204 protein-coding genes and 3 pseudogenes (2 of these 207 only partly in view) are annotated in these 226,687 nt (G+C 70.8%); 108 read left to right on the top strand and 99 right to left on the bottom strand.

What is annotated here, in order from left to right; translation table 11 throughout:
- Both OHT77_RS39345 and OHT77_RS39340 read left to right on the top strand, forming a co-directional pair.
- Positions 1–598, top strand: the 3' portion of a protein-coding gene (locus OHT77_RS39345; RefSeq protein ID WP_328833125.1) for an Rv1733c family protein. 8 nt of this gene lie to the left of the window's left edge; 598 of the gene's 606 nt are visible here — the last part of the coding sequence; its start codon lies off the left edge, out of view; it ends in the stop codon at positions 596–598.
- Between the two features lie 106 nt (positions 599–704).
- Positions 705–3,140 (top strand): right-handed parallel beta-helix repeat-containing protein, encoded by a 2,436-nt coding sequence (locus OHT77_RS39340; protein ID WP_328833124.1) that lies wholly within the window; start codon positions 705–707, stop codon positions 3,138–3,140.
- Here OHT77_RS39340 and OHT77_RS39335 read toward each other — a convergent pair.
- Positions 3,110–5,452 (bottom strand): hypothetical protein, encoded by a 2,343-nt coding sequence (locus OHT77_RS39335; RefSeq protein ID WP_328833123.1) that lies wholly within the window; start codon positions 5,450–5,452, stop codon positions 3,110–3,112. The genes OHT77_RS39340 and OHT77_RS39335 overlap by 31 nt on opposite strands.
- Before the next feature lie 288 nt (positions 5,453–5,740).
- On the opposite strand from OHT77_RS39335, the gene OHT77_RS39330 reads away from it, so the two are divergent.
- Together OHT77_RS39330 and OHT77_RS39325 are read left to right on the top strand one after the other, a co-directional pair.
- The gene (locus tag OHT77_RS39330; RefSeq protein ID WP_328833122.1) at positions 5,741–6,568 is read left to right on the top strand and encodes a DeoR/GlpR family DNA-binding transcription regulator; all 828 of its coding nucleotides are present in this window, start codon (positions 5,741–5,743) and stop codon (positions 6,566–6,568) included.
- 66 nt (positions 6,569–6,634) lie between these two features.
- Positions 6,635–7,105: an SRPBCC family protein gene (locus OHT77_RS39325; RefSeq protein WP_328833121.1), complete on the top strand. Its 471-nt coding sequence runs from the start codon at positions 6,635–6,637 to the stop codon at positions 7,103–7,105.
- A gap of 45 nt (positions 7,106–7,150) precedes the next feature.
- Here the strand turns inward: OHT77_RS39325 and OHT77_RS39320 are convergent, their stop codons facing one another.
- Entirely contained in the window at positions 7,151–8,275 is a 1,125-nt protein-coding gene (locus OHT77_RS39320; RefSeq protein WP_328833120.1) for a PLP-dependent cysteine synthase family protein, read from the bottom strand.
- A gap of 341 nt (positions 8,276–8,616) precedes the next feature.
- Between OHT77_RS39320 and OHT77_RS39315 the strand changes: the two genes are divergently transcribed.
- The 3 genes from OHT77_RS39315 (at position 8,617) to OHT77_RS39305 (ending at position 10,064) form a co-directional block, all read left to right on the top strand.
- The gene (locus OHT77_RS39315) at positions 8,617–8,940 is read left to right on the top strand and encodes a hypothetical protein (protein WP_266774568.1); all 324 of its coding nucleotides are present in this window, start codon (positions 8,617–8,619) and stop codon (positions 8,938–8,940) included.
- A gap of 237 nt (positions 8,941–9,177) precedes the next feature.
- Complete coding sequence (locus OHT77_RS39310; RefSeq protein ID WP_328833119.1) at positions 9,178–9,522, top strand: hypothetical protein; 345 nt, start codon at positions 9,178–9,180, stop codon at positions 9,520–9,522.
- Positions 9,519–10,064, top strand: coding sequence for an ATP-binding protein (locus OHT77_RS39305; RefSeq protein ID WP_328833118.1), 546 nt, complete (start codon positions 9,519–9,521; stop codon positions 10,062–10,064). The genes OHT77_RS39310 and OHT77_RS39305 overlap by 4 nt, the downstream gene beginning before the upstream one ends.
- Positions 10,065–10,205: 141 nt before the next feature.
- On the opposite strand, the gene OHT77_RS39300 is transcribed toward OHT77_RS39305, so the two are convergent.
- The 3 genes from OHT77_RS39300 to OHT77_RS39290 are packed head-to-tail and all read right to left on the bottom strand — an operon-like array spanning position 10,206 to position 13,824.
- Entirely contained in the window at positions 10,206–12,767 is a 2,562-nt protein-coding gene (locus OHT77_RS39300) for an ABC transporter permease (RefSeq protein WP_328833117.1), read from the bottom strand.
- Positions 12,764–13,516, bottom strand: coding sequence for an ABC transporter ATP-binding protein (locus tag OHT77_RS39295; RefSeq protein ID WP_328833116.1), 753 nt, complete (start codon positions 13,514–13,516; stop codon positions 12,764–12,766). Before OHT77_RS39295 ends, OHT77_RS39300 begins: the two co-directional genes overlap by 4 nt.
- Complete coding sequence (locus OHT77_RS39290) at positions 13,513–13,824, bottom strand: SHOCT domain-containing protein (protein ID WP_328833115.1); 312 nt, start codon at positions 13,822–13,824, stop codon at positions 13,513–13,515. Before OHT77_RS39290 ends, OHT77_RS39295 begins: the two co-directional genes overlap by 4 nt.
- Before the next feature lie 218 nt (positions 13,825–14,042).
- On the opposite strand from OHT77_RS39290, the gene OHT77_RS39285 reads away from it, so the two are divergent.
- The 7 genes from OHT77_RS39285 to OHT77_RS39255 all read left to right on the top strand — a co-directional run bounded on the left by OHT77_RS39285 (position 14,043) and on the right by OHT77_RS39255 (position 18,822).
- On the top strand, positions 14,043–14,603 hold the full coding sequence (locus OHT77_RS39285; RefSeq protein ID WP_266774562.1) for a TetR/AcrR family transcriptional regulator: 561 nt from the start codon (positions 14,043–14,045) through the stop codon (positions 14,601–14,603).
- A gap of 12 nt (positions 14,604–14,615) precedes the next feature.
- Entirely contained in the window at positions 14,616–15,011 is a 396-nt protein-coding gene (locus OHT77_RS39280; RefSeq protein ID WP_328833114.1) for a (R)-mandelonitrile lyase, read from the top strand.
- A gap of 11 nt (positions 15,012–15,022) precedes the next feature.
- On the top strand, positions 15,023–15,607 hold the full coding sequence (locus tag OHT77_RS39275) for a DUF4865 family protein (protein ID WP_328833113.1): 585 nt from the start codon (positions 15,023–15,025) through the stop codon (positions 15,605–15,607).
- Positions 15,601–16,515: a phosphotriesterase family protein gene (locus tag OHT77_RS39270; RefSeq protein WP_328833112.1), complete on the top strand. Its 915-nt coding sequence runs from the start codon at positions 15,601–15,603 to the stop codon at positions 16,513–16,515. Before OHT77_RS39275 ends, OHT77_RS39270 begins: the two co-directional genes overlap by 7 nt.
- Positions 16,516–16,631: 116 nt before the next feature.
- Positions 16,632–17,039: a tautomerase family protein gene (locus OHT77_RS39265; protein WP_328833111.1), complete on the top strand. Its 408-nt coding sequence runs from the start codon at positions 16,632–16,634 to the stop codon at positions 17,037–17,039.
- A 47-nt stretch (positions 17,040–17,086) separates the two neighbouring features.
- Positions 17,087–18,097: a permease gene (locus tag OHT77_RS39260; RefSeq protein ID WP_328833110.1), complete on the top strand. Its 1,011-nt coding sequence runs from the start codon at positions 17,087–17,089 to the stop codon at positions 18,095–18,097.
- Positions 18,094–18,822 (top strand): TIGR03943 family putative permease subunit, encoded by a 729-nt coding sequence (locus OHT77_RS39255; protein WP_328833109.1) that lies wholly within the window; start codon positions 18,094–18,096, stop codon positions 18,820–18,822. The genes OHT77_RS39260 and OHT77_RS39255 overlap by 4 nt, the downstream gene beginning before the upstream one ends.
- 27 nt (positions 18,823–18,849) lie before the next feature.
- Here the strand turns inward: OHT77_RS39255 and OHT77_RS39250 are convergent, their stop codons facing one another.
- Positions 18,850–20,319, bottom strand: coding sequence for a ketol-acid reductoisomerase (locus tag OHT77_RS39250; protein WP_328833108.1), 1,470 nt, complete (start codon positions 20,317–20,319; stop codon positions 18,850–18,852).
- An 88-nt stretch (positions 20,320–20,407) separates the two neighbouring features.
- Between OHT77_RS39250 and ilvY the strand changes: the two genes are divergently transcribed.
- Positions 20,408–21,259, top strand: a complete 852-nt coding sequence (gene ilvY, locus OHT77_RS39245; protein ID WP_328833107.1) for an HTH-type transcriptional activator IlvY — start codon at positions 20,408–20,410, stop codon at positions 21,257–21,259.
- A gap of 94 nt (positions 21,260–21,353) precedes the next feature.
- On the opposite strand, the gene OHT77_RS39240 is transcribed toward ilvY, so the two are convergent.
- From OHT77_RS39240 to OHT77_RS39225, 4 genes are all read right to left on the bottom strand, one after another.
- Positions 21,354–22,535 carry an SPFH domain-containing protein gene (locus tag OHT77_RS39240; protein WP_019058116.1) on the bottom strand — a complete coding sequence of 394 codons (1,182 nt, stop codon included), beginning with the start codon at positions 22,533–22,535 and terminating at the stop codon, positions 21,354–21,356.
- A gap of 10 nt (positions 22,536–22,545) precedes the next feature.
- The gene (locus tag OHT77_RS39235; RefSeq protein ID WP_266774551.1) at positions 22,546–22,797 is read right to left on the bottom strand and encodes a hypothetical protein; all 252 of its coding nucleotides are present in this window, start codon (positions 22,795–22,797) and stop codon (positions 22,546–22,548) included.
- Positions 22,798–22,916: 119 nt separating this feature from the next.
- The gene (locus OHT77_RS39230) at positions 22,917–24,158 is read right to left on the bottom strand and encodes an ROK family protein (protein WP_328833106.1); all 1,242 of its coding nucleotides are present in this window, start codon (positions 24,156–24,158) and stop codon (positions 22,917–22,919) included.
- Between the two features lie 22 nt (positions 24,159–24,180).
- Positions 24,181–24,843 carry an alpha-ketoglutarate-dependent dioxygenase AlkB family protein gene (locus OHT77_RS39225; RefSeq protein ID WP_328833105.1) on the bottom strand — a complete coding sequence of 221 codons (663 nt, stop codon included), beginning with the start codon at positions 24,841–24,843 and terminating at the stop codon, positions 24,181–24,183.
- 77 nt (positions 24,844–24,920) lie between these two features.
- On the opposite strand from OHT77_RS39225, the gene OHT77_RS39220 reads away from it, so the two are divergent.
- Complete coding sequence (locus OHT77_RS39220; protein ID WP_328833104.1) at positions 24,921–26,054, top strand: methyltransferase; 1,134 nt, start codon at positions 24,921–24,923, stop codon at positions 26,052–26,054.
- Between the two features lie 6 nt (positions 26,055–26,060).
- On the opposite strand, the gene OHT77_RS39215 is transcribed toward OHT77_RS39220, so the two are convergent.
- Both OHT77_RS39215 and OHT77_RS39210 read right to left on the bottom strand, forming a co-directional pair.
- Positions 26,061–26,909, bottom strand: coding sequence for a class II fructose-bisphosphate aldolase (locus tag OHT77_RS39215; protein ID WP_328833103.1), 849 nt, complete (start codon positions 26,907–26,909; stop codon positions 26,061–26,063).
- Positions 26,910–26,948: 39 nt separating this feature from the next.
- On the bottom strand, positions 26,949–27,830 hold the full coding sequence (locus OHT77_RS39210; RefSeq protein ID WP_328833102.1) for an SIS domain-containing protein: 882 nt from the start codon (positions 27,828–27,830) through the stop codon (positions 26,949–26,951).
- A 123-nt stretch (positions 27,831–27,953) separates the two neighbouring features.
- On the opposite strand from OHT77_RS39210, the gene OHT77_RS39205 reads away from it, so the two are divergent.
- Entirely contained in the window at positions 27,954–28,733 is a 780-nt protein-coding gene (locus tag OHT77_RS39205; protein WP_328833101.1) for a DeoR/GlpR family DNA-binding transcription regulator, read from the top strand.
- Positions 28,734–28,758: 25 nt separating this feature from the next.
- On the opposite strand, the gene OHT77_RS39200 is transcribed toward OHT77_RS39205, so the two are convergent.
- From OHT77_RS39200 to OHT77_RS39185, 4 genes are all read right to left on the bottom strand, one after another.
- A complete protein-coding gene (locus OHT77_RS39200) occupies positions 28,759–29,349 on the bottom strand; it encodes a dihydrofolate reductase family protein (protein ID WP_328833100.1) in 591 nt (196 codons plus the stop codon).
- 111 nt (positions 29,350–29,460) lie between these two features.
- Complete coding sequence (locus OHT77_RS39195; RefSeq protein ID WP_328833099.1) at positions 29,461–29,913, bottom strand: phospholipase; 453 nt, start codon at positions 29,911–29,913, stop codon at positions 29,461–29,463.
- A gap of 240 nt (positions 29,914–30,153) precedes the next feature.
- Positions 30,154–30,909, bottom strand: coding sequence for a TIGR03943 family putative permease subunit (locus tag OHT77_RS39190; RefSeq protein WP_328833098.1), 756 nt, complete (start codon positions 30,907–30,909; stop codon positions 30,154–30,156).
- Positions 30,906–31,949: a permease gene (locus OHT77_RS39185; protein WP_328833097.1), complete on the bottom strand. Its 1,044-nt coding sequence runs from the start codon at positions 31,947–31,949 to the stop codon at positions 30,906–30,908. Before OHT77_RS39185 ends, OHT77_RS39190 begins: the two co-directional genes overlap by 4 nt.
- 117 nt (positions 31,950–32,066) lie before the next feature.
- Here OHT77_RS39185 and OHT77_RS39180 point away from each other — a divergent pair, with 117 nt between their 5' ends.
- Together OHT77_RS39180 and OHT77_RS39175 are read left to right on the top strand one after the other, a co-directional pair.
- Positions 32,067–32,915: a PhzF family phenazine biosynthesis protein gene (locus OHT77_RS39180; RefSeq protein ID WP_328833096.1), complete on the top strand. Its 849-nt coding sequence runs from the start codon at positions 32,067–32,069 to the stop codon at positions 32,913–32,915.
- A gap of 71 nt (positions 32,916–32,986) precedes the next feature.
- Entirely contained in the window at positions 32,987–33,460 is a 474-nt protein-coding gene (locus OHT77_RS39175) for a DUF5990 family protein (RefSeq protein ID WP_328833095.1), read from the top strand.
- Between the two features lie 12 nt (positions 33,461–33,472).
- Here the strand turns inward: OHT77_RS39175 and OHT77_RS39170 are convergent, their stop codons facing one another.
- The 4 genes from OHT77_RS39170 to OHT77_RS39155 all read right to left on the bottom strand — a co-directional run bounded on the left by OHT77_RS39170 (position 33,473) and on the right by OHT77_RS39155 (position 39,982).
- On the bottom strand, positions 33,473–35,206 hold the full coding sequence (locus OHT77_RS39170) for an LCP family protein (RefSeq protein ID WP_328833094.1): 1,734 nt from the start codon (positions 35,204–35,206) through the stop codon (positions 33,473–33,475).
- A gap of 187 nt (positions 35,207–35,393) precedes the next feature.
- Positions 35,394–37,148 carry a hypothetical protein gene (locus tag OHT77_RS39165; protein ID WP_328833093.1) on the bottom strand — a complete coding sequence of 585 codons (1,755 nt, stop codon included), beginning with the start codon at positions 37,146–37,148 and terminating at the stop codon, positions 35,394–35,396.
- Positions 37,149–37,329: 181 nt separating this feature from the next.
- Positions 37,330–38,091 carry a DUF1963 domain-containing protein gene (locus OHT77_RS39160; RefSeq protein ID WP_328833092.1) on the bottom strand — a complete coding sequence of 254 codons (762 nt, stop codon included), beginning with the start codon at positions 38,089–38,091 and terminating at the stop codon, positions 37,330–37,332.
- 124 nt (positions 38,092–38,215) lie between these two features.
- The gene (locus OHT77_RS39155) at positions 38,216–39,982 is read right to left on the bottom strand and encodes an esterase (RefSeq protein ID WP_328833091.1); all 1,767 of its coding nucleotides are present in this window, start codon (positions 39,980–39,982) and stop codon (positions 38,216–38,218) included.
- A 352-nt stretch (positions 39,983–40,334) separates the two neighbouring features.
- On the opposite strand from OHT77_RS39155, the gene OHT77_RS39150 reads away from it, so the two are divergent.
- Positions 40,335–41,282, top strand: a complete 948-nt coding sequence (locus OHT77_RS39150) for a serine protein kinase RIO (RefSeq protein WP_328833090.1) — start codon at positions 40,335–40,337, stop codon at positions 41,280–41,282.
- A gap of 118 nt (positions 41,283–41,400) precedes the next feature.
- Here the strand turns inward: OHT77_RS39150 and OHT77_RS39145 are convergent, their stop codons facing one another.
- Positions 41,401–42,276: a PhzF family phenazine biosynthesis protein gene (locus tag OHT77_RS39145; RefSeq protein WP_328833089.1), complete on the bottom strand. Its 876-nt coding sequence runs from the start codon at positions 42,274–42,276 to the stop codon at positions 41,401–41,403.
- A 527-nt stretch (positions 42,277–42,803) separates the two neighbouring features.
- On the opposite strand from OHT77_RS39145, the gene OHT77_RS39140 reads away from it, so the two are divergent.
- The 10 genes from OHT77_RS39140 (at position 42,804) to OHT77_RS39095 (ending at position 54,261) form a co-directional block, all read left to right on the top strand.
- Positions 42,804–43,940 carry a sugar ABC transporter substrate-binding protein gene (locus tag OHT77_RS39140; protein ID WP_328833088.1) on the top strand — a complete coding sequence of 379 codons (1,137 nt, stop codon included), beginning with the start codon at positions 42,804–42,806 and terminating at the stop codon, positions 43,938–43,940.
- 1,044 nt (positions 43,941–44,984) lie between these two features.
- Positions 44,985–46,349, top strand: a complete 1,365-nt coding sequence (locus tag OHT77_RS39135) for an MFS transporter (RefSeq protein WP_328834456.1) — start codon at positions 44,985–44,987, stop codon at positions 46,347–46,349.
- 169 nt (positions 46,350–46,518) lie between these two features.
- Positions 46,519–47,334, top strand: a complete 816-nt coding sequence (locus OHT77_RS39130; RefSeq protein ID WP_328833087.1) for an SAM-dependent methyltransferase — start codon at positions 46,519–46,521, stop codon at positions 47,332–47,334.
- Positions 47,335–47,572: 238 nt separating this feature from the next.
- The gene (locus OHT77_RS39125) at positions 47,573–47,764 is read left to right on the top strand and encodes a hypothetical protein (RefSeq protein ID WP_328833086.1); all 192 of its coding nucleotides are present in this window, start codon (positions 47,573–47,575) and stop codon (positions 47,762–47,764) included.
- A gap of 286 nt (positions 47,765–48,050) precedes the next feature.
- The gene (locus OHT77_RS39120; protein ID WP_328833084.1) at positions 48,051–49,142 is read left to right on the top strand and encodes a sugar ABC transporter substrate-binding protein; all 1,092 of its coding nucleotides are present in this window, start codon (positions 48,051–48,053) and stop codon (positions 49,140–49,142) included.
- A gap of 86 nt (positions 49,143–49,228) precedes the next feature.
- Positions 49,229–50,323: a mandelate racemase/muconate lactonizing enzyme family protein gene (locus OHT77_RS39115; RefSeq protein ID WP_328833083.1), complete on the top strand. Its 1,095-nt coding sequence runs from the start codon at positions 49,229–49,231 to the stop codon at positions 50,321–50,323.
- The gene (locus OHT77_RS39110) at positions 50,320–51,378 is read left to right on the top strand and encodes an ABC transporter permease (protein WP_328833082.1); all 1,059 of its coding nucleotides are present in this window, start codon (positions 50,320–50,322) and stop codon (positions 51,376–51,378) included. The genes OHT77_RS39115 and OHT77_RS39110 overlap by 4 nt, the downstream gene beginning before the upstream one ends.
- Positions 51,375–52,418, top strand: coding sequence for an ABC transporter permease (locus tag OHT77_RS39105; protein WP_328833081.1), 1,044 nt, complete (start codon positions 51,375–51,377; stop codon positions 52,416–52,418). Before OHT77_RS39110 ends, OHT77_RS39105 begins: the two co-directional genes overlap by 4 nt.
- The gene (locus OHT77_RS39100) at positions 52,415–53,941 is read left to right on the top strand and encodes a sugar ABC transporter ATP-binding protein (protein WP_328833080.1); all 1,527 of its coding nucleotides are present in this window, start codon (positions 52,415–52,417) and stop codon (positions 53,939–53,941) included. Before OHT77_RS39105 ends, OHT77_RS39100 begins: the two co-directional genes overlap by 4 nt.
- Positions 53,938–54,261 carry an L-rhamnose mutarotase gene (locus OHT77_RS39095; RefSeq protein ID WP_328833078.1) on the top strand — a complete coding sequence of 108 codons (324 nt, stop codon included), beginning with the start codon at positions 53,938–53,940 and terminating at the stop codon, positions 54,259–54,261. Before OHT77_RS39100 ends, OHT77_RS39095 begins: the two co-directional genes overlap by 4 nt.
- 40 nt (positions 54,262–54,301) lie before the next feature.
- Here OHT77_RS39095 and OHT77_RS39090 read toward each other — a convergent pair whose 3' ends face one another.
- Positions 54,302–55,024: a GntR family transcriptional regulator gene (locus OHT77_RS39090; protein WP_328833077.1), complete on the bottom strand. Its 723-nt coding sequence runs from the start codon at positions 55,022–55,024 to the stop codon at positions 54,302–54,304.
- An 84-nt stretch (positions 55,025–55,108) separates the two neighbouring features.
- Positions 55,109–56,689, bottom strand: coding sequence for an MFS transporter (locus OHT77_RS39085; RefSeq protein WP_328833076.1), 1,581 nt, complete (start codon positions 56,687–56,689; stop codon positions 55,109–55,111).
- 418 nt (positions 56,690–57,107) lie between these two features.
- Here OHT77_RS39085 and OHT77_RS39080 point away from each other — a divergent pair, with 418 nt between their 5' ends.
- From OHT77_RS39080 to OHT77_RS39070, 3 genes are all read left to right on the top strand, one after another.
- Positions 57,108–57,956 (top strand): peptidoglycan-binding protein, encoded by an 849-nt coding sequence (locus tag OHT77_RS39080; protein WP_328833075.1) that lies wholly within the window; start codon positions 57,108–57,110, stop codon positions 57,954–57,956.
- Positions 57,953–58,831, top strand: coding sequence for a helix-turn-helix domain-containing protein (locus OHT77_RS39075; protein ID WP_328833074.1), 879 nt, complete (start codon positions 57,953–57,955; stop codon positions 58,829–58,831). The genes OHT77_RS39080 and OHT77_RS39075 overlap by 4 nt, the downstream gene beginning before the upstream one ends.
- 268 nt (positions 58,832–59,099) lie before the next feature.
- On the top strand, positions 59,100–60,692 hold the full coding sequence (locus OHT77_RS39070; RefSeq protein ID WP_328833073.1) for a peptidoglycan-binding protein: 1,593 nt from the start codon (positions 59,100–59,102) through the stop codon (positions 60,690–60,692).
- A gap of 82 nt (positions 60,693–60,774) precedes the next feature.
- On the opposite strand, the gene OHT77_RS39065 is transcribed toward OHT77_RS39070, so the two are convergent.
- Entirely contained in the window at positions 60,775–61,731 is a 957-nt protein-coding gene (locus OHT77_RS39065) for a DUF4232 domain-containing protein (protein WP_328833072.1), read from the bottom strand.
- A gap of 180 nt (positions 61,732–61,911) precedes the next feature.
- On the opposite strand from OHT77_RS39065, the gene OHT77_RS39060 reads away from it, so the two are divergent.
- Together OHT77_RS39060 and OHT77_RS39055 are read left to right on the top strand one after the other, a co-directional pair.
- Entirely contained in the window at positions 61,912–62,520 is a 609-nt protein-coding gene (locus OHT77_RS39060) for a flavin reductase family protein (protein WP_328833070.1), read from the top strand.
- Positions 62,521–62,691: 171 nt separating this feature from the next.
- Entirely contained in the window at positions 62,692–63,330 is a 639-nt protein-coding gene (locus OHT77_RS39055; RefSeq protein WP_328833068.1) for a TetR/AcrR family transcriptional regulator, read from the top strand.
- Between the two features lie 66 nt (positions 63,331–63,396).
- Here the strand turns inward: OHT77_RS39055 and OHT77_RS39050 are convergent, their stop codons facing one another.
- Together OHT77_RS39050 and OHT77_RS39045 are read right to left on the bottom strand one after the other, a co-directional pair.
- A complete protein-coding gene (locus OHT77_RS39050) occupies positions 63,397–65,034 on the bottom strand; it encodes an MFS transporter (protein ID WP_328833067.1) in 1,638 nt (545 codons plus the stop codon).
- Between the two features lie 302 nt (positions 65,035–65,336).
- The gene (locus OHT77_RS39045; protein WP_328833065.1) at positions 65,337–65,792 is read right to left on the bottom strand and encodes a MarR family winged helix-turn-helix transcriptional regulator; all 456 of its coding nucleotides are present in this window, start codon (positions 65,790–65,792) and stop codon (positions 65,337–65,339) included.
- A gap of 224 nt (positions 65,793–66,016) precedes the next feature.
- Here OHT77_RS39045 and OHT77_RS39040 point away from each other — a divergent pair, with 224 nt between their 5' ends.
- The gene (locus tag OHT77_RS39040; protein ID WP_328833064.1) at positions 66,017–66,985 is read left to right on the top strand and encodes an alpha/beta hydrolase; all 969 of its coding nucleotides are present in this window, start codon (positions 66,017–66,019) and stop codon (positions 66,983–66,985) included.
- A gap of 28 nt (positions 66,986–67,013) precedes the next feature.
- Here the strand turns inward: OHT77_RS39040 and OHT77_RS39035 are convergent, their stop codons facing one another.
- Complete coding sequence (locus tag OHT77_RS39035) at positions 67,014–67,391, bottom strand: MarR family winged helix-turn-helix transcriptional regulator (RefSeq protein WP_328833063.1); 378 nt, start codon at positions 67,389–67,391, stop codon at positions 67,014–67,016.
- A gap of 87 nt (positions 67,392–67,478) precedes the next feature.
- On the opposite strand from OHT77_RS39035, the gene OHT77_RS39030 reads away from it, so the two are divergent.
- Together OHT77_RS39030 and OHT77_RS39025 are read left to right on the top strand one after the other, a co-directional pair.
- A complete protein-coding gene (locus OHT77_RS39030) occupies positions 67,479–68,960 on the top strand; it encodes an MFS transporter (protein WP_328833062.1) in 1,482 nt (493 codons plus the stop codon).
- Between the two features lie 187 nt (positions 68,961–69,147).
- Entirely contained in the window at positions 69,148–69,435 is a 288-nt protein-coding gene (locus tag OHT77_RS39025; protein WP_328833061.1) for a DUF6332 family protein, read from the top strand.
- Here OHT77_RS39025 and OHT77_RS39020 read toward each other — a convergent pair.
- From OHT77_RS39020 to OHT77_RS39010, 3 genes are all read right to left on the bottom strand, one after another.
- Positions 69,396–70,061 (bottom strand): response regulator transcription factor, encoded by a 666-nt coding sequence (locus OHT77_RS39020; RefSeq protein WP_328833060.1) that lies wholly within the window; start codon positions 70,059–70,061, stop codon positions 69,396–69,398. The genes OHT77_RS39025 and OHT77_RS39020 overlap by 40 nt on opposite strands.
- Positions 70,058–71,266, bottom strand: coding sequence for a sensor histidine kinase (locus OHT77_RS39015; protein WP_328833059.1), 1,209 nt, complete (start codon positions 71,264–71,266; stop codon positions 70,058–70,060). Before OHT77_RS39015 ends, OHT77_RS39020 begins: the two co-directional genes overlap by 4 nt.
- A gap of 170 nt (positions 71,267–71,436) precedes the next feature.
- Complete coding sequence (locus OHT77_RS39010; protein ID WP_328833058.1) at positions 71,437–72,129, bottom strand: TetR/AcrR family transcriptional regulator; 693 nt, start codon at positions 72,127–72,129, stop codon at positions 71,437–71,439.
- A gap of 167 nt (positions 72,130–72,296) precedes the next feature.
- Here OHT77_RS39010 and OHT77_RS39005 point away from each other — a divergent pair, with 167 nt between their 5' ends.
- Positions 72,297–72,746 (top strand): nitroreductase family deazaflavin-dependent oxidoreductase, encoded by a 450-nt coding sequence (locus tag OHT77_RS39005; protein ID WP_266774502.1) that lies wholly within the window; start codon positions 72,297–72,299, stop codon positions 72,744–72,746.
- Here OHT77_RS39005 and OHT77_RS39000 read toward each other — a convergent pair.
- Entirely contained in the window at positions 72,736–73,998 is a 1,263-nt protein-coding gene (locus tag OHT77_RS39000) for a geranylgeranyl reductase family protein (protein ID WP_328833057.1), read from the bottom strand. The two genes, OHT77_RS39005 and OHT77_RS39000, sit on opposite strands and share 11 nt — an antisense overlap.
- Before the next feature lie 132 nt (positions 73,999–74,130).
- Between OHT77_RS39000 and OHT77_RS38995 the strand changes: the two genes are divergently transcribed.
- The 3 genes from OHT77_RS38995 to OHT77_RS38985 are packed head-to-tail and all read left to right on the top strand — an operon-like array spanning position 74,131 to position 76,888.
- Positions 74,131–75,486 carry a dipeptidase gene (locus tag OHT77_RS38995; protein ID WP_328833056.1) on the top strand — a complete coding sequence of 452 codons (1,356 nt, stop codon included), beginning with the start codon at positions 74,131–74,133 and terminating at the stop codon, positions 75,484–75,486.
- A gap of 38 nt (positions 75,487–75,524) precedes the next feature.
- Positions 75,525–75,821: a DUF1905 domain-containing protein gene (locus OHT77_RS38990; RefSeq protein ID WP_328833055.1), complete on the top strand. Its 297-nt coding sequence runs from the start codon at positions 75,525–75,527 to the stop codon at positions 75,819–75,821.
- Positions 75,822–75,835: 14 nt separating this feature from the next.
- A complete protein-coding gene (locus tag OHT77_RS38985; RefSeq protein WP_328833054.1) occupies positions 75,836–76,888 on the top strand; it encodes a protein kinase family protein in 1,053 nt (350 codons plus the stop codon).
- On the opposite strand, the gene OHT77_RS38980 is transcribed toward OHT77_RS38985, so the two are convergent.
- The 11 genes from OHT77_RS38980 to OHT77_RS38930 all read right to left on the bottom strand — a co-directional run bounded on the left by OHT77_RS38980 (position 76,861) and on the right by OHT77_RS38930 (position 88,708).
- On the bottom strand, positions 76,861–77,931 hold the full coding sequence (locus tag OHT77_RS38980; protein ID WP_328833053.1) for an ABC transporter ATP-binding protein: 1,071 nt from the start codon (positions 77,929–77,931) through the stop codon (positions 76,861–76,863). The genes OHT77_RS38985 and OHT77_RS38980 overlap by 28 nt on opposite strands.
- The gene (locus OHT77_RS38975; protein WP_390918729.1) at positions 77,928–79,025 is read right to left on the bottom strand and encodes an ABC transporter ATP-binding protein; all 1,098 of its coding nucleotides are present in this window, start codon (positions 79,023–79,025) and stop codon (positions 77,928–77,930) included. The genes OHT77_RS38980 and OHT77_RS38975 overlap by 4 nt, the downstream gene beginning before the upstream one ends.
- A 17-nt stretch (positions 79,026–79,042) precedes the next feature.
- On the bottom strand, positions 79,043–79,963 hold the full coding sequence (locus OHT77_RS38970; RefSeq protein ID WP_328833050.1) for an ABC transporter permease: 921 nt from the start codon (positions 79,961–79,963) through the stop codon (positions 79,043–79,045).
- Positions 79,956–80,942, bottom strand: a complete 987-nt coding sequence (locus OHT77_RS38965) for an ABC transporter permease (protein WP_266774494.1) — start codon at positions 80,940–80,942, stop codon at positions 79,956–79,958. The genes OHT77_RS38970 and OHT77_RS38965 overlap by 8 nt, the downstream gene beginning before the upstream one ends.
- A gap of 113 nt (positions 80,943–81,055) precedes the next feature.
- The gene (locus OHT77_RS38960; RefSeq protein ID WP_328833049.1) at positions 81,056–82,873 is read right to left on the bottom strand and encodes an ABC transporter family substrate-binding protein; all 1,818 of its coding nucleotides are present in this window, start codon (positions 82,871–82,873) and stop codon (positions 81,056–81,058) included.
- A 250-nt stretch (positions 82,874–83,123) separates the two neighbouring features.
- Positions 83,124–84,167 carry an NUDIX hydrolase gene (locus OHT77_RS38955; protein WP_328833048.1) on the bottom strand — a complete coding sequence of 348 codons (1,044 nt, stop codon included), beginning with the start codon at positions 84,165–84,167 and terminating at the stop codon, positions 83,124–83,126.
- Positions 84,168–84,306: 139 nt separating this feature from the next.
- Positions 84,307–84,501 carry a hypothetical protein gene (locus tag OHT77_RS38950; RefSeq protein ID WP_328833047.1) on the bottom strand — a complete coding sequence of 65 codons (195 nt, stop codon included), beginning with the start codon at positions 84,499–84,501 and terminating at the stop codon, positions 84,307–84,309.
- Positions 84,502–84,531: 30 nt separating this feature from the next.
- A complete protein-coding gene (locus OHT77_RS38945) occupies positions 84,532–85,503 on the bottom strand; it encodes a TIGR01777 family oxidoreductase (protein ID WP_328833046.1) in 972 nt (323 codons plus the stop codon).
- 65 nt (positions 85,504–85,568) lie between these two features.
- On the bottom strand, positions 85,569–86,489 hold the full coding sequence (locus tag OHT77_RS38940; RefSeq protein WP_328833045.1) for a carbohydrate ABC transporter permease: 921 nt from the start codon (positions 86,487–86,489) through the stop codon (positions 85,569–85,571).
- Positions 86,489–87,400: a carbohydrate ABC transporter permease gene (locus tag OHT77_RS38935; RefSeq protein ID WP_328833044.1), complete on the bottom strand. Its 912-nt coding sequence runs from the start codon at positions 87,398–87,400 to the stop codon at positions 86,489–86,491. Before OHT77_RS38935 ends, OHT77_RS38940 begins: the two co-directional genes overlap by 1 nt.
- A 39-nt stretch (positions 87,401–87,439) precedes the next feature.
- Complete coding sequence (locus OHT77_RS38930) at positions 87,440–88,708, bottom strand: ABC transporter substrate-binding protein (protein ID WP_328833043.1); 1,269 nt, start codon at positions 88,706–88,708, stop codon at positions 87,440–87,442.
- Between the two features lie 265 nt (positions 88,709–88,973).
- On the opposite strand from OHT77_RS38930, the gene OHT77_RS38925 reads away from it, so the two are divergent.
- Positions 88,974–90,986 carry an NPCBM/NEW2 domain-containing protein gene (locus OHT77_RS38925; protein WP_328833042.1) on the top strand — a complete coding sequence of 671 codons (2,013 nt, stop codon included), beginning with the start codon at positions 88,974–88,976 and terminating at the stop codon, positions 90,984–90,986.
- Positions 90,987–91,049: 63 nt separating this feature from the next.
- Here OHT77_RS38925 and OHT77_RS38920 read toward each other — a convergent pair whose 3' ends face one another.
- Positions 91,050–92,003, bottom strand: coding sequence for an ROK family protein (locus OHT77_RS38920; protein WP_328833041.1), 954 nt, complete (start codon positions 92,001–92,003; stop codon positions 91,050–91,052).
- Between the two features lie 178 nt (positions 92,004–92,181).
- On the opposite strand from OHT77_RS38920, the gene OHT77_RS38915 reads away from it, so the two are divergent.
- On the top strand, positions 92,182–93,246 hold the full coding sequence (locus OHT77_RS38915; protein WP_266774483.1) for a LacI family DNA-binding transcriptional regulator: 1,065 nt from the start codon (positions 92,182–92,184) through the stop codon (positions 93,244–93,246).
- A gap of 19 nt (positions 93,247–93,265) precedes the next feature.
- Positions 93,266–94,063 carry a hypothetical protein gene (locus tag OHT77_RS38910; RefSeq protein ID WP_328834455.1) on the top strand — a complete coding sequence of 266 codons (798 nt, stop codon included), beginning with the start codon at positions 93,266–93,268 and terminating at the stop codon, positions 94,061–94,063.
- Between the two features lie 1,861 nt (positions 94,064–95,924).
- Here the strand turns inward: OHT77_RS38910 and OHT77_RS38905 are convergent.
- Both OHT77_RS38905 and OHT77_RS38900 read right to left on the bottom strand, forming a co-directional pair.
- Positions 95,925–96,810: pseudogene (locus tag OHT77_RS38905) on the bottom strand (serine/threonine-protein kinase); the annotation flags it as partial.
- Between the two features lie 67 nt (positions 96,811–96,877).
- On the bottom strand, positions 96,878–98,182 hold the full coding sequence (locus tag OHT77_RS38900; protein ID WP_328834454.1) for a DUF6986 family protein: 1,305 nt from the start codon (positions 98,180–98,182) through the stop codon (positions 96,878–96,880).
- Between the two features lie 183 nt (positions 98,183–98,365).
- Here OHT77_RS38900 and OHT77_RS38895 point away from each other — a divergent pair, with 183 nt between their 5' ends.
- Positions 98,366–99,265, top strand: a complete 900-nt coding sequence (locus tag OHT77_RS38895) for an endonuclease/exonuclease/phosphatase family protein (protein WP_328833040.1) — start codon at positions 98,366–98,368, stop codon at positions 99,263–99,265.
- Between the two features lie 68 nt (positions 99,266–99,333).
- Here the strand turns inward: OHT77_RS38895 and OHT77_RS38890 are convergent, their stop codons facing one another.
- The 5 genes from OHT77_RS38890 to OHT77_RS38870 form a co-directional block, all read right to left on the bottom strand.
- Positions 99,334–100,296 carry an electron transfer flavoprotein subunit alpha/FixB family protein gene (locus OHT77_RS38890; RefSeq protein WP_328833039.1) on the bottom strand — a complete coding sequence of 321 codons (963 nt, stop codon included), beginning with the start codon at positions 100,294–100,296 and terminating at the stop codon, positions 99,334–99,336.
- Between the two features lie 62 nt (positions 100,297–100,358).
- A complete protein-coding gene (locus OHT77_RS38885) occupies positions 100,359–101,147 on the bottom strand; it encodes an electron transfer flavoprotein subunit beta/FixA family protein (protein WP_328833038.1) in 789 nt (262 codons plus the stop codon).
- A gap of 243 nt (positions 101,148–101,390) precedes the next feature.
- Positions 101,391–101,906 (bottom strand): flavin reductase family protein, encoded by a 516-nt coding sequence (locus tag OHT77_RS38880; RefSeq protein ID WP_328833037.1) that lies wholly within the window; start codon positions 101,904–101,906, stop codon positions 101,391–101,393.
- Positions 101,907–101,950: 44 nt separating this feature from the next.
- Positions 101,951–102,031, bottom strand: a complete 81-nt coding sequence (locus OHT77_RS38875; RefSeq protein ID WP_317774577.1) for a putative leader peptide — start codon at positions 102,029–102,031, stop codon at positions 101,951–101,953.
- Between the two features lie 83 nt (positions 102,032–102,114).
- Complete coding sequence (locus OHT77_RS38870; RefSeq protein WP_328833036.1) at positions 102,115–102,528, bottom strand: TlpA family protein disulfide reductase; 414 nt, start codon at positions 102,526–102,528, stop codon at positions 102,115–102,117.
- Positions 102,529–102,603: 75 nt separating this feature from the next.
- Between OHT77_RS38870 and OHT77_RS38865 the strand changes: the two genes are divergently transcribed.
- Together OHT77_RS38865 and OHT77_RS38860 are read left to right on the top strand one after the other, a co-directional pair.
- A complete protein-coding gene (locus tag OHT77_RS38865) occupies positions 102,604–103,020 on the top strand; it encodes a DUF4395 domain-containing protein (protein ID WP_328833034.1) in 417 nt (138 codons plus the stop codon).
- Positions 103,021–103,205: 185 nt separating this feature from the next.
- Entirely contained in the window at positions 103,206–103,934 is a 729-nt protein-coding gene (locus OHT77_RS38860) for a lysophospholipid acyltransferase family protein (RefSeq protein WP_328833033.1), read from the top strand.
- Positions 103,935–103,937: 3 nt separating this feature from the next.
- On the opposite strand, the gene OHT77_RS38855 is transcribed toward OHT77_RS38860, so the two are convergent.
- From OHT77_RS38855 to OHT77_RS38835, 5 genes are all read right to left on the bottom strand, one after another.
- Positions 103,938–104,630, bottom strand: a complete 693-nt coding sequence (locus OHT77_RS38855) for a B3/B4 domain-containing protein (RefSeq protein WP_328833032.1) — start codon at positions 104,628–104,630, stop codon at positions 103,938–103,940.
- Positions 104,631–104,638: 8 nt separating this feature from the next.
- On the bottom strand, positions 104,639–105,211 hold the full coding sequence (locus OHT77_RS38850) for a transglutaminase family protein (protein ID WP_328833031.1): 573 nt from the start codon (positions 105,209–105,211) through the stop codon (positions 104,639–104,641).
- A gap of 90 nt (positions 105,212–105,301) precedes the next feature.
- Entirely contained in the window at positions 105,302–106,372 is a 1,071-nt protein-coding gene (locus tag OHT77_RS38845) for a threonine aldolase family protein (protein WP_328833030.1), read from the bottom strand.
- A complete protein-coding gene (locus OHT77_RS38840; protein ID WP_266774469.1) occupies positions 106,369–107,115 on the bottom strand; it encodes an SDR family oxidoreductase in 747 nt (248 codons plus the stop codon). Before OHT77_RS38840 ends, OHT77_RS38845 begins: the two co-directional genes overlap by 4 nt.
- Positions 107,116–107,153: 38 nt before the next feature.
- Complete coding sequence (locus OHT77_RS38835; RefSeq protein WP_328833029.1) at positions 107,154–108,551, bottom strand: DUF6421 family protein; 1,398 nt, start codon at positions 108,549–108,551, stop codon at positions 107,154–107,156.
- A 416-nt stretch (positions 108,552–108,967) separates the two neighbouring features.
- Here OHT77_RS38835 and OHT77_RS38830 point away from each other — a divergent pair, with 416 nt between their 5' ends.
- Positions 108,968–109,651, top strand: a complete 684-nt coding sequence (locus OHT77_RS38830) for a glycerophosphodiester phosphodiesterase (RefSeq protein WP_328833028.1) — start codon at positions 108,968–108,970, stop codon at positions 109,649–109,651.
- A 12-nt stretch (positions 109,652–109,663) separates the two neighbouring features.
- Here OHT77_RS38830 and OHT77_RS38825 read toward each other — a convergent pair whose 3' ends face one another.
- A complete protein-coding gene (locus tag OHT77_RS38825) occupies positions 109,664–110,203 on the bottom strand; it encodes a GNAT family N-acetyltransferase (RefSeq protein WP_328833027.1) in 540 nt (179 codons plus the stop codon).
- A 77-nt stretch (positions 110,204–110,280) separates the two neighbouring features.
- Between OHT77_RS38825 and OHT77_RS38820 the strand changes: the two genes are divergently transcribed.
- Both OHT77_RS38820 and OHT77_RS38815 read left to right on the top strand, forming a co-directional pair.
- Complete coding sequence (locus OHT77_RS38820; RefSeq protein WP_328833026.1) at positions 110,281–110,673, top strand: VOC family protein; 393 nt, start codon at positions 110,281–110,283, stop codon at positions 110,671–110,673.
- A gap of 97 nt (positions 110,674–110,770) precedes the next feature.
- On the top strand, positions 110,771–111,538 hold the full coding sequence (locus OHT77_RS38815; RefSeq protein WP_328833025.1) for a VOC family protein: 768 nt from the start codon (positions 110,771–110,773) through the stop codon (positions 111,536–111,538).
- 18 nt (positions 111,539–111,556) lie between these two features.
- On the opposite strand, the gene OHT77_RS38810 is transcribed toward OHT77_RS38815, so the two are convergent.
- The 3 genes from OHT77_RS38810 to OHT77_RS38800 all read right to left on the bottom strand — a co-directional run bounded on the left by OHT77_RS38810 (position 111,557) and on the right by OHT77_RS38800 (position 116,514).
- Positions 111,557–114,142, bottom strand: a complete 2,586-nt coding sequence (locus tag OHT77_RS38810) for a cellulosome protein (RefSeq protein ID WP_328833024.1) — start codon at positions 114,140–114,142, stop codon at positions 111,557–111,559.
- Positions 114,143–114,259: 117 nt separating this feature from the next.
- Positions 114,260–114,832: a MarR family winged helix-turn-helix transcriptional regulator gene (locus tag OHT77_RS38805; protein ID WP_390918410.1), complete on the bottom strand. Its 573-nt coding sequence runs from the start codon at positions 114,830–114,832 to the stop codon at positions 114,260–114,262.
- Entirely contained in the window at positions 114,829–116,514 is a 1,686-nt protein-coding gene (locus OHT77_RS38800) for an FUSC family protein (RefSeq protein WP_328833023.1), read from the bottom strand. Before OHT77_RS38800 ends, OHT77_RS38805 begins: the two co-directional genes overlap by 4 nt.
- A gap of 202 nt (positions 116,515–116,716) precedes the next feature.
- Between OHT77_RS38800 and OHT77_RS38795 the strand changes: the two genes are divergently transcribed.
- The 6 genes from OHT77_RS38795 to OHT77_RS38770 all read left to right on the top strand — a co-directional run bounded on the left by OHT77_RS38795 (position 116,717) and on the right by OHT77_RS38770 (position 121,199).
- Complete coding sequence (locus OHT77_RS38795) at positions 116,717–117,292, top strand: DUF5134 domain-containing protein (protein WP_328833022.1); 576 nt, start codon at positions 116,717–116,719, stop codon at positions 117,290–117,292.
- Between the two features lie 129 nt (positions 117,293–117,421).
- Positions 117,422–118,357, top strand: a complete 936-nt coding sequence (locus OHT77_RS38790; protein ID WP_328833021.1) for a M56 family metallopeptidase — start codon at positions 117,422–117,424, stop codon at positions 118,355–118,357.
- Positions 118,358–118,502: 145 nt separating this feature from the next.
- The gene (locus OHT77_RS38785) at positions 118,503–119,147 is read left to right on the top strand and encodes a phosphatase PAP2 family protein (protein WP_328833020.1); all 645 of its coding nucleotides are present in this window, start codon (positions 118,503–118,505) and stop codon (positions 119,145–119,147) included.
- Positions 119,144–119,659: a hypothetical protein gene (locus OHT77_RS38780; protein ID WP_328833019.1), complete on the top strand. Its 516-nt coding sequence runs from the start codon at positions 119,144–119,146 to the stop codon at positions 119,657–119,659. Before OHT77_RS38785 ends, OHT77_RS38780 begins: the two co-directional genes overlap by 4 nt.
- 9 nt (positions 119,660–119,668) lie before the next feature.
- The gene (locus tag OHT77_RS38775; protein WP_328833018.1) at positions 119,669–120,385 is read left to right on the top strand and encodes an HAD family hydrolase; all 717 of its coding nucleotides are present in this window, start codon (positions 119,669–119,671) and stop codon (positions 120,383–120,385) included.
- A 109-nt stretch (positions 120,386–120,494) separates the two neighbouring features.
- Entirely contained in the window at positions 120,495–121,199 is a 705-nt protein-coding gene (locus tag OHT77_RS38770; RefSeq protein ID WP_328833017.1) for a Clp protease N-terminal domain-containing protein, read from the top strand.
- Positions 121,200–121,382: 183 nt separating this feature from the next.
- On the opposite strand, the gene OHT77_RS38765 is transcribed toward OHT77_RS38770, so the two are convergent.
- Entirely contained in the window at positions 121,383–121,631 is a 249-nt protein-coding gene (locus tag OHT77_RS38765) for a DUF2630 family protein (protein ID WP_328833016.1), read from the bottom strand.
- Between the two features lie 263 nt (positions 121,632–121,894).
- On the opposite strand from OHT77_RS38765, the gene OHT77_RS38760 reads away from it, so the two are divergent.
- On the top strand, positions 121,895–122,614 hold the full coding sequence (locus OHT77_RS38760) for a TetR/AcrR family transcriptional regulator (protein ID WP_328833015.1): 720 nt from the start codon (positions 121,895–121,897) through the stop codon (positions 122,612–122,614).
- A 78-nt stretch (positions 122,615–122,692) separates the two neighbouring features.
- On the opposite strand, the gene OHT77_RS38755 is transcribed toward OHT77_RS38760, so the two are convergent.
- Positions 122,693–123,157, bottom strand: coding sequence for a DUF6214 family protein (locus OHT77_RS38755; RefSeq protein WP_328833014.1), 465 nt, complete (start codon positions 123,155–123,157; stop codon positions 122,693–122,695).
- Positions 123,158–123,382: 225 nt separating this feature from the next.
- On the opposite strand from OHT77_RS38755, the gene OHT77_RS38750 reads away from it, so the two are divergent.
- Positions 123,383–124,729: an FAD-dependent oxidoreductase gene (locus OHT77_RS38750; protein ID WP_328833013.1), complete on the top strand. Its 1,347-nt coding sequence runs from the start codon at positions 123,383–123,385 to the stop codon at positions 124,727–124,729.
- Between the two features lie 137 nt (positions 124,730–124,866).
- Complete coding sequence (locus OHT77_RS38745; RefSeq protein ID WP_328833012.1) at positions 124,867–126,222, top strand: nucleobase:cation symporter-2 family protein; 1,356 nt, start codon at positions 124,867–124,869, stop codon at positions 126,220–126,222.
- Here OHT77_RS38745 and OHT77_RS38740 read toward each other — a convergent pair.
- Together OHT77_RS38740 and OHT77_RS38735 are read right to left on the bottom strand one after the other, a co-directional pair.
- Positions 126,219–127,505, bottom strand: a complete 1,287-nt coding sequence (locus OHT77_RS38740) for an SGNH/GDSL hydrolase family protein (RefSeq protein ID WP_328833011.1) — start codon at positions 127,503–127,505, stop codon at positions 126,219–126,221. The genes OHT77_RS38745 and OHT77_RS38740 overlap by 4 nt on opposite strands.
- Positions 127,506–127,578: 73 nt before the next feature.
- The gene (locus OHT77_RS38735) at positions 127,579–128,904 is read right to left on the bottom strand and encodes an extracellular catalytic domain type 1 short-chain-length polyhydroxyalkanoate depolymerase (RefSeq protein WP_328833010.1); all 1,326 of its coding nucleotides are present in this window, start codon (positions 128,902–128,904) and stop codon (positions 127,579–127,581) included.
- 240 nt (positions 128,905–129,144) lie between these two features.
- Between OHT77_RS38735 and OHT77_RS38730 the strand changes: the two genes are divergently transcribed.
- Both OHT77_RS38730 and OHT77_RS38725 read left to right on the top strand, forming a co-directional pair.
- The gene (locus OHT77_RS38730; protein ID WP_328833009.1) at positions 129,145–130,095 is read left to right on the top strand and encodes a pectate lyase family protein; all 951 of its coding nucleotides are present in this window, start codon (positions 129,145–129,147) and stop codon (positions 130,093–130,095) included.
- A 32-nt stretch (positions 130,096–130,127) separates the two neighbouring features.
- Positions 130,128–130,922, top strand: a complete 795-nt coding sequence (locus OHT77_RS38725; protein WP_328833008.1) for a pectate lyase — start codon at positions 130,128–130,130, stop codon at positions 130,920–130,922.
- A gap of 231 nt (positions 130,923–131,153) precedes the next feature.
- Here OHT77_RS38725 and OHT77_RS38720 read toward each other — a convergent pair whose 3' ends face one another.
- A complete protein-coding gene (locus OHT77_RS38720; RefSeq protein WP_328833007.1) occupies positions 131,154–131,462 on the bottom strand; it encodes a hypothetical protein in 309 nt (102 codons plus the stop codon).
- Between the two features lie 11 nt (positions 131,463–131,473).
- Positions 131,474–132,229: a PaaX family transcriptional regulator C-terminal domain-containing protein gene (locus OHT77_RS38715; RefSeq protein ID WP_328833006.1), complete on the bottom strand. Its 756-nt coding sequence runs from the start codon at positions 132,227–132,229 to the stop codon at positions 131,474–131,476.
- Between the two features lie 74 nt (positions 132,230–132,303).
- Between OHT77_RS38715 and OHT77_RS38710 the strand changes: the two genes are divergently transcribed.
- Together OHT77_RS38710 and OHT77_RS38705 are read left to right on the top strand one after the other, a co-directional pair.
- On the top strand, positions 132,304–133,971 hold the full coding sequence (locus tag OHT77_RS38710; protein ID WP_328833005.1) for an acyl-CoA dehydrogenase family protein: 1,668 nt from the start codon (positions 132,304–132,306) through the stop codon (positions 133,969–133,971).
- A gap of 87 nt (positions 133,972–134,058) precedes the next feature.
- Positions 134,059–136,189: pseudogene (locus OHT77_RS38705) on the top strand (HEAT repeat domain-containing protein).
- Positions 136,190–136,327: 138 nt separating this feature from the next.
- Here OHT77_RS38705 and OHT77_RS38700 read toward each other — a convergent pair.
- Positions 136,328–136,912 carry an Rv1733c family protein gene (locus tag OHT77_RS38700; RefSeq protein WP_328833004.1) on the bottom strand — a complete coding sequence of 195 codons (585 nt, stop codon included), beginning with the start codon at positions 136,910–136,912 and terminating at the stop codon, positions 136,328–136,330.
- 215 nt (positions 136,913–137,127) lie between these two features.
- Between OHT77_RS38700 and OHT77_RS38695 the strand changes: the two genes are divergently transcribed.
- From OHT77_RS38695 to OHT77_RS38680, 4 genes are all read left to right on the top strand, one after another.
- Positions 137,128–138,279 carry a WD40/YVTN/BNR-like repeat-containing protein gene (locus OHT77_RS38695; protein WP_443048172.1) on the top strand — a complete coding sequence of 384 codons (1,152 nt, stop codon included), beginning with the start codon at positions 137,128–137,130 and terminating at the stop codon, positions 138,277–138,279.
- 133 nt (positions 138,280–138,412) lie between these two features.
- Positions 138,413–139,090, top strand: a complete 678-nt coding sequence (locus OHT77_RS38690) for a uracil-DNA glycosylase (protein ID WP_026178657.1) — start codon at positions 138,413–138,415, stop codon at positions 139,088–139,090.
- A gap of 53 nt (positions 139,091–139,143) precedes the next feature.
- Positions 139,144–140,112 carry an N-acetylglucosamine kinase gene (locus OHT77_RS38685; protein WP_328834452.1) on the top strand — a complete coding sequence of 323 codons (969 nt, stop codon included), beginning with the start codon at positions 139,144–139,146 and terminating at the stop codon, positions 140,110–140,112.
- Between the two features lie 95 nt (positions 140,113–140,207).
- Positions 140,208–141,131, top strand: a complete 924-nt coding sequence (locus OHT77_RS38680; RefSeq protein ID WP_328833002.1) for a sirohydrochlorin chelatase — start codon at positions 140,208–140,210, stop codon at positions 141,129–141,131.
- Positions 141,132–141,228: 97 nt separating this feature from the next.
- On the opposite strand, the gene OHT77_RS38675 is transcribed toward OHT77_RS38680, so the two are convergent.
- Positions 141,229–142,266 carry a lactonase family protein gene (locus tag OHT77_RS38675; protein WP_328833001.1) on the bottom strand — a complete coding sequence of 346 codons (1,038 nt, stop codon included), beginning with the start codon at positions 142,264–142,266 and terminating at the stop codon, positions 141,229–141,231.
- Between the two features lie 83 nt (positions 142,267–142,349).
- Positions 142,350–143,858: an FUSC family protein gene (locus OHT77_RS38670; protein WP_328833000.1), complete on the bottom strand. Its 1,509-nt coding sequence runs from the start codon at positions 143,856–143,858 to the stop codon at positions 142,350–142,352.
- A gap of 177 nt (positions 143,859–144,035) precedes the next feature.
- Between OHT77_RS38670 and OHT77_RS38665 the strand changes: the two genes are divergently transcribed.
- The 5 genes from OHT77_RS38665 (at position 144,036) to OHT77_RS38645 (ending at position 150,230) form a co-directional block, all read left to right on the top strand.
- Positions 144,036–144,512, top strand: a complete 477-nt coding sequence (locus tag OHT77_RS38665; RefSeq protein ID WP_328832999.1) for an Lrp/AsnC family transcriptional regulator — start codon at positions 144,036–144,038, stop codon at positions 144,510–144,512.
- 19 nt (positions 144,513–144,531) lie between these two features.
- On the top strand, positions 144,532–145,209 hold the full coding sequence (locus OHT77_RS38660; protein ID WP_328832998.1) for an HAD family hydrolase: 678 nt from the start codon (positions 144,532–144,534) through the stop codon (positions 145,207–145,209).
- Between the two features lie 73 nt (positions 145,210–145,282).
- A complete protein-coding gene (locus OHT77_RS38655) occupies positions 145,283–147,517 on the top strand; it encodes a hypothetical protein (protein ID WP_328832997.1) in 2,235 nt (744 codons plus the stop codon).
- A 171-nt stretch (positions 147,518–147,688) separates the two neighbouring features.
- On the top strand, positions 147,689–148,393 hold the full coding sequence (locus tag OHT77_RS38650) for a class I SAM-dependent DNA methyltransferase (protein ID WP_401322088.1): 705 nt from the start codon (positions 147,689–147,691) through the stop codon (positions 148,391–148,393).
- Between the two features lie 52 nt (positions 148,394–148,445).
- Positions 148,446–150,230, top strand: a complete 1,785-nt coding sequence (locus OHT77_RS38645; RefSeq protein ID WP_328832995.1) for an ATP-binding SpoIIE family protein phosphatase — start codon at positions 148,446–148,448, stop codon at positions 150,228–150,230.
- Positions 150,231–150,285: 55 nt separating this feature from the next.
- On the opposite strand, the gene OHT77_RS38640 is transcribed toward OHT77_RS38645, so the two are convergent.
- Complete coding sequence (locus OHT77_RS38640) at positions 150,286–151,767, bottom strand: MFS transporter (protein WP_328834451.1); 1,482 nt, start codon at positions 151,765–151,767, stop codon at positions 150,286–150,288.
- A gap of 289 nt (positions 151,768–152,056) precedes the next feature.
- Here OHT77_RS38640 and OHT77_RS38635 point away from each other — a divergent pair, with 289 nt between their 5' ends.
- The gene (locus OHT77_RS38635) at positions 152,057–152,956 is read left to right on the top strand and encodes an amidohydrolase (protein ID WP_328832994.1); all 900 of its coding nucleotides are present in this window, start codon (positions 152,057–152,059) and stop codon (positions 152,954–152,956) included.
- Between the two features lie 22 nt (positions 152,957–152,978).
- Here OHT77_RS38635 and OHT77_RS38630 read toward each other — a convergent pair whose 3' ends face one another.
- Positions 152,979–154,439 (bottom strand): glycoside hydrolase family 76 protein, encoded by a 1,461-nt coding sequence (locus OHT77_RS38630; RefSeq protein ID WP_328832993.1) that lies wholly within the window; start codon positions 154,437–154,439, stop codon positions 152,979–152,981.
- Between the two features lie 34 nt (positions 154,440–154,473).
- The gene (locus OHT77_RS38625) at positions 154,474–156,087 is read right to left on the bottom strand and encodes a glycoside hydrolase family 27 protein (RefSeq protein ID WP_328832992.1); all 1,614 of its coding nucleotides are present in this window, start codon (positions 156,085–156,087) and stop codon (positions 154,474–154,476) included.
- Positions 156,088–156,290: 203 nt separating this feature from the next.
- Between OHT77_RS38625 and OHT77_RS38620 the strand changes: the two genes are divergently transcribed.
- Entirely contained in the window at positions 156,291–157,460 is a 1,170-nt protein-coding gene (locus OHT77_RS38620) for a glycoside hydrolase family 76 protein (RefSeq protein WP_328832991.1), read from the top strand.
- Between the two features lie 2 nt (positions 157,461–157,462).
- On the opposite strand, the gene OHT77_RS38615 is transcribed toward OHT77_RS38620, so the two are convergent.
- The 4 genes from OHT77_RS38615 to OHT77_RS38600 form a co-directional block, all read right to left on the bottom strand.
- The gene (locus tag OHT77_RS38615) at positions 157,463–158,452 is read right to left on the bottom strand and encodes a LacI family DNA-binding transcriptional regulator (protein ID WP_266774425.1); all 990 of its coding nucleotides are present in this window, start codon (positions 158,450–158,452) and stop codon (positions 157,463–157,465) included.
- 135 nt (positions 158,453–158,587) lie between these two features.
- Complete coding sequence (locus tag OHT77_RS38610) at positions 158,588–159,883, bottom strand: ABC transporter substrate-binding protein (RefSeq protein WP_328832990.1); 1,296 nt, start codon at positions 159,881–159,883, stop codon at positions 158,588–158,590.
- 65 nt (positions 159,884–159,948) lie between these two features.
- Positions 159,949–160,860, bottom strand: coding sequence for a carbohydrate ABC transporter permease (locus OHT77_RS38605; protein ID WP_328832989.1), 912 nt, complete (start codon positions 160,858–160,860; stop codon positions 159,949–159,951).
- Entirely contained in the window at positions 160,844–161,806 is a 963-nt protein-coding gene (locus OHT77_RS38600) for a carbohydrate ABC transporter permease (RefSeq protein WP_328832988.1), read from the bottom strand. Before OHT77_RS38600 ends, OHT77_RS38605 begins: the two co-directional genes overlap by 17 nt.
- Before the next feature lie 228 nt (positions 161,807–162,034).
- Here OHT77_RS38600 and OHT77_RS38595 point away from each other — a divergent pair, with 228 nt between their 5' ends.
- Together OHT77_RS38595 and OHT77_RS38590 are read left to right on the top strand one after the other, a co-directional pair.
- Positions 162,035–163,381, top strand: a complete 1,347-nt coding sequence (locus tag OHT77_RS38595; RefSeq protein WP_328832987.1) for a glycoside hydrolase family 125 protein — start codon at positions 162,035–162,037, stop codon at positions 163,379–163,381.
- A gap of 39 nt (positions 163,382–163,420) precedes the next feature.
- Complete coding sequence (locus tag OHT77_RS38590) at positions 163,421–165,010, top strand: hypothetical protein (RefSeq protein WP_328832986.1); 1,590 nt, start codon at positions 163,421–163,423, stop codon at positions 165,008–165,010.
- Between the two features lie 2 nt (positions 165,011–165,012).
- On the opposite strand, the gene OHT77_RS38585 is transcribed toward OHT77_RS38590, so the two are convergent.
- A complete protein-coding gene (locus OHT77_RS38585) occupies positions 165,013–166,689 on the bottom strand; it encodes a glycosyl hydrolase family 28 protein (RefSeq protein ID WP_328832985.1) in 1,677 nt (558 codons plus the stop codon).
- A 211-nt stretch (positions 166,690–166,900) separates the two neighbouring features.
- Here OHT77_RS38585 and OHT77_RS38580 point away from each other — a divergent pair, with 211 nt between their 5' ends.
- Entirely contained in the window at positions 166,901–167,239 is a 339-nt protein-coding gene (locus OHT77_RS38580; RefSeq protein WP_328832984.1) for a hypothetical protein, read from the top strand.
- On the opposite strand, the gene OHT77_RS38575 is transcribed toward OHT77_RS38580, so the two are convergent.
- Together OHT77_RS38575 and OHT77_RS38570 are read right to left on the bottom strand one after the other, a co-directional pair.
- On the bottom strand, positions 167,226–167,660 hold the full coding sequence (locus OHT77_RS38575; RefSeq protein WP_328832983.1) for an OsmC family protein: 435 nt from the start codon (positions 167,658–167,660) through the stop codon (positions 167,226–167,228). The two genes, OHT77_RS38580 and OHT77_RS38575, sit on opposite strands and share 14 nt — an antisense overlap.
- Before the next feature lie 81 nt (positions 167,661–167,741).
- Positions 167,742–169,619 carry a peptidoglycan recognition family protein gene (locus OHT77_RS38570; RefSeq protein ID WP_328832982.1) on the bottom strand — a complete coding sequence of 626 codons (1,878 nt, stop codon included), beginning with the start codon at positions 169,617–169,619 and terminating at the stop codon, positions 167,742–167,744.
- 469 nt (positions 169,620–170,088) lie between these two features.
- Between OHT77_RS38570 and OHT77_RS38565 the strand changes: the two genes are divergently transcribed.
- A complete protein-coding gene (locus OHT77_RS38565) occupies positions 170,089–173,316 on the top strand; it encodes an alpha-L-rhamnosidase (protein WP_443048171.1) in 3,228 nt (1,075 codons plus the stop codon).
- An 81-nt stretch (positions 173,317–173,397) separates the two neighbouring features.
- Here OHT77_RS38565 and OHT77_RS38560 read toward each other — a convergent pair whose 3' ends face one another.
- Complete coding sequence (locus OHT77_RS38560; RefSeq protein ID WP_266774409.1) at positions 173,398–173,826, bottom strand: secondary thiamine-phosphate synthase enzyme YjbQ; 429 nt, start codon at positions 173,824–173,826, stop codon at positions 173,398–173,400.
- A 124-nt stretch (positions 173,827–173,950) separates the two neighbouring features.
- On the opposite strand from OHT77_RS38560, the gene OHT77_RS45105 reads away from it, so the two are divergent.
- From OHT77_RS45105 to OHT77_RS38535, 6 genes are all read left to right on the top strand, one after another.
- Positions 173,951–174,034, top strand: coding sequence for a putative leader peptide (locus OHT77_RS45105; protein WP_350495123.1), 84 nt, complete (start codon positions 173,951–173,953; stop codon positions 174,032–174,034).
- 128 nt (positions 174,035–174,162) lie between these two features.
- Positions 174,163–175,056, top strand: a complete 894-nt coding sequence (locus OHT77_RS38555; protein ID WP_328832981.1) for an ABC transporter permease — start codon at positions 174,163–174,165, stop codon at positions 175,054–175,056.
- Positions 175,029–175,796, top strand: a complete 768-nt coding sequence (locus tag OHT77_RS38550) for an ABC transporter ATP-binding protein (protein ID WP_328832980.1) — start codon at positions 175,029–175,031, stop codon at positions 175,794–175,796. The genes OHT77_RS38555 and OHT77_RS38550 overlap by 28 nt, the downstream gene beginning before the upstream one ends.
- A gap of 42 nt (positions 175,797–175,838) precedes the next feature.
- Positions 175,839–176,864: an ABC transporter substrate-binding protein gene (locus OHT77_RS38545; RefSeq protein WP_328832979.1), complete on the top strand. Its 1,026-nt coding sequence runs from the start codon at positions 175,839–175,841 to the stop codon at positions 176,862–176,864.
- A 1-nt stretch (position 176,865) separates the two neighbouring features.
- Positions 176,866–178,008, top strand: coding sequence for an LLM class flavin-dependent oxidoreductase (locus tag OHT77_RS38540; RefSeq protein WP_328832977.1), 1,143 nt, complete (start codon positions 176,866–176,868; stop codon positions 178,006–178,008).
- Positions 178,009–178,050: 42 nt separating this feature from the next.
- Complete coding sequence (locus tag OHT77_RS38535) at positions 178,051–179,172, top strand: NAD(P)-binding domain-containing protein (protein WP_328832976.1); 1,122 nt, start codon at positions 178,051–178,053, stop codon at positions 179,170–179,172.
- Between the two features lie 178 nt (positions 179,173–179,350).
- Here OHT77_RS38535 and mltG read toward each other — a convergent pair whose 3' ends face one another.
- Positions 179,351–180,193 carry an endolytic transglycosylase MltG gene (gene mltG, locus OHT77_RS38530; protein WP_328832975.1) on the bottom strand — a complete coding sequence of 281 codons (843 nt, stop codon included), beginning with the start codon at positions 180,191–180,193 and terminating at the stop codon, positions 179,351–179,353.
- Positions 180,194–180,236: 43 nt separating this feature from the next.
- Positions 180,237–182,039, bottom strand: a complete 1,803-nt coding sequence (locus OHT77_RS38525; protein ID WP_328832974.1) for an ABC transporter ATP-binding protein — start codon at positions 182,037–182,039, stop codon at positions 180,237–180,239.
- Positions 182,040–182,169: 130 nt separating this feature from the next.
- Here OHT77_RS38525 and OHT77_RS38520 point away from each other — a divergent pair, with 130 nt between their 5' ends.
- On the top strand, positions 182,170–182,670 hold the full coding sequence (locus OHT77_RS38520) for a MarR family winged helix-turn-helix transcriptional regulator (RefSeq protein WP_328832972.1): 501 nt from the start codon (positions 182,170–182,172) through the stop codon (positions 182,668–182,670).
- A 231-nt stretch (positions 182,671–182,901) separates the two neighbouring features.
- Here OHT77_RS38520 and OHT77_RS38515 read toward each other — a convergent pair whose 3' ends face one another.
- Positions 182,902–183,540, bottom strand: coding sequence for an HD domain-containing protein (locus tag OHT77_RS38515; protein WP_328832971.1), 639 nt, complete (start codon positions 183,538–183,540; stop codon positions 182,902–182,904).
- Positions 183,541–183,734: 194 nt separating this feature from the next.
- On the opposite strand from OHT77_RS38515, the gene OHT77_RS38510 reads away from it, so the two are divergent.
- A complete protein-coding gene (locus tag OHT77_RS38510) occupies positions 183,735–184,706 on the top strand; it encodes a GlxA family transcriptional regulator (protein WP_328832970.1) in 972 nt (323 codons plus the stop codon).
- A gap of 9 nt (positions 184,707–184,715) precedes the next feature.
- Here OHT77_RS38510 and OHT77_RS38505 read toward each other — a convergent pair whose 3' ends face one another.
- Complete coding sequence (locus tag OHT77_RS38505; protein WP_328832969.1) at positions 184,716–185,381, bottom strand: TetR/AcrR family transcriptional regulator; 666 nt, start codon at positions 185,379–185,381, stop codon at positions 184,716–184,718.
- A gap of 59 nt (positions 185,382–185,440) precedes the next feature.
- On the opposite strand from OHT77_RS38505, the gene OHT77_RS38500 reads away from it, so the two are divergent.
- Entirely contained in the window at positions 185,441–186,304 is an 864-nt protein-coding gene (locus OHT77_RS38500) for an SDR family NAD(P)-dependent oxidoreductase (protein ID WP_328832968.1), read from the top strand.
- An 82-nt stretch (positions 186,305–186,386) separates the two neighbouring features.
- Here OHT77_RS38500 and OHT77_RS38495 read toward each other — a convergent pair whose 3' ends face one another.
- The 3 genes from OHT77_RS38495 to OHT77_RS38485 form a co-directional block, all read right to left on the bottom strand.
- Positions 186,387–187,769: a cation:dicarboxylate symporter family transporter gene (locus OHT77_RS38495; protein ID WP_328832967.1), complete on the bottom strand. Its 1,383-nt coding sequence runs from the start codon at positions 187,767–187,769 to the stop codon at positions 186,387–186,389.
- 176 nt (positions 187,770–187,945) lie between these two features.
- Positions 187,946–189,565 (bottom strand): peptide-N4-asparagine amidase, encoded by a 1,620-nt coding sequence (locus OHT77_RS38490; protein ID WP_328832966.1) that lies wholly within the window; start codon positions 189,563–189,565, stop codon positions 187,946–187,948.
- A 10-nt stretch (positions 189,566–189,575) separates the two neighbouring features.
- Positions 189,576–190,331: a L,D-transpeptidase family protein gene (locus OHT77_RS38485; RefSeq protein WP_266774395.1), complete on the bottom strand. Its 756-nt coding sequence runs from the start codon at positions 190,329–190,331 to the stop codon at positions 189,576–189,578.
- Positions 190,332–190,557: 226 nt separating this feature from the next.
- Here OHT77_RS38485 and OHT77_RS38480 point away from each other — a divergent pair, with 226 nt between their 5' ends.
- From OHT77_RS38480 to OHT77_RS38465, 4 genes are all read left to right on the top strand, one after another.
- Positions 190,558–192,615, top strand: coding sequence for an ABC transporter ATP-binding protein (locus OHT77_RS38480; RefSeq protein WP_328832965.1), 2,058 nt, complete (start codon positions 190,558–190,560; stop codon positions 192,613–192,615).
- Positions 192,612–194,393: an ABC transporter ATP-binding protein gene (locus OHT77_RS38475; protein ID WP_328832964.1), complete on the top strand. Its 1,782-nt coding sequence runs from the start codon at positions 192,612–192,614 to the stop codon at positions 194,391–194,393. The genes OHT77_RS38480 and OHT77_RS38475 overlap by 4 nt, the downstream gene beginning before the upstream one ends.
- A 372-nt stretch (positions 194,394–194,765) precedes the next feature.
- Complete coding sequence (locus OHT77_RS38470; protein ID WP_328832963.1) at positions 194,766–195,242, top strand: DUF5709 domain-containing protein; 477 nt, start codon at positions 194,766–194,768, stop codon at positions 195,240–195,242.
- A 48-nt stretch (positions 195,243–195,290) separates the two neighbouring features.
- Complete coding sequence (locus OHT77_RS38465) at positions 195,291–195,587, top strand: type B 50S ribosomal protein L31 (protein ID WP_328832962.1); 297 nt, start codon at positions 195,291–195,293, stop codon at positions 195,585–195,587.
- A gap of 68 nt (positions 195,588–195,655) precedes the next feature.
- Here OHT77_RS38465 and OHT77_RS38460 read toward each other — a convergent pair whose 3' ends face one another.
- Positions 195,656–196,450, bottom strand: a complete 795-nt coding sequence (locus OHT77_RS38460; protein ID WP_328832961.1) for a metal-dependent hydrolase — start codon at positions 196,448–196,450, stop codon at positions 195,656–195,658.
- A 145-nt stretch (positions 196,451–196,595) separates the two neighbouring features.
- Here OHT77_RS38460 and OHT77_RS38455 point away from each other — a divergent pair, with 145 nt between their 5' ends.
- Both OHT77_RS38455 and OHT77_RS38450 read left to right on the top strand, forming a co-directional pair.
- Positions 196,596–199,109 (top strand): DEAD/DEAH box helicase, encoded by a 2,514-nt coding sequence (locus tag OHT77_RS38455; protein ID WP_328832960.1) that lies wholly within the window; start codon positions 196,596–196,598, stop codon positions 199,107–199,109.
- A 19-nt stretch (positions 199,110–199,128) separates the two neighbouring features.
- Positions 199,129–199,992, top strand: a complete 864-nt coding sequence (locus tag OHT77_RS38450) for an acyl-CoA thioesterase (RefSeq protein ID WP_328832959.1) — start codon at positions 199,129–199,131, stop codon at positions 199,990–199,992.
- Between the two features lie 63 nt (positions 199,993–200,055).
- Here OHT77_RS38450 and OHT77_RS38445 read toward each other — a convergent pair whose 3' ends face one another.
- The gene (locus tag OHT77_RS38445) at positions 200,056–201,012 is read right to left on the bottom strand and encodes a DUF6397 family protein (RefSeq protein ID WP_328832957.1); all 957 of its coding nucleotides are present in this window, start codon (positions 201,010–201,012) and stop codon (positions 200,056–200,058) included.
- Positions 201,013–201,137: 125 nt separating this feature from the next.
- Positions 201,138–201,551 (bottom strand): roadblock/LC7 domain-containing protein, encoded by a 414-nt coding sequence (locus OHT77_RS38440; RefSeq protein ID WP_328832956.1) that lies wholly within the window; start codon positions 201,549–201,551, stop codon positions 201,138–201,140.
- Positions 201,552–201,633: 82 nt separating this feature from the next.
- On the opposite strand from OHT77_RS38440, the gene OHT77_RS38435 reads away from it, so the two are divergent.
- Complete coding sequence (locus tag OHT77_RS38435) at positions 201,634–202,062, top strand: PPOX class F420-dependent oxidoreductase (RefSeq protein ID WP_328832955.1); 429 nt, start codon at positions 201,634–201,636, stop codon at positions 202,060–202,062.
- 13 nt (positions 202,063–202,075) lie between these two features.
- Here OHT77_RS38435 and OHT77_RS38430 read toward each other — a convergent pair whose 3' ends face one another.
- The 5 genes from OHT77_RS38430 to OHT77_RS38410 form a co-directional block, all read right to left on the bottom strand.
- Positions 202,076–202,678: a GTP-binding protein gene (locus OHT77_RS38430; RefSeq protein WP_266774384.1), complete on the bottom strand. Its 603-nt coding sequence runs from the start codon at positions 202,676–202,678 to the stop codon at positions 202,076–202,078.
- A 182-nt stretch (positions 202,679–202,860) separates the two neighbouring features.
- The gene (locus tag OHT77_RS38425; protein ID WP_266774383.1) at positions 202,861–203,274 is read right to left on the bottom strand and encodes a DUF742 domain-containing protein; all 414 of its coding nucleotides are present in this window, start codon (positions 203,272–203,274) and stop codon (positions 202,861–202,863) included.
- A gap of 22 nt (positions 203,275–203,296) precedes the next feature.
- Positions 203,297–203,734, bottom strand: a complete 438-nt coding sequence (locus tag OHT77_RS38420) for a roadblock/LC7 domain-containing protein (RefSeq protein ID WP_328832954.1) — start codon at positions 203,732–203,734, stop codon at positions 203,297–203,299.
- Positions 203,731–206,271, bottom strand: coding sequence for a sensor histidine kinase (locus OHT77_RS38415; RefSeq protein WP_328832953.1), 2,541 nt, complete (start codon positions 206,269–206,271; stop codon positions 203,731–203,733). The genes OHT77_RS38420 and OHT77_RS38415 overlap by 4 nt, the downstream gene beginning before the upstream one ends.
- Positions 206,272–206,323: 52 nt before the next feature.
- Positions 206,324–207,097 (bottom strand): MHYT domain-containing protein, encoded by a 774-nt coding sequence (locus tag OHT77_RS38410; RefSeq protein ID WP_328832952.1) that lies wholly within the window; start codon positions 207,095–207,097, stop codon positions 206,324–206,326.
- A gap of 152 nt (positions 207,098–207,249) precedes the next feature.
- Here OHT77_RS38410 and OHT77_RS38405 point away from each other — a divergent pair, with 152 nt between their 5' ends.
- From OHT77_RS38405 to OHT77_RS38390, 4 genes and pseudogenes are all read left to right on the top strand, one after another.
- Entirely contained in the window at positions 207,250–207,849 is a 600-nt protein-coding gene (locus tag OHT77_RS38405; RefSeq protein ID WP_328832951.1) for a class I SAM-dependent methyltransferase, read from the top strand.
- Between the two features lie 34 nt (positions 207,850–207,883).
- Positions 207,884–207,985, top strand: a pseudogene (locus OHT77_RS38400) (PadR family transcriptional regulator); the annotation flags it as partial.
- A gap of 166 nt (positions 207,986–208,151) precedes the next feature.
- Positions 208,152–208,448, top strand: coding sequence for a hypothetical protein (locus tag OHT77_RS38395; RefSeq protein ID WP_328832950.1), 297 nt, complete (start codon positions 208,152–208,154; stop codon positions 208,446–208,448).
- Positions 208,449–208,583: 135 nt separating this feature from the next.
- Positions 208,584–209,645, top strand: a complete 1,062-nt coding sequence (locus OHT77_RS38390; RefSeq protein WP_328832949.1) for a hypothetical protein — start codon at positions 208,584–208,586, stop codon at positions 209,643–209,645.
- Positions 209,646–209,884: 239 nt separating this feature from the next.
- On the opposite strand, the gene OHT77_RS38385 is transcribed toward OHT77_RS38390, so the two are convergent.
- Both OHT77_RS38385 and OHT77_RS38380 read right to left on the bottom strand, forming a co-directional pair.
- Positions 209,885–210,067 carry a hypothetical protein gene (locus OHT77_RS38385; protein ID WP_266774376.1) on the bottom strand — a complete coding sequence of 61 codons (183 nt, stop codon included), beginning with the start codon at positions 210,065–210,067 and terminating at the stop codon, positions 209,885–209,887.
- Positions 210,068–210,216: 149 nt separating this feature from the next.
- Positions 210,217–211,281, bottom strand: a complete 1,065-nt coding sequence (locus OHT77_RS38380) for a fatty acid desaturase family protein (protein WP_328832948.1) — start codon at positions 211,279–211,281, stop codon at positions 210,217–210,219.
- A 374-nt stretch (positions 211,282–211,655) separates the two neighbouring features.
- Here OHT77_RS38380 and rox point away from each other — a divergent pair, with 374 nt between their 5' ends.
- Complete coding sequence (gene rox / locus OHT77_RS38375; RefSeq protein WP_328832947.1) at positions 211,656–213,116, top strand: rifampin monooxygenase; 1,461 nt, start codon at positions 211,656–211,658, stop codon at positions 213,114–213,116.
- Between the two features lie 144 nt (positions 213,117–213,260).
- Positions 213,261–214,607 carry an esterase-like activity of phytase family protein gene (locus OHT77_RS38370; protein WP_328832946.1) on the top strand — a complete coding sequence of 449 codons (1,347 nt, stop codon included), beginning with the start codon at positions 213,261–213,263 and terminating at the stop codon, positions 214,605–214,607.
- A gap of 23 nt (positions 214,608–214,630) precedes the next feature.
- Here OHT77_RS38370 and OHT77_RS38365 read toward each other — a convergent pair whose 3' ends face one another.
- Together OHT77_RS38365 and xylA are read right to left on the bottom strand one after the other, a co-directional pair.
- On the bottom strand, positions 214,631–215,077 hold the full coding sequence (locus OHT77_RS38365; protein ID WP_328832945.1) for a hypothetical protein: 447 nt from the start codon (positions 215,075–215,077) through the stop codon (positions 214,631–214,633).
- A gap of 167 nt (positions 215,078–215,244) precedes the next feature.
- Complete coding sequence (gene xylA, locus OHT77_RS38360) at positions 215,245–216,411, bottom strand: xylose isomerase (protein ID WP_328832944.1); 1,167 nt, start codon at positions 216,409–216,411, stop codon at positions 215,245–215,247.
- Between the two features lie 188 nt (positions 216,412–216,599).
- Between xylA and xylB the strand changes: the two genes are divergently transcribed.
- From xylB to exaC, 7 genes are all read left to right on the top strand, one after another.
- Positions 216,600–218,045, top strand: coding sequence for a xylulokinase (gene xylB, locus OHT77_RS38355; RefSeq protein WP_328832943.1), 1,446 nt, complete (start codon positions 216,600–216,602; stop codon positions 218,043–218,045).
- Between the two features lie 29 nt (positions 218,046–218,074).
- Positions 218,075–219,307 carry an ROK family transcriptional regulator gene (locus OHT77_RS38350; RefSeq protein WP_328832942.1) on the top strand — a complete coding sequence of 411 codons (1,233 nt, stop codon included), beginning with the start codon at positions 218,075–218,077 and terminating at the stop codon, positions 219,305–219,307.
- Positions 219,308–219,526: 219 nt separating this feature from the next.
- On the top strand, positions 219,527–220,987 hold the full coding sequence (locus OHT77_RS38345; RefSeq protein ID WP_328834449.1) for an APC family permease: 1,461 nt from the start codon (positions 219,527–219,529) through the stop codon (positions 220,985–220,987).
- The gene (locus tag OHT77_RS38340) at positions 220,984–221,997 is read left to right on the top strand and encodes an acetamidase/formamidase family protein (protein WP_328832941.1); all 1,014 of its coding nucleotides are present in this window, start codon (positions 220,984–220,986) and stop codon (positions 221,995–221,997) included. The genes OHT77_RS38345 and OHT77_RS38340 overlap by 4 nt, the downstream gene beginning before the upstream one ends.
- Positions 221,998–222,033: 36 nt before the next feature.
- Entirely contained in the window at positions 222,034–222,633 is a 600-nt protein-coding gene (locus OHT77_RS38335; protein ID WP_328832940.1) for an N-acetylmuramoyl-L-alanine amidase, read from the top strand.
- Between the two features lie 142 nt (positions 222,634–222,775).
- Entirely contained in the window at positions 222,776–224,053 is a 1,278-nt protein-coding gene (locus OHT77_RS38330) for a GAF domain-containing protein (RefSeq protein WP_328832938.1), read from the top strand.
- Between the two features lie 148 nt (positions 224,054–224,201).
- Complete coding sequence (exaC, locus tag OHT77_RS38325) at positions 224,202–225,725, top strand: acetaldehyde dehydrogenase ExaC (protein ID WP_328832937.1); 1,524 nt, start codon at positions 224,202–224,204, stop codon at positions 225,723–225,725.
- A 92-nt stretch (positions 225,726–225,817) separates the two neighbouring features.
- On the opposite strand, the gene OHT77_RS38320 is transcribed toward exaC, so the two are convergent.
- Positions 225,818–226,687, bottom strand: partial view of an NAD-dependent protein deacetylase gene (locus tag OHT77_RS38320; protein ID WP_328832936.1) — the 3' portion only. 33 nt of this gene lie beyond the right edge of the window; the window shows 870 of its 903 coding nt (coding positions 34–903); its start codon lies beyond the right edge, outside the window — the gene reads right to left on this strand; its stop codon occupies positions 225,818–225,820.

Below are 226,687 nucleotides of genomic sequence, written 5' to 3'. Positions count from 1 at the left end.
AATCAGGGGTCTGTGGCGCTGGCGGCACAATCCGCTGCGTCGCGCGACCGATCTGGCCGAGGCGTGGCTGGCTCTCGTGGTCATGCTGCTGGTCCTGGTCGCCGCACCCGTGATCGGTTCGCTCGTCGGCGCGATCGCGCAGGACAGCCTGCAGCGGTCGGTGCGGGAGCAGCGCGCGGACCGGCACGCCGTGACGGCGACGGTGGTCAGGAAGCTGAAGGGTGCCGAGCTGGACCCCGACCCGGACTCGTCCACCGCGCGGGACATCCGCAGCCGCGTCCTCGCCGACTGGACGGCCCCGGACGGCACCGCCCAGCACGGCGCGGTCATGGCGAGCCTCAACACCCCGCACGCGGGCGACCACTTCAGGCTCTGGACGGACCAGCGCGGGCACATAGTGGCCCGCCCGCTGGACGCGGCCACGGCGACGACCCACGCCGTGCTCGCCGGGCTCGGCGCGGCACTGCTGACCGCCGGGCTCGTCGACAGCGCGAGACGGTTTGTCCTGTGGCGCATGATCCGCCGCAGGTACGCCCGTTGGGACCGGGCATGGGAGCGGGCGGGCCCGGACTGGGGCAGGACCGGCACCGGCAGCTGACGGCCTTCCGGCTCTGGTCAACCCACCGCCCGCACGCACGCTACGGTGGACCGGCGAAGGCTTCGGCATCAACCCGCGTACCACGAGGTGGGGGCACAGCAGCGCCATGGCACAGGGCACGGTCCAGGTGACGCACACCGGTACATCGCGGTGGCGGCGCCGCACAGGTGAGTACGCGTCGCTCGCCGCCGCCCTGGAGGCCGCGGCCGAGGGAGACGTGCTCACCGTCGCTCCCGGCACCTACCGGGAGAACCTCGTCGTGGCACGGTCGGTGACCCTGCGCGGCCCCGAGGGTTCGCCCGGCTCGGTGCGCATCGCGCCCCTGGACGGCGTGCCGTTGACCGTCCGCGCCTCGGCGATCGTCCAGGACCTGCATGTCGAGGGCCAGGACTCGGCCGCGCCCGCGCTCCTTGTCGAGGACGGCGCACCGGAGTTGACGGACCTTCGGATCGTCACCCGCTCCGCGTCCGGCATCGAGGTCCGCGGCGGCGCCCGCCCCACCGTGCGGCGGTGCACGGTCGACAACCCGGCAGGCATCGGGATCGCCGTACTCGACGGCGGTGGCGGGGTGTTCGAGGAGTGCGAGGTCGTCTCGGCAGGCCAGGCGGGCGTGGCGGTCCGCGACGGCGGTCACCCGCGCCTGGAGCGCTGCCGTGTCCACCACGCCTCAGGTGTGGGTCTGTCCGCCACGGGTGAGAACTCCGCGCTGGAGGCGGTGGGTTGTGAGGTCTACGAGACGCGGGGCAGCGGCGTCCAGATCACCGGCCGGGCCACCGCGCACCTCACCGACTGCGATGTGCACCGTACGACCGCGGACGGCGTGACGCTCGACACGGACGCGGTGCTGACGCTGGCCGACTGCCGCATCCACGACATCCCGGAGAACGCGGTGGACCTGCGCTCCCGTTCGGTGCTCACGCTGACGCGCACGACGGTGAGCAAGTTCGGGCGCAACGGACTGTCGGTGTGGGACCCGGGCACGCGCGTGGACGCCAACCAGTGCGAGATCTTCGACAGCACCGGCGACTACCCGGCGGTGTGGGTCAGCGACGGCGCGACCGCGGTCCTGGACTCCTGCCGGGTGCACGACGTACCGGACGCGCTGTTCGTGCTCGACCGGGGCTCCCGCGCGGACGTCGTCGACAGCGACATCTCCCAAGTGCGCAACACCGCCGTGTCGGTGAGCGACGGCGCGACCGCGCAGCTCGACGACTGCCGGATCCGGGACGCGGCCACGGGCGCGTGGTTCCGCGACCACGGCAGCGGCGGCACGCTCAACAACTGCACCGTGGACGCCACCCAGACCGGCGTGATCGTCACCAAGGGCGCCGACCCCGTCATCGAGCGCTGCACGGTCGACTCCCCCGCCGAGGCCGGCTTCTACGTCTCCGCGGGCGGCCGTGGCACCTTCCTCGGCTGCCGTGTGACGGGCAGCGGCGGCTACGGCTTCCATGTGATCGACGGCTGTCGTACGACGCTCAAGAAGTGCCGTACGGAGCGCTGCGCGCGCGGCGGTTACGAGTTCGCGGACGCCGGTCCGGACGCGGCGCCCGGCACGGGACCGGTCGTCGAGGACTGCACCAGCGACGAGAGCGGCCTCAAGCCGCCCGCCGTCCACGAGACGGCGGTGGAGACGGCGAGCCAGTCGACCAGTGTGCTGGGCGCGATCCCCAGCCAGCGCACGGCCGAGCAGGACCCGCTGATCACCCCGGCGGACCCGGAGAAGGAGTCCCGCTCCTCCAAGGCCGTCCTCGGTGAACTCGACGCGCTGGTCGGCCTGGACAGCGTCAAGCGCGAGGTGCGCGCCCTCACCGACATGATCGAGGTGGGCCGCCGCCGCCAGCAGGCCGGCCTCAAGGCGGCCTCCGTCAAACGGCACCTGGTCTTCACCGGCTCCCCCGGCACCGGCAAGACGACGGTCGCCCGGCTCTACGGCGAGATCCTCGCCTCCCTCGGTGTCCTGGAGAAGGGCCATCTCGTCGAGGTGTCGCGCGTCGACCTGGTCGGCGAGCACATCGGCTCCACCGCGATCCGCACCCAGGAGGCCTTCGACAAGGCGCGCGGCGGGGTCCTGTTCATCGACGAGGCGTACGCCCTCTCTCCGGAGGACTCGGGACGCGACTTCGGTAAAGAGGCCATCGACACGCTCGTGAAGCTGATGGAGGACCACCGGGACGCGGTCGTGGTGATCGTCGCGGGTTACACGGCGGAGATGGAGCGGTTCCTGTCCGTCAACCCCGGTGTGGCGTCCCGCTTCTCACGGACCATCACCTTCAGCGACTACAACCCCGAGGAGCTGCTCAGGATCGTCGAGCAGCAGGCCGAGGAGCACGAGTACCGGCTCGCCGAGGGCGCGTCCGAGGGACTCACGAAGTACTTCACGGCGATCCCCAAGGGTGCCGCGTTCGGCAACGGCCGTACGGCGCGGCAGACGTTCGAGGCGATGGTGGAGCGGCACGCGAGCCGGGTCGCCCAGGTCGAGGAGCCGAGCACGGACGACCTGACGCTGCTCTACGCGGAGGACCTGCCCGAGCTGCCCTGAGGCGGCACCTCGGGCCGCAGCCGGGCCAGCAGCCGCTCGCGTTCCTCGGCGAACGCCGGGTCGGCCTGGTAGTCGGAGTGGCCCAAAATCGGTGCGGGCAGCGGGTGTTGGGCCGTACGGCCGTACTCCAGGGGGTCCTTGAGAGGCGGTTCGTGGTCCACCTCGGGGCCGCAGTCGCCGGACACGTGGACCGGGCCGCCGATGGGGTCGGTGAGCCGGTACAGGTTGCGCCAGCAGTCGACCTCGCGGTGCAGCCTGGTCAGCGCGGCCGGTCCGAAGTGGGCGGGGAACCAGCGGCCGTAGAGGCGCTCCAGGGGTGAGCCGTAGGTGAGCAGGGCGACGCGTTTGCGCTGGGCGGGCTTGAGTTGCCAGGCCGCTGCCGCGGCGAGGACGCTGCCCTGGGAGTGGCCCGAGATGACCAGGCGGCCGCCGGTGGCGCGGGTCCAGGTGGCCATGCGCCAGGTCAGGTCGGGGACCGCGCGCTCGGCGTAGCAGGGCGGTGCGAAGGGGTGGGCGGCGCGCGGCCAGAAGGTGCCGACGTCCCAGAGGATGCCGATCGTGCGCCGCGCGGAGGCGTCCTTGTAGGCGCGCCTGCCCCAGGTGACGAACAGTATGAAGCCGAGCCCGATCAGCCAGGAGCCGAGCGCCTGCGAGGTCTGGGCCGTGCCGTGCACGAAGGCCTGCGCCTCCTCTCCGGCCCGTTCCGGTGTCCGGTCGGTGGTGAACGCGCCGACCAGCGCTCCGGCCCCCAGGAGCAGCGTCGCGGTGGAGGTGACGGCGACCAGGAGGGGCCCGCGGTCGGTCAGCGTGGCCATCGCGCGCGTGCTCGCGATCCGCGCGGTGCGCGCCCGGTCCTTCCGCGCCCCCGGGTAGTCCTGCGCCACCGCGGCCAGTTCGCTACGGCGCAGCCGCCAGGTGCGATGGCCGAGCGCGGCGCACAGGACGAGGACGACGACGAGCAGCGTCGGGATCACCGACGCCTGCCAGGTGAGCAGCACGGGTGGGCCCGCGATGGACGTCCCGGTGCCGTCCAGCCAGTCGGAGACCCGCTGGGAGACCCCGCCGGACATCACGCCGCCCAGCGCGCAGGCCAGCATCGCGACGGCCGGTCCGCCGAGGCCGTGCATCGCGGAGCGCGAGTCGGGGTGCGTGCGGTGCAGCAGGTGGGCGACGACGGCGAGGACGATCACCAACAGGCCTTGCACTAGCGCGATCCCGCCGAACGCCGTGTCACCCGGCAGCCGCCCCGACGACTCCCATCCCGGGCGCGACCAGCCGCCGTAGAGGAGGGAGAGGGCGAGCAGGAGGAGGGCGCTGAGCGGGAGGCGGCGGACCAGACGGCGGTCGAGGGCCTGGTCGAGGCGGTTCTCGCTGCGGCCCCGGCGGCACACCACGTAGACGACGACGAAGGCCACTCCGGCGAGGGCGGTCTCCAGGAGGGTGCCGAGCGTGGCCAGCGCCTGGGAGCCGGCCGGGCCGCGGTCGAAGCGGGCCGGGGCGACGGTGACGGCCGCGGCGACCGTCAGGAGTCCGGCGGCGGTGTGGGCGGCGCGCAGCCGGGCCACCAGGCGGCGGCCGTACCAGAAGCCGGGGCGGCCCAGGGAGCTGTGGCCGGTCTCGTCCTCGGGTTCGGGCCGGCGGTTCATCGGCTGCTGGGACTCGTACGCGCTCCAGGTGCGGCGGGAGAGGTACCAGAGGAGGACGGTGAGCGTGGTCGGCACCAGGGCGGCGAGTGCGAGGCGGCGGCCGGGGCGGCTCCACCAGCTGTCGTGCGACACCGTGGGTGACAGGAAGCCGAGCCAGGTGTGCCGGTCGGCGCACGCGCGCGTGCCCGCGCACTGCCAGGCCGCGAGGTCGAGGGCGACCTCGCATGCGGCGGCGACGAGCAGCACCGTCAGCGTCAGTCCCGCGAGCCGCACGAGCAGGCCGTAGAAGCGCACCGTCCGTCTGCGGCCGCGGGCGGTGGGGCGCATCCAGTGGGCGAGGTTGACGACCATGAACGGCAGCAGCAACAGCCACAGCGCGCGGGTGCCGTTGCCCGAGGTGAGGTTGCACCAGACGTAGGCCTCGCGGATCGGGCCGGTGCGCCGGTCGGCGGGGCGGGACTCGGCGTCGACGTCGGCGGCGCGGCGGAAGACGGCCGCCGTGTCGTCGCCGGTGACCCGCACCGTGCGCGGATCGCCGAGCATGTCCTCGGGTGTGGTGCCGCCGACTCCGTGGACCAGGAGTTCGAGGGCGGGTTCGGTCTGATCGGGCCGTCCGGCAGGGCTGTTGGCCTCCGTGGTGACGGCATGTCCCTGTACACGCTCCACTGTTCGCACATCCCCCGTGACGCACTGTTCGTCTGTGTCCGTGTGCACACCAGGATCGTCCTTTCCGTCGCGTCGCACACGCCCCGTCACCGAATCTCCCCGATCCGGGTGACACACGAGGGACGGATGATGGCCGAATGGCATGTGCGCGTCGGGACAGGTGGTGGCGCGGTGGGTGCGGAGGCGTGCGAGGATGGGACGTCCGCGCACCGCCGCCGCGAAGAACGACCTGGTCGGGGCAGGTGCGGGGGCAGTCTGACGGGTTGCGGCGAAAGGACCGGAGCGTACGTGAGTGAGAATCAGAACCTCCTCGCGGAGCAGCGGCGCGCCCTGATCCTCGACGAGGTCCGACGCCGCGGTGGCGTCCGCGTCAACGAACTGACCCGCAAGCTCGGCGTGTCGGACATGACCGTCCGTCGCGATCTCGACGCGCTGGCCCGCCAGGGCGTCCTGGAGAAGGTGCACGGCGGAGCCGTCCCGGTCGTCGAGGCGAGCACCCACGAGCCGGGCTTCGAGGCGAAGTCGGGCCTGGAGCTCACCGCCAAGGAGGACATCGCGCGCGCCGCCGCGGAGTTGGTGGCGCCGGGCACGGCGATCGCGCTCTCCGGCGGTACGACGACGTACGCGCTCGCACATCATCTGCTCGAGGTCCCCGACCTCACCGTGGTCACCAACTCGGTACGCGTCGCCGACGTCTTCCACGCGGCGCAGCGCACGTCGGGGCAGCGGCAGGGTGCGGCGACGGTCGTGCTGACCGGTGGAGTGCGCACCCCCTCCGACTCGCTGGTGGGTCCGGTGGCCGACCAGGCCATCGCGGCGCTCCACTTCGACATGCTGTTCCTCGGTGTGCACGGGATATCGGCCGAGGCCGGCCTGTCGACCCCGAACCTCGCGGAGGCCGAGACCAATCGCAGGCTCGTGCAGTCCGCGCGGCGGGTCGTGGTCGTCGCCGACCACACCAAGTGGGGGACGGTGGGCCTGAGTTCGTTCGCCGCGCTGGACCAGGTCGACACGCTGGTGACCGACGCGGGGCTGCCGGCGGAGGCACGCGCGGAGATCTCGGAGCAGCTGCGGCTCGTGGTGGCGGGCGAAGTCGCTGAAGGGGCAGACATCTGACGGAGCGTCAGCTATCGTTGCCTGGCCCCGGTCAACTTCCCTTCTCCGTCAAGGGGGTTCGCGTCCATGGCCCACAGTCTGCGCCCCGTCGGGCTCGACTTCATCGACACCGCGCCGGTACGGCTGGTCTTCGCGCGGGAGATGTCCGCGACGCCTGACGCCGTCTTCCACGCCCTCAACGACGATGTGCCCGGATGGGCGGAGTGGTTCTCCGCCGTCACCAGTGCGCGGTCCGTCGACGACGGCGCCGGGCGCGACATCCGGCTGACGGGTGGCGGGCACTTCCGCGAGACGGTGATCGCGGCGAAGCCCGCCGAGGTGTACGCGTACCGGGTCGATGTCACCAACGCGCCGCGCGCGCGGGCGATGGCCGAGGAGTGGCGGCTCAGCCCTGCCGGGGGCGGGACACGGGTGCAGTGGACGTTCGCCGTCGACGGGTCCGCGGTGTTCCGGGGGGCTGTGCGGGTGGCTCGGCCAGGGTTGGGGCGGGCGTTCAGAGGAGCCGTGACCGCCTTGGACCGCCGGTTGGCCGGATAGGGGTTCCGCGGGAGTACAGGACGCCGGCCCGTTCGGTGCGGAACTTCAGCTTGGCCAGACTCCCGTCGCCAGCAGGGAGTCGATCGCCCTGCTGTACGGGGTGATGTCCAGGCCCTGTGCCTGCAGCCACGTATCCGAGAAGTACTTGTCCAGGTAGCGGTCGCCCGGGTCGCACAACAGCGTTACCACGCTGCCCTGTTGGCCTGCCGACACCATCTCCGCGATGATTTTGAGGGCGCTCCAGAGGCCGGTGCCGGTGGAGCCGCCCGCCTTGCGGCCGATGGCTTGTTCCAGCGCTCTTACGGCGGCGACGCTGGCCGCGTCGGGGACCTTCATCATGCGGTCGATCGCGCCGGGGACGAAGCTCGGCTCCATCCGGGGCCGGCCGATGCCCTCGATACGGGAGCCGCAGTCGCAGGTGACGTCCGGATCGCCGGTGGTCCAGCCCTCGAAGAAACAGGAGTTCTCCGGGTCGGCGACACAGACGCGGGTGTCGTGCTGCATGTAGTGGACGTACCGCGCGAGGGTCGCCGACGTACCGCCGGTGCCGGCCGTCGCGACGATCCACGCGGGCTCCGGGAAACGCTCCAACTCCAGCTGGCGGAAGATGGATTCGGCGATGTTGTTGTTGCCGCGCCAGTCCGTGGCCCGCTCCGCGTAGGTGAACTGGTCCATGTAGTGGCCGCCGGTCTCCACCGCGAGGGCGGCCGACTCCTCGTACATCTTGCGCGGGTCGTCCACGAAGTGGCACTGCCCGCCGTGGAATTGGATCAGGCGGATCTTCTCGGCGCTCGTCGTGCGCGGCATGACCGCGATGAAGGGGACGCCGATCAGTTTGGCGAAGTACGCCTCGGAGACGGCCGTGGAACCGCTCGACGCCTCGATCACCGGACGGTCGGGCCGGATCCAGCCATTGCAGAGGCCGTAGAGGAAGAGGGAGCGGGCCAGGCGGTGCTTGAGGCTGCCGGTGGGGTGGGTCGACTCGTCCTTCAGGTACAGGTCGATGCCCCAGCTCTCCGGGAGCGGGAAGCGGAGAAGGTGCGTGTCGGCCGAGCGGTTGGCGTCGGCCTGGACCTTGCGGACGGCTTCTTTCAGCCAGCTCCGGTAGGCCGCGTCACTGCGGTCGACGTCGAGGGTCGCGCCGGTCAGGGCCTGCGGGGTGGTGCTCACGACGGGGCTCCTTACGCTTCGCGCCGACGGCGCCTCGCGCGGCCGACACCTCGATCATAAGCACCTTCCGCACGCTCCTCACCTGCATAAACACACCTTTGGGGAGGTCAAAGGCGGCCCTGGGGCAGAGCTTTGGCGCGGGGATGGCGGTCTTGCGGCGGACCTCGGGCCGGCCCCCGGGGGCGCACTCGCGCGAGTGCTCCGGATACTCACCGTGACCGCGTCGTACGTACTGGTGCTCGACGCGCTTGGCGGGCAGACTGCACCGCAGCGGGACGAACGTCCACAACGGGGGCGCACACTGGATCACCAGATGTCCTGGACCAAGGGGGCGGGGAAGCATGGCGGAGCCGGAGTTCACGGCCACGGGCGTGCGGATCGGGAAGCGGCTGCGGTCGCTGACCCGGGCCGGACAGGTCCGGATCAATGACGGCAGGCTTGAGTTGCTCACCAGTTACGGCAGCGAGATCGACAGTGCGCCGGTGCAGGCGGTGCGCGCGTCGAAGCCGTGGTTCGCGCCCGAGGACCGGGCACTCGCCGACCTCAACGGCAACAGGTACCTGCTGACCCTCGGCGAGCACGACCCCGCGCCGGGGCAACCGGGCCCGCCCGCGGCCCGCCGGTTCATCGAAGCCGTGCGCAAGGCGGCGGGGCGGGGCGCGTGATCCGTACGGCGGGGGCGATGCCCGTGCGGTGCGAGCGGTACGAGGCGTGCCGTTACGGCGGGCGATGCGGCGGGGGCCGTGGCGGAGGCTGCGGTGCGGGAGCCGTCATCGCGAACACAGCCGTCGTGAACACAGCGGTCACGGGAGCAGCCGTCGTGGGAGTAGCCGTCGCCGGAGCAACCGTCACGGAAGTAGCCGTCACGGAAGTAGCCGTCGTGGGAGTTGTCCGTCCGTGCCGTGAAGCGGTTCGTGCCTGGCGCGGAACGGATCGCCATCACCGCGAAGCGGTTCGTCGTCACCGGGGAGCCGCTCGGCCTCGCTCCAGAGCGGAGCATCCTCGCCCTGGAGCAGAACATCCGCGCCACGGAGCGGTTCATCCGCGCCATTGACGAGCAGTGGCCGGCCGCGAGTTGCGGGACCGCGGCCCCTGAGTCACTCTGGTCTCACGTCACTCTGGGTTTACCGGCGATAACGCTGCGAACCAGCCCGCCGGACACAACAGCAGGCGGCCTTTCCTTGACCTCCCTGCTGGATCCGAACTCCGTGTTCTTCCGGACCTCAGTCGGGGAGTCGCAGCCGTGATCAGTCACCCAAGCAGGCACTGCACGGTGGAGCTCCAAGCCCTGCCGTCGCGGATCGGCCAGGTCCGCAGAATCGTATCTGCGCAGTTGCGCTACTGGCATCTGGATCCTCTGATAGACCGGGCCGCGCTCGGTGTGACAGAGCTCCTCACCAACGTCCACCGACATGCCCAGCCCGACAAGACGTGCGTCGTCGAGATCGAGCTGCTGCTGGACCAGCTCATGGTCTCGGTGCGCGACCACGATCCCCGGCTTCCGGTGGTGGGCGACATCGACGAGGTCTCCCCCACGGCCACCTGTGGACGTGGGCTCGCGATGGTCGCCGCCGTGAGCGAGACCTGGGGCGTGCGGCCGGACGGGGAGTCCGGCAAGGTCGTGTGGTTCACGCTCACCGCGCCGACGCCCGCCACTGCCACGCCGAGCCGTCCTCCGCGCCGTGCGGCCACGGAGAAGCCCGCGCACCGGTTCGTCACCGAGGTCGAGCACCCGGTCGACGGCCATCGGCCTCAACACGCTCCCGCCCGGTCGGCCGTTGCCGGTTGATCGGGCGGTGATCCGTTGCGGGGCGGCTGTGGGGGGGGCGGTGTCCCGGGCGGCCAGACAGCCGAGCCGGTGACCAAGACGGCGGGCGAGGCGGGCCGGCTCTCAGTCGCCGACCCGCCTGGCCCGGTCCTGACATCGGGATCACTCGGTGGCGATCGCCCGGAGTACGTCCAACCGGGCAGCCCTGCGCGCCGGGCGGAGGCCCGCGAGTGCCCCCGCGGAAACGCCCACCAGGGCCACCACCACGAGCTGCACCGGCGGGATCGCGAAGGCGAACGCGCTGTCGCTCGCGCCGTCCGATGCCTTCACCAGGACCCAGCCCAGGAAGGCGCCCAGGGACAGTCCGCCGAGGGTGCCGAACGCGGCGACCAGGATCGACTCCCAGCGGACCATGGCCCGGAGTTGGGAACGGGTCTGGCCGACCGCCCTCAACAGGCCCAGTTCCCGGGTGCGTTCGTGGATCGCCAGGGTGAGGGTGTTGGCGATGCCCAGCAGGGCGATCAGGACCGCGAGGGCGAGCAGTGCGTAGACGAGGGTCAGCATCATGTCGATGCCGCCGGCCGACGACTGGGCGTACTCATGGCGGGTCTGGACCTGCGGGTTGCCGTAGTGGGCCGCGACCTTCTCGACCGCCGCTTTGCCCTCGGCCGCGCTCACACCGTGCTTGAAGGAGACGGCGACCAGGGTGTCCGAGTCCTGGGTGCGGTGCGGGGCCCAGGCGGCTCGGGTGATGACGTAGTCGCCGGCGAGTTCGGAGCGGCCGTAGACCGCTCGGACGGTGAAGGTCTCCTTCTTGCCGTCGGTGAAGGTGAGCCGGGTTTTGCTGCCGGTGGTGAGGTGGTGGCTGTTCGCCTCTGTTCTGGTGATGGCGATGCCGTCGTTGCCCAGGGTGCGCAGGGAGCCTTGGACCCTGCCCAGGTCGAAGGTGCGGGCGAGGGCTGTGGGGTCCGTCACCGTCAACGCCCTTCCCTGGCCGTCGACTTCGGCCACTCCTCGGCCCAGGCCCACTGCCGTGTCCACCTCGGGCAACTTGCCGATGGCTCCGGCGAGCCGGGGGCTCATGCCGCTGCCGCCCGCGCCGAAGGAGGGGGTGCTGACGGCCACGTCTCCGGCGAAGGAACGGGACACCGTCTGGTCCATCGTCGCCTTCAACGAGGCGCCGAACACGGTGAACAGGGACACCACGGCCACCCCGATCATCAACGCGCTCGCGGTCGCGGCCGTACGGCGGGGGCTGCGCAGGGCGTTGCGGCGGGCCAGGCCGCCGGTGACGCCGCGCAGTCGGTCCAGGGGGCTGCCGAGGACGCGTACCGCCGTGGAGGAGGCGACCGGGCCGAGGACCACGAAGGCCAGCAGGGCGAGGACAGCGCCAAGTCCCGCCAGCAGCAGGGTCGGTGAGATCAGTACGCCGGTGAGGGTGGTTCCAAGTGCCAGTGCCGCCAGGGCCGTTCCCGTCACCGCACGCACTCGGGACGCGCCGGACTGGTCCACCGCCGTCTCGCGCAGCGCGGCCAGGGGTGCGGTGCGGCCCGCGCGGACGGCCGGCATGAGTGCGGAGCCCAGGCAGACGACGATGCCGACTGCGAGGGGGAGGGTCATGGAGAGCGGGCTGATCACCAAGTCGCCGCCGGGGAAGGGGAATCCGATCGCCGGGAACAGGATCTTCAGGCCCGCCGCGATGCCGATGCCACCCGCGACTCCCACGGCCGAGGCAGCCACGGCAACGACGCTCGCCTCGGTGACCGTCGCCGCGGTGACCTGACGGCGGGATGCGCCGAGCGCCCGCAACAGGGCGTTCTCGCGGGTGCGTTGGGCGATGACGATCGCGAACGTGTTGTGGATGGACAAGGTCGCGACCAGCAGGGCGATGCCGGAGAACACCAGCAGGAAGGTGGTGAAGATGGTCAGGAACTGGGAGGAGATCATGTCCGTGTCCTCCTGCGCCGACTGCTGACCCGTGATCGCCTCAACACCCTTGGGCAGGACGGGAGTCAGCCGGTCGACCAGCGTCTGCTGACTCACCCCCGGGCCTGCCCTCACCTGGATGGTCGACGCCTCCCCCGGCTTCGCGGTGAGGTACTTCTCGGCGTCGGACTGGGTCATGCCGGTGAAGGTCACCTGGGCCATGCCGTCCTCGCCGCCGAAGGTCGCGAGGCCGACGATCGTCACCTTGACGGGGTCCGGTGTGCGCAGGGTCGTCGTGTCGCCGATCTTCAGATGGCCCTTGGCGGCGGCGCCCCGGTTGACGACAACCTCGCCCGACCTCGCGGGAGTTCGGCCCTCCGCGAGCCGGTACGGGTTGAGTTCCGGGTCGGTGATCCAGTTGCCGGCGAGGGTGGGCGGGCCCTTGCCGCCGATGGCCTCGCCGTCGGCGCCGACGAGTTGGCCCGCGCCCTGGATGTCCGGGGCGGCTGCCGCGACGCCGGGGATGCCCTCGACGGTCTTGACGAGGGCCGTGGGCACCGGCTGGCGAACTCCCTGGCTCTCGCCGGGTGCTGTGATGGCGTCGGCGCTGCGGACCACGGCGTCCGTGCCGCTGGTGGCGTCGCCGAACATGGTGTCGAAGTTGGCGCGCAGCGTGTCGCCCATGACGAGGGTCCCGGCGAGGAAGGCGACCCCGAGGAACACGGCGAGGACCGTACCGGCGAAGCGCCTTTTGTGGGCCCGCAGGGAGGACATGCTCAGGCGCACGGACGCGTTCATGACCTCACGTCCTCGAAGGCCTTCAGGCGGTCCAGGACCTTCTCCGCCGTGGGTGATTCCATCCGGTCCACCAGGCCGCCGTCCGCGAGGAAGACGACCTCGTCGGCGTGGGCGGCGGCCACCGGGTCATGGGTGACCATCACGACCGTGCGGTCGGTCTGTTCCACGGCGCGGCGCAGCAGGGCGAGGACCTCGCCGCCGGAGCGGGAGTCGAGGTTGCCGGTCGGCTCGTCGGCGAAGACGACCTCGGGCCGGCCCGCGAACGCCCTTGCCACGGCGACGCGTTGCTGCTGTCCGCCGGAGAGTTCGGAGGGGCGGTGGTGGAGCCGGTCGCGCAGGCCTACGACGTCGACGAGCGCGTCGATCCAGTCCTGGTCGCCGCTGGTTCCGGAGAGGTCCAGGGGCAGGGTGATGTTCTCCGCGACGGTCAGCGTCGGCACCAGGTTGAACGCCTGGAAGACGAAGCCGACGCGGTCGCGGCGGAGGAGGGTCAGGCGTCGGTCGTCGAGGGAGCCGAGTTCCGTGTCGCCGATGTAGGCGGCGCCCGAGGTGAGCGTGTCCAGGCCTGCCGCGCAGTGCATCAGCGTGGACTTGCCGGAGCCCGAGGGACCCATGATCGCGGTGAAGCGGCCGGCCGGGAAGTCGACGCTCACCCCGTCCAGGGCGCGTACGGCGGTGTCGCCGACGCCGTAGACCTTGACGGCGTCGACGACCCGGGCGGCCGTGCGGGTGGTGGTCGCGGTGGTCATGCGGGGCCGCCGCCCTTGCCCGCGGCGCGGCCGAACTGCTCGTCCAGGACGGACAGCCGGCGCCAGTACTCGTCCTCGTCGATCTCGCCGGAGGCGAAGCGGCGGCCGAGGACGGCGAGCGGGGAGTCGCCGGTGGGGCGGGGGTCGGCCATCGCGCGCCACGGACCGCCGCGCCCGACCCCCCGACCGCGCCAGCCGGTGCGGCACAGGATGGTGACCACGCCGACCACCGCGGCCGCCCAGATCAGCGGGAAGAACAGGATCCACGGGCCGGGCCCGCCGCCGTGCCAGTTCGCCAGAGTCTGCATGTCGATACATCTCCAAGTAGTCCCGAGCCCCTGGAAGGGCTTCCGTTGGCGGAGCCCTCGACGGGCTTCCTGTGATGTATCGAGACTCGCTCCGGGGAGGGGTCCAGGTCGTCGTACGGGCAGCGGCAGTGTGCGTACCTCCCGGGGAGTACGCGCGTGCGTTCCGGTTACTCCGTAAGGTCTCGACTTCTGTACCTACTAGTATGTACAGTCCTTTCATGAGCACCCCGGAGCGACTGATCGAGTCCACACGCGAGCTGCTGTGGGAGCGCGGCTATGTCGGCACCAGCCCCAAGGCGATCCTGGAGCGGTCCGGCGCCGGGCAGGGCAGCATGTACCACCACTTCAAGGGCGGAAAGCCCGATCTGGCGCTGGCCGCGATCCGGCGGACGGCCGAGGAGCTGCGGGCGACCGCCGAGGCCGTCCTCGACGGGCCCGGCACACCGTACGAGCGGATCGAGGCGTATCTGCGGCGCGAACGCGATGTGTTGCGCGGGTGTCCGGTCGGGCGGCTGACGATGGACCCGGACGTGATCGCCAGCGCCGAGCTGCGGGAGCCGGTCGACGAGACGCTCGACGCGATCCGTGAGCGGCTCGCCGGGATCGTCGAGGAGGGCAAGGAGCAGGGGCAGTTCGGGCCGGAGCTGGACGGCGAGGAGATCGCCGCGACGATCCTCGCGACCGTGCAGGGCGGCTATGTGCTGGCCCGCGCCTCCGGCTCGCCTGCCGCCTTCGACACCGGTGTCCGGGGACTGCTCTCCCTTCTCTCGCCCCGATAGGAGCCTCCGTTCATGCACATCACCAGGCAACGCCCCGAGACCCGGCAGGGCCCGGCGGAGAACTTCACCGGCACGGTGTGGCTCGACGAGCTCGCCGCGCCCGAACCGCCGTCCCGGCTGCGGATGTTCAGCGTGCACTTCGCGCCGGGCGCGCACACGGCATGGCACACCCATCCGCACGGGCAGGTGCTGCACGTCCTGGAGGGCGAGGGGCTCGTGCAGCGCAAGGGCGGTGCCGTGGAGGCGATCCGCGCGGGCGACACCGTGTGGATCGAGCCCGACGAGTGGCACTGGCACGGCGCCGCACCGCGCACCTTCATGACGCACATCGCGCTCGTCGAAGCGGCGGAGGACGGCACGACCGCCCACTGGCACGAGCACGTCGACCCGGCGAACTACCCGTCCTGAGGGGGCATTTGATGCACGCGATGCAGTACGAACTCACCCTGCCCGCCGACTACGACATGGACGTCATCCGGGGGCGGGTCGCGCGGGTCGGCCATCTGCTCGACGACTGGGACGGGCTCGGCTTCAAGACGTATCTCCTGCGTGAGCGCGGGGTGCACGGTTCGCCGGTCAACCAGTACGCGCCGTTCTATCTGTGGAACACGGTCGAGGGCATGAACCGCTTCCTCTGGGGCGGTGCTTTCCAGGGGCTCGTCAACGACTTCGGACGGCCCGAGGTGTTGGGGTGGTCGGGGCTCACGTACGAGGAGGGCGGCGCGGCGGGTTCCCCCGCGGTCGTTGCCGTGCGGCGGCGTCAACCGATCGCGGAGGGCGTCGAGTTGGCGGCGGTCATGGAGGACGCGGTGGGTGAGACTCGTCGGTTGGCCGGGGAGGACGGCGTGGTGCTCGCGGCGGCTGCCGTGGACCCGCACCGCTGGGAGCTGGTCCACTTCTCACTCTGGGAACACGACACGCCGAAGGCGGAGGGCGATGTGTTCCAGGTGCTGCATCTCTCGGCGCCGGGGCGGGGCGTTCTTCCGCGAGGCCGGCAGTGGTAAGTCCCTTCGTCCGTACGGTGCTTGGGGATGTGGACCCGGGGGTGCTGGGTGTGTGCGACGCGCACGACCACCTCTTCCTCAAGAGCCCGCGACTCCCCGGCCAGGAACTGGGCGACGCCTCCGCGGCGCGGGCCGAGTTGGCCGCGTTCCGTGCCGCCGGCGGGGGTGCCGTCGTGCAGTGGACGCCGTACGGGATGGGGCGGCGGGTCGCCGATCTGCCGCTGCTGTCGCGGGACACCGGGGTGCGGGTGGTCTGCGCGACCGGATTGCACCAAGCGGCGCACTACAGCCCGGAGTTGCTGGAGAGCCTGCGCGGCAGGCTGGCCGAGGTCTTCGTCGGCGAACTGACCGAGGGCATCGGGCCGTCGGGCGTTCGCGCCGGGATCATCAAGGTCGCGGGCAGCTTCCACGGCCTCGACGCGCACGCCCACTGGACGATGACCGCCGCCGCCGAGGCCCACCGGGCGACGGACGCGCCGATCGCCGTCCACCTGGAGGCGGGCACGGGCGCGCTCGACGTGCTCGACCTGCTCTGCGGCGAGTTGGAGGTCGCACCGCACCGGGTGATCCTCGGCCACCTCAACCGCTCCCCCGACCTCACGGTCCAGCGACAGGCCGCCGCATCCGGCGCCTACCTGGCCTTCGACGGACCGTCCCGCGCCCATCACGCCACGGACTGGCGGATGCCGGACGCCGTACGGGCGCTGGCGGACGCCGGGTTCGGGGACCGGCTGCTGCTCGGCGGGGACACGGTGGTCGCCGGGGCGCGGTCGGTGGACGGCGGTCCGGGGATGCCGTATCTGCTGCGGCGGGTGGGGCCCCGGCTCGCGGTGGAGGTGGGCGAGGAGTTGGTGGGTCGCATCCTCACGGAGAACCCGGCGCGGGCGTTCGCCCTGAACTGCCCCTGAGCGACGTGGGTTCGCCCTGAACTGCCCCCGAGCGACGTGGGTTCGGCGTGAACTGACCTGAGCGACGACGTGGTGTTCAGCGTGAACTGCCCCTGCGAGAAAGGGAGTGCAACTCCATGCCCTTCGTCCGCATCGACGCCCTCCGCGCCGACCCAGCCCAACTCGACGCGCTGGGCCGTGCCGTGCACGACGCCCTGGTGGAGACGGTCGGGATTCCGGACGACGACCGGTTCCAGGTGCTGGTCGGTCACGACGGTGCGCACGGCACGCTCCGCTACGGCGGATACCTCGGCGTGGACCGCGACGACGGGATCGTCTTCGTCGCGATCACGATGCGGGCCGGGCGCGGCCCCGACGTGAAGCGAGCGCTGTACCGGCGGATCGCCGAGCTCGCCCAGGCGTACGCGGGCACCGAACCCCGGAACGTGTTCGTCACCGTGACCGAGAACGAGTCGGTCGACTGGTCGCTCGGGCACGGCCTCGCGCAGTACGCGCTCTCCCCGGAGCCGGTCACCGAGGGCTGACACGGGACCGCTATGTTCGACGCGGACATCGAACATGTGGAGCTCGTGTGCAGACGACAGTGGAGCCGCCGAGAACGGCGGAGGCGGATGTCGCGACGGCCGGCTGGCCCCGGTCCTGGCCGCTCATGCTGCTCGGCGCGGCCGTCGTCCCCGGGCTGCTGCTGTTCGCCGTCGGACGGTGGCTGGACGCGCCGGCCGTGCAGGCCTGGCGGACCGTGTGTCTCGCCATCACCACACAGGCACTGCCGTTCCTGCTGCTCGGTACGGCGCTGTCGGGGGCGATCAACGCGTTCGTGCCGGCGCGGGTGTTCACGAAGGTGCTGCCCAAGCGGGCCGCGTTCGCCGTGCCGGTCGCCGGGATGGCGGGCGTCGTGCTGCCGGGCTGCGAGTGCGCGTCGGTGCCGGTCGCGAACAGCCTGATCGGGCGCGGGGTCACCCCCGCCGCCGCGTTCGCGTTCCTGCTCTCGGCGCCCGCGATCAACCCGGTCGTGCTCACGGCCACCGCGATCGCCTTCCCGGCCAGCCCGGTCATGGTGCTGGCCCGGCTGCTCGCCTCGCTCGCGACCGCCGTGGTGATGGGCTGGCTGTGGCTCTGGCTGGGGCGCGACGAGTGGCTGCGGCCGGTCGCGCGGCACACCGGTCACCGGCCGGGGCACAGCCGTTTCACCGAGTTCCGGACCGGTTTCCAGCACGACTTCCTGCACGCGGGCGGGTTCCTGGTCGTCGGCGCGATGGCGGCGGCGACCTTCAACGTGGCCGTACCGCGCTCCGTGCTGGACACCTTCGCCGGTTCGCCCTGGCTGTCGGTGCTGTTCCTGGCGGCGCTGGCGATCATCCTCGCGGTCTGCTCCGAGGCCGACGCGTTCGTCGCGTCCTCCCTCACGGGCTTCTCCCCCACGGCCCGGCTCGCCTTCATGGTCGTGGGCCCCATGGTCGACCTGAAGCTGATCGCCCTCCAGGCAGGCACGTTCGGGCGGGCGTTCGCGGTCCGCTTCTCCGCCGCCACGACGGTCGTCGCGGTGCTGTCCAGCGCGCTGATCGGAGCGGTACTGCTGTGAGACGCCCCCTCCAGGTGACCCTGCTCGTCCTCAGCGGCCTGGGCCTGCTCCACGCCTCCCTCTTCACCGACCTGTGCCTGCGCTACGTCAAGCCGAGCATGCGCCCGATGCTCGTCATCTCGGGGTTCCTGCTGATCGTGCTGGGCATCGCGGAGGCGTGGTCACGGCGGAAACCAGAGGAAGGCGACGACCACGCGGGCCACAACCACTCCAAGGTCCCCCGCGTCGCCTGGCTGCTCTTCCTCCCCGCCCTCAGCCTCCTCTTCTACGCCCCGCCCGCCCTCGGCGCCTACACGGCCTCCCGGGCCGCCACCAAGGCCGTCCCCGTGCAGGACGCCTTCGACCCGCTGCCCGCGACCTCACCGCTGCCGATCACGCTCACGGACTTCACGACCCGCGTGCAGCAGGACCGCAAGCGGGCCATCAAGGGCCGCACCGTCCAGATGACGGGGTTCGTCACGCCCGACAAGGGGACCGAGTACTGGGACCTGACCCGGATCATGATCTCGTGCTGCGCGGCGGACGCCCAGTCCATCAAGGTCCGGGTCTACGGCATCCCGGCCCTGTCCGCCAACACCTGGGTGACGATCACCGGGACCTGGCACGCGAGCGGAACCCTGGGGACGAGTTCCGCCGCGGCCGCGCTCGACGGCGTCACCGTCGAGAAGGTCGCCAAGCCGGTCAACGCCTACCAGGACGCCCTGCCGTTCGGGACCCCGCGCTGAACCAGGCGACTCGGCCGGGCAGTTGGGCTAGGCCACCGAGATGTCCACGGAGGGACGCAGTTTCGCCGCCGAGGCCAGCGCCTCGTGCACGGGGTGGGTGTCGAAGGCCGTCAACAGGGCCTCGTCCGCCGGGAGTTCGGACCCCGGGTAGGCGATCTGCTCGTAGGCCGCCTGGAAGCGCGGGCCCCAGCGACGGGCGCCGAGGCGGGCCGTACGGGAGCAGTTGTCGACCATGTAGGCCACGTCCCGCGCGTGCATGTACGGCAGCAGGGAGTCGACCGCCTCGATGACGGACTCGTTGACGATCTCCGACCAGGGGTGGCCGCGCTCGGCGAACTCGTCGACCTGGGCGGTCATCGTTGCGACGAACACCCCGGCGGTGAACGGCTCGACGGGCAGGGCGCGTTCGGCCCGGCATGCCCGCACCTCCGTCCCCGTCGCCCACATCGGTGAACCGCCGATGCCGCTCATCTCCCGTGCTCCGAGCCGCCGTTCGGTCAGGACGACGCTGCGCAGCTCGGTGCCGTCGGCGACCTCGTCGTAGATCTCGGCGACGATCTCGCGGGCGGGTCCGTAGGTCGCGGAGTATGCACGGTCGAAGACCTCGCGTCCGGCCGGGGTCAACTCCTCGCGGACGGCGCGGAGTCCGGCGTGGGAGATGGTGCGGGCGATGGGTCCGGTGACGTTCTCGCAGGACCGCTCGTACGCGGTCACCGCGTCGTCGCCGGTCAGGCGGTAGCGCGTGAAGAGGCTCTCGACGATGCCGTGGACGGCGCCGAGGAGGATGGCGCGTTCGCCGACGATGTCGGAGCGGTACTCGCTCTCCAGGGTGGTGCGGAAGGTGTACGGCGAGCCGAGCGCGACCGACCAGGCGAGCGCGCGGTCGCCGGCCCTGCCGTCGGGGTCGGCGTGGACGGCGTAACTGCTGTTGATTCCGGCGCCGTTGATCTCGGCGCCCTGTTCGTAGAGCCGCCGTACGGAGTCGCCCATGCCCTTGGGGCAGACGGCGATGACTCCGTGTCCTGACGGGAACTCCCCGCCGGTTTCCCGGAGATGACCGAGCAGGAAGCCGTGCGAGAGGCCGATGGTGGCCCCGGGCTTGAGGGCCGCGAAGATCTCCTCGTGGTGGGCGGCGAGGGCCGCGTCCGCGATGAGCAGGATCACCAGGTCGCTCTCGGCGGTGACGGCGAGCCAGTCGCCGAGCGAGCCGTCCGCTTCGGTGAAGCCGTGCGCACGGGCGTCGGCGGCTGATGCCGAGCCGGGCCGCAGGCCGACGCTCACCCGGATGTCCGTGCCGGCGAGGGAGTCGCGCAGGTTGCGGGCCTGGGCCCGGCCCTGCGGACCCCAGCCGATGACGCCGATGCGGCGGACGCCGGCGAAGGCCTGCGGGAGCAGCGGGAAGAGGTGCCGGCCACCGCGCAGGATGGTCTCCGTGCCGCCGGGCACGTCCATCGTTTCGAGGGCGAAGACGGCGGAGGTGTACGTGGTCGAGGTCATGCTGGAGTTGTAGGCTCCGGACGAACGTTGCGGCAAGCGCAACCTGTGCAGCGGCCTGTTGCGCAAGATGAAAGGGCCAGGTCACACCATGCGGGACGACCATCGGGAGCTACGGCTTTTCCTGCATCTGGCGCAGACGCTGAACTTCGGGCGGACGAGTCTCGACTGCCATGTCAGCCCGGCGACGCTGACCCGGACCGTGCAGCGGCTGGAGGCGGACCTCGGGCACCGGCTGTTCGACCGGGGCGCACGTGGGGTCTCGCTGACCGCCGAGGGCCACCGCTTCCGTGAATACGCCGTCCAGTCACTGGAGTTGTGGCGCGCCTACCGCGAGGAGCATCCCGACCCGGCCGAACTCACCGGCAGACTGGCCCTGTTCGCCACGGTGACCGCCTGTCAGGCCCTGCTGCCCGACCTGTTGGCGCCCTTCCGGGCCGCGCACCCTCAGGTACGGCTCGACCTGCGCACCGGCGACGCGGCGGCCGCGCTGGCCCGCCTCGACGAGGGCGAGGTGGACGTGGCGGTCGCGGGCATCCCGCCCCGGCTCCCGGAACCACTGGTGAGCCGCACGGTCGCGGTGACCGAACTGGTCCTGGTCACCGCCCTCGACCGCCCCGACCCGGAGCTCGAAGGACCGTTCGTCCTCCCCCACCGAGGCCTGGTCCGCGAAGCTGCCGACCGCTGGTTCCGCACCCGGGGCACGACACCCGACGTGGCCTGCGAACCGGACGGCCACGAAGGCCTGTTGACCCTGGTGGCCCTCGGCTGCGGAACGGGCGTGGTACCCCGCCAGGTCCTCGACAACAGCGCCGTACGGGAACGGCTGAAGGTGATCACGGCAACCCCACCCCCAGAGCCGTTCCCGATCGGCCTCTGCGTACGCAGAACAGACCTACGCCGACCGTTGGTGGCGGCGTTGTGGAGCCTGACGGCACCGTGAGCGCCCCAAAGGGGCGCGGGGAACTGCGCGCCCAGCCACAACGGCGCCGCACCAAAAAACGACGCACACCACCCCGGGCTGCCCAGCGGAGCGCTCAGTCCAGGTCAACCGGCCCGTCGTTCTTCTTCTCGTCCTTCTTGGCCTGCAACTGCAGCAGGTTCTTGACCTCGTCACCGGGCCGACGCCCGTCGGGGTCCGCCCCACTCAGGTTCCCCCGCACCGAGTCGAGGATGGTGAGCCCCTGCGAAACCAGGCCGGCCGCGATCTCGCCCAGCCCATCCGCCCCGTTGAGGACGTTGACGTTGGCCCCCGCAAGACCCCCCGCCGCTTCCTTCACGATCTGCGGGAGCTGATCGATGAGCATCCGGTCCAGCGCGACACGGTCGTACGACGCCGCCGCCTCCGCCTGAATCTTCATCCGGTCCGCCTCGGCGATGGCGAGCAGCTTGATCCGCTGAGCCTCCGCCTCCGCCGGCTTCACGATCTCGGCGACCAGCTGCTGCTGCCGCAACTCGGCCTGGCGCTGGGCCAGTTCGGTCTGCGCGGCCAGCACCTCCTGCTGGGCGTGGGCCTGCGCGAGCGGCCCGGCCTGCGCGGCCTGCGCCTGCGCGCGGTCGACCTCGGCCGAGTACTCGGCCTTGACGACCGCGGTCTGCCGCGCGTACTCCGCCTGGTTGCGGGCCGCGACCTGCTCCGCCTCGACCGACGCCTGCGTGGCCTGCGCCTGGGCGATCTGGGCCTGCCGCTGGATGGCCGCCTTGTGCGGTGCGGACATGGCCTCGATGTAGCCGACCTCGCCGTCGTCGATCGACTGGATCTGCAGCGAGTCGACGATCAGGCCGATCTTGGCCATCTCGACCTTCGACGTGTCCAGCACCTCGGCGGCGAGCTTCTGCCGCTCCGTGACGATCTCCTCGACCGTCATCGAGCCGATGATGGACCGCAGGTGACCTGCGAAGATACGGCCGGTCAGCACCGACATCTGGTCCTGGTCGGAGAGGAAGCGCTGGCCCGCGTTGATGATGCTCTCGGTGTCGTTGCCGACCTTGAACGCGATCACGGCGCGGACGTGCAGCGCGATGCCCTGCCGGGTCACACAGGTCTCGGTGACCTCGGCCTCACACATCGACAGCGTGAGGAAGCGGGTCTTGCGGAAAACCGGCAGCACGAACTTTCCGTGCCCCGTCACCACTCGGAACGGCGCGCCCCCCAGTCCCCGCCTGCCACCCGAGATCAGCATCGCCTCATCGGGGGCGGGAACGCGGTAACCGAACATGTCTTGCTCCTCACTCTGCGCCGACGGGATCGCCGCCCAGCGCGTCCAATGGATCCGCCCACTCGATGACGTGCACGGCACGCCGTCCACGGGACTCGATCACGAGCACCCTGGCCCCCGTGGGCAGGGGATCATCCGACCAGGCCAGGAAGGTCTCGGAGCCGCCCCGGACCCGCACGAGGATCTCGCCGGGGCCCGCACTTCCCCGGGTCTCGATGATCACCTCTCCCGTGCATCCGATCACGGCCTCGTCCTGCGGCATCACCGGCCGCCTCCATCCTCTGGCCTTAGGTTTCCGACGATAGACCCACTCGGGTCACGGACCCAACGGGCCCGCCACACACCTTTTCCACGGCGTCCGCCCCGCGGCTCGGCGCGCGGTCAGGACAGTGCGGTCAGCGGGTCGTCGAGGACCGGCTGCCACGCCAACTCGGCTGCTCCGACCAGGCTGTTGTGGTCCAGGGTGCAGGCGAGGATCGGCACGCCACCGCTCTGCCCCCACAGGCTCCGGTCGGCGACGACCGCGCGCAGCCGGTCCGGGTCGGCGTCGAGGAGGGTGCGGTGCAGTCCGCCGAGGATGATCCGGTCCGGGTTGAGGATGTTGACCAGCCCGGCGAGCCCCAGTCCGAGCCGGTCGATCAGCGCCTCGGTGGCCTCCCGGACGGACGGGTCGTCGTAGTGGTGGCGGATCAGTTCGTTGGACTCCTGGAGCAGGGAGACCTCGGGGCCGGGCTCGCGGCCGGCGGCGGTGAGGAACGCGAGCGGGTCGGCCTCGACGTCGAGACAGCCGCGGCTGCCGCAGTAGCAGGGGCGGCCCTCAGGGTTCACGGTGAGGTGTCCGACCTCGAGCGCGAGGCCCGAACTCCCGGTGTGCAGACGCCCGTCGAGGACCAGCGCGCCGCCGACTCCCCGGTGTCCGGTCGCCACGCACAGCAGGTCGCGGGCGCCCCGGCCGGCGCCGTGCCGGTGCTCGGCGAGGGCGGCGAGGTTGACGTCGTTGCCCGCGAACGCGGGTCCGGTGAGACCGGCCGCGCGCACGCACTCGGCGAAGATCCGCCGCACGGGCGCGCCCGCGGGCCAGGCCAGGTGGAGGGGGTTCAGTGCCAGCCCGTCGGGTTCGGCGACGGCGGACGGTACGGCGAGTCCGGCGCCCACGCAGCGGCGGCCGGTCTCGCGCAGCAGATCGGCACCGGCCTGGACGACCGAGCCGAGCACCTTCGCCGGGTCGGCGTCCACGGCCTCGCAGCCCGGGGCGGTCGCGACGATCTGGCCGCCGAGGCCCACCAGCGCGGCGCGGAAGCCGTCGGCGTGCACCTGTGCGGCCAGCACGACGGGGCCGTCCTCCGCCAGGGCGAGCCGGTGCGAGGGGCGGCCCTGCGAACCGGCCGCGGCGCCGGGGCGGGCGTCGACCCTGATCAGGCCCAGCGCCTCCAGTTCGGCGGCGACCGCGCCTGCCGTCGCCCTGGTCACGCCGAGTTCGGCGGTGAGGACGGCGCGGGTGGGGGCGCGGCCGGTGTGCACGAGCTCCAGCGCGGGGCCGAGGGCTCCGCGGCCCCGGTCCAGTCGCGCTCTCGAGGTGGTCCCATCCCCCGCCGGCCGGGGGTCCGCCTTGCCGCCGCTCATGAGGGCGAGTCTCCCATGATCCTCAAGCAACAGCCCCGTGCCCCTGAAACCCGCTCACTCTCAGCGTGACATTCAACCTGCCCTTCAACCCCAACTCCCCCGGCGCCGTGCCCTCGTGAACCCTCGGCACCCCGTGGTACGCCAAGCGCGACGCCCCGCCGAACACGAACAGGTCGCCGCTCCTCAGCTCGACGTCCGTGTACGGCTTGGTGCGGGTCTCGGGGTTGCCGAAGCGGAAGACGCAGGTGTCGCCGAGGCTGAGGGAGACGACGGGGGCGTCGGAGCGCTCGTCGGCGTCGCGGTGCATGCCCATGCGGGCGGCGCCGTCGTAGAAGTTGATCAGGGCGATGTCGTACGACGCCGTCGGCGCCCCCAGTGCGTCGGTGACCGCTCGCTGCGCGAGGTCGTCGAGCCAGGTCGGGAAGGGCTTCACCGGGGTGCCGTCGCCGTCGGTCACCGTGCGGGCATAGGCGTACGGGTACCAGTGCCAGCCGAGGCAGACCTGGCGGGCGGTCATCGTGCCGCCGCCGGGGGTGTGGACCGTGCGCAGGCCCGCCGGGGGTCTGGCCCACTCGCGGCAGGCCGTCAGGAGGTCGCGCTGCCGGTCAGGGTCCAGCCAATCCGGAACGTGCACCGCGCCCGGCGCGATCTCCGTGCGGGCCCTCGGAAAAAGCTCGGCGTCCATGGCTCCATCCTGCCCCGACCGGCCGTGAGCTGGGACTCGGTTAGCCTTGGCGCACGATGGACGACCATATCGACCGAATGACGACTCCGTGGGGCGACCGCGCCCTGTCCCGCTTTCCCGAGGACCCCCGCGACCGGCTGCGCGCCTGGGACGCCTCCGACGAATACCTTCTGCGGCAGCTCGCGGAACAGGACACCCCGCTGTCCGGCACGGTCGTGATCGTCGGCGACCGCTGGGGCGCCCTGGCCACGGCGCTCGCGGAGCACCGTCCGGTGCAGATCACCGACTCGTTCCTGACCCAGGAGGCGACGCGGGCGAACCTCGCCCGCAATGAGGTCGACGCGGATTCCGTACGGCTGCTCACCACCCAGGATCCGCCGCCCGAGCGCGTGGACGTGCTGCTGGTCCGGGTGCCGAAGAGCCTCGCGCTGCTGGAGGACCAGTTGCTGCGGCTGGCGCCCGGGGTGCACGCGGACACGGTGGTCGTGGGCACCGGCATGGTGAAGGAGATCCACACCTCGACGCTGAAGCTGTTCGAGCGGATCCTCGGCCCGACCCGGACCTCGCTGGCCGAGAAGAAGGCCCGGCTGATCCACTGCACGCCCCGGTCGTCGGCGTCGCGCGCCGCCAACCCGTGGCCGCACAGCTACGCCCTGCCCGACGGCATCGGCTCGGTCTCGGGGCGGACCGTGGTCAACCACGCGGGTGTGTTCTGCGCCGAGCGCCTCGACATCGGCACCCGTTTCTTCCTCCAGCACCTGCCCGAGGGCCGCGGTCCGCGCCGGGTGGTGGACCTCGGGTGCGGCAACGGTGTCGTCGGTACGGCGGTGTCGCTGGCCGACCCGGAGGCCGAAGTCCTGTTCGTGGACGAGTCGTTCCAGGCCGTGGCCTCGGCGGAGGCGACGTACAAGGCCAACGGGGTGCCGGGGCAGGCCGAGTTCAGGGTCGGGGACGGCATGGTCGGGGTGGCGGCCGACAGCGTGGACCTCGTGCTGAACAATCCGCCGTTCCACTCCCACCAGGCGACGACGGACGCGACGGCCTGGCGGATGTTCTCCGGGGCGCGGCGCGCGCTGCGGCCCGGCGGTGAGCTGTGGGTGGTCGGCAACCGCCATCTCGCCTACCACGTGAAGCTGAAGCGGCTGTTCGGCAACAGTCAACTCGTGGCCAGCGACGCCAAGTTCGTGGTCCTGAAGGCCGTCAAGAGGTGACGGTCCTCAGCTGAGCACCGCGATGATCCGGGTCACCGCTCCGGCCATCGCCTCCCGGCCCACACTCAGGTACTTGCGGGAGTCGACCGCCTCGGGGTGCGCCGCGAGGAAGGTGCGGATGGCGCCGGTCATCGCCTGGTTGAGGGCGGTGCCCACGTTGACCTTGGTGATGCCGCCGGCGACGGCCGCGGTCAGTTCGTCGTCGGGGACTCCCGAGGAGCCGTGCAGGACGAGCGGGACATCCAGGGCGGCGGCGAGCCGCTTGAGCAGGTCGTGGTCGAGGCTCGCCGTTCGCGTGGTCATGGCGTGCGAGCTGCCGACGGCCACGGCGAGCGCGTCCACGCCGGAGTCGGCGACGAAGGCGCGGGCCTGGGCGGGGTCGGTGCGGGCGCCGGGTGCGTGGGCGTCGAGCGGCGGCTCGCCGTTCTTACCGCCCACCTCTCCCAACTCGGCCTCGATCCACAGCCCTTGGGCGTGTGCCCAGTCGGCGGCGGCGCGGGTCGCGGCGAGGTTCTCGGCGTAGGGCAGGCGGGCCGCGTCGTACATGACGGAGCTGAATCCGGCGCCGGGTGCCTGGCGCAGCAGGTCGTCGCTCTGGACGTGGTCGAGGTGCAACGCGACGGGTACGGCGGCCCGTTCGGCGGCGGCGACGGCCGCGCGGGCGAGCGGGAGGAGACGGCCGTAGCGGAACTTGACGGCGTTCTCGCTGACTTGGAGGACGACGGGGGATTCCGCCGACTCGGCGCCCGCGATGACGGCCTCGACGTGTTCCAGCGTGATGATGTTGAAGGCGGCGACGGCGGAGCGGGTGGTGGCGGCGCGGGTGACGAGTTCGCCGGTGGTGACGAGGGGCACGGCCTGTCCTTTCCTGTCCTGGAATGCCGGGTTCGGGCGTCAGGGGGCGAGGATCACCGAGCGGGTGAGGTGGCGCGGGCGGTCGGGGTCGAGGTCGCGGTGGGCGGCGACGGCGACCGCGAGGCGCTGGGCGCGGACGAGTTCGGCGAGCGGGTCGAGACCGCCGTCGATCCACAACCCGCCGGTGTCGCCCACCTGTTGGGCGAGTCCCTCGGGTGCCTCGCCGAACATCCAGGTGGCGGTGCCGCGGGTGGTGATGCTGATCGGGCCGTGCCGGTACTCCATCGCCGGGTAGGCCTCGGTCCAGGACAGCGAGGCCTCGCGCATCTTCAGTCCGGCCTCGTTGGCGAGCCCGACGGTCCAGCCGCGGCCGAGGAAGGTGAACTGGGTGCAGGCGACGAGCTGTTGGGGCAGTTCGGCGGTGAGCGCGGTGCGGGCGTCGGCGACCACGGCGTCGGTGTGCAGGCCGAGGTGGGCGCGGAGCAGGGTGACGGCGGTGGTCGCGAACCGGGTCTGCACGACGGACCGTTCGTCGGCGAAGTCGAGCACGACGACCTCGTCGGCGGACGTCATGACGGGCGTGTGCGGGTCGGCGGTGATCGCGGTGGTGCGGGTGCTCCCCCTCAACTGCCGCAGGAGGTCCAGGACTTCGGTGGTGGTGCCGGAGCGGGTGAGGGCGACGACACGGTCGTACGTCCGCCCGTGCGGGAACTCCGAGGCGGCGAAGGCGTCGGTCTCGCCCTGGCCCGCGCCCTCGCGCAGGGCGGCTATCGCCTGGCCCATGAAGTACGAGGTGCCGCAGCCGACGATCGCGACCCGCTCCCCCGGCGCCGGCAGGACGTCCCGGAACTCCGGCGCCTGTGATGCGGCGCGGGTCCAGCACTCGGGCTGGCTGGTCAGCTCGTCCTCGACATACGTCATGGCGTACCCCTCCCCGGTTATGCTTGTTCCTGCAAGATATAGCGAGCTTTCGAGCACAATCAAGCATTCGAACCAAGGGGCCGTGCGCTAGGGTCGCGGGAGATCGAGGAACGGAGAGTGCGGATGTCGCGCGACGCCCGCTGGAAGGCGCTGCTGGACCTGCTCGTCGAGCGCGGCCGGCTCGATGTCGAGGAGGCCGCGGCCGACCTCTCTGTGTCGGCGGCGACGATCCGCCGTGACTTCGACCAGCTCGCCGAGCAGCAGATGCTGGTGCGCACCCGGGGTGGCGCGGTGGTGCACGGGGTGTCGTACGAACTGCCCCTGCGCTACAAGACCGCCCGGCACGCCTCGGAGAAGCAGCGCATCGGCAAGGCGGTCGCCGAACTCGTCGCGCCCGGCGAGGCGGTGGGCCTGACCGGCGGCACGACGACCACGGAGGTGGCCCGCGCCCTGGCCGTGCGCACCGACCTCACCTCCGGCACACCCGCGCTCACCATCGTGACGAACGCGCTCAACATCGCCAACGAGCTCGCCGTGCGGCCCCAGTTCAAGATCGTGCTGACCGGCGGGGTCGCGCGCCCGCAGTCGTACGAACTCGTCGGACCCCTCGCCGACGGGGTGCTCTCGCAGATCACCGTCGATGTGGCGGTGCTCGGTGTGGTCGCCTTCGACGTGACGCACGGCGCGGCGGCCCACGACGAGGCGGAGGCGGCGATCAACCGGCTGCTGTGCGAGCGGGCCGAGCGGGTCGTCGTCGCCGCGGACTCCAGCAAGCTCGGGCAGCGGGCGTTCGCCCGGATCTGCTCGGCGGAGTCCGTGACCACACTGGTGACGGACACGGCGGTGGCGCCGGAGACGGTACGGCGGTTCGAGGACGCGGGGGTGCGGGTCGTCGCAGTGTGACGACGAGGCCGCACCGGACACCGCGTCAGGACTTGGCCAAGACCTCGAAGCGCAGGTGGGTGATGTCCGGCGACTCGCGGGACCAGAGCCGACGGAGTTCGACGGGGCCGCCGAGGTGGTCGAAGAGCCGCTTGCCCGCGCCCAGCAGCACAGGGACGAGCATGATGTGCACCTCGTCCAACAGCCCGGCGTTCAGGGCCTGTTGGGCGACGGCCGCACCATGGACCCCGATGTCCCGGCCGTCGGCGATCGCCTTGGCGCGGGCCACCGCGGACTCGATGCCGTCGGTGACGAAGGTGAACACGTCGGGGGCGACGACGTCCGCCGGGTCGGGGGCGCGGTGGGTGAGCACGACACAGGGGACCTTCCCCACCGGCCCTCCGTCGCCCCAGCCGCCCTCGCCTTCGCAGATGTCGTAGGAGTGGCGGCCCATGAGGACGGCGCCGACGCCGTCCGCCATCTCGGCGAGGACCTTGGCGTCGGCGTCGTCCATGTCCTGCACCCACTGGTGCAGGCGTTCGCCGCCGATGCCGAGGGGGTGTGCGCGGCTGTCGTCCGGGCCGGTGATGAAGCCGTCCAGGGACATGGACATTCCTGAGATCACTTTGTCGGTCATGTCAGGTAGACCGTCCGCGTCGCCGGAACTCATCGGTCGGCGCGGTCCCGATCGTCACCGGGCGGAGAGGCGCGGGACGCCGAGGGTCGACGCCCCGCGCCTGCTGGACCGTCAGCCGAAGACCTTCACGGCCTGGTAGTACGTCCACGCCGTGCTGTTGCAGGTGGTCGCGGTGGCGCCGCCGTAGCCGGCGCAGACGCGCTTGAGGTCCTCGTAGAAGGCGCTGTCGAGCCGGGACTTGTTGGCGTCGAAGGCGTTCGCGGCCTTGTAGTTGCGGTAGCCGAAGTCGTGGCGGGCGCAGGAGGTGGCGAAGGGGAAGCCGAAGGGGTTGTCGGGCGAGTCGGAGCAGTAGTCGGTGGTCCAGTCGAACGCGTAGGCGGACCAGGCGGCCTGGTTGGCGCGGGCCGCGGCCCAGAGGTTGTAGCTCGACGCGCTGGTCTGCGTCCAGCTGGAGAGGACCTGGGGCTTGTCGGCGGGGGCGGCACCGGCGGCTGTCGCGGTGGCGACGACGGCTGCCAGGGCCAGGGTCGAAGCGGCGAGACCGGTGGCGAGTCTGCGGTGCATCCAACACCTCCATGAGACCGCGATCCGCCCGTCGGATCGCAGGTTCATGACAAGAGGATCGGCATGTGGACCCCCTCTTCACACCGCATGTGCCCGAATGACCCGTTAACTCTCGGACCTGCCAGGCGATCGGGACGTGAACCCGGCGGGAGGGACCGGCGGAGTCACCGGAGTGGAGACCGGCAGCGGGGGTGCTCAACTCCCCTGCCGCCGGACGGAGTTCACGTTCGCGCCACCGTCTCAGGACGGCGTCAGAGGCAGGTCGTCCGTGAAGGCGTTGACCGGTTGGGCGATGTTCCGGGTGGCGTGGACGTCGAGGGCCGGCGCCGCGGTCCGCGTGCCGAGTGCACCCTGCGAGTGCCAGGTCCCGGTGACGGCCAGCCAGGTGTTCGCGGGCGGGGCCGGGGTGCCGTACATGTGCACCTTGACGGTCTGGGCGTCCGCCGCGCAGCAGGTGAAGATGATCCGGGTCAGATCCCAGCCGCCGCCCTTGACCGGTGTCGCGAACCCGGTCATCTCGACGCTGCGGCCCTTGATCGCCAGCTCCTGGTCCTGCTGGACCCGGGTGGTGAAGTCCGTGAGGGTCATCGGCAGGGGTGAGGTCGCGGGCAGCGCGGCGAACCCCTTCTGCTTCTTGACGGTCTCGCTGCCCGCATGGGAGGCCGTGTAGGCGCCGAGGGCGGGCGGCGCGTAGAAGAGCAGGCTGAGCGCGGGGAGGAAGAGGAGCCAGGCGATACGGGGTGCGGTGGAGTGGTCGTGTCCGTGGCCGTGATCGTCACCGTGACCGTGGCCGTGGTCGTGGTCCTCCGTCTTCGCAGGGCCGCGGTCGAGCATCGCGTGTGCCAGGCCAAGGAGCAGGAGGAGGACGCCGGAGATGATCAGGAGCGGGCGGAGGCCCTCTTTGACGTAGCGCAGATAGAGGTCGGTGAAGAGGGCGGTGTGCAGGAGGCCCAGGCCGGTCAGGACCAGGAGCGGCACTTGCGCGGTGCGCTTCACAGCAGGGCGCCTCCGATCAGGACGCTGGCCGCCACGGCCACCACGGTGGTCGCGCTGGAGAAGCGCACCGCGAACCCCCGGCCGAAGGTGCCCGCCTGAAGGGCGATCAGCTTCAGGTCGACCATCGGGCCGACGACCATGAACGCCAGCCGGGCGGTCGGCGAGAAGCCGGTGAGCGAGGCGGCGACGAACGCGTCGGCCTCGGAGCAGACCGCGAGGACGACGGCGAGACCGGCCAGGAACAGCACGGACAGCCAGGGCGAGCCGGAGAAGGTGTCGAGGACCGAGCGCGGGACGGTCACGTTGAAGGTGGCCGCGGCCATGGCGCCGAGCACGAGGAAGCCGCCCGCGTGCAGGAAGTCGTGCTGGAAGCCGAGCCGGAACTCCGTGAAGCGGCTGTGACCCGGCTGGTGTCCGGTGTGCCGCACGACGGGCCGCAGCCACTCCTCGCGCCCCAGCCAGAGCCAGAGCCAGCCCATGACGGCGGCGGTGGCGAGCGAGGCGAGCAGCCGGGCCAGCACCATGGCGGGGCTGCCCGGGAAGGCGACGGCGGTGGCGGTCAGCACGATCGGGTTGATCGCGGGCGCCGAGAGCAGGAACGCGAACGCGGCGGCCGGGGTGACGCCCCGCCGGATCAGGCTGTTCGCGACCGGCACGGACGCGCATTCGCAGCCCGGCAGGACCGCTCCCGCGACCCCGGCGACCGGCACCGCGAGCGCGGGGTGCTTGGGCAGCACCTTGGTGAACAGGTCCGCCGGCACAAAGGCGTTGATGGCCCCGGACAGCGCGGTGCCCAGCAGCAGGAAGGGCAGTGCCTGCACGGTGATGGCCAGGCAGACGGTCCGCCAGGCCGCCACGGCGGGGTCGTTCAGCCAGGGCGTTCCCGACAGCACGAGGACGGCCGCGGCCAGGCCGAGCGCGCTCACGACCGCCGCGGTCGGCGGGGGCCTGCGGAGAAGGCGGCGCCGTCGCTCGGGTGGGCGGACGGCGGCCGGGAACACCGTCTCCGTCACATCAAGCAGCTCATCCGTTTTTGGCATTTTTGCTCCGAATGTCTGATGTTGTGACCGAACATAGCGAGGAGTACGGCCGCCGCCGCGCCCACACGCCGTCAGGACCGCAGGTCGGGCCGCGGGGTTCGGGAGTACGGTTCCGGTGTGATCAGCCGACTGCTCGTCACGATCGTCCGCGCGTGTCTGCGGGAGGGGCGGGGCGGGAGCCCGACGGCGGTACTGGACGAGACCCCGTTGAGCGACGACGAACGCCGCCGGGTGCCGGTCCTCGCCGGGACGTCGCACGCCGTCTTCGTCGCGGAACGCGGATCGGCCGTGTCCCTGCGCTTCTTCACCGCCGAGGGCGAACTGCCCGCGTGCGGCCACGGCACGGTCGCCGCGCTGGCCTGCCTCGCGGAGCGGGCCGGGGGCACGGAGTACCGGGGCACGCTGCGGGCGGCGGGGCGCGACTTCGCGGGCTGGGCCGTACGCGAGGGCGCGTTCTTCCAAGCCGCCTTCACGTCAGGCCCCGTCGCGTTGCGCGAGCCGACCGCCGCCGAGTGCGGGCTCGTCCTCCCCGCGCTGGGCGTCACCCCGGACATCCTCGCGCCCGGTGCGCGGGTCGCCTCGGTCGGGCGGGCGCGGCTGCTGGTACCGGTGACGACACGGGCCGCGCTCACCGCGCTCGCCCCGGACTTCGGTCAACTCGGTGCGGTCTGCGACCGGTTGGGGTTCCTCGGCTGTTACGTCCACTCGACGGAGGCGGGCTCGGGCCGGATCGCGGCGCGCATGTTCGCGCCGTCCATCGGCGTCCCGGAGGACATCGCGAACGCCAACAGCACGGCCTGCCTCGCCGTCGACCTGGCCGGCCGGGGCGTCACCGCGATCACCGTGGACATGGGCGACTCGCTCGGCGCTCCCGCCACGATCACCGCGTCGGCGCGGGGCGCCTCGGAGGTGCGGCTGGGCGGTGCCGCCGAGGTCGTGGGCGTGGACCTGGTCCGGCTGTCGTAGGGGGCGCCGGCACCGCCGTTGCCCCTTGATCGACTGAGGGTACGGAGGGTGGGCGCGGCATGATGGGCCGTATGCGCATTCGTATCGACGCCGTCGAGCTGCCCGGCCGTACCTTTCCCGCTCCCGCCGACAAGCCCGTCGCGACGTACGACAACGTCCATGTCGCCGTGCAGCGCCGGGACCGGCCGGCTGAACTCCTCGACCCGCAGCCGGGGGACGCCGTGTCCGTGAGCTGGACGCTGGAGTGCGCGGCGGAGGTGACGCCGGACGGCGTCGTGGTCACGGGCCCCTATGTGCAGCACCGGATGGGTCTGCGGTTCGTGTATCTGTCGTGGGGGACGGTCGACGCGGCCGGGGTCTTCACGATGTTCCGGCGCGCCAAGCTCATGCTCGACTCCGTGCCGGACGAGGTGCTGGCCGCCGCCGCGTCCGACGGGCTGCTGGTGGGGCGGCTCGGGCTGACCGACGCGAACGGCGGCCCGTTGTGCGCGCGGGTCGATCCCCCGCACATCACCTGGACCGCCGAGAGCGTCGTCAGGTCGTAGCCGTCCCCTCCGTCAGGCGTCCGAGTCCTTCTTGTTCGTCGCCGCCTGGTACGCCTGGGTCGGGGTCATCGGGACGCCGTTGAGACTGACCGTCTTGTAACGGCTGACCTTGGCGCAGGACTTCGACTGGTCGGCGGTCGCGGCCTGGGCGTTGGAGGTGGCCGCCTTGGTGTCGGCGGGCGCCGGGGAGGAGCCGCCGCCGGGATACGTCGTGCCGCTGGGCCAGTCCGTGCCGATCACCAGGGTCAGCCCGGTGCCTGTGCCCTGCTTGAGGTGCGAGGAGGCGAGGCCGAGCGCCTTGGCCACCGTCTGCGCCTCGGCCTTCTGGCCCGAGCCGTAGGTGAGCGTGGTCGAGGTGGCGCTGACGGAGGCGTTGCCGGTCGTGGTGCCGGAGCTGAAGCCGCCGTCTATCAACGAGGTGGCGACCGTGGAGGCGCGTCCGCTGATGCTGGTGCCGTTCTCCACCGTCACGGCGATCTGCGCGGCCGGGACGGCCGCCGCCGTGGCGGTCGCGGTGGCCGCGGCGGACTTCTTGCCGTTCGAGCTGGTCAGCGACTGGTCGTTGGCGATCGTCGCGAACAGGCTCTTGGCCGCCGCCGCGGGCACCACGCGGTCGGCGTTGCTCGGGTCGGCGCCGGTCTGCATCGTGGTGAACGTCATGCGCTTCGTCGGGACCTTGTCGAGGTCCGCGGCGAGCCCGATCAGCTTCTTCACGGTGCCGAGGCCCGTGTCGACGGTGAGCGCCTTGGTGGCGGCGTCGGCCAGGTTGTAGACCGCCTGAGGATCGGTGAGCGTGCCGGCGCTCTTGAACTTGCGGATCATCGCGCTGAGGAACAGGTGCTGGGAGACGGTACGGCCGAGGTCGCTGCCGTCGCCGAAGCCGTGCCGGGAGCGGACGAACTCGAGCGCCGCGTCGCCCTTGAGGGTGTGGGTGCCCTTGGCGAGCTTCAGGTGCGAGTAGGTGTCGTAGACGTCGGCGTCGACGCACACGGAGACGCCGCCCACCGCGTCGGACATCTTCACCACGCCGGAGAAGTCCATCTGCACGAAGTGGTCGATGGTGATGCCGGTGAGCTGGTGGACGGTCTTGACCTGGCACTCCTGGCCGTACTGCAGCGCGCTGTTGATCTGGCCGTAGTAGCCGGCCGTCGACTGGCTGCTGTCCGGGTCCTTGCAGGCGGGGACCTGGGTCATGGTGTCGCGGGGGATGCTCATCACGGTGGCGTTCGAGCGGTCGGCGGAGATGTGGACCACCATCTCGACGTCCGCGTTGCCGTTGCCGGTCTGGACGCCGGTCGACGAGCAGCCGCCGCCGAGCTTGCAGTCGGTGGCGCTGCTGCGGGCGTCGCTGCCCATCACGAGGAGGTTGATCGGCGTGCGGCCGAAGGCGTCGGCCTTCTCCTTGCCGCCCGCGCCGTCGTCGATCGCGATGCTGTTGATGTTGCCGTTCAGGTGCTCGTAGAACCACCAGCCGCCGCCCGCGGTGGCCAGGATCAGCGCGGAGAGGGATATCGCGCTGATCTTCAGCACTCGCTTGCCTCGCGGGGTGGGCTTGGCGCGGCGGCGCGTGTCGGCGCGTCCGCGTGCGCGGGAGCCGCCGCGCGGGGCCTGGCGGGCCGCGGCGCGTGCGGCGGCCCGGCCGCCGGTGGGCAGGGGCTCGTCGGTGTCACCCGCACGCGGCCTGGGCACCCCTCGTGTGCGGCTGCGCGTGGCGTGTCCCACGGGGCCGTCCCCGAGGTCGGTCATCTGGCACTCCCACAAAACGGTCGGGCCGGTCGGGCCGTCGAAGCTGCGGCCTGGGGCTCGCGGCCGTGTCGGGTCGGGCGAGGCGGGGTTCCCGTCTCTCTTGCGTGGTTGCGCAATATAACAATCTCAGATGAGAACCTCGCAGGGCCTTTCTCATTTACGGGATATCCTTTTACGTCAAACTCGGTCAACTGAGCGGAATCCGTGCGGTGGTGATGGTCATCGGGGTACCGGTGACGGCGACGAGGTAGAAGTGCGGGTCCGACCCTCCGGGCGCCCGCCGGACACCGCCCGGTGGCCGTACGACGTAGGTCGCGGAGGCGTGTGCGGCGAGGGTGCGCGGGCCGTGGGATGCGGTCCACCAGTCGGAGGCGCCCTGGCCGAAGCGGCTGGCGAAGTGAGGGGTGAGCCGGGTGCCGGTGATGTTGACGACCCGGACCGCGAGGCGCGTGATGTCCCGGTGGCCGGCCCGCTCCACGAAGCTCGGTGTGACCTGCATCCGCAGCGGCGGCGCACTGGCCGCGGCGACCGCCGCGCACGCTACGGCGGGTGCGACGAGCGCCGCCGCGAGGACGGCCTTGGCCCGGTGCCCGGTCAGGCGCGGGATGCGGGGCTGCCAGGCCGAGGCGAGCGCGGCGGCGGGGACGGTGGCGGCCGCCGCGAGCCACAGCGGGGTCATCATCAGGAAGTAGCCGTCCTGGGACCGGGTGGCGAGGTAGAAGCTCAGCCAGGGCAGCACGGTGATCGCCGGTCCTAGCCGGCGCACGAAGAGCAGGGTGGCGGCGAGCAGGCCGAGCAGGAGCAGCAGGCTGGCGTACGAGTAGTAGTCGAGGTGCCTGCTGCCCGCGGTGAAGTAGTACGAGATCCCCATGAGGCCCTGACCGTGCAGGATCGCCTTCTGGGTGAGCGGGAGCAGCAGGCCGTGCAGCCAGGTGGGGAAGTCCTGGGTGGCGAAGTAGGCGTTGATCGCGGCCCAGGTGAGGGCGGCGGTGCCGGTGTAGCGGGCGACCACGCCGAGGGCGGGCCTGGGGCCGAGTTCGCCGCGGCGGACGGCGTAGAGGCCGATGAGGAGGAACGGCGTGAGGAACCAGGCGAGTTGCTGGCTCGCGCAGGCCGCGCCGAGGCAGAGGGCCTGGACCACTCCGGGGAGGCCGAGCCGGCCGCCGGCCCCGGTGTCGGTCCAGCGGACCACCACGGGGATCAGGAGGACCAGGGCGAGGACGGCCGGGTAGCCGGAGTAGGCGTAGCCGGGCAGGAAGCCGAAGCCGAGGCACACGGCGGTGGCGCCGGATCGCCAGGGCGCGGGCAGCAGCAGCCACAGCAGGACAGCGCCGCCCAGCAGCGCGGCGGTGGTGACGAGGGTGGCGGCGGCCGTCGAGTGGATCACGGCGTGCACGGGGGCGGCGAGCAGCGCGGTCAGGGGCGGATAGCCGTAGGTGTAGTCGGCGCCGCCCGACATGGTCTTCGTGATGCCGACCGAGGAGCTGTCGAAGAGCCACGGCCAGGGCTGGCCGTAGATCGGGTGTCCGCGCAGGATCTCGTGGGCGGCCTGCGCGGTGAGGACGCCCTCGTCGGTGCCCATGTGGTTGAGCCAGTAGCCGCAGAGCACCAGGACGACGGCCAGCAGCAGGACGCCCGCGTCGACCCGGGTGAGGGTGCGGCGGGTGCGGGTGGTGAGGGCGAGGACGCCCGCGATCAGGATCCCGGCGTAGCAGACGGAGATGATCCCGGCGACGGGCGGATGGGAGGTCATCGCCTTCGTCCAGGCGCCGCGGGTGCCGATGAACAGGCTGATCGTGGCGATCAGGGTCATCCCCCGGTGCAGCTGCTGCGGCGCGGCCGGGTCGGATGCGAGCGGCCTGGCCCGCGGCGGACCGGCCGTGGAGGGCGCGTCGTGCGGCCTCAGCCGCAGACCACCGCCGGCACGGGGACCGTCTTCCATGGCGTCCTTCTCCTCGTTCCCCCCGGCGATCGGCAGTTCATGCCGGGGTCACCTCCACTACATGTCGTAGAGGTGAAAGGAAGCGGCGAGGTTCATCGGAGGGAGGGAAGAGCCGGGCAAGAAAACGGTGGATCGGGGCGGTCCGGTGCGTGGACCTGCCATGGGAGGCGACGGCGAGCGGTCAGCACTGCTGCTCGTACACGAGCCCGTCGTACTCCCCGGCGGCGATCTCCTCCCGGGTGCCCACGATCAGGTTCATCGTGAACACGTCGTGGTCGACGGCCTGTCCGGCGAGTTGGGCCAGGAGTACGAGTCCGTCCGTGTCCGGCGCCATGTCCCAGGAGTCGGAGAATCCGCCGAGCTGCACGCGGACACCGGGGCGACGGCCGCCGAAGGCAAGGTCGCCGACGGCTTCCTCGAAGGCGTCCAGGGCCTCCTGGCCGCCATCGCCTTCGGCGTCCAGAAACGCCCTGGTGTGCGGGCCGCCGTCCGACTCGCCGTCGAAGGAGAGGCCGGGTACGGGATACAGGGTGCGTGGCTCGTAGACCCTGCTGTCACCGGCGGGGTGTTCGGTGGTGGGTACTCCGGCGGGTATGTGCAGCAACGCCGACTGCTCCGGCGGGTATTCGACCTCGGTGAAGAACAACAGGTGCCCGTCGGCGGGCAGTTCGATGTCCAGGGCGCCGAGCGGCAGGGCCGCGCAGTCGACGCTCAGCACCAACGGCTCGTGTCCGTCGGGCCAGTTGACCCCGTCCGGGAGTGCGGGGAGGCCGCCTGTCCGGGCGGCGGGGCGGGCGTGCTCGCGGCTCGGCTCGGGCAGTTCGCCGTGCTGCACCAGGTAGAGGCACGGCCGCGTCCGGGCCATCAACTCCCTTACGACAGGCCCGGGTACGCCATGCTTGGCGGCCGTCTCGAGGAGCAGTGGTTCGTCGATCGATGTCATGCAGGTGATCGTGCCACGGGGCACTGACATGCGGACGGGACCGCGCTGCCGGGGCCTGCGGTGCGGCACCGGGCGCCTGAGCGAAGGGAGTTGGTCAGGCGCCCGGGTCGGCCGGACCGGCGGGTCAGTTCTTGATGACGGACTTCACCCAGGTGATGAAGTTCGCCGTCGGGTCGCCGGTGCGCTCGGCCATCGTGTGCGCCTCGGCCCACACGGTGGCGAAGTCGACGTCACGGATGCCGTAGTTCCGCAGCGCCAACGCGAGGTTGATCTCAGTGGTGTTGGCGGTGTCGCCCTGCATGATGCCGGTGCGGATGCGCCAGTGCCGTGCCACCTGCGACTGCCGGTAGCCGTCGAAGGCGGGCGACAGGAAGTACAGCGGGTTGTACGCCTCACCCCGCCAGGTTATGTCCTTGCCGACGCTGTCCTTCTTGGCGAAGTCGCTGTCGTACGCGGCGAAGCCGTAGTCGGCGTTCCAGTCGGAGTACGTGGCGTACGTCGTCTGGTTCGCCTTGACGACGTCGCGGGTGAGCGGCGCGAAGTGCGAGGGGAGGTTGAGTCCCATCGCGAAGACGCTGTTCTCGCCCTGCCCGCGGGAGTAGCCGTCGAACGCGCCGACCGGCTTGTTCGCGGTCTTCTGGCTGGTGACGAAGCCTTCGAGGCCGGACACCGTCGCCGTGTTGGTCGTGGCGTCGTAAGTGACCCACGTGCTGCCCGAGTTGAGGTACGCGATGTAGTCGTCGACCGTCTCGTACGTCGTCGAGGTCCCCGTCGAACCCGATCCGGGCGGGCCGCCCATCGTCGTGATGGTGTACGGGAAGGTGTTGTCCGCCAGGAAGTTGTTCAGCGAGGTGGTGATCACCCCGATCAGGTGGTCGTAGTAGCTGCCCGCGAGGTAGGTGCCGCTGCTGGACGGGGTCAGTTCCAGGCGCTTGCCGTGCTCGTCGCGCAGGCCGAGGCGGTTGAGGTACTTGGGCCAGGCCTGCGCGAGGTCCGCAGAGTAGGCGCTGGTCCACGTGGTCGACGCGCGCGTGCCGGTCGAGGCGAACTGGCCCATGTTCCACTCGTAGGACAGGTTGGCCTCGTGCAGGTCGGTGATCGGGCACCAGGCCATGACACCGGCGACCGCGTCGCTGAGGGGACGGCCGTCGGCGTCCTCCATCGCGGCGCCGATCGTGCGCAGGTAGGGGGCGTACAGCGGGCTGTCGCCCGACGTGCCCGCCACGGTGTCCTGGGCGCCGCCGCCGCTCATGCCGAACAGGACGATGTCGTCGGTGCTGCCGGGCAGGACGCTCCGGTTGTACCGGAGGAACCGCACCGCGGCCTTGAGGTCGGTCACGCCCCAGGGGGCCGCGTCGGAGCGGGTGCTGGTGGAGCTGTCCCGGCCGCGCAGGCCCGGCCACACGTAGATGAGCCCGGCTTCGAGGTACTCCGACACGCTGGTGTAGCTGTACGACGTGGCCGGCGCCTGGTGGGCGTAGCCGGGCGTGTTCACCGGGATCACGATCGGCGCCGTGCGTCCCGAGTACGGGCCGACCGTGCCCTTCGGGTCGGCCTTCGCGGTGTACGTCGTCCCGTCGCTGTTCGCGGTGGCCGTCAGATAGGCGCCCGGGACGTAGATCGACAGGTTCTCGTAGTCCGTCGCCGCCGGGTTCGCGACGTACACCTTCCCGACCTGGTAGTACACGTCGTTCGTCGCGTCGTACGACCACGCGGTCGGGTCGAACTCCAGCGAGTACGCCGCGGACGCGCTCGCGGAGCGGCTCGACGAACCGCCCGACGACGAGGTGGCGGCGAAGGCCGTGGCCGCCGTGCCCTCGGCGATTCCGAACGTGGCCAGGGCTGCGGCGCCCGTGACGCTCCGGATGACGGTTCTGCGGTTGATCTCCACCCGTAGACCTCCTTGTGGGGGCAAGTTGCTTGGTCACAGCCGTCCTTGGGCACCACCCCCGGCGACGCCGCGGGCAAGTCGGGCTGTGCGGCTCGTACGAGTCCCCGACTGTAGGCCGGGATCATGAGCCGACGCCGCAGGATTGTTAACAATTTCGATGATAATTTTGTTAGAAGAAATTCGGCATCCCGGCCGCCTTTTATTCGGTTGTCGCTCCCCGGGTCCGGCCCTCACCATGGGCGGGACACCGGGAGCTGCCCGGTGCTCCAGAGAGGAGGCACGACTGTGACCACGACTGTCGTCGGCCTGTCCACGGCCCGCCTTCCTCTCACCTCATGGAGCACCCCCAGCGATGTCTCGCGACGATCTCCCGCAGTACCCCCAGCACTCTCAACACCCGGCGTTTCCTGACGACTTCGGCACCGAGCCGTACCCCGACGGGCCGCCGTCGGACGGCATGGGCGACATCGACGACCGGTTCGTCTTCGACTTCCGCCAGTACGACGACCTCGCCGACGGCCAGCGCTGGTCGACCTGGCTCAGCGTCGAACCCCTCAGCCGCGGCCCCGAGCCGCTCCCGGACTGGGTCGTGACCTCGCAGGGCGCGATCGACACCGAACTGGGCGTCCTCAAGACCGGCAAGGAGGCCGACGTCCACCTCGTCGAGCGTGCCGACCCGCTCGACCCCGACGCCGGCGTGGTGATGGCGGCCAAGCGGTACCGCTCCTCCGAACACCGGACCTTCCACCGCGCCGCGTCCTACACCGAGGGCCGCTCGATGAAACGCTCACGCGACGAGCGCGCGGTCAAGCGGAAGAGCACGTTCGGCCGCCAGGTCGCGGCCGGCGAGTGGGCGGTCTCCGAGTGGGCCGCGCTGGTGCGGTTCTGGAAACTCGGGCTGCCGGTCCCCTACCCGGTCCAGATCGACGGCACCGAGATCCTCATGGAGTGGATCACCGTCGTCGACGAGGACGGCACCGTCCAGACCGCACCCCGGCTCGCCCAGACCCGCCCCTCACCCGAGCTGCTCGCGTCCTACTTCGCCCAACTCACCGACGCGCTCGCGACGATGGTGCAGAACGGCATCGTGCACGGCGACCTCTCGGCGTACAACATCCTGGCGGCGGGCGACCGGCTGGTCGTCATCGACCTGCCCCAGATCGTCGACCTGGTCGGCAACCTCAACGGGATGGCCTTCCTCCAGCGCGACTGCGCCAACATCTGCGGCTGGTTCCGCTCCCGGGGCCTGGACGTCGACGAGGACGCCCTGTTCGGGGAGTTGATGGCCCACGCCTTCTGAACCCACCGCGCGCGGCGCTACGGCGGCGGGGAGGGCCGGTGCCCGCCCCGCCGCCGTAGCCGCCCCGCCGCCGCTCCTGCACAGCCGCCGTGCCTGCCCAGCCGCCGTGGCCGACGCGTCAGCCGATGCGCGTCCCCTCGCCCCCGACACGGACGCGCGGGTCACCGGCGCGCAGCGTCACGGTGAGTTCGCCGGGGCGGCCCAGGTCCTCACCCTGGTGCAGGGTGAGGACGGCGTCCTCGGGGACGAGGCCCAACTCCCTTACGTACGCCCCGAATGCGGCGGCCGCGGCACCGGTCGCCGGGTCCTCCACGACACCGCCGACCGGGAACGGGTCCCGGACGTGGAAGACGGTGGCCGACTCCCGCCACACCAACTGGACAGTGGTCAGGTCCAGTTGGTGCATCAGGGTTTCGAGGCGCGCGAAGTCGTAGGCCAGACCGGCGAGTCGGGCGCGGGTCGCCGCGGCGAGGACGAGATGACGGGCACCGGCGAAGGCGATGCGGGGCGGGAACGCGGGGTCGAGGTCGGCTTCGGGCCAGTCGAGCGCGGCGAGCGCCTCCGCGAGGTCGGCGTCGGCGATCTCCTCGACATGCGGCTCCACGCTGGTGAGCGTGGCCCGGAGCGTCCCGTTTTCGTCGACGACCTCGACCGGCACGACGCCCGCGCGCGTCGCGAACACCAGCTCACCCGGCCCGACCCGCTCGGCGAGCGCGACGGCGGTCGCCACGGTGGCATGCCCGCAGAACGGCACCTCGGCCTTGGGACTGAAGTAGCGGATGCCGTACGCCCGCCCCTCCTCACCGCCGAGCCCCTCCGGCGGCGCGGTCAGGAACGCGGACTCCGAGTACCCGAGCTCGGCGGCGACGGCCAGCATGGCGCTGTCGTCAAGGGCGTTGGCGTCCAGGACGACACCCGCGGGGTTGCCGCCGTCGGGGTCGCTGGAGAAGGCGGTGTATCGCAGCACCTCGGGCCGCGGCGGGTTCGTCGTCATACCCGCCGCAACGTGGGGCGGGTCGCGACCATTCCCGGAGGTGAGCGGGGCGGAGGTGAGCGGAGGCGGCGGCTTCTTCCGCGACCGTGCCGCCGCGTCCAACGCCCGCCGCGAGACCCGGGGTTACGACATCCGACGGGACTCCGCTCCTCCCACGCCGGCACCGCCACCTCACTCGGGACCAGCCCGCCGATCCGCCCGACAACGCCCTCCGGCACCTTCTCCCCGGAAGTCCCCCACACCTTCTCCATCAACCGCCGCGCAGACACCTCCCGCCCCGAAGCCGCCACAACCTCTCTCCGTGAGCACCACACCCTCCACATCGAGGAAGTGCGACGGTGACGTTCACCCACAGTTCCCGCACAGCCGAAGCAGCTTCCCCGGTCGCGGAGGCCGCACCGAGGTCTCCCCACGCCGCGGTCGCAGGGGCCCAACCCCCTTGCCCTGGAAGCCACTTCACGCCACACGTCACTGACCCCCAAAGCAACCCCTCCCCCCTCACCCCGCACACTCGAAAGGCGCCCGCCTTGAGCGCTCCTGTCCTTTGTGGAATCCCCGTACGTCGTCTCGCGACAGCCCTGACCGCCTCGGCGTCCGCGCTGGCCCTCACCGCGTGCGGCGTCATCGACGGAGTCGGCGGCAGCGACAGCTCCGCGTCTCCGGAGAAGGGCGACGACATCACGGTGGGTCTGCTCCTGCCCGACAAGGACACCGCACGCTTCGAGAGCTTCGACCACCCCGTCATCAAGAAGGAGGTCGCCGCCCTCACCCACGGCAAGGGCAAGGTCGTCTACGCCAACGCCGAGGCGAGCCAGGACAAGCAGAGTCGCCAGTTCCAGCAGATGGTGGACCAGAAGGTCGACGTCATCCTCGTGGACGCCCTGGACGCGAAGGCCATCGCGCCGGACGTGCGGAAGGCGAAGGCCGCCGGCATCCCCGTCATCGCCTACGACCGCCTCGCACAGGGCCCGATCACCGCGTACATCTCGCACGACAACGAACTCGTCGGCGAGATCCAGGCCCGCGCGATCATCACGGCGCTCGGCAGCAAGGCGGCGTCCAGCAAGATCGTCATGATGAACGGCGACCCCTCCGACGCGAACTACGCGAAGTTCAAGGAGGGTGCCCTCGGCGAGCTCAAGGACAGGGTCCAGATAGCGAAGCAGTACGACACCGCCAAGTGGTCCCCCGCGGTCGCCGAGGCCAACATGAAGAACGCGATCAGGACCATCGGCCTCGACAACATCGCCGCCGTCTACGCGGCGAACGACGGCCTCGCGGGCGCCGTCATCAAGGCCCTCAAGGACGCCGGTGCGACGAAGATCCCGCCGGTGACCGGCCAGGACGCGAACCTGGACGCGGTCCAGCGGATCGTCTCCGGCGATCAGTACATGACCGCGTACAAACCGTTCATCGAGGAGGCCACCCGCGCCGCGGACATGGCGGTCTACAAGGTCCAGGGCCACGACATCCAGTTCGACGCGCTGACCCGCGACACGGTCGACAGCCCCACGGAGCGGAAGATCCCCACGATGCTGGTGCCGGTCGTCGCCCTCACACAGGACAACATCAAGGACACGGTGATCACTGACGGCGTCTACTCCGTCAAGGACATCTGCACGTCGAAGTACGGGGCGGACTGCTCGGCGATCGGGTTGAAGTAGGGCGCTGGGTGACTGGGGCGGGGCGGGGGCTCGGCTGCCCCGGGGGGTGGGTGACGGGGGACGGGGGCTGCGGTTCCGGGGGGAGGTGACGGGGGACGGGGCTGGGATTCCGGGGGCCGGTCTCCGGGGTTCCGGGCGGTCCCGCCGGTGGTCCTCGGAACGCCTGTGCCGAGAAGCCGCGCCCCACGGGCACGCCCGGGGGTCGGGGTTGGTGTCGGGGTCGGCTTCCGCGTCGGTACCGGCCTCGGAATCGGTCTCGGCTTCGACGTCTGCGTCGACATCGGCTTCAGCTTGGGCGTCGACCTCGGTCACAGCCCCTACCCCGACCCCGGTGTCGGTTCGGCTTCGGCTTCGGCTTCGGCTTCAACCCAGACACCCTTCTGGACTCCGGCCGCGGCTTCATTCCTTGCCCATCCGGTTCCGGCCTCGACCGCAGCTAAAGCTCGGCTCCGGCCCCGGTTCCATCTCGGGCTCCGAGCCGGAACCGGCCTTGGCCTCAGCTTGAGCTCCGAGCCGGCTCCGGCCTTGGGTTCGGCTTCAACCCCGCCCCTGTCCTCCCTCCGGCCCCGGGCTTCATTCCTGGCCCACCCCGGCCTCCCACCCAGACCTCACCTTCGACCCCGACCCCGGCTCCAACTCGGGCTCCGAGCCGACCTCGACCTCAGCTCCGGCTCCGCCCCCACATCACCACCACTGCCGCACGTAGTCCGACGCGATCCCGAGCAGCGTCCTACGACCATCCCCGGATCGGACTCGCACCCCGACCGGACCCCAACGCGGCAGCCTCCGCACCCAGGCCGAGCCCGCACGGCCCACACCGGACCACCCTGCACCCCCAGCACCCCCAGCACCCCCAGCACCCCTACACCCCCAGCGTCAGCCACCAAACACAGCGAGTGACACAGCGGGGGGAGAAAGCAACCCCGAGCCCACCCCCACCCAACACCCTGGCGCAGCCCACCCCCCGGCGCCCTTGTCCCCGCCCCCTCACCCCCCTAGCCTGAGTTTGTGCCGCAAATAAACAAACCCCGAACGCACAACGTCGTGCCGGGCGCCCTCACCGACCTCACCCGACTCCGGATCACCCTCACCGCGTTCTTCGCCCTGGACGGCTTCATCTTCGCCGGGTGGGTCGTCCGCATCCCCGCCATCAAGGAACAGACCGGCGCCTCCGCCAGCACCCTCGGCCTCGCCCTGCTCGGTGTCTCCGCCGGCGCGGTCATCACCATGATGCTCACCGGCCGCCTCTGCCACCGCTACGGCAACCACCAAGTCACCGTCGTCTGCGCCGTGTTGCTCTCACTCAGCGTCTCCCTCCCCCCGCTCACCCACTCCGCGCTCACCCTCGGCCTCGTCCTCCTGGTCTTCGGCGCGGCCTACGGCGGGATCAACGTCGCGTTCAACAGCGCGGCGGTCGACCTGGTCAGGGCCATGCGGCGGCCCATCATGCCCAGCTTCCACGCCGCGTTCAGCCTGGGCGGCATGGTCGGCGCCGGGCTCGGCGGACTGGTCGCGGGGGCCCTCACCCCGACCCAGCACCTGTTCGGCCTGACCCTGATCGGCCTGCTCGTCACCGCGCTGGTCGGCCGCAGCCTGCTGCGCCAGAAGCCCCCGGCATTCCCCGACGACGTACCGAAGGACTCACCGAAGGACTCGAACGACTCTCCGCAGGGTTCGCCGAAGCACTCACCGACGGACTCGCTCAAGGGCTCGTCGCAGCGCGAGCCGGAGGGCTCACCACATCGCTCATCAGATCGCTCACCAGAGGACTCACCACACCCCTCGCCGACAGGCCCACCGGACCAAACACCGAGGCACTCGCCCTCACCGAACACCCCTCCCCCACCCCGCCGCCTCAACACCCGCACCCGAGGCCTCGTCTTCACCTTCGGCCTGATCGCCCTCTGCACCGCCTTCGGCGAAGGCGCCCTCGCCGACTGGAGCGCCCTGCACCTGGAACAGGACCTCGACGCCACCGCCGGAGCCGCCGCCATCGGCTACTCCTGCTTCGCGCTCGCCATGACCGTCGGCCGGCTCTCCGGCACCCGGCTCCTCGAACGCCTGGGCCGCACCCGCACCCTCGTGTCCGGCGGCACGACCGCCGCAGCCGGGATGCTGCTCGGCGCCCTCGCACCCTCCCTCTGGCTCGCCGTCCTCGGCTTCGTGATCACCGGGCTCGGCCTCGCCAACCTCTTCCCCGTCGCCGTCGAACGCGCCGGCACCCTCGCAGGCCCCGACGGTGTCGCCATCGCCTCCACCCTCGGCTACGGCGGCATGCTCCTGGGGCCGCCCGCCATCGGCTTCATGGCCGACTGGTACTCCCTCCCCGCCGCCCTCACCAGCGTGGCCGTCCTGGCCGCCGTCGCGGCCGGCATCGGCTTCCTCACCCGACACGTGTCAGAGGGCTGATTACACGTCACCAAGGGCGGCGAACAAGCCAACACCCCTGCGTTACATGGTCAGTTGGGGCCGAGGAGGCGCATGATCCGAACCGCTGGGTAATAACGTGGTTGCCCACGACCGGAGTTCGACGGTTCCGTGGCCCTCGCCGCGCACGCACGCACGCACAGGAGCGTCCATGACCGAAGAGGCCCCCCACTCCGCGCCGGACCCGCTCGCCAGGTTCGACACGACCGTGCCGCAGTCCGCCCGGATCTGGAACTACTGGCTGGGCGGCAAGGACAACTACGAGGTGGACCGCGCCGCCGGTGACGCGTTCCGCGAGATCTTCCCCGGCATCGAGACCGGCGCCCGCGCCGCCCGCTACTTCCTCGCCCGCGCCGTCCGTCACCTGGCCGGCGAGGAGGGCGTCCGGCAGTTCCTGGACATCGGCACCGGCCTGCCCAGCGTGGACAACACCCATGAGATCGCCCAGCGCGTGGCCCCCGAGTGCCGCATCGTCTACGTCGACAACGACCCGCTGGTCCTGGCCCACGCCCGCGCCCTGCTCACCAGCTCCCCGGAGGGCGTCACCCATTACGTCGACGCCGACCTCCGCGACCCGGACACCATCGTGCGCGAGGCCGCCGGCACCCTCGACCTCGACCAGCCCGTCGCCCTCATGCTGATGGGAATCCTGGGCCACATCGAGGACTACGACGAGGCGCGCGAGATCGTACGCCGTCTCATGGCCGCCCTCCCCGCAGGCAGCTACCTCGTCCAGTACGACAGCACCGACACCAGCAAGGCCTACGTCGACGCCATCCGCCAGTACAACGAGGGCGGCTCGATCCCGTACATCCTCCGCACCCCCGAACAGATAGCAGGCTTCTTCGAGAACCTGGAACTCCTCCCCCCAGGCGTGACCTCCTGCTCCCGCTGGCGCCCCGACGAGAGCGCGTGGGGCCTACCGGCGGAGGTCCACCAGTACGGCGGAGTCGCCCTCAAGCGCTAACCCCTGCAGGGCAGTTGAGGTCACCGAACGGACTCTCATCCAACCCGCGACGCAAAGCGCGGCCGACCGCGCCGAGGAACAAAGACGAGCCGCGGCGCTGGCCGCGGAGCGGCGTGCGGAGCGGATCAGGACCGTGTTGGAGTTCGTCCGGTTCACGCTGGAGGCCGAGAGCGTGGCGCATGCGCGGCCGTCCCGATGGGAGGTCGGTGACGAGTGGTAGCTGACCGCCAGGCCCGCGATGGACGGCCTGCGCATAGCCGAGCACGGCATCGGGTTGCTGTGCGCTCCCCGCCTTCACGCACCGGCAACCGCCTATGCCCGCGCGCTGAATCAGGCGGTGTGGCAGGAGCGCGCCGGGGAGAGCCCGGCCGACCACCTGGAACCCTTCAAAGCGGAGTTCCTCGGCGCCGCCCGCCGCAGCCTGAGCTGACGACGAAGGTCGCAGACACTCGGCGCGGGCTCGCTGCCGGCGCTAGAGCAGGTCGCACGGCCGACACCCGGCCCGTTGCCGCCAACCCGACACCCAGGACCATTTCCTATATGATTCCCCGCCCAGCCGGGGCGCCTGCGCAGCGCGGTCACAGCACCCACGGGTGCACATAACGCGCACTCAGCACCCCTTTCCTGCCACAACCCTTGACGCGCCCCCATTCCTCCCTCACGATCGCCGCATCGATTTCCTATCTGATTCCGATGCGAATCCGCAGGGGTGGGTCATGCGCTTCCCAACCAGATCTGTCCTGCCCGGAGTTGTCGCGGCCGTGTTGCTGGCCTCGGGAACCGCGGCCTGTACCTACCGCAACTCCGTTGCGCAGTCCGGCAGTCAGGCCGCGCCGGCCGGGCGCACGGGTGCGGGGGCCGACCTCGTGGACGGTTCGAAGACCAAGGTCGCTCTCGTGCCGGGCGGCGCGCACCCGTACTTCCAGCCCTGGAAGACCGCGGGCGCGGCAGCGAAGAAGACGTACGGTCTCGGAGACGTCGCCTTCGACGAGACGGCGGAGTGGGACCAGCAGAAGCAGAACAACCTGCTGTCGACCCTCGCGGCGCGCGGCTACAACGCGTTCGGGGTGTTCGGCGTCTCCCCCACCGACGTCAACTCGACCTTCGCGGACCTCACGTCGCAGGGTTTCCCGGTGGCTTCGCTGGGTTCGTGCCCCGCGGGCGACAAGGACGAGGCCGACTTCTGTCTCTCCACGGACGTCCAACTCGCCGCGTACAAAGCCGCGAAGGCCGCGATCGACGCCATGGGCGGCAAGGGCACCCTGGTCCATCTCACCGGCAACAACGTGGATGCCAATACCCAGTTGAGGATCAAGGGCGTCGCCCAGGCCGTGAAGGAGTCCGGCGGCAAGGTCAAGCTCCTGCAGACCATCACCGACATCGACACGGACCTGCAGACCGCGCAGAAGGCGGTGTCCGACCTGATGGCGGCGAAGGGCAGCCAGATCACGGGCATCGTCGCCACCGCGTACAACCCGGCCGTCGCCGCGGCCGACGTCGTCAAGTCGTCCGGGTCGAAGGCGAAGGTCATCGCCATCGACGACGACGCCAAGATCCTCAGCGGCATCAGGCAGGGCACGGTCACCGCCACCGTGGTCCAGAACCCGGTCGGGCAGGCCGAGATCGGGATCTGGGCGCTGGCGCTGCTCCAGACGAAGCAGTGCACGGTGCGTTCACCCGGCGTGGAGGTCGACTCGGGTTCGTTCGTCGTGACCAAGGCGAACGTCTCCGGCTACGACAAGGCGCGGCAGGCGAAGACCGCCCAGCTGAAGCAGCAGTTCACCGACAAGATCCTCTCCTGCGGCTGACGCCCGACCACCCCCGGCGGCCAAGCACCGCCACCCACCCGGCACCGCCGATCTCCAACTCCCCCGACAGAAACCGGATTTGCTGAATGAGCAGCAGCATCATCACGGCCGCCACCGCGAGGCTGGTCGACATCGCCGTCGAGCAGGACCGTACCGACGCGGTGCAGTCGTTCGTGAAACAGGAGACGGTCCTGGTCGACCTCGAGACGGCGGAGGGCCGCACGGGAACCGGCTACGCGTACACGATCGGCACCGGCGGCAGCTCCGTACTCGCCCTGCTGCGCGACCACTTGCTGCCCGCGCTCGTGGGACAGGACGCCCGCAACGTCGAGGCGCTCTGGCAGCGGCTGTTCGCGCTGACCCGGGCGACCACCACCGGAGCCATCACCTCGCTCGCCCTCGCCGCCGTCGACACCGCCCTGTGGGACGTGCGGTGCAAGCGCGCGGGCGAACCCCTGTGGCGGCTGGCCGGCGGTCACCGCCAGGAGGTGCCGGTCTACGACACGGAGGGCGGCTGGCTGCATCTCAGCGCCGAGGAACTGGTCAAAAGCGCCCTGCGCGCCCAGGAGTCGGGCTGGGCGGGCGCCAAGATCAAGGTGGGCCGCCCGCACCCCGCCGAGGACGCGGAGCGCCTGCGCGCCGTACGCGAGGCCGTCGGCCCCTCCCTGCACATCATGACCGACGCCAACCAGTCCCAGTCGGCGTCCTCCGTCCTGCGGCTCGCGGCGGCGCTGGAGCCGTACGACCCGTACTGGCTGGAGGAGCCGCTTCCCGCCGACGACATCAGCGGCCACGCGCGGCTCGCGGCGGCGACCCGCATTCCCGTCGCCGTGGGCGAGTCGATGTACTCGCTGATGCAGTTCCGCAGTTATCTGGAGGCCGGTGCCGCGTCCGTCGTGCAGGTCGACGCCGCGCGGATCGGTGGCATCACCCCCTGGCTGAAGGTCGCGCACCTGGCCGAGAGCCACAACGTCATGGTCTGCCCGCACTTCCTGATGGAACTCCATGTGAGCCTCGCCGCCGCCGTACCGAACGGCCAATACGTCGAGTACATCCCACAGTTGAGGGCGGTCACCCGCACCGAACTGACCATCCGCGACGGGAAGGCCGTGGCCCCGGACGTCCCGGGCATCGGCATCGACTGGGACCCGGACGCGCTGGACGACCGGAGGGTGGCATGACGACCATCAGCCCACCCGACACCGTCCCGGAGGAGCGGACGGCGAGCCACCGCATGCCGTTCTGGGTCAACCAGCGACTCGGCCTGCTGGTCCTGGTCATCGCGCTCAGCGTGCTGTTCGGCGTGCTCCGACCGGCCTTCCTGGACCAGCAGTTGGTGCTCTTCCCGCTCCTCCGCGACGTCGCCACCCTCACCGTCGTCGCGCTCGCGCAGATGGTCGCCCTGTCCGTGGGCCACATGAACCTCGCCGTCGGCCGCATGGCCGCCTTCGGCGCGATGTTCGCGGGCCTCGGCTACGACCGTCTCGGCGTCCCCATGCAGGTCGGGCTGCTGATGTGCCTGGCCGCCGGGGCGGCGATCGGCGCGGTCACCGGCTGGCTCATCGCCCGTACCGGAGTCAGCTCCTTCGTCGTCACCCTGGCCATGGACTTCGCCCTGCTCGGCCTGGTCTCCCTCCTCTACTCGGCCCTCACCGACGACGCCGCCTTCACCACCCACCCGACCGGAATCGACCAACTGCGCTCCTACTCCCTCGCCGACATCTGCGCGGGCCCGGTCTGCGGCTCCCCGGCGGTCCCGCAGATAGCCCAGTTCACCGTCCTGGCGATGCTCGCCCTCGGCTTCCTCTACGGCTGCACGCGCATCGGCCGGGAGCTGCTGCTCACCGGCGCGAACCCGGCCGCCGCCGAGCTGTCCGGCATTCCCACCGGGCGCCGGGTGCTGCTCGCGCACACCCTGTCGGGGCTGCTCGCGGCGCTCGCCGGGTTCATGGCGGCGGGCACGGGTACGTTCCGTGCCTCCATCGGCGACGACTTCATGCTGCCGTCCTTTCTGGGCGCGGTACTTGGCGGCACCCTGCTCACCGGTGGGGTGGTGTCCGTGCTGGGCACGCTGCTCGGCACCGCCCTGGTCGGCGTGATCCGCAAGGGCCTCGACCTGCTCGGCGTGGGCCTGGAGAGCCTGAACATCTATCTCGGCTGTGTCCTCCTGCTGGCCCTGTCGGCCGACCGGATCCGCACGGTGGTGTCCTATCGCAAGGTGGTGCGTTCGACATGAACCGCTTGAACGTGACCCTGGGTCAGGGGAGTTGGGGCGGCGAGGCGCTGCGCCGGTTCTCCCGTTCCACGGCGGCGCTGCTGCTGTGCGTGGTGGTGGCGGGGTATCTGGCGCTGGGGGTCGCCTCGTCGGGCTCGTTCTTCGAGGGGCCCTCGGTGCGGGTCTTCCTCCAGTATCTGGCCACGCCCATTCTCATCGGGCTGGCCCAGATGGTGGCGCTGTGCGTGGGTCAACTCAACCTGGCCGTCGGGGCGTTGGTAGGCTTCACCGCCTGTCTGATGGGCGTCCTCATGGCCGATCACGGGATGCCCGCCGGACTCGCCGTGATCGTGGGCCTGTTGACGGCGACGGCCATCGGGCTGGCGACCGGTGTCGCCATCGTGGCGACGCAGATCAACGGGTTCATCGTCACCCTCGCGACGATGACGATCCTCCTGGGCGCGCAGTACCGGCTCACCGGCACCCGTACCGTCGACGGCTACTCGCGCACGCTGCGCGACTTCGGCACGGCGGCGCCACTGGACATCCCCCTGGTCTTCGTCACCGCGCTCGTCGCGGCGGCGCTGCTGGCGGCGTTCATGTACCGCACGGTCGCGGGCCGACGGCTCCTCGCGGCGGGCGGCAACCCGCTCGCGGCCCGCCTGTCCGGCATCTCCACCGACCGGCAGATCGTCGCCGCGCACACCCTGTCCGGGCTGCTGATCGGCGTGGCCGCGGTGACCGCCACGGCCTCACTGCCCGGCGTGAACCGCAGCGTCGGCGGCGACTGGCTGCTGCCGAGCTTCGCCGCGCCGATCATCGGGGGCGTGGCGCTCACCGGCGGTTCGATCGCCGTGCTGGGCACGGTACTTGCGGCCTTCGTGACCCGGCTGATCGACGCGGCACGGGCACAGTTCTCGCTGGACCCGAGCTGGGTGAACCTGCTGATCGGCCTGGTCGTGCTGGGCACGGTCGCCGGTGGCCGGCTGCACCAGACCCGCCTGGAGAAGGCCACGACGACCGACGGCGCCGTCCTGCCGCAGACCGGAGGTGCCCAGTGAGCGGCACGGTTCTCCTCGAATGCCACGACCTCGTCAAGGTCTTCCCCGGGGTGCGGGCGCTGGACGGCGTGGGGCTGCGGCTGACCGCCGGGTCCGTGCACGCGCTGCTCGGCGAGAACGGCGCCGGCAAGTCGACCCTCATCAAGGTCCTCACCGGCGTCCACTCCCCCGACGGCGGCGGCCTCACCCGGGACGGCCAACCGGTCCAGCTCCGCTCGCCGTTGGAGGCCACCCGCGCCGGCATCGGCGTCGTCCACCAGGAACGCAACCTGATCCCGGGCTTCTCGGTGGCGGAGAACATCACCCTGCAGAACCCGCCCTCGCACCGCGGCCTGGTCGACCGCGAGGCCATGACCGCACCGGCCGTCGCCTGCCTCGCGGAACTCGGCGTCGACCTCGACCCGCAGCAGCCGGTGCGTGAACTCTCCGTGGCGCAACAGCAGTTGGTGGAGATCGCCAAGGCCCTCTACACCGAGAGCCGGGTGCTCCTGCTCGACGAGCCCACCGCCTCCCTCTCCCCGCAGGAGACGGAACGCCTCTTCGAGGTGATCCGGCGCCTGGCGGCCCGGGGCGCCTGTGTCGTCTTCGTCAGCCACAAGCTGGAGGAGGTCTTCGCGGTCTGCGACACCGTCACCGTGCTGCGCGACGGCAGGTCGGTACTGGATTCGTCCCCCTTGGCCGAGCACACCCACGACGACATCGTCGGCCTGATGGTCGGCCGCGCCCACGCGGCGACGGAGATGCGCCCCCGCACGGTGGACCGCTCGGCCACCCCAACTCTCGTACTGGACAAGGTGTCCACGGCCGGCGGACACCGTGACATCAGCCTGGAGGTCCGCCCCGGCGAGATCGTCGGCCTGTACGGCCTGGTCGGCGCCGGGCGCAGCGAACTCGTCAAGGCGGTGCTCGGCCTCGACCGCATCACGGGCGGCGAGGTCCGGGTGCACGGCAGCCCCGTCCGCATCACGTCACCCCGCCAGGCCCTGCACGAGTTCGGCATCGGCTATGTCACCGAGAACCGCAAGGAGGAGGGCGTCTTCCTGGAGCAGCCCATCGTCCGCAACATCACGGTGACGGTGTGGAAGCGGCTCGCCAAGGCCCTCGGGTTCGTCTCCGCGCGCGAGGAGCGGGACGTCGCGCAGGACCTCGTGGACCGGCTCGGCATCCGTGTCTCGGGGCGCGGGCAGAACGCGGGCGAGCTCTCGGGCGGCAACCAGCAGAAGGTCAGCCTCGCCAAGTGGCTTGCCGCGGACACCAAGTTGCTCGTCATCGACGAGCCGACGGTCGGTGTCGACGTCCGCACCAAGCGCGCCTTCCACGAACTGATCTGGGACCTGGCCCGCGACGGCCTCCCCCTCCTCCTCATCAGCAGCGACCTCGCCGAGATGGTCACCCTCGCCGACCGCATCGTCGTCATGACCGACCACCGCATCCGCGGCGAGGTCGACAACGACCGCGACTACGACCGGATGAGCGGCCGGGTCATCCGCCTGATCCACGACCGTGACGCGGTGCGCTCGTGAGGCGCGTGGCCCAGGTGATCGCCGTACACCCCGAAAAGCTGCCCGCATACCAGGAGTTGCACCGGAACGTGCCCGAGCCGGTGCTCGACCGCATCCGGCGCAGCCACATCTCCAACTACTCGATCCATCTGCTGGGCGACCGCCTGTTCAGCTATTTCGAGTACCACGGCGACGATCTCGAGGCGGACCTGGCTCTGATGGCCGAGGACGAGGCCACCCGGCGGTGGTGGGAACTCACGGCCCCCTGCCAGGTGCCCGTTCCGGAGGCGGCGCCCGGCGAATGGTGGGCCACCGCGGAGCAGGTTTTCCTCATGGAGTGAGCGGGGGCGGGTCTCCAACTCCGGTTCCTGCGGCGGCCGTTCAGGACGCGGACGTCTCGCCGTCATCGAGCTGCCGCTCCAGGCTCCGCGTCAGGTGCTCGGTCATCGCCTCGGCCGCCCGCTCTGGATTGCGGCGCAGCACGGCTCGTACGATCCGCTCGTGCTCGGTGACGGTCGGGCCCTCGGCGCCGACCACCCTGCTGAGCCGGAAGATGTGCAGATGCGCGTGGAGCCGTTCCACCGCGTCCGCGAGCAGCGGGCGGTGCGCGGCCTGGCCGATCGCCTCGTGGAAGCGCTGGTCGAGGGCGGCGAAGTCGCGGTACGACGCGTACCGTCCGTCCGGGCTCGGGTGGGCCTGCATCTCCTCGACGATCCGCTCCAGGCCGTCGAGTTGGGACTCGGTGGCGTGCTCGGCGGCCAGCGCAGCCGCCCGGGGCTCCAACAGGAGCCGCATCTCGAAGAGTTCGTCGAGACCCTGGCGGGTGAGCAGCTGGGTGGCCCGGTATCCGGAGAGCGTCCGCTTGACCACCAGACCGTCGGACTCAAGCCGGGCGAGGGCTTCCCGTACGGGAGTCGGGGAGACCTTGAGGGTGCGGGCGAGTGCCTCGATGCCGACGCGGCCGCCGGGGGCGATCTCGTGGTCCATGACCATCGCCTTGATGCGCTCGTACACGCTGTCCGACAGCGCCTGCCGGACGGGCGGCACGCTCCGCTCCTCACCCTCGTCCGGGACCCCGGCCGCGGAAGGACTGTGCGGCGGCATCCCGGCTCCTCCTCAAGGCACTTCGCGTTTCCCTCAGTTTACCCAGGTAGACGGGTTGAGCGGGCCTCCCGGGAAACATCGCCGTCAGCCCGCCTCCGCGGGAACCGCCGCTCCCCCGCTCTTCTCGGCCAGGTCGAGACTGCTGCGCAGGCTGACCGGCTTCAGCAGGATCGCGGCGATCACCGCGAGGACGGCCGCGGCGGCGGAGAGCAGGAAGATCTGCGCGGTGGCATCGCCGTACGCGACCCGGATGATCTCCTGTACGGCGGCGGGCTGCCCGGAGACGTCCGTGGCGGCGCCCGTGGTCCGCAGCCCGGCCGAGACGAGTCCGTGGGCGATCTGGTCCTGGACGTGCCGGGCGAGCACGGCGCCGAGGACGGAGACCCCGATCGTGCCGCCGAGCGAGCGGAAGAACGACACCGTCGAGCTGGCCGCCCCGATGTCCTTCAACGGCACGGTGTTCTGCACGACGAGCACCAGATTCTGCAGCGTCATGCCGACGCCCATCCCGACACACAGCATCGCCACGCCGAGCAGCACCATGGACGTCCTGGAGTCGATCGTGCCGAGCACGGCGAACCCGGCGGTGAGCAGGACGGCGCCGGTGATGATGAACGGCTTGATCTTCCCGGTCCTGCTGATCAGCCGGCCCGCGACCGTCGAGGCGACGAGGATGCCGGCCATCATCGGGATCGTCAGCAGGCCCGCCTCGGTCGGACTGTGCCCCCGGCTGAGCTGGAAGTACTGGCTGAGGAACACGGCGGCCCCGAACATCGCCGTACCGACGGCCAGGCTCCCGACGATCGCGAGCGCGGTGGTCCGCTGCCGCACGATGCCCAGCGGTACGACGGGTTCGGCGGCCCGCGACTCCACCCGCACGGCCGCGCCGATCAGCAGCAACCCGCCGGCCACCATGACGGCGCTCTGCCAGGAGACCCAGCCGAAGGAGTTGTCGACGAACGACACCCACACCAGCAGCACGCTGACCCCCGAGGCGATGAGGGTCGCCCCCAGGTAGTCAATTCTGACGTTCTCACGCCGGAGGACGGGCAGGTTCAGCGTCCGCTGGAGCAGGAACAGTGCCACGGCGGCGATCGGTACGCCGATGAAGAAGCACCACCGCCAGCCCAGCCACGAGGTGTCGACGACGACCCCGCCGAGGAGCGGCCCGCCGATGGTCGACGTGGCGGTGACACTGCTCAAGTAGCCGCTGTAGCGGCCGCGTTCGCGGGGCGGGATCATCGCCGCGAGGGTGATCTGGACGAGCGCCTGCACACCGCCCACCCCGACACCCTGCAGCGCCCGTGAGGCGATGAGCTGCCCCGCGGTCCGGCTTGCCCCGGACGCCACGGCACCCAGCACGAAGACCGCGATGGACACCTGGACAAGGGTCTTCTTGCTGAACAGGTCGGCGAGCTTGCCCCAGATCGGCGTCGTCGCCGTGGTCGTGAGCAGGGTCGCGGTGACGACCCACGTGTACTGCGTCTGCGATCCGTGCACCGCCCCGATGATCTTCGGCAGCGCGCTGGAGACGACCGTACTGCTGAGCGTGGAGACGAACAGCGCGAGCAGCAGCCCGCTGAGCGCCTTCAGCACCTTCCGCCGATCGGCGGCCGACGCCCCCGCCGGACCCGACCCGTTCACGCCACTCACTGCCGCGCTCATACGACGGTCTCCAAGCCACCCGCTCGCCATACGCCACGTATAGCGAAGTCGGCTCACCATACATGGCGTATAGCGACGGGAAACAGAGCCGCTACGGGCCGATCCGCCCGGTCCGCCCGGACCCTCCGCGTCACGCCCCGATCCGCGCGCGGACGGGGAACTCGCCGAGGGCGTCCGGGCGTTGACCAAGAGGGGCGGCGACAACAACGTGATCGGCATCGCCCACCGGACCCCGGCTCCGTCCGCGGTCAGGATGCGGTGCCGCAGGTCGCGGCGCCGCGGGCCGGAACCGGCCCACGTGCCGCTGCGTCAACGCCTGGGAAACACCTGGCAGTTGAGGCCGGATGGACTCGGGTCGGGACGATCCGAGCCGCTAAGCTTCGCGCCGGAAGAGGGCGCAGTCTTCAAAGGGGGCGGGATGGCGCGGTGGCGTGCCTTGCCTGCGGGGATCGACCCGGCGGTGGCCGCACTGGTGGCGCACCTGCGTAAGGCCAAGGACTTCAGCGAGTTGTCGATCAAGCAACTCGGCTCGGCGACCGGGTACAGCACGTCGTCCTGGGAGCGCTATCTCAGCGGCCGTGCGCTGCCGCCGCCCGCTGCCGTGCGGTCCCTCGCGGAGGTGGTGGGCGCCGATCCGGTGCGGCTCCTCGCGCTCCTGGACGCGGCGGTGAACGCTCGGCGGTCCGGGCCCTTCGAGCCGACCCCGTCCTCCGAGCCGACCCCGTCCTCCGTGCCGACCCCGCCGTCCGAACCGGTCCCGCCGTCCAAGCCGGTCTTACCGCCCGAGCCCGCGACGACCGGGGCCGTGGAAGCGGACGACGACCGTTCGGACACCGGCGTGGACGGCGACCGTCATCACCTCGCCGGATGGCGGCAGTTGGGCCTGCTCGGCTGCGGGATGGTCATGGGCGCCGTGATGGTCCTGCTCCTCGTGCAGCCCACCCAGGTCGCCGCGGCCCGCGGCGTCAGCGGTACGGCGGTGGCGGTCCCCGAGGCGACGGCCTTCGCGTGCTCGTACACCCGGCAGGGCGGGCGGTGGTACGCCGGGAACAGCGAGACGCGCACACACCAACTGGTCGTCGACATGAGCGGACCGGCGGTCGCCGAACTGCAGTGTCTGCTCCAGCGTGCGGGCATCACCCCCGGGGGCATCGACGGGAACTTCGGGCCCCTGACCGAGTCCGCGGTGATCCAGGCGCAGAAGAAGTTCCACCTCGACGTGGACGGACAGGTGGGCCCGTCGACCTGGGCCGCCCTGCGCGGATGAGCGGGGCCCGACCGGAGTTCGTCCTGCTGGCCGCCGAACTGCGGGTACTTCGCGAGCGCGCCGCGCTGTCCATCACGGAGCTGGCCGGCAAGTCCGCGTACAGCAGGTCCTCCTGGCACCGCTACCTCGGCGGCACCGCGCTGCCACCGTGGCTCGCGGTACGCGCCCTGTGCCAGCTGGCAGACGAACCCACGCCCCGGATACGGGCGTTGTGGGAACTCGCCGAGGCCGCCGCCAGCGGGCGCGCCGCGGTGCGGGAGGCGCCGGTGTCAGCGGCGCCGACCGAGCCAACTCGGGCTGCGGACAGTGCCGTTGCTCCCGTGCAGCAGACCGCTGCTCCGGAGACCCGTCCCGCACCGCGCCGACACGAGCAGCGCTGGTGGGGTGTGCGCGCCCTGGCGTTCACCTGCGTACTGGCGCTGTGCGTGACCCTCGGCCTGGTGGCGGCCTGGCAGCGGGTCGGGACACCGGAAGCCGCCTCGCCGGATGCGGCCACGCCCCGCGCGTCCGGTTTCCACGTCGGCTGTGTGGCCGGCGCCTGCACCGGCCGCGATCCGAGCGTGACCCTGTGCGGGGCCCAACCGCAGACGCTGCTGCACCGGCTGACCCCGAGCGGTGCCGGTCTCGAAATCCGTTACAACCCGCTGTGCCGGGCCGTCTGGGCCCGGGTCTGGAACACGCGCCTCGGCGACACGCTCACGCTGTCCGCGCCCGGGCAGCCCGCACAGAGCATCGCGGTGCACAGCACGCGCCAGCTGAACGCGTTCGTCCACACCCCTCTGCTCGGCCTCCACGCCGGCCCCACACCCCTGACCGCGTGCCTGTCGGAGACCCCGCACACCCCTGCCACCTGCTACCGCCTCACCGCGCACTGAAGATCCGTCAGGTTCGGCAGTGGACGCCCTGTCGGCGACCGCCCCCGAACTGTCCCGCCCAACCGTCACATCACCGTGCATCCCCGCAGGTCGGAGCCGGTACCGTCCCGTCATCCCCCCAGATCCCCACCCGCTGTGGACACGGGCCCGACCGGAGCCCAAAGATCACCTGCAGCGCTGCTTCCGCTCCAGCAGGACTCCCACGCCGCGTCGCCCAGCGGCCCCCACCGTGCACACCGCATACAGACGTCAAGGATTGGAACGTGTCATGGACCCGTTTGACAACGGCCGTCAGCTGTCTCGACGCAGACTCCTGACCCTCGCCGGCGGCGCCGCGGTGGCCACCGCGACCGGCATCGGATTCGCCCAGTCGGCTTCCGCCGCCACCACCGCGGCCGCGACGACCAGCTACGGGATCGACTACTCCGACGCGTCGCTCACCGCCGCTTCGGTCGCCTCGGCGGGCTACGGCTTCGCGTGCCGCTACCTCAGCTGGCTGCCGAACCCGAAGGTCCTCACCCTGTCCGAGGCGCAGGCCCTGACCGCCGCGGACATCGGCATCGTCTCCAACTGGGAGTCCGACGGACTGCAGGACTGGCAGAGCGGCGTCCCCGCGGACCCGTACTCCCAGGGGGCCGGGCATGCCACCGAGGCGCAGCGGCAGGCGTCGGCCAACGGGATGCCGTCGACGCGGCCGATCTACTTCAGCGTCGACTTCGACCTCCAGTCCTCGATGTACTCCGCGCTCAACTCCTACTTCGACGGCGTCGCCTCGGTGATCGGCCGGTCCCGGACCGGTGCGTACGGCGGCTATCACGTGATCAAGGAACTCTTCGACAGCGGGAAAATAACCTGGGGCTGGCAGACGTACGCGTGGTCCGGCGGAAGCTGGGACAGCCGCGCGCAGTTGAGGCAGGTCCAGAACGGCATCTCGGTCGCCGGTCACGACGCGGACCTCGACCAGGCGATGGCCGCCGACTACGGGCAGTGGGGCGGCAAGGGCGGCGGCGGTACCGGTGTCATCCTGCCGTCCTGGCCGAACATCACCGACGGCATGACGGGTCCCAGCGTGCAGGCGGCGCAGTACCTGCTGCGCTACCACGGTGCCTCGATCACCGCCGACGGCCAGTTCGGGGCGGACACCCTCGCCGCGGCCAAGAGCTTCCAGTCCGCGCACGGCCTCGGCGTCGACGGCCAGATCGGCCCGCAGACCTGGTCGGCACTGATCGTCCAGGTACAGACGGGCTCCAGCGGCGACGCCGTCCGCGCCGCGCAGGTGGAGTTGAACCGGTTCGGCTACGGCCTGACCGTCGACGGCAACTTCGGTTCCGGCACCGAGACCGCGGCCCGCGCCTTCCAGTCCGCGCACAGCCTCGGCGTCGACGGCCAAGTCGGCCCGCAGACCTGGCAGATGCTCGTCGGCACCGGGAACGGCGCCTCGGGCGGCAGCACCGTCGCACCGCCCTGGCCGAACGTCATCGACGGCGACACCGGGAACAACGTGCTGGCCGCGCAGTACCTGCTGCGCTCCCACGGTGCCACGATCAGCGCCGACGGCCAGTTCGGGTCCGGCACACTCGCCGCGGCCAAGAGCTTCCAGTCCGCGCACGGGCTCAGCGTCGACGGCCAGATCGGCCCGAAGACCTGGTCCGCGCTGATCGTCCAGGTACAGACGGGCTCCAGCGGCGACGCCGTCCGCGCCGCCCAGGTCGAACTGAACAAGTTCGGCTACGGCCTCACCGTGGACGGCGACTTCGGCTCCGGCTCCAACAGCGCCACCCGCGCCTTCCAGTCCGCGCACAGCCTCGGCGTCGACGGCCAAGTCGGCCCGCAGACCTGGCAGATGCTCGTCGGCAGCTGACCTCCGGGCCCCCCAGTGGTGAGCGGGTGCGGGGCGGGACGACCATCACGGTTCGCTCCGCCCCGCACCCGCTCTGGTCGGCTCAGTCCTCCGCCGCCCGCCACGCCGTGACCCCGAGCTTCCCGGTGGTCCCGAGATCGAGGTTCGGTGTCACGATCACCGGAGCGGCACCGGCCTTCGCCCGTACCCGTACGTAGGGCACGTTCACCGCCGTGCCGAACTGGGTGGTGTTGCGCCAGACCAGGGTGGCGAGCGCCGACTCGCCGGGCTTGAGCGTGACAGGACCGGCCGGCTTGTCGTTCACGCCGCCGGGGGCGATCCCGCCACCGCCGTCGAGGATCTTGATGCCGTCGACGTGCTGGAGGTCGTCGTCGAGGAGTTCCAGCACCGGGTACCCGTCGACGGAGTAGTCGCGCGTACCGCAGTTGTCGAGATGCAGGCCCACGACCCGCAGCCCCATGGCCGCGTCGCCCCGGTCGGCGCTGACCCGGATCCCGGAGGCGGGGCACGTGCCCGCGGCGGCCGGTGCCTCGTTCGAGGGGACCTTGGTCACTTCGAGGACCTTGGCCCCCGTCACCCGCGGTGTGGTCAGCGGCAGCACACCGGCCCGGACCGTGCCCCGCACGGTCTTGCCGGGACCGACGTCGCGGACGGTCACGGTCTGGTTGGCCATGGCCCCGCCGTCGGCGCTCGTGAAGGTGACGATGACCGTGTACGTCAGGGTCTCGGTGCCCTTGTTGACGACCTCGTAGGCGGCGACGATGCCCGAGTCCTTGGGGAGGCTGTCGGCGGAGACCGAGTAGCTGCGGGTGGGCGAGGGGGAAGGCGACGGGAGGGTCAGCGAGGTGACCCGCACGCCGTCCTTGCCCGGATCGTCGACCTGCGTGCGGGCCGGCGACTCGGACCCGCCCGCCCCGGCCCTCCCGGCGCCGTCGTGCTCCGTACCGCAGGCCGTGAGCAGCAGGGCGGTCGCGGCGAGAGCCGACAGGAAGGGAACGGTGCGGCCGAGGGCCGGGCGGAGTGGGGCGGGTCTGCGCATCCGGTCATCCGATCAGCGCGTGCACCCCGCGCATGTGACGGAGGCCATAATTCCGGTCACAGGGCTGTCACAAGTTCGGTGAGGCGAGAGGCAGTTGAGGGTTCCCGGGCCCTCGGCATCACCGCCCCGGCCCCACCACCGCCGACGCGGGGTCGCGTGGGCGTCTGATATATCGCTGCTATGCGCACTGAATTCAACCCGGCCCAGATGGATCCGTTCGCGGTCTACCGGCTGCTCACCGCGACGGTCGTCCCCCGGCCCATCGCCTGGGTGTCGACGATCTCCGCCGACGGCGTCGACAATCTCGCACCCCACTCCTTCTTCACGGTCTCGTCGGCCAGGCCGCCGGTCGTGCAGTTCACCTCGGTCGGCCGCAAGGACTCCCTGCGCAATGTCGAGGCCACCGGGCAGTTCGTGGTCAACCTCGCCCCGGAGCCGCTCATCGACGCGGTGAACAAGACCGCCACCGACTTCCCCGCGGGCGTGAGCGAGTTCGACGCGGTCGGGGTGGAGCGCGAGGCCGCGCTCCGGGTGAAGCCGTCCCGCGTCGCCGGTTCCCCCGTGGCGCTGGAGTGCGAGCTGCACAGCACGCTCCGGCTGGGTCAGGACACCGTGGTCTTCGGCCGGGTGGTGCATCTCGCGATCGACGAGAACGTCCTCGTCGACGGCCACCCGGAGATCGACCGGCTGCGTCCGCTGGCCCGTCTCGGCAAGGACGAGTGGAGCACCGTAGGGGACGTCCTCGAACTGCGCCGCATCCGGTACGACGACTGGCCCGCGGAGAGCTGAGGGGTTCCTCTCCAGGCATGGATTGCCCTGGCGGAAGGGGGGTGCCGGTACCGCGGTGACTAGCGCCCGCCGATCGCCGACAACAAGGAGGGCATCTGGCGGAGGGTGGTTCACGGCGGCCCGTGAGCCACCCCGTCACGTGTCGCGGCGCCCATGCAAGACACTGGTCGGATGGAGCCGACGCCCCGCAGGAACCTCCGCGAAGAACAGAAGAACCTCACCCATCGCCGACTGCTCGACGCGGCCGTCACGGTCCTCACCGAGAAGCCGTTCCTGGACGCGCGCATGGAGGACATCGCCCAGGCCGCGGGGGTGACACGGGCCACGGTCTACGCCCATTTCCCCGGCAAGGCCGAGATCGTCGACGCGCTGGTCGCGCGGGTCTACGGCGTGATGGGCGAGGCGTACGCGGAGCTGGCGGCGCTGCCGCGCTGGACCCGGGCCGGCATCCGCGCCTGGCTGGACGAGGCGGCGGCCGACTGGCGCGCGATGGCGCCGGTCCGGCGGGTCGCCAACGCGGCGGCCCCCGCGGCGCTGCGGAGTCTCGGCGAGGGCCGGGTGCAGTACGTCGAGGCGCACGAGCGCTATGTCGCGATGCTGGTCGGTCCCCCGGAGCGGTGGCGGGGCGTCGACCCGGCCGAGGCCCGTCAGCGCGCGCTGATGGCCGTCCTGCAGACGGAGTCGTTCTTCGCCGCGTGGATCGCCGTCGAGTGGCCGTTGGAGACCGCCGATCCGCTGCGTCTGCTGGCGGACTCCCTGTGTCATCTGCTCGCCCCGGCGGTGGAGAACGACAGCGCGGGAGGGTCGTAACACAGGGGTGGTCGGCCTCCGGTGTCACGACCGGAGGTCAACCACCCCTGGGGCAGCGGGTGTTGGTCAGCCGGTCTCGCCGAGTGCGGTCGCTCCGGCGGCGGGGTGGGTCGCCGCCGTGGCCTCCGGCTCGCCGTGCGGTGCGCGGGCGCGGACGCCGATGGTGGTGAAGGCGACGGCCGCGGCGACCAGCATGCCGATGCCGCCGACGAGGGCGCAGGTGTGCAGCGCGTCGGTGAAGCTCGCTCCGTAGGCGGCGAGCGCCTGGCCGGTCGCCTCACCGGAGTCGAGATGGAGGAAGGCGCCCGCCTGGATGCCGGCGCCGTTGACCATGCCGATGACCTGGCCCTGGTCGGCCGGGTCGAGGCCGGACGCGGCGACGTGCGCGGGCAGTGCGTCCAGGGTGCGGTTGGTGAGGACGACGCCGAAGATCGCGGGGCCCAGGGCGCTGCCGATCTGCCGGAGCGCGCTGTTGGCGGCGCCCGCGGTGCTGCCCAGGCGGCGCGGGAGGCTGTTCATGGCGATGGTGGTGATGGGGGCGATCGCCAGCGCGATGCCGATGCCGAACACCGCGATGACCAGGGCCGCTTCGCCGGTGCCGGTGCCGGCGTCGAAGAGGTTGACCAGAAGCGCGCCGATGCCGCCGACGAGCAGTCCTGTCACCAGCACGAGGCCGGGCGAGAAGCGGTGCATCAGCCGGCCGACCACCGGGCCGAGGACGACGGTGAAGCCGTTGAGCGCGAGCAGCCGCACTCCGATGTCCCAGGTCGAGGCGTGGTGGACGAGCCCGAAGTACTCGCTGAGCGAGAAGACCAGGCCGACCTGCGCGAACAGTGTGAGCGCCATGACGAGCGCGGCCCCGGAGAACGCCGAGGACTTGAACAGCCGCATGTCCAACATCGGGCAGGGCGACCGCAGTTCGACCAGGACGAAGGCCGGCAGGGCGAGCGCCGCCACGACGAACGCGATCACGACCTCGGCGGAACCCCAGCCCGGGGCGCCGCCGCCCTCGATGACGCCGTAGACGACCGCGGTGATCGCGACGATGGCGAGGAGCTGGCCGGGGATGTCGAGGTGGCGTTCGCGGTCCGAGCGGGAGTCGGTGAGGACGACGGCGCCCACCAGGACCGTGACGGCGCCGATGGCCAGGGTGGGCAGGAAGATCCAGCGCCAACTGGCGTGCTCGACGATCAGGCCGTTGAAGAGCGGGCCGAGGGTGAGGCCGAGGCCGAGGGCTGCCGTCCACAGGGCTATCGCGGCGCCGCGCCTGCGGTGGTCGGGGCAGACATGGCTGATCAGTCCGAGGGTCGCGGGCAGCAGCGCGGCGGTGCCCACACCGGTGAGCGCCTGGCCCACGCAGACCTGGACGACGCTGTGGCCGGTCAGGGCGATGAGACAGCCGAGACAGGACAGCGTCAGACCGATCAGGTACATCTTCTTGCGGCCGAAGAGGTCGCCGATGACACCGCAGGTCAGGAGGAGTGCGGCGGTCGGCAGGATGAAGGCGTCGGTGATCCACTGGAGTCCGGTGGTGGACGCGTCGAGCGCCTGCTGGATCACCGGGAGCGCGACCGACACCCCGACGACCGGCAGATAGGAGACGAAGACTCCCACGCAGGCCAGGGCGATGGTCGCGGTGACGTTCCGGGACGGGGCGTCCGGCTGGGGGGACGGAGGCGAGACTTCGGGAACCAGGGTCGGCATGGCACCTCTAAACGTCGTCGTACGGGGGCGGGTTGACCGGGTGTGCGGTGCGCGAGGCGTTCCGTGCGTGGCTACGGCGGGGGTGACGGTGCCGACTCCGTCGGTCGCGTTCCGTGGCCCGGAAGGTGACGTGGTTGTTCGGCTTGAATCTCCATTGACGTAAGCCATTTCTTTTCGGGAAATCGCTTCGGACCGTATACCGGGGACCCGGTCCTGGAGATGCCGTTGGACCTGCAAACTAAGCTGAACAGCGGCGACGACACACCGCCCCGCGAAGCGGAAACACGCAGGTGGCGGGTGGTTCAGCCGGCGCTGACGTTGGCGGTGATCAGCCGGAGGAGCTGCTTGGCCAGGGCGTCCTGAGCGGGCGTCAGGCCCATGGCGTCCCCGATGGCGAGGGGCACGGCGGCGGCCCGCTCCCGCAGCCGCTCCCCGGTGTCGGTGAGCCGGATCGCGACCGACCGCTCGTCGTCCCGCCGGCGCTCCCGGCGCAGCAGTCCGCCCGCCTCCAGCCGCTTCAGCAGCGGGGAGAGCGTGCTGGACTCCAGTTGCAGCGCGGTCCCGAGGTCCCGCACGGAGATCGAGTCCTGCTCCCAGAGCACGAGCATGACGAGGTACTGCGGGTAGGTCAGCCCCAACGCGTCCAGCAGCGGCCGGTACCTCGCGGTCACCGCACGCGAGGCCGCGTACAGCGCGAAGCACAACTGGTCGTCGAGCAGCAGCGACCCCTCGGCCGGTCCCTCGGCGGCTGGGCTCATGGCGCGACTCCTCGCTCCGGCATGCACGACATCCGCGGCTTCTACGACGTCCACGGCGCCCGATGGGGCGATCCGCACCACTTTACCGTTCAGGTCCGGCCGATTCTATAGAGAACGCTTTAGTTGTGCACGACTTAATCGCACGCTACTGTCATCTCCGTGCCGCACCACCGGCCCGGTCCCCGCCGGAACCCACTCGCGGCACCCGATCCGAGGAGATCGCCATGACCGACAGCACCGCCCCCCGCCCGGTCCTCGAACCCGCCGCCCAGGCCTTCGTCGAAGCGACCGCGAACCCGCCCTACCTGTTCGACCTCGCCCCCGCCGAGGGCCGCAAGGCCGTCGACGAGGTCCAGTCCGGCGAGATCGCCAAGCCCGCCGTCGACGAGGAGTGGATCACCGTCCCCGGCGGCCCGACCGGCCAGGTCAGGACCCGCGTCGTCCGCCCCGCCGGGGTCACCGGCACCCTCCCCGTGATCATCTACATCCACGGCGCGGGCTGGGTCTTCGGCAACGCCCACACCCACGACCGCCTGGTGCGCGAACTCGCCGTCGGCGCCAACGCCGCCGTGGTCTTCCCGGAGTACGACCTCTCCCCCGAGGCCCGCTACCCGGTCGCCATCGAGCAGAACTACACCGTTGCCCGGTGGGTCGTGGAGCAGGGCGCTTCCAAGGACCTGGACCCGGCGCGCATAGCGGTGGTCGGCGACTCGGTGGGCGGCAACATGACCGCGGCGCTGACGCTGATGGCCAAGGAGCGGGGCGATGTCCCCCTGCTCCAGCAGGTGTTGTTCTACCCGGTCACCGACGCGAACTTCGACACCGGCTCCTACGACCAGTTCGCCACCGGCTACTTCCTGCGCCGTGACGGCATGCAGTGGTTCTGGGACCAGTACACGACCGACGAGGCCGAGCGCGCCCAGATCACCGCGTCCCCGCTGCGCGCCACGACCGAGCAACTCACCGGTCTGCCCCCGGCGTTGGTCATCACCGGCGAGGCCGACGTGCTGCGCGACGAGGGCGAGGCCTACGCCAACAAGCTGCGCGAGGCGGGGGTCGCGGTCACGGCCGTCCGCTTCCAGGGGATCATCCACGACTTCGCGATGCTCAACGCCCTGCGCGAGACCCATGCCGCCGAGGCCGCCATCACCCTGGCCGTCGACACCCTGCGCAAGGCCCTCGCCGCCAACTGACCTACGACCGGCCGGACCTGACGAATCCTCAGGCGGTCAGCATCTTCGTCAACACCGCACGCTGCACCGGGAGTACCTCGCCGTGCAGCGTGCGGCCTTTTTCGGTGAGGGTCACGCGGACGCCCCGCCGGTCCTCCGCGCACATGCCGCGCTCGACGAGACCGTCCTTCTCCAGCCGGGCGATCAGCCGGGACAGGGCGCTCTGACTGAGGTGGACCCGCTCGGAGATCTCCTGGACGCGGAACGCGCAGGGCTCGGCGGACAGCACGTCCAGCACCTCGAAGTCGCTGCCGCACAGGCCGTGTTGATGCAGGGCGCGGTCGAGTTCGCACTGCGTGCGGGCGTGCAGCGCCAGCATCCCCCGCCACTGGTCCACGAGCGCCTGCTCGGCCTTCTTCGCCGCCATGACAGCGCACCGTAGCAGAGAACCTGGTTTGTTGCATCGGAATTAAATGCGCTTGCATTCGATGCATACGCATGTAGTGTCTGCGCCATGACCTCTCCGCTCTCCCCTCCATTGTCCGAGGGACGTTGGACCCCCCGGCTGTGGGGCACTCTGCTGGTGCTCTGCGCCGCGATGTTCCTGGACGCGCTCGACGTGTCGATGGTCGGTGTCGCCCTGCCCTCGATCGGCTCCGAACTCGACCTCTCCACCTCGACGCTCCAATGGATCGTCAGCGGCTACATCCTGGGATACGGCGGCCTGCTCCTCCTCGGCGGCCGGACCGCCGACCTGCTCGGCCGGCGCCAGGTCTTCCTGGTCGCCCTGGGTGTCTTCGCCGTGGCCTCGCTGCTCGGCGGGCTCGTCGACTCGGGCCCGCTGCTCATCGCCAGCCGCTTCATCAAGGGCCTCAGCGCGGCCTTCACCGCACCGGCCGGCCTGTCCATCATCACGACGACCTTCGCCGAGGGCCCGCTGCGCAACCGCGCCCTGTCCATCTACACCACCTGCGCGGCCACCGGTTTCTCCATGGGCCTGGTCCTCTCCGGCCTGCTCACGGAGGCCAGTTGGCGCCTGACCATGCTGCTCCCCGCACCCATCGCGCTGCTCGCCCTGCTCGCCGGCCTGAAGCTGCTGCCGCGCAGTGAACGCGAGAAGGACCACAACGGCTACGACGTCCCGGGCGCGGTGCTCGGCACGGGAGCGATGCTGCTGCTGGTGTTCACCGTCGTGCAGGCACCGGAGGTCGGCTGGGCATCGGCCCGGACCCTCCTCTCCTTCCTGGCAGTTGCCGTCCTGCTGACCGTGTTCGTGTTCGTCGAGCGGCGTTCCGCGGGGCCGTTGATCCGGCTCGGGGTGCTGCGGTCCGGGAACCAGATCCGGGCCCAGCTCGGCGCGATGGCCCTCTTCGGGTCGTACGTCGGCTTCCAGTTCTTGGTCACGCTGTACATGCAACAGCTGCTCGGCTGGTCGGCGTTGCACACGGCGCTCGCCTTCCTGCCGGCCGGGGCGCTGGTGGCGGCGTCCTCGACGAAGATGGGGGCGATCGTCGACCGGTTCGGCACCCAGCGGCTGATCGTGGTGGGCTTCGCGCTGATGGTCGTGGGGTACGCCCTCTTCCTGCGGGTCAGCGTCGATCCGGTGTACGCGTCGGTGATCCTGCCGTCGATGCTGCTGATCGGCGGGGCGTTCGCGCTGGTCTTCCCCTCGCTCAACATCCAGGCCACCAACGGGGTCGACGACCACGAACAGGGCATGGTCTCCGGGCTGTTGAACACCTCGGTGCAGGTGGGCGGCGCGATCTTCCTCGCGGTCGTCACGGCCGTGGTCACCGCCCACGCGCCGACGCACGCCACCCCGCAGGCGGTCCTGGACAGTTATCGGCCCGGGCTGGTCGTGGTGACGATCATCGCGCTGGTCGGCCTGCTGGTCTCCCTGCCGGGTCTGCGCACGCGCCGTGCCCAACAGTCCATCGTCGTAGCCAAGTCCACTGTGACGGAGGCGGAGACGGAGCGCGTCGCAGTCCGCGACTAGACGCTCCGCCAGGCGGCCTGTGTCGCCTGCGGGTCCGTCGTGGCCGGTCGCGCCGTTCCCCGCGCCCCTTGGGGGCACGGCCCGGCGGGACCGCGTTCGGACGGACCGGCTCACGGGGACGCCTCCCTGAGTGTGCGCCCGGCGGGGTTGTTTGTCCCGCCGGGCGCACACGTGTGAGACTTTCGGGATGACGACGTACGGGGGACGGCGCACTCAGGCCGAGCGGGACGCGGTGACCGTGGAGATCGGATACGCGCTGGTCAGTGCCGCGTTCGTGGCGGCGGTGCTGTTCGGGGTCGTCGCCGGGCCGGCGCTGCTCTTCGAACTGCCGGGCTCCGTCGAGACGTTGCTGATGCGCGGGGGACTCGTGCTCGCGCCGGTGGCGTTCCTCGTGCGGGTGGCGACCGTGCTGTACCGGTACCGGCCGGGGGCGGGTCAGCCCAGCCAGCCGGGGCGCACCAACCCCGACTCGTAGGCCAGCACGACCAGTTGGGCCCTGTCCCGGGCGCCGAGTTTCACCATCGTGCGGCTGACGTGGGTCTTGGCGGTGAGCGGGCTGACGACCAGACGGCGGGCGATCTCCTCGTTGGAGAGGCCGATGCCGACGAGGGCCATCACCTCCCGTTCCCGCTCGGTGAGTTGGGTGAGGGCGTCGGCGGTCGCGGGCTCCTTGGAGCGGGCCGCGAACTCGGCGATGAGCCGACGGGTCACCCCGGGTGACAGCAGCGCGTCGCCGTCGACCACCGCCCTTACCGCGCGCAGGAGTTCGTCCGGCTCGGTGTCCTTCACCAGGAAGCCGGACGCGCCGGAGCGGATCGCCTCGAAGACGTACTCGTCGAGTTCGAAGGTCGTCAGCATCACCACCTTCACGTCCTTCAGATCACCGTCCCCGGTGATCCGGCGCGTCGCGGCCAGGCCGTCGAGCAACGGCATGCGGATGTCCATCAGAACGACATCGGGGCGCAGTTCACCCACCTTGCGCACGGCCTCCTCACCGTCGGCGGCCTCGCCGGCCACCTCGATGTCGGGCTGGGCGTCGAGCAGCGCCTTGAACCCGGCCCGGACCAGGGACTGGTCGTCGGCGAGCAGTACGCGGATCACCGGTCGTCCTCCTTCGGCGTGACCTTCAACGGCAGTACGGCGAGCACCCGGTAGCCGCCGTCCGGACGGGGACCCGCCTCGATCGTGCCACCGAGCGCGGCGGCCCGTTCCCGCATCCCGGCCAGCCCGTTGCCGCTGCCCCCGGCGTCCGCGCCGGTCGCGGGCCCGTCGTCGTCGATGCGCAGCCGTAGCTCCCGGGGATCGTGCTCGACGTGCACGCGCGCGTGCCGTGAGCCCGAGTGCCGTACGACATTGGTGAGGGCCTCCTGCACGACGCGGAAGGCGGCGAGGTCGGTGCCGGGCGGGAGGCGGGGCGGGGTGCCGTCCAGCTCTACGGTGAGGCCGGCGCTCGCCGCCTGCTGGACCAGTTCGGGGAGCCGGTCGAGGCCGGGGGCCGGGGCGCGCGGGGCGTCGCCGGGGGTGCGCAGGGTGTCGAGGACCTGGCGGACCTCGCCGAGCGCCTCCTTGCTGGCGGCCTTGATGGTGGTCAGTGCCGTACGGGCCTGCTCCGGGTCGGAGTCGAGGAGCGCGAGACCGACGCCCGCCTGGACGTTGATGACGGAGATGCTGTGCGCGAGGACGTCGTGCAGTTCGCGGGCCATCCTCAGCCGTTCCTCGTCGGCCCGGCGCCGGGCCGCCTGGGCACGCTCGGCACGGTCGCGGGCCCACTGGTCGCGCCGGGTGCGGGCCAGTTCGGAGATCGCGGCGATGGCCACCACCCAGGTGGCGACGGCCAGTTCACCACCCCAGGGCATCGCGTGATCGTGTGCCGGGGGCAGCCACCGGTACAACCAGTGCGAGATCAGGAGGTGCGCCACCCACAACACCCCGAGCGCGGCCCAGGCGGCCCACCGCCGCCCGGCGACGACCGCGCTGAAACACCCGAGGGCCACGGTCACGAAGACCGGGCCGTACGCGTATCCGGCACCGACATAGACCACGGTGGCCACCACCGTGCCGAACGCCACCCACACGGGGTACCGGTGCCGCCACAGCAACAGCACCGACGCGGCGATGAGCAGCAAGCGCCCGAAGAGATCGAGATAAACGCGATCGGGCTGACCGTGCGAGGCGAAGTTGCTGCCCCCCAGCACCAACACGGTCACCAACAGCGTCGACCGCCACGGCCACCGCGCCGAGTCCCCCCACGGCGGCCCGTGCCGCCACCAGGGCGACCCCCCACCGCCGACCCGCTCCACATCCATGCACGTCACGCTAGACGCCGAGCGGCATCCACGGCGTCAGCCGGTCGGCGTGATCACGCGTACTTCCCAGGGAGTACGTCCACTGCAGCGCCCCTGGAAGGGGCGCGGGGAACTGCGCGACCAGCCCCCACCGGACGTGCGGCGAACGAACCACCTGTCGAGGCGCACCCTCACTCGCCGGCGAGACCCACCCCGAGCGCCAGCCGCCGAGCCGCATGCCGAAAAAACGCCCCCCGGTCCTCCACCACACGCCGAAACTGACCAAAGAGCTCAAAGCTGACCATCCCGTAGAGCTCGGCCCACGCGCTCACGAGAGCCACGGCCACCGCGGGCGGGAGATCCCCGGCGAAATCCGCGACCATGCGCTCGCCCTCGGCGCAGAGGTCGGCAGGGAGTGGAGGCTCGGTCAGACTGCCGTCCCGGTACGCATCCCGCGCGGTCCCGATCAACAGCAGGGCAACCCGCGCGGCGGACTCCACGGTCGTCTCCGGAGCGACATACCCCGGAACAGGCGACCCGTAGATCAACGCGTACTCATGCGGATGCCCGAGCGCCCACCCCCGCACCGCCTCACACACGGCCACCCACCGGCGCAACGGCCCCGCATCCACCACAACGGAATGCGCAGCCTCCGCCGCCTCCCCGAGGGAGTCGTACGCATCGATGATGAGAGCGGTCAGCAGATCGTCACGGCTGGGGAAGTACCGGTACAGCGCGGAGGACACCATGCCCAGCTCCCGCGCCACCGCGCGCAGCGACAGCTTCGACGCCCCCTCGGCCGCCAGCTGTCTGCGCGCCTCGTCCTTGATGGCCGCGGTGACCTCGATCCTGGCTCGGGCGCGGGCGCCTTGTGTGGTGCTCATACGGCCCAGTGTGGCACGAAATCAGAGCACCGCACACAAACAAGAGCACCGAACAAAAAAGAGAGCACTGCTCTTGCATTGGATCGCCGCGCCGATGCAGACTGTTCACGAGAGCGAGAGCAGTGCTCACAAAAGTGAGCCGCGCTCTCCACACCCTGGGAGCAGTCATGACCACGCACGTCCAGAAGCCCGGCTGGTTCACCGTGAACGTCCTCAACCGCACCGTCGCCTGGTCCACCCGCCGCGGTCTCAGCGTGTGGGGTTCACGGGTGCTGGCGGTCCGCGGCCGTAAGAGCGGCGAGTGGCGGACCACCCCGGTGAACCTGCTGACGGTGGACGGACAGCAGTACCTCGTCGCCCCGCGCGGGCACGTCCAGTGGACGCACAACATGCGGGCGGCGGGCGGCGGAGAGCTGCGGCTCGGCAAGAAGGTGGACGTGTTCACCGCGACCGAGGTCACCGGCGACGACAAGGTGCCGCTGCTGCGTGCCTACCTCAAGCGGTGGAAGGCCGAGGTCGGGGTGTTCTTCGGAGGAGTCGGCCCGGACTCCTCCGACGACGAGCTGCGCCGGATCGCCCCCGACCACCCCGTCTTCCACGTCACGGTCAGGAGCTGACCTCGTCCTCCGCGGGCTCCTCGGGCGGCTCCACCGGCTCCGCGTTCCTCCGGTCGATCGCGGTCAGCGCGCGCTGGGCCATCGGGTGGCTGCGCACGAGTTCGCCAAGCGTCGTCGAGCCCCGGGTGATGTCCATGAACGCCTTCCAGGCCGGCCGGAAGCCGGTGAGCGCGGCGTGGAACAGGCCGGGGCGCCGCTCGAAGATCGCGAGCATGCTCTTGCCGACGCTCATCTCGACGCCGAGGCCCGCCTTGATCGCGAAGGCGTAGTTCAGCGCCTGGCGGCGGGTGTCCACCGCGTCGTGCGCCTCGGCGATCCGCACGGCCCACTCCCCCGCGAGCCGCCCCGACCGCAGCGCGAACGAGATGCCCTCCCGGGTCCATGGCTCCAGCAGTCCCGCCGCGTCGCCGCACACCAGCACGCGACCGCGGGAGAGCGGCGAGTCGTCGGCCCGGCAGCGGGTCAAGTGCCCCGAGGAGATGCTCGGTTCGAAGCCTGCGAGGCCGAGCCGGGCGATGAAGTCCTCCAAGTACCGCTTGGTGGCGGCGCCCTCACCGCGCGCGGAGATCACGCCGACCGTGAGCGTGTCGCCCTTGGGGAAGACCCAGCCGTAACTCCCGGGCATGGGGCCCCAGTCGATGAGCACCCGGCCCTTCCAGTCCTCGGCGACCGTCTCCGGCACCGGGATCTCCGCCTCCAGCCCGAGGTCCACCTGGTCGGTCTTGACGCCGACGTGCGCCCCTATGCGGCTGGCACTGCCGTCGGCGCCGACGACGGCCCGCGCGAGCACCGTCTCGCCGCCTTGGAGGACGACCGCGACCGTACGCCGGTCCGGGACCGCCGAGCCGTGCTGCTCGACCCGCGTCACGGTGACGCCCGTGCGCAGCTCGGCGCCCGCCTTCTGCGCGTGCTCGACGAGCTGCTGGTCGAACTCGGGCCGGTTGATCAGCCCGAACAGCATCTGCCGGGAGCGGCGGGTGCGCGTGAAACGTCCGTTGTTCGAGAACGTTATGGCGTGCACCCGGTCCTTGAGCGGCAGTTCGAAGCCGGGCGGGAGGGAGTCGCGCGAAGGTCCGATGATGCCGCCGCCGCATGTCTTGTAGCGGGGCAGCTCGGCTTTCTCCAGCAACAGCACGCGCCGTCCCGCGACCGCCGCCGCATAGGCGGCCGAAGCCCCCGCGGGTCCCGCGCCCACCACGACGACGTCCCACACCCGCTGTTCGTCGTCCGCCGAAGAGTTCTCGCTGCTCACGATGGTCTACTGCTCCCGATCAAGCCGCTGCCGCACCTGTCCCCCGCATCCTACGGCGGACATCGCCACAGACCGCTGTGGGAGGATCGTCGGCATCATTCGTACAACGTCGCACCCACAAGGAGCGTGCCCATGTCGTCGAATCCGGTCGCCGAGACCGTCGCCTCGCTCATGCCCACGGCGCGGAGGGAGCTCACCGAGCTGGTGGCCTTCCAATCGGTTGCGGACTTCGACCAGTTCCCGAAGAGCGAGAGCGAGGGCGCCGCGAACTGGGTCGCCGACGCGCTGCGCGCCGAGGGTTTCCAGGACGTGGCCCTGCTCGACACCCCGGACGGCACCCAGTCGGTCTACGGCTACCTGCCCGGCCCGGAGGGCGCCAAGACCGTGCTGCTGTACGCCCACTACGACGTGCAGCCCCCGCTGGACGTGGCCGGCTGGACGTCCCCGCCGTTCGAACTGACCGAGCGCGACGGCCGCTGGTACGGCCGCGGGGCCGCCGACTGCAAGGGCGGCGTGATCATGCACCTGCTCGCGCTGCGCGCCCTCAAGGCCAACGGCGGCATCCCGGTGCACGTCAAGGTGATCGCCGAGGGCTCGGAGGAGCAGGGCACCGGCGGTCTGGAGCGGTACGCCGAGGACCACCCTGAGCTGCTGAAGGCAGACACCATCGTCATCGGCGACGCGGGCAACTTCCGGGTCGGGCTGCCGACGGTCACCTCGACCCTGCGCGGCATGACCATGCTGCGGGTGCAGGTCGACACCCTCGAAGGCAATCTGCACTCCGGCCAGTTCGGCGGTGCCGCGCCCGACGCGCTGGCCGCGCTGATCCGCGTCCTGGACTCGCTGCGCGCCGAGGACGGCTCCACGACGGTCGAGGGCCTCGCCGCAGAGTCCTCCTGGGACGGGCTGACGTACGCGGAGGAGCAGTTCCGCAAGGACGCCAAGGTGCTGGACGGCGTCGAGCTGATCGGTTCCGGTGCGGTCGCCGACCGCATCTGGGCGCGCCCGGCCGTCACCGTCCTCGGCATCGACTGCCCGCCGGTCGTCGGCGCCACCCCGTCCGTGCAGGCCGGCGCCCGGGCGCTGGTCAGCCTGCGGGTGCCGCCGGGCACGGACGCCGCCGAGGCGACCAAGCTGCTCCAGGCCCACCTGGAGTCCCACATCCCGTGGGGCGCCCGCGTCCGCACCGAACAGATCGGTCAGGGCCAGCCGTTCAGCGCCGACACGACCAGCCCGGCGTACACGGCGATGGCCGACGCGATGGCGGTCGCCTACCCCGGCGAGGAGATGCAGTACGCCGGTCAGGGCGGCTCCATCCCGCTGTGCAACACCCTCGCGGCCCTCTACCCGCAGGCGGAGATCCTCCTCATCGGCCTCAGCGAGCCGGAGGCCCAGATCCACGCGCTGAACGAGAGCGTGTCGCCCGAGGAGCTGGAGCGGCTGTCGGTGGCGGAGGCGCTGTTCCTGCAGAACTACGCGGCCAACTGAGCCTGGACCGACGGTCCTTGAGGAAGGGCGGCGCGGCGATGAGGCTCGTCTTCACCGGCCGGGTGATCGAGTGGCGCGGCCCTTCGCCGTACTACTTCGTCCCCGTACCGGACGAGGAGTCGGCCGACATCCGTGAGGTCGCCGCCCTGGCCTCGTACGGCTGGGGCGTGATCCCGGTCGAGGCCAGGATCGGTGACGTGGTCTTCACCACATCGCTCTTCCCCAAGGACGGCGGCTATCTGCTGCCGCTCAAGAACGCCGTGCGCACACCGCGGGGTCTCGCGGCGGACGACGAGGTGACCGTGGCGATGACCGTCCGGCTCGGCACCGCCTGAACGAGGATGGTGGCATGTCCCGCACCGAGCGCGTCGCCGCGCACACCGACATCGCCACGTCCCTCGCGCTGCTCTCCGACCACGAACTCGCCGAACTGGTCGACGCGGGTTCTCCGTTGGGGACCGGTATCGGCGGGCGCACGGTGCTGATCGAGGTGGACGGCCGGAAGGTGTTCGTGAAGCGGATGCCGCTCACGGACGTGGAGCGGCGGCCGGAGAACGTGCGGTCGACGGCCAACGTGTTCGGGATGCCCGCCTATTGCCACTACGGCCTCGGAAGTCCGGGTTTCGGTGTCTGGCGCGAGCTGGCCGTGCACACGATGACCACGAACTGGGTACTGGCGGACCGGTTCCCGGGCTTTCCGCTGCTGCACCACTGGCGGGTGCTGCCCGACACGCCCCAGCCCCTGCACGAGGAACTGGCCGATGTGGAAAGGGTCGTGGCCTACTGGGGCGGTGCCCGACAGGTGCGTGAGCACATCGAGGCGCGGCGCACGGCGAGCGCGAGCCTGACCCTGTTCGTCGAACACTTCCCGCACACGCTCCACGACTGGTTCGACGAGCAGCTGCGCACCGGCGATCCGGACACCGCCTGCACTCTCGTGGAGCAGCAGCTCAGGACCACCACCGACTTCCTCCACGAGCGACAACTGCTGCATTTCGACGCCCACTTCGAGAACATCCTCACCGACGGCCGACAGCTCTGTCTCGCCGACTACGGCCTGGCCGTCTCGTCCCGCTTCCGACTCGCCCCCGAGGAGCGCAAGTTCTTCGACCGGCACCGGCACTACGACCGCTTCTACGCCACCGCCCGGCTGGTGAACTGGCTCGTCGTCGCCCTGTACGGGTACGACCTCCCCGAGCGCGAGGCCTTCGTGCGCGCCTGCGCCGACGGCGAGCGGCCCGCCGGGGTCCCCGACGCCGCCGCCTCGATCATCACCCGGCACGCACCGCTCACCGCCGTGCTGGCGGACTTCAACCGCCGTGTGCAGAACGAGAGTCGGCTCACTCCGTACCCGGTCGACGAACTGAACCGCGCCTACAACAACTCCACGCTCTCCGCGTAGTGACAGGCGACCGGGTTCCCCCCGCCCCGGTCCACCAGCGCCGGTATCTCCTCGACGCACGACGTCCGTTCGCTGTCGGTGAGTTGGTCGGCGAACTTGGGGCAGCGGGTGCGGAAGCGGCAGCCGCTGGGCGGACGGACCGGGCTCGGGACGTCGCCCTGGATGGTGATGCGGGTGCGGGCGCGTTCCTTGCGCGGGTCGGGCAGCGGGATGGCCGAGACGAGGGCCTGGGTGTACGGGTGCGCCGGATGCGTGAACAGCTGCCGCGCCGGGGCGATCTCGACCAGCCGCCCGAGGTACATGACGGCCACCCGCCCCGCCACGTGCCGCATCACCGACAGGTCGTGGGCGACGAAGAGGAAGGACAGGTTCAGTTCGCTCTGGAGGTCCATCAGCAGGTTGAGCACGCCCGCCTGGATCGACACGTCGAGCGCCGACACCGGCTCGTCGAGGATGATCACCTTCGGGTGCAGGGCCAACGCCCGCGCGATGCCGATGCGTTGGCGCTGCCCGCCGGAGAACTCGTGGGCGAAGCGGTTCCCGTGCTCGGGGTTGAGCCCGACGAGACGCAGGAGTTCGCTCACCTCGCGGCCCGCCCCGGCTCCGTACCGGCCGTGGATGCGCAGGGGTTCGGCGACGATCTCGTGGACGGTCATCCGCGGGTCGAGGGAGGCGTACGGATCCTGGAAGACGATCTGCAACTCCCGTCGCAGCGGCCGCATCTGACGTCGGCTCAGCCCGGTGAGCTCGTGCTCGCTGTAGCGCACCTGACCCGACGTGGCCTGCTCCAGGCCGAGGACGGTACGGGAGATCGTGGTCTTGCCCGAGCCCGACTCCCCCACCAGCCCCAGGGTCTCGTTCTCGTAGAGGTCGAAGGAGACGCCGCACACGGCGTGCACGTCGCCGACGCGGCGGCGGATGACGCCCTTGGACATCACCGGGAAGTGCTTGACCAAGTCCCTCACCTGGAGGACCGGTTCACCGGTTCCGCCGTGGCCGGGCAGCGGCGGCAGCGGGTCGGCGGCCCGCACGGGCGCGGTCATACGGCGTCCTCCTCGGGGTTCGTGACGGGGGCCGCGTCGGCGAACCGGGCCAAAGCCTCGGTGTCCGCGCCGACCGCGTCGAAGACCTGTCCGGCGCCGGTGTCGACGAGTTCGTCGGCGAAGTGACAGGCACTGAGGTGCAGGTCTCCCCCGGCCCTGCGCAGCGCGGGTTCGTCGGTGTCGCACACGTCGCGGCGCATGGGGCAGCGGGGCGAGAAGGGGCAGCCCGGTGGCAGGTTGAGCAGGCTGGGCGGTGAGCCGGTGATGGGGGTGAGCCGTGCCTCCTCGCGGTCCATGCGGGGCAGGGAGCCGAGCAGGCCCAGGGTGTAGGGCATGCGCGGGGTGTAGAAGATGTCCTCGACGGAGCCGGTCTCCACGATCCGTCCGGCGTACATGACCGCGACCCGGTCGGTGTGGCCGGCGACCACCCCGAGGTCGTGGGTGATGAGGACGAGCGCCGCGCCGGTCTCGGCGCGGGCGGTCTCCAGGGCCTCGAGGATCTGCGCCTGCACGGTGACGTCGAGGGCGGTGGTCGGCTCGTCGGCGATGATGACGTCCGGGTCGTTGGCCATCGCGATGGCGATGACGACGCGCTGGCGCATGCCGCCCGACATCTCGTGCGGGTAGTTGTCGACGCGCCGTTCCGGGCTGGGGATGCCGACCGTGCCGAGCAGTTCGATCGCCCGGCTGCGGGCGTCCTTGTGTTTCATCTCGGGGTTGTGGCGGAGCAGGGTCTCGGCGATCTGATAGCCCACGTTGTAGACGGGGTTGAGGGAGGTCATCGGGTCCTGGAAGATCATCGCGATGCCGCTGCCGCGCAGGTCGGACAGGCGCGCGTCGGACAGGCCGAGCAGCTCGGTGCCCTCGAAGCGGACCGAGCCGCGCACCCTGGCACCGGACGGCAGCAGCCCCATCACGGCGAGCGCGGTCACCGACTTCCCGGACCCCGACTCCCCTACGATGCCCAGCGATTCGCCCCGGTCGAGCCGGTAGCCGACGCCGCGGACGGCCCGTACCAGACCGTCCTCGGTGGCGAACTCCACGCTGAGGTCCTCGACTTCGAGCACGGCGGACGTCACGGGGACCTCCCGCACTCCATGACTCGTGGTCGTCACTGTCGCACCCTTTGCTGCCGGGGGTCGAAGGCGTCGCGCAGTCCGTCGCCGATGAAGTTGATGGTCAGCGCGATGGCGATGATGAACGCGCCGGGGATGTAGAAGAGCCAGGGCCGGGTGTCGACCGCCGTCTGCGCCTGGGAGACCAGCAACCCCAGGGATGTGTCCGGGGGTTGGACGCCGAAGCCGAGGAAGGACAGCGCGGTCTCGGTGAGGATGCCGGTCGCCACCAGGATCGTCGCGTTCACGATGATCGGGCCCAGCGCGTTCGGCAGCAGATGCCGGAAGATGATCCGGGTGTCCGAGGCGCCGAGCGCGCGTGCCGCCTCGATGAACTCCTTCTCGCGCAGCGACAGGACGGCCGAGCGCACCACACGGGCCACGTACGCCCAGGTGAGTCCGGCGATCACGATGGCGATCCAGTACCAGGAGCCACCGGTACGCGAGGAGATGACCAGTGCGATCGCGAACAGCGGCAGCGTCAGCACCAGGTCCGCGATGCGCATCATGACCGCGTCGACGATGCCCCGGTAGAAGCCCGCGACGGCTCCCCAGACCGCGCCGAGCAGCGTGGAGCCGAGCGCGATCATGATGGCGATTTTCAGCGAGGTCTGGGTGCCGCGCATGACCTGTGCGTAGCCGTCGTAGCCCGAGGAGTCGGTGCCGAACGGGTGCTTGAGGGAAGGGGGCTTGGAGTTGTCCTCGGTGTACTTCTGGTACGAGTAGTGCCACAGGTGCGGGCCGATGAACGCCCACAGGATGATCAGCACGAACACGACCAGGCTGACCATCGCGGCCCGGTGGCGCACGAAGCGGCGCAGCACCAGCTGGGTCTGGGTGCGCTGCCGTACGGTGAACTCGTTGTCCCCGCGCGGTAGTTGAGTGCCCGCGGACCCCGGTGCCTCGATGTCAGTCATAGCGGATCCTCGGGTCGAGAACGGCGTAGAGCAGATCGGCGATGAGGTTGAACCCGATGACGACGACGGCGGAGAGCAGCAGCCAGGCCATGGTGCGGTAGACGTCGAGCGTGGTCGCCGCCTGGACCAGCATCTCGCCCATGCCGTGCCACTGGAAGATCGTCTCCGTGATCACCGCGCCGCCCAGGATGATCGCGATGTCGAGCGCGGTCACGGTGGCGAGCGGGATGAGGGCGGTGCGCAGCGCGTGCCGGGTCATCACCCTGCCTCGCCGCAGCCCCTTGGCGCGGGCGAGCCGTACGTAGTCGCTGTTGAGGACCTCCAGCATGGAGGCGCGGGTGTAGCGGGTCCAGGACGCGAAGGAGACCAGCGCGAGGGTGATGGTGGGCAGGATCAGATGGCCCACGTGATCGGTGAACTGGTTCCAGGTGGTGTCGACTTCGAGGTACGGCGACTTCTCGCCGATGGTGCCGAGGAACTGGCTGCCGGTCTTCTGGTTGAACCAGATCCCGGCCTGCTTGAGCAGCACCGCGAACCAGAACACCGGCATCGCGAGGAACAGGAAGCCGAAGAAGGTGATGGTGTAGTCGGCGGCCGAGTACTGGCGGATCGCGCTGAACACCCCGAACACCACGGCCAGGATGAGCGCGAGGATCATCGCTGCGGCGACCAGGGTGATGGTCACCTTGAAGCGGGTGAACAGGTCGTGCCCGATGTTCAGGTTGGCCTGCACGGACGGGCCGAAGTCGCCGTGCAGGACGCCGGTGATCCAGTTCCAATAGCGTTCCATCACCGGCTGGTTGGCGTGAATGTGGCGGGCGAAGGCGGCCACCGCCGCCTTGCTGGGCGCGGGTTGGCGCGAGGTGGCGAAGTTCGCCACCGGGTCACCGGAGTTGATGACCACGAGGAACACGACGAACGTCGAGATGATCAGGACGGGTATGGAGACGAGGATGCGACGCACGGTGTAGGCGAGCATGCGGTCTTCTCTCGGGGGCCGGCGGGTCGTGGATGCCGTCCGGGCCGGACCCGGCCCCGCTGTCCGCGGGGCCGGGCGCGACGGGCGTGCCGGTGGAGCTGTCGGTCGTAGGACTACTTCTTCAGGCCCCACGTGCCGGTGTTGTAGGCCGGTCCGACGTTGGTGGAGTTGTTCCGCATGTTGACGAACCTGGTCTGTGTCGCGAAGAACGTCGGCTTCTGGTAGAGCGGCAGGACGTAGGCGTCGTTCACCATGAGCTGGTCGGCCTGGTTGAGGAGCGCGGCGGACTTGGTGGCGTCCGTCTCGCCCACGGCCTGGGAGATCAGGGCGTCGGCCTTCTTGTTGCTGTAGCCGCCGTAGTTGCCGCCACCGCCGGTGAACCAGTTCTGCTGGGCGCCGCTGCTCGGGAACGGTGCGGCGACCCAGGCGAAGACGATGATGTCGTACTGGTGCCCGGCGAGGACCGTGCCGAGGTCGGCGGCGCCGATCGGCTTGATGGTGATCTTGATGCCGAGGCTCGCCAGGTTGCTCTGCAGGATCTGGCACTCGCTCTGCCGGATCTGGTTCCCGGTGGTGTAGCGGCAGTTGAAGGGACCGACGGCCTTGCCGTCCGGGGTCTTCAACGCGGTGCCCACGCCGGTGAACTTGGCGGCCGTGAGATACGCCTTCGCCTTGGTCAGGTCACCCGATCCCTGACCGGTGCCGGAGACCACGTCCTTGTAACCGGCCTGCCCGGGAACGAAGTTGTGGTTGCCGAGCGGCTTCACGGCCGGGTCGAACTGGCCGACCGTCTTGGCGATGATGTCCTTGGTGTTGATCGCCGTGAACATCGCCTGCCGCAGCGCCAGGTACTTGCCGATCACCGGGTCGTGCAGGTTGAGGTCGAAGTGCTCCCAGGTCAGCCCGTTGCCGATGGTGTACGTGATGCCGGGGATGTCCTTGACCTGGTTCACCAGGTCCACCTCGGGCTGCGGGTAGATCGCCTGGACCTCGTTGTTCTTCAGGGCTGTCGGCTCCTGCGTGGCGTCCGAGATCACCTTGAAGATCAGCCGCTGCAGGGTGGCCTTTTTCGCGCCGGTCCACTTGGGGTCGGGCACGTAGGTGGCGTGGTCGTTGTCGACCCACTGCTGCATCTTGTAGGCGCCCGCCGTGGGGTACTTGGTGGGCGGCGTCTTCAGGAAGTACTGCCAGGCCGTGGCCATCTGCGCGGCCGTCATGGCGGTGGCGTCACCGGCCTTGGCGCCGGAGATCTTCTCGGCGGTGTGCGCCGGGTACAGCGGATAGCCCGCGCCGAACAGGGACTTCCAGTCCGAGTACGGCTGCGACATCACCATGGTGAAGGTCTTGCCGTTGTCGGAGGGCGTGAGGGACTTGATGCGGTCGTAGCCCGCGGTGCTCTGCGGCAGACAGCCGTGGGTCTGCGTGGAGTCGCTGGCGGGCGGCGGCGGGCAGTCCTTGCCGTTGTTGGTGCGCCAGTAGTACGTGAAGTCGTCGGCGGTGATGGGCGTGCCGTCGTTCCACGTCGCCTTGGGGTTGATCTTGTAGACGATGGTCTGCGGGCTGGTGCCGGTCTGGGTGGCCGAGGTCACCAGGTCGGTGTTGAGGACGACCGTGAAGTCCGGCTGGGGGACGAACACCTGCGGCAGGACGACCTCCAGGGCCTCCCCGTTCTCGAAGGTGTTGCCGTTGACGTCCTGGACGTTCCACTGCTGGATGTTCTTCTCCAGCACGTAGGTGAACGTTCCGCCGGACTTGGTGCCGGCCGTGTTGCAGGTGTTGGCCTTGCCCACGGTGTTGCAGGACGTGAGTCCGGCCGAGCTGCTCTTGCCGGAGCCGCCGCCCCCGCCGCCGCTGCTGCAGGCGGTGAGCACCAGGGCGAGCCCGGCGGCGAGGGTGAGGGCCCGGGTGAGGGCCGAGGATGGCGCGCGCATGTTCCTCTCCTTCGACCGGCTGAAGGTCCGGTCCCGTCAAGGCGGCCGGCGGCCGCGAGAGAACTGAGCTGCGCAAAGACGTTAGAGCTCGGATGTACCTTCTTCACGTTCTTGTTCATACCGGGAAGGCGACAATTCACCCTCGCTTTGTTATCGGAATGACCCACGCCCCGCAAAATCGCCAGGTGGTGTCCCCGGAAGAGCAAAGTCCCGTCCAACATCGTTGATCAGACCACACATTGACGAGTCGTCAGCCAACGGGAACGCCCGCCTCCAGATACAGCGCGGCGCCGCGTTCCCGGGCCCTGAGCGCCCAGCGCAGCCGCTCGTAGCGGACCGGCGGCAGCAGATCCGCGGCCTCTTCCTCGGAGGCGAAGCACCAGCCGCGCAACTCCGGTCCGGGCAGCAGCAGTTGACCGGCCACGTCGGCGTCGAGCCGGCCGCCGTCGAAGAGGAGGCGCAGTCCGCCGTAGCCGGGCGGCACGGGTGGTTCCCAGTCGACGACGAGCAGCCGGGGCACGTCGTCGAGGACGAGGCCGGTCTCCTCGGTGACCTCACGCATGCCGGCCCTGGCGGGCGCCTCGCCGGACTCGACGACGCCGCCGGGGAACTCCCAGCCGGCCTTGTAGGTGGGGTCGACGAGCAGCACGCGGTCCTGTTCGTCGAAGAGGAGCACACCGGCCGCGAGGGTCTCGGAGGTGGGCTCCGGGGTCTGCACGATGTCGCACACGGGCACGGTGCCGCTGCCGACGGCACCGGCGATGCGGGCGGCCGTCTCGTACGGGGTGAGCGCGCTGGTGTCGACGAAATGGGCGTCGGCGGTGAGCCAGGAGTCGAGTGCGGCGCGGTAGGTCTCGATGTGGTCGTAGGCCCACTGCCGGGTCCTGATCTCGCCGTCGGGGAGGTCCGGTGGGATCTCCCGGCCGGATATTCGCTCGCGCAGGATCGTTTCCGCCGGAGCGAGGAGGACATGCCGGACCGCGACCCGGCGGGCCGCGAGACCGCCGAAGATCTCGTCCCGGTACTCCTGGCGCAGCAGGGTCATCGGGACGACGAGGGTCCCGCCCAGCTCGGCGAGCATCGCCGCCGCCGTGTCGATCACGAGCCGCCGCCACATCGGCAGGTCCTGGAAGTCGCCGACCTCTGCGAGGTGTTTGGGCGGGAGCAGCTGAGGCAGTGCTCCGCCGATGACCTCGGGGTCGAAGAGCGTGCTGTTCGGGATCAGGTCCACCAGTTCCCGTGCGGTGGTCGTCTTCCCCGCACCGAACGCGCCGTTGATCCAGACGACGGTCACAGTTCCCCCTCTTCTGTTGGCCCCCTGAGGCTTGCCCGTTCCACCCTGCCACGGAAACCAGCCGCAGTTGAGGGCGTGCATACGACGGCGCCGGTGCCCCCTCCGACGAGGCACCGGCGCCGAGCTCTTGCGGGTGGTATCAGGTGTTCTGTCCCAGGAGACCCTCGTCGGCGGCGAAGCTGCCGTCGCTGACGAGGTGATCCATGGCACCCACGGTGTCCTTGACGTTCAGGTCGCCGAGCACGTCGTGGTCGTGGGAGTGCGACGGGGTGATCGCGGCGACGACGAAACCGGTGGCGAGGGAGGCGATGGCCAGCATGCTGCGCTTCTTCATGCCCCGTTCAACTGACGAACCGCGCAGGGGTCACGCCCGAACCGGCCGCCGGGTGGAACCCGTCCCGTGCCGGGCCCGCCGTACGAGGTCCACGGCGGCCTCGGGCCACTGCGGATGGTCGAAGGTGAACCCCTCCGCGAGCAGCCGTCCGGGGACGACCCGGCGGCTCTTCAGGAGGAGTTCGGTGTCGGAGCGCAGGGCGAAGGCGCCCAGTTCCGCCATCCACTTCGTGGCGGGCAGACCGAAGGGGATGCCCCGGGCGGCCCGGAGGACGCGCATGAAGGCGCGCTGCGGGAGCGGGCCGGGGGCGGCGAGGTTCACCGGTCCTGCGATGTCGTCCCGGTCGACGAGGAACTCGACGGCGCGCACGAAGTCCTGGTCGTGGATCCAGGAGACGTACTGGGCGCCGCCCGCGACCGGCCCGCCGAGGCCGAGCCGGGCCAGTCCCAGCAGGACGTCGAAGACGCCGCCGCGGTCGGGGCTCATCACCATGGCGGCACGCAGGGCGACCTTGCGGGTGCCCGGGGTGTCGGCGCGTGCCTGCGCGCGCTCCCAGGCCTTGGCGATCTCGACGCTGTAGGACCAGTAGTCGGGTACGCCGGGTTCGTCGCCGCCGATCACGCCGGTGGCCTCGTCGTTGGGGGCGTCGTGGCGGTGGGCGTACACGGTGGCGGTGCTCATCTGCAGCCACACGCGCGGCGGGTGCGCGGCGGCGGCGATGGCCTCGCCCACGACGCGGGTGGAGCGCACGCGCGAGTCCATCATGGCCCTGAGGTTGGCGGGGGTGTAGCGGCAGCTGACGCTGCGGCCCGCCAGGTTGATCACGGCTTCGCTGCCGTCGATCTCCCTGGCCCAGGAGCCCAGGGTCTCGCCGTCCCACCACACCTCGCGGTCGCGCGTCGGCCGCCGGGTCAGGACGACGACCTCGTGACCGGCCTCGGTCAGGGCGCGGTCCAAAACCGAGCCCACCTGTCCCGTGCCACCGGGAATGACGATCTTCACCGGGCTCCCCCTTCTGTCAGGAGGAGCCTAGCGCAGAAACTTGAACGTGTTCAAAACCAATCGCGTCACCCCTTGGTGGAGCCCAGCGTCAGCCCCGCGATGAAGTGCCGCTGCAGCAGCAGGAAGACGAGGATCGTCGGGAGGGCGACCAGGACCGAGCCCGCCGCGAGGAGGTTGTAGTCCGTGAAGAACTGCCCGCGCAGATTGTTCAACGATGAGGTGATCGGCAGTTTGTCCGGGTTGGAGATGAAGATCAGGGCCCACAGGAAGTCGTTGTAGACCCAGGTGAACTCCAGCGTCGCGAGCGCGGCCAGGGCCGGACGGCAGAGCGGGAGCGTGATGCGCCAGAACTGGGTCCACACACCGGCGCCGTCCACGATCGCCGCCTCCAGGATCTCCTGGGGCAGCGTGCGCATGAAGTTGGACAGCACGAAGACGCAGAACCCCATCTGGAACCCGATGTTGACGATGATCACGGCCCACAGGGAGTCGTACATCGTCAGCGAGTCGGACATCCACCACGGCAGCGGGATCTTGTTGAACAGCACGTACAGCGGGGTGACGATGACCTGTTGGGGCAGCAGGTTGCCCGCCGTGAAGAACATCAGCACGACGATGCCGCCGCGCAGCTTCAGCCGGGACACCGCGAACGCCACGAACGAGGAGAGGAACAGCGTGACGATGACGGCGGGGATCGCGATCGTCAGGGTGTTGGTGAAGTACTTCCCCATGTCGGACTGGGTGTAGGCCTGGCGGTAGTACGTGAGGGAGATGTGCTTCGGCCAGGAGAAGTAGCCGTGCTGCGCCGTCTCGTCGTAGGGACGCAGCGAGGCGTAGACGGCGAGCAGGAGCGGTGCGATGAACGCGAGCGAGACCGCCGACAGGAAGATGTGCACGCCCCAACGGCCGCGCCGGGGGCGGGACTTGGGGGTGGCGGCCGGTGCCGTGACCGGGCGGACGGGTGCGGTGCGGATGTCTGCGGTCATCAGTCGCGCGCACCTCGCAGCTCTTGGACGAGGAACGTCACGATGGACCCCAGGGAGACGACGAGCAGGACGACCGCGATGGCGGAGCCGAAGCCGATGCGGCTGGCCTCGCCGATGATGTTGTCGGTGATCAGCACGGACAGCAGTTCCAGGCCGTTGCGGCCCTTGTTGACGGCGTAGACGATGTCGAAGGCCCGGAGCGCCTCGATGACCGTGATCACGCCGACGATGACGTTGACCGGGCGCATGGTCGGGAACACCACGCGGAAGAACGTCTGCCGTTCGTTCGCGCCGTCGATCGACGCCGCCTCCTTGAGCTGCGGGTCGACGGACTTGAGGCCGGCCAGGTACAGGATCATCACGTAGCCGACGTGCCGCCAGCTCGCCGCGATCATCATCATCCAGATGTTGATGTGGGCGTTGCCGAGCCAGTCGACCGGATCCTGGTGGTTGTTGAGGATCGTGTTGACGACCCCCTGGTCGGTGCCCAGGATCAGCTGCGAGATGAAGCCGACGATGGCCAGCGAGAGCACCACCGGCATGTACAGGACCGACTGGTAGAAGCGGCTGAAGCGGACGCCCCGGTCGATGACGACGGCCAGCAGCAGGCCGAACGGGGTCGCGATCAGGCCGAGGAAGAGCAGCCACATGATGTTGTGGCGGACCGCGGGCCAGAACGGCGGGTAGTTGGTCGCGAGGTTCTTGTAGTTGTCCAGGCCGACCCAGTGGATGTCGCCGATGCCGTCCCAGGCCGTGAAGGACAGCCCGATGGAGGCCAGTGTCGGGCCCCAGATGATGACGACGTCGAGCAGGACGGGTATGCCGAGCAGCACGCCGAGGACGACGACGTCACGGCGGGTGAACCGCCTCAGTCGCCGTCCTCCGGCGCGCCGTGGAGAGGTGAGCGCCACGGAACGTATCTCCCAGGGAACGGAACGGTCTCGCGGTGATCAGCCGACGGGCTGCGAGAAGATGGTCTTCTTCTGCCGCTCGATGCTGTTGCAGAGCCCGTCGACGTCCTTCGGGTTGCTGATGAAGTCCTGGATGGACTGGATCATCACCGTCGAGGCGAAGTCGGGGCGGGTGTCGCGGTCCATGAACTGCGAGATCTGCTTGGCACCCGAGACCAGTGCGGCCGACTTCTTCTGCAGGGCGCTGTACTTGGCGGTGTCCGCGCCCGAGTTGACGGCCACGTTGTTCGGGTCGAGGGCGAGGTAGTCGTTCTCCGCCTCGGGGGTGCCGAGCCACTTGAGCAGGGCCTTGGCGCCGGTGACGTTCTTCGACTTCTTGGCGATCAGGAAGCCGTCGATGGGCGCCTCCACGGCGTCCTGGCCGTACTGCGCGTCGATCTCGGGGAAGGCGAAGAAGTCGATGTCGTCGCGCTGGTCCGCCGGGAACTGGCTGCCGGGGTGCGGCATCCCGAAGACGGCCATCGCGGTCTCGCGCTTCTGGAGACCCTGCCCGGCCTCCTCCCAGGTCCGGCCGAGGGCGCCCTTCTGGTAGTACGGCATCAGCTCGCGCCAGGTGTCGAAGACGTTCTTGACCTTGGTGTCGGTCCAGGACTTCTCGCCGGCCATCAGGGCCTTGTGGAAGTCGTAACCGTTCAGGCGCATGTTGATGTAGTCGAACGTGCCCATGGCGGGCCAGCCGTCCTTGTCGCAGAAGGCGACCGGTGTGCCGTCCTTGCTCATCCGCTTGGCGAGCGCGATGAACTGGTCCCAGGTCGTGGGCTGTTCATAGCCCTTCTGCTGGAAGAGGCTCTTCCGGTGGAACACGGCCCAGGGATAGTAGTAGTACGGGACGAAGTACTGCTTGCCGGCGTGCGTGGACTGCGCCTTGAGGGCGTCCGAGAACCCGTTGAAGGAATTCCAGACATCGGTGATCTCGCTGAGCAGCCCCTTCTCCGCGAAGTACTGCATGCGGTATCCCGCGAACCACATGAAGACGTCGTCCGGAGAACCCTGCAGATAGCGGTTGATGTTCTCCTGGAAGTCGTTGTGGTCCTTGGTGTTGACCTTCACCTTCTTGCCGGACTTCTTCTCGTACGCGGCAAAAGCCGCGGCAAAGGCTTTCTTCGGTACGGGGTCGGAAGCGTTCGAGCCGACGGAGACCTCGTTCTTGTCCCCACCGGGCCCGGAGCCGCACGCCGACAGCAGGGCCGGCAGCGTGACCGCGCCGACCCCCAGAGCCGCACCACGCAGGAGTTTCCGTCTGGACATCCGATGTCCTGGCACGCCTGCTGGCAGGACGAGCCCATCGAACGATGACTGTGCCATGTCCCCCTCCTCGGGGTGCCACCCAACACAACCGAACGCGAGGGTTGGATCTCACCCCCATGCGACTGTGCAGTCAAGAGGTATGACGAGATATCGAACAACCGTTACTGAAGTCTTCCAACAGAGTCCGACACGTCCTACCGTAAACGCGCACCATGACACGTACATGTAGTCATCCCATCTTTCGCGAGTCCGGAGGAACGTCACGATGCGTCACCTTCACACCCGCACGACCCGCAGAAGACTGGTCGGAGCCCTCGTCACCGGGCTGTTGTGCACGGGCGGCCTCACCGTGCCGGCCGTCGCACAGGACCCCGTGACCCCCGCCCTGGCGGACGGTCAGGCGCTCACACCTCCCATGGGTTTCAACAACTGGAACTCCACCAACTGTCGTCCCGACTTCAACGAATCCATGGTCGAGGGAATCGCGGACATCTTCGTCGCCAAAGGCCTGAAAGCGGCCGGCTACCAGTACGTCAACCTCGACGACTGCTGGGCCCTGCCGAACCGCGACGCCGACGGCAAACTCGTCCCCGACCCGATCCGATTCCCGCACGGAATCAAGGCGGTCGCGGATTACGTGCACTCCAAAGGGCTCAAACTCGGCATTTACACCAGCGCCGGCACCAAGACATGCAACGACGCGGGATTCCCGGGCGGCCTCGGCCATGAGTACAGCGACGCCCAGCAGTTCGCCGACTGGGGCGTGGACTATCTCAAGTACGACAACTGCAACAACCAGGGCGTGGACGCCAAGACGCGCTACACCACCATGCGTGACGCTCTGAAGGCGACGGGCCGCCCGATCGTCTTCAGCATCTGCGAATGGGGAGAGAACAAACCCTGGGAATGGGCCTCGGACATCGGACATCTGTGGCGCACGACCGGCGACATCAGCGACAACTGGGGCTCGATGCTGTCGATCCTCAAGCAGAACCTGCCCCTCGCGCGGTACGCCGGTCCCGGGCACTGGAACGACCCCGACATGCTGGAGGTCGGCAACGGCGGCATGACGGACACCGAGTACCGCTCGCACTTCTCGCTGTGGTCGATCATGGCCGCACCCCTCCTCATCGGCTCGGACCTGCGCACCGCGACCCCCGCGACCTTCGACATCCTCGACAACAAGGAGGTCATCGCGGTCGACCAGGACCCGCTGGGCAAGCAGGGAAACGTTGTCACGTCCGAGGGCGGACGCTGGGTCGTCGCCAAGGAGATGAAGGACGGCAGCCGTACGGTCGCGCTGTTCAACGAGTCCGGCAGCGCCCAGCGCATCGCCACCACCGCGGCGGCCGTCGGCCTCCCCGGCGCCCGCGCCTACACCCTGCGCGACCTGTGGCAGCACAGGAGCTACAACACCGCGGGCGCGATCTCCGCGACCGTCCCGGCCCACGGCACGGTCCTCGTACGGGTCTCCGCCGACCGGCACGCGCTCAAGAACCCGCCAGCCGTCGAACTCGCCCTGGCGAACGCCCCGTTGGTGCAGGCGGGCACTCCGACCCCGCTCACCACGACGGTCACCGACCTCGGCCGGACGACCGCCGAACACGTCTCCACCGGCCTGACCGGGCCCGCGGGCTGGAAGATCCGGGCTGCGTCCCCGACGACCGCGCGGGCCGTACGGACAGGCCGGGCCCTGCGCACGAAGTGGACGGTCACCCCTCCCGCCGGAACACCGACGGGGTCGTACGACCTGACGCTCAGGGCGAGTTACCGCTCGCCGACCGGTACCCGGGTCACCGGCACACTGCCGTTCACCGCGTCCGTGGTGGTCGCGCCGCCGGCCGGGACCTCGTATCTCGGTGACCTTCCGTGGATGTCGACGGCCAATGGATACGGGCCGGTCGAGCGCAACACGAGCAACGGGGAGAGCGCGGCGGGCGACGGTCATCCGATCACCTTGGGCGGTGTGGTGTACGCCAAGGGGCTCGGTGTCCATGCCGAGAGCGAGGTGCGGTACTACACCGGGAAGGCGTGCGAGAAGGTCACCGCGGACGTCGGTGTGGACGACGAGAAGGGCGCCAACGGCACCGTCGCCTTCGAGATCTGGGCGGACGGCACCGAGGTCGCCTCGACCGGCGTCCTCACCAACGCGATGCCCGCCCAGCCGGTCACGGCGGACGTGACCGGCGCCCAGGTGGTCCGACTCGTCGTCACCGACGGCGGCGACGGGGTCGACTCGGACCACGCGGACTGGGCGGACGCTCAACTCACCTGCTGAGCCGGGCGAAGTGGCGTTCGCGAGGCATAAGCCGCTGAACGAACGTTTCGGCCGCTCGACGGTTCACACCACGGCCGAGGTCGTGCTCGTCTGCCCGGCGAGCGCGGCCGCGGCCGCTCCCACCAGCCCGGCGTCCGTGCCCATCTGAGCCGGGGTCACCGTGAGGCGCTGCACGAAGGACAGCGTCGCGTAGTCGCTCAGCGCCTTGCGCAGCGGCGTGAAGAGCACGTCGCCCGCCTTGCCCACACCCCCGCCGATCACGGCGATGTCGATCTCGACGAGGGTCGCGGTGGCCGCGATCCCTGCCGCGAGCGCCTGCGCGGCCCGCTCGAAGGAGGCCACGGCGACCGGGTCACCGGCACGGGCCGCGGCGGCCACCGCGGCGGCCGAGGCATCGCCGTCGGGACCCGGCCGCCAGCCGCCCTCGACCGCCCGCCGGGCGATGTTGGGCCCGCTGGCGATCCGCTCGACACAGCCGCGCGAACCGCACGGGCAGAGGTCGCCGTCCAGGTCGACGCTGATGTGGCCGATGTGGCCCGCGTTGCCGGTCGGCCCGGGATGCAGCTGGCCGTTGAGGACGAGGCCCCCGCCGACACCCGTCGAGACCACCATGCACAGCGCGTTGGCGTGTCCGCGTGCGGCGCCCTGCCAGTGCTCGGCCGCCGTGATCGCCACGCCGTCGCCGATCAGCGCGACGGGCAGGTCACCGGTCGCCGCACGCACCCGCTCCACCAGCGGAAAATCACGCCAGCCCGGCACGTTGACCGGGCTCACGGTGCCCGCGGAGGCGTCCACGGGACCCGCGCTGCCGATGCCGAGGGCGCCCGCGCGGGACCACGAAGGCGATGCGGTGAGTTCTCCGAGCACCTCCTCCACGGCTCGCATCACGGTGTCGCCGTCGTCCTGCGAGGGCGTCGGGCGATGTGCTCGCACCAGGATCTTGCCGTGGCCGTCCACCAGCGCCCCGGCGATCTTGGTGCCGCCGATGTCGAGCGCGGCCACGAGGTCGGTGTGCATCAGTGTCAGATCTCCCCGTCAAACATGAGAACCACCAGAAGGTGAGTTGGGCCGGTCTCGCGGTGGGGGCGCAGGCCGTTGATATCGGTGGACAGTCTCTCTCGCATATGACAACGTTGTCCAGGCTCTATGCTCGACGCCACATCCTCATACAAACCCATGGACCTATGCATCCCCCGTGGACGACAGGACAGGACAGCGCATCGTGCCAGAGACCGCCCGCCGCCCCGAGAACCGCTACGGCAACCGTCCGACCATGAAGGACGTGGCCGCGCGCGCCGGTGTCGGCCTGAAAACGGTGTCGCGCGTGGTCAACGGCGAACCGGGCGTCACCCCGGACACCGAGCGCCGGGTCCAGGAGGCCATCGACGCGCTCGGCTTCCGCCGCAACGACAGCGCCCGCGTCCTGCGCAAGGGCCGCACGGCCAGCATCGGCCTCGTCCTGGAGGACCTCGCCGACCCGTTCTACGGCCCGCTCAGCCGCGCCGTAGAAGAGGTCGCCCGCGCCCACGGTGCCCTGCTGATCAACGGTTCCAGCGCCGAAGACCCGGACCGCGAGCAGGAGTTGGTGCTCGCGCTGTGCGCCCGGCGGGTGGACGGTCTCGTGGTGATCCCGGCCGGGGACGACCACCGCTATCTGGAGCCGGAGATCAAGGCGGGCGTCGCGACGGTGTTCGTGGACCGTCCGGCCGGGCAGATCGACGCGGACGTCGTCCTCTCGGACAGCTACGGCGGCGCCCGGGACGGCGTCACCCATCTCATCTCCCACGGCCACCGGCGCATCGGCTTCATCGGTGACATGCCCCGCATCCACACGGCCGCCGAACGACTGCGCGGGTACCGGGCGGCGATGGAGGACGCGGGGATAGAGGTCGAGGACGCCTGGATGTCCCTCGGCGTGACCGACCCGGTGCGGGTGCGGCGGGCCGCCGAGGAGATGCTGACCGGGCCCTCGCCCGTTACCGCGATCTTCGCCGGCAACAACCGTGTGACGGTCACCGTCGTCCGCGTCCTGGCCGAGCAGTCGCGCCGGATCGCCTTGGTCGGCTTCGACGACTTCGAACTCGCCGATCTGCTCCAGCCGGGCGTGACGGTCGTCGCGCAGGACGCGGCGGCTCTCGGACGTACGGCCGCGGACCGGCTCTTCCGTCAGCTGGACGGCACGCTGATCGCGCCGGAGCGCATCGAGTTGCCGACCCGGCTGATCACCCGGGGATCGGGCGAACTCCCGCCGTCGGAGTGAGCGGCGCGTGCACGACCGTATGAGCGACCGCGCGGACCGCACGGACCGCACGTTGGAGGCGCTGGGGCTGGCTCGGGCGCCGCGTGAGGAGCCGCTCCTCTATCCCGGCGTGTGGCCCGCCGAGTCCGGACTTCTCGTCGGGGACCGGCTGTTGCCGCTCGACGGCCACGTGACGTACGAGGACCGCACGCCGGTCCTGGCGATCGGCTCCAACGCCTGTCCCGCTCAACTGCGGCACAAGATGGCGGAGTTCGGGATCTCGTCCCCCGTCCCGATGGTGAAGGCACGGGTCACGGGGATCGGCGTCGGGGTCTCCGCGCATGTGAGTCGCATGGGGTATGTGTCGGCCTCGCCGGTCCACGCGCCCGGTGTGGTGCGGGAGTTGTTCGTGACGTGGTTCGACACGCGGCAGCTCGCGGTGGTGGACGCGAGCGAAAGGGCGTACGACCGGGCGTGGTTGCCGGGATCCGTCGTTCAAGTCGAGCCGGGGCCAGGGCAGTTGCTGCGGGGCGTGTACGTCTACGTCAACCGGAACGGTGTCCTGCGGGACGGTACCGGTGTACCGCGCCGGCACCCGGGCGAGCGGGTGCTCCTCACCGAACTCCTGGGCGGCTCGGCGGAGTTGAGGAGGCTGTTCGGGCGGACACCGGAGGAGTTCTGCGCGCGGGCGCGGGCCGACCGGTCGTTGTGCGACCGGGGTACGCGGCTGTTCCTGGAGGAGGGGCTGGTGACGGTGTCGGGTCTTGAGCGCTTCGTACGGCCTCAGCAGACCGGGAGCCCCGGGACCGGTTCGTCGTTGTCGCCGCCCTTGAGGTAGACGGCGCTGACATAGACGTTCGTGTTGCCGCTGTCGTCGTCCGTCTTCGCCCACCACGTGTTGGTCCACTGGCCGTAGGTCTCGCGGCGGCCCAGGTTCTGTTGGCAGAAGAAGTAATTGGTGCCCGCGCCGAGGACACCGACTTCGGTGCCGGAGGCGGTGTAGGACCTGGCACTGCGCCACACCTGGCAGTTGTACTTTCCACCGCCGATGGCCTGACAGGCGGCGGCCGGACTGGGCGAGCTGGAACCGCCCGTCGAACTCCCTCTGCCCGAACCGCCCTTGCTGCCGCCGGCGGTGCTACCGGCCGTGGGCTTGACCGGGGCCGAGGCGGAGCCGCGCTCCGAGGGCGTGGGCTCGCTGCGCCCGCCCTGCGTCCCGGCCGGGGCGGGAGTCTTCTCCTCGTTCTTCCCCGTGGGCTTAGGGCCGCCCGAGTGACCGGCGTCGGTGCGCCCGGCGGGCGAGGAAACGGCACTTGCCGGAGCCGACGCCACCGAAGGCCGCGTGCCGGCCTCGTTGTCGTGCGCGTTGTGCAGCGCGTAGGCGACCCCGGCGCCGATGAGGACAACGGCACTGGCCACGGCGGCGATCAGGATGCGGGCTCTTCGGCGGGGAGGGGCGGCGGGGGCGATGGGCCCGGTGGGGGCGGACGTATGCGGTGGTGGGCCGAAGCCCTGAGGTACGGCTGGGGAAGGCGCGGTGGAGCCAGGCCCCTGCGGGTGCGCCGCGGACCAGGGCGCGGAGTACGCGTCGGGCGTGACCGAGCTGGGCTGTCCCGGGGCTTCCGGGCTCCACTCGGCCGCGCCGAACTCCCCCGAGGAGCCAGGGTGTTGCGCCGCCGCTTCGGACCCCGCCGCTGTCTCCGACTGGTACGCCGACGCCCAGGGATTATGGGGTGCCCCAGGTGCCGGTGTGTCCGGCTGCCCGGGGTCATCGACGGAACCGGTCACGGCTGCCTGGGCCCTGGGCTGTTGGGACGGGGCGGCGCTGTTGGGCGCCGCGCTACCGGGTCCGGGCTCGGAGGGACCGGCGCCGTCCGACGCAGCACCGCCGAAACTCGGCTCGGACCGACCGTCGCTGCCTGGCGCGGCACCATCGAACATCGCCTCGGACCGGCCACCGCTGTCCGGCGCCCCACCGCCGAAGCCCGGCCCGGACTCGCCGCCGCTGCCTCGCGCAGCACCACCAAATCCCGCCTCGGACCGGCCGTCGCCGCCCGGCCTCCCACCGCCGAATCCCGGCCCGGACCCGCCGCCGCTGCCTCGCGCAGCATCACCAAATCCCGCCTCGGACCGGCCGTCGCCGCCCGGCCTCCCACCGCCGAATCCCGGCCCGGACCCGCCGCCGCCGCCCGGTACAGCACCACCGAAATCCGCCTCGGACCGGCCGTCGCCGCCCGGCCTCCCACCGCCGAATCCCGGCCCGGACCGGCCCCCGCCGCCCGGTACAGCACCACCAAATCCCGCCTCGACCGAATCGGAGGCCTCCGCCGCCCCGATCCCCTGTCCGACCGGAGCCCCAGACGCTGCGGATCCCGAGCGCTTCCCGGCAGCCCCTCCGACCCCGTCGCCCTGCCCGGCCGCGCCTTCGCCCCCAGCGCCCTGCCCGACCGAGCCGCCGGCCCCCGCGCCCGTCCCCGCCGCGTCCCCGACCCCCGCGCCCTCCTCGGACCCCGTCAACTCACCGGCATCCGCGCCCGATTCCCCGTCCCGAGCGCGCCCCGATCCCTCAAGTCCCGCTCCCCCAGGACCCGTTACGCCCTCGGCCCCGGCCGCCACGCCTCCCCCAAGCGGCACGCCGAAAGCCCCGCTCCCCATCATCCCGTACGAACCACGCAACACAGCCGTAGGCGTATCCGTCCCCGCCCCCCGCGCCACCGCCTCCAACATCCCCCGCGCTCGCCCGGCGTCAGGGCGCAACTCCGCCCGCTTCTCCATCAGTTGGCTCAGGACCGGCCCAAGTCGGCCTGCCCGTCGGGGTTCCGGTAGGGGCTCGGAGACGATGGCCGTGAGGGTGGAGTACGTGGAGGTGCGGCGGAAGGGGGACGTGCCCTCGACGGCGGCGTACAGCGTGGCGCCCAGGGCCCAGACGTCGGAGGCGGGGCCGGGGTCGGCGCCTTGGGCTCGTTCGGGGGCCAAGTAGTCGAGGGAGCCGATGAGTTCGCCGCTGCGGGTGAGGTGGGTGGCGGAGCCGTCGCCGGGGTCGTCCATCGTGGCGATGCCGAAGTCGGTGAGGACGACCCGGCCCGAGCGGTCCAGCAGGATGTTCCCGGGTTTCACATCGCGGTGCAGGACACCCACGGCGTGCGCCGCGGCCAGCGCCTCCATCACCTTCGCGCCGATCCCGGCCGCCTCGCGCGGGTCGATCGGGCCGCGCTCGGTCAACACGTCGTCCAGGGACGGCCCGTCGATCAGTTCCATGACGATCAGCGGGCGTCCGTCGACCTCGGCGATGTCGTGCACGGCGACCACCCCGGAGTGCCGGACCCGCGCCGCCGCCCGCGCCTCGCGCTGCATCCGCAGCCGTAGATCCGCGAGTTCGGGCCCGTGCGCGTCGGTGAAGGTGCGCAGTTCCTTGACGGCGACCTCGCGGCCGAGGACCTCGTCGACGGCCCGCCAGACGACACCCATGCCGCCGCGCCCGAGTCGCGCCACGACGCGGTACCGCCCGGCCAGCAACCGGTCGACCCCGTCCACGCGTCCGCTCTCCCCCGAAGGCACCGCCGCTCCGTCCCGTGGCACATCCATGAACGCCGTACAGCCTACGGGGCGGCGGTGACAACAGACGCGGGCACCAACACCTGTGACAGGTCCGCTACTTGGCGGACGCCGTGAGGTCGCCCCGACGCGGTGACGCGAAGCCCTCAAGGTCCATCCGGGTCAGGCCGGTCGCCCTGGCCACCTCGGCGATGTCCAGCGCGCCGCAGTCCAGGCCGCGCAGCAGATAGCCGCTGAGGGCCTTGGCGGTGGCGGGCTCGTCCATGACGTCGCCGCCGGCGTGGTTGGCGTAGCGGGCGAGCCGCGCGGCGGCCTGTTCGAAGCCCTCGCGGTAGAAGGCGAAGACGGCCGCGTAGCGGGTGGGGATGTGGGCGGGGTGCATGTCCCAGCCCTGGTAGTACGCGCGGGCCAGGGCCCGGCGGGTGAGGCCGTAGTGCAGGCGCCAGGCGTCGTGGACCTTCGCGGTGGGCCCGACGGGGAGGACGTTCGTCGAGCCGTCCGACACCCGTACGCCCGTCCCGGCCGCCGCGACCTGCATGACCGCCTTGGCGTGGTCGGCGGCGGGGTGGTCACTGGCCTGGTAGGCGGCGGAGACGCCGAGGCAGGCGCTGTAGTCGAAGGTGCCGTAGTGCAGGCCGGTGGCGCGGCCCTCGGCGGCCTGGATCATGCGGGCGACGGTGGCCGTGCCGTCGGTGGCGAGGATGGACTGGCTGGTCTCGATCTGGATCTCGAAGCCGATCCGGCCCTGTTCGAGCCCGCGCGCCTTCTCGAAGGCCTCCAGGAGGCGCACCATCGCGGTGACCTGCTCGGCGTAGGTGACCTTGGGGAGCGTCAGGACCAGGCTGTCAGGGAGCCCGCCGGCCTCCATGAGCCCGGTGAGGAAGATGTCGAGGGTGCGGATGCCCCGGTCGCGCACCGGCGCCTCCATGCACTTCATCCGGATGCCCATGTACGGCGCAGCGGTGCCCTGCTGGTACGCCTCGGCGATGAGGCGGGCCGCGCGGGCGGCGGCCGCGTCCTCCTCGGCGTCGGGGCGGGGGCCGTAGCCGTCCTCGAAGTCGACGCGCAGGTCCTCGATGGGCTCGCGCTCCAACTTGGCCCGCACGCGCGCGTGGACGGGCTCCGCGAGGTCGTCGGAGAGGCCGAGGACAGCGGCGAAGGAGGCCGCGTCGGGGGCGTGTTCGTCGAGGGCGGCGAGCGCGCGGTCGCCCCAGGTACGGATCGTGTCGGCGGCGAAGACGTCACCGGGGACGTAGACCGTGTGGACGGGCTGGCGGGTGCCGGGGTCGCCGGGGTAGCGGCGCTCCAGTTCGGCGTCGACCGGTGCCAGGGAGGCGCTGATCTCCTCGCCGACCGCGCCCGCGAGGCTCGTCGCCACCTTCTCCTGCTCGCCCTGACCCATTCCCACACCCTCCAGTTTTCCGCTCTACGGAATCAACAATCCGTAGAACGAAGTTATCCGTGGAGCTTCCCGCCGGTCAACACCCTGTCCACGCCGTGAACCGTCCTGTTCACTGCCGCCCCGAGGCCCTCTTCCGCCCGGCGCCGCGCACCCTCATCCTGACTCGCAAGGGGAGGGATGCACATGTCGACTGCCAGGACGGTGACCCGTCGCGCGGGGCTGACCACGCTCGTGGCGGCCGCCATCGCCCTGCCACTCATCGGAACCGCACGCTCCGCCTCCGTCCGGAAGGAGACCCGTCTGCTGGACGTCATGACCTTCAACCTGCGCTTCGCCGACACCACCGAACCCAACAGCTGGAAGGTCCGCCGCCCGGTCATGCGCGATCTGCTGCTGCGCGCGGCCCCCGACGTCATCGGCACCCAGGAGGGCCTCTACGCGCAGCTCCAGGACATCAGGCAGGACCTGGCGCCGCACTACGACTGGATCGGCGGCGGCCGCAAGGGCGGCAGCTTCGACGAGGAGACGGCGATCTTCTACGACACCCGCCGCCTCGCCCCCGTCGAGTACGACCAGTTCTGGCTCTCCGACACGCCCGCCGTGATCGGCTCGAACACCTGGGGCGGCGCCCACCCGCGCATCGCCACCTGGATCCGCTTCCGCGACCTCGGGGACGACGAGCGGGAGTTCTACGTCCTCAACACCCACCTGGACAACGCGAGTCAGTACGCACGCGAGCGCGCCGCCACTCTCATCGCCGAGCGCCTCGCCCACCTGGACGGCTCCCTGCCGCTCGTGGTGACCGGCGACTTCAACACCGCCGCGTACACCACCTCGGTCTACTCCACGATGCTGGACGCGGGCCCGGGCCTCAGGGACACCTGGGACGCGGCGGCCGCACGCGGGCAGCTCTACGGCAGCTTCCACGGCTACCGCGCGCTCGTGCCGGAAGGCCCCCGCATCGACTGGATCCTGGTCTCCCCGGGTGTCACCGTGCGCCGGACCGCTCTCAACACCTTCTCCGAGAACAGCCAGTTCCCGAGCGACCACCTGCCCGTGCAGTCCACGATCAGCCTGGGATGAGCGGCCGGGGCACGCGAAAGGCCCCCACGACCACGCGGGTCGCAGGGGCCTCGTAGCGCCTGGAGAGATCAGCCCTTGCGGGACTTGACCTCGTCGGTGAGCTGCGGGACGACGTCGAAGAGGTCGCCGACGACGCCGTAGTCGACGAGGTCGAAGATCGGGGCCTCGGCGTCCTTGTTGACGGCGACGATCGTCTTCGAGGTCTGCATGCCCGCGCGGTGCTGGATCGCGCCGGAGATGCCGTTGGCGATGTAGAGCTGCGGGGAGACGCTCTTGCCGGTCTGGCCGACCTGGTTGGAGTGCGGGTACCAGCCGGCGTCCACGGCGGCGCGGGAGGCGCCCACGGCCGCGCCGAGCGAGTCGGCGAGGGCCTCGATGATCGCGAAGTTGTCCGCGCCGTTCACACCGCGGCCGCCGGAGACGACGATCGCGGCCTCGGTCAGCTCCGGACGGCCGGTCGACTCGCGCGGGGTGCGCGCGGTGACCTTGGTGCCGGTGGCCTTGTCCGAGAAGGTGACCGCGAGGGCCTCGACCGTACCGGCGGCCGGGGCGGCCTCCACGGCGGCCGAGTTGGGCTTCACGGTGATGACCGGGGTGCCCTTGGAGACACGGGTCTTGGTGGTGAAGGAGGCGGCGAACACCGACTGCGTGGCCACCGGGCCCTGGTCACCGGCCTCCAGGTCGACGGCGTCGGTGATGATGCCGGAGCCGATGCGTACCGCCAGACGGGCGGCGATCTCCTTGCCCTCGGCGGAGGACGGCACCAGGACGGCGGCCGGGGAGACGGCGTCGTAGGCGGCCTGGAGGGCGTCGACCTTGGGGACGACGAGGTAGTCGGCGTACTCGGAGGCGTCGTGCGTGAGCACCTTCACCGCGCCGTGCTCGGCGAGCGCGGCGGCGGTGTTCTCCGCGCCGGCGCCGAGGGCGACCGCGACGGGCTCGCCGATGCGGCGGGCCAGGGTCAGCAGCTCCAGGGTGGGCTTGCGGACGGCGCCGTCCACGTGGTCGACGTAGACGAGAACTTCAGCCATGGGAATGGTCTCCTGCGTGCGTGCGAAGTCTGAGGGGCGGTGAGCGAGTCGGGCCTTGGGGCTTAGATGAACTTCTGGCCCGCGAGGAACTCGGCGAGCTGCTTGCCGCCCTCGCCCTCGTCCTTGACGATCGTGCCGGCGGTGCGCGCGGGGCGCTGGGCCGCGGAGTCGACGGCGGTCCAGGCGCCCTCGAGGCCGACCTCGTCGGTGTCGATCTCCAGGTCGGAGAGGTCCCAGGCCTCGACCGGCTTCTTCTTGGCGGCCATGATGCCCTTGAAGGACGGGTAACGCGCCTCGCCCGACTGGTCGGTGACCGACACGACGGCCGGCAGGGAGGCCTCGAGCTGCTCGGAGGCGGTGTCGCCGTCACGGCGGCCCTTGACGACCCCGCCCTCGACGGAGACCTCGGAGAGCAGCGTGACCTGCGGGACGCCCAGGCGCTCGGCCAGCAGGGCGGGGACCACACCGGCGGTGCCGTCGGTGGAGGCCATGCCGGAGACGACCAGGTCGAAGCCGGCCTTCTCGATCGCCTTGGCCAGCACCAGGGAGGTGCCGATGGCGTCGGTGCCGTGCAGGTCGTCGTCCTCGACGTGGATCGCCTTGTCGGCGCCCATGGACAGCGCCTTGCGCAGGGCGTCCTTGGCGTCCTCCGGGCCCACGGTCAGGACGGTGATCTCCACGTCGTCGTCCGAGTTCTCGGAGATCTGCAGCGCCTGCTCGACCGCGTACTCGTCGAGCTCGGAGAGCAGACCGTCCACGTCGTCCCGGTCGACGGTCAGGTCATCGGCGAAGTGCCGGTCGCCAGTGGCGTCGGGCACGTACTTCACAGTGACAACGATCCTCAAGCTCACGCCGGCTCTCCTACTGCATCGTCATTTTCGGCTGCCTACTTCCAGGCAGCATAGGCGCCCTGAACGGCCGTTCCCGGTGGGGGCGACCGGTGCTCCCGACGAAATATTACTCGCCAGTACGCACCCCTACGCTCCCCCAACGGGTGCCCGCTAAGCAAGCGCTTTGAACTGTGACCTGTGCAACGCAGCGTAATCGGAACTCGACGCTTCCGCAGGGTGGCCCGTCACCCACCCGGAGTGGCCTCAGTCACGCAGTCCGTTGAAACGCCCCTGGTGGTAGAGGAGCGGGCGGCCGGTGCCCGCGTGGTCACCGAGGACGACCTCGGCCAGGACGATGCGGTGGTCCCCCGCGGGCACGCGCGCGGCGACCCGGCACACCAGCCAGGCGAGCACGCCGTCCAGGACCGGCACCCCTTCGGGGCCCTCGCGCCAGACGGTGGGCGCACCGAACCGGTCGGCGCCACTGCGGGCGAAGGTGGCCGCCAGCTCCTCCTGGTGCTCGCCCAGGACGTGGACGCCGACATGGTCGGCCTCGGATATCGCGGGCCAGCTGGAGGCGCCGGTGCCGATCCCGAAGGACAGCATCGGGGGCGCGGCGGAGACGGAGCTGAGCGAGGTGGCGGTGAAGCCGACCGGGCCGTTCTCACCGAGTGCGGTGATCACCGCCACACCGGCCGCGTGCTGCCGGAAGACGGACCGCAGCAGGTCGGGAGAGGCGTGCTGAGGAGTACGGGTGCCGAGGTCGGGCGTGGCCGTCATGGACGTGTCCTTCTGCCGAGGGGACGAGCTGGGACCGTGGCTGCTCAACAGCCCGGACAGCGCGCGCTCGCGGTGCGGGCCAGGTCGACGTGCACCCGCCCGTAGAGAAGGAGTTCCGAAGGCATACGGTCAGGCTGACGATAGGTGGTGCGCACAGTCAAGTACGTTCCGACATATGGGAGATGGCTCACCGTCATCGTCACAACCGTCAAACCGCCTCACCCAGAGCTGCGATGACATCCGCCTTGCGGGGGAGGCCGGTGGCACGCCGGACGACCCGTCCGTCGGCGTCGAGGACGAGCACGGTGGGGGTCTTCAGGATGTCGAGTTCCCGTACGAGGTCCAGGTGGTCCTCGGCGTCGATCTCGATGTGGCTCACTCCGGGGACCATGCCGGCCACCTCGCCCAGCACCCGGCGCGTGGCCCGGCAGGGCGCGCAGAAGGCGCTGGAGAACTGCACCAGGGTGGCCTTCTCGCCGAGGTCGCCGCCCAACTCGGCGGCGCCGAGCCGCTTTCCGCCGTCGCGCCCACGCACGCGCACTCTCCCGCTCCGCCGCCGATGCAGCACTCCGTAGGCGCTCGCCGCCGCGAGCACGATCACGCACACCACAAGTCCGGTCATCGGTCCTTCCAGCGTTCACGAGACTGCAAAGATTCCCGGCACCCCGAATCCTTTCCGTTGCGGAATCCTTGATTCATGGACATCGACGTACGAGGACCGCGCTTCGGGGCGGCCCTGACGACCGTAGTACTGGCGGTCGTGCTCATCACCGGCAGCTTCTGGCTGCTGGCCTGGCAGACCCTGGCGTTCGCGCTGGGCGCGGCGGGCGGCGTGGGCCGCTCGCCGTACGGCTGGCTGTTCCGGAAGGCGGTACGGCCGCGGATCGGGCCGCCGACCGAGTTCGAGGCGCCGGAGCCGCCGCGGTTCGCGCAGGCGGTCGGGCTGGTCTTCGCCGGGGTGGGCCTGGTCGGTTTCGGCCTGGGTCCCGAGTGGCTGGGGCTCGCGGCGACGGGGGCCGCGCTCGCCGCCGCCTTCCTCAATGCCGCGTTCGGGTACTGCCTGGGGTGCGAGATGTACCTGCTCGTGCGTCGAGTGACAGTTCGCGCACAGTAAAGGAAACTTAAAAGGCCGAGGTGGATCAAGCGATGGACGTGACGAGGATCTCGCCGTTCTGGGGCACGAGGACTGGCCACTCGTCCGTTCTTCGGGCACGATCTGCGCAATGCCGTAAACCTACGGCTGCGTAACTTTCCCGCCCGGAGAACCCCTTCAGGCAGAGAGAAGGGTCCACCCCGTCCATGGCTGAGCTTGTCTACCGCCCTGTCATCGGTCTCGCCCAAACGCTGTTCAAGGCCTGGGACCTCAAGATCGACTGCAAGGGGTCGGAGAACATTCCGCGCTCGGGCGGCGCCGTGCTGGTCAGCAACCACATCAGCTACCTGGACTTCATCTTCGACGGCCTGGCCGCCCTGCCGCAGAAGCGCCTGGTGCGCTTCATGGCGAAGGAGTCGGTCTTCCGGCACAAGATCTCGGGTCCGCTGATGCGCGGCATGAAGCACATCCCGGTGGACCGCGAGCAGGGCGAGACGGCGTACCAGCACGCGCTGGATTCGCTGCGCTCCGGCGAGATCGTCGGCGTCTTCCCCGAGGCGACGATCTCCCAGTCCTTCACCCTGAAGAGCTTCAAGTCGGGTGCCGCGCGCATGGCCCAGGAGGCCGGCGTCCCGCTGATCCCGATGGCCCTGTGGGGCACGCAGCGCCTGTGGACCAAGGGCCACCCGAAGAACTTCAAGCGCAGCCACACCCCGATCACCATCCGGGTCGGCGAGCCGGTGGAGGCCCCGCAGGACCAGTACGCGGGCGCGATCACCCGCCGCCTGCGCGAGCGCGTCCAGGAGCTGCTCGAAGCGGCCCAGCGCGCTTATCCGGTACGGCCCAAGGGCCCGGACGACACCTGGTGGATGCCGGCCCACCTCGGCGGTACGGCCCCCACCGCCGAAGAGGTCAAGGCCGCCGAGGCCCGCTGAGTCTCACGCCGGGGCGTGGACGGTGATCTGCGCCCCGGGGCTGAACTTCCCCAGCAGTTCCGCGAGTTCGGCGCCCGCGGCCTCGACCTCGGCGACCGGCATCGGCGCCAGGCTCTCCAACAGGAAGACGGCGGACGTCGATTGCTCCGTCAGCCGGGTGCGCGGCCCCTGTCGCCAGTTCCAGCGGCGGCAGGTGACACCGACCTCGTCACGCCACACCACCTCGCCCGCGTCGGGATGCTCGACGACCTCCTCACCACCGGCCGCGGTCACGAACTCCTCGTCCCCGACGGCTCGTTGAAGGATCATCCCGCCCTGGATGCGGTCGATGTCCTCACCGCCCACGGGGATCAGGTGGGCGACGCTGATGGCGTTGTAGAGGTCGACCAGCACATTGATCCGGGGCAGCCCGGCGTCCGTCAGCGCCCTCTTGGCCAGCGCCTCCGCCGAGTTGCGCGTCCGCGACGGCTTCGACCCGAACGCCGTGTACACCTCGCGCCAGGCCGCCATGTGCGGGTCCTCGTGCGGCGCGCGCCCGTCCAGCCGTACGGCGAGCCGGCGGGCCGCGTCGTCGAGCAGCGCCGAACTCTCCTCGGTGCTGGGCCCGTTGACGAGTCCGTGGGCCTCGATCGCGACATGGGTGAACCCGGGCGCGAGGGCGCGGACTTCGTCGGACACGGTGAGCGTGAGCGTCATGGCTTGCCTCAAAGTGCGGTCGGGAGCGTCTTCCAGAGGTGCGACCGGTCGGGGGCTGCCGTGAGGGCGCTCAGGACGGCCGGGTGCGGTTCAGCGTACAGCACCGGATAGTCCATCTCATTGAACTCCGGGTCGGGTATGAAGGCCAGCCGCTCCCCGTCGAGCGAGAACTGCGCGTCCACGCCCGGCTTGTTGCCGCGCGGGTCCTGCCGGTGCCAGGCCCCATTGAAGCGCACGGCGACCAGACCGTGGACCACGTCGAACTTCTGGTAGCAGAGCGCCGTGGGAATGTCCTCGGCCCGCAGCAGCGCGGCGAGCGCGTGCGCCTTGGTGTAGCAGATGCCGGTGCCCTGCTCCAGGACGTCGGAGGCCCGCCAGGTGACGCGCGGATCACCGGAGTCCTGCGAGTGGGGAATCCCGTCCCGGACGAACTCGAACGCCAGGCGTGCATAGGCATACGAGTCCTCGGCACTCCTGGCGAGCCGCGCGGCCGTCTCCCGCACACGGGGATGGTCGTGGTCGATGACCTCGTCGGCGACCAAGTAGGCCGAGAGATCAGGGGTGTTCTGGATCAGTTGCATGGCTGCAGAGCATAGGAAAGCGATCACCCAACAGTCAATGACTTTTCAGGTGACCGCATACCTATGCATGAGGCGATTCCAGCCGCCGCTCTAGCGGGCCATCTCCTCCTTGAGTGCCGCCACGAACGCGTCCACGTCGTCCTCGGTCGTGTCGAAGCCGCACATCCAGCGGACGTCCCCGGCGGCCTCGTCCCAGAAGTAGAAGCGGAACCGCTTCTGCAGGCGCTCGCTCACGTCGTGCGGGAGGCGGGCGAAGACGCCGTTGGCCTGCACGGGGTAGAGGATCTCCACGCCGTGCACCGCGCGCACGCCCTCGGCGAGGCGCTGGGCCATCTCGTTGGCGTGGCGGGCGTTGCGCAGCCACAGGTCCTTGGCGAACAGCGCCTCCAACTGCACCGAGACGAAGCGCATCTTGGAGGCGAGCTGCATGGACAGCTTGCGCAGGTGCTTCATGTGGCTGACGGCGTCCTGGTTGATGACGACGACCGCCTCGCCGAAGATCGCGCCGTTCTTCGTCCCGCCCAGGGAGAGGATGTCGACGCCGACCGCATTGGTGAACGTCCGCATCGGAACGTCGAGTGAGGCGGCCGCGTTGGCTATCCGGGAGCCGTCGAGGTGGACCTTCATGCCGTGCGCGTGGGCGTGGTCGCAGATCGCGCGGATCTCGTCCGGCGTGTACAGGGTGCCGAGTTCGGTGCTCTGGGTGATCGAGACGACCTGCGGCATCGCGCGGTGCTCGTCGTCCCAGCCGAAGGCCTGCCGGTCGATCAGGTCGGGCGTGAGCTTGCCGTCCGGAGTCTGCACCGTGAGGAGTTTCAGGCCGCCCATGCGCTCGGGGGCGCCGCCCTCGTCGACGTTGATGTGCGCGCTCTCGGCGCAGATCACCGCGCCCCAGCGGTCGGTGACCGCCTGAAGGGCGACGACGTTGGCGCCGGTGCCGTTGAAGACCGGGAACGCCTCGGCGGTGGCCCCGAAGTGGCTGCGGATGATGCCCTGGAGGTTCTCCGTGTAGTCGTCCTCGCCGTAGGCGACCTGGTGGCCGCCGTTGGCGAGGGCGAGGGCGGCGAGCACCTCGGGGTGGGCGCCGGCGTAGTTGTCGCTGGCGAAGCCGCGGATCTCCGGGTCGTGATGGCGACGGGCGTCGGTCTTCGGAGGGTTCACGGCTTCTCGGTCAGCCACAGACGGTTTCCGTTCACTTCGGTGGCGGGCTTGTCCCAGACGCCGGCGATGGCCTCGGCGAGGTCCTTGACGTCGGTGAAGCCCGCGAACTTCGCGTTGGGGCGCTCGGCGCGCATCGCGTCGTGCACCAGCGCCTTGACCACCATGACGGCGGCGGCGGAGCTGGGCCCGTCCTCGCCGCCTGCCTTGCGGTAGCCGTCGGCCATGGCGAGGGTCCAGGCCTCGGCGGCGGCCTTGGACGCGGAGTACGCCGCGTTGCCCGCCGTGGGCTTGCTCGCGCCCGCCGCGCTGATCAGGAGGTAACGGCCGCGGTCGCTGCGCTCCAGGCCGTCGTAGAAGGCCAGGGAGGTGTGCTGGACGGTGCGGATGAGGAGCTTCTCCAGCAGGTCCCAGTCGGCGAGGTCGGTGTCGGTGAAGGACGCGCTGCCGCGCCAGCCGCCGACGAGGTGGACCAGGCCGTCGACGCGGCCGAAGTCCTTCTCGATGTGCTCGGCCCACTCGCGCGTCGCCTGCGGGTCGAGCAGGTCGACGGTGTCCCCCACGACGGTCGCGCCGCCGTGCGCGTAGCGGGCCGCGTCCACGGCCTCCGCCAGTCGCTCCGGATGCGCGTCCGCCCCGACGACGGTCGCACCCGCCTCGGCCAGCCGCAGCAGCACGGCCCGGCCCGCGGGCCCGCCCGCTCCCGCCACCGCGATCACCGCGCCGTCCAGCGCCCCGTTCCCCATGGTCCTCGCCTCCTGAGCCACTTCGGTCGTACGGCCGCTCACGCGGCGATCCGCTCTGCACTCTCCGCCGTGATACCCCGCGTGGACGCGATCACGTTCTTCAGCTTCTTGGAGAGGGCCTCATAGAACATGCTCAGCGGAAACTCGTCCGGAAGCACGTCATCCACGAGTTTCCGGGGCGACAGGCTCAGGTCCAGCGCGTCCGGGCCCTTGGCCCAGCGGGAGCCGGGGTGCGGGGCGAGGTAGGTCGCGACCAGCTCGTAGGCCTTGAACCAGTGGACGAGCTTGGGGCGGTCGATACCCGCGCGGTAGAGGTCCTCGATCTCGGCGCACAGCTGGTTGGTGACCTCGGGGGCGCGCTGCCAGTCGATGTGCAGGGTGTTGTCGGTCCAGCGGACGACGTCGTGCTTGTGCAGGTAGGCGAAGAGGAGCTGGCCGCCGAGCCCGTCGTAGTTGCGGACGCGTTCGCCGGTGACCGGGAAGCGGAACATGCGGTCGAAGAGGACCGCGTACTGCACGTCACGGGCCTGCGGGACGCCGTCGGCCTCCAGCTTCACGGCCTCCTTGAAGGCGGTGAGGTCGCAGCGCAGCTCTTCGAGGCCGTACATCCAGAACGGCTGGCGCTGCTTGATCATGAACGGGTCGAAGGGCAGGTCGCCGTGGCTGTGGGTGCGGTCGTGGACCATGTCCCACAGGACGAAGGCCTCTTCGCAGCGCTTCTGGTCGTCGACCATCGTGGCGACGTCCTCGGGCAGGCGCATGCCCAGGATGCCGACGGCGGCCTCGGTGACCCGGCGGAAGCGGGCGGCCTCGCGGTCGCAGAAGATGCCGCCCCAGGAGAATCGTTCCGGCGCCTGTCGTACGGCGATGGTCTCCGGGAAGAGGACGGCCGAGTTGGTGTCGTAGCCGGAGGTGAAGTCCTCGAAGGTGATGCCGCAGAACAGCGGGTTGTCGTAGCGGGTCGCCTCCAGCTCGGCCAGCCAGTCGGGCCAGACCATGCGCAGGACGACCGCCTCGAGGTTGCGGTCCGGGTTGCCGTTCTGCGTGTACATCGGGAAGACGACCAGGTGCTGGAGTCCGTCCCGGCGGTCCGCGGCGGGCTGGAAGGCCAGCAGCGAGTCGAGGAAGTCGGGCACCTGGAAGCCGTCGTCGGCCCACTGGCCCAGATCCCTGACGAGCGCGGCGTGGTACGCGGCGTCGTGCGGGAGCAGCGGGGAGAGCTCCTCCACCGCGCCGGTCACACGGCACACGGCGGACTCGGCCTCCGTGCGCGCCGGGGCGCCCTCGGCCGTGAAGTCGATCGAGCCGTCCTTCGACTGCCATGGCCGGATCCGCTCCACGGCATCCTTGAGCACGGGCCACGCCGGATGCTCCACCACCCTGGTCACGGGAGGAAGCCCCTGCTCCGAACCCACCTGCACAAGAATTTCCGTCATGTCCCATCCTCCACGGGAGAACCTCGCGTATGGACACCGTATGCGTTCACGGTTTCCCCTAGCAAGGCAAGGCTCCGCAAATTATCCTGCACCCCCTGTCCGTCACCGCTCTTTTTCCTGCCGGACACACAGAAGGCGATTAGTTCCGCCGTGGCGGGGTAGACAGGTCGGCGCCTGCGATCAAGGGCCGCCGAGGGGCCGGTTTCGGTCAGGCCCGCCGGACGCGCCCACGGCCGGACGGCGGCGGCGCGCGGTACGTTCCGGGAACTCCCCCGCCGTCACCCCCGATCCCCCGTGTACGCGCGGGTACAACGCCGGGCCCGGCCATTAGGCTGCGGCTCTGCCGCGTGGACGCCGATGTCCGGCCGCGCCCGCGCGCGCAGGCCGAGCCGCCGTCGACGGAAGCGAGTTGAACCTTGAACTTCCTTACCATCGGTCACCGCGGAGTCATGGGTCTCGAACCCGAGAACACGCTCCGTTCCTTCGTCGCCGCCGAGCAGGCCGGCCTCGATGTCATCGAACTCGATCTGCATCTGAGCCAGGACGGCGCCCTCGTCGTCATGCACGACGCCGACGTGGACCGCACGACCGACGGGACCGGTCCGATCGCCGAGCGGACCCTCGACGAGCTGCGCACCCTGGACGCGGGCCGCGGCGAGCGCGTCCCCGTCTTCGAAGAGGTCCTGGACGCGGTCGGGTCGCCGCTCCAGGCCGAGATCAAGGACCTGGCGGCGGCCCGGGCGCTGGCCGAGGTCATGCACCGGCGCAACCTCGTCGAGCGGGTCGAGGTGTCCTCGTTCCACGACGAGGCGATCGCCGAGATCGCCCGCCTTGTGCCCGGCGTACGGACCGCGCTGATCGCCAGCCGATTCGGACCCGAGGTGGTGGAGCGCGCCACCGAGGCCGGTGCCGAGACGGTCTGCCTCAACATCCGGCGCCTGACCCTGGAGGTCGTCGAGGCGGCCCGCAAGGCGGACCTGAAGATCATCGGCTGGGTGGTGAACACCCAGGACCAGCTGCGCCTCGTCCGCGCCCTGGGCCTGGACGGCGCGACCACCGACTACCCGGAGATCAAACGCACCGGCCGCTTCACGGCGTAACTCCCGTGGCGCCTAAGCGAGTTCCTTGACCAGCAGCTCGAACTGCAGGTCGTCGCGCTGCGGAATACCGAACCGCTCGTCGCCGTACGGGAACGGGGTCATCCGGCCCGTACGGCGATAGCCGCGCCGCTCGTACCAGGCGATGAGGTCGTTCCGTACGGAGATCACGGTCATGTGCATCTCCCGCACACCCCAGGTCTCCCGCGCCGTGCGCTCCGCCTCCGCGATGATGACCTTGCCGAGGCCCGCGCCCTGGAGCTGCGGGCTGACGGCGAACATCCCGAAGTAGGCGTGCTCACCCCGGTGTTCGAGCTGACAACAGGCGACCACGCGCCCGTCGCGCTCGACGACGAGCAGCCGGCTGTCGGGCGACTTGATGACAGCCAGCACGCCCTCGGGATCGGTCCGCTGCCCTTCGAGGATGTCCGCCTCGGTGGTCCAGCCGGCCCGGCTCGCGTCCCCCCGGTACGCCGACTCGATCAGCACCACGAGGGCGTCCGCATCGGCGTCGGTGGCGTCGCGGAAGGTCAGTCCGGTGGCGGCGGTGTCCATGGGTGCACAACTCCGATCAGGGCGCGGCTCAGGCAGAGACGAGGGTAACCCGGCCCCTGCCACTAGGCTCCGGCCGCATGGTGCACGTACTGAGCAGCCGCGTCCTGCTGCGCCCCACCGACCCCGACCGCTCCCGCGCCTTCTACGGCGAGCAGTTGGCCCTGCCCGTCTCCCGCGAGTTCGGCACGGGCCCGGACCGCGGAACCGTCTACTTCCTCGGCGGCGGCTTCCTGGAGGTCTCCGGCCGCTCCGACACCCCGCCCTCCCCCGCCGTACGGCTGTGGCTCCAGGTCGAGGACGCGAGCGCGGCACACGAGGAACTGCGGGCGAAGGGCGTCGAGATCGTCCGCCCACCGCTGAAGGAACCCTGGGGCCTGATCGAGATGTGGATCACGGACCCGGACGGGACCCGGATCGTCCTGGTGGAGGTGCCTGCGGACCATCCGCTGCGATACCGCCCGGGCATCTAGGTCTACGACGCCCAGGGCGCCCTTCCCTCGCCGGATGGCCGGGGTCGCGGGCCGGGCTTAGCGTGCTGGGAGGGGAGCTTTCTGCGGAAGGAACGCCATGAAGCTCGACAGGCCGGTGCCCGGCGGACCCTGCTGGACCGAACTCGGGACCAGTGATCTGGAGGCGGCCAAGGGGTTCTACTCGGCCGTGTTCGGCTGGCGTCCTGAGACCGATCCCAGGCCGGAGGCGGGCGGTTACACCGTCGCGCACGTCGGTGACGCCGCCGTCGCCGCGCTGACCCCGCTGTTCCAGGAGTCGCAGCCGGTGGCGTGGAACGTGTCCTTCGCGGTGCCCGACTCCGACGCGGCGGCGGAGACGGTACGGGCGGCGGGCGGGACGCTGCTGATGGAGCCCATCGACGTCTTCGACATCGGGCGCTTCGCGGTCGCCCTCGACCCGGGCGGCGCGGCGTTCCAGATGTGGCAGGCGCGGACCTTCCCGGGCGCCGGGCTGTTCAACGCGCCCGGCGCGCTGGGCTGGGTGGAGCTGCTGACCCGGGCGCCCGAACGCTCGGAGGTCTTCTACACGACGGTGTTCGGCTGGACCGTCCGCCCCTCGGAGCAGTACCCGCAGTGGGGCATCGACGGCGCCGACTTCGGCGGCATGATGACGATGGACGCGAAGTTCCCGCCGGAGGTGACTCCGCACTGGCTGCCCTACTTCTCGGTGGCCGACGTCGACGCCACCGCCGCCACGGCGTCCGGGGCGGGCGGCACGGTCCTGATGGAACCGACGTCCATCGGCGACGTGCGGCGGATCGCGGTGCTGCGGGATCCGCAGGGCGCGGTGTTCGGGGTGTACGCGGCGGGCGACGAGGAGCGCTGACCCGCCCGCGCCCCGCCCTCAGGCCAGCCGCGTCACCGTCACCGTGTCGATCACCGGTGCGTACGCGCTGCGTTGGCCGTACTGGTTCCTGGAGTGGCCGTCGTGGGCCGGGAGTTCGTCGGCCGTGAACGTGAGGGTGTTGGCGCCCTCGTCGAGAGTGACCGGGACCGAGAGGGCGTGGAAGTTGTTGAAGTGGAAGGTGGTCGGGAACAGCACGCGCCGCGGGGCACCTCCGTTGACCGCGATGTCCGCGTGACGGCAGACCGGGTCCGGGTTGTAGTGGGTGGCCGGCGCCTGCTCGCCGTTGGAGTAGCGGATGGTGAGCGCGTGCCGACCTGCCTGCTCAGCCGTCACGGTGAGCGTGAGCGCGTTTCCGAGGCCGCCGCCGATGCCGTCGACCGCCTTGCCACCCGTCGCGAACGTGTGGGCGCCGGTGACTCGCGCGCCGCCGGTCGTGGTGCCGTTCTCGGCGGGGTACGTCGAGGTGGGGAGGAGCCCGTGTGAGGGGCCTACTTGGAGGCGGTCCAGGACGAGGGTGTCCGAAGTGGCGGTGACGGTGGCCTTGTTGATGCCTGCCGCGAGGAACAGGGGAACACCAGATCGTTCAACAATCCCCACGACCTCGCCGTTGACCGTCAACTCGCCCTCCCCTGCGCCGATCCGGTCCACGGTCACGGTCGCCTCCCCGTCGTCCGCCGCGTGCACCCAGAAGGTGGCGGTGCCGCCCCGGGGCAGTACGACGGCCCCGGGACCCGAAGCGCCGCGCTGCCCGTAGTCGAGGCGCGCGCCATCGCCCAGGGCCGCGAACTCCGCGTCGTAGAGCGCGGGTGCGGTCACCTGGTCGTCGCGCAGGGCGAGGTCGAGCCGGTCGACGACCGCGTCGCCGCGCGTGACGCCGAGGTCGGGGTCCTCGGCGGCGAGGGTGATCGTGTGCGCGCCGGCGGTCAGCTCGACCCGGGTGTCGGTGTGGCCCCACACGGCCCACTTGTAGCCGAGCGGCAGCCGGAGTTCCTGCGGATCGTCGCCGTCGACGCGGAGGAAGACGTTGGTGGGACCCTGCTCGCGCACCGCGTCGGCCAGGTTGTAGGAGTTGGCGAAGACCCGCACGTCGTACGTCCCGTCCCGCGGGACCTCCACGGAGAAGACGAGCACGCCGTCGGAACCGGTGCGGAGTCCGCCCACGTGGAATCCGGTCGAGCCGGCGAACTTGTCGACGTCGGACGGGGACCCCTCGGGCCCGTTCAGGGAGTGGCCGTCACCGATGTAGGCGGCGTCCTCCGCCTGGTACGAGCACCGCCAGCCGACCGAAGGGGGCAGCAGCGCGGCGCCGTTGCCGCCCGGAGAAAGGATCACCTGGTGCGCCGACATCTCGTCCAGGTCAGTCAGACGGAGCGTCACCTTGCCGTCCACCACAGGGAGTTCGTGATCGGCGTGCCTCAACGGCTGCGCGGAGGCGCCGACTTGGCCCGTCCAGGGGATCTCCAGGAGCCGCGCGTGGACGGTCGTACCGAAGATCTCCGGGTCGACGTGCTCGAAGACGACGTCCGCCGATCCGCCCCCGCCACCGAGCAGAACCCGCGCCTGGCGCTTGGCGCGGTCGAGGGCGGCGACGCCCTGGAGCGTGTACTGGACATTGGGGCAAGGGGCGTTGACCTTGACCGTGTTGCCGGTCAACTGCCCGTAGGCGTTGAACAGCCACCACTGGCCGTTGCCCTTGTTGGCCTCCACCACCGAGTCGTTGAGGTTGCCGTCGATGTTCCAGTACGCCATGTCGGCGTCGACCTTGGACTCCTCGATCGCCGCGATCCACTGGATCATCTGGCCCGGGACCGACAAGTGGTAGTTGTGGGCGTACTCGTTGATGTTGACCGGCAGCGGGCCCATGCCCAACTCCCGTTCCAGCGCACGGTACTTGGCGACGCTCGTGCGGATCTCGTCGGGCGTGGTCAGCTCGTGCCAGGTGATGACGTCGGGCAGGACGCCCTCGGCCTTGGCGAACTCCAGGAAGCCCCTGACCTCGTCGTACAGGAGGCAGGTGTTGGGGCCGGCGATGCGGGCGCCCGGGTCGAGTTCCTTGATCAGGCGGTAAGTGTCGCGCCAAGCGGTGAAGTAGTGGTGCGGGTCGGTGCGCCAGGAGGTGCGGTCGTAGCTCCACTCCTCCGTTCCGAACATGTTGCCCTCGGGTTCGTTGAACGGGACGTACACGACATGGGACCGGTACGCGCCGAGCGTCAGCACCTGCTCCACCTGGCGGCGGATGCGTCCGGTGAAGTCGGCGAGGCGTTCGGCTCCGGTGGCGCCGGGCCATTCGTAGGGGAAGCCGCGGTAGATGTCGCTCATGTAGACGTAGACGTCCTGGCCGCCCGCCTCGACGAAGGGCCGCAGGATCTCCAGGGCGTCGGCGCCCGGGTGCTGGATGCCGTCCTGGGCCTTGGTGGCGACCGTGCGGACGTACATGCCCTCGACGGCGGCGCGGGTGGGGACGCCGTCGCCGTACAGGCCGTACAGCGTGCCGCTCGCGCCGCCGTGGAAGGGGCCCGTGTCGGTGCCGAGGTCGATGGTGAGCGTCCCGGAACCAGGCGCGGCGGAGGCTTCGGCTGCCACGGCATCCCTCCCTTGTTCGACATTCCGGACGTCAGTCGGTTTCCCGAACCGATCTGGTCGAACGTAGAGAGATCACCCGGTTCGCGTCAACGGTGCCCCGGCGCCCGCGGGGGCGGCTCAGACGCGCAGCATGCCCGTCCGGCCTTCCAGCTGGACCAGCAACTCGCCGAGCCGGGACGCGAGTTCGTCCTGCGCGGGGGTGTCGAGACCGGCGAGCACGGTCGTCTCGTAGGCCAGCTGCTCGGGCAGGATCGCGTCGACGAGGTCGCGGCCCGCGTCCGTGAGGCGGACATGGGCGACGCGCCGGTCGCGGGTGTCGCCACGCCGCTCGACCAGTCCGCGCTCGGTCAGCAGCTTGAGGCGTTTGGTGACGGCGGCGCCCGAGGAGAAGGTCTCCCGGGTCAGCTCGCTGGGCGTCAGTTCGTGCCCGGTGCGGCGGAGCGCGCCGAGCAGGTCGAACTCGGGGCGGCTGAGCCCGGCCCGGCGCAGCGGCGCGTCCTCGGCCTGCTGGAGCAGGGCGGCGCACCGGTTGATCCGGCCGATGATCTCCATCGGGCCGGTGTCGAGGTCGGGGTGCACGGCCTGCCACTGCCCGACGACGGCGGCGACGGTGTCCCCCCGGGTCGCGCTCGGAGGGGTCGGGCGGGCCGCGCCGTCCCCGTCGACCGGCCGTCCGTTCATCGCCGTCATCCCCGTACGCCCTCCGTCTTTCCGTCCGTGCGCCGATCCGCGGCCGGCCAGGAGTGCGACTCCCGGCGTCGTACCGTCGCGGCGAGCGTACGGTGTCCGGACCGCTCGGCGAACACGACCCGCTCCTGCGGCAGCGCGCGCTGCCACCACTCGCCGGACGCGGCGTCGACGGTGGCGCGGAGTTCGACCAGCGCGGCGGCGAGCGCGCGGTGCGCGGATTCCAGGGTTCCGGGCGCGGGAGCGGGCTCCGCCAGGAGCCGCGCGGCCCGCTCACGGGCCTGTTCCACGCCGGTCAGCGCCTCCTCGATACGGTCCGTCGCGCGCCGGTTGGTGACGACGGCAGCGGCGGCGAGGCCGACCAGCGCGCCGACGAGGGTGTCGACGACCCGCTCGGTGATCAGCTCACCGGGCTGCTGGGCCCGCGCGAACTCGGTGATGAGCAGCGCCATCGGGGTCACGCAGACGCTGCCGAGCCAGTAGTTGCGGCCGATCAGCGCCTCGGCGCCGAAGTTGAAGGCGAGGCAGCACAGCACGAGGGCCGCCGGGTGGGCGTGTGCGAACGGCACGACGGCGGCGAACACGAGCACGCCCGCGAGGTTGCCGACGACCCGCTGCACGCCGCGGCCCCAGGTGAGGGTGATGTTGGCCTGGTAGAGGGAGGCGGCGGTGACCAGCGCCCAGTACGGGCGGCCGACGCCGAGCGCGAGCGAGACGTACCCGGCGAGCGCGCAGCCGATCGCCGTGCGCAGCACGAGCGGGGTCAGCGGTCCGAGCCTGGTCCACAACGGCCGTGCGGGGGCGGCGAGTTCGGCGTCCACGCCGAGCAGTTCGGCCACGGCCGCGTCGTCCGCCTGCGGGACCGGACCCCTGCCGCGCAGATCGCGGGCCCAGGCACGCAGCCGCTCCGGATCGGCGTCCGCGGGCGCGGCGAGCGCGACCTCGGCACGGACGACGAGACGTTCGAGAGCGATCCGGGGCGCGGTGCGGGCGCCGGTCGCGAGGAGGGACTGCCAGGCGGCGTGGATGGCCGCCGCCGCGGCGGCACGCGCGCGTGCGTGGGCCGTGTCGTCGGTGCCGGGCGTGGCGGCGTACGTCGCGGCCGCGTTCAGCGCGTGGGCGGTGGCCCGGCGCTCGGGGCCATGGGGCCGGACGAGGGCGGGTGCCATGCCGACGAGCCAGGCCCAGGCGCCCGCCACGGCGGCCAGGGCGAGGTGGCCGGGGACCTGGCCGAGCGTCTGCGGGGCGAAGAGCGAGGCGGAGCTGATGAAGGTGAGGACGACGTTGCCGGGCGGGCCGATCCGGGTCGCGTCGCACAGTCCCTTCTGTACGGCGGCCAGGGCGGCGCCGACCGTGACGAGCACGACGGCGTCGGTGGTGAGGGACGCGGTGACCAGCGCGACGGCGAGTCCGCCGATCATGCCGAGCACCACCCAGACCAGGGCGCGGGCCCGGGCGGCGTACGGCTTGTTGTGGGCGTAGAGCGCGCACAGGGAGCCCGCCATCGTGTACATCGCGAGGTCGAGGCGACCGAGGGCCAGCAGGGTCAGGTTGGGCGGCGCGACCGAGGCGACCGCGCTGAGCGCGGGCTTGAACCAGATGTCGGAGGGTCTGCCGAGGCGCAGCACACCGGTGAGCGGAAGGCGTCGGACGCGTCGGGTGGTGGCGGGGGTCGCACTGCTCATGGCATATAAGCTTAGCAGGTGTTTTACTCGTAAAATATTCCGAACGGGCCCGTCACCGGCGCCTCGCCGACCTGCGCGCTCCCTCCAGTGCTCCCCACGTACTCCGTTGCGCTCGATTGCGCCCCGTGCGGCACGGGCATCCTGTGACCGAACATCGACGGAGAGCGATGTCCGGGGCGGAACTGCGGAACGGGGGACGCGCGTGCATGGTGGACCGGCTTCGCCCGGCTGGCTGCTGGTCGCGCTGTGCGCGGCGACCGGGGCCTACTGCCTGCTGCGGATGCGCAGCCCCGTCGAGGAGCAGCGCCGGGCCGCGGGCGGCGAGGCGCTGATGGGCTTCGGCATGGCCGCGATGGCCGTGCCCGCCGCGGTGTTCACGCCACCGTCGTGGGCGTGGCCCGTCTACGCGGGGGTGTTCGGCGCGGCGGCGCTGCGCGCCCTGTGGGGCGCACGCAGAACCCCGCACCACCTCCACCACCTCCTGGGCACCGCGGCCATGGTCTACATGGCGCTCGCGATGGCCGCCTCGCCCGCGCACCACCACGAGCACGGCGACTCCGGAGTCCCGCTCGTCACGGGCGTGTTGCTCCTCTACTTCGTGGGCTACGTGCTGCTGTCGGGCATCCGGCTGGTGCCCGTCACCGGCGCGGTCGGCGGTGCGGTCGGCGGTGCGGTCGGCGGTCGCGGGAGCGTCGGGTGGGGCGACCGCCCGGAGTTGGCACGGGCCTGCCGGCTGTCGATGGGGATCGGCATGGTCGCCATGCTGCTGACGCTCTGAGCGGGGATCGGGGCGGGGGCGTCCAAGGGGACGGGGCGGTGCGGATTCCGTTGTACGAGATCGTGGTCTGCGTCACTTTGCCGTGACAAGCCGTACCCCTGATCACCGCGGCGCTCATAGGGTGCTCCCATGATGGTCCCCGCGGCACTGTTGCTGCTCGGCGCCTTGGCCGCCGTCGTCGCCCCACGGCTGCTCGCCCGGGCCGACTGGCCGGACCACGAACCGGTGCTCGCGCTGTGGGTGTGGCAGTGCGTGGTCGCGGCCGTCCTGCTGTGCTGCGCCCTGTCGATGACGCTGAGCGCCGCCGCCGCGTGGCAGGCGGTGCGCGGCCATGTGTTCGCCAACGCCCCGCACGGGGTCGTGGACGCCTATCCCCTGGTGACGACCGGCCCCTGGGCCGCCACCACCGCGGTCGCCCTCGCGTGCGGCGGTGCGTGGACCGCGGCGATGCTGGTGCGTGAAGTCGTACGGGCCCGGGCGCGACGTCGGCAGCGACGGGCCGAACTCCTCGTGCGCGCACCGGTGTTGCCCGGCGAGGAGCCCGGTGCCGAGCCGCTGGTCATCCTGGAGGGGGAACGCCCCGACGCCTGGTGGATGGCCGGTGCCGCGCCCCAACTGGTCATCACCACGGCCGCGTTGAGACGCCTCAAGGGGCGCCAGCTGGACTCGCTGCTCGCGCACGAACAGGGGCACGCGCAGGCCCGGCACGACTGGCTGCTGCACTGCTCGGGCGCCCTCGCCAACGGATTCCCGCAGGTGCCGGTGTTCGCAGCGTTCCGGGACGAGATGCACCGGCTGGTCGAACTCGCCGCCGACGACATGGCCTCCCGCCGCTTCGGCCGCCTGACGACCGCCCTCGCACTGGTCGAACTCAACGAGGACCGCGGGGTGTTCGGCCCCTGCCCCACCCCGCACGCCCATGTGCCGCAGCGGGTCAACCGCCTGCTCACTCCCCCGGACCGGCTCACGGCCCTGCGCCGCGTAGGACTGTCCGCGACGGCGGCGCTGGTTCCCGTGGTCCCGGTCCTGGTGGCGTTCGTACCGGGGTTGCGGGCGCTCGGCTGAGGACTGACGGGGGGGCGGCCGGAGAAGAGACGGCCGAAGGGGAGATACGCGGCCAGAAGAGACCCTCGCTCTACGGCACGCCACGACACGGCTCGCTCCGCACAGCGTTCGGCTCCGCGCACCGCGCGTCGGCGAGGATCGTTCCATGCACGCCCCCACCCGCCCGACCGTCCTGCAGACCGGCGCGACCCTCGCCCTGTGCTCCGCGCTGCTCCTCACCCTGGTCGTGGTCGAGTGGCGTCCGCTGATCGACGCCGATGAGCGGATCGCCCGGACCACGCACCGGTGGGCGGTCGAGCAGCGCGGACTGACGCATACGTTCCGCATCCTGACGGACTGGGTCTGGGACCCGCTGACCCTGCGCCTGGTGTGTGCGGCCGCCATGGCGTGGCTGGTGTGGCGGCGCTCGGCATGGTGGACGGCTCTATGGCTGGCGGCCACATGTGCGCTGGGCACAGTGCTGCAACAGGCCCTGAAGGCACTGGTCGACCGACCCCGCCCGGTCTGGCCCGACCCCGTCGACTCGGCCCACTACGCCGCCTTCCCCTCGGGCCACGCCATGACCGCCACGGTGGTCTGCGGCCTTCTCCTGTGGCTGCTCCACGACTACGGCGCCGGACGCGCTGTGTGGCGTACGGCCATGGTCGCGGCCGTGATCTCCGTCGTGGGTGTGGGCCTGACCCGTGTGTGGCTCGGCGTGCACTGGCCGTCGGACGTGCTGGGCGGTTGGCTGCTGGGCGCGTTCGTGGTGACGGTGGCCGTAGGGGCGTACGAACGGCGGCGGGTGTGAGCGCGGCCGGGTGGCGGCACGGTTACGTCGGTCCGCCGGAACTGCTGGTGACGGTACGGCCGGGTGCGGAGGGCCGGGTCGTGCGGTCCGCCGGGGACCTGGACGCCTGGCTCACCGGACGGGCGCGAGCGGAGCTGGCGGAGCCCTTCACCTACGTCGTCGACCTTGACGGGCTGCTCCGGCTGGCGCCGCGCCGGAGTGAGCATGTGGCGTGCGCCGGGGGCGCGGATGTCCTGGGCGCGGGCGAGATGGGGTTCGAGCGAGCGGCGGGGGGCTGGACCATCCGGGAGGTCAGCAACCAGTCCACCGGGTACTGCCCGCGCCTCGACTCCTGGGACGCGGTGGCCCGGGCTCTCGACGGGGCCGGCGTCGGCCGCCCCGCCGGTTTCACGCACGCCGTGGTGTTCCGGCGCTGTGTGTCGTGCCGGGAGATCAACATCGTGCGCGAGGACGACTTCGTCTGCGTGTTCTGCGGCGACGATCTTCCCGGCGAGTGGAATGTGGCTGCGTAGGATCACCGCATGAATGCCGTTCTCTTCGACTTCTCCGGGACCCTCTTCCGTATCGAGTCCACCGAGTCCTGGCTGCGGGCCGTGTTGCGCGAGGCCGAAATCGCCCTGCCCGAGCGGGAGTTGACGGTGGCCGCGCGGGCGCTGGAGTCGGCGGGGGCGATGCCGGGTGGAGCCCAACCCGAGCGGCTGCCCGAGGAGTTCGCGGAGGTGTGGGCGATCCGGGACGAGAGTTCCGCGCTGCACCGGGCCGCTTACACCGGCGTCTCGCGCCAAGTCCCGCTCCCCGACCCGGCGTTGCACGACGCGCTGTACGACCGGCACATGACGCCGGCCGCGTGGACGCCGTACCCGGACACGGCGGACGTGCTGCGGACCCTGCACGAGCGCGGGATCGGCGTGGGCGTGGTCAGCAACATCGGCTGGGATCTGCGGCCGGTGTTCCGCGAGCACGGGCTCGACCCGTACGTGGACGCGTACGTCCTGTCGTACGAACACGGCATCCAGAAGCCGGACCCGCGCCTGTTCACGGTCGCCTGCAAGGCGCTCGCCGTCGATCCGAAGGACGTGCTGATGGTCGGCGACGACCGGCGGGCGGACGGCGGCGCTGCGGCCCTGGGATGCGGGGTGCACTTCGTGGACCACCGTCCGGTGACGGAGCGGCCGGACAGTCTGCGTCCGGTGCTGGAACTGGTGGGGCGAGGCCGATCCGGTCGTTCGGCGGTGTGATGCCGGGCCTCCGCAGACCCGACGCGCGGGATGGCCGAAGCTTCCTCGGACCCGAAGAAATCGTCAATTAGAAGTTGACGCTCCGACATCGTCAACTTAAGATTGACGCATGAGCCCACTCGACATCAGCCTCGCCGACCTGATCGCCCGGCTCGACGAGGAACTGCCCCATTCCAACGAACTGACGCGCATCAGCGAGGCACGGCTGCGCGCCCAGACCCTGTCCGACCTCGGTGACCAGCTCATCGACCACTACGTCAGCCAGGCCAAGCAGGCCGGGGCGTCGTGGACCGAGATCGGCGACGCCATCGGGGTGTCCAAGCAGGCCGCCCAACAACGCCACGCACCCGCCGCGTTCGAGCGGTTCACCAACCTGAACCGGCACGGCATCGTGCTGGCCCAGGAAGCCGCCCGCACCCACAAGCACGACTCCATCGGCACCGAACACCTCCTGCTCGGCCTCCTCGGCGAACCGCGGGGGCTGGCCTACGAGGTGCTGGTCGCGAAGACCGGATCCGAACAGCGCGTCCGTGACGCGATCGAGGCGGCGTTGCCGCCGGCCGGGCCGAAGGCACTGCGCGGTCACATCGCGTTCCACGCGGATTCCAAGGAGGCCGTTGGGCAGGCCCGCCGCGCGGCGGCCGACCTCGGCCACGACTGGGTCGGCACCGAGCACATGCTGCTGGGCCTGATCCGCGTCGAGGAGAGCCCGGCGGCGCGCATCCTGAGCGAACTCGGCTTCACACAGGACGAGTTGCGCGAGACGGTGAAGACCGCGATCGCCGAGCGGCTCATCACACGCGACGGGCGGTAAGCGCCGCAGGAGCCGCGGAAACCCGCTGAAGCCGCAGCCACCGCCAGGACAAGCGGCGGCGAACGGCGAGGACGAACGGCGCCGAACCGACCGGTGCCCGCGCAGAGCCGGCCTGCGCGGCCATCCCGCCCGTCAGCTCACCCGTCGCCCCGCCCGTCAGCCCACGCGCCGCCCCCTGTCACCTCAGCCCTGATACCCCTCCACCTCGGACTCCGGCCGCACCCGCGCCTCGTCCGGGTTCTCCCCGAACTCCGCCTTCGCGCGGCGCTGCCTCAACAGGTCCCAGCACTGGTCGAGTTCGCGCTCCAGTTGCCCGAGTCGCTCGTGTTCCGTCGCGCTGTCGATGGCGCCGGAGGCGACGGCCTCCCGGAGCTTGCGCTCGTCGTCGACCATCTCGTTGATGCGCGCGAAGATCTGCTGGTCTTGCCCCATGCCCGTGCTCCTTCTCGGCTCGACACCCGTGCCCACTTTAGGGATGGATCACGTGCCGTGCGACAGGTGTGCGAGAAGGGGGCGCCGAACGCCGATTCAAAAGTCGCCCAAGGAAACCATTGGGGAGAAAAGGAGCCGCCCGCCTGAGACGATCCCCCGCGTCGCCCCAGACGGACGGCAGCATGCGCCAGGCCCCCTCGACGGGAGACCCGGACGGTCCTGAGTATAGTTGGCTGATAGCCAGTCAACGCAGGAGTTACAGCATGTCCCCGCGAAGCGCATCGGTCAATGAAGAGTTGCGACGGCGTTCCCGGGAGCGACTCCTCCAGGCGGCCGTGGAACTGGTCGGCGAGCGCGGCTACGAGGCCACGACCTTGGGAGACATCGCCGACCGGGCCGGTTCGGCGCGCGGTCTGGTGTCGTACTACTTCCCCGGAAAACGCCAACTCGTCCAGTCCGCCGTACACCGTCTGATGCACCGCACACTCGAAGAGGCCCTGGAGCGCGAGCCCCGGACCGACGACGGGCAGGAGCGGATGGCCCGGGCGATCGACGCGATCCTGGGTCTGGCGCACGACCGGCCGGTGCTGATGCGCCAGCACATGGCGGGCCTCCTCCAGGGCGAGGGCTTCGTGCAGTGCCCGGAGCAACGGCGCCTGTCCGAGCTGCTCGGAGAGACCATCGCGCGCTACGGCTCGGGCAACGTCCGCTCCGACTACCCGATGCTGCGCGCCCTGCTCATGGGCGCGGTCTACTCGGCGCTCGTGCCGGGGGTCCCCATGGCGATCCCGGTCCTCCGCACCGAGTTGTTCGACCGGTACGGACTGGACTGGGAGTTGGGGATCCCGCCGGAACCCGGAGCCCGGCCCGCGACGGCCGACACGGACCTGTCCCGCTTCTTCGCGACGGACGACAGGTCCGCGTCCGCGCAGACGTCGGAGGGCTCGGCCGACGACCGCCCGACCGAGCCCTCCGACGTCTGACCGCCTGTTCAGCGCCGAGCCCTCCGACGTCTGACCGCCTTGTTCAGCGCCGAGCCCTGCGACGTCCGACTGCCCTGTTCAGCGCCGAGCGTGACGAGGTGTCAGGAACCCGGCGTCCCGCGCCTGCGAGATGAGCCGGAGCGACCGGCGCCGGCTGTGCCCGGTCGCGCACATCACCGCGAGGACGGGATCGGCGCCCTCCTCCTGTGCGGCCCGGTACTCCTGGGCGATCAGCCAGCGCCCTTCGATGCCCCGCGGCCAGGCGGGCCGGGCCCGGCGCGCTCCGCCGGGCTCCTCGCCCGCCTCGCCCTCCGGCTCCAGGCCGCACGCCTCGAAGAGCGGTGCCTCGATCCAGTCGGCCAGCATGGTCAAGTCGTCGAGGGACAGGGCTGGTTGGGCCCGTACGTCCTCGACGGAGACGTTCTGCTCGCACACGACGGCGAGCGCGTCGACCCGGGCGCCGTCGGGAAAGGCCAGCCGGACGTGGAACCAGGACGTGGCGCCGTCATGCTCCTGCACTTCCCACGCGGGCCACACGGACACCGCACCATCCGTCGGACAACGATCAGAAAGATTAAGAAAGGATGCTTCTAGCACACACGCAACGTAACCGCATGATCACATTCCATACAAACGGACACGCGCGCCCACCCGGTACGGGTCCGTACCGCACCCTGTCAGCGGAGCACCGGTGGTGCGATCCTGGACGTGTCAGTGGTCTGGCGAGTCAGCGATCTCCTGTGTGCCTGACGGGTGAGGAGTTCCGCCGTGCTGCGTGTCGCCGTCGTCGGCTCCGGTCCGAGCGGGGTCTACACCGCCCAGAGTCTGGTCCAGTCGGAACCCGGGGCACTGGTCGACGTCCTGGACCGACTGCCGTGCCCCTACGGCCTGGTGCGCTACGGCGTGGCACCGGACCACGAGAAGATCAAGTCGCTGCAGAACAATCTGCGGGCGGTCCTGGAGCACGAGCGGGTGCGGTTCCTCGGCGGGGTGCTCGTGGGCCCCGGCGGGCTGTCGGCCACCCGGCTGCGGGAGTTGTACGACGCCGTCGTCTACTGCGTGGGCGCCGCCACCGACCGCCAACTGGGCATTCCTGGTGAGGAGTTGCCGGGCAGCTGGTCGGCGACCGAGTTCGTGTCCTGGTACAGCGCCCACCCGGACGCCACCGCCGCCGGTTTCGTGCGCGGCGCGCGCTCGGCCGTGGTGATCGGCGTGGGCAATGTCGCCGTGGACGTGACGCGGATACTGGCGCGCGGCGCGGCCGAGCTGAGCCGTACCGACATACCGCAGGCCGCGCTCACCGCGCTGGCCGCGAGCGGGATCACGGACGTCCACATGGTGGGCCGGCGCGGCCCCTCGCAGGCCCGTTTCACGACGAAGGAGCTACGTGAGCTGGGTGGCCTCCCGGGCACCGAAGTGACCGTGGATCCGGCCGAGTTGGCGCTCGACCCGGACTGTCTCGACCCCGCCGCGCTGCCCGCCGTCCGGCGTCGCAACGTGGAGGAACTCCGCAACTGGGCCGCGCTCCCTCCCCAGGGCGCCCCACGCCGTATCCACCTCCGGTTCTACCTCCGCCCCGTCGAACTCCTCGCCGACGCGGGCCGCGTGGGCGCCGTACGCTTCGAACGCACCGCGCCGGACGGCCAGGGAGGAGTGCGGGGCACGGGTCAACTGATCGACATCGAGGCGCAGTTGGTGCTGCGCTCGGTGGGCTATCGCGGAGTCCCACTGGACGGGCTGCCCTTCGACGCCGAGCGCGGCACGGTGCCGCACCGGGCGGGCCGGGTCGTACGCGAGGGGCGGATCGTGCCCGGTGAGTACGTGGCCGGCTGGATCAAGCGGGGTCCGACCGGCGTCATCGGCACCAACCGCCCGGACGCCAAGGAGACGGTGACGTCCCTGCTCGCCGACGCCTCCATGCTCATACCGAAGGAGCCGTCCGACGATCCGCTCACCGTGCTGCGCGCCCAGGGGTTCGAGCCGGTCGAGTGGGGCGGGTGGGAGGCCATCGAGCGGGCCGAGGCGGAGTTGGGGGTCTCGCTCGGGCGGGGTGGTGTGGTGAAACTGCCGGACTGGGACGCCCTGCTGGCGGCGGTGCGCGAGGCGCGCGCCTAGGGGTGTGTGGGGCGCACACACAGCAGCTGGGCAAGACACACGGCGGCAACAACCCAGAAATCAACAAACTGTTCAAGGCGCTTACGGTCTCGAACTGTTCGCATGTTTCCCTTTCCCTCCGCCGCCCAGGAGTGTCCATGGCCACGACCACACCCGTGCATCCCGTCGACGAGGTCCCACCCGTACGGCAACTGGCCGCTTTCGGGCTTCAGCACGTGCTCGCGATGTACGCGGGCGCGGTGGCGGTGCCGCTGATCGTGGGCGGGGCGATGAAGCTGTCGGCCGCCGACCTGGCGTATCTGATCACCGCCGACCTGCTGGTGTGCGGGATAGCCACGCTCATCCAGTGCATAGGTTTCTGGCGGTTCGGCGTACGGCTGCCGATCATGCAGGGCTGCACGTTCGCCGCGGTGTCCCCGATGGTGCTGATCGGCACGACGGGCGGCGGACTGCCCGCGATCTACGGCTCGGTGATCATCGCGGGGCTCGCGATCGCGTTGCTGGCCCCCGTCTTCGGCAGGCTGCTGCGCTTCTTCCCGCCGCTGGTCACCGGCACGGTGATCCTGATCATCGGCCTGTCGCTGCTTCCCGCGGCGGGCAACTGGGCGGCCGGCGGGCAGAGTGCGAAGGACTTCGGCGAGCCCAAGAACATCGCTCTCGCCGCGTTCGTTCTCGCGGTCGTCCTCGGTGTGCAGCGCTTCGCGCCCGCGTTCCTCAGCCGGATCGCGGTGCTGATCGGCATGGCGGTGGGACTGGTGGCCGCGGTGGTGTTCGGGTTCACCGACTTCAGCGGGGTCGGGGACGCCGACTGGGTCGGCATCAGCACGCCGTTCCACTTCGGTACGCCCACCTTCCACGCGTCGGCGATCGTGTCGATGCTGGTGGTGGCGCTGGTGACGATGACGGAGACGACCGGTGACCTGATCGCGGTGGGCGAGATGACCGACCGCAAGATCGAGCCGCGTTCCCTCGCCGACGGGCTCCGCGCCGACGGCCTCTCCACCGTCCTCGGCGGGATCTTCAACACCTTCCCGTACACGGCGTACGCGCAGAACGTCGGCCTCGTCGGCATGACCCGCGTCCGCAGCCGCTGGGTCGTCGCCGTCGCCGGTGGCATCCTCGTCGTCCTCGGTCTGCTGCCCAAGCTCGGCGCGGTCGTCGCGGCGATCCCGGCGCCGGTGCTCGGCGGCGCGGGGCTGGTCATGTTCGGCACGGTCGCCGCGAGCGGTCTGCGGACGCTGACCCAGGTCGACTTCAAGGACAACCACAACCTCACCGTCGTCGCCGTCTCGGTGGCCGTGGGGGTGCTCCCGGTCGGGGTGCCGACGATCTACGCGCAGTTCCCCGACTGGTTCCAGACGGTGATGAACAGCGGCATCAGCGCGGGCTGCCTGACAGCGATCGTGCTGAACCTGCTCTTCAACCACCTTCCCGCGAAGGGCAGTTCACCGGTCACCGCGCCTGCCCCCGCCGTGCAGGAACCGGCCGCCTAACGCAGCAGTCCGGCGGGGACCGTCGCGGCCAGCACGCCGTACCCCGCCGGATTGAGATGCAGCCAGTCGCCGACCTGAAGGTCTGGGAGCAGTCGGCGTGGGTCGGCGGGGTCACGCACGGCCCGGTCGAAGTCGAGCACCGCGTCGAAGCAACCGGCCCCGCGGATCCAGGAGTTGACCGCCCGGCGGGAGGACTCGCGTTCCCCTGCCGAGTCGTCGTAGGTGTTGCCGCCGAACGGAAGCAGGGTCGCGCCGAAGACGCGGATACCCTGCGCGTGGGCGCGGACGACGATCTGGCCGTAGGCCGCCAACAGGTCCTCGGTGACCTGGTGTTGGGCGGCGGGGGTCGCGTCGGCGGTGCCGATGTCGTTGACGCCCTCGAAGACGATGAGGCGGGTGACCCCGCTGCGCGAGAGGACGTCACGGTCGAGCCGGGCCAGGACATTGGGCCCGAGCCCGTCGTTGAGGACGCGGTTGCCGCCCGCGGCCTGGTTCAGGATCGCCACGGACGCGGTGGCGGGGTGGGCGCGGAGGCGGTCGTAGAGCTGGTCGGGCCAGCGGTCGTTGGCGTTGGTCGTGGACCCCCGCCCGTCGGTGAGCGAGTCGCCCAGGATCGCTACGGCCGTGGTGGCGCGCGGCGCCAGGACCTCCACGTCGCTCAGCAGATACCAGTGGTCGACCGGGGTCGCCCCGGGCAGCAGGTCCTGGGCCTCGGCGTGGTCGCCGGCGCGGAGGTACGACGTGGTGCGCGAGCCCGGGTGCGAGGTGAGCGCGAGCGAGGGTTGGCCCGTCGCCAGATAGGTCGTCACGGTGACGACGGACGCGGGGCGCAGGTCCAAGTCCACTGGGTCGGAGACGAGTTGGGCGCCTACGGGGACGGTCGCCGATCGGCGTCCGGCGAAGGTGACCGGTCTGCCGCTGCCCGGCACGATCGCGCTCGCCCCCGCCTTGCCGCCCTGCGGGAGGGCCAGCGTCACGGCGGTGAGCGGGAGCGGGGTGTTGCCGTAGGCGTTGGAGAAGCGCAGGCGGAGTCGCCGACCGCCGGTGGTGACGCGGAGTGTCTGGCGCAGGGTGGTGTCGGCGAGGACCGAGGCGGTTCCGGTGAACGGCGCGGGCGGCAGGTTGGCGGGCTCGGTGAGCTGGGGCATCGCCGTCCAGGTGTTCACCCAGTGCGTGCCGGTGGCCGCCGAACTCCCCTCGGCGCGTGCGGGGTTGGTGGCGACCAGCGCGGACAGTGCCGTGGTGGTCGTGGCGACGATCGCGGTCCGTCTGGTGGGCTGCACGGAACCTGCCTTCCGCTGGGGGGAGTCGGGGGCGGGGTGCGCGCCGGGGCGGCGGGCGCGCACCCGGATGGGGTCAACCGACCGTGCAGGCCGTCCCGTTGAGCGTGTAGGCCGTGGGCGCGGCGCTGTTGCCGGTGTGGTTCGCCTGGTAGCCGATGGTCACGCTCGCGTTCGGCGCGATGGTGCCGTCGTACGAGGCGTTGGTCGCCGTCACCGCGCCGGAGACCGGTGCGTAGGTCGCGCCCCAGCCGTTGGTGACCGTCTGTCCGGTGGGCAGGGTGAAGCCCAACTGCCATCCGTTGACGGGACTTGAGCCGGTGTTGGTGATGGTCACGGAGGCCGTGAGGCCGGTGTTCCAGGCGCTGGTGGTGACGGTCACCTTGCAGGGTCCTGTCGTGGGCGGGGGCGTGGTGCCGCCCCCGGTCAGGCCGAAGAAGGTGAGGACGCGGGCACCCATGCCGTAGGTGTAGAGGTTGTGGCCGGCGCCCTGGAGGCTGATCGCCTCGACGGGGGCCTGGTCACCGGTGGCGCCGTAGCGGGTGCGGGTCCAGCCGGTGGCCGGGGAGTCGGTGGCGGCCGGGGTCTGGCCGACGCCCAGCACGTTGGTCCACTGCTTGATCTCCTCGCCGAAGTTGGGGTAGCGCAGGGTGTCGTCGGCGGTGCCGTGCCACAGCTGCATACGGGGGCGCGGGCCGGTGTAGCCGGGGTCGGCTCCCCGGACCAAGTCGCCCCACTGCTGCGGGGTTTGGATGACGGTGCCATTGGCGCAGGCGGTGTTCCACTCGGAGCCGTCGGTGGTGGCGAAGCAGCCGAACGGTACGCCTGCGAAGGCGGCTCCGGCCGCGAACACGTCGGGGTAGTCACCGAGGAGGACGTTCGTCATCATCGCGCCGGAGGAGATGCCCAGGGCGTAGACGCGGGAGGTGTCGGCCGCGTAGGCGCTGGTCACCCAGTCGACCATCGACTTGATGCCGACCGGGTCGCTGCCGCCGTTCCGGCGCAGGGCCTGCGGCGAGGAGACGTCGAAGCACTTGCTGGCGCGGGTGACCGACGGGTAGACGACGATGAAGCCCAACTGGTCGGCCAGGGAGGCGTATTCGGTGCCGGAGTACATCGCCGGGCCCGATCCCCCGCAGTAGTGCACGGCCACGACGATCGCCGGGTGCGCGGTGACGGCGGCCGGGACGTACACGTACATCTGGAGGTTGCTGGGGTTGGCGCCGAAGCCGGTGACCTCGGTGAGGGTGGCGGCGGGGACGGCCTCGGTGCGGGCGGTGGCCGGGGGTGCCATGAGGGTCAGGGCCGCGAGTAACGGCACCAGCGCTCCGAAGAGGGCGACGAGTACCGAACGCGGCGGTTTTCTCGAGGACTTGAGGGTGTCGGCGGCTGTGGGGCGCACGTCATCGTCCCTTCCTGATCGCGGCTCGTGCGGCATCTTTCGGGGAGAACAATCGGCATCGTGGCATGGACATGAGTGCCATGGAAGCGCTCCCACGCTTCGAATAGTTTCTGCACAAGCGTTGACTAGAAAGCGCTTGCACCCTACGTTCCGTTCAGAAGTGTGACCGCGCGGTCTCTTCATGGCGTACATCGTTCACGTACACGATCACCCCATTCCCCCCGGAAGGGACGCACCCGCATGCGTACTCGTAGATCAGCTCTGACGGCGATCGCTCTCGCCGCGACGGCTGTGCTCGTACTCCCCCACTCGGCATCGGCCGCCGACGCGTCGCCGGTCGGTTTCGGTGCCGGGACGACCGGTGGCGGCAGTGCCTCGGCGGTCACGGTGTCGACGCTGGCCACGTTCAAGTCGGCAGTCACCGGCAGCAGTTCGAAGGTGGTGAAGGTCAACGGGCTGATCTCGCTGAGCGGTCAGGTCGACGTCGGGTCCAACACGACGGTCCTGGGCGTCGGTTCGGCGTCCGGGTTCACCGGCGGCGGGCTGCGCCTGAAGAACGTGACGAACGTCGTGGTCCGTAACCTCAACATCAGCAAGTCGGTCGCGCCCGCCGACGGCATCACCGTGCAGGCCTCGACGAAGGTGTGGATCGACCACAACGCCTTCTCGTCCGACCTCGACCACGGCAAGGACTACTACGACGGCCTGGTCGACATCAGCCACGCCGCCGACTACGTCACCGTCTCCTGGAACACCTTCAAGAACCACTACAAGGGCTCGCTCGTCGGCCACAGCGACAACAACGCGAGCGAGGACACCGGGCATCTGCGGGTGACGTACCACCACAACTGGTTCGACCAGGTCAACTCCCGTATCCCCAGCCTGCGTTTCGGCACCGGGCACTTCTACGACAACTACGTCGTCGGCGCCGAGACAGCCGTGCACTCGCGCATGGGCGCCCAGATGTTCGTCCAGAACAACGTGTTCCGTGACACGGAGGTCGCCGTCACGACGAACCGGGACAGTGACGTGGACGGCTACGCCAACCTCAGCGGAAACGACCTCGGTGGAGCCGCCACCGAGATCTCGCAGGTGGGCACGTTCACCAGCCCGCCGTACAGCTACACCGCCGAGCCCGCCTCGACCGTCGTCGCCTCGGTGACCGCGGGCGCGGGCACCGGAAAGCTCTGACCACTCCCCCACTTCGGAGAAGGAATCGGGACATGACTTCTTCCATCCGGCCCCGCGCGCTCACCGGCGCGGTGGCCACCTTCGGACTCACGGTTGGCATGATCATGGCATCCGGGGCGCTGTCCCCGGCCAGCGCCGCCACCTGGCCCACCGCGAGCGGCAGCCAGGCGGTCACCAAGACGATCTCGGTCTCGGGCACCAAGGACTACGGGATGCTGCGGCTGTACGGCAGCGGTGACCTGGGCACGGGCAGCCAGGACGAGGACCAGGGCCCCATCCTGGAGCTGGCCCCCGGCGCGGTCGTCAAGAACGTCATCATCGGCTCGCCGGCCGCCGACGGCATCCACTGCCTGGGCAGCTGCACGCTGCAGAACGTCTGGTGGGAGGACGTCGGCGAGGACGCGGCGACTTTCCTCGGCCCCTCGTCGTCGAACGTGTACACCGTGAACGGCGGCGGCGCGAAGGAGGCCAGCGACAAGGTCTTCCAGTTCAACGGCGCCGGAACCCTCAACGTCTCCAACTTCGCGGCGCAGACCTTCGGTACGTTCGTCCGCTCCTGCGGCAACTGCAAGACGCAGTACAAGCGCACGATCAACCTCAACACCATCGAGGCGACCTACAAGGGCAGCCGGATCGTCGGCATCAACACCAACTACGGCGACAGCGCGACCCTGAAGGCGATCACGATCGTCGGGGACACCAGCAAGAAGATGATCCCCTGCCAGAAGTACATCGGAAACAACACGGGCGCCGAGCCGACGACCAACGGCACGGGCGCAGACGGCACCTACTGCAAGTACGCGTCCTCGGACATCACCTACAAGTGACGCCCGCAGGGTGAAGGCGGCCGTACGGAGCACCCCCGCACGACGCTCCGTACGGCCGCTCCGACTTGAAGCCGCGCCTGCCGAAGCCGGGACACTCAGCAGACCGACCACGCCACCCGGGGAAGGAAGTGGGAAAGGTCGTCCATCGCTTCTCGCGGCACGAACACCGGCCGGGTGAGCAGATGATCCCCCGCTCGCTGGACGTCGATCGCGGCACCGAGGGGATCCGGCTCACCAGCGGCATGCCGCCCGTGAGGACCTGGGCCCGCGCAACGCGTCGACGACAACGCCGGCCAGGCGTTCCTTCCGGTAGTACAGCTTCAGGCCGAACTCCTGGTACCTGCCATCCACAACCGTGGGAACGGCGTCGCCCGCGGAACGCCGCAGAGTCTGCCGCTGGGAATCCGTCGTGACGCCGCTCAGCGCCCCCGACAGCTCACCAGGGTTCATGCCGAAACGCAGCGGCCCCACGCCCACGAAAGGATCCAGCGTCCACTGCTGCCGCTCGTCTTCCGGCAGCACATCCCACCAAGTGAACATGGCACCCGGCCCTAGGCCTGGTTCCCCAGCACGGTCGCGATCAGTTCCCGTCGGTGGCGGGTGTACGCGGTGCGCAGGGCGGGGGCCGGCCAGTCGGTGGGGAGGAGTTCGGGGGGTAGGACCGGGTCGGCGAGCAGGTGGCGTACGGCGGCGGCCAGGACGGTGAAGCGGTCGGAGGGGTGGGCAGCGGTGGCGGTGATTCGGTCGAGCAGGGCCTCGGCCGTTTTCGCCCAGGCGTCGAGTGGCCAGAGGGTTGTGGCCAGTTGGCGGGCGGGTTCCTCGGGGCGGGTGGTGAAGTGCCGGGCGACCTCGCCGAGTTCGTGCGGTCGGGGTCGTAGGAGATTGGCAGGGCGGAGCCAGACTCCCTCACGGAGTTCCGCGAGGCGGAGGGCGGTCAACTCGGCGCGCAGTACGGCGCGTTCGGCGGGGACGCGGCCGGTCGCCGTCACGACGGTCATCTCCCAGTCGCCGTCCCAGGGGCGGGTCTCGGGGTGCACGGCGGCGTCCTGGCGGCGCTGGCGGTCCAGGAGGCGATCGCTCAGGCGGTAGACCGCGTCCGTGCTCCGCAGGTCACCGGCGGCCACCATCCGGCTGAGCGCGGCGCGGAGGGTGGAGCCGGCCACGCCGAGCGGTTCGACGGCGCGCAGCAGGTCCCGTACGGGCAGCTCGGGCGGATGTGTGCCCAGCAGCAGGCTGAGGACGACCGACCGGGCGGACAGCGGGCGCAGGTCCACCTCGCCGGTCCCTTCTGACACGTTCATCCGCATGGCCTCGTACTCTACGGCGCGATTCTCGTGTTACATCATTGATGCGACCGCAGGAATAGTGCAACACTGCTGGTATGGCCCAGACACTCGCGCACATACCGCCGCAGCCGCGGAACGCCACGCACGACGTCACCAACCAGCCCCCGCCCCTGACCCCGTACGACTCCTCCGAGGACGCCGCCCTGCTGGAGGGGCTGCGCCGCGAGGGCGCCGGCTGGGCCGAGGAGGACGTACGGCGGCTCGGCCGGGCGGCGGGCAGCGCGGAGGCGCAGGAGTGGGGCGACCAGGCGAACCGGCACGAGCCGGAGCTGCGCACGCACGACCGCTACGGCAACCGGATCGACGAGGTCGAGTTCCACCCCAGCTGGCACCGGCTGATGGGCGTCGCCGTCGCCGAGGGGCTGGCCGGAGCGCCCTGGACGGACGAGCGTCCCGGCGCCCATGTGGCCCGTACGGCACGGGGGTTGGTGTGGGGGCACACCGAGGCCGGGCACGGCTGCCCGACGTCGATGACGTACGCCGCCGTCCCCGCCCTGCGCGCCACCCCCGAACTGGCCGCCGTCTACGAGCCGTTGCTGACCAGCCGGGTGTACGACCCCGTCCTGCGCGTGCCGACCGAGAAGCGCGGGCTGCTCGCCGGGATGGGCATGACGGAGAAGCAGGGCGGCTCCGACGTCCGCACGAACACCACGGTGGCCACGCCCACCGCCGAACCCGGCGTGTACACCCTGCGCGGCCACAAGTGGTTCACGTCGGCGCCGATGTGCGATGTTTTCCTCGTACTGGCACAGGCGCCTGACGGACTGTCATGCTTCCTCGTACCGCGCGTGCTGCCCGACGGCAGCCGCAACACGTTCCGCATCCAGCGGCTGAAGGACAAGCTCGGCAACCGGTCCAACGCGTCCTCGGAACCCGAGTTCGACGGAACCGTCGCCTGGCTGGTCGGCCCCGAGGGGCGCGGCGTCAAGACCATCATCGAGATGGTCAACTGCACCCGCCTGGACTGCGTGATGATGTCGGCGACTCTCATGCGCAAGACGCTCGTCGAAGCGGGTCACCACGCGCGACACCGGTCCGCGTTCGGCGCCCGGCTCCTCGAACAGCCGCTGATGCGCAACGTGTTGGCGGATCTGGCGCTGGAGTCGGAGGCCGCCACGACCCTCACCCTGCGACTCGCGGGCGCGGCCGACCGGTCGGTGCGCGGTGAAGAAGCCGAGTCGGCGTTCCGCCGTATCGCCACCGCCGTAGGCAAGTTCTGGGTCACCAAGCGCGGCCCGGCCTTCACGGCGGAGGCCCTCGAATGCCTCGGCGGCAACGGCTACGTCGAGGGCTCGGGCATGCCCCGCCACTACCGCGAGGCCCCGCTCCTTTCCATCTGGGAGGGCTCGGGGAACGTCAACGCCCTCGACGTACTACGGGCGTTGACCCGCGAACCCGGCACGGCGGAGGCCCTGTTCGCCGAACTCGCCCTGGCCCAAGGCGCGGACGCCCGCCTGGACGCGTCCGTGAGCCGCCTGAAGGACGAGTTGAACCAGGCCACCGAGACGAGCGCCCGCCGTCTCGTGGAGCACATGGCCCTCACGCTCCAGGCCTCCCTCCTCGTACGACACGCCCCGGCCGCCGTCGCCGACGCCTTCTGCGCGACCCGGCTGGCCGGCGACTGGGGGCACTCCTTCGGCACCCTCCCCGACTCCGCCGACCTCGACACGATCCTCACCCGCGCTCTGCCCACAGGAGATTGACCCTCGGTCACCCCCCGATTCCGCTTCGTTGTCAGTGGCGTGGTGCAGACTCGCGATCAGTCGGGCACTTCGTCTGGGGAGGGCAACGTGTTCACGGGGATCGACGAGATCGGCTGGGCCTCACTGCGGCATGCGTACGGCAGCGCGGAGGACGTGCCCGGACTGCTCCGGGGACTCGCCTCCGCGGACCCCGTCGAGCGGGCGACCGCGCTCGACGGGATGTACGACGCGGTGCATCACCAGGGGATCGTCTACGACGCGACGCTCGCCTGCGTCCCGTTCCTGTTCACGCTCGCCGCCTGCGAACAGGTCGCGGACCGGGGCGGGTTGGTGGAGCTGCTGATCAGCATCGGAAGGGGGACACGAGCCGGAGGAGGGCGCGGGGGACGGAGGTGAGGCGGGGGCGGACGCCGGCCATGCGGACACGGCGGCGGACGCCCGCCGGAGTGGTGCGTCGGCGAACGCCGGCCAGAGAGGTGCGGCGGCGGACGCCGCCGTCCAGGCGCGGGCCGACGAGTTCGCCGGGCTCCTCGGGGACCGTGACCCCGGTGTGCGCCGCGCGGCGGCCGAGGCGCTGGTCCGGTTCCTCGACCAACCCCCGCGCGTGCTGGACCTGTTACGGCAGCGCATCACGGTGGAGCGCGACGACCGGATCCTGCTCGCCCTCACGGAGAGCCTCGGCCTGTTCGTACGACAGCACCCGGCCCACGCCCCCGAGGCGCTCGACATCCTCCTGACCCTCGGCACCCCGCCGTACGACCCCGGTCTACGGCTCGCCGCGCTCGGCCAACTCGCGGGCTGCGCACCGGAACTGCTCCCCGCCGACCTGGTCCCGACAGTCGTCGAACTGCTCGGGGAGCGCTCCGAGCGACGCCGCTCGGGGCTCTCGGCACCGGCCGAGGACGACTCCCCCGACCCCGACTCGCTCGCGGGCCGGTTACGACGCCTTCGACCCTCGGACGAGGAGGGCGCGCTGCTGCTGCGTACGCTGCACACCGCGCTCGGCGACCGGGTGGGCGACCGGATCGCCCTCCTGGAAGGGCAGTTGAGCAGCCCCGATCCGGCCGACCGGTGCAACGGGGTATGGATGGCGGCGGGGTTGTTCCGCGAGTGGCGCGCCGACTATGCGGTGCCGGTCGAGTTGATCGGTGAGCAACTGAGCACGAGTGCGGAGCCGTTGCTCGGCGCGGCGGTATCGGACCGGTTGCGCGATGCCGCCGTGTCCGTCCTCGGGGATCTCTTCCACCTGGCCGCCCCGGCCGCCGACCACCTCCACACTCTGGTGACCGCACGCGCCGACCTGTGGATCCACCGCTGGCAGCACCGGGCACCGACCCTCGGCGGACCCCTCAAGGCCCTTGCCCGCTGCGGCGATCCACGGGCGACACCGGTGCTGGCCCAGGTCCTCGCCCAACCGGTCCCGCCCGTCGACCTGGGCCGCGTGATCATCCACCTCGGCCGCTCCGCCGCCCCGCTCGCCCCCGCGCTGAGACACCGGCTCGGCCTGGTTCCCCTCGACTCCCCCGACACGTACGACCACGCGGTACCGCTCCTGTCGGCGCTCACCGCGCTCGCCGATCGGGAGGCGGTACCGGAGGTGCTGCGGTTGCTGAGCGGGGTGGCGGACGGGGTGCGGCTGAGACACCGGGTCGTGGAGTCGGCGGTGCGGGCGCTCGACGTGATCGGGGGCGGCGCTGAGGGGGTCGCACCCGTGCTGCGGGGGTTGCTGGACTCCGAGTGCGCCGGTGTCGCCGCGGGTGCGCTGTGGTCGGTGGAAGGGGACGCACCGGCCGTACTGCCCGTGCTGATACGGGAGTTGGCGGTGGCGGATGCGGGGCGGCGCCGGGTTGCCGCGGAGGTGCTGGGGCGGCTGGGGGCGTCCGCGCGGGCGGCAACGCCGGGGCTGGCGCGCATGGTTGGGGCGGAGTGTGCCTGGGAGCGGACGGCGGGGGCGTGTGCGCTGTGGCGGGTCGGTGGGGAGGTGGAGCGGGTGCTGCCGGTGCTGCGTTCGGCCTGGGTCGAGCAGCCGGGGGTGCGGGGTGTCGTGGCCGCGTGTCTGGTCGACATGGGGGTGGCGGGGGCGCCTCTGCGTGACCTGGTGAAGGCGGAACTAGGTTCGCCGCGACGGCATTTGGTGCGATCGGGTGGGCATGGGAGCCACGACGTGCTGGACGACGAGCGGTTGTCGGTGGCGTGCCGGGAGGTGCTGGCGGGGTGAGATCGGGCGGGGCTGCTTCCCGGCATGTCAGAGCGACTCGACACCCGGCCGACGAATTTGCAGGACGTGACGAGAGCCCCTGCCTGCGATACGTAGGTCAGGGGCACTCCGGTCAACCACCGCCGTGCGCCGGGGTGTTCAGCCGGTCTTGCGTCCCCACAGGGGGCCGAAGCGGGCCCACTCCTCGTCCCACTGCTCCATGCGTCGGCGTTCCAGTCGGCCGCGGAGGGCTCGGGCGCTGACGAGGGGGACGGCTGCCGCGCCCAGGCCGAGGAGGGTGCCGATCAGGATGGCGCGCAACCGGGCCTGGGAGGCGGTGGCGGGCTTGGTCACGAGGTGGCCCCGCGGGTCGGTCCAGACGGTCACCGGGGTGCCGATCGCGCTGCCCGAGGGGACGCGTATCTGGCCGCTGTGCGAGGAGCCGTCGGTGGCCGTCCAGCGGACCTTCGCCCAGACCAGCTCGCTGCTCGCTCTGCTCGAGTTGGCCGGGGCGGATCCTGGCGCGTCCTGGGTGACCAGGGCCACCACGGGCTTCCAGTCGACGCGTTCCTGAGCCAGTTCGTGTTCGACGGACTGGGTCGCCGTCAGACCGGCGAGCACACCGGCGAGGACGGTGATCAGCCAGGCGCCGAGCACGATCCACGATTCCACCGCATCGGCACGGCGCTTGAGCGGATTCCGCCGCCACCGCCACAGCCACACCTTCGGACCTCGGAACGCCATCGAAGGCATCCTCCTCATGAACGCACTGACATGCCGAACCGCCCTCCCATACGGGAGACGACTGCTCGATGCTCACGACGAATACCCCGACTCGACGTTCCCATGGCATCCCTTGCTTTCGCAGGCACTTCGCGAGAGGCACTCGCGGAACCGCCCCCGCGGGCCGGTATCGCCACCCTGACCTGCGGTGATGACGGTTCCGGGGGTGACTGTCAGTGGTGGGGTGCAGACTGGCGAGTGGTGGGGGCGAAATAGCCAAAAACGCAGCGGAGGTGATCGGAATGACGGAGATTCTGCTCGCGGTGGGCACGCGAAAAGGCCTGTTCATCGGGCGTAGGCGGGGTGGGGTCTGGAAGTTCGACGAGAGTCCGTACTTCAACGCGCAGGCGCTGTATTCGGTCGCCGTCGACACCCGGGGCCCCACGCCGAGACTGCTGGCGGGTGGTGACAGCTCTCACTGGGGTCCTTCGGTGTTCCACTCCGACGATCTGGGCCGCACCTGGGCCGAGCCGGCGCGGCCTGCGGTCAAGTTCCCCAAGGACACCGGGGCTTCGCTGGAGCGCGTGTGGCAGTTGCACCCGGCGGCGGCCGAGCCCGACGTGGTGTACGCGGGGACGGAGCCGGCCGCGCTGTTCCGCTCCGAGGACCGCGGCGAGAGCTTCGAGCTGGTCCGCCCGCTCTGGGAGCATCCGACGCGCTCGCGGTGGGTGCCGGGCGGCGGCGGAGAGGGGCTGCACACCATCCTCACCGACGAGCGCGACCCGCAGGCCGTGACGGTCGCGGTCTCGACGGCCGGGGTGTTCCGCACGGGCGACGGCGGCGCGAGCTGGGAGCCGTCCAACTCCGGTGTCTCCGCGGTGTTCCTGCCGGATCCGAACCCGGAGTTCGGGCAGTGCGTGCACAAGGTCGCGCAGGACGCGGCGACCCCGGACCGGCTGTATCTGCAGAACCACTGGGGCGTGTACCGGAGCGACGACGCGGGCGCGCACTGGACGGACATCGGCGAGGGCCTGCCGTCCACGTTCGGTTTCGCCGCGGCGGCCCACCCTCACCGCGGCGACACGGCCTACGTGTTCCCGATCAACGCCGACGCGGACCGGGTGCCCGCCGAGCACCGGTGCCGGGTGTTCCGTACGGCGGACGCGGGCCGCAGCTGGGAGCCGCTGTCGGCGGGGCTGCCGGCCGAGGACCACTACGGCACGGTGCTGCGGGACGCGCTCTGCACGGACGGCGCGGACCCGGCGGGCGTGTACTTCGGCAATCGCAACGGCGAGGTGTTCGCGTCCGACGACGACGGCGACAGCTGGCGGCAGTTGGCGTCCCATCTGCCCGACGTGCTGTGCGTGCGGGCGGCGGTGATCGCGTGACGGCGAAAGCCGCGATGGGGGCAACTCCCGGGTGGGGACGCTTCGTTCAGCGGAGTCGACGGTTCGGTCGTTCCCGGTCGGGCTCGGGCCACCGGTTGATCGCCGGGCCCTGTACGGCAGTAGGGTGACGCCCGTGGCACCACGACCGTTGCATGAGATCGTCGAACCGGGCTGGGCGAAAGCCCTGGAACCCGTGGCCGGACGCGTCGCCGAGATGGGGGACTTCCTGCGCGCGGAGATCGCCGCCGGACGCACCTATCTGCCGGCGGGACCGAATGTCCTCCGAGCCTTCCAGCAGCCCTTCGACGACGTCCGCGTCCTGATCGTCGGGCAGGACCCGTATCCGACCCCGGGGCACGCCGTGGGGCTGTCGTTCTCGGTGGCCCCCGAGGTACGTCCGCTCCCGCCCAGCCTGCTCAACATCTACCGGGAGTTGAACACCGACCTGGGACTGCCCCAGCCGTCCAACGGCGACCTGACCCCGTGGAGCCAGCAGGGAGTGCTCCTCCTCAACAGGGCGCTGACCACGGCCCCGCGCAGTCCGGCCGCGCATCGCGGCAAGGGCTGGGAAGAGGTCACCGAGCAGGCGATACGGGCGCTGGCCGCGCGCGGCAAGCCGTTGGTGTCGATCCTGTGGGGGCGTGACGCCCGCAACCTCCGCCCCCTGCTGGGCGACCTGCCCTCGGTGGAGTCCTCGCACCCGTCCCCGATGTCCGCCGACCGCGGCTTCTTCGGCTCCCGCCCCTTCAGCCGCGCCAACGACCTGCTGGTCCGGCAGGGAGGACAACCGGTGGACTGGCGTCTGCCGTGACCGTCCAGGGGTTTCTCGCCGTGGACTCGGGAGGCTCCGGGCTCCGGGTCGTCATGGGCGAGGTCGGCGGTGGCCGGACATCCGGCCCGCTGACCTCCGGGGAACCCGTCCGGACCGGTGCCCGTGGGATCGACGCCGGGCATTTCATGGAGCAACTGGTCCCCATGGTCCGGGCGTTGACCACGTTGTCCGAGACGTCCGAGACGTCCGAGGCGTCGGAGCCGGCCGAGCCGTCCGATCTGGGCACGGCGGTGATCGGGGCGGCCGGGCTCGCCACTCTCGGGGACGGGCTGCGGGAGGAGTTGCCGGGGGCGCTGGCGCGGGAGTTCGGGGTGCGGACCGTCGCGCTCGCCGCCGATGCCGTCACCGCTTACGCGGGCGCCCTCGGGACCCGGCCCGGTGCCGTGGTCGCCGCCGGGACCGGGCTCATCGCGATCGGCACCGATCTCGTCGGATGGCGGCGGGCCGACGGGTGGGGGCATCTGCTGGGCGACTGCGGTGGCGGGGCCTGGATCGGGCGGGCGGGCCTGGAGGCGGCGCTGCGTGCGTACGACGGGCGGGACGGCGGTTCCGCCCGGCTGTTGACCTGCGCCGAGGAGCAGTTCGGGGCGATGGCGGGGTTGCCTGGCAAGGTGTATCCGCGGACCGACCGGCCCGCCGTACTCGCGGCGTTCGCGCCCCGTGTCGCCGAGTGCGCTCCGGACGATCCGGTGGCCGCCGGCATCCTGCGGGCCGCCGCCCGGCACATGGCCGAGTCAGCCGCCGCCGTCTGTCCGACCGTCGGTGAGCCCCACGTCGCGCTCACCGGTGGCCTGTTCAGGCTGGGCGAGCCTCTCCTCGGACCGCTGCACGAGGAGTTGGCGAAGCGGCTGCCGCACGCGCGGCTGGTTGCGTCGGAGGGGGATCCACTGGACGGTGCCGTGCGGATCGCGCGGGATCTCGCCGCGGGCGCCCTCGCGTTGCCGGGTGACGAGCTGATGCTGACCGTGGTGGCACCAATGGGACGAGGTGATCACTTCTGATCCGTACGTAACTCATCAGACAAAACAGGACGGATACCGCTCACCTGCACCCTCCCCGAACAGGGGAGCCCAAGAAGCCAGTAACATGCCTCGCCATGAGCTCCCCCACTGGGCCCGCGTCCGGCCTGCCAGTACGAATGCCGCGACCTCGCCAGCCCGGGCGGCACCGCCGACCCGAGCAGCTGGCGGCTCCCGAGGGCGCGCCCGCGCTGGTCCTGGCCGTGCCCGGCACGCCCAGCGCCGCCACGCGCAGCCTCGCCGAGGAGGTCGTGAGCATCGCGCGCTCCGAGCTGCCCGGTCTCGACGGCCGCATCGGTTATCTCGACGGGGACGACTCCGAGTTCCCCACGCTGACCTCCGTGCTCGCGCACGCCGCCGAGGAGCGCACCGCCCGCTTCGAGCAGGCCAGGGCCGCCGGCTCCGACGTCAAGGAGCCCGACGGGCCGGTGGCCGTCGTCGTGCCGCTGCTCGCCGGTCCCGACAGCGCGCTGCTGCGCCAGGTCCGCCAGGCCGTCATGGACAGCCGGGTCGCGGCCGATCTGACCGATGTGCTCGGCCCGCACCCGCTGCTCGCCGAGGCGCTGCACGTCCGGCTGTCCGAGGCGGGTCTGGCCCGTGCCGACCGCGCCCGGCTGTTCACCGTGGCGACCGCGGCGGACGGCATCATCCTCGCCTCCGTGGGCGGCGAGGAGGCCGTGCAGGCGGCCGGTATCACCGGCATGCTGCTCGCCGCGCGTCTCGCCGTGCCGGTCATGGCCGCGGCGCTGGACCAGGAAGGTTCGATCTCGGCGATCGCGGAGCAGCTGCGTTCCTCGGGTTCGCAGCAGCTGGCGCTCGCGCCCTACCTGATCGGCCCCGAGATCGACCCGGGTCTGCTCCAGGCCGCCGCCGCAGAGGCCGGCTGTTCCGCCGCCGAGGCGCTCGGTCCGTACCCGGCGATCGGCAAGCTCGCCCTCGCCAAGTACACGACGGCACTGGGCATCGCCCCGCCGCAGCCGCAAGGCGCTCCGGTCCGCTGATCCATCCCGCACACGTACCGCCGTAGCGCCGAAAGGGCCCCTCCTCACGCGGGAGTGGGCCCTTCGGCATGTCCGGGGACGGACGGGGTGTGCTCGGTCAGTCGAAGACCACGCAGGACGCGGCGGGCACCTTGATCGAGCCGCCGCGGCGTGGGAGGCCCGTGGCCGGGTCGAGGGTGAACCATGTGACGTCGCCGGAGCGCTCGTTGGCGACGTACAGGTGTCCCCCGGCCTCGGTGAGGGCGCGCGGCCAGTGGCCCTCGCAGGGCACCGTGCCGATCAGGCGCAGTTCGTCGCCCTCGACGGCGAGCACGGACAGGACGTCCTCGCCTCGGGTCGCCGTCCAGACGAAGCGGCCGTCCGGTGAGGCCACGATGCCGGAGGGGTAGGCGGCGTCGCCGTCGGGCGGGCCCGGCAGGACCGACACCTCGGTCAGCGGCTTCAGGGAGCCGCTCTCGGCGTCCCAGCGGCAGACGGTGACGGTGGGCGTGAGTTCGTTGAGGACGTAGGCGTGGGTGCCGTCCGGGTGGAAGGCCAGGTGGCGGGGGCCCGAGCGGGGCCGCAGCGCGATCTCGCGGTGGAGTACGGGACGGCCCTCGTCCAGCGTGCACACCCGCGCGGAGTCGGTGCCGAGGTCGATGCTGACCGCCCAGCGGCCGCTCGGGTCGGGCTGGATCTGGTGGGCGTGCGGGCCCTGTTGGCGCAGCTGGTGCGGGCCGGAACCGGTGTGCCGGAGCTGGCCGGAGGGGCGGTTCGCGAGCGTGCCGTCCGCGCGGACCGGTACGGCGGTGACGCTGCCGGAGCCGTAGTCGGCGGTCAGGACATGGCCGTCGAACAGGCACAGGTAGGTCGGTCCTGACGCTCCGATGCGCACCGGCGACCCGAGCAGGTCGGGCTTGTCGCCGTGCACGCGGTACGCGGCCACCGCGCCCTCGGCCGTCTCGCTGACGGCGTAGAGAGTGGCTCGGTCGGGGGCCAGGGCGAGATAGGAGGGGTCGGGGACGCCGTCGACCCCGCTCAGGACGGTCAGCGCGCCGCTGTCCGCGTCCACGGCCGCCGTGACGACACCCGGGCCGCCCGCCGCCGTGAACGACCCGATGAAGGCCCGCCGTCCCCGCGTGTCGCCGTCTGCCACCGCTGTCCCCTCTCGGTCTGTGCTCCGGTTCGTGCTCCGGTCCTTGCTGTCGGGGGTGACGGTAGCAGTCGATCAAGACCGGTCTAGACCAGAGTGCCGAGCCCGTTCCAGCGCGGCACGCCGGACCGCTCGCGCAGCGGCTCGGCGAGCTCCGCGAGGGCACGCTCCAGGCCGTGGAGGTGGGCCAGCGCGGGTTCCACCGGCGGCCGGGCCGCAGCGGCCGTGAGCCGTGACGTGTCGCCGTCGGTGAGCGCCTCGACCGCGGTCTCCACGCGCCAGCACGCGGCGGCGAGGCGGGCGTCGTGCGAGGCCTCCGGGTCGGCGGCCACCGCGACGAGACCCCGGATCTCGCGGGCGCAGTCGTCGAGCAGGTCGAGCACCCGGCGGGCGCGGCGCTTGCGGCCCAGCACGGGGTTCAGCGGGTGCACGAGGGGCGCGACGGACAGCCGGACCCGGCCGAGGAGCTGCTCGAGCTCGGCGACGCGTCCCGCGGGGTCGGCCGTGGCGGAACCGGCGAGGCGGGCGGCGGCCTCGGCGGTGCAGGTGTGGACGCAGCGCAGGGCGCGCTGGATCCAGGCGTCCGTGGTGGTGTGGGTGGTCACCGGCAGCACGAGCAAAACGGCGAGTACGGCGCCGAGCGCACCGATGCCGGTCTCCGCGAACCGCAGCGCCAGCAGTGCGGGGTTCAGGACGCCGAGGAGGCCGTAGAGCAGTTCTGCCATCAGGGTCACCGAGAGCATCATCCAGGTGTAGGAGACGGCGGCCGAGTAGAAGATGCCGAAGACGCAGGCGGCGACCAGGATCGCGGTGGGGACGGGGGCGCCGTGGACCGGTACGGCGACGAGCAGGCCCAGGGCGATGCCGAGGACCGTGCCGAGGACGCGGCGGAAGCCCCGGACCACGGTCTCGCCGCGCGAGGCGGTGTTCACGAAGATCCACCAGGTGGCGCCGACGGCCCAGTACCAGCGCTGCCCGGACACCAACTGGCCCACCACGAGGGCGAATCCGGCACCGGCGGTCGCCTGGACCGCCTGCCGGGTGGTCACACGGGCCAGGCCGCGACCGGCAGTCGGGGCGGGTACGGCGATCGGGGGCAGCCGGTGTTCGTAGCACCAGAAGCCGAAGCGGACCGTCGCCGCGGTGAGCACGGAGAGGCCAACTGCCGCGTACAGCCTGGGCAGTTGGTCGGTGGTCGCGTGCAGGAACTGGGCCACGAAGAAGGTCATGAACGCGAAGACGCCGAGGCTGTGGCCGCGCGGTCCCCAGCGGCGCGCGTAGACGCCTGCGCCGACCACGGCGAGGAAGGTGAGGTCGCGGGCGACGGGGTGGTCGTGCAGTTCGGCCGCGGCGGCGAGCACCGGCAGGCCCACGCAGGGCAGCAGCGCGGTGGTGACGGCCTGCCCGCGCACCGTGGCGTCCGTCACCGTGAACAGGGCGAGCAGCGCGGCGAGGCCACCGGTGACGGCGCCCGCGAGGGACTGTCCGGTCAGCCCGCAGACGACGACCGCGAGGCCGATGCCGAGCACGGCCCGGCCGGCGAACCGCAGCCGTACGCGCCCCGGGTCCGGAGCCACGAACACCCTTTTCAGCACTGCTTCCCGCCCCCTGCGCGCACCCGGACACCGGCATGAAAAAGGCGCCGCGGAGGTCCGCAGCGCCATCGACATGCCCATGAGAGCATCATCGGGGCGAGTGGCTCAAGTCGCTCGCGAACAGCTGGTCCATTGGCCTGGTCGCAATGCGCTGAGCCATTGGTACAGTCGAGCCTCATGAGCGTGGACGAACTCGACACCCGGATCCTAAGGCTGCTTCTGGAGCAGCCGCGTACCAGCGTGCGGGAGTACGCCCGGCTGCTCGGGGTCGCCCGGGGCACCCTCCAGGCGCGGCTGGACCGGATGGAGCGGGACGGGGTGATCACCGCCACGGGCCCGTTCCTCTCCCCCGCCGCGCTCGGGCACCCGGTGCTCGCGTTCGTGCACATCGAGGTCACGCAGGGGCATCTCGACGAGGTCGGGGACGCCCTGGCCGCCGTGCCGGAGATCGTCGAGGCGTTCTCGATCACCGGCGGCGGAGACCTGCTCACCCGGGTCGTGGCACGGGACAACGGTCACCTGGAGGACGTGATCCAGCGCCTGATCAGCCTGCCGGGCGTGGTCCGCACCCGCACCGAGATGGCGCTGCGCGAACGCGTCCCGCACCGTCTGCTGCCGCTGGTCGAGTCGATCGGTCGCGCGACCGGCACGTGACCCTTGGCATCCTGAACCCATGAGCAACCTCGGCGCCCTCTCGGTCATCTTCGATCTCGACGGAACACTCGTGGACAGCGAGCCGAACTACTACGAAGCCAGCCGGCAGACCCTCGCCGAGCACGGCGTCCCGGACTTCACCTGGGCCCAGCACGAACGCTTCGTCGGCATCAGCACCCAGGAGACCCTCGTCCTGCTGAAGGAGCGCTACGGCCTGAAGGCCCCGGTGGAGCAGCTGCTCGCGGAGACGAACCGGCACTATCTGGCGCTGGCCCGGGCCGCGACGCGCGTGTACCCGGAGATGCGGAAGTTCGTGGAGCTGCTGGCGGCCGAGGGCGTGCCGATGGCGGTGGCCTCGGGTTCGTCGCCGGAGGCCATCGAGGCGATCCTGACCGGCACCGGGCTCGACGCGTCCCTGCGGACCGCGGTCTCGGCCGACGAGGTGCCGCGCGGCAAGCCCGCACCGGACGTCTTCCTGGAGGCCGCACGCCGCCTGGGCGCGGCCCCGGCCGACTGTGTCGTCCTGGAGGACGCGGCACCGGGCGCGGCGGCGGCCCACGCGGCCGGGATGCGCTGCATCGCGATCCCATACGTGGCGGCGCAGGCCGACGCCCCCGAGTTCGCGACGGCGCGACTGCTGCTGCGGGGCGGGCAGGCGGAGTTCAGCGCGCAGGGGGCGTACGACTGGCTGAGCTGACGTCCGGTCCGGGCACGGGGCGCCGCGCGAAACCCGAATGCGTCCGCTTGTTCGGTTCTGGGACCATGCCGGAATGATCGACCGACTCGAACCACTGGTCATCCGGCACACGTTCCGCGTCCCGCTCCCCAAGAACCCCTCGGGTGAAGCCGGGAGCCTCTCGGGTGAAGCCACGGGCTCCGCGGGTGAAGGCACAAGCCGCGTGGCCGAAGGCGCCGTCGCAGCGCGGCAGTTCGACGCCGCGCTGCTCTCCGTCGGCTTCAAGCTCTCCCCCGACCTGCTCGCACGGCTGTCGGGGCTGCCCGAGAAGACGGTCGTCCGGATCGCCGCGCGCACCCTGCGGACCGTCCGCGAGCTGGTCGGCGATCACGTCCAGCACAACGCCTACTTCATCGACTTCCCGGCCAACGTCCCCTCCACGGAGGACTTCTGGATGGAGTGCCTCCTCGGCGCGCTCCGCGACGAGAAGACCCGTGAGGGGACGCTCGACCAGCTGTGGTCCGGCGTGGTCGATCTGCTCACCCTCCCGGCCTACGGCAGGTACCAGCACACGTACGCCGAACTGCTCGCCGCGCAGGACGAGTTGATCGCGGCGGCGAGCGACCGGCTCACCGTGCTGCACGCGGGCGGCGAACTCGCCGGTGAACTCACTGCCCTGTACCTGGCGTTGGCGGGCAGCACCACTCCCCTGGGCGAGGAGCACCGGGCCGATCTGCGGGCGCTCGCCGAGCGGTGCGCCGACGGGCCGCAGCCCGAGGCGATCCCGGTGCGGGAGAACCGCGCGATCGTCAACCAGGCCCGCCTGAAGACGGGTTCGGCGCTGCTGCTCGACACCGTGACCGATGTGCTGCGGCTGGCCTGCGCGCTGTCGGACGGTGATGTGACCCTGGTGGAGCCGACCCGTTTCCGCTCGCCGTCGCGCCCGGTGCGGCGGGCGCTGCTCGCGGGCCTGGACTCGGTGATCGCCGCGTCCCCCGCGAAGCTCGCCGACGTGCACGCGCACCGCGAGGCATGGAAGCGGCTCGGTGAGCGGCTGCACCCGCACGAGTACCCTCAACTGCCGCACGCCGCCAAGGTGTTCGGGGTCGCGCGCGGTGAACTGAAGGCCCGTTCGTTCGACAGCCGGGTCGAGGAACTGCTCGCCCGGCACGACGTGCTGGGGGCGGCGGAGCTGCTGAAGTCGGCGCCGGGCAAGCTGTTCCGCGCGCTGGACCGGCTGCTGCGCATGGCGCTCACGCAGGAGGAGCGGGACGCCGTGGTGGCCGCCGCCGAACAGGTCGCACCCCAGGTGTCGGGCCGGGTCGTGCTGTCGGTGCGCGAGCATCTGCACAACAGGGCCCGGGAGAGCGGGGAGTTGCGCGTCTTCGTGAACCGGCGGGGCCGCGCCTGGGTCGCCGACGACGAGCGGCCGATCGTATGGCCGGCCGAGCGTGAGCGGCTGATCGCGGCGCTGGACGACGAGACGCGGCGTCGACTGCCTTCTCCTGAGCGGCTGTTGGTCGATCCGGAGGTGCTGGACGTGGCCCTGCCGCTGAGCGGGAAGGCGACGGCGGCCGGGCTCGGGGTGCTGCCGCGCGGGTCCCTCTCCGTGGTGGAGGGCGAGTTGCTGCGGTTCTTCGTGTACTGGAAGGAGACAGAGCAGCGCACCGACTTCGACCTGTCGGCGCTGATGCTGAACGCGGACTACTCGACGCACTCGTGGCTGTCGTACACCGCGCTCACCGAGGTCGAGGGCGAGCACTCCGGTGACATCACCGAAGCACCGGACGGAGCCTCGGAGTTCATCAATCTGCGGCTGGGCGCCGTACGCGGGGCGTTCGTCGTGCCGCAGGTCAACATCTTCGCGGGCGAGGGGTTCGAGGAGGTCGAGGAGTCGTTCTTCGGGTTCATGCTGCGTGAAGGCGAGCAGCGGGGGCGGCCGTTCGAACCGCGTACCGTGCGGATGAAGTCGGAGCTGCGCGGTACGGGCCGGGTCGCCCTGCCGCTGGTGTTCCTGCGCGGGGAGGACGGCACCTGGCGGGCGAAGTGGCTGCACCTGTATCTCCGGGGCACCCCGTCGGCGAACCGGGTGGAGCAGAACCGGGTGACGGTGGCGAACCTGCTGCGCGGGATCGTCGAGCGCGAGCAGCTCACCGTGCGCCATCTCGTAGAGCTGATGACCGGTGGGGCGACGACCGTGACGCGGTGGGACGGGGCGACAATCCCCGACGAACCGGTCACCTACATCGGTCTGCATCGCCCGGACGGGCTGCCCGCCGGATCTCTTGTCGTCACTCTCGAAAATCTGCGCGACCTGATCCCCGCCTGACTGCTAACGTCGTCCCCGGCGAGGCCATGGACGGACTTCCTTCTCCACTCCTTCTGAAACCAGTGCGTCCGCTTTCCTCGCCCTCGACGTTCCGTGAGGGGTGCCCCAGGGCGCCCCTCACGTTCTTTTTCCGCCGAAACCTCACTTCACAGACTTGTGGGACAATCCTCTATGCGCGGACGAAAGGCCAGTTCAGTGAGCGGAACGCACGACGGGTCCGATTACGGCAGTCTGCGGCCCGACCGATCAGGTCAGGCCGAGGCCTTCGATGCCATCGGGGACCGGTACGACGAGGCCTTCCCGCACAAGGAGGGCCAGGTCGGCGCCGGTGACTGGCTCGTCGAGTCGCTCGACCCGGGCGCCCGCGTGCTGGACCTCGGCTCCGGCACCGGCGTGCCGACCGCCAAGCAGCTCGCGGACGCGGGTCTCGACGTCGTCGGCGTGGACCTGTCGGCCCGGATGGTGGAGCTGGCCCGGGAGTACGTGCCCGCCGCCACCTTCCATCAGCTCGACCTCGCCGACCTGCGCCCCGGCGGCCCCACCGACCTGGGCCGTTTCGACGGCGTCGCCGCGTTCTTCTCCCTGCTGATGCTGCCGCGCGCGGAGATCCCGCTCGCCCTGCGCACGATCCACCACCTCTTGAACCCGGGCGGACTGTTCGCCCTGTCGATGGTGGAGGCCCATGTGGACGACTTCGAGATCCCCTTCCTCGGCCACACGATCCGGGTCTCCGGCTATCTCCTCGACGACCTGCACAAGATCCTCGACACCGCGGGCTTCGAGATCGTGAAGGAGACCTCGTACACCTACGCCCCGGCGGTCGCCGACGTCCCGCCCGAGGAGCAGGTCTTCCTCTGCTGCCGACGACGCGACTGAGGCCGTAGCACCGACACGGCGGCCATGCCGCACCAGTGGACGGGACGAACGTGTGACGGAGTATCCCAGCCCTCGCGAAGGCCCCGCCGGTACCGCCCGGCGAGGCCCCTCGGCGAGCGGCCCCGCACCCGTCGTACCGCTCGGCCGGACGCCCGTACGACAGCTGGACCGGCTGCAGTACCTGGACGTGGCCACCCGGCGGATCGCCCGCGGGATGGACCTGGACGAGACGCTGCGGGAGCTGCGGTGGGCGGCGGTGCCCACCTTCGCGGACGCGATCGTGATCCACCTGCACGATCCGCTGCCCGTCGGGGACGAGAAGTCGGCCGCGCCGGTCGTCCTGCAGCTGCACAGCATCGACCGGGCGCCGGAGGCCAGGACCGCGCTGCTGATGCCGCACGCCGAGTACGAGAACGTGGCCGAGCGCGTGCAGCCGGCCCTCACCGGGCGGCTCGCGAAGCTCCTGCTGGCCGGGCGTCCAGCGTTCGGCGACACCCCGGACATCCATCCCGCCGTGGCCGAACTGCTCGGCCCCGCCGCCAGCGCGCGGGGGACGCTGCCGCCGGGCCGCCGCCTGATCATCGCCCCGCTGCACGGCCGCCACCACGTCATGGGCACCGTCGTCCTGCTGCGCCGCCCCGGCCGTGCCGCGTTCACCGCCGACGACCTGCTCGTCGCCTCCCAGCTGGCCACCCACACCGCGATCGGCGTCCAGAAGGCGGTGATGTACGGCCACGAGGCCTCCGTCGCGGACACGCTCCAGCACACGATGCTGCCGTCCTCGCTGCCCGAGCCGACCGGCATCCGGCTGGCCAGCCGCTATCTGCCCGCCTCGAAGACCGCGCAGGTCGGCGGCGACTGGTACGACGCGATACCGCTGCCCGGGAGCCGGGTCGCGCTGATCGTCGGTGACGTGATGGGCCACTCGATGACCTCCGCCGCGATCATGGGCCAGCTGCGCACCATCGTGCAGACCCTCGCCGGCCTCGACCTGCCCCCGCACGAGGTCCTGCACCACCTCGACGAACAGGCCCAGCGCCTCGGCAGCGACCACATCGCGACCTGCCTGTACGCGATCTACGACCCGATCTCGCACCGCCTGCTCATGGCCAACGCCGGCCATCCGCCCGCCGTCCTGCTGCGCCCGAACGGCCACGCGGAGGTCCTGCACGTCCCGCCGGGCGCCCCCATCGGCGTCGGCGGTGTCGTCTTCGAGTCCGTCGAGATGCCCGCGCCCACCGGCACGACCCTGGTCCTGTACACCGACGGCCTGGTCGAGTCCCGCGACACGGACGTGGGTACGGGCGTGGAGGCCCTGCGCACCCACCTCCGGTCCACTCCGCACCGGCACCGCCACGCCTCGCTGGAGCGGCTCTGCGACCGCATCCTCACCGCCCTGGCGCCGGGCCCCCGCGACGACGACATCGCGCTGCTCACCGCCCGCTTCGAGGGCTTCCCCCCGGACAGCGTCGGCTACTGGCACCTCGACCCCCACCCCCTCACCGCGGGCCAGGCCCGCCGACTGACGCGCAGGGTGCTGCACCGCTGGGGCCTGGACGCCCTGCTCGACACCACGGAACTCATGGTCAGCGAGGTCGTCACGAACGCCGTGCGGTACGCCTCGCGCCCCATCTCGCTACGGCTGCTGCGCACCGACGTGCTGCGCTGCGAGGTCACCGACGACTCGCCCCAGGTGCCCCGCATGCGGCAGGCCTCACCCGGCGACGAGGGCGGCCGGGGCCTGTTCCTGGTCGACCGGCTCGCCCAGCGCTGGGGGGCGACGCGGCTGAGCACGGGCAAGGTCGTGTGGTTCGAGCAGCAGATCCCGAAGTTCTAGCTCCCCCGAAGTACTGGCTCCCCCGAAGTACTGCCTCCCTCAAGGGAGTTGGCGGTCAGACCGGCCCGACACCCGTGCCGCCCTTGAGGCGTTCGAGGTCCGAAGGACGGACCTGGATCACGATGACGGCGATCAGCGCGGCGACGACGGTGAAGATCGCCGCCATGACGAACGCGGCCGAGACCCCGGCGGTGAGGACGTGATCGCCCCAGATGCCCGGGAGTTGGCCGGTGCGCCGGAACTGGAGGCGTTCGGCCGGGGTCGCCTGGGACAGGAACGCGGGGATGCGGTCCTTCGCCTCGTTGCGGCTGGCCGTGCCGAACATCGTGACCAGGATGGACAGCCCGAGCGAACCACCCACCTGCTGCATGACGTTGAGGAGCCCGGAGGCCGCGCCGGTCTCCTGGACGGGCACGTCGGACAGCGCCATCAGGGTCAGCGACACGAACTCCATGCCCATGCCGAGGCTGAACACCAGCATCGGCCCGAGAACGCTGCCCAGGTACGTAGAGTGGACGTCCGTCAGCGTCAGCCAGGACAGGCCCCCCGCCGCGAGGACCGCGCCGACCACCATGAACGGCTTGGGTCCGTACGTCGGCAGGAACCGCGAGGCAAGGCCCGCGCCGACCGCGATCACCGCGCTGACCGGCAGGAAGGCGAACCCGGCCATGAGCGGGCTGAAGCCCAGCACGTCCTGGACGAAGAGCGTGAGGAAGAAGAACATGCCGAAGATCGCGGCGGCGAGGCACAGCATGATGCCGTACGTCCCCGCGCGGTTGCGGTCGCGGAACATGTGCAGCGGGGTGATCGGCTGCCGGGAGCGCCGCTCGACCAGCACGAACAGGGCGAGGACGACCGCGGCCGCGCCGAACGAGGCCAGGGTGAGCCAGTCCCGCCAGCCCTCCTGCGCGGCCCGGATGAAGCCGTAGACCAGGAACACCACGCCCACGGTGGAGGTCAGTGCGCCGGTGATGTCGAAGTGGCCCGGGTGGCGTGCGGACTCCTTGATCCAGCGCGGGGTGGCGAGGACGATCAGCAGTCCGATCGGGACGTTGACGAAGAGGACCCAGCGCCAGTTCAGCCACTCGACGAGGATGCCGCCCATCAGCAGTCCGATCGCGCCGCCGCCGGCCGAGACACCGGCGAAGACCCCGAACGCCCGGTTGCGTTCCGGGCCTTCACGGAACGTGGTGCTGATCAGGGCGAGGGAGGTCGGCGAGGCGATGGCACCGCCGACGCCCTGGAGGGCGCGTGCGGCGAGGAGTTGGCCGGAGTTCTGGGACAACCCGCCGAGCAGGGAGGCGAGTACGAAGAGCAGCACCCCGAACACGAACACCCGTCGCCGGCCGAGGATGTCACCGGCCCGCCCGCCGAGGAGCAGCAGTCCGCCGAAGGTGAGGGTGTACGCGTTGACGACCCAGGCGAGGCTGGTCGTGGAGAAGCCCAGGGAGCTCTGGATGTGCGGCAGGGCGATGTTCACGATGGTGATGTCGAGGACCACCATCAGCTGACAGGACGCGATCACCAGCAGCGCCATCGTGCTGCCGCCACCGCCGGTGTCCGGGGTGGTGGACTGCGCTGGGGATGCGTGCCGAGGACTGCTCATGGGGAACCGCACTCACGGGAGTACGGCGGACGGCTCCGTCCGCCGACTGCCCACCGTTCGACCGTACGCCCGGCCCCTCGTCCGCACCACTCGATCATCGGGGTCCCAGGCGCTAGGTTCACACGTGACGGGACGTGGGGAGACGCTCTTGGTCGCCTGGGTCGTCGCGGGCGGACAGACGCTGTCCGAGCACACTGAACGCCTTGGCGGGAGAAGCGACATGACCAACGTCGACGTACACCAGCATCTGTGGACCCCCTCGCTGGTGACGGCCCTGCGCGCCCGCCGCGAACCGCCGTTCCTGGACGGCTGGACGCTGTTCCTGGACGGTGAGCCGCCGTTCGAGATACCGCCCGCCGACCACGACATCGCCCGGCGCGCAGACCTCGCCGTCGCCGACGGTCTCGGCCGGGTCCTCGTCTCGCTGTCCGCCCCGATCGGCGTGGAGTGGTTGCCCGCCGCCGAGGCGCGGCCCCTGCTCGACGCCTACCACGACGGCGCGGCCTCCCTCCCGGAGCCCTTCGGCGCCTGGGCCGCGGCCTGCGTGCGGGACATCGACACGGAGGCGACCGCCAAGGACCTCGACCGAGGCTTCGCCGGTCTCCAGCTCCCCGCCAACTCCCTTGCCGACGCGGCCGGTTACGCGCGCTGTGCCCCGCTCCTGGACCTCCTCGAGGAACGCGACCTCCCGCTCTTCGTCCACCCCGGTCCCGCGCCCGGCTCCTCGACGGACCCCGCCTGGTGGCCCGCGATGGTCCCCTACGTCCAGCAGATGCACGCCAGTTGGCACGCCTTCCGCGCCTTCGGCCGCCCCCGACACCCGCGCCTGCGCGTCTGCTTCGCCCTGCTCGCGGGCCTCGCCCCGTTGCACGGCGAGCGTTTCACCGCCCGCTCCGGCCACCAGCAGCCGACCGACCCCGGCACGTTCGTCGAGACCTCGTCCTACGGCCCGACCGCCGTCGCCGCGATCGTGCGCGCCCTCGGCGTCGACGCCGTGGTCCAGGGCTCGGACCGCCCCTACGCCGAACCGCCCCGGTACCCCGGGTACGGCCTCGGCGGAGCCGCCGCGTACGCCTTCCGCATCGCCAATCCGCGACGGCTCCTGACCGGGGAGGGGTGACCTGCCCTGATGTGACGGCGTGTCAGTTCGCCGCGTTCATCAGGTCGAGCGCGCTCTGCTGCCGGGCCGCGTCGGTCGAGTCCAGCGGCCCGGCCCAGTGCAGGCCGTACGCGTCAAGGGAGTTGCGGTCGTTCGCGTAGGCGGTGTCGGCCTGACGCTTGATGTAGGCGGTGTAAGGACGGTCGGACAGACGGGAGTTGAAGGCGCTCAGGCCTCGGACGTACGCCCCCTTGAAGGTCGGCCCGTCACCGCCGCACCCGCTCGCCTCGCACGGTTCCCGAAGGATGCCACCGGAGTTGAGGGCCGTGGAGGTGGTCGAGGCGTCACCGATCTGACGACCGGTGGTGAGCAGAGACGAGTCCCCCGTCGCGCGGTACAGCTCCGAGAGGCCGCCGAGCAGCACACCCTGGTTGTACGACCACGTCGTGTCGCCGTTGTTGCCGCAGGTCGACAGGTTGATGCCGTCGTTGACCAGATGGGAGCCGTTGATCATGCCGGTGCCCTTGAACCAGGACCACTCGGCGTTGGCCCGGCCGAGATAGGCCGAGTCGCCCGCGATGCGGTTGTGCAGGGCGGCGGTCAGCTCCAGGTAGAGGGAGTTGGCGATGGCGTTCTTGTACGTCTTCGCGGTGCTCCACCACACCCCGCCGCCGCAGGTGTTGTCCCAGTAGCGGGCCATGTAATCGGCGTCCGCGCGGGCGGTGTTGAGGTAGCGGGAGTCGCCGGTGAGGTCGTAGGCGTCGACCCAGGCCAGTCCCCACCAGCCCGTGTCGTCGATGTAGTCGTTGGTGAAGTTGCCGCCCTGGGCCGAGAGGTTGCGGTCGTAGGTGTTGCCGATCGCGTACTTGTAGCTGCCCATGCCGGTGACGCGGACGTTGTCGATGAGGGCGGTCAGGGCGTTGGCCGAGTTCCACCAGCCGGTGGTGTCGAAGAGGCCGGTGCCCAGGTTGTACGACTGCATCAGCGCCGTGGCGGCGGCAGTCGACCGGCTGCCCGCGTTCCACGTCGTGCGGGCCCACGGCGTGCAGGCGATCTCGGCGCGGTCCCCCGCCTTGCCGCAGGCGCGCAGGGCACCGACGCCGAGGGCGTTCCAGTCGTCGACGTTGTACATCAGGGTGCGCCAACCGCCCTGCCCCGCGGGCACGGTGGTGTCGCCGAGCTTGCTGCCGGAGCTCCAGGTGCGGCCGCCGTCGAAGGAGCGGTCGAGCCAGACCTCGTCGCCGGCGCTGCCGTTGGTGATCGAGGCCCAGCCCATCGCGTCGGTGTCGTCGAAGTGCAGGGCGATGCCGCGCGAGTAGATCGATGCCGTCACCGGCTGCCGGTCCCCCGGGGAGAGGGCCGGGTCGCGGGCGTCGCAGTACTTGTTGCACACGCTCGCCTGCGCGTCGGCGACCGCGGTGCCGCCCAGGGCCGGGACGAGAAGGGCGAGGGCGGCGGTCAGGCCGGCTCCGGTTCTGCGGACGCGCGCTGCTGTGGATGTCATGCCGGCTCCATCGGGGTGGGGGGATTGCGGGCGGTCAGCCCAGGCGCCACTGCTGGTTGGCGCCGCCGTTGCAGGACCAGAGCTCCAGCGGGGTGCCGTTGACGTTGCCCGCGGGCTGGTCGCCGCCCGTCACGTCGAGGCAGAGGCCCGACTGGGTGCCGGTGATCGTGCCGTTGGGGTTGACGGTCCATTTCTGGTTGGCGCCGCCGTTGCAGCCGTAGAGCTGGACCTTGGTGCCGTTGGTGGTCTGGTTGTTGTAGGCGTCCAGGCACTGGGTGCCGCCGTAGAGCCGGAGTTCGCCGGCGGCGGTGATGGTCACGGCCTGGTTGGTGCCGCCGCCGCAGTCCCAGATCTCTATCTTGGTGCCCGGCGTGGTCTCGCCGTTGTAGGCGTCGAGGCAGCGGTTGGAGGAGGCGCTGATCAGCGGGCGGGTGCCGCCGACGCTGGTGCCGCTGCCGACGGAGACCCGGTACATGACCGTGCCGTGGCCGGGGACGCTCGCCGAGATGGAGCCGCTGGTGCTGCTGACGACGTGCGACCAGAGGTTGTTGAGCTGGTACGAGGAGGCGGAGGGGAGTCCGGCCGCCGTCGCGGAGGTGGAGATGGTCGCGGCGGAGGTGTTCTCGTTGAAGAGGACCACCGAGACGTCGCCGTTGGCGAGGGGTTTGGTGAGGACGTGCAGGCCACCGGAGTTGGAGATCTCGGTGCCCTGCTTGCCCAGCGAGTCCTGGTCGACGGCGATGACTTCCTTGTTGCCGTAGAGCGAGAGGGTCGCGGCGGTGGCCTTGCGCAGGTCGGTGCCGGCGATCAGCGGGGCGGCCATCTCCGACCAGAGGCTGAAGTGCGAGCGGTCCTCGGTGAACGACATGCCGTTGCCGACCTCCAGCATGTCCGGGTCGTTCCAGGCGCCCGGCTTGGCGTACGCGGCGAGTTTCACGTTGGCCTTGTAGATCGACGTCACGGTCGAGAAGTTGACGTTGATGTCGTCGGTGGTGCGCCAGCTGTTGCCGACGCCCGACCCCCAGGTCCAGACGCTCGCGAGGCCCCAGTTGCAGAGGCTGTAGACGATCGGGCGGCCGGTGTTGGCGAGGGCGTCGCGCATCGCGGTGTAGCGCTGCTGGTCGGGCACGTTCTGGTGGTTGCAGTTGTCGTACTTGAGGTAGTCCACGCCCCACGCGGCGAAGCTGTTGGCGTCCGTCTGCTCATGGCCGAGGCTGCCCGGGTAGCCCGCGCAGGTGGCGGTGCCGGCGCTCTCGTAGATGCCGAGCTTGAGGCCCTTGCTGTGGACGTAGGCGGCGGTGCCGCTGATGCCATTGGGGAACTTGACGGGATCGGGGACGAGTTGACCGGCGGAGTTGCGGGCCGAGGTCATCCAGCAGTCGTCGATGTTGACGTACTGGTACCCGGCACCCTTCAGCCCGGAGGAGACGAGGTAGTCGGCGGTCTGCTCGACGAGTTGCTCGGTCACGTTGCAGCCGAAGGAGTTCCAGTCGTTCCAGCCCATCGGGGGTGTCCTGGCGAGGCCGTTGTCGAGGGCCTGGGCGGGCGGCGCGGCGCGCAGCACCAGCAGGGCCGGGACGAGGGCGAGCAGCAGCGCCATCGTGAGGGCGGCGCTGAGCCGTCTGGTGAAGAGGGACGGGACGGTCATCTCGTTGTCTCCTGTTTCGCCGTGTGGGGCCGGACGAACTCACCTGTGGAAACGTAACCATCGTGCAGGTTCCATCAGCACGGCTTCACCGTCAATGGTCCGGACCTAAATCTCCCGGGAGTGAACTACCCGTGCTGTCAGATGCGTTGACGACCTCCTGAGTCAATGACAACGTTTCCATCACCCGCACCTTTGGAGGCCCCATGTCCCTGCGTCCCTCCCGGCGAGTGCTGATCGGCTCCGGCCTGGCCGCCCTGACGGCGACGGCCGCCACCCCCGCGACGGCGGCCGAACGGCCCAGCTCCGCACGGGCGTTGTCCCGCGCCACGGCCCTGTACGCAGCACTGAGAAGACACCTCGACGCGACCGACGGCTCAGGACTGGTCCGCGAGCAGATCCCGGCGGTGGCCGGCGACAACCCGTACTCGTACGAATGGCCCTTCTCCCAGGTGCACATCGCCGCGCTCGATCTCACCGTGGTGGACGCCGGGTTCGAGCCGGAGCTGGCGCGGCGGGCGGCCGCGCAGGAGCACCACTGGAACGCGGCGGGCGGCACGACGAAGCTGCCCGGGTACGCCTCCTACCCGGTCGCGCCGTACGGGGCGGGCGGTGACATGTTCTACGACGACAACGAGTGGGTCGGGCTGGCGAAGGTCCAGCGGTATCTGCAGACCGGCGATGCCGCCGCGCTGGCCCGCGCGAAGGAGATCTTCGCCCTGGTCAGGTCGGGGTGGGACACCGACAGCGGTCACGCCGCGCCGGGCGGGGTCTTCTGGACGCAGGCCGACTGGAGCCACGACCGCAACACGGTCTCGAACATGCCGGGCGCCCAACTCGCCCTGCGCCTGCACCAGATCACCGGCGAGGCCGACTACCTGAACTGGGCCACGCGCTTCTACGACTGGACGAACACGCATCTCCAGAGCCCGACTGGCCTGTACTGGGACCACCTCGACCTGCAAGGGACGATCGAGAAGACCATCTGGTCCTACAACCAGGGCGTACCGGTCGGCGTCGCCGTGCTGCTCCACCAAGTCACCCGCGACCGCGCCTACTTGCGCCAGGCCGAGCGGGTCGCCGCCGCCGCGTACGCCTACTACGTCACGCAGGGGCGGCTGTTCACACAGCCCGTGTTCTTCAACTCGATCTTCTTCAAGAACCTGCTGCTGCTGGAGTCGGTGACCGGGAAGGACACCTACCACCGGGCGATGGCCGCCTACGCCGACCAGGTGTGGGACACGATGCGTGATCCCGCCACCGGCCTCGTGCACTTCGACTCGGCCGGCGGCACCCAGGCCATCCAGCAGGCGGCCCTGGTGCAGCTCTACGCCGTGCTCGCCTGGCCGCGCGCCAAGTGGCGGATCCTGTACTGACGTTACGGGTGGCCGATCTCCCCGGTGCCGCGTGCGATCAGCTGCACCGGGAGGACGGTCCGGTGGGAGGGGCTGTCGTCACCGTCGATGCGGTCCAGCAGGATGTGGGCGGCCCGGCGGCCGAGTTCCTCGGTGTCGGAGGTGACGACGGTGACCGGGGTGGGGAGCATGTCGGCGAGCTTGAAGTCGTCGAACCCCACGACCGCCACGGAGACCTGGAGGTCGCGGCAGGCGCGCAGGACGCCCTCGGTGAGGAAGCCCGTGGTGGAGAAGACCGCGGTGGGCGGGTTCGCGGAGGTGAGCAGGGCGCGGGTGGCGCCCTCGGCCTCCTCGGTGGTGCCGCGGCGCAGGGTGACGACCAGGTCGTTGTCGGGCTCGATGCCGCTGCGGCGCAGGGCCTTGCGGTAGCCGCGCAGCCGTCGGCCGGTGCTGTAGTACGAGGGCGCGACGAGGATCGCGATGCGGCTGTGGCCCTGGTCGACGAGGTGCTGGGTGGCCTTGCGGCCGCCGTCCTCGTTGTCGACGAGCACGACATCGGCCTCGGCGCCGGTGGCCGGCCGGTCCACGAACACGATGGGCACGTGGTCGTGGCCGTTGATCTCGTTCAGGAAGGCGTGGTCGCCCTGGTCGGGGACGATGATGAGCCCGGCGACCCGGCGGCCGATCAGCTCGCCCACGGCCCGGCGCTCGACCTCCGGGTCCTCGTCGGCGGTGCTCAACAGGACCGCGTAGCCTGCCTCGTTGGCGACCTCGACGGCCGCCTTGGCGAGAGAGGCGTAGAACGGGTTGGTGAGGTCGCCGAGGAGCAGCCCGATGGTCATGGAGTTCTGGCCGGGGCGCAGGGAGCGCGCGATCTCGTTGCGCTGGTAGCCGATCGCGGTGATCGCCGCGTTCACGCGCTCGGCCGTCTCCTCGCGGACCGTGCCGATGCCGTTGACGACGCGGGAGACGGTGACGACGGCGACTCCGGCCCGCTCCGCGACGTCGCGCATCGTGGGCCTGGTGTTCTGACGGTGCGGGGGACGACTTCTCACGTGAGGTGAAGACCAACCTTCCATCGCGTACCGGGGGCCGGGACCGACCTCAGGATACGTATCGGGTCCCGGCCCGCCGCTCGGTCCGGGCCGCTAACTGTTGTTCTTGATCACATCGTTGATCTTGTCGGTCATGGTCTGGAGGTCGGACAGCGGCTTCTTCCCGTTGAGGATGTCCGGCCAGTACGCGGTGATCAAGTCATTGGACTGACTTGCCCACTGGGTGGTGAAGCGCACCCCGATGGTGGTCGGCGTGTTCAGCCCCGTCTTGACGGTGGACGCGACGGTCGTCTGCCCGGCCTTGTCGAGGGCTCCGAAGTAGGCGCTCTGGGCGGAGAGATAGGCCGGGGCCGCGACCGGGGAGTCCGGCAGCACCTTGGACCACACCGTGGAGTCGAGGTACTTGAGGACCTTGAAGGTGGCGTCCGCGTTCTGGGTGTACGACGGGGTGCAGATGCCCACGGCGTCGTAGAGGGTGGCGGGCTTGGTCACCTGGGGCAGCGGCGCGAAGCCGTACTTGATCTTCGGCTTGTCGGTGAGGAAGCCCGCGGCGAGCCACTGGCCGCTCCACAGCATCGGGATCTGTCCGGCGGCGAACAGGCCCTGCTGGTTGCTGATGTCGTAGCCGGGCGGCGCGATCGCTCCGCTCTTGATGCCGGCGACGACCTTGCCGACGCCCTCGGTGTACGTCGTGTCGATGGTCGTCCTGGTGGGCTGGTGCACGTTGTCCGCGAAGGGCTTGCCGCCCGCGGACAGGGCGTACGTGCTCATGGAGAACGGCCCGTCCGTGGAGGTCAGCGCGTCCGCGACCAGGCCGTACTTGGCGCCCTTGGCGTGCAGTCTCGCGGCCGCGTCGAACATCTGGTCCCAGGTCCAGCCCGCGGCGTGCACGGTGATGCCGGCGGCCTTGAAGGCGTCGACGTCGTACCAGATGCCGTAGGTGTTCAGCAGGGAGGGGACGCCGCCTATCTTGCCGTCGGCGGTCTTCCAGTTCTTCATCGTGGACGAGACGAAGCTGCTCGCGCCGAAGTCGCTGGAGCCGGAGAGCCGGGAGGCCCAGTCGGTGAGGAGGCCCTGGCTGGTGTACTGCTGCTCGGTGTCGTTGCCGCACCAGAACAGGTCGGGGAGCTTCTTGGCCTGGGTCAGGGCCGCGAGCTTGTCGCTGTAGTTGCCGTTCGGGGTGTCGACGCGCTTGACCGTGATGTTCGGGTCGTGGAAGCCGGTCAGGGCCTGGTCGATGGCCTTGTTGGTGGTGGCGGACTCCCAGGTCATGAGGGTGACCGTGGCCTTGCCGTCCGACTGTTTCCCGGACGAGCCGCCGCAGGCCGCCGTCGCGAGCAGTCCCCCCGCCGACAGCAACACTCCGGCGCAGCGGATCCATCGTTTCATCGTGGCCTCCTGATACCTGGCTGGCATACGGCTCGTAGGTGGGTCGGGGTCCAACGCGGCGCCGGTCAGCGCTGGTTGACGGTGCCCAGGGCGCTCAGACCCTGGATGAAGTAGCGCTGGGCGACGAAGAAGACGATCAGCGGCGGGAGCATGTAGAGCAGGTTGGTGGCCATGTAGAGGTTCCAGTCCGGGGTCTGTCCGGCGAACTGGGTGACGAAGGAGGCCATGCCCACGCTCAGCGGCCACTTCTGGGACGAGTACAGGTAGATCAGCGGGTTGAGGTAGTCGTTCCAGGACATCTGGAAGGCCAGGATCGACATCGTGATCCAGGCGGGCTTGGTGATCGGCAGCATCACGCTGACGAAGATCCGCACGTGTCCCGCGCCGTCGACCTTGGCCGCCTCGTCGATGGAGTGCGGGATCGACAGGAAGTACTGCCGGGCCAGGAAGATGAAGAGCGGGTTGCCGCCGAGGAAGGCCGGGACGATCAGCGGCAGCCAGGTGTCGTACCAGCCGATGTCCTTGAAGAGCTGGAACAGCGGGATGATGCCGACCACCGGGGGCAGCAGCATGCTGCCGACGAAGACGTAGAACCACACCTTGCGGCCGGGGAAGCGCAGCCGGGCCAGCGCGTAGCCCGCCATCATCGAGGTCATCACCCCGCCGATGACCGAAAGCCCGGTGATGACAAGGGAGTTGAGCAGCAGCCGCGGGAAGTGGATGACCTTCGGGCCGTCGATGAAGTTCTTGAAGTGGAACTCGTGCGGCAGCAGTTTCGGCGGGACCTCGAAGACCGCCGAGGGGCCCTTCAGCGCGACGGTGAGCATCCACAGGATCGGCAGGATCATCACCGAGCTGATCAGCAGCGCGGTCGCGTACCAGGACGCTTTGCGTACGGCCCGGCCGCGCGGTTTCGCCGGCGGGGCGGTCGGGGTCGCCGTCGTCGGCGCCCTCGTGACGTCAGGAGACGTGGTCACTGTAGGTCCAAATCGACGAGAAGCGGGCGGTGGCGGCGATCACGACGACGATGACGAGGAACAGCACCCACACCTGGGCGGAGGCGTAGCCGAACTGGGAGACCTGGCCGAGCCGGGGGAAGCCGTTGTCGTAGATCGACAGCATCAGGGTCCTGGTGCTGAAGCCGGGGCCGCCCTGGTTGTCCGGCGAGAGGATCTTCGGCTGGTTGAAGGCCTGGAGGGCGGTCACCATCTGCAGGACGACCTGGAGGATCATGATCGGGCTGATCAGCGGCAGGGTGATCCGGAAGAACACCGTGCGGGAGCCGGCGCCGTCGAGCCGGGCCGCCTCGTACAGCTCGGTGGGGACCGCCTGGAGCGCGGCGAGGAAGATGATCATCGTGGAGCCGACGCTCCACAGCATGACGATCACGATCGACGGCATCGCGGAGTCGTCCCCCGACAGCCACTCGCTGGTCGGCAGGTGGAACCACTTCAACACCTGGTTGGCCAGGCCGACTTGGGGGTTGAAGACGAACTTCCAGAGCGTGATGGTGGCGACCACGGGCAGCACGACCGGCAGATAGCACAGGGTGCGCAGCAGACCGACGCCCCGTACCCGCTGGTTGCAGAACACCGCCAGGGCGAGCCCGATGATCAGCGACAGCGGCACGTACAGCACGACGAGCAGCAGCGTGGCGCGCACCGAGGGCCAGAAGGACGGGTCGGTGGTGAACATGCGGTGGAAGTTGTCGAGGCCGACGAACGTGGGGTCCGTCAGGCCGTTGTAGGTGGTCAGGGCGAAGTAGCCGGACCGGAACAGCGGGTAGACGACGAACGCCGTGAAGCCGATGAGCGCCGGGGCCAGGAACACGTACGCGGCCAGGGTGTCCGAGGACCGCTTCGGCGGTCGTCGCCAGAGGCGTCCGAGGCGTCCGGGACTCCCCCGGCTGGGCCGCCTGTCCACGGGCGGTACCGCAGTGCGCGTCTCTTGGTGCGGAGCGGCTGTCACACGCGCTCACCTTCTTCCTCCGAGGAGTTGACGATCACTCGGATCGGGCGGACCCGATCGTCTGGTGGTCGTCGGCCCGCTCAAGGTAACGTTTCCATTCCCTGGCGATCACACGGTGGCGCACGCCACATGAGGGAGTCAAGAGGCGCGATGGTAACGTTTCCCGGATCAACATCCGGAACAGTGTGGGCAGTTCCGGAGTCGCTGAGCACGCTCGGGCGGCGGCTCGCCACCGGGCTGCGGGGCGGTCCGGCGGGCGACATCGTGGCGCGGTGTCTGACCAACACGTGGACCACGTCGATGAGTTGGGGCAGTCCGTCGTCGCACGCCCCGGAGGTCTTCGTGAAGACCGGTGACATCCCGGCGATGTGGCTGCGGGACAGCACGGCGCAGGTCCGTCCGTACCTCGCGGTGGCCACGGACCCGGAGGTCGGCGACGTCCTGGTGGGGGTCTCGCGCCGGCAGATCCGCTGCGTGCTCGTGGACCCGTACGCCAACGCCTTCAACGACGGCCCCACCGGCGCGCACGGCGAGCCGGACGACCGGCCCGCGCCGGGCGACTGGGTGTGGGAGCGCAAGTACGAACTCGACTCGCTGTGCGCCCCGTTGCAGCTGGCGTACGCGATCCGGCGGGCGACCGGCCGCGAGGACCATCTCGACGAGGCGTTCCACCGCGCGGCCCGGCTGATCGTGCGGCTGTGGCGGGCGGAGCAGTCCCACGCCGACTCCCCGTACCGGTTCGTGCGGCCGTCCGGCCCCTTCGCCGGGGACAGTCTGCCGCTCAACGGGCGTGGTGCGAAGGTCGGTTGGACCGGAATGACGTGGTCTGGCTTCCGGCCGAGCGACGACGCGTGCGCCCACGGCTATCTGGTCCCGGCGAACGCGCTGGCCTCGGCGAGCCTGCACGGCCTCGCCGACATCGCGGCGGCGGTCCTCGACGACACCGAACTCGCCCACGAGAGCCGGCGGTTGGCCGACGAGATCGACGCCGGGATCCTGGCGCACGCGGTGACCGAGGCCGACGGCGACCCTGTCCTCGCCTACGAGGTCGACGGTCTGGGCGCGGCGCTGACGGGCGACGACGCGAACCTCCCCAGCCTGCTGAGCCTCCCGCTGAGCGGCTGGTGCGGACCCGAGGACCCGCTGTACCGCGCGACCCGGCGCTTCGCGCTCTCCACCGCGAACCCCTCGTATTTCAGCGGGAGTTACGCCTCCGGCATCGGCAGCACGCACACGCCGGACCGTCACATCTGGCCGCTGGCGATCGCCACGGCGGGACTGACCGGCGACGCGGACGAGGCGGCCCGGGCCCTGGAGACCCTGGCCGCCACCACCGCCGGTACCGGTCTGATGCACGAGAGCTTCCACGTCGACGCGCCCGACCGCTTCACCCGCGACTGGTTCGGCTGGGCCAACGCGATGTTCTGCGAGCTCGCGCTCGATGTGTGCGGGGGCGGGGTGCGGCACTTCTTTCCCCTGCATCCGCGGGCGCTGTCCGGCGGGTCGGGGGCAGGTGGCGGACCGGAGTGACCTGCCGTCGTCCGCCCACCCCCCTCCCGAGGAGCCCCCGTGCCGCACCTGCCCGACTCCGTCCACGTCATGACCGACGACACCCGCCCGCACACGGCGACCCCGACCACCGAGGGCGTCTGGTCGGTACGCGGCACCCGGATCACCGCCGACCGCACACCCGAAGGCCTGCGGCTGCGCGCCCGCGCCGGTGCCGAGGGCCTCACCCGGATCGTGCTGCGCTGGCGGCTCGACACCCCCGAGGACGCCCGCATCCTGGGCGACGCCTGGGAGCGCGGCTACGGCGACCTCCAGTGGCGCACGCTGCAACCCGACCGCGCGCTGCCCTGGTACGCCCTCATCACCGGCGGGGCGTTCGGGGGCCCGACCACCGGGTGGGGCGTGCGGACGAGGCCCGGCGCGCTGTGCTCCTGGACCGTCGACGAGAGCGGTATCGCCCTCTGGGCGGACGTCCGCAGCGGTGGTCTGCCCGTGCTGCCGGGCGAGCGTGAGGTGGACGTGGCCACGGTCGTGACGGCCGCGGGCCCGACCCCGTTCGCCGCGCACGAGGCGCTCTGCACCGCCATGAGCCCGGACCCGCTGCCCGCCGTCGGTCCCGTCGTCGGCTGCAACAACTGGTACTACGCCTACGGCCGCGACTTCGGCCCCGACGCGGTGCTGCGGGACGCGCGGACGGTCGTGGAGTACGCGGACGGGCATCCGGTGCGCCCGTACTGCGTGATCGACGACGGCTGGACCGAGGGCGGCGGCTCCGCGCCCGGCGGCCCCTGGGACACCGGACTGCCGGGCGTCTTCGACGACATGGCGGACCTGGCCGCCCGGATCGCGGAGACCGGTGCCCGCCCCGGGCTGTGGTTCCGCCCGCTGCTGTCGCGGACCGAGACCGCCGCCGTCCGCCCCGGGCTGCTCCGGGACTCCGGCTTCCCCCTCGATCCCTCGCTGGACGTGGCGCTGGAGACGGTCGCCGAGGACGTGACCCGGTTCCGGAACTGGGGATACGGACTCATCAAGCACGACTTCTCGACCTACGACGTCTTCGGCCGGTTCGCGTCCCACTCCCCCGCCGAACTCGCCCTCCCCGGCTGGTCGTTGAGCGACCGCTCCCGGACCAGCGCCGAGATCCTGGTCCGGCTCTACGGCACGATCGCCGAGGCCGCCGGGGACGCGGTGGTGATCGGCTGCAACACGGTCGGGCATCTCTCGGCCGGGCTGGTGCGGGTGCAGCGGTGCGGTGACGACACGTCCGGGCGGAGCTGGGAGCGGACCCGGCGGATGGGGGTGAACACGCTCGCCTTCCGGCTGGCCCAGCACGACAGGTTCTTCACCCTGGACGCGGACTGTGTGCCCTGCACACCGCGGACCGACTGGAGGCTCAACCGGCGGTTCCTGGACCTGGTGGCACGCTCCGGTACGGCCCTGTTCGTGTCGGTGGACCCCGCCGCCCGCACGGACCGCACGGACGCCGATCTCGCGGCGGCCGTACGGCTCGCGCTGGACGGCGGGACCCCCGGCGGTGTGGAGCCGCTCGACTGGCTGTCCACCACCGCTCCCCGTCGCTGGCGGTCCGGCACTGAGACTCTCGTCCACGACTGGGCCGAACCCTGGGGAGCGGTGCCCCTGGCTGTCTGAGGTCAGGGCGTGATGGTCAAACTGCCGTAGTCCGACAGGTTGGTGAGGTTGACCTGGCCGAGGGTGGTCGCGCCGGTCGTGCTGCCGGGCATCACGATGTGGCTCAGGGCGACGCCCGAAATGGGCGCGCCCGGCTGGCCGTTGACGCGGGCGGCGGTCGTACCGGCGTTGCGGACGCGGACGTTGGAGATCGTGACGCCGGTGACCGGACCGACGCCCGCCGTGTTGCCGGTCATCAGGGCGAGCCATGTCCGGTTGCCGTCGTTGCTGAAGCTGAGCCGCTCGATGTCGATGTCGTCGAACGTGAGGTTCGTCGCGCCCGCCGTGCCGTACTTGTGGTGGACGCCGATGCCCACGGCCGCGTCGTAGACGACGACATGCTGGAAGGTGACCTGGTTCTGCGACTCGTAGACGCCCTGGCCGACCTTGACGCCGTAGCAATAGGTCCAGGAGACAAGGTCGTTGAAGGTGACGTTGTTCAGCGGGTCGGGGGTGCCGGGGACCGTGCTGTAGATGTCGGCGCCGGCGGGCCAGGTCTTGGTGCTGAAGGGGTCGTCGAGGCCGATGCCGATCGCGTGGTCGACGGTGACGTTCGTGGACTCCATGACGTCGATGCCGTCGTTCTCACCCATGTCGAACCTGTTGAAGATCTTGATGTTGCGGAAGGCCAGGTCCGAGGAGCGCAGCGGGATGACCGCCCAACTGCTGGATTCCCGGAAGGTGATGCCGTCGACCGTGAAGCCGCTCGTGTAGATCGGGGCGAGGAGGTTCACGCCGAGGTTGGAGGGCGCGAGCGCGGCCTGGCCGTTGCCGTCGATGATGCCGCGGCCGTAGATCCTGATGTTCGTCGAGGAGTACCGCGTGGAGATGAACCAGGTGAGGTCGCGGCCCTGCGAGGTCTTGTGGCCGTTCACCACGTAGTGGGCGGCGTCGCCCGTGTAGCGGAGGACCGCGCCGGGGGCGAGGTAGAGCGCGAGGTTGCTGCGCAGGTAGAGGTTGCCGAGGGTGTAGACGCCGGCCGGGACGTACACGATGCCCTGTGTGCCGTTCGCCGAGCCGTACGCGGCGGCGTCATTGAGGGCGTTCAGGAAGGGAGTTGTGGTGTAGGCGCCGGTGTTCGGCTGGGCCGAGTAGGGCGCGCTCCGCACGTTGAAGATGCCGGTGCCGCCGGTCGCGGGGCGGTTGGTCTCGGCCGGGTCGGCGGCTATGACCAGGTTCGGGCGGCCGTCGATTTTGACGATCAGGTACTCGTCGTTCTGGACGGTGAAGGTCAGGGTCGCGCCGCTGACGGTCCCCGTGATGCCCAGCTTCTGCGGGCTGATGCTGTACGCGCCGATGGCCGTGTTGTTGAGCTTCGTGACCGAGATGCCGGCGGTGCCGGTCCCCAGGGCGAGCTGCGCGATGTCGTACCCGGTGTACTTGGTGACGGGCACGGACGTGCCGTTGACCGTCACCTTGTAGTCGGTGGACGCCGGGTAGATGGACGCGACCGGGTACGCCGACACGGTGCCCGCGGCGGCCTGTGCGGGGTGGGGGGTGCCGAGGAGGGCCGCGACGCCGAGCAGGAGTGCGGTCAACCCGAGGGCCAGGGGGCGCAGTACGCGGTTCGCGGTTCCGTCGGCCGCGATCAACAGGCTGCTGTGGGCCGCGCTCGGCGGCCTGCTCGTCGACGATCTCATCGGGGGTCCTCCTGCGGTCACATCGGTGGGGGGCACGTAAGACAGGATGGAAACGTTGCCAGTGACGTCATCACATTAATGGTCTGGACCGATGCCGCCTATGTGTCGGTGCGGGCGAAGTCGGTCCCCTGTCACCTCAGGACGAACCTCCGTCGCCCGGGACTCAACCGCCCACCGCTGGACCGAACCAGCCCCCGTCGTCGGGGACTCGGTGACCGCCCGCCTCAGCCACCTCAACGCCACCGTCACCGTCACCGTCACCGGCCAGCCGGTGACCCGCGTCGCCCCCATCACCGCACTGACCGGCCTCAGCCCGGCGGCGGTGAGCGCGCCGGCGGTGAACAGCACCGCCGGCGCGGCACCGGGCCATGTATCTCCCGCGCTCGCGGCTGCGCGCCGTGAACTCCCTTTGCTGCGGCCGGTGTTCATGGCCGGACCGCAGGACGGCCGGATCAGGCGGTGCTCACTGGAACGCAGCGCATGCCCGAACCCTTGTCACCTGCTCGCAGGGAACCTCGGGGAGGAGTGCGGGAGGGTCAGGCGTCCTTGATCGTCGTGGTGACGGGGGTGCCGGTCTCCACCGTGCGGCTGACCGTGCACAGCCGCTCGTGCGAGACGGTGACGGCGCGGGGCAGGATCGCGCGGGCGCGGTCCCCGGCCTCCCCCTCCGGGAAGGTCACGGAGAAGGTGACCGCCAGGTCGGTCATCCGGTTGCCGAGGTCGTCGCTGACCTTGTTGCCGGTCACGGTGACGGTGAACCCGTCCGGCTCCGTGTGCCGCGTGGTCGCCACGTCGACATCGGCGGCGGTGCAGCCCCCGATCGCGGCGAGCAGCAGCTCGACCGGGGTGAACTCGGTACCGTCGCCGACGGCGGTACCGAAGTCGATCGTGCCGCCGCGCGTATTGGTCGCGGTGAAGCGGCCTGGGCCGGTGCGGTCGACGGTGACGAGGCGTTGGGGGTTATCGCTCATGGGGTGATCCTCGCAGGCACCCCGCCGAAGAGCGTGCACCGGTGCGGGCAGGACCTGCGTGTGCTGCCCGCACCGGCCGCGTCAGGAGACCTGGGAGGCGTCGACCAGGACGACCCGGTGGTTGTACTGGATGGTGTAGTACTTGGCCGCGCCGGTGACGTAGGTGTCGCCCGTGACGAAGAAGTCGTCGGCGCTGACCGGGGGTTGGGTGGCGACGTAGGCCTGGCCCGCCGGGAAGCCGTAGACCGTCAGGGGCTTCTGGGTGGACGGGGAGAGGCCGGAGGGGTACTCCGAGGCCTGCGGGTAGCCGGAGCCGTAGAGGGTCGCGGCCTGGTCGCCGGAGTGGAGGACCTTGACGCCGTGCGCGGAGCGGGTGTTGACGCCGTGCGGGTTGAGGAACCACACCTTCGCGCCGCTGAACCAGATGGCGGTCCAGTCGCCCTGGACGTCGGCGACGACGAACTGCTGGCCCGCCTGGACGGTGCTGCCCCAGTCGTGGATCGAGTCCGTGCCCGCGGTCGCGCCGGGGTGGATGGCCGGGTCGGCGAAGAGGGGTGCGTCCGCGCTCGGACCGGTGCGCACCGGAAGGAAGTTGGCGGGTGCGGTGGACTCGGTGCATGCGGTGGTGGCGCCCGTGGGGTCGTCGGCCGGGCAGACCTGGACGGTCTGCTGGTTGGTGGCGAACCTGGGGCTGATGGTGACCGCCGAACCCACCCTCGGGGTGTGCCGGGAGGCGCTCTGCGCGTGCTGCCCCCTCGACGGGGCGACCATGTTCATGAACCTCGTCCAGTCCCAGTACGGACCGGGGTCCCAGTGCATCCCCGGCACGTAACTGTCCTGCGGGCCGGGCACGTTGTCGTGGCCGATGATGTGCTCGCGGTCGAGCGGGATGTCGTACTTCTTCGCGAGGTACTTCACCAGGTCGGCCGTCGCCCGGTACTGCGCCTGCGAGTACCAGGTGGCGCCGTGCGCGGCGTAGCCCTCGTGCTCGATGCCGATCGAGTGCATGTTGAACCAGTAGTTGCCGGCGTGGAACGCGATGTCCTTGGTGTGCGTCATCTGCGTGACGGCCGCGTCCGAGGCCCGCATGACGTAGTGCGCGGAGTCGCCGGACCCCACGGTCTGGAACGTCTTGATCGCGGCGTCGTAGGACGACTCGGTGTCGTGCAGGACGATGTACTTGATCTGCACGCCGTCGCCCGGGCGGCCCGCGACCTGGCCGTTCGAGGGGGCCGCGGCGAGGAACGTGCAGTCCACCGTGGGCGGGCACTCGGTGTCGGTGGCCGTCGTGGCGGTCCTCAGCTTCAGGGCGGACAGCTGCCGGGTCTCCGGGTGGACCGCGCCCTGCGCCGCGAGGCGGACGTGCTGTCCGTCGACGGTGGTGCGCGCGGCGCCCGAGGCCACGGTCGTGAAGACGCGGTCGGCGAAGAGCTGCGCGGCCTTCTGGTCCGAGGACCGGCTGTACTCGGCCACCGCGCCGTACCAGTCGGCCGGGTCGGCGGACCCCTTGCCCGTCAACTTCCGCTGGTACGAGGCGAGTAGCGCGGCACCGGCCCGGATGTTCTCCCGGTCGTCGGTGCGCACCTTCGCCGCCGGGGCACCGGCGAGCTTCGCCGCCGCGTCGAGGGTGTGCAGGGCCGGGTCCGACGTCAGCTCGGCGAGATCACCGCGGCCCGCGGCACCCGCCGCGCCCCCGGACACCATCTTCGCGGTGACGTCCGTCAGGTTCATCGGGCCGTAGCCGCCCGAGGTGTTGTACTGCCCGTCGTGGTCGTCCCACTGCGACTCCTGGTACGACACGGCCAGCAGCACGGGCAGCGGTACGCCGAACTCCTTGGCCGCGTCGGCGAAGGAGGACTGCCGGTCACCGTCCGCGGACTGCGCGGCCTGCGCCGTCGACGGCAGCACGGCGAAACAGCCGGCGGCCACGGTGCCCCCGGCCAGGATCCCGGCCAGCACCTTCCGACGGGATCTTCTACGCGAGGATTGCTGCAAGGATCTTCCCCTGTGTGTGTTCCCCTGAGGCGGACGTACGGTACGACGCCTGCCCGAAGCTCTGTGCAGAAGCTTCCAGCATCACCCACGGGACGTCACAACTGCCCCAGGCATAAGGCGAGTCGGCGTCTTTCTCGGCTCCGGCGAGCACGGTCAGGGTGACCCCGGCAGCGCCCGCACCAAGGCCCGCTGTGCTGGAGAACCGACCCTGGTCGCCCTCGACGCGCCGCGTCCTACCCGAAGGTTGTGATTGAAACCGTTCAATTCCCTTGCTTCCGGCTCGCGCACCGACTTCCTCCGAAGGCAGTTGCGAAGTAGCCGTGTCACGAAAACAGTTGCACGACGATTGACCCCGACCACACCAGGCTCTACGTTACCCACGCCTCTCATGAATGAATCGATTCACCCCATTCCGTGCGAGTGAGGAGTCGTAGTGATCAGCAGGAGGAACATGCTCGCGGGCGCGGTCGCCACGGTCGCGGCAGCGGCCATGGACAGCGTGCCGGCGACGGCCGCACCGGCATCCGGGCAGGCGCAGGCATCGACACAGGCACAGCGCGGCGGGCTGCGCGTCACGGCCCCGACCGTGGAGTACGTCCAGCACCCGCTGGGGATCGACGCGCAACGCCCGCGGCTGAGCTGGCCGTTGGCGTCCGACGGGGTGGGGGTGCGCCAGAGCGCGTACCAGATCCGCGTCGCCACCAGCGCGTCGGGCCTGTCCCGCCCGGACGTCTGGGACAGCGGGAAGGTCACGTCCGGCGACTCCGTGCTGGTGTCCTACGGAGGTCCTGCCCTCAAGCCCCGTACGCGCTACCACTGGTCCGTCCGCGTGTGGGACGCCGACGGGCACGTCTCCGGCTGGAGCGCGCCCTCGTGGTGGGAGACCGGGCTGATGGGCGCCCAGCAGTGGGGCGCCGACTGGATCTCCGCACCGGCGAGCCTCGTGGACGCGCCGTCCTTCGAGGGTGGTTCGTGGATCTGGTTCCCCGAGGGCGATCCGGCGAGCAGCGCTCCGGCGGCCACCCGTTGGTTCCGCCGTACCGTCCAACTGCCCGACGGCATCACGTCGGCCACGCTCGCCATCACCGCCGACAACGTATATGCCGTCTCGCTGAACGGAGTCGAGGTCGCCCACACCGACCTAGACACCGACAACGAGGACTGGAAACGCCCGGCGGTGATCGACGTGCTGGCAGGCGTGCGGGCCGGCGACAACGTTATCGCCGTCGCCGCCACCAACGCGACCGAAGGCCCGGCGGGGCTCGTCGCGGTGCTGGTCGTCCGGACCCCCTCCGGTGAGCGGAAGGTGTTCACCGACGCTTCCTGGAAGGCCACGGACCAGGAACCGGCCGCCGGGTGGCGGGAGTTGGGGTTCGACGACGGGGCCTGGCCTGCGGTCCGGGTGGCCGCGGCCTGGGGCGCCGGACCGTGGGGGCGGGTCGTCCCCGTGTCCTACGCCGTCACGCAACTGCGGCACGAATTCCGGCTGCCCCGAAGGAAGGTGGCCCGCGCCCGCCTGTACGCCACGGCGCTCGGCCTGTACGAGAGCCACCTCAACGGCAGCCGGGTGGGCCTCGACCAGCTCGCGCCCGGCTGGACGGACTACCGCACCCGCGTCCAGTACCAGACGTACGACGTCACCGACCTCCTGCGGCCCGGTGCCAACGCCCTCGGGGCGTATCTGGCACCCGGCTGGTACGCGGGCAACGTGGGCATGTTCGGGCCCGGCCAGTACGGTCAAGTCCCGGCGCTCCTGGCCCAGTTGGAGGTGGAGTACGCGGACGGGACGAGCGAGCGCATCGTGTCGGGCGCCGACTGGCGGGCCGCCGCCGGACCGATCGTCGCCGCCGATCTCCTGAACGGCGAGACGTACGACGCGCGCAAGGAGACCCCCGGTTGGGCCTCGCCCGGCTTCGACGACACCGGCTGGCTCGCCGTGCGAGGCATGGGTGGCGTCGGCGACATCGGACCCGACCTGATCGTCGCGCAGGTGGACGGTCCGGTGCGGGTGGAGCAGGAGCTGACACCCAAGACGGTGACCCAACCCAAGCCCGGCGTCTACGTGTTGGACCTGGGCCAGAACATGGTCGGCTCGGTGCGGCTGCGCGTCTCCGGCGACGCGGGCACGACCGTCCGGCTCAGACACGCCGAGGTCCTCAACCCCGACGGCACCGTCTACACCGCGAACCTGCGGACCGCGGCGGCGACCGACACGTACACCCTCAAGGGCGGCGGGAAGGAGGAGGTCTACGAGCCCCGGTTCACCTTCCACGGTTTCCGGTACGTCGAGGTGACCGGCTTCCCGGGCACGCCCTCGACGAGGACCGTCACCGGACGCGTCATGCATACGTCCGCCCCCTTCACCCTCGACTTCGAGACCGACGTCCCGATGCTCAACCAGCTGCACCACAACATCACTTGGGGCCAGCGCGGCAACTTCCTCTCCGTCCCCACCGACACACCCGCGCGCGACGAGCGCCTGGGCTGGACGGGGGACATCAACGTCTTCGCGCCCACGGCCGCGTACACGATGGAGTCGGCCCGCTTCCTGTCCAAGTGGCTCGTCGACCTCCGGGACTCCCGGACCGCGGAGGGCTCGTTCACGGACGTGGCGCCGATGGTCGGCACGGTCGGCAACGGCACGGCCGGCTGGGGCGACGCGGGGGTCACGGTCCCCTGGTCCCTCTACCAGGCGTACGGCGACCGCCAGGTCCTCGTGGACGCCTGGCCGTCCGTCCGGACCTGGCTGACGTACCTGGAGAAGAACAGCGACCGACTGCTGCGCCCGGACCAGGGATACGGCGACTGGCTGAACGTCGACGACGAGACCCCCAAGGACGTCATCGCCACCGCGTACTTCGCGCACAGCGCCGACCTCGCGGCGCGGATGGCCGGCGAACTGGGTGAGGACACCGCCCCGTACCGCGATCTCTTCGAGCGGATCCGAACGGCCTTCCAGAACGCGTACGTCACCTCCGACGGCAAGGTCAAGGGCGATACGCAGACGGCGTACGTCCTGGCGCTGTCGATGAACCTCCTGCCGGACGCGGCACGGACGGCGGCGGCCGACCGTCTCGTCGCTCTGATCGAGGCCAAGGACTGGCACCTGTCGACGGGATTCCTCGGCACTCCCCGACTGCTCCCCGTCCTCACCGACACGGGTCACACCGACGTCGCCTACCGCCTGCTGCAACAGCGCTCGTTCCCCAGCTGGGGCTACCAGATCGACCGGGGCTCCACCACGATGTGGGAGCGCTGGGACTCCATCCGGCCCAACGGCACCTTCCAGGACGCGGGCATGAACTCCTTCAACCACTACGCCTACGGCTCGGTGGGCGAATGGATGTACACGAACATCGCCGGCATCTCGATGGGCAGACCCGGCTACCGCGAGATCGTCGTCCGCCCCCGCCCCGGCGGCGCCGTCACCACCGCCGGCGCCACGTTCACCTCGGTCTACGGCCCGGTCTCCACCCGTTGGCGGCTGCGGTCCGGCCGGTTCACGCTGACCTGCGCGGTGCCGCCGAACACGACCGCCGAGGTGTGGATCCCCGCGTCCTCTCCGAAAGCGGTGACCCACACGCACGGGACCTACCTCCGTCAGGACGACGGCTGCGTGGTGTACCGGGTCGGCTCCGGCACCCACCGCTTCACCACCTGACCCAGGCGGTACGGCTGCCCGGAACGGTCACCCGGGCCGGGCAGCCCGACCCACGGCGGCACCCGGAGATCAGAGACAGCGTCAAGACCCGGCAAGGAAGGTGAGCCGCACCTTCCGGTCGGGGTTGTCGCGGTTCGTGTCGACCAGGCACACCGACTGCCACGTCCCCAGCTCCAGTCGTCCGCCCACCACCGGCAGCGTCGCGTGCGGGGGTACGAACGCCGGGAGGACGTGGTCGCGGCCGTGGCCGGGGCTGCCGTGACGGTGCTGCCAGCGGTCGTCGGCGGGGAGAAGGGTGTGCAGGGCGGCGAGGAGGTCGGTGTCGCTGCCGGCTCCTGTTTCGAGGATCGCGATGCCCGCGGTGGCGTGCGGGACGAAGAGGTTGAGGAGGCCGTCGCGGCCGGCCGCCGCCTCCCTCAGGAAGGCCTCGCAGTCGCGGGTGAGGTCCATGACCCGCTCCCTCGAACCGGTGGTGACGTTCAGGACTCGGGTGGTGAAGGCAGCAGACATGTCTCCATCCTGGCCCATGCGGCGGACTCGCCGTCCGCTTCGCGCCGCCCGGACCGTGATACGAGGGGTCCAGTCCGCGAGACACCGTTGACCGTGGCACGCCATCTGACCTATTTTCTGCCGCATGTTGCGTTCAGTTCTGCTCACCACGCGCGGTCACATCGACCTGCTGCGGGTGGCCTCCGCCGCGTGTCGCCGCGGCTGCTGACGTCTTCTTCCGCCTCACCCCCGCTCTTCTCCCGCACTCCGTCGCGCCCGCTCACATCGTCGTGACGCGGCGGCGTTGAGGCGTACCCCCTTCCTCACCGGACGCTCTCCCCCACCCGTGGAGCACCCATGAGCATCAGTCATGCACCGCCCGATTCCTCCGGGCCCGATATTTCCCCTATATCGACATCGAAGGCCGAGACCGGCGAACCCGCTCCGCTCGATCTCGTCCCCCTCGTCCCCACCTCCTCGCGCCGCACCCGCGTCCCCCGCTGGCTGCGCCGCACCACCGGCCCGCTGGTCCTGCTCGCTCTGTGGCAACTCCTCAGCAGTACAGGCGTGTTGACCTCCGACGTGCTCGCCTCCCCCGGGCGGATCGCCCACGTCGGCTGGGATCTGATCGACAGCGGTTCACTGACCTCCGCGATGACCACCTCGCTCCAGAGGGTCGCCATAGGGCTGCTGCTCGGGACCGTCATCGGTACCGGACTCGCCCTGGTCTCCGGGCTGTTCAGGGTCGGCGAGGACCTGGTCGACGCCCCCGTGCAGATGCTGCGGACCGTGCCCTTCGTGGGGCTGATCCCGCTGTTCATCATCTGGTTCGGCATCGGCGAGGCTCCGAAGGTCGCCATCATCACGCTCGGCGTGACCTTCCCGCTCTATCTCAACGTCTACGCCGGAATCCGGGGCGTGGACAGCCAGTTGATCGAGGCCGGTGAGTCGCTCGGGCTGTCCCGCTGGGGGCTCGTACGGCATGTGGTGCTGCCGGGCGCGCTGCCCAACGCGATGACCGGGCTGCGCTACTCCCTCGGCATCGCCTGGCTGGCGCTCGTCTTCGCCGAGCAGATCAACGCGGACGCCGGGATCGGCTTCCTCATGGTGCAGGCACGGGACTTCCTGCAGACCGACGTGATCGTGGTCTGCCTGATCGTCTACGCCTTCCTCGGCCTGCTGGCCGACTTCCTCGTCCGCACCCTCGAAAGGCTGCTGCTGCAATGGCGACCGACGTTCACGGGCCGGTGACCACCCGACCGGCGGCCCCCTCGCCGGTGGCCGCGCAGGCGGTACGCGTCGAGGGGCTGACCCGCTCCTTCGACGGTCGTCCCGTCATCGACAAGCTCCAACTCGACGTGCACCAGGGCGAGTTCGTGGCGCTGCTGGGCCGCAGCGGCTGCGGCAAGTCCACGCTGCTGCGCATCCTCGCCGGGCTCGACCGGGACATCAAGGGCACGGTCCTCGTGCCGCGCCGGAAGGCCGTCGCGTTCCAGGCACCCCGGCTGATGCCGTGGAAGAAGGTGTGGCGCAACGTCCTGCTCGGACTGCCCGGGAAGCCCGAACGGGGCGTGGCGGAACAGGCGTTGGCGGAGGTCGGGCTCGGGGATCACGCCGACGTGTGGCCCAAGACGCTGTCCGGTGGTGAGGCGCAGCGGGCCTCGCTGGCCCGGGCCCTGGTGCGCGAGCCGGATCTGCTGCTGCTCGACGAGCCGTTCGGGGCGCTCGACGCGCTCACCCGCATCAAGGCCCAGCGGCTGGTGGGCGAGCTGTGGCAACGGCGGGGCTGCGCCGTCCTGTTGGTGACCCATGACGTCGAGGAGGCGGTGCTGCTCGCCGACCGGGTCCTGGTGATGGACGACGGCGTCATCGCGCACGAGCAGCGGATCGACCTGGACCGGCCGCGCGACATCACCGACCCCCGGTTCGCCGAGCTGCGCGCCGGACTCCTGGAACGCCTCGGCGTCGACACCGCCGCCGAAGCCGCCTGAACTCCCCCACGCACCACCCCAGTCACCGAGAACGGATCCCCCATGCGACGACGTCTCGTCCCCGCCGCTCTGCTGCTCCCCCTCGCTCTCCTGCTCGCCGCCTGCGGCGGGAACTCGGCCGCCGAGACCTCGACCGGCACCGACGGCAAAGGCTCCCTCACGCTCAACGGCGGTGACCAGAAAGGCGGTTCGGAGGCGGTGCTGCGGGCCGCCGGCGAACTCAAGAACCTGGACTACAAGATCAAGTGGTCCACGTTCACCTCCGGGCCACCACTCCTGGAAGCCGTCAACGCCAAGGCCGTCGACATCGGCGGCGTCGGCAACACCCCGCCGGTGTTCGCGGCGGGTGCCGACTCGAAGATCAAGGTGGTGGCCGCCTGGCACGGCACGTCCGACGGTGACGCCGTCCTCGTACCGAAGGACTCGAAGCTCTCCCGACCCCAGCAGTTGAAGGGCAAGTCCATTGCCGTGGCGCAGGGTTCGTCCGCGCACTTCCAGCTGGTCGCCTCGCTCAAGGCGGCCGGGCTCTCGCTGAGCGACGTCAAGGTGAAGTACCTCCAACCGGCCGACGCGCTGGCCGCGTTCACCTCCGGCAAGGTCGACGCGTGGGCGGTGTGGGACCCGTACACCTCGCAGGTCCTCCAGTCCAAGCAGGGCCGCATCCTCACCTCCGGCGAGGGCGTGACCAACGGCCTCTCCTTCCAGGTGGCGGCGCCCGGCGCGCTGGCGGACAAGAAGAAGGCCGCCGCGATCAAGGACTACCTCGACCGACTGCGCCGCGCCCAGACCTGGGTGTTCACGCACCAGGAGGACTGGGCCAAGGTGTGGGCGAAGGACACCGGGCTCCCCTACGAGGTGGCGCTGGCGTCGGTGAAACGGACCAACTCCACCCGGGTCTCGGTCGCCGTCGACAAGCCGCTCATCGCCTCCGAGCAGCAGATCGCCGACACCTTCACCCAACTCAAGCTGATACCGCGGAAGGTGGACTTCGCCGACTTCGTGGACACGCGCTACAACGGCGATCTGCCGGCCTCCACCTCCGCCCCGCGCACCACGGGAGGTTCGTGACATGAGCGTGCGTCTGCACTGGTTCCTGCCGACCGGCGGCGACGGCCGCACACTCGTCGACCGCCACGCCTACGGCCCCAACCGCGCCGGCGCGGTCCGCGGGGTGCGCCCGCCGGACATCGAATACCTCGCCCAAATCGCCAAAGCGGCCGAGCAGTTGGGCTTCGAGGCGGTACTGACGCCGACCGGCACATGGTGCGAGGACGCCTGGCTGACGACGGTCGCACTCGCGCAGCACACCGAACGGCTGAAGTTCCTGGTGGCGTTCCGGCCCGGGGTGATCTCACCGACGCTGGCCGCGCAGATGGCCGCGACCTATCAACGCGTCACGCGGGGGCGGCTGTTGCTCAATGTCGTCACCGGCGGCGACTCGGCCGAGCAGCGGCGGTTCGGCGACCATCTCGGCCACGACCAGCGGTACGCGCGTACGGACGAGTTCCTGTCGGTCGTACGCGGGGTGTGGCGCGGGGAGCCGTACGACTTCGACGGTGTCCACTACCAGGTCGAGGGCGGACTGACGGCGCTGCCGCCCGACCCGGTGCCGCAGGTGTTCTTCGGCGGGTCGTCGGCGGCGGCCGGGCCGGTGGCCGCCCGGCATGCGGACGTGTATCTCACCTGGGGAGAACCGCCGGCGCAGGTCAAGGAGAAGATCGACTGGATTCGCGGGCTCGCCGAGCGGGAGGGGCGGGACGTGCGGTTCGGGGTGCGGCTGCACACCATCTCGCGGGACTCGTCGGCCGAGGCGTGGGCGACCGCGAACCGGCTCCTCGACGACCTCGACCCGGACACCGTTGCCGCCGCGCAGTCCGCGCTCGGGCGCAGTGAGTCGGTGGGGCAGCAGCGGATGCTGGCCCTGCACGGGGGCTCGCGGGACAAGCTGGAGATCCACCCGAACCTGTGGGCGGGCGTCGGTCTCGTCCGGGGTGGCGCGGGGACCGCGCTGGTCGGCAACCACTCCGAGGTGGCCGACCTGATCCAGGAGTACCACTCGCTGGGCGTCGAGCACTTCGTGCTGTCCGGCTATCCGCATCTGGAGGAGGCGTACTGGTTCGGGGAGGGCGTGATTCCCGAGCTGGCCGCGCGTGGGCTCGTCGAGGGGAGGGCGAAGGGCGGCCTGCCGTTGCTCGTGAGCAGCGGACGCTGAACCGGCGGGAAGATCGGCGCCCCCGGTGCTGTTCGTACAAACGTGAACAACACGCGTGAGGTCGACGTGGTCGTCATCGGCGCCGGGCAGGCTGGACTGGCCGGCGCCCATCACCTGCGGCGCACCGGTTTCGAGCCGGAGCGCGACTTCGTGGTGCTGGACCACGCGCCCGCGCCGGGCGGGGCCTGGCAGTTCCGGTGGCCGTCACTGACGTACGGCAAGGTGCACGGGATGCACGCGCTGCCGGGCATGGAGCTGACGGACGCCGATCCGGACCGGCCGTCCGCCGAGGTGATCGCCGAGTACTTCGCCGCGTACGAGCGGGCCTTCGATCTGCGGGTACGCCGGCCGGTGGATGTGAAGGCCGTGCGGGAGGGCGTGGGCGGGCGGCTGCTCGTCGAGACGTCGGACAGGTCGGAGGGGTCGGAAGGATCAGAAGGGTCTGACGTCACGTGGTCGACGCGGGCGCTGATCAATGCGACGGGGACGTGGGACCGGCCGTTCTGGCCGCGCTATCCGGGTCAAGAGACGTTCCGGGGGCGGCAGTTGCACACCGCGCAGTATCCGGGGCCCGAGGAGTTCGCCGGGCTGCGGGTGGTCGTGGTGGGCGGGGGTGCGTCCGGTACCCAGCATCTGATGGAGCTCGCTCCGTACGCGGCCGCGACCACGTGGGTGACCCGGCGTCCGCCGGTGTTCCGTGAGGGGCCGTTCACTGAGGACCTGGGACGGGCGGCCGTCGCGCTGGTGGAGGAGCGGGTGCGGCAGGGGTTGCCGCCGAAGAGCGTGGTGTCGGTGACCGGGCTGCCCCTGAACGACGCGATCCGGCAGGCGATCGCGGACGGGGTCCTGGACCGGCAGCCCATGTTCGACCGCATCACCCCCGACGGCGTCGACTGGGCCGACGGCCGCCATGTGGACGCCGATGTCATCCTCTGGGCGACCGGCTTCCGTGCCGCGATCGACCACCTGGCCCCACTGAAGCTGCGCGAGCCGGGTGGGGGGATCCGGATCGAGGGGACGCGGGCGGTCGCCGATCCGCGGGTCCACCTCGTCGGGTACGGACCGTCGGCGAGCACGATCGGGGCGAATCGGGCGGGGCGGGCGGCTGTGCGGGACATTCGGCGGTTGTTGGCGGGGGACGCGGTGGGTGTGACTGTGGGGTGATGGGTGGCCTTCAGCTGACGCTGTTTCCTACGGTTGCGAGGCGTCCAACAGGCGCTGCCCGAACGGGTCGTGGGTCCATGCCGAACAACACCTCAGCCAGCCCCGTCACGTCTTCGTGCCCGGCATCAGGCGACTTCCCGTCAGAGTGGCGGGTGTCGCCCGGTGCCGTTTCTTGTGGTCACTTCTTGGGCTGGGTGCTGGTCTTCTGGGCCGCGTTGAACTCGGCGACATTGCGCTGGTGCTCTTCGTAGTTGGCGGTGAAGCGGGTGTCGCCGGGCTTGACGGTGACGAAGTACAACCAGTCGCCCGGGGGTGGGTTGATAGCGGCGCGCATCGCGTCCTCGCCCGGGTTGTCGATGGGGGTGGGCGGCAGACCCATGCGCTGGTAGGAGTTGTACGGGCTCTCGACCCGGGTGTCGCCCGAGGACGTCTTCAACGTGGCGCGGTTCAGCGCGTAGTTGATGGTGGAGTCCATCTGCAGCGGCATGCCCCGCTCCAGCCGGTTGAAGATGACCCGGGCCACCTTCCCCATGTCGGCCTTCGTGGCCGCCTCGGCCTGCACGATGCTCGCGATGGTGACGGCCTGGTAGACGTTCATCGCGTTGCGCTGGGCGCCCGCGGCGACCGGGGCGCCGTTGAACTTCTGGTTGGCGGTGTTGACCATGAACGACAGCAGTGACGTGGGCGTCGACTTCTTCTCCAACGGATACGTCGCCGGGAAGAGATAGCCCTCGGGGTTGCCCTCCGCATCGTTCGGCAGCTTCAGGCCGGCCTTCGCGATCGACTTCTTCGTGCTGCCGACCGGCAGCGCGAGGGCCTTGTCCACGGCTTCGTAGATCTGGCCCGAACGCCAGCCCTCCGGGATCACGAGGGACGTCGGTCGGGTGTCCCCCTCGCTCTCCAGGCTCAGCAGCGGCACCGCCACGGCGGTGCCGGCCACGACGGCCCCCGTCGCGATGAGGGCGACCCGGCCCCTGCGGGTCAGTCGAATCGTGCTCCGTGGCGGAGTGTTCATCTGCATGCGGGCACGGTAACCCGCATATGGTCATAAACCCGGCATATCTTCAGCTTGTCGGTTCCAGTTGGGCATCCCGGCGTACGAGCGCCGCGTACCGCCCGTCCTGATCGAGCAGTTCCTCGTGCGTGCCCCGCTCCGCGACGCGCCCGGAGTCGAGGACCACGATCTGGTCGGCGCTGCGGATGGTGGACAGCCGGTGCGCGATCGTGAGGGTGGTGCGGTTGGCCGACAGGGCGTCGATGGCGTCCTGGACGGCGGCCTCGGTGCGGTTGTCCAGCGCGCTGGTCGCCTCGTCCAGGATGAGGACCGGCGGGTCGCGCAGGATGGTGCGGGCGATGGCCAGGCGCTGCTTCTCGCCGCCGGAGAACCGGTGGCCGCGCTCGCCGACGACCGTGTCGTACCCGTCGGGCAGGCCCGCGATGTGCTCGTGGATCTGCGCCGCGCGCGCCGCCGTGTACAGCTCCTCGTCGGTGGCGTCCGGCTTGGCGAAGCGGAGGTTGTCGGCGACCGTCGCGTGGAAGAGGTACGTCTCCTGGGAGACGACCCCGACGGCACGGGCGAGCGTGTCGAAGTCCAGGTCGCGGACGTCGACCCCGTCGAGGGTGACCCGGCCGCCCGTCACGTCGTAGAGCCGGGGCACGAGATAGCCGAGGGTCGACTTTCCGGCGCCGGTCGGGCCGACGATCGCGAGGCTGTTGCCCGCGGGGACGGATATGTCGATGCCGTCGAGGATCGGGCCGCTCTTGTCGTCGTAGTGGAACTCGACGCCCTCGAAGCGGACTTCGCCCTTGATGGTGTCGAGATGGACCGGGTTCTCGCGCTCCGTGATGTCGATCGGCAGGTCGAGGTACTCGAAGATGCGGGCGAAGAGCGCCAGTGAGGTCTGGATCTGGACGCCGGTCGACAGCAGGCTGACGGCCGGGCGGAACAGGCCCTGCTGGAGCGAGACGAAAGCGACGATCGTGCCGATCGAGGCGTGCGGGCCGCCCAGGTGCAGGGTCATGCCGGCCGTCCAGTAGATGACGGCGGGCATCGCGGCCATCACGATCGAGATGACGGCCATGCGCCAGCGGCCGGCCATGTTCGACCGGACTTCGAGGTCGACCAGGCCCTCGGACTCCTCGGCGAAGGAGCGGGTGAGCGAGTCCGACCGGCCCATCGTGCGGCCGAGCAGGATGCCGCTCACGGACAGCGACTCGGTGACCGTGGCGGCCATCTCCGCCATCTGGCGCTGGCGCTGGGTGGCGATCTTCTTGCGTTCGTTGCCGACGCGGCGGCTTATCCACACGAAGACTGGGAGCAGCAGCAGCGAGACGACGGTCAGGCGCCAGTCCAGGGCGATCATCGCGATGATCGTGGCGACCACGCTGGTGAGGTTCGAGACCAGGGAGGTGGCCGTGGAGGTGACGGTGGCCTGCATGCCGCCGATGTCGTTGGCTATGCGGGACTGGACCTCGCCGGTGCGGGTCCGGGTGAAGAAGGCGAGCGACATGCGCTGGAGGCGGCCGTAGACCGCTGTGCGCAGGTCGTGCATGACGCGCTGGCCGACCGTCGTGGAGATCAGGGTCTGCAGCACGCCGAAGATGCTGGTCAGGACGGCGCTCAGGATCATGCCGAGCGCGAGCAGGCTCAGCAGGCCGGTGCGGCCCTGGGGGATCGCGGTGTCGAGCGTCGCCTTGAGGAGGAACGGGGTGGCCACGGTGACCAGGGACGCGGCGCCGACCAGGAGGCCGACGACTGCGAGCCGGGCGCGGTAGGGCTTGAAAAGCCTGAGGATGCGGCGCACCTGCCGGGGCTGGTCGGTCGAGGTGCCGGGGGACGGTGTCCAGTTGATTTCGTCGCGGGGCATGGTCTCCTACGGATGGTGAGGCGATCAGGACTGGTCAAGCGCTCAGAGCTCAGGAAGCGATGAGGCTTGATGGAGCATAGCTCATTGTTACCTATACTCACAATGAACCAGGTCCTGATATTGTTCCCGTATGACCACCCCCGATTCCGACGGCCTGCTCGCGGAGCAGTTGCTGCGGCTCACCCGCCGGGTGCACCGCATCCAGAAGCACCATCTGGAGCAGCGCGACCTCGGCATCACCCCCGCCCAGTCCCGGCTGCTGCGCACTCTCGCGCACTTCGACTCCCCGCCGCGCATGGCCGACCTCGCCGAGCGCCTCGAGGTGGTCCCACGCGCCGTGACGACCCTGGTCGACGGCCTGGAGGCGAGCGGCAAGGTGCGGCGGGCGCCCGATCCGTCGAACCGCCGCGTGATCCGCATCGAGATCACGGACGACGGCCGCAAGGCGCTGCGCGAGCTGAGGGGTGCGCGGCGGAGCGCGGCGGACGAGATCCTGGCGCCGCTGACGGATGTGGAGCGGGCGGTGCTGCGGACGTTGCTGGATACGTTGGTGGACGGGGCGGCGGGCGAGCGTGTGGGGGATGGGGAGCACGGGGGGCATGGGGGGCATGGGCTTGGGAGGTCCTGCTGACGCGGGGGTCTGTCCGCCTGCCGGGCCGTTGCTGCGCGGGGCCGCTTGACCGGCTGATCGGCCGACCTGCCAACGCGCCTTCTCACAGGGCTACTTGACTCGCCGACGTGCCAACGCGCCTTCTCGGAGGGCTACTTGACTCGCCTGGCCTACCAACCCGACCACCTACCTGGCTCCATCCTTCACCGGTCGACTGCCCCCCCCAGCAAGGTCCCGCGCGACCCTTACCCCTCACTCCCCCCAGGCCGACCCCTGAATCCGCTCCACGAAGTCCCCCCGCACAAACCCCGGCACGAAGTGCTCCAACACATCCGCCTTGATATTGCCGAACGTGGTCTCGGGGCGGTCCTTGATGCCCTCGGTGAAGGCGGCGAGGATGCCGTTCTTGAAGTCGGGGCGGGGGTGTGCCGCGACGACGGCCGCGCGCTGCTCGTCGGTGACGGCGTCGTAGCCGATGCCTACGACGTCCAGTCCCACACCCCGGTTGACCAGGGCGATCTCGGCGGACATGTGCAGGGGGATCTCCTGCGTGGTGTGCAGCGCGATGCTCGCCCAGACCCGTTCGGCCGGCTCGCCGGTGATGCCGTGGGCGTGCAGGAAGCGGCGGGCCTCGTCGGCGCCGTCGATCTCGAAGCGCTGGTCGGTGCGGCGGTACTTCTCGGTGAGCCCGAGATCGTGGAACATCGCGGCGACGTAGAGCAGCTCGGGGTCGTAGTCGAGCCCCTGGTCACGGCCGCGCAGGGCTCCCCAGAGGAACACCCGCCGGGAGTGGTCGAACAGCAACGGCGACGCCGCCTCCCGCACCAGCTCGGTCGCCTCCCTCGCCAGGGCGCTGTCCGGGATCTCCACACCTGCGATCACTTCGCTCATCGTTCTTCCCTCTCCTCGGTGCCGCACGACCTGATGCCGTCCCACCTGGCTCGACGCCGTCCGGCTCGCTGTCCTGTCCCTCCACTTTCGTCGTCGGCGTACCCTGGAGCCATGTCCTCACAGCCAGGAAGACCACAGATTCGGACATGCATCCCTCCGGGGACCCGCTCACGGCTCCAGACCTGCCTCCCGGCATGACGACACATCGCGTCGCCTTCATCGTCTTCGACGGCGTCACCATGCTCGACGTCAGTGGGCCTGCCGAGGTCCTGCATCAGTCAGGCAAGCTCGGTCACCCCTACGAACTCGTGCTGGTCTCCCCTCACGGCGGGACAGTCACCGCCGCCAACGGACTGACCCTGACCGGCACGGTGACCGCGGCCGACGCCGGTCCGGTCGACACGGTCGTCGTCGCCGGGGGTGATCTCCTGGCCCAACACCCCGCTGAGGAAGGCCTGTTGACTGCGACCCGCGCCCTCACCGAGCGCGCCGCCCGCGTCACGTCCGTCTGCACCGGCGCCTTCGTCCTCGCCGAACTCGGCCTGTTGGACGGCAGGTTGGCCACCACGCACTGGCGGCAGGCCGAGACGCTCGCCCGCCGCTACCCCCTCGTGCGGGTCGAGCCGGACGCCATCCACATCCGGGACGGGCGCTTCGTGACGTCCGCGGGCATCAGCGCCGGCATCGACCTGGCGCTCGCTCTCGTCGAGGACGACCACGGAGCGGACGTGGCCAGGGACATCGCGCGGGAACTGGTCGTCTTCATGCAACGCCCGGGCGGACAGTCGCAGTTCTCCACCGCGACGACCACTCCCCCACCGCGCACGGATCCGCTACGGTCCCTGATCGCGTCGGTGCTGGCCGACCCCGCCGCCGATCACAGCCTGCCCACGATGGCGGCGGCCGTCGCCGTCAGCCCCCGGCACCTGACCCGCCTCTTCCGCACCGAACTCGGCACCACCCCCGCCCGCTGGGTCGAACGCGTCCGGCTCGACCGCGCCCAGCACCTCCTCCTCGAAGGCCACAGCGTCACCTCCGCCGCCCACCACAGCGGCCTCGGCACCGACGAGACCCTCCGCCGCGCCTTCGCCCGCCACCTGGACACCACACCGACGCACTACCGCAGCCGTTTCGCCAGTACGCGGCAGCAGGCACCCATGCCGTGAGCGGCGGCCCTAACGGTCCGTCGGCGCAGCGCGCAGCCCCGTGAGCAACGCGGCCAGGATGCGCGTCAGTTGGGGCTCGACGTCGACCAGCGCGTGCGCCAACTCGGGCCGGGCCTCGTACAGTTCACGGAGCCGCGTACCCGGCGCCGCCATCTGCCACAGCGCGCCGGCCATGCTCGTGGCCGTGGCGATCACATCGACGGCCGCCCGCTCGCCGATCGGGAACAGTCGGCACAACTCCTGTGTCAGCGCGGCGACTTCGCCGAGCGCGACGGTCTTGAACGCGTACGCCGCCTCCATCGAGACATTGCGCTCCAGGTTCAGCGGCGCCTGAGCGAGCAGGTCGCAGAAGAGCGGCCGTGCGACCAGCGTGCTCGCGATGGCGGCGGCGACCGTCTCGGGGTCACCCTCGGCGAACTCCCCTGTCCGCGCGCGCAGTTCGGCCGACCACTCCCGCCAGCCCTCGGCGGTCAGCGCGAGGAATATCTGCTCCCGGGTCTCGAAGTACCGCAGCATGGCGGACTTGTGCATGCCCACGGCGGCGGCGATGTCCGTGAGCGTGACCTCGCGCACGCTGCGCTCGGCACCGAGGGACCGGGCGGCGTCGAGGATCGCCTGCTCGCGCTGCTGCTTGGCCGCCGCACTGCGGGCGCGCTGGGGGACGGGCGTGCTCATGACCCAGAGCATAGCGCAACCCAGTTGCACTAATAACGAAACAGTGTTTTGCTAGCTCTATGACTCAGACATGGTTCATCACCGGTTCGTCCCGCGGCTTCGGCCGCAATCTCACCGTCGCCGCCCTGGAGGCGGGCGACCAGGTCGTCGCCACGGCCCGCAGGCCGGAGCAGCTGGACGATCTCGTCAAGGAGTACGGCGACCGCGTGCTCCCCGTCGCGCTCGACGTCACCGACGGGTCGGCCGCAACGGCAGCCCTGCAGGCGGGAGTTGACCGTTTCGGCCGGATCGACGTGGTCGTCAACAACGCCGGATACGCGAACGTCTCGCCAGTCGAGACGACCCCAGAGGACGACTTCCGCCGACAGTTCGACACGAACTTCTGGGGCGTCTACAACGTCTCGACGGCCGCGCTCCCGTTCCTCAAGGCGCAGGGTGCGGGGACGGTCGTACAGTTCTCGTCCATCGGCGGCCGGGTCGGCGGGACGCCCGGGCTCGGGTCGTACCAGGCGGCGAAGTTCGCTGTCGACGGCTTCACCCGTGTCCTCGCGGCCGAGACCGCGCCGTTCGGCATCAGGTACCTCGTCGTGGAACCGGGCGGCTTCGCGACCGACTGGGCCGGTTCGTCGATGCGGATCCCGGACGTCCCGGCGGACTACGACGAGACCGTGGGCGCGATCGTCCGGCTCTTCGACGGCCCTGTGACCGCCGCAGGCGACCCGAAGCGGGCCGGCGAGATCCTGGTCCGCATCGTCAAGGAGCCGAACCTCCCCTCCCACTTCCTCCTGGGCGCCGGTGCCGTCGAGATGGCGCAGACCTACTCGCGCGGCCAGCTAGCGGAGGCCTCCACCTGGGAGGCGGTCAGCCGCTCGGCCGACTTCGGCCAGGAGTACCCGGTCGGCCTCCCGGACGTCGACGCGTAGGACACCGCACCGACGGAAAGAACGGGCCGCGACTCCCCCGCCGTAGCGACGAATCGGGAGCCACGGCCCGCGGCGGGCAACCTCAACTGGCTTCCGTGGCGGTCTCCTTGACGAGCTGCGCGGGGACCCTCGCCTCGTCCTGGTCGTCGTCCGCGGTCCCTTCCGCCGCGTCCGTGACCTCGCCGTCGAGGACCTTCTTGGCGCGCTCGATGTCCAGTGCGCCCTCCCAGCGGGAGACGGCGAAGACTGCGACGCAGTTGCCCAGGAGGTTGGTGACGACGCGCATCGAGTCCATGATGCGGTCGACGCCGAGGAGCAGGGCGACCGCGCCGGCCGGGATCGCGCCCAGCGAGGACGCGGTCGCGGACAGGGCGAGGAAGGCCGAACCGGGGATGCCCGCCATGCCCTTGCTGGTGAGCATGAGCACCAGGACGACCGTGATCTGCTGGCCGAGGCTGAGGTCGACGCCGACGGCCTGGGCGATGAACAGCGTGCCGATGGAGAGGTAGAGCGAGGCGCCGTCGAGGTTGAAGGAGTAGCCGGTGGGCAGCACCAGGCCCACCGCGTCGTCCCGGGCGCCTGCCTTGCGCAGCTTCTGCATCACGCGCGGCATGACGGACTCGGTGGAGGCGGTGCCGAGCGCGAGGAGCATCTCCTCGCGGATGTACCGGAGGAACTTCCAGAGGCTGAGCCCGGTGACCAGTCGTAGCGCGACGGCGAGCAGCGCGAGGAAGAGTGCGGCGGCGACGTAGCAGAGGATGATCAGCTTGGCGTAGGTCTTCATGACGCCGAGGCCGTACTGGCCGACCAGGACGGCCATCGCGCCGAACACGGCGAGCGGCGCGAGGCGCATGACGAAGCCGACGATCGCGAAGATGATCTCCTGGGCCTGCTCGATCGCGGGCAGCACCTGCGGCACCTTGGTGTGGCCGAGGTGGAGCAGTGCGGCGCCCACCAGGCAGGCCAGGATGAGGACTTGGAGGAGCGAGTTCTCGGCGAAGGCGCCGATGAAGCTGGTGGGCAGCGAGTTGACGATGAACTCGGTCGTCGAGGGCAGCGCGGCGCCGCCCGTCTTCGCGTCCACCGCCGAGGTGTTGAGGGTGGCCGGGTCGACGTGCATCCCGGAGCCGGGCTGGACCACGTTGGCGAGGACGAGCCCGATGATCAGCGCGGCGGTGCTCGCGACCTCGAACCAGATCAGCGCCTTGAGGCCGATCCGGCCGAAGGCCTTGAGGTCACCGGCCTTGGCGATGCCGACGACGACCACGCAGAACACGAGCGGCGAGATGATCGTCTTGATGAGCCGGGTGAATCCGTCGCCGAGGGGCTGGAGGTCCGTGGCCACGTCGGGCCAGAGCTTCCCGACGAGGATGCCGAGGACGAGTGCGCAGGCGACCTGCGCGAAGAGTGAGGTACGCAGTATGCGTGCGACGCGTCGCGGCAGGGGCGGGACGGACGGCGGCACGGGCACTCCTTGAGGGGGGACGGTCGCTCGCGGACGTCGAATGAGGGGGCGACTTCTGCGATACGGAAAACAGCTTCCGAGTGGACACTTTGAAGCCGTTGTTGATCGTCCGGAAAACCTCCGTGTGACGGCCGTGTAAATCACGCACCCGAGTGACGCATCGCACGCACAGCAGGTCAGCAGCCGCTGCGGTCCTCGGTGAGCACCCCCTGCGCGGTCGCCAGCGAACGGTCGTAGCAACCACCCGAGCCGTACAGCCGGTAGCGCTCACCGGACGTCCCGACCGCGTGCCGCTGGTCGCGCGGCACGTTCAGCGTGTACGTCGCGTCCCCGCGGTAGGTGTCGTCGAGCCGCGACCACCCGGTCCGCCGCCCCTCACGCGTGTCGACGACCGCCGCCCGGTCGCCGAGCGTGAGAACGGTACGCAGCCGGTCGTCCGTCCCGATCGTCGTCGCGCCGTCCATCGTGTACGTCCGGTGCGTGGCCGTCGTCCGCGCTGGCCTCCGCCCGTCTACGGTCACCGACTCGTCGTCCGTCCAGGTCGCGTCGAGGCCGTCCATGTTCTCGCCGTCGGTCCAGCGGTGCTCGGAGGTGTTCGCGAGCGTCCGGTCGACGGTGGTCCGCACCCGCCCGTGCGAGGTGTCGATGTACCCGGCCGTGGTCAGCCGGTGACCCGCGTCCGTGTCCACGCGCTCCTCCGAACCGGGCGTGTACGTCGAGGAGTTGGCGAGTTCGCCCGCCTTGTCGAGGGTGAGCTTCCCGGTGACGTGGGCGCGCCGCGCGTCCTGCCAGACGAGTACGTTCACCGGCGCGCTCCACCCGCTCTGCCCCTCGGGCACGCCGACGACGGAGACGTCGATGTGGTGCGGGCGGCCGTCGTTGAGCAGGCCGGCGAAGGGGGTGAGGTCGTATTCGATCGGCTTCACGTCGAAGGCGCGCGGCGCCGGAACGACGTACCAGAGAAAGGGATTCGACCAACCACCGGTCCACACGTTCGGGAACGGGGCGGCGATTCCCGCGAGTTGACCGTCGACCTTGATCTGCACCTCCCGGTAGGGGCCCTTGTCGGCCTGGCAGGAGTACGGCGCCGAGTCGGGCACCGCGAGATACCAGAACTCCTCGCAGCCGCCGCCGGATCCGGTGGCGTAGACCTCGGCGACGACGCGTTCGGTGTTGCGCGGGGTGGTGAGCGTCGCGTCGGGGGCGAGGGTGAGGACGCGGTCGGGGGTCTGTGCCGCCGGGGGCCTGCCCTCGTAGAACGTCAGCGTGGCCTTGACGCCGATGACTCCGGTGTAGGTGTCGTCGACGACATTGCCGATGAGCATCTCGACGTCCTGCGCGCTGCGGAAGGTGGCGCTGTAGCGCGTGACGTCCTTCTCCACGGACCACTTGATGCCGTCGGGCGAGGGCTCGGGGGTGGAGGTGCGGAGGATCTCGACGCCGCCGACGTGCAGATAGCCGAGGCGGTCGTACTGCCGTCCGGCGACCGTCCCGTCCAACCGCAGGACGACCTTGCTCCAACTATCCCCGCAGGCCTTGGGCGGGGTGTACGTCCCCTTGTACGGGGTGAAGTCGCGGAACTCGGTGTCGGCGAGGGTGACTTGACAGGACTTCGTCGTGGGTCTGGCGATGGGCGGGGCTGCGGTGAGCGGGTCGTGCCAGTCGGTGCCGAACTCGGCGGGGGCGTCGGCGACTTGGGGTTTCGCGGTGGCCGCCTGGGCGGGGCTCGCTCCGAGGAGGGTGCTCGCCAGGAGGGTTGCCCCGGCGAGCATGGACATGACTATCCGGCTTCTCATGGGCGGTGTTCTACCCCTTGAGGTCCGCCCTGTCCCCCATCAGCACCACGGGATGCCGGGCCGGTTCGAGGGTCCGCAGCAGGTACTCCATCGCGTCCTTGGACATGCTGACGCAGGCCGACGTACCGCCGCCGTGGTCCAGGTGCAGCCAGATCCCGCCACCCTTTTCCTCACCCATCGGCTGCTCCGCGTCGTCGGGCGGGGTGCCCGGGACGCGGTTGTAGTCGATGGCGATGACGTAGTCGAAGTCGTGCCAGTGCGACTCGTCCCAGTCGCGCGGCGCCTCGAACGACTCGTCCTGCGTGTACGGCAGCGCCGTGCCCGGGTCGTCGAGCACACCGCCCGCGGCGGTCAGCGTGAACACGCCGACCGGGCTGCGTTCGTCGCCGAGGTGGTGGTCGGTGGTCCAGCCCCGCTTGCCGTTGTGCGTGGGCCAGTCGGCGGTCCGCTCCCAGGTCGAGCCGTTCTTCGTGAACAGGACGGCGGTGGAGTCCGGGGAGTCCTTGCCGTCGCCGTAGACCGTGAGGACCTGGGTCGTGTCGGTGGGGATGGCGCGCTGGAGCCGGTCGCCCACGTCCGGGATGCGGGTCGGGGCGGAGGGGGTCACGGCCGGTCTCGGGTGGGTCGCCTGTGCGCCGGGTCTCCCTTCCGTACCGCCGGGGTGTCCGGTGTGCGCGCTGCCGCACGCGGACAGGGTCGTCATCGTCAGGAGGGAACCGAGAGCCGCCATCGCGACCGTCGCACGTCGTGTGCCGCCACTCTGCATCGGGCCATGGTCACATCGCATTCCATGTCATCGCGTGAGGTCACGGACATCTCGCCCCTGATGGGTGAACGCCGGTTCCGACCCCCGGCAGGGAAAACCGCTTGCTTCCGAGCACGCTGCGACGCGAACCTTTCACGGTTTGTTGCCGTACTCCGCTCGCGGTGTGTCGCCGCGCTCCGCGGTCCCTCATCCCCCTTCCCGCCTGAACAAGATCCACTGGGACGTCATGCAGATTCAAGACCTTCCGTATCCCGACCCGGGTGTGCCCGACGCGCGCTCGGGGCCCCGATTCCTGTGGTGGCTCGGCCGGAATCAGCTCGGTGGACAGTTCAGATCGCTGGCCTGGGGGCTGCTGCACTTCGTGTCGGTCTCCGCGCTGCCGTTCTGTGTGGGGTTCGCCGTGCAGGCCGTGGTCGACCGCTCCGGGAACCGGCTGGCCCTGACCGGCGGGCTCCTGTTGCTGTGCGGGGCGGGCATCGCCGTGGGCGACACCTTCCTGCACCGAGCCGCCGTCACCAACTGGATCACCGCCGCCGCCCGCGTCCAGCAGCTGCTGGCCCGGCAGGCCGCCCACCTCGGCTCGGCCCTGACCCGGCGGGTCGCAGCCGGCGAGGTCGTGGCCGTGTCCACCGGTGACGTCGAGAAGATCGGCTGGTTCGTCGAGGCGCTCTCCCGCTTCCTTGCCGCCGCGCTGACGATCGTCATCGCGTGCGTCGCCCTGTACCTGTACGAGCCGGCGCTCGGTGTCATCATCGCCGTGGGCGTACCCGTCCTCGCGGTCTCCGTGCTGCCGCTGCTGCCCCGCGCCACCCGGCGTGCCGACGTGCAGCGCGAGAAGGCGGGCCGCGCCACCGAACTGGCCTCGGACACCGTCGCCGGGCTGCGGGTGCTGCGCGGCATCGGTGGCGAGGAACTGTTCCTCGACCGCTACCGCCGTGCCTCCCAGGAGGTCCGCCACGCGGCCGTGCGCAGCGCCCGGATGTGGGCGGTCATCTCCGCGATCCAGGTCCTGATGCCGGGCCTGCTGCTGATCGCGGTCGTCTGGTACGGCGTGCACCTGGCCCGCCAGGGGCGGATCACCGTCGGCGAACTGGTCACCGTCTACAGCGCGGTGATGATCATGTCCTATCCGCTGCGGCACTTCGAGGAGATCGCCATGGCGTACTCCTTCTCCCGGCCCTCGGCCAGGCGCGCCGCGCGCGTGCTGTCCCTGGAGCGGGTCACCGACACCGTGGGGACGCGCGCCGCCGAGGTGCCGGGCGGGGATCTGTTCGACCCGGACACCGGGCTGCTCGCCCCTTCCGGGCTGCTGACCGCCGTGGTGTGCGGCGACCCGGACGCGGCCGGGCGGCTCGCGGAACGGCTCGGCGGACACCCCGCCGAGGCGGGCACCTCCGTGCTCCTGGACGGCGTACCGCTCGACGAACTCCCCCTCGACTCCGCCCGCACCGCCGTCCTCGTCCAGGACAAGGACCCGGTGCTGCTGTCCGGCTCGCTGCGTGAACTGCTCGACGTGCCCGCCTCGGGTGCGGTCGGTGCGGAGGAGGCCCTTGCCGCCGCCCAGTGCGGGGACGTGCTGGTGGCGCTCGCGCAGGGCTCGGTCGGCGCCGAGGACCCGATGGACGCCCGCATCACCGAACGCGGACGCTCCCTCTCCGGCGGCCAGCGCCAACGGCTCGCCCTGGCACGGTCGTTGATCACGGACCCGGAGGTCCTCGTCCTGGACGAACCGACCTCCGCCGTCGACTCCCACACCGAGGCACGGATCGCCGACGGCGTACGGGAGTTGAGGACCGGCCGGACCACGGTGGTGTTCACCTCCTCGCCGCTGCTCCTCGACCACGCGGACCGGGTCGTGCTCGTCCATGAGGGCAAGGCCGTCGCGGTCGGCACACACCGCGAACTGCTCCGGGGCGAGCGTCGGTATCGGGTGGTGGTGACGCGGGAGACGGAGGAGGAGATGGTTTCGCGGGACGCGCTGGACGCGGACGACTCGGCTTCGCGTGACGTGCCGGACAGTGAACAGGGTTCTCTGCGGGGCGAGTTGGACCATGACGAGGCTCCTCTCCGGGGTGTCTTGGGCGACGGGAATGCTCCGCTCCGGGGTGCCTCGGAGGACGGCGAGGCTCCGCGACGGGGCGTCTCGGACAACGACGAGGCTTCTCTTAGGGGCGCCTCGGACAGCCGCGAGGCTCCGCGCCGAGGCGCCTTGGGCGACGGCAACGACCTGGACGACGAAGCCGCTCTGCGGAGCGCACTGGAAGAAATCGAGGAAAGCGCATGATCGGCGTGGCGCCCCCGGCCTACGACCCGGCGGCCCCGACGACGGCGAGCACGCTGCCGGTCGGCGCCCCCGCGACCGTACGCGCCTACGTGTCCGAACTGTTCCAACGGCACCGCCGTGCCTTCCTCCTCCTCGTCACCGTGAACACGGTCGCCGTCATCGCCTCGATGGTCGGCCCCTATCTCCTCGGCGACCTCGTCGAGCGGGTGTCGGACGGTGCGCGGGAGCTTCATCTCGGCCTGACCATCGGGGTGTTCGTGGTCGCGCTCGCCGTCCAGGCCGTGTTCATCCGGCAGGTGCGGCTGCGCGGCGCGATGCTCGGCGAACGGATGCTGGCCGACCTGCGCGAGGACTTCCTCGTACGGTCGGTCGGCCTGCCCCCGGGTGTCCTGGAGCGGGCGGGCACCGGCGACCTCCTGTCCCGCATCACCACCGACATCGACCGGCTCGCCAACGCGATGCGCGAGGCCGTGCCGCAACTGGCCATCGGTGTGGTGTGGGCGGTGCTGCTGCTCGGCGGGCTGGTCGTCACTGTGCCGCCGCTTGCTCCTGCCGTGCTGATCGCGGTGCCGGTGCTGGTGATCGGCTGCCGCTGGTACTTCAAGCGGGCACCGGCCGGCTACCGCTCCGAGGCCGCCGGATACGCCGCCGTGGCCGCGGCCCTCGCCGAGACCGTGGACGCCGGACGGACCGTCGAGGCGCACCGGCTCGGCGAACGGCGCATCGCCCTCTCCGAGCGCCGCGTCAAGGAGTGGACCGCCTGGGAGAACTACACCCTCTGGCTGCGGTCGGTGCTCTTCCCGGTCATCAACGCCACGCACGTCACCGTGCTCTGCTCGGTGCTGATGCTGGGCGGGGTGTTCGTCCTGAAGGGCTGGATCGGGGTGGGCGAACTGACGACGGGCGCCCTGATCGCGCAGATGCTCGTCGACCCGGTGAACCTGATCCTGCGCTGGTACGACGAGCTCCAGATCGCCCAGGTCTCGCTGGCCCGGCTGGTCGGCGTCCGTGACATCGAGCCCGACGCCGGGGACGCCGGCCTGTCCCCCGAGGGCCGGGACGTGCACGCGGACCGGGTGCACTTCGGCTACCTCGAGGGCGTCGACGTGCTCCGCAAGGTGTCCCTGGAGGTCGCGCCCGGCACCCGGTTGGCCCTGGTCGGCCCGTCGGGCGCCGGCAAGTCCACCCTGGGCAGGCTGCTCGCCGGCATCTACACGCCCCGGGACGGCCGGATCACCCTCGGCGGCGCCGAACTCTCCCTGATGACCGCGGAGCACGTCCGCTCCCATGTGGCCCTCGTCAACCAGGAACACCACGTCTTCGTGGGCTCCCTGCGCGACAACCTCCTGCTCGCCCGGACCGACGCGGGGGACGCGGAGCTGTGGGAGGCGCTGGGGGCGGTCGACGCGGACGGGTGGGCGCGGCTGCTGGACGACGGCCTGGACACCGAGGTCGGCTCGGGCGGGCTCGCGCTGACCCCGGCCCAGGCCCAGCAGATCGCGCTGGCCCGGCTGGTACTGGCCGATCCGCACACGCTGGTCCTGGACGAGGCGACCTCGCTGCTCGACCCGCGAGCGGCCCGTCATCTCGAACGGTCCCTGGCCCGCGTCCTCGACGGCCGCACGGTCGTCGCGATCGCGCACCGGCTGCACACCGCTCATGACGCGGACGTCATCGCCGTCGTCGAGGACGGGCGGATCAGCGAGCTGGGCAGCCATGACGAGCTGGTGGCGGCGGAGGGGGCGTACGCGGCGCTGTGGCGATCCTGGCACGGGTAGCTCCGCTGGATGAGCGGTGACCGGGGTGCGGGTGCGTGGGAACCTGCGGGCCGGTGGGGTTTGGTCGGGGCGGGAAGCCGGTGACCTGCGGGCCGATGGGGTTTGGTCGGGGCGGGAAGCCGGTGACCTGCGGGCCGATGGGGGCTGGTCGCGCAGTTCCCCGCGCCCCTTTCGGGGCGCTGTGTCGCACCGGAACCGGACGTCTGCCGTTGCGCCCGGGGAAGAAGGGGTGGAAGGCTGGGGAGCGGCACCGGTTCGGGGTGTGCCCGGGGACCATGTGGTTCGTGCCGGGCGCCGACTGTGCCCCGCACAGCCGCGACCCGCCGCCGACCGCGGAAAGAACGGGGCGGTCCCCATCACCTGGAGGTATCCGTGAACAGCGTCGACGGATGGGGAGACGACGTCTACCAGCCCGACGGATCCGAGGTACAGGACGACGCGGGTCTGCTCGACGGGGAGGACACCCTGGTGGGCGACGGCGTCGAGGACCCCCTCGACCGCGGCTGGTCCCCGCCGGAACGCCCCTGGGCGGTGGAACGCGACGACGTGACGGCCTCCGGACGCGAGCACGGCGAGACCCTCGACCAGCGCCTCGCCGAGGAGATCCCGGATCTCGCCGATTCCGACGGCGACGGCATCGGCGACTCCGAGGACACCGACGGCGAACTCCTCGACATCGAGGTCGGCGACACCCGCTCGGGCCGGCTCGTGGCACCGGACGAAGGTGCGCACGAGGACGAGGAGAGCGCCCTGGTCGCCACCGACGTGGGCATCGACGGTGCCGCCGCCTCCGCCGAGGAGGCCGCGATGCACATCGTCGACGAGGACGAGGACTCCCTCTACGGCTGACCTCGCCGCCCCTTCGCCGTCCATCGCACCACCCCAGGAGGAGCAGCCATGCAGCAGGACAAGCAGCCCGACTACCACCCCGTGGTCTTCCGGGACCGCGCCGCCGGATACGCCTTCCTGACCCGGTCCACCGCGACCAGCGAGCGGACCATCGAGTGGGACGACGGCGAGACCTACCCGGTCGTGGACGTGGAGATCTCCTCGGAGAGCCACCCCTTCTACACGGGCAAGGCGCGGACGGTGGACACGGAGGGCCGTATCGCCCAGTTCGAACGGCGCTACGGCGGCGGGACGGGCGAGAGCTCCGACGGCTCCGGTGCTCCGGGTGGCTCCGGCGGCGCGTGAGCAGTCAGTGGGACGTGAGCCGGCGCCGGTGTGTGACCGAGCGCCGGCGCCGGGACTGAGGCCGGACCTCAGATCACGTTGAGTGCCGCCGCGCAGCCCACTCCCCCGAGGAGTATGAACACCGGCATCAGCACCTTCAGCTCGACCCAGCTGCCCGCGCGGAACCGCATCACCTTCGGCGGCCCGATCGGGTACCAGCGCTTGCGGCCCAGCGGGATCGGCCACAGGATCGGGCAGCCGGAGACGGTCAGCGCGTCCCCGATGTCGTGCACCAGCGCACCCAGCACGATCGGCAGACCAAGCCACAGGTACTGCTGGTGCGGCTCCGTGAACAGCCAGTGCGAACCGTTGCCCGGCTTGTCCAGCACGCCGGCGAGGATCCACGCGCTGGTCGCCGCCAGCAGCCACACCAGGACGTCGCTGCTGGAGCCGCGCGCCGCCCGCCACAGCAGACCCTCGATGGCCAGCACCATGTGCACGAAGAGGATCGCCAGCACGCCCCAGCGGCCGCCCACGAGCGCCACGGCCGAGCTGCCCGCGCCGATCAGGACCGCCCACAGCCAGGTGTGCGTGAGGGTGCGGTGCCCACCGGAGCGACGCGGGTCGCCCGGCTTCCTGGTCCCCTTGTAGACGGCGTACGAGAGCTTGTCGACGACCTCGCACACGCCCCGGGAGATGGGTCCGAAGGCCCGCGAGATGGTGGCCGCCTTGTGGTCGAGGTCCGGGGCGAGCGCGGCACCGGCACAGATCAGGGCACCGACCAGGATCACCGGCCAGGGCATCGGGTGCCCGGCCGCTGCGGTCGCGGCTCCGACGCCGAGCCAGGCCGCCGCTCCCGACAGTGAGTGTGCTGGTCCCATCATGGCCGTTCCCCGCCCCATTCCTCTTACGCCGCCGGTCAGTTGCTCGGGCGCCCTGACACTCCGTCGGCGACACAGCGTAGCGGTAGCGATCTTCGTCCTCGCAGCCGATTCCCCCATCGGCCGGGCGGACAGGCAAGATGGGGTCGTGACCCTCATCGACCAGTTGCCGCCGACCGCAGATCCCGACGCCCTCTACGAAGCCTTCGAGTCGTGGGCCCGGGAGCGCGGTCTCACGCTCTACCCCCATCAGGAGGAGGCGCTGATCGAGGTGGTCTCCGGTGCGAACGTGATCGTGTCGACGCCCACCGGCTCCGGCAAGAGCATGATCGCCGCCGGTGCGCACTTCGCCGCCCTGGCCAGGGACGAGGTCACCTTCTACACCGCCCCGATCAAGGCGCTGGTCTCGGAGAAGTTCTTCGAACTGTGCAAGATGTTCGGCACCGAGAACGTCGGCATGCTGACCGGCGACGCGTCCGTCAACTCGGACGCCCCCATCATCTGCTGCACCGCCGAGGTCCTCGCGTCGATCGCACTGCGCGACGGCAAGCACGCGGACGTCGGCCAGGTCGTCATGGACGAGTTCCACTTCTACGCCGAGGCGGACCGCGGCTGGGCCTGGCAGATCCCGATCCTGGAGCTGCCGCAGGCGCAGTTCATCCTGATGTCGGCCACGCTCGGCGACGTCGCGATGTTCGAGAAGGACCTCACCCGGCGCACCGGGCGCCCCACCTCGGTGGTCCGCTCGGCGACCCGGCCGGTGCCGCTGTCCTACGAGTACAAGCTGACCCCGCTCACCGAGACGCTGACCGAGCTGCTGGAGACCAGGCAGGCGCCGGTCTACATCGTGCACTTCACGCAGGCGCAGGCCGTGGAACGGGCGCAGGCCCTGATGAGCATCAACATGTGCTCGCGCGAGGAGAAGGACCAGATCGCCGAGCTGATCGGCAACTTCCGCTTCACCACCAAGTTCGGCCGCAACCTGTCCCGTTACGTACGGCACGGCATCGGCGTCCACCACGCCGGGATGCTGCCCAAGTACCGGCGCCTGGTGGAAAAGCTCGCGCAGGCGGGCCTGTTGAAGGTCATCTGCGGTACGGACACGCTCGGCGTGGGCGTCAACGTGCCCATCCGCACGGTGCTGTTCACGGCGCTCGCCAAGTACGACGGCATCAGGGTGCGCACGCTGCGTGCCCGTGAGTTCCACCAGATCGCGGGCCGCGCGGGCCGCGCCGGCTTCGACACGGCGGGGCTCGTCGTCGCCCAGGCCCCCGAGCACGTCGTCGAGAACGAGAAGGCTCTCGCCAAGGCGGGCGACGACCCGAAGAAGCGCCGGAAGGTCGTCCGCAAGAAGGCGCCCGAGGGCTTCGTCGGGTGGTCGGAGGGCACCTTCGAGAAGCTGATCACCTCCGAGCCGGAGCCGCTCACGTCCCGCTTCCGGGTCACGCACACGATGCTGCTGTCGGTGATCGCCCGCCCAGGCAACGCATTCGACGCGATGCGGCATCTCCTGGAGGACAACCACGAGCCGCGCAAGCAGCAGCTGCGGCACATCCGGCGTGCGATCGCGATCTACCGCTCGCTGCTGGACGGCGGCATCGTCGAGAAGCTCGACACCCCGGACGCCGAGGGCCGTATCGTGCGCCTCACGGTCGACCTCCAACAGGACTTCGCGCTGAACCAGCCGCTGTCGACCTTCGCCCTCGCCGCGTTCGAACTGCTGGACCCCGAGTCCCCGTCGTACGCGCTGGACATGGTGTCCGTCGTCGAGTCCACGCTGGACGACCCGCGCCAGATCCTGGCGGCCCAGCAGAACAAGGCGCGCGGCGAGGCCGTGGCCGCGATGAAGGCGGACGGGGTCGAGTACGAGGACCGCATGGAGCGCCTCCAGGACGTCAGCTACCCCAAGCCGCTGGAGGAGCTGCTCTTCCACGCGTACGACACGTACCGCAAGAGCCACCCGTGGGTCGGCGACCACCCGCTGTCGCCGAAGTCCGTGATCCGCGACATGTACGAACGGGCCATGTCCTTCACGGAGTTGACCTCCTACTACGAGCTGGCCCGCACCGAGGGCATCGTGCTGCGCTACCTCGCGGGCGCCTTCAAGGCCCTCGACCACACCGTCCCGGACGACCTCAAGTCCGAGGACTTGGAGGATCTGATCGCCTGGCTGGGCGAGATGGTGCGCCAGGTCGACTCCAGCCTGCTGGACGAGTGGGAGCAGCTGGCCAACCCGGCGGAGATGACCGCCGAGGAGGCCCAGGAGAAGGCCGACCAGGTCAAGCCGGTCACCGCGAACGCGCGCGCCTTCCGGGTCCTGGTGCGCAACGCCATGTTCCGCCGCGTCGAACTCGCCGCCCTCGACAACGTCGATGAGCTGGGCGAGATGGACGCCGAGTCCGGATGGGACGCGGACGCCTGGGGCGAGGCGATGGACAAGTACTGGGACGAGTACGAGGACCTCGGCACCGGCCCCGACGCCCGCGGGCCGAAGCTCCTGCTCATCGAGGAGGAGCCGCAGCACGGCCTGTGGCGCGTTCGGCAGATTTTCGCCGACCCGAACGGCGATCATGACTGGGGCATCAGCGCGGAGATCGATCTCGCGGCCTCCGACACCGAGGGCCGCGCGGTCGTCCGTGTCACCGACGTCGGCCAGCTGTGAGCACAGGAGAAAGCCACCCATGACGAACCCGGCAGAGCGGCTCGTCGACCTGCTCGACCTGGAGCAGATCGAGGTCAACATCTTCCGTGGCCGCAGCCCGCAAGAGTCCCTGCAGCGGGTCTTCGGCGGCCAGGTCGCCGGCCAGGCGCTGGTCGCCGCGGGGCGCACCACGGAGGGCGACCGCCCGGTGCACTCGCTGCACGCGTACTTCCTGCGGCCGGGCCGACCCGGCGTGCCGATCGTGTACCAGGTCGAGCGGGTACGGGACGGCCGGTCGTTCACCACCCGTCGGGTCACCGGTGTGCAGCAGGGCCGCACGATCTTCAATCTCACCGCCTCCTTCCACAAGCCTGAGCAAGGTCCTTTCGAGCACCAGCTGCCGGCCCGCGAGGTCCCGGACCCGGAGTCCCTGCCGACGGTGTCGGAGGAGGTCCGGGCTCATCTGGGCGTGCTGCCCGAGCAGTTGGAGCGGATGGCACGCCGTCAGCCCTTCGACATCCGGTACGCGGACGGACTGCGCTGGAGCGCCGAGGAGATCAAGGACGCCGAGCCGCGCAGCGCGGTGTGGATGCGCGCGGTCGGACCGCTCGGCGACGATCCACTGGTGCACACCTGCGCGCTGACGTACGCCAGCGACATGACGCTCCTGGACGCCGTCCGAATCCCCGTCGAACCCCTCTGGGGACCGCGGAACTTCGACATGGCGTCGCTGGACCACGCCATGTGGTTCCACCGGCCGTTCCGTGCGGACGAGTGGTTCCTGTACGACCAGGAGTCCCCGATCGCGACGGGCGGCCGCGGTCTGGCCCGCGGACGCATCTACGACCTGGAGGGACGCCTGCTCGTCTCGGTCGTCCAGGAAGGGCTGTTCAGAGCGCTGTAGCGGGTGCGGCTGCGCTGCGTGCCGGTCACTGTCGTGGTGAGCGACGCGTCTGCGCCATGCCGCTCACGCGCTTCTGCGGCGCAGCCAGCCCAACATGCCGCGTGATCGCTCGGGTTCGGGTGCCGGCTCGGCATCCGGCGTCGGGGCGGGTTTCGCCATCGGCTCGGGTCGGCGCTCGCTCAGAAAGGGCGACGATGCGGTCGGCTCGACGGTCGGCCGGGGTACGGCCAGTTCACCGTTAGGCCGGGGCGCGGGGCGATGGCAGCGTGCCTCGTCCAGCACTTGCGTCAGATCCGCGCGCAGCCAGCTGATCTCGTCCGGGTCGTCCGCCGTCATGATCCGCTCGGCAAGGTGGGCGGCGGCCGAGCCCGGAGCCCCATGGGCCGGCGGTTCGGGTCGGAACCGGTTCAAGTGGGCGCGCTCGTAGGGATCCTGGACGATCTCGGCGACCTGGACGGGGTCCAGCAGTGCGGCCAGGGCGCCAGCGCGTTCCCACGGATCGGTGGCCTGATGGAGCAGGAACCCGAGATGTCGTCCGCGCCAGTTGCGGGGCCGTAGATCCAGGCCCCCCTGGAGTTGGTCACGCAGGCGCTCGGGCGTGCGGCCGTTCAGCAGTGAGGTGTGGTTCTTGTCGGCCGCGAACTGCCGTAGTTCTTCGGCGAGATAGAGCCAGACCACGGCCCGATAACGGTTGAGGTAGAACTTGACCGGCACCACCAGTCCCAGCCGGGCGAGGCGGGTGAACCTGGCGGAGGTGACCTCCATGAGGGCCGCGCCCTCCGTGGTGCCCACGGTCCTGACGCTCTCGATGAGGGTGTCCGGGAACCCGGCCGCCGAGCGCAGTCGGTCGATCTCGGCGTGGGTGACGCGTCGGCCGCCGCCCTCCTCGTCGGGCACGGTGCGGACGCGTCCGAGATGTACGGCGAGGTCGAAATCGCCTCGCTTCAGGCCCAGTTCACGTGCCGCGCGACTCGGCGTGCACGAGAGGCCGGACGGTTTGATGATGGTGCTTCCTGCCATGGTCGTTCTCCCCCGCGGAGTTCGATGCTCACGCTGTGTGCGTTTGCGATGAACAAACCGTAACCGCCGCGGCGGATCTCGTGGCAGGCCTGTGGATAACTCTGCGAGGTCGATGAAGCCGCAGGTCAGGGGTCCGTGATGGGGGTTCGCTCGGGATGCCGGGCGTCCACGCCGAGGTGCTCGCCGACGCGGTTCACGAGCAGTGTCATCTCGTAGGCGATCTGACCGATGTCGGCGTCCGCGCCGCTGAGTACGCACAGACAGCTGCCGCTGCCTGCCGCGGTGACGAACAGGACGGCGTCGTCGAACTCGATCATCGTCTGCCGTACCCCGCCCGCGCCGAAGTGACGGCCCGATCCCTTGGCGAGGCTGTGCAGTCCGGACGAGACGGCGGCGAGGTGTTCCGCGTCCTCGCGGCGCAGGCCCGTGCTCGCACCTGTCACCAGACCGTCGTTGGACAGGACCAGGGCGTGGCGCACGTGCTCGACACGCTCGGTCAGATCGTCCAGCAGCCAGCTCAGTCCCTGGTTCTGCGCCATGTCATGGCCTCCCCGTGTGACGTCTCCCCGATCTCCCGTCAGCCTTCCCCACGCCCGTCGCCCGGGCAAGGAGGATGGGGGCATGGCACAGAAGATGACCGACGAGGAATGGCGGGCGTTCGTCTCGCACGGCACCCGCACCGGCAAGCTGTCGACCGTACGCGCCGATGGGAGCCCACATGTGGCGCCGATCTGGTTCCTACTGGACGGGGACGATGTGGTGTTCAACACCGCGAAGGAAACGGTAAAAGGGCGCAATCTAGCCCGTGACGGGCGAGTCGCCCTATGCGTGGACGACGATCGGCCGCCCTTCGACTTCGTGATCATCCAGGGACGCGCCCATCTGTCGGAGGATCCGGCCCAACTCCGGCACTGGGCCGCCCGGATCGGAGCCCGCTACATGGGCGAGGACCGCGCCGAGGAGTTCGGCGCCCGCAACGGGGTGCCGGGCGAACTCCTCGTCCGCGTCACGGTCGAGAAGGTACTGGCGCAGAAGGACATCGCGGACTGAGGACCGCCGCCGCTCAGCCCACGGAGTCGAGCATCCGGGCGGTGTGCATCCGCCCGGCGTACTCGACGAGCCGGATCAGCACCTCCTTCCCGGAGTCGCGGTCACGGGCGTCGCAGAGGACGACCGGTGTCCCCCGGTCGAGGTCCAGGGCGCGGGAGACGTCGAGGGCGCCGTAACTGCGGGCGCCCGCGAAGCAGTTGACGGCCACCACGAACGGGATGTGCCGGTGCTCGAAGTAGTCGACCGCGGGGAAGCAGTCCTCGAGTCGCCGGGTGTCCGCGAGGACGACGGCCCCCAGGGCACCCTGCGACAGCTCGTCCCAAAGGAACCAGAAGCGGTCCTGCCCCGGGGTGCCGAACAGGTAGAGGGAGAGCCCGGACCTGATGGTGATGCGGCCGAAGTCCATGGCGACGGTCGTCGTGACCTTCTGGTCCACGCCGTCGGTGTCGTCCACCAACTGGCCCGCCTCGCTGAGCAGTTCCTCGGTGCGCAGCGGCCTGATCTCACTGACCGCGCCCACCATGGTGGTCTTGCCCACGCCGAATCCACCGGCGACCAGGATCTTCAACGCCAGGGCGGTCGTGTCGCCCTCGGCATCGGAGTGCTCGGAGACCATCGATCACTTCTCTCGGGAGTGCCGGCGACGCTCGACGTCCGTAGGTGTGCATCGTGGCAAGTGCGGCCCCGCTCCGGGTGGTTGGACCGCTTTGTGCCCGATGTGACCGCCTCGTGCCCGTTCGGTGCGCGAAAGGGTGCACAAGTCGGTGCCGTACGCGTTCGCGTGCTTCTGATGTTTCATCACAGTGCCCGTAGTCCTTCGATCACCTCGCGCAGAATCCGTTCGTCGGGCAGCTGCGCGGGCGGCACCGGACGGCTGACGGTGACGCAGCCGAGCTCCAGGAGGTCGCCCAGGAGCACCCGGACGACCCCCAGGGGGAGGTCTGCTCCGGCGGCGAGTTCGGCGACGGACTGGGTCTCCGGGCGGCACAGGTCGATGAGCGCGCGGTGTTCCGGTCCGAGCCCCGTGTCGTCGTCGAGGCCGGGTGCGCCGATGTCCAGCGTGACGAGCGCGATCAGGTCGAAACGCACTCCCGTAGGGCCTGGTTTGGTACGTCCTCCCGTCATGGCGTAGGGGCGGACGAGAGGCCCGGCCTCCTGGTCGTACCACTGGCTGCCCGGTTCGCGCCGGTCGTCTGTCGTGTCCTCGGTCATCGGAGCGGACCGCCTTCTCGCCTCATCCGGCGACGGGGGGCTGCGCACCGACGCGCGGCGGCGTGTAGAGGTGCTCACCGACGCGCTTGACCAGCCGTGCCATCTCGTACGCCACCAGGCCTATGTCGGCCGTGACGGCGGTGAGGACGGCGAGGCAGGAGCCGTCTCCGGCCGCGGCCACGAACAGGAACCCGTCGTCCATCTCCACCATCGTCTGGCGCACTCCCCCGGCGCCGAAGTGCCGGCCCGCGCCCTTGGCGAGGCTGTTGAATCCGGAGGCGACGGCGGCGAGGTGTTCCGCGTCCTCGCGCGCGAGGTCTGTCGACGCGCCGACGGCGAGGCCGTCGTTGGACAGCACCACGGCATGCCGTACTTCGCCCACGCGCAGCACCAAGTCGTCCAGCAGCCAGTCGAGTTCGCCGGATCGTTGGGCGGCCCTCATGCTCGGGTCCTGGATCACGCGGGGTCTCCTTCGCTGCTGTCTCTGCCCGTCGCGGGGCCTGGGGTGGCGCCGCGGCCCGGTGGTCTGCCGCCGCCACGCGTCCAGCCCTCGCGGTAGGCGGCCATCCGGTCCCGTACGACCTCCGGGGTGCGGTGCTCGTCGCGTGGGGCGGCCTGTGACTGTTCCCGTTCCCCAGTGGGCTGTTCGCGGAGTTGGGGGGCGAGGTGCGCCTGGCGTACGCGGCGTGGGAGGTCGTCGGTCTCTTCGGTCCCTTCGCTGTCCTCGGGCGGGCGATGCAGTCGCAAGGTGGTGACTCCGGGGGGCGTGGTGTCGTTCGCCGCGGCCGCCGAGGCCCGTGCGGTGGCCGCGAGGGCGGGCCGGTCGGCCGGGGCCGGGACGGACTCCTGGTGCTGGGGCGCGGTGGGCACGCGCGCGTACTCGCGTTCCACGGCGTGCTCCCCGTCCTCGGCCGCCGCGCGCGGGGCGCGTTCCAGCGCGCCGCCGTGCAGCAGCGCCGTCGGCAGGAGCACGACCGCCGTCGTACCCCCGTAGGGCGATGTCCGCAGGTGCACCTTGATGCCGTGGCGGGCGGCGAGCCTGCTGACCACGAAGAGGCCGAGCCGGTCGCTGTCGAAGAGGTCGAGGGTCTCGGACTGCTCGATACGGCGGTTGGCGTCGCCCAGGGACTCCTTGCCCATGCCCAGGCCCCGGTCCTCGACCTCCACGGCGTAGCCGTTGCCTACGGGTTCACCGGTGACCCGCACGCGCGTGTGCGGTGGCGAGAACTGGGCGGCGTTCTCCACGATCTCGGCGAGCAGGTGCGTGAGGTCGGCGACGGCCGCGCCGACCACGGAGGCCTCGGGGAGTTGGCGTACCTCCACGCGCGCGTAGTCCTCGACCTCGGAGACGGCCGCGCGGACGACGTTGGTCAGGGAGACCGGCATGCGCCAGGCCCGTCCGGGTGCCGCTCCGGAGAGGATGATCAGGCTCTCGGCGTGCCGTCGCATACGGGTGGTGAGGTGGTCGAGGCGGAAGAGGTCGCTCAGTTCGTTCGGGTCCTCGGAGCGGCGCTCCATGCTGTCCAGCAGGCTGAGTTGACGGTGCACCAGGACCTGGCTGCGGCGGGCGAGGTTGACGAAGACCCCGGAGATGCCGCTCGCGAGTTCGGCGCGTTCGACGGCGGCCCGCAGGGCGGCGCGGTGCACGGTGCCCAGGGCCTCGGCGACCTGTCCGGTCTCGTCTTCGGCAGGCGGCCCGGGCGGCGCCTCCGCGCGGATGTCGATCTCCTCCCCCGCGCGCAGTCTCCGCATGGCCTCGGGGAGTTTGTGGCGGGCGATCCCCAGGGCGTCGTTGCGCAGGCTCACGAGTTCGACGACGAGACCGCGTCCGATGCGCACCGAGATGACGAGCGACGCGATGACGGCGGCAAGCCCGAGCAGCACGGCGGCACCGGCCGACGAGAGGAGCCCCCGGGTGAACGGATCGGCGCTGTCCGCGCCCCCGTTCCCCGCGTCCGCCTCGATGGCACGCATACCGTCCTGCACGCGTGTGTGCGCACTGTTCCAGGTGGACTCGGGCGCCGCCGCGATTGCCCGGGTACCCGAGGTGGCGCCGAGGACCTTGTCCTCGACCGTGCCGATCGCGTCGTAGGCGCTGGTGTCGGCGAGCGTCTGCCAGGCGGCGTGTTCGGAGCCGGACAGATCCGCGACGGCGGAGTCGATGAGGGTACGGCGGGTGTCGGCGGCGCCGTTGAACAGCCTCAGCCGCTCCCCGTCGAGGCGTCCGTCGAGACGCGCAGCGGCGAGCATCACGTCCTCCTGGGACAGCGATTCCCCGGCCCGGGAGAATTCGAGGAGCACGCGCGCGTCGGACCCGAGTTCGGCGTCCTGGACTCCGGAGAGCGCCCCGCCCACGGCGAAGGCCGTCGAGATGGTCTTCGTGTACTGCCCGTACGTCTCGTCCCAGCCCGCGCGGTGGGCGAGGACGTCGGCGCGCAGTGAGCGCAGTCGCTCGGCGCCGGTGACGAAGTCCTGCAGGCGTCGGCCGACTTCGGCCGGCAGTTCCTCACCGTCGGCGACGGTGTCGTCCTCGCCGAGCCGCAGTCGGGAGACCGCGCGGTCCGTGCTCGTCGCCAGCCTCTTCAGGTCCCCACTCTGCTCGGCGTCGGGGTCGGTCGCGTAGCGCACGGCGGCCGATCGCTCGGCCTGCAGCGCGGCGACGGCCGCCGTGACGGGGCTGCGCACCTCGGAGTCCACGCGCTGCGACTGCCGCAGCCGGGAGACGTCCTGGGCGGTGCTGACGGTGGCGTACGCCCACAGGGCGAGCAGGGAGACGACCGGCACCATCAGGAGGCAGATGATCTTGGCCCGCACGGTGCGGGGTCGCATCCGCCATCGTCCCGCGCGCGGGGATATGTCCTCCGGCGGGGCGTCCAGGGGCTCGTCGAAGAGTTCGTCTGCGGGTGGTCCGGCGTGCGCGCGACGACCGCGCACGGGCGGCGTCCCGGCGCCGGCTCTCGGGGTCCTGCGGCTCGGGGTCCTACGGGGGGTGCGCATGGCCTCCTCGCTCGGAAGTGGTTCGGGGTCGTGCGGTGCGGGCGACGGGCGGTCAGCGAGCGACGCCCTCGAGCGGACGCTGGGCCGAGGCGGTGGCCTCGCGCTCTCCTGTCGACGGCGACAGCGCGACGAACGCCGAGGTCAGGAACAGGTACGACCCGAGGCCCACGGCTAGGGGAAAGATGAACTGCATCGCCGTGGCACCCGGCAGGACCGCCCCGGAGGGGGTGACGTCCACGCGCACCGCGAACATGCCGGTGTAGTGCATGCTGCTGACGGCCGCTCCCATGACGAGGGAGGCGGCGCCGACCGCCACGGGCGACTTGATGTTGAGGGCCGCCCACAGGGCCGCGGTCGCCGCGACGACGGCGATGAGCACGGAGAGTCCGACGAGCATCGGGTCGTAGCTCACATGCCCGTGCAGCCGCATCGCCGCCATGCCCAGGTAGTGCATGCTCGCGACACCCAACCCAGTGGTCAGGCCGCCGAGGACGAGCGCGCGGCCCCGGTCTCGGCCGTAGCCGACGGCGAAGACGCCCGCGCAGACGACGACCATGGCGACGAGGAGGCTGAGCATCGTCAACGGCACGTCGTAGCGGATGTCGGTGCCGCTGACGCCGAAACCGAGCATGGCCACGAAGTGCATGGTCCAGATGCCGGTGCCGAGCGCGGAGGCCGCGGTGATCAGCCAGTTGCGGCGCGAACGGCCGGTGGCGCCGAGCGCGCGGACGGTGCAGCGCAGGCCGAGTGCGGCTCCCATACAGGCCATCACGTATGACAGCACGGGGGTCAGCCAGCCGAAGGTGGCGTGGTCCAGGTGTCCCATGACCAGGGGACGCTAGTAGGGGCACGGGCGCACAAAGGGGGCGCATTTCGAAAGGCGTCGCAATATGACGCAGAGAGGTTTCTGAACGACCGCGTGACGCTCGAACGTGTGCGCCGAAGCGTCATCCGTGTCGGTGAGGGATCATGCCGAACATGAGCGACGACCACACACGTGTCCAGGAGTTCTTCGGCGCACGCGCCGCCGACTGGGACAGCCGCTTCCCCGACGACGGCCCCGCCTATGCCGCCGCGGTCGCCGAACTCGGCCTGCGCGAGGGAGATCGCGTACTCGACGCGGGCTGCGGCACGGGACGCGCGCTGCCGCCGCTCCGTGCGGCCGTGGGACGCTCCGGAGTGGTGCTCGGGGCCGATCTAACCCCCGCCATGTTGCAGGCCGCCGTACGGGCCGGACGCGACCGAGAGGGGCAGTTGCTTCTCGCCGACGTGGCCGCGCTGCCGCTGAGGCCGGAGTCGCTCGACGCCGTGTTCGGGGCGGGTCTCATCGCGCATCTGCCCCGACCCGAGGCGAATCTGCGGGAGTTGGCGCGCGTGGTGCGCCCCGGCGGCACGCTGGCGCTGTTCCACCCGATCGGCCGGGCCGCGCTGGCCGCCCGCCAAGGGCGGCAGATCACACCGGACGACCTCCGCGCTGAGCCCAATCTCCGCCCCCTGCTGGCAGGTTCGGGGTGGCGCATGACGTCGTACGCCGACGAGGACGCCCGCTTCCTGGCGCTCGCCGTACGCGAGGACTGACCCGCGCGCGGGTCACCCGCCGCCCGCGAGCCTCTACGACGATGACCGGCCGTTGCGCGCCGAGGAGCTGGACGATCCGTTCCGGCGCGGCACCCTCACGATCGCCCGCGCCACGGGCCGCGCCGAACCGACCTGACTGCGGATCACGTTGGACGCGATCGACGGCTGACGCGCTTCCGCGCGGGGCGTCCGACGCGCTTCACCGTGCCGTCCCCCTTCTGTCGCCGCAACTCCAACTCTACGTTGGGTGGCGGTAGATGAACGGTCAGCGACAGAACAGCACGTAGGGGAAGGCGGTCAGCATGTTCGACAGGCCCCGTAAGACCTTCGCCAGATTTCTCGCCTCCACGCGCCCGGAGACGAGCAGTGGCCCGCGGCAACGCCCCCACAATCTGTTCGAGGCCGCCGCCGTCTACGTCTCGGCCCGCGCGGAGGACGATCAGGAGCGGATCGACGAAGCCGCGGGATGGGTGTCACCGGAGGCGCTGTCCTTCGGGGTCAGCGAGTTGGCGTGCCGGGCAGTCGTGGCGCTCGCGAGAGAGCGTGACGAGTCGCCGCGGACGGTGGCTCGCGCGCTTCTCGGGCTCCCCGCGGCCTGACAGTTCGGGTTACCGGTGGTCATTTCGCCCAGTCCAGACGGAAAACTGCAGCTCCGGGTGTACTTGGGAGTCGTGACAAGCGGCTTCCGCGCACACTAGGGTGCGCGCGGTTGGACGAACGATGGGGAGGCTGGGATGGCCGACACGGATGAAGAGGCCGTCGCCGCCGAGGACGATGCGCTTTATGTGCTCACGGCGGTGCTGCTGACACCGGCGAAGTTCCCGAGCGTGCTGGGCGACGACTACCCGGAGGCCTGTGCGGCGCTCGGGATGGCACCGCTCGCCGACGGGTACGGCCTGGTGCTCGGCCAGGACGGCGACGGGTCGCGGTGGACGGTCGTCATCGACGACGTGTCCCTGGTCGCGGTCGCCATCGCGTCCTGGGACTGCGGCATGGAGTACGACCTGTCGCCGAGCGAGCGCACGGTGGTCGCCGCCCTGCCGGGCTGGCCGCTCGCGGTCGCCGTCGCGGCACCCAACGTGCCCGCGCCGCACGACCCGGACCCCGACCTCGTGGACCGGCCACCGCTGGCTCCCCCGGACACCACCACCTGGGGTCCGGCGCAACGACGCCTGGGCGCCGACGAGATCGCGCTCCAGTGGGCCACCTGGCGGGAGCAGATCGACGACTCGACCTTCTCGACGGAGGACGGGGCGGGAGACGCGTCGAAGACGGACGAAGCCACGCCCTCCGAAGCGGCCTCGGACACGGCCTCGAACACCGCCTCGGACACGGCCTCGAACACCGCTTCCGACACGGACGGGTCGGAGAAGACGAACGGGTCCCAGACGGCGGACGAGCCGGAGAAGGCGGCCGAGTCGCGGGAGGCGAACGAGCCCGGGAAGCCTGACCGGACGGATCAGGCGGGCAAGACGCCGACGGCTGACACCGGAGCGAACAGCAGCCCCGCGGAAGGCCCCCAGCCGGGCCACAGCGGGGTCCGCCGCGTACTGACGGAGATCCGCGCCTACATCGACGCGCCGCCACCCCTCGGCCGCGTCAGATCCTCTTTCGCCCCCGGCGACGCGCGCACACTGCGCGCCGACGGCCCCGGCTGGTCGCTGGTGGCCCGGACCGACGACATAGCGTTCGTCCTGCTCGACGACGAACCCGGCGAGGTCCTGCCGGTGGGCCGGGGTCCCGAACTCCCCGGACTCCTGGAAGCACTCGACAAGCTGGCCGTACGGCCGAGTTGAGCCTTTGCGGGCGGAGCCTCGGGTGAGCGGGCCCCAGGGTCCGACGGGCTCCAGGTCACGCCCGAAGCCAAGACGGCAGTCGGCCGCCCCACGGCGGCGCGAAAACGGCACCCCCCCTCAGTCCGAGGCCAGCCCCCGGCCGAGCCCCGCCCACGAGGCCGCTGTCGGCAGTCCCGCGGGCGGCGACATGCTCCGCTCCCGTGCCCTGGGCGGCAACGCCCTAGGGCATCGGTGGTGCGTCAGCGCCCGATCTCCTTGCCTGCCACGCGGCGCAGCCTGCGCCGCTGCGAGGGGTCGAGCGTCAGATATGCGGCCGTCGGCACTCCCACGACGATCAGGAATGAGACCCACCAGGGCAGCCAGATCAACAGGATCAGTCCGACCGCCACACCTCCTACGGCGATCTTCGCGTTCATCGACATATGTCGCCTCCTCCGCGGCCGCAGCCGCTCTCTGATCTGAAAACGGGTTCGCGCTCCGCACAGTTCCGGATCGCGACCCTGATACATCCCTGAGGCGCTTCCCCTACTGGTACAGGGCCATCACTGGTACCGGGCCGTCGGCAGCTCCTTCACTCCGTCCACTCCATCCGCAGCGGCTCCCCCACCTCGTGGAGGTGGCGCAGGGCCTGCCGGTAGGAGTCGACGAGCCCCGTCTCCACGTAGGGGATACCCACATCCTGACAGTGAGCGCGCACCAGGGGCTGTGCCCGGCGCAGATTGGGGCGCGGCATGCTCGGGAAGAGGTGGTGCTCGACCTGGTAGTTGAGGCCGCCGAGGAACCAGTCGGTGAGGACGCTGCCGCGGATGTTCCGTGAGGTGAGCACCTGACGGCGGAGATGACCCCATCGCTCACCGTCAGGGTCGGGCATCTCCATGCCCTTGTGGTTGGGTGCGAAGGCCAGGCCCAGGTGCAGTCCGAAGAGGGCCTGGTGCAGCGCGGCGAACGCGAGTGCCTTCCCTGGGGACATCGATATGAGCAGCAAGGTCGCGTAGGCCACGACGTGGCCCACCAGAAGGGCGCCTTCGACGGCCCGCTCCCGGCGGGGCTGGCGCCGCAGATCCTGGAAGCCGTGGACCTTGAGGGCGATGCCTTCGAGCAGGGTGAGCGGGAAGAACAGCCAGGCCTGGTTGCGGGTGAGCCAGCGCCGGAATCCGGAGCGGTGCTTCGCCTGCTCGCCGGTGAAGACGAGGATGTCGGCGACGACGTCCGGGTCCTTGTCGATGTGGTTCGGGTTCGCGTGATGGCGGTTGTGTTTGTCGTTCCACCAGGAGTAGCTCATCCCCAGCAACAGGTTGCCGTGGATCAGTCCGATGACCCGGTTGACGGTCCTGTCGCCGGCGATCTGCGAGTGGCCGGCGTCGTGGCCTATGAAGGCCGTACGCGCGCCGAACACGGCGAACAACGGTGCCAGGAGCAGCGTCAGCCAGGAGTCGCCGATCAGGACGACGCCGGTGGCGATCCCGGCCAGTGCGAGGGCGTTGGCGGCGATGCAGCGTGCGTACCAGGCGTGTCGCCGCTCCAGTAGTCCTCTGCCCTTGACCGTGCGCAGGAGGGGCGCGAACTCGCTCCCTGGGGGCGCCGCTACGGCATCCCCAGGATCGCGTGCGCCGACGACTGCGGTGGTCTGGGACATGTCCGGTCTCCGGGTCTCTCAGGCAACGGGCTGACCTGAGCAAACGTACGAATCGGTGACCGTTGGCGACCATGGCGGCACCACCCGTGTCCCTACGGGGGAAAGCCGGATCCGCCCAGGGGGGCTGACGACACCCTCACTCACAAGATCGTCGGCATCGGGCTCGCGGAGAACCACCCGGAAAACACGAAAGCGAGGAGTTCACGCACTCCTCGCCACACCCAAGGTATAGCTCACCCAGGGGCTTGCGGCAAGGCCCAAGGGGTGCCGCAAAATGGCCGACCGAGGCCAGGACCTGCGGAAACGAAAGATCGTGATGTGCAGGTCCACGTAGTGGCCCACCGGAGACCGACCTCGTGGGATGGGCGTTCCTGATGATTGACGTGATCGTGGTCGGCGGCGGACCGACCGGCCTGATGCTGGCCTGCGAGTTGCGGCTGCACGGCGTGCACGTGGTCGTGCTGGAGAGGCTGACCGAGCCGACCGGGGAGTCCCGCGGGCAGGGGCTGCACACGCGCAGTGTCGAGATCATGGACCAGCGCGGTCTTCTCGACCGGTTCCTCGCGGTGAGTGAGACGTTCCAGGTGGGCGGTCTCTTCGGGGGCATCGTCAAGCCGTGGCCCGACCGGTTGGACACGGCTCATCCTTTCGGTGTCGCCACCCCGCAGCCGGTCACCGAGCGGCTGCTGGCCGAGCGGGCCGTCGAACTCGGTACGGACATCCGGCGCGGCTTCGAAGTGGTCGGGTTGAGTCAGACCGAGGACGGAGTGACCGTCGGGTTGGCGGACGGTTCGCAGCTGCGGGCGCGCTATGTCGTCGGCTGTGACGGCGGCCGGAGCACGGTGCGCAAGCTGCTCGGCGTCGGTTTCCCCGGTGAGCCCGCGACGGTCGAGACGCTGCTGGGCGAGATGGAGGCGACCGAGGACCCGGCCACGATCGCCGCCGTCGTCGAGGAGGTCCGCAAGACCCAGCTGCGGTTCGGCGTCAGCCCCGGCGAGAACGGTGTGTACCGCGTCGTCGTGCCCGCGGACGGCGTCGCCGAGGACCGCGCGGCCACGCCGACTCTCGACGAGTTCAGGCGGCGGCTACGGGCCGTCGCGGGCACCGACTTCGGTGTGCACACGCCGCGTTGGATGTCCCGGTTCGGTGACGCCACCCGGCAGGCCGAGCGCTACCGGGTCGACCGGGTGCTGCTGGCGGGCGACGCGGCGCACATCCATCCGCCGACCGGCGGACAGGGGCTCAACCTCGGGGTGCAGGACGCGTTCAACCTCGGCTGGAAGCTCGCCGCCGCGGTCAACGGCTGGGCCCCGGAAGGGCTGTTGGACAGCTACCACACGGAACGTCACCCGGTGGGTGCCCGCGTCATCGCCAACACGCGCGCGCAGATCACCCTCCTGGGGACCGATCCTGGCGCGACGGCACTACGGGAACTGTTCTCCACGCTCATGGACTTCGAGGAGGTGAACACGTACGTGACCGAGATGATCACCGCTGTCGCAATCCGCTACGACTTCGGCGAGGGCCATGACCTGCTCGGCCGACGCCTACGGGACATGCAGCTGAAGCAAGGCCGCCTCTACGAGTTGATGCACACCGGCCGAGGACTCCTGCTCGACCGGACCGGCCGTCTCTCGGTCGCGGGTTGGGCTGATCGCGTCGACCACGTGGTCGACGCCGTCGAGGAACTGGACGCACCCGCGGTACTCCTACGGCCGGACGGCCACGTGGCATGGGTCGGCGACGACCAGGAGGACCTGCTCGACAACCTGCCCAGGTGGTTCGGCACTCCACGCCTGGACGCGGCCAACCCCCGTGACCCTCAGGTCGCTTGAGATCCCATGGTGACGGTTCTACGCCGCCGGTGCCGCGTCCGTCCGACAAACGGCCGACACCCCTGGTTCACCTCGCCGTCGAGCACCGTTCCGCATGAGGACCAACTCTGGCCGCTGTCAGCGAACTTGTCCTCAGGAGGCCCGATGTCCCCGCACGCCATCGTCCGGCGCCGCGTCCGTCGTCCCGTAGCGGCGGGTGTTCCGCTCGCCGTGGTTGTCGCCCTCGTGGCGGCCGGTACGGCCGCGGCAGCCCCCGCGAAGGCCCAGGCCGCCCATGTCACGCGTACGGCGACGCTCGGCGACATCCCGCTCGGCGCGTTCAGCAACGCGCTGCTGCCGGGCACGGTGGCCGATGACCGGGGCGTGGACCTCGGCGGCATCGGCAGCGACATCTACCCGGCCGGCCGCAAGGGCGAGTACTGGACGGTCACCGACCGCGGGCCCAACGGCCAGATCAAGGTGAGCGGGACGAAGCGCCGCACGTTCCCCGTGCCCGGTTTCGACCCGGCGATCGTGAAGATCCGTGTCTCCGGGAACACCGTCAAGGTTCTTGACGCCCTCCCGATCACCACATCCTCCGGGAAGGCCGTCACCGGGCTGTCGAACCAGCAGGGGCGCGACGAGGCGCCGTACTCCTACGACGCGCAGACGGCACTGGCGTACAACCCGAACGGACTCGACACCGAGGGCATCGTGCGAGCCGGGGACGGCTCCTTCTGGCTCGTCGACGAGTACGGGCCCTCCCTGGTGCACGTCTCCGCGCGCGGGAAGGTACTCACGCGGTACGTGCCCAAGGGGCTCCATCTGACGGGGACCGACTACCCGGTGGTGGAGTCGCTGCCCGCGGTCCTGCTGCACCGGAAGATCAACCGAGGCTTCGAGGGGCTGGCCCAACTGCCCGGTGGTGACCTGGTGATGGCCCTGCAGAGCCCGCTGTCGCTGCCGGACGGGGATGCCGGGGACGCGTCGCTCAACACCCGTCTGCTGCGCTTCTCCACCAAGAAGAAGGCGGTCACAGCGGAGTACGCGTACCGCTTCGACCCGGTGAACGTGGTCGACCCCAGCGAGGACGACACCTCCGAGCTGAAGATCTCCTCCGTGGTCGCGTTGGGCGGTGACCGCCTCCTGGTCGAGGAGCGCACCGACAAGGCGGCCCGGTTGCAGGTGGTGAAGCTGGACCGACGGTCGAACATCCTGGGCGGTCGCTACGACGACGACACGACGTCCCCGTCGCTGGAGCAGCTCGACGACCCCGCCGCCTCGGGTGTCCCGGTGCTGGCCAAGAAGCTGGTCGTCGACCTGGGGACCGTCTCCGGGGTGCCGCAGAAGATCGAGGGCATCGCGCGCGTGGATCACGACACGCTCGCCCTCGCGAACGACAACGACTTCGGGATGACGGACGGCGCGGGCGCGTTCGACGCACAGGGGCGGCTGGTCGACAGCGGGATCGAGACGACCGTGGTGTACCTGAAGCTGCCGCACGGCATCTGAGCCTCCGTCGGCCTCCGGGGCGGCTAGCCGAACAGGGACGGGAGCAGTGACTCGATGTCACTGGGGACCTCGCTCGGCAGTTCCGAGGGGAAGTTCGACGGGAGCGCGGTCGGGAGCTTGGTCGGCAGGCTGGTGGGGAGACTGGTGGGGAGTTTCGTCGGGAGGGTGAGGGACGGGCTGCGGCTCGTGCTCGAACTGCTCGCCGCGGGCGCCTTCTTGTCCGGGGAATCGTGTCCTCCGGAGGCCATCAGTACGACGGTGACGACGGCTCCGGCGGCCACGATCACGGCGAGCAGGACGAACAGCGGCCGGGGTCGCCGACGCGGGGGCGGGGGCGGGTCGTAGCCCCCGTAGTCCCCTCCTGACGCGTGGCCGAAGTCTCCGGGAGGTGGTGGTCCGAAGCCGCCTCCCGGAGGCGGGGCGGCGCCGGGTGGCCCGGGCGGTCGAGGCGGTACGGGCGGCATGGCCATACCGTCCAGAGTCGCCTCACAGAGGTCATGACGCGACCCCCGCGCGGTGGTTGATACGGGCTCATGCCGTGGATCGCATGATTCCGGAGCATTCCGCGCAGGGGCCGGTCACGAACGGCAATTCACGTGCACCGGTGGGCTCGTGAGTGACGCACGCGTGCGTGCGGTCAGCCGCGCGCTCCCAGGAGGTGGTCCATGGCGAGCTGGTCGAGCTGCTCGAAGGCCATCCCGCGCTGGGCGGCGGCCTCCACGTCGAAGTCCTCGAACGCGGAGCGGTCCGCGAGCAGCGCCTTGAGGCCGTCCGCCGCGGTCTGCTGCGCCAGTTCGTCCAGACGCGAGGCGCGCAGCGCCTCCTGGACCACCGGGTCGGCACGGAACGCGGCCGAACGCTCCTTGAGGATCAGGTAGTTGCGCATGCAGCCGGCGGCCGAGGCCCACACACCGTCGAGGTCCTCGGTGCGCGGCGGCTTGAAGTCGAAGTGCTTCGGGCCGGCGTAACCGGCGCTCTCCAGGAGGTCGACCAGCCAGAAGGCGGCACGCAGGTCGCCGTTGCCGAAGCGCAGGTCTTGGTCGTACTTGATGCCGGACTGGCCGTTGAGGTCGATGTGGAAGAGCTTGCCCGCCCACAGGGCCTGGGCGATGCCGTGCGGGAAGTTGAGCCCGGCCATCTGCTCGTGGCCGACCTCCGGGTTGACGCCGTACAGCTCCGGGCGCTCCAGGCGCTCGATGAACGCCAGGGCGTGGCCGACGGTAGGGAGCAGGATGTCGCCGCGGGGCTCGTTCGGCTTGGGCTCGATCGCGAACTTCAGGTTGTAGCCCTGTTCGGTGACGTACTCGCCGAGGAGGTCGAAGGCCTCCTTCATGCGGTCGAGGGCGACGTGCACGTCCTTGGCGGCGCCGGACTCGGCGCCCTCACGGCCGCCCCAGGCGACGTAGGTCTCGACGCCCAGCTCGGCCGCGAGGTCGATGTTGCGGATCGTCTTGCGCAGGGCGTAGCGGCGCACGTCGCGGTCGTTGGCGGTGAACGCGCCGTCCTTGAAGACCGGGTGCGTGAAGAGGTTGGTGGTCGCCATCGGCACCTTCATGCCGGTCGCGTCGAGGGCCTCGCGGAAGCGCTTGATGTGCGACTCGCGCTCGGTGTCCGAGGACCCGAAGGGGATCAGGTCGTCGTCGTGGAAGGTCACACCGTGGGCGCCGAGCTCGGACAGGCGCTGCACCGTCTCGACGGGGTCGAGGGCGCGGCGGGTGGCATCGCCGAACGGGTCCCTTCCCTGCCAGCCGACGGTCCAAAGGCCGAAGGTGAACCTGTCCTCGGGGGTGGGCTGGTAGTTCATGACGCGGCTCCTTGTTGCTTCGCTGCGACTATTTCGTCATGGCGGTTTACAAATTAGTATGCACACACAGCTCTGGGAAGGGACAACATGTCCCCGAAGGAGTGGGGTACGGGCCACCGCACCCCGGGCAGTCTTGAAAACAGCAGGTCAGAGCCCCGCAGAGCCGCGGAAAAAACAGGGAGAGCCCGATGTCAGCAGCCGAGGGTCCGCTCGTCGTCGGCGTGGACACGTCCACCCAGTCCACGAAGGCGCTGGTCGTCGACGTGTCCACCGGACGGATCGTCGCGAGCGGCCAGGCGCCGCACACCGTCTCCTCGGGGGCGGGCCGCGAGAGCGACCCGCGCCAGTGGTGGGACGCCCTGGGCGAGGCCCTGCGCCAGTGCGGGGACGCGGCCCACGAGGCGGCGGCGGTGTCGATCGGCGGCCAGCAGCACGGGCTGGTCACCCTGGACGCCCAGGGCGAGCCGGTACGCCCGGCGATGCTGTGGAACGACGTGCGCTCGGCGCCGCAGGCCACCCGGCTGATCGAGGAACTGGGCGGCCCGAAGGCCTGGGCGGAGCGCACCGGCAGCGTGCCCGGAGCCTCCTTCACGGTCACGAAGTGGGCGTGGCTCGCCGAGCACGAGCCGGAGTCGGTGCGCGCCACGGCGGCCGTACGCCTCCCCCACGACTACCTCACCGAGCGGCTCACCGGGCAGGGCACCACCGACCGGGGCGACGCGTCCGGCACGGGCTGGTGGGCGTCGGCGAGCGAATCGTACGACGAGGAGATCCTGCGGCACGTCGGCCTCGACCCGGCGATGCTGCCCCGGGTGGTGCGGCCGGGTGAGGTGGCGGGGACGGTGCGCGACTGCCATGACCTGCCGTTCTCCAAGGGCACGCTGGTCGCCCCCGGCACCGGTGACAACGCGGCCGCCGCGCTCGGCCTCGGGCTGCGCCCCGGCCACCCCGTGCTGAGCCTCGGCACCTCGGGCACCGTCTACGCGGTGTCGAAGCACCGCCCCGCCGACCCGTCCGGCACGGTCGCGGGCTTCGCCGACGCGCACGGCGACTGGCTGCCCCTGGCCTGCACCTTGAACTGCACCCTCGCCGTCGACCGCGTCGCGGCCCTGCTGGGCCTGGACCGGGAGGCCGTGGAGCCCGGCACCGCGGTGACCCTGCTGCCCTACCTGGACGGCGAGCGCACCCCGAACCTCCCCAACGCCTCGGGCCTGCTGCACGGCCTGCGCCACGACACCACCGGCGGCCAGCTCCTCCAGGCCGCCTACGACGGCGCCGTGCACGCCCTGTTGGGGGCGCTCGACCTGGTCCTCGACGAGGACGCGGACCGCACCGCGCCCCTGCTGCTGATCGGCGGAGGCGCCCGGGGCACCGCCTGGCAGGACACCGTACGACGGCTGTCGGGGCGTCCGGTCCAGGTGCCCGACGCGAAGGAACTGGTCGCGCTCGGCGCCGCCGCACAGGCCGCAGGCCTGCTGACCGGTGAGGACCCGGCCGCGGTGGCGCGGCGCTGGAACACGGCCGCCGGGCCGGTGCTGGACGCCGTGGAGCGGGACGAGGCGACGCTGGCCAGGATCTCCGGGGTACTCTCCGACGCGGCTCCGCTGCTCGAACGGGGGACGGACGCCCGCTGACCCGCAATCGACCGAGGACTGACGGAGGCATGACCGCACCGCTGCACGAGGCGCATCCCGCCGGGCCCGGCCGCGCGCTGCCCGACACCCAGCAGGGCATGCGCCGCCGCAACCTCGCGCGTGTGATGCACACGGTGCGCGCCGAGGGCCCGCTCTCGCGCGCGGCCGTGGCCTCGCGCATCGGGCTGACGCGTGCGGCGGTGTCGACGCTGGTGGACGAGCTGATCCGGTCGGGGCTCCTCGAAGAACTGGGCCCCGAGCGGCCCGGCCGGGTGGGCCGCCCCGGCTCCGCGCTCGCCGTCAGCGGGCGCGGTCCCGCCGGGATCGGCGCGGAGATCGGCGTCGACCATCTCGCGGTCTGCGCGGTCGATCTGCGCGGCGAGATACGCGCGCGTGCCGTCCGGCACGGGGTGAACCGCGGCCGCTCCCCCGAGCCGGTCCTCGCCGAACTCACCGCGCTGGTACGGCAGGTCGTGGCCGAGGCGGACGCGGAGGGCCTGTGGCCGGCCGGGCTCGCGGTCGCCGTACCCGGTCTGGTCGCACGCGACGGCCGCACGGTGGTCCGGGCCCCGAACCTCGACTGGCACGACACGGATCTCGGCGCCCTGCTGCCCGCCGAACTGCCGCCGACTGTGGACAACGAGGCCAACTTCGGCGGCCTCGCCGAACTCTGGCTGGGGGAAACCGCTCCCCGTGACTTCCTGCATGTGTCGGCCGAGATCGGCATCGGCGCCGCCGTCGTGGTGGACGGCGGTCTGCTGCGCGGAACACGCGGATTCGCGGGCGAGTTGGGCCATGTCCCCGTGCGTCCCGACGGGCCGGCGTGCGCGTGCGGCGGGCGCGGCTGCCTCGAACAGTACGCGGGCGAGGAGGCGGTGCTGCGTGCCGCGGGACTGGAGCCCGGCGCGGACCGGGTCGGCCTGCTCGCGTCCCGTGCCGCCGACGGCGACGAGGCGGTACGACATGCCCTGCACGAGGCCGGTACAGCGCTCGGCATCGCGCTGACCGGCGCGGTCAACCTCCTCGATCCGCAACTGGTGGTGCTGGGCGGCGCGCTGTCCGGGCTCGCGCCGTGGCTACTGCCGTCGCTGGAGGCCGAGTTGGCGGGCCGCACGGCGGGGCCCGCCTGTCCGGTCTCGGTCTCCCGGCTGGGACCAGAGGGTCCGCTGCTGGGCGCCGCGCACTCGATCGTGCGGGCCGTCCTCGACGACCCGGCCTCGGTGGCCGAACGGGCTGGGGACAACCTGGCCGAACAGGCCTGAAACGGGGCCGACTTCACCCGTCCGAGTGATCGGGTTGTCCACAGTTCCGCCACCGTCCACGGAACCACGCCACGCCCTACTGCCCAACCCGCAAGCGCCGTACCGTGATTCACGTGAGGCGCAGCCGTCGAGTCGTGACGACGCGGTGCGGATGACGGTGGACGAGGGGGGATTCACGTGTCGGGGGAGACAGTACGAGGGCAGGCGACGGTTCCAGGGCTGCGGCGGGATGCCGTCGGGCTGCGCGAGGTCCTTTTCCAGAGCATCACGGCGATGGCGCCGGCCGCAGCGGTCGCCGCGTCGATCCCGTCGGGCGCGGCCTTCGCGGGCGGCAGCCTCCCACTGTCGGTACTGATCGCGCTGGTGGCCTGCCTGTTCACCGCGTCCTGCGTCGCCGAGTTGGCCCGCGAGTTACCCGCCGCGGGCTCGGTGGCCACGTACGCGGCGCAGGGACTGCATCCGGCCGTCGGCTTCCTGGTCGGCTGGGGCTATGTCTTCGTGGAGGCGCTGATCCCACCCCTGCTGCTCCTCCAGCTCGGGTTCACCACGGCGGGCACCCTGCACCAGGAGTGGAACTCGTATCCGGAGAGCCTCTGGTGGCCGTGGGCGCTCGCGGGCGCCGCGATCATCACCGCGGCGGGCTGGTTCGGAGTCCGGGCCTCCGCCCGCTTCGGCACGGTCCTCGGGGTCTTCGAGATCCTCGTCTTCCTGGTGTTCGCCGTCTGGCTGATCGGCAAGGCCGGCAGCGCCAACACCCTGTCCGTGTTCGGGACTTCGCACACCGGCAAGGACTACTCGGGCCTCGGCGGGGTCTTCGCCGGATCGGTCTACACGGTGCTCGCGTTCGCCGGGTTCGAGGCCGCGGCGCCACTCGCCGAGGAGACACGCGACCCACGCCGGACCATGCACCGCGCGGTGCTCGGCGCGGCCCTCGGGATCGGCCTGTTCTACGTGCTCACGACCTATGCCATGACCGTGTACTTCGGGCCGGACCGCTTCAGCGGCTTCGGCGCCGACGGAGCGGCCTCCTGGGAGGGCGTGGCCCGCGCGTCGTTCGGACTGTTCTGGGTGCTGGTGTTCCTGGCCGTGGTCAACTCGACCATCGCCAACGCCAACGCGTGCGCCACCGTCTCGACCCGCACCGCTTTCGCCCTGGCCCGCATCCGGGTGCTCCCCCGGGTCCTGGCGACCCTGCACCCACGCCACCGCTCCCCCGTCGTCGGTATCGCCGTCCAGAGTGTCATCGCGGTGGGAGCCGTACTGGGCCTCGGCCTCGGCTACGACCCGGTGACCGCGTTCCTCCTCCTGGCCACGGTGATCGTGACGGTCGTCATCGCCGTCTACATCGTCGTGAACCTCGCCTGCGCGGGCTACTTCCTGCGCCGCAGACGCGAGTTGCTCAAGCCGCTACGACACCTGCTGGTCCCGCTCCTGGGAATCATCGCGTTCGTCCCCGCCCTGCTCACCGCGGCAGGCATCCCGGCCTTCGACTTCGTGACAGAGCTGACCGCCCCCGTGTCCTACGCCGGACCCGTCGTCGGCGTCTGGATGGCGGCGGGGGTCGTGGTCCTGCTCGTCCTGCTACGTCGCCACCCCGAGCGAATAGCCGAAACCGCCCGTGTCCACCTCGACGAACCAGACCCCACCGGTCATCCGCAGAACGGAGCAGTACAGCCATGAACGCCCCCCGGATCCTGACGGTGCGGCCCGAACCCGGCGACTACGCCTGGACGTTCGGCGGCGCCCCGCCCGTGGCCCGCATCGCGCCCGGCACGGTCCTCGACCTGTTCACCGAGGACTGCTTCGCGGGACGGGTGCGGTCCGAGAAGGACCTGGTGTCGGAGGTGTGCGAGTTCCCGTTCCTCAACCCGCAGACCGGCCCCTTCCATGTGGAGGGCGCCGAGCCGGGCGACACGGTCGCCGTGCACTTCGTGTCGATCGAGCCGGCGCGGGACTGGGCGGCCTCGACCACGGTCCCCCTCTTCGGGGCGCTCACCTCGACGCACACCACGGCCACGTTGCAGCCGCCCCTTCCGGAGACCGTCTGGATCTGGCAGTTGGACCGGACCCGCCGCACGGCGCTGTTCCGCGCACGGGACAGTGACATCGAGGTCGAGCTGCCCCTCGACCCGATGCACGGCACGGTGGGCGTGGCCCCCGCGAACCTGGAAGTGCGTTCGGCGCTGGTGCCGGACGCGCACGGCGGGAACATGGACACCCCCGAGATGCGGGCCGGGGTCACCTGCTACCTCGGGGTGAACGTGGAGGGCGCGCTGCTCAGCCTGGGCGACGGTCACGCCCGGCAGGGCGAGGGAGAGACCTGCGGAGTCGCCGTCGAGTGCGCGATGAACACCGTGGTGATCGTGGAGCTGCTCAAGGGGGTCGCCACACCCTGGCCGCGCATCGAGTCGGACACGCACATCATCTCGACGGGTTCGGCACGCCCGTTGGAGGACGCGTTCCGGATCTCCCAGCTCGACCTGGTGCGCTGGCTGGTCCGCGACTACGGCTTCAGCGAACTGGACGCCTACCAATTCGCAACCCAGGCGGTCGAATCACCGTTGGCCAACGTGTGCGACACCAACTACACCTGCGTGGCGAAGATCCGGAAGGAATGGCTGCCCGCGCGCGAGACACACCGCGGACTGCACGCACGGCTGCGGGAGACCGCGGCGGCGCTTCAGAGCTGAACAGCACCCCGGCACTGACCAGAAAGGCACCCGACCATGGAACGGGCACGACCGCTCCCCAGCAGGAGATGGCTGCTGAAGGGCGCCGCCCTCGCCGCCGTCCCCTACGCGTTACTCCCCCACGCTGAGGCCGACGCACAGACCCAGGCCGTCGACTACCCGTCGGCCGAGTGGCAGCCGGCGAGCACCTCCAACTACACGGCGTCCAACCGCCCGAGCACCTATCCGCTCGACTACGTGGTCATCCACGTCACGCAGGAGACGTACCCCAACACCCTGTCCATCTTCCAGAACCCGCAGAAGAAGGTGTCCGCGCACTACCTCGTGCGCTCGGCCGACGGAAATGTGGCGCAGTGCGTCCGCGAGGCCGACATCGCCTGGCACGCGGGGAACTGGGACTACAACACCCGCAGCATCGGTATCGAGCACGAGGGTTGGGTGGACCAACCCCAGTGGTTCACCAACGCGTTGTACGAGCAGTCGGCCAAACTGACGGCGGCGATCTGCACGAAGTACGGGCTCCCGAAGGACCGGGCGCACATCATCGGGCACTACGAGGTGCCGGGCACGGACCACACCGATCCGGGGCCGAACTGGGATTGGACGCGGTACATAAGGCTGGTCAATTTCGCCTGATCGGAGGCGGATGCGAGCCGGGTTCGGAGAGTGTCGCGGTTCGTTCGGGGCGTACCTGGTCGAAACGGTTGTCCGGATCGGTCTGCGGAGTAACGATGGCCGCATCCGTTGCGACGCCGTGTCGACTTCAGGGGAGGCCGAGTTGACCGATCCATGGGTGGCCCTGGAGCCGGGGGCCGACCCTGCCGAGCGGGTGCGGGTGCTGCGCCGGGCGCACGAGACGTTCGCCGCGGCCGGCACGGTGCCGCAGCCGGTGCGGTCGGTGGTGGCCGAGTCCTGGCGGCGTTCCGCACGGGCCGGTGTCGGTACCGAGGGCACGGCGAGCGTCGAGCTGACGGACGGCGACCTGGGTGTCTACCGCGCGGAGCATCCGCTGGCGCGGGTGATGCCGCTGATCCGGGAGCTGATGGGCACGTTCGCGGCGGACGGGGAGCATCTGCTCGCGGTGTGCGACGCGCAGGGCAGGCTGTTGTGGGTCGAGGGGCATCCGGCGACCCGTCGGAAGGCGGGCGGGATGAACTTCGTGCCGGGTGCGCGCTGGGCGGAGAGCGCGGTCGGGACGAACGCGCCGGGGACGGCGGTGGCCCTGGACCGGCCGGTGCAGGTGTTCGCGGCCGAGCACTTCATCCGGCGGGTGCAGCCGTGGACCTGCGCGGCGGCTCCCGTGCACGATCCACGCACGGGGCGGGTGCTCGGTGCCGTGGACATCACCGGCGGGAACGGCCTGGCGCATCCGCACAGCCTCGGCTTCGTACAGGCGGTGGCGCGGGCCGCCGAGTCCCAACTGGCGCTGCTCGCACCGGAACAGACACCCGTCGACGGACCCGAGCTGACGGCGCTCGGCCGGGACGAGGCCCAACTGTGCGTCGACGGACGCAAGGTGAAGCTGAGCCGCCGCCACAGCGAGATCCTGGTCCTGCTGGCCCGCCATCCCGAGGGACTGACCGGTGACGAGTTGCTGTGCGCGCTGTACGAGGACGAGTCGGTGCCGCCGGTGACATTGCGGGCCGAACTGGCGCGGCTGCGCAAGCTGTTGGGCCCGGGGCTGCTCGCCTCGCGTCCGTACCGGCTCACGGTGCCGGTCGAGTCCGATGTGACGATCGTCGAACGGCGGCTGGAAGGGGGCGCGGTGACGGGAGCGGCGTCGGCGTACACGGGTCCGTTGCTGCCGGGTTCGCAGGCTCCGGCGGTGGTCCGGCTCAGGGCCCGGCTCGCGGACGGTCTCCGTACCGCGCTGATCGCCCGCCGCGACCCCGACCTGCTGGCGGACTGGGCGCACGCGCCGTGGGGCGAGGACGACCTCGACGTCTGGCGGGCGCTCGCGGCGATACGCCCGACGGCACCGGTGCGTTCCCGGCTCGCCGCGCTGGAGTCCGAGCTGGCGGCACCGGCCGCCTGGTCGCACCGGGCGGGTCACTGACGTAGCGCGCGTATCGCGGTAACACGCGGTCGCAGTAGGCCACTTGACGCTCCCAGTCCCGCGCAACGTACATGCAACGTCCCGCCCCCTAGCCTCGCGCCGAGAGCTGCCCAACGGCGGGCAGCGCTGTTCCGGGAGGCAGACCAGGATGACCCGTTACACGGCACCCGGCACCGAGGGCGCGATCGTCTCCTACCAGGCGCGCTACGACCACTTCATCGGCGGCGAGTACGTGCCGCCGGCCCGCGGGCAGTACTTCGAGAACCCGTCACCGGTGAACGGGCAGCCGTTCACGGAGATCGCGCGCGGCACCGCGGAGGACGTGGAGCGGGCGCTGGACGCGGCGCACGCGGCGGCGCCTGGCTGGGGCCGGACCTCGGTGACCGAGCGTTCCGACATCCTGCTAAAGATCGCCGACCGGATGGAGGCGAACCTGGAGCCGCTCGCGGTCGCGGAGAGCTGGGAGAACGGCAAGCCGGTCCGCGAGACCCTCGCCGCCGACATCCCGCTCGCCATCGACCACTTCCGCTACTTCGCGGGGGCGATCCGGGCGCAGGAGGGTTCGCTGGGCGAGGTCGACGACGACACGGTGGCGTACCACTTCCACGAGCCGCTCGGGGTCGTGGCGCAGATCATCCCGTGGAACTTCCCGATCCTGATGGCGACATGGAAGCTGGCGCCGGCGCTCGCGGCGGGCAACGCGGTCGTCATCAAACCGGCCGAGCAGACCCCGGCGTCCATCCACTACTGGATGAGCCTGATCGCGGACCTGTTGCCGCCGGGCGTGGTCAACATCATCAACGGCTTCGGCGTGGAGGCGGGCAAGCCGCTCGCGTCCAGCCCGCGCGTGGCGAAGGTCGCGTTCACGGGCGAGACCACGACGGGGCGGCTGATCATGCAGTACGCCTCCGAGAACATCAAGCCGGTCACGCTGGAACTCGGCGGCAAGTCGCCGAACATCTTCTTCGACGACGTGTCCTCGGCGAACGACGACTTCCTCGACAAGGCGCTCGAGGGCTTCACGATGTTCGCGCTCAACCAGGGCGAGGTCTGCACCTGCCCGTCGCGGGCGCTCATCCAGCGCGGCCACTACGCGGACTTCCTCCAAGCGGCCGTCGCCCGCACCGAGTTGATCAAGCCGGGCCACCCGCTCGACACGGACACGATGATCGGCGCGCAGGCCTCCAACGACCAGCTGGAGAAGATCCTCTCCTACCTGGACATCGGTCGGCAGGAGGGCGCGAAGGTCCTCACGGGCGGCGAACGCCTCGACTACGACGGTGAGTTGAAGGGCGGCTACTACGTCCAGCCGACGATCTTCGAGGGCGACAACCGCATGCGGATCTTCCAGGAGGAGATCTTCGGGCCGGTGGTCTCGGTGACGTCCTTCGCCGACTTCGACGACGCGATCAAGGTCGCCAACGACACGCTCTACGGCCTCGGCGCCGGCGTGTGGACCCGGGACATCAACACGGCGTACCGCGCGGGCCGGGCGATCCAGGCGGGCCGGGTATGGACGAACTGCTACCACGCGTACCCCGCGCACGCGGCGTTCGGCGGCTACAAGCAGTCCGGCATCGGGCGCGAGAACCACAAGATGATGCTGGACCACTACCAGCAGACCAAGAACCTCCTGGTGAGCTACTCGCCGAAGAAGCTGGGCTTCTTCTAGACCCACCGATCCACACCCACCGATCCAGACCCACCGATCCAGGTCCACCGATGAGGGGTGCCTGACCCGGGAAATCTCCCGTCAGGCACCCTTCACTGCGAGCCCGCCGACCCGTCGACCGGAATCCCCAGCCGCTCGGCAACGGCAGTCAGCGCCGTTCCCAGCGGCAGCGCGACCCGGGTGACGGCGTGCGGGTCGCCTCGGGTGGGGTCGCGGTTGACGATCAGCACCGGCTTGCCCTCCTGTGCCGCCTGGCGGACGAACCGCAGCCCGGACATCACCGTCAGCGACGAGCCGAGGACCAGCAGCGCGGACGACTCGCGGACCATGCGCCGGCAGTCCTCGACGCGCTGCGGCGGCACCGCCTCGCCGAAGAACACCACGTCCGGCTTGAGGACGCCCCCGCACTCGACGCACGGCACCACGCGGAAGTCTCCGACCTGCGCGTCGGTGAGGTCTGCGTCGCCATCCGGGTTGATCCCGGCGGCAACCGGGTCGAAGCCCGGGTTCTCGGCCTCCAGACGCCGGGCGAGTTCGCGGCGCGGGCTCATGGCGCGGCAGGAGAGGCACACGACCCGGTCCAGGCTGCCGTGGAGTTCCACGACGCCCTCGCTGCCGGCCGCCTGGTGCAGGCCGTCGACGTTCTGGGTGATCACGCCCGAGAGGCGGGCGTCCCGGGCGAAGGCGGCCACCGCGAGGTGCCCCGCGTTCGGACGGGCCCGCCCGAAGGTGCGCCAGCCGAGGTGGCTGCGCGCCCAGTAGCGGCGTCGAGCGTGCGCGCTCGCGGTGAAGTCCTGGTAGGTCATCGGGGTGTGCCGGCTCAGGCTCCCGCCCTCGCCCCGGTAGTCCGGGATGCCGGACTCCGTGGAGATGCCCGCCCCGCTGAGCACCAGCACACCGCCGGCGCTCAGCGCGTCGACGACCGGCTCCAGGTCGGTGGTGCCCGGCGGCAGGTCCGTCGT

Source organism: Streptomyces sp. NBC_00252, assembly GCF_036187565.1.
Lineage (GTDB): Bacteria > Actinomycetota > Actinomycetes > Streptomycetales > Streptomycetaceae > Streptomyces.
The sequence above is the reverse complement of the archived record's forward strand: the minus strand, read 5'-3'. Positions and strand labels throughout refer to the sequence as shown.

What these genes read in the sequence shown, in the direction of transcription:
- OHT77_RS38760 (WP_328833015.1), top strand. Translation starts at nt 121,895, where the DNA reads ATGTCCCCGCGAAGCGCATCGGTCAATGAAGAGTTGCGACGGCGTTCC.
- OHT77_RS38850 (WP_328833031.1), bottom strand. Translation starts at nt 105,211, where the DNA reads ATGCAACTGATCCAGAACACCCCTGATCTCTCGGCCTACTTGGTCGCC.
- OHT77_RS38960 (WP_328833049.1), bottom strand. Translation starts at nt 82,873, where the DNA reads ATGCGCGCGCCATCCTCGGCCCTCACCCGGGCCCTCACCCTCGCCGCC.
- OHT77_RS38385 (WP_266774376.1), bottom strand. Translation starts at nt 210,067, where the DNA reads ATGTCGATGAACGCGAAGATCGCCGTAGGAGGTGTGGCGGTCGGACTG.
- OHT77_RS38730 (WP_328833009.1), top strand. Translation starts at nt 129,145, where the DNA reads ATGCGTACTCGTAGATCAGCTCTGACGGCGATCGCTCTCGCCGCGACG.
- OHT77_RS38510 (WP_328832970.1), top strand. Translation starts at nt 183,735, where the DNA reads ATGACGACACATCGCGTCGCCTTCATCGTCTTCGACGGCGTCACCATG.
- OHT77_RS39065 (WP_328833072.1), bottom strand. Translation starts at nt 61,731, where the DNA reads ATGCGCAGACCCGCCCCACTCCGCCCGGCCCTCGGCCGCACCGTTCCC.
- OHT77_RS39235 (WP_266774551.1), bottom strand. Translation starts at nt 22,797, where the DNA reads ATGCCGCAGGACGAGGCCGTGATCGGATGCACGGGAGAGGTGATCATC.
- OHT77_RS39025 (WP_328833061.1), top strand. Translation starts at nt 69,148, where the DNA reads ATGACGACGTACGGGGGACGGCGCACTCAGGCCGAGCGGGACGCGGTG.
- OHT77_RS39115 (WP_328833083.1), top strand. Translation starts at nt 49,229, where the DNA reads ATGAGCAGCAGCATCATCACGGCCGCCACCGCGAGGCTGGTCGACATC.
- OHT77_RS38630 (WP_328832993.1), bottom strand. Translation starts at nt 154,439, where the DNA reads ATGACATCCACAGCAGCGCGCGTCCGCAGAACCGGAGCCGGCCTGACC.
- OHT77_RS39010 (WP_328833058.1), bottom strand. Translation starts at nt 72,129, where the DNA reads ATGAGCACCACACAAGGCGCCCGCGCCCGAGCCAGGATCGAGGTCACC.
- mltG (WP_328832975.1), bottom strand. Translation starts at nt 180,193, where the DNA reads ATGCAGATGAACACTCCGCCACGGAGCACGATTCGACTGACCCGCAGG.
- OHT77_RS38460 (WP_328832961.1), bottom strand. Translation starts at nt 196,450, where the DNA reads ATGATGGGACCAGCACACTCACTGTCGGGAGCGGCGGCCTGGCTCGGC.
- OHT77_RS39295 (WP_328833116.1), bottom strand. Translation starts at nt 13,516, where the DNA reads ATGACCACCGCGACCACCACCCGCACGGCCGCCCGGGTCGTCGACGCC.
- OHT77_RS38380 (WP_328832948.1), bottom strand. Translation starts at nt 211,281, where the DNA reads ATGTCCCAGACCACCGCAGTCGTCGGCGCACGCGATCCTGGGGATGCC.
- rox (WP_328832947.1), top strand. Translation starts at nt 211,656, where the DNA reads ATGATTGACGTGATCGTGGTCGGCGGCGGACCGACCGGCCTGATGCTG.
- OHT77_RS39325 (WP_328833121.1), top strand. Translation starts at nt 6,635, where the DNA reads ATGGCCCACAGTCTGCGCCCCGTCGGGCTCGACTTCATCGACACCGCG.
- OHT77_RS39150 (WP_328833090.1), top strand. Translation starts at nt 40,335, where the DNA reads ATGTCTCGCGACGATCTCCCGCAGTACCCCCAGCACTCTCAACACCCG.
- OHT77_RS38775 (WP_328833018.1), top strand. Translation starts at nt 119,669, where the DNA reads ATGAATGCCGTTCTCTTCGACTTCTCCGGGACCCTCTTCCGTATCGAG.
- OHT77_RS38700 (WP_328833004.1), bottom strand. Translation starts at nt 136,912, where the DNA reads ATGGCGTTCCGAGGTCCGAAGGTGTGGCTGTGGCGGTGGCGGCGGAAT.
- OHT77_RS39265 (WP_328833111.1), top strand. Translation starts at nt 16,632, where the DNA reads ATGCCCTTCGTCCGCATCGACGCCCTCCGCGCCGACCCAGCCCAACTC.
- OHT77_RS38440 (WP_328832956.1), bottom strand. Translation starts at nt 201,551, where the DNA reads ATGGCGCAGAACCAGGGACTGAGCTGGCTGCTGGACGATCTGACCGAG.
- OHT77_RS38550 (WP_328832980.1), top strand. Translation starts at nt 175,029, where the DNA reads ATGGCGACCGACGTTCACGGGCCGGTGACCACCCGACCGGCGGCCCCC.
- OHT77_RS39240 (WP_019058116.1), bottom strand. Translation starts at nt 22,535, where the DNA reads ATGTTCGGTTACCGCGTTCCCGCCCCCGATGAGGCGATGCTGATCTCG.
- OHT77_RS39090 (WP_328833077.1), bottom strand. Translation starts at nt 55,024, where the DNA reads ATGCCGCCGCACAGTCCTTCCGCGGCCGGGGTCCCGGACGAGGGTGAG.
- OHT77_RS39110 (WP_328833082.1), top strand. Translation starts at nt 50,320, where the DNA reads ATGACGACCATCAGCCCACCCGACACCGTCCCGGAGGAGCGGACGGCG.
- OHT77_RS39250 (WP_328833108.1), bottom strand. Translation starts at nt 20,319, where the DNA reads ATGACCTCGACCACGTACACCTCCGCCGTCTTCGCCCTCGAAACGATG.
- OHT77_RS38805 (WP_390918410.1), bottom strand. Translation starts at nt 114,832, where the DNA reads ATGACGGCGATGAACGGACGGCCGGTCGACGGGGACGGCGCGGCCCGC.
- OHT77_RS39105 (WP_328833081.1), top strand. Translation starts at nt 51,375, where the DNA reads ATGAACCGCTTGAACGTGACCCTGGGTCAGGGGAGTTGGGGCGGCGAG.
- OHT77_RS39175 (WP_328833095.1), top strand. Translation starts at nt 32,987, where the DNA reads ATGCGCATTCGTATCGACGCCGTCGAGCTGCCCGGCCGTACCTTTCCC.
- OHT77_RS39220 (WP_328833104.1), top strand. Translation starts at nt 24,921, where the DNA reads ATGACGACTCCGTGGGGCGACCGCGCCCTGTCCCGCTTTCCCGAGGAC.
- OHT77_RS38685 (WP_328834452.1), top strand. Translation starts at nt 139,144, where the DNA reads ATGGGCGAGGTCGGCGGTGGCCGGACATCCGGCCCGCTGACCTCCGGG.
- OHT77_RS39210 (WP_328833102.1), bottom strand. Translation starts at nt 27,830, where the DNA reads ATGACGTATGTCGAGGACGAGCTGACCAGCCAGCCCGAGTGCTGGACC.
- OHT77_RS38790 (WP_328833021.1), top strand. Translation starts at nt 117,422, where the DNA reads ATGATGGTCCCCGCGGCACTGTTGCTGCTCGGCGCCTTGGCCGCCGTC.
- OHT77_RS38655 (WP_328832997.1), top strand. Translation starts at nt 145,283, where the DNA reads ATGATCGACCGACTCGAACCACTGGTCATCCGGCACACGTTCCGCGTC.
- OHT77_RS38900 (WP_328834454.1), bottom strand. Translation starts at nt 98,182, where the DNA reads ATGGGTCAGGGCGAGCAGGAGAAGGTGGCGACGAGCCTCGCGGGCGCG.
- OHT77_RS38475 (WP_328832964.1), top strand. Translation starts at nt 192,612, where the DNA reads ATGATCGGCGTGGCGCCCCCGGCCTACGACCCGGCGGCCCCGACGACG.
- OHT77_RS38350 (WP_328832942.1), top strand. Translation starts at nt 218,075, where the DNA reads ATGACCGCACCGCTGCACGAGGCGCATCCCGCCGGGCCCGGCCGCGCG.
- OHT77_RS45105 (WP_350495123.1), top strand. Translation starts at nt 173,951, where the DNA reads ATGTTGCGTTCAGTTCTGCTCACCACGCGCGGTCACATCGACCTGCTG.
- OHT77_RS38785 (WP_328833020.1), top strand. Translation starts at nt 118,503, where the DNA reads ATGCACGCCCCCACCCGCCCGACCGTCCTGCAGACCGGCGCGACCCTC.
- ilvY (WP_328833107.1), top strand. Translation starts at nt 20,408, where the DNA reads ATGCGGGACGACCATCGGGAGCTACGGCTTTTCCTGCATCTGGCGCAG.
- OHT77_RS39300 (WP_328833117.1), bottom strand. Translation starts at nt 12,767, where the DNA reads ATGAACGCGTCCGTGCGCCTGAGCATGTCCTCCCTGCGGGCCCACAAA.
- OHT77_RS38650 (WP_401322088.1), top strand. Translation starts at nt 147,689, where the DNA reads ATGCGCGGACGAAAGGCCAGTTCAGTGAGCGGAACGCACGACGGGTCC.
- OHT77_RS38540 (WP_328832977.1), top strand. Translation starts at nt 176,866, where the DNA reads ATGAGCGTGCGTCTGCACTGGTTCCTGCCGACCGGCGGCGACGGCCGC.
- OHT77_RS38515 (WP_328832971.1), bottom strand. Translation starts at nt 183,540, where the DNA reads ATGAGCGAAGTGATCGCAGGTGTGGAGATCCCGGACAGCGCCCTGGCG.
- OHT77_RS39125 (WP_328833086.1), top strand. Translation starts at nt 47,573, where the DNA reads ATGGACGGCCTGCGCATAGCCGAGCACGGCATCGGGTTGCTGTGCGCT.
- OHT77_RS38800 (WP_328833023.1), bottom strand. Translation starts at nt 116,514, where the DNA reads ATGAGCAGTGCGACCCCCGCCACCACCCGACGCGTCCGACGCCTTCCG.
- OHT77_RS38855 (WP_328833032.1), bottom strand. Translation starts at nt 104,630, where the DNA reads ATGACGCTCACGCTCACCGTGTCCGACGAAGTCCGCGCCCTCGCGCCC.
- OHT77_RS38415 (WP_328832953.1), bottom strand. Translation starts at nt 206,271, where the DNA reads ATGCGCACCCCCCGTAGGACCCCGAGCCGCAGGACCCCGAGAGCCGGC.
- OHT77_RS38405 (WP_328832951.1), top strand. Translation starts at nt 207,250, where the DNA reads ATGAGCGACGACCACACACGTGTCCAGGAGTTCTTCGGCGCACGCGCC.
- OHT77_RS38555 (WP_328832981.1), top strand. Translation starts at nt 174,163, where the DNA reads ATGAGCATCAGTCATGCACCGCCCGATTCCTCCGGGCCCGATATTTCC.
- OHT77_RS38840 (WP_266774469.1), bottom strand. Translation starts at nt 107,115, where the DNA reads ATGGGGAACGGGGCGCTGGACGGCGCGGTGATCGCGGTGGCGGGAGCG.
- OHT77_RS38340 (WP_328832941.1), top strand. Translation starts at nt 220,984, where the DNA reads ATGAACGCCCCCCGGATCCTGACGGTGCGGCCCGAACCCGGCGACTAC.
- OHT77_RS39030 (WP_328833062.1), top strand. Translation starts at nt 67,479, where the DNA reads ATGACCTCTCCGCTCTCCCCTCCATTGTCCGAGGGACGTTGGACCCCC.
- OHT77_RS39050 (WP_328833067.1), bottom strand. Translation starts at nt 65,034, where the DNA reads ATGCCGACCCTGGTTCCCGAAGTCTCGCCTCCGTCCCCCCAGCCGGAC.
- OHT77_RS38525 (WP_328832974.1), bottom strand. Translation starts at nt 182,039, where the DNA reads ATGCCCCGCGACGAAATCAACTGGACACCGTCCCCCGGCACCTCGACC.
- OHT77_RS39315 (WP_266774568.1), top strand. Translation starts at nt 8,617, where the DNA reads ATGGCGGAGCCGGAGTTCACGGCCACGGGCGTGCGGATCGGGAAGCGG.
- OHT77_RS38965 (WP_266774494.1), bottom strand. Translation starts at nt 80,942, where the DNA reads ATGCTCGCCTACACCGTGCGTCGCATCCTCGTCTCCATACCCGTCCTG.
- OHT77_RS39075 (WP_328833074.1), top strand. Translation starts at nt 57,953, where the DNA reads ATGAGCGGGGCCCGACCGGAGTTCGTCCTGCTGGCCGCCGAACTGCGG.
- OHT77_RS38335 (WP_328832940.1), top strand. Translation starts at nt 222,034, where the DNA reads ATGGAACGGGCACGACCGCTCCCCAGCAGGAGATGGCTGCTGAAGGGC.
- OHT77_RS38920 (WP_328833041.1), bottom strand. Translation starts at nt 92,003, where the DNA reads ATGCACACCGACCTCGTGGCCGCGCTCGACATCGGCGGCACCAAGATC.
- OHT77_RS38490 (WP_328832966.1), bottom strand. Translation starts at nt 189,565, where the DNA reads ATGAGAAGCCGGATAGTCATGTCCATGCTCGCCGGGGCAACCCTCCTG.
- OHT77_RS38395 (WP_328832950.1), top strand. Translation starts at nt 208,152, where the DNA reads ATGTTCGACAGGCCCCGTAAGACCTTCGCCAGATTTCTCGCCTCCACG.
- OHT77_RS38720 (WP_328833007.1), bottom strand. Translation starts at nt 131,462, where the DNA reads ATGTTCACTTGGTGGGATGTGCTGCCGGAAGACGAGCGGCAGCAGTGG.
- OHT77_RS38625 (WP_328832992.1), bottom strand. Translation starts at nt 156,087, where the DNA reads ATGACCGTCCCGTCCCTCTTCACCAGACGGCTCAGCGCCGCCCTCACG.
- OHT77_RS39005 (WP_266774502.1), top strand. Translation starts at nt 72,297, where the DNA reads ATGACCACGCACGTCCAGAAGCCCGGCTGGTTCACCGTGAACGTCCTC.
- OHT77_RS38820 (WP_328833026.1), top strand. Translation starts at nt 110,281, where the DNA reads ATGGTGCACGTACTGAGCAGCCGCGTCCTGCTGCGCCCCACCGACCCC.
- OHT77_RS38950 (WP_328833047.1), bottom strand. Translation starts at nt 84,501, where the DNA reads ATGAAGAAGCGCAGCATGCTGGCCATCGCCTCCCTCGCCACCGGTTTC.
- OHT77_RS39205 (WP_328833101.1), top strand. Translation starts at nt 27,954, where the DNA reads ATGTCGCGCGACGCCCGCTGGAAGGCGCTGCTGGACCTGCTCGTCGAG.
- OHT77_RS38990 (WP_328833055.1), top strand. Translation starts at nt 75,525, where the DNA reads ATGAGGCTCGTCTTCACCGGCCGGGTGATCGAGTGGCGCGGCCCTTCG.
- OHT77_RS39225 (WP_328833105.1), bottom strand. Translation starts at nt 24,843, where the DNA reads ATGGACGCCGAGCTTTTTCCGAGGGCCCGCACGGAGATCGCGCCGGGC.
- OHT77_RS38610 (WP_328832990.1), bottom strand. Translation starts at nt 159,883, where the DNA reads ATGAAACGATGGATCCGCTGCGCCGGAGTGTTGCTGTCGGCGGGGGGA.
- OHT77_RS39040 (WP_328833064.1), top strand. Translation starts at nt 66,017, where the DNA reads ATGACCGACAGCACCGCCCCCCGCCCGGTCCTCGAACCCGCCGCCCAG.
- OHT77_RS38390 (WP_328832949.1), top strand. Translation starts at nt 208,584, where the DNA reads ATGGCCGACACGGATGAAGAGGCCGTCGCCGCCGAGGACGATGCGCTT.
- exaC (WP_328832937.1), top strand. Translation starts at nt 224,202, where the DNA reads ATGACCCGTTACACGGCACCCGGCACCGAGGGCGCGATCGTCTCCTAC.
- OHT77_RS38635 (WP_328832994.1), top strand. Translation starts at nt 152,057, where the DNA reads ATGACCAACGTCGACGTACACCAGCATCTGTGGACCCCCTCGCTGGTG.
- OHT77_RS38430 (WP_266774384.1), bottom strand. Translation starts at nt 202,678, where the DNA reads ATGGTCTCCGAGCACTCCGATGCCGAGGGCGACACGACCGCCCTGGCG.
- OHT77_RS38930 (WP_328833043.1), bottom strand. Translation starts at nt 88,708, where the DNA reads ATGTCCAGACGGAAACTCCTGCGTGGTGCGGCTCTGGGGGTCGGCGCG.
- OHT77_RS38910 (WP_328834455.1), top strand. Translation starts at nt 93,266, where the DNA reads ATGAGCGACCGCGCGGACCGCACGGACCGCACGTTGGAGGCGCTGGGG.
- OHT77_RS38725 (WP_328833008.1), top strand. Translation starts at nt 130,128, where the DNA reads ATGACTTCTTCCATCCGGCCCCGCGCGCTCACCGGCGCGGTGGCCACC.
- OHT77_RS38985 (WP_328833054.1), top strand. Translation starts at nt 75,836, where the DNA reads ATGTCCCGCACCGAGCGCGTCGCCGCGCACACCGACATCGCCACGTCC.
- OHT77_RS38825 (WP_328833027.1), bottom strand. Translation starts at nt 110,203, where the DNA reads ATGGACACCGCCGCCACCGGACTGACCTTCCGCGACGCCACCGACGCC.
- OHT77_RS38880 (WP_328833037.1), bottom strand. Translation starts at nt 101,906, where the DNA reads ATGACGGCCACGCCCGACCTCGGCACCCGTACTCCTCAGCACGCCTCT.
- xylA (WP_328832944.1), bottom strand. Translation starts at nt 216,411, where the DNA reads ATGAACTACCAGCCCACCCCCGAGGACAGGTTCACCTTCGGCCTTTGG.
- OHT77_RS39195 (WP_328833099.1), bottom strand. Translation starts at nt 29,913, where the DNA reads ATGCACCGCAGACTCGCCACCGGTCTCGCCGCTTCGACCCTGGCCCTG.
- OHT77_RS38980 (WP_328833053.1), bottom strand. Translation starts at nt 77,931, where the DNA reads ATGACCGCGCCCGTGCGGGCCGCCGACCCGCTGCCGCCGCTGCCCGGC.
- OHT77_RS39060 (WP_328833070.1), top strand. Translation starts at nt 61,912, where the DNA reads ATGCGCACTGAATTCAACCCGGCCCAGATGGATCCGTTCGCGGTCTAC.
- OHT77_RS38425 (WP_266774383.1), bottom strand. Translation starts at nt 203,274, where the DNA reads ATGACCGAGGACACGACAGACGACCGGCGCGAACCGGGCAGCCAGTGG.
- OHT77_RS39035 (WP_328833063.1), bottom strand. Translation starts at nt 67,391, where the DNA reads ATGGCGGCGAAGAAGGCCGAGCAGGCGCTCGTGGACCAGTGGCGGGGG.
- OHT77_RS39145 (WP_328833089.1), bottom strand. Translation starts at nt 42,276, where the DNA reads ATGACGACGAACCCGCCGCGGCCCGAGGTGCTGCGATACACCGCCTTC.
- OHT77_RS38875 (WP_317774577.1), bottom strand. Translation starts at nt 102,031, where the DNA reads ATGCCTTCGGAACTCCTTCTCTACGGGCGGGTGCACGTCGACCTGGCC.
- OHT77_RS38835 (WP_328833029.1), bottom strand. Translation starts at nt 108,551, where the DNA reads ATGACGGAAATTCTTGTGCAGGTGGGTTCGGAGCAGGGGCTTCCTCCC.
- OHT77_RS38745 (WP_328833012.1), top strand. Translation starts at nt 124,867, where the DNA reads ATGGCCACGACCACACCCGTGCATCCCGTCGACGAGGTCCCACCCGTA.
- OHT77_RS38715 (WP_328833006.1), bottom strand. Translation starts at nt 132,229, where the DNA reads ATGCGGATGAACGTGTCAGAAGGGACCGGCGAGGTGGACCTGCGCCCG.
- OHT77_RS39160 (WP_328833092.1), bottom strand. Translation starts at nt 38,091, where the DNA reads ATGACATCGATCGACGAACCACTGCTCCTCGAGACGGCCGCCAAGCAT.
- OHT77_RS38995 (WP_328833056.1), top strand. Translation starts at nt 74,131, where the DNA reads ATGTCGTCGAATCCGGTCGCCGAGACCGTCGCCTCGCTCATGCCCACG.
- OHT77_RS39340 (WP_328833124.1), top strand. Translation starts at nt 705, where the DNA reads ATGGCACAGGGCACGGTCCAGGTGACGCACACCGGTACATCGCGGTGG.
- OHT77_RS38445 (WP_328832957.1), bottom strand. Translation starts at nt 201,012, where the DNA reads ATGGCAGGAAGCACCATCATCAAACCGTCCGGCCTCTCGTGCACGCCG.
- OHT77_RS38665 (WP_328832999.1), top strand. Translation starts at nt 144,036, where the DNA reads ATGAGCGTGGACGAACTCGACACCCGGATCCTAAGGCTGCTTCTGGAG.
- OHT77_RS38485 (WP_266774395.1), bottom strand. Translation starts at nt 190,331, where the DNA reads ATGCAGAGTGGCGGCACACGACGTGCGACGGTCGCGATGGCGGCTCTC.
- OHT77_RS39085 (WP_328833076.1), bottom strand. Translation starts at nt 56,689, where the DNA reads ATGAGCGCGGCAGTGAGTGGCGTGAACGGGTCGGGTCCGGCGGGGGCG.
- OHT77_RS39130 (WP_328833087.1), top strand. Translation starts at nt 46,519, where the DNA reads ATGACCGAAGAGGCCCCCCACTCCGCGCCGGACCCGCTCGCCAGGTTC.
- OHT77_RS39185 (WP_328833097.1), bottom strand. Translation starts at nt 31,949, where the DNA reads ATGCCAAAAACGGATGAGCTGCTTGATGTGACGGAGACGGTGTTCCCG.
- OHT77_RS38660 (WP_328832998.1), top strand. Translation starts at nt 144,532, where the DNA reads ATGAGCAACCTCGGCGCCCTCTCGGTCATCTTCGATCTCGACGGAACA.
- OHT77_RS39015 (WP_328833059.1), bottom strand. Translation starts at nt 71,266, where the DNA reads ATGGATGTGGAGCGGGTCGGCGGTGGGGGGTCGCCCTGGTGGCGGCAC.
- OHT77_RS38560 (WP_266774409.1), bottom strand. Translation starts at nt 173,826, where the DNA reads ATGTCTGCTGCCTTCACCACCCGAGTCCTGAACGTCACCACCGGTTCG.
- xylB (WP_328832943.1), top strand. Translation starts at nt 216,600, where the DNA reads ATGTCAGCAGCCGAGGGTCCGCTCGTCGTCGGCGTGGACACGTCCACC.
- OHT77_RS38770 (WP_328833017.1), top strand. Translation starts at nt 120,495, where the DNA reads ATGAGCCCACTCGACATCAGCCTCGCCGACCTGATCGCCCGGCTCGAC.
- OHT77_RS38680 (WP_328833002.1), top strand. Translation starts at nt 140,208, where the DNA reads ATGAGCTCCCCCACTGGGCCCGCGTCCGGCCTGCCAGTACGAATGCCG.
- OHT77_RS38765 (WP_328833016.1), bottom strand. Translation starts at nt 121,631, where the DNA reads ATGGGGCAAGACCAGCAGATCTTCGCGCGCATCAACGAGATGGTCGAC.
- OHT77_RS38370 (WP_328832946.1), top strand. Translation starts at nt 213,261, where the DNA reads ATGTCCCCGCACGCCATCGTCCGGCGCCGCGTCCGTCGTCCCGTAGCG.
- OHT77_RS39290 (WP_328833115.1), bottom strand. Translation starts at nt 13,824, where the DNA reads ATGCAGACTCTGGCGAACTGGCACGGCGGCGGGCCCGGCCCGTGGATC.
- OHT77_RS39080 (WP_328833075.1), top strand. Translation starts at nt 57,108, where the DNA reads ATGGCGCGGTGGCGTGCCTTGCCTGCGGGGATCGACCCGGCGGTGGCC.
- OHT77_RS38970 (WP_328833050.1), bottom strand. Translation starts at nt 79,963, where the DNA reads ATGACTGACATCGAGGCACCGGGGTCCGCGGGCACTCAACTACCGCGC.
- OHT77_RS38505 (WP_328832969.1), bottom strand. Translation starts at nt 185,381, where the DNA reads ATGAGCACGCCCGTCCCCCAGCGCGCCCGCAGTGCGGCGGCCAAGCAG.
- OHT77_RS38925 (WP_328833042.1), top strand. Translation starts at nt 88,974, where the DNA reads ATGCGTCACCTTCACACCCGCACGACCCGCAGAAGACTGGTCGGAGCC.
- OHT77_RS39170 (WP_328833094.1), bottom strand. Translation starts at nt 35,206, where the DNA reads ATGACCGACCTCGGGGACGGCCCCGTGGGACACGCCACGCGCAGCCGC.
- OHT77_RS38870 (WP_328833036.1), bottom strand. Translation starts at nt 102,528, where the DNA reads ATGACCGGACTTGTGGTGTGCGTGATCGTGCTCGCGGCGGCGAGCGCC.
- OHT77_RS38620 (WP_328832991.1), top strand. Translation starts at nt 156,291, where the DNA reads ATGTCCCTGCGTCCCTCCCGGCGAGTGCTGATCGGCTCCGGCCTGGCC.
- OHT77_RS39200 (WP_328833100.1), bottom strand. Translation starts at nt 29,349, where the DNA reads ATGACCGACAAAGTGATCTCAGGAATGTCCATGTCCCTGGACGGCTTC.
- OHT77_RS38450 (WP_328832959.1), top strand. Translation starts at nt 199,129, where the DNA reads ATGACGAACCCGGCAGAGCGGCTCGTCGACCTGCTCGACCTGGAGCAG.
- OHT77_RS39280 (WP_328833114.1), top strand. Translation starts at nt 14,616, where the DNA reads ATGCACATCACCAGGCAACGCCCCGAGACCCGGCAGGGCCCGGCGGAG.
- OHT77_RS38465 (WP_328832962.1), top strand. Translation starts at nt 195,291, where the DNA reads ATGCAGCAGGACAAGCAGCCCGACTACCACCCCGTGGTCTTCCGGGAC.
- OHT77_RS39275 (WP_328833113.1), top strand. Translation starts at nt 15,023, where the DNA reads ATGCACGCGATGCAGTACGAACTCACCCTGCCCGCCGACTACGACATG.
- OHT77_RS39055 (WP_328833068.1), top strand. Translation starts at nt 62,692, where the DNA reads ATGGAGCCGACGCCCCGCAGGAACCTCCGCGAAGAACAGAAGAACCTC.
- OHT77_RS38545 (WP_328832979.1), top strand. Translation starts at nt 175,839, where the DNA reads ATGCGACGACGTCTCGTCCCCGCCGCTCTGCTGCTCCCCCTCGCTCTC.
- OHT77_RS38480 (WP_328832965.1), top strand. Translation starts at nt 190,558, where the DNA reads ATGCAGATTCAAGACCTTCCGTATCCCGACCCGGGTGTGCCCGACGCG.
- OHT77_RS39070 (WP_328833073.1), top strand. Translation starts at nt 59,100, where the DNA reads ATGGACCCGTTTGACAACGGCCGTCAGCTGTCTCGACGCAGACTCCTG.
- OHT77_RS39230 (WP_328833106.1), bottom strand. Translation starts at nt 24,158, where the DNA reads ATGAGCGGCGGCAAGGCGGACCCCCGGCCGGCGGGGGATGGGACCACC.
- OHT77_RS38640 (WP_328834451.1), bottom strand. Translation starts at nt 151,767, where the DNA reads ATGGCGCTGCTGGTGATCGCGTCCTGTCAGCTGATGGTGGTCCTCGAC.
- OHT77_RS38890 (WP_328833039.1), bottom strand. Translation starts at nt 100,296, where the DNA reads ATGGCTGAAGTTCTCGTCTACGTCGACCACGTGGACGGCGCCGTCCGC.
- OHT77_RS39285 (WP_266774562.1), top strand. Translation starts at nt 14,043, where the DNA reads ATGAGCACCCCGGAGCGACTGATCGAGTCCACACGCGAGCTGCTGTGG.
- OHT77_RS38615 (WP_266774425.1), bottom strand. Translation starts at nt 158,452, where the DNA reads ATGCGCGACGTCGCGGAGCGGGCCGGAGTCGCCGTCGTCACCGTCTCC.
- OHT77_RS38860 (WP_328833033.1), top strand. Translation starts at nt 103,206, where the DNA reads ATGGCTGAGCTTGTCTACCGCCCTGTCATCGGTCTCGCCCAAACGCTG.
- OHT77_RS39045 (WP_328833065.1), bottom strand. Translation starts at nt 65,792, where the DNA reads ATGAGCCCAGCCGCCGAGGGACCGGCCGAGGGGTCGCTGCTGCTCGAC.
- OHT77_RS39165 (WP_328833093.1), bottom strand. Translation starts at nt 37,148, where the DNA reads ATGGAAGACGGTCCCCGTGCCGGCGGTGGTCTGCGGCTGAGGCCGCAC.
- OHT77_RS38940 (WP_328833045.1), bottom strand. Translation starts at nt 86,489, where the DNA reads ATGACCGCAGACATCCGCACCGCACCCGTCCGCCCGGTCACGGCACCG.
- OHT77_RS38500 (WP_328832968.1), top strand. Translation starts at nt 185,441, where the DNA reads ATGACTCAGACATGGTTCATCACCGGTTCGTCCCGCGGCTTCGGCCGC.
- OHT77_RS38435 (WP_328832955.1), top strand. Translation starts at nt 201,634, where the DNA reads ATGGCACAGAAGATGACCGACGAGGAATGGCGGGCGTTCGTCTCGCAC.
- OHT77_RS38575 (WP_328832983.1), bottom strand. Translation starts at nt 167,660, where the DNA reads ATGAGCGATAACCCCCAACGCCTCGTCACCGTCGACCGCACCGGCCCA.
- OHT77_RS38585 (WP_328832985.1), bottom strand. Translation starts at nt 166,689, where the DNA reads ATGAGATCGTCGACGAGCAGGCCGCCGAGCGCGGCCCACAGCAGCCTG.
- OHT77_RS38865 (WP_328833034.1), top strand. Translation starts at nt 102,604, where the DNA reads ATGGACATCGACGTACGAGGACCGCGCTTCGGGGCGGCCCTGACGACC.
- OHT77_RS38520 (WP_328832972.1), top strand. Translation starts at nt 182,170, where the DNA reads ATGACCACCCCCGATTCCGACGGCCTGCTCGCGGAGCAGTTGCTGCGG.
- OHT77_RS38710 (WP_328833005.1), top strand. Translation starts at nt 132,304, where the DNA reads ATGGCCCAGACACTCGCGCACATACCGCCGCAGCCGCGGAACGCCACG.
- OHT77_RS38365 (WP_328832945.1), bottom strand. Translation starts at nt 215,077, where the DNA reads ATGGCCATGCCGCCCGTACCGCCTCGACCGCCCGGGCCACCCGGCGCC.
- OHT77_RS38895 (WP_328833040.1), top strand. Translation starts at nt 98,366, where the DNA reads ATGTCGACTGCCAGGACGGTGACCCGTCGCGCGGGGCTGACCACGCTC.
- OHT77_RS38410 (WP_328832952.1), bottom strand. Translation starts at nt 207,097, where the DNA reads ATGGGACACCTGGACCACGCCACCTTCGGCTGGCTGACCCCCGTGCTG.
- OHT77_RS39120 (WP_328833084.1), top strand. Translation starts at nt 48,051, where the DNA reads ATGCGCTTCCCAACCAGATCTGTCCTGCCCGGAGTTGTCGCGGCCGTG.
- OHT77_RS38815 (WP_328833025.1), top strand. Translation starts at nt 110,771, where the DNA reads ATGAAGCTCGACAGGCCGGTGCCCGGCGGACCCTGCTGGACCGAACTC.